The 228,464-nt window shown below is 67.2% G+C and carries 197 protein-coding genes, 5 tRNA genes, 1 pseudogene and 2 riboswitches; of the genes and pseudogenes, 86 read left to right on the plus strand and 117 right to left on the minus strand.

Annotated features, from left to right (window positions below):
• From EC845_RS19695 to EC845_RS19730, 9 genes are all read right to left on the minus strand, one after another.
• On the minus strand, positions 1-1,402 hold a 1,402-nt coding region (locus tag EC845_RS19695), incomplete at its 3' end, for a filamentous hemagglutinin N-terminal domain-containing protein (protein WP_123299868.1).
• 267 nt (positions 1,403-1,669) lie between these two features.
• Positions 1,670-1,810 carry a hypothetical protein gene (locus EC845_RS22420; RefSeq protein WP_158615736.1) on the minus strand — a complete coding sequence of 47 codons (141 nt, stop codon included), beginning with the start codon at positions 1,808-1,810 and terminating at the stop codon, positions 1,670-1,672.
• Between the two features lie 373 nt (positions 1,811-2,183).
• Positions 2,184-3,197, minus strand: a complete 1,014-nt coding sequence (locus EC845_RS19700) for a porin (protein WP_123299869.1) — start codon at positions 3,195-3,197, stop codon at positions 2,184-2,186.
• A gap of 185 nt (positions 3,198-3,382) precedes the next feature.
• On the minus strand, positions 3,383-4,147 hold the full coding sequence (locus tag EC845_RS19705; protein ID WP_123300153.1) for an ABC transporter ATP-binding protein: 765 nt from the start codon (positions 4,145-4,147) through the stop codon (positions 3,383-3,385).
• Between the two features lie 38 nt (positions 4,148-4,185).
• On the minus strand, positions 4,186-5,097 hold the full coding sequence (locus EC845_RS19710; protein ID WP_123299870.1) for an ABC transporter ATP-binding protein: 912 nt from the start codon (positions 5,095-5,097) through the stop codon (positions 4,186-4,188).
• Positions 5,098-5,145: 48 nt separating this feature from the next.
• The gene (locus tag EC845_RS19715) at positions 5,146-6,060 is read right to left on the minus strand and encodes an ABC transporter permease (RefSeq protein WP_123299871.1); all 915 of its coding nucleotides are present in this window, start codon (positions 6,058-6,060) and stop codon (positions 5,146-5,148) included.
• A 54-nt stretch (positions 6,061-6,114) separates the two neighbouring features.
• Positions 6,115-7,161 carry an ABC transporter permease gene (locus EC845_RS19720; protein ID WP_123299872.1) on the minus strand — a complete coding sequence of 349 codons (1,047 nt, stop codon included), beginning with the start codon at positions 7,159-7,161 and terminating at the stop codon, positions 6,115-6,117.
• A 111-nt stretch (positions 7,162-7,272) separates the two neighbouring features.
• Positions 7,273-8,928 (minus strand): ABC transporter substrate-binding protein, encoded by a 1,656-nt coding sequence (locus tag EC845_RS19725; RefSeq protein WP_123300155.1) that lies wholly within the window; start codon positions 8,926-8,928, stop codon positions 7,273-7,275.
• A 66-nt stretch (positions 8,929-8,994) separates the two neighbouring features.
• On the minus strand, positions 8,995-10,152 hold the full coding sequence (locus EC845_RS19730; protein WP_123299873.1) for a mandelate racemase family protein: 1,158 nt from the start codon (positions 10,150-10,152) through the stop codon (positions 8,995-8,997).
• A gap of 243 nt (positions 10,153-10,395) precedes the next feature.
• On the opposite strand from EC845_RS19730, the gene EC845_RS19735 reads away from it, so the two are divergent.
• The 4 genes from EC845_RS19735 (at position 10,396) to EC845_RS19750 (ending at position 13,257) form a co-directional block, all read left to right on the plus strand.
• Complete coding sequence (locus EC845_RS19735; protein ID WP_123299874.1) at positions 10,396-11,112, plus strand: FadR/GntR family transcriptional regulator; 717 nt, start codon at positions 10,396-10,398, stop codon at positions 11,110-11,112.
• Positions 11,113-11,279: 167 nt separating this feature from the next.
• Entirely contained in the window at positions 11,280-12,002 is a 723-nt protein-coding gene (locus tag EC845_RS19740) for a Crp/Fnr family transcriptional regulator (RefSeq protein WP_123299875.1), read from the plus strand.
• Between the two features lie 21 nt (positions 12,003-12,023).
• Complete coding sequence (locus tag EC845_RS19745; RefSeq protein WP_123299876.1) at positions 12,024-13,124, plus strand: phosphotransferase family protein; 1,101 nt, start codon at positions 12,024-12,026, stop codon at positions 13,122-13,124.
• A gap of 56 nt (positions 13,125-13,180) precedes the next feature.
• A tRNA-Pro gene (locus tag EC845_RS19750) sits at positions 13,181-13,257 on the plus strand.
• 99 nt (positions 13,258-13,356) lie between these two features.
• Here the strand turns inward: EC845_RS19750 and EC845_RS19755 are convergent.
• From EC845_RS19755 to EC845_RS19770, 4 genes are all read right to left on the minus strand, one after another.
• Positions 13,357-14,433, minus strand: a complete 1,077-nt coding sequence (locus tag EC845_RS19755; RefSeq protein WP_199739872.1) for a PhnD/SsuA/transferrin family substrate-binding protein — start codon at positions 14,431-14,433, stop codon at positions 13,357-13,359.
• A gap of 65 nt (positions 14,434-14,498) precedes the next feature.
• Positions 14,499-15,245 (minus strand): ABC transporter ATP-binding protein, encoded by a 747-nt coding sequence (locus tag EC845_RS19760; protein WP_123299877.1) that lies wholly within the window; start codon positions 15,243-15,245, stop codon positions 14,499-14,501.
• Positions 15,235-16,161: an ABC transporter permease gene (locus tag EC845_RS19765; RefSeq protein ID WP_123299878.1), complete on the minus strand. Its 927-nt coding sequence runs from the start codon at positions 16,159-16,161 to the stop codon at positions 15,235-15,237. Before EC845_RS19765 ends, EC845_RS19760 begins: the two co-directional genes overlap by 11 nt.
• Before the next feature lie 6 nt (positions 16,162-16,167).
• Entirely contained in the window at positions 16,168-17,160 is a 993-nt protein-coding gene (locus tag EC845_RS19770; RefSeq protein ID WP_123299879.1) for a TauD/TfdA family dioxygenase, read from the minus strand.
• Positions 17,161-17,400: 240 nt separating this feature from the next.
• Here EC845_RS19770 and EC845_RS19775 point away from each other — a divergent pair, with 240 nt between their 5' ends.
• Positions 17,401-17,775: a hypothetical protein gene (locus tag EC845_RS19775; protein WP_123299880.1), complete on the plus strand. Its 375-nt coding sequence runs from the start codon at positions 17,401-17,403 to the stop codon at positions 17,773-17,775.
• Positions 17,776-17,931: 156 nt separating this feature from the next.
• On the plus strand, positions 17,932-18,333 hold the full coding sequence (locus EC845_RS19780) for a hypothetical protein (RefSeq protein ID WP_123299881.1): 402 nt from the start codon (positions 17,932-17,934) through the stop codon (positions 18,331-18,333).
• A gap of 24 nt (positions 18,334-18,357) precedes the next feature.
• Here EC845_RS19780 and EC845_RS19785 read toward each other — a convergent pair whose 3' ends face one another.
• Entirely contained in the window at positions 18,358-19,209 is an 852-nt protein-coding gene (locus EC845_RS19785) for a formate/nitrite transporter family protein (RefSeq protein ID WP_123299882.1), read from the minus strand.
• 161 nt (positions 19,210-19,370) lie between these two features.
• Positions 19,371-19,880 (minus strand): NUDIX hydrolase, encoded by a 510-nt coding sequence (locus EC845_RS19790; RefSeq protein ID WP_370451362.1) that lies wholly within the window; start codon positions 19,878-19,880, stop codon positions 19,371-19,373.
• 202 nt (positions 19,881-20,082) lie between these two features.
• On the opposite strand from EC845_RS19790, the gene EC845_RS19795 reads away from it, so the two are divergent.
• The 4 genes from EC845_RS19795 to EC845_RS19810 all read left to right on the plus strand — a co-directional run bounded on the left by EC845_RS19795 (position 20,083) and on the right by EC845_RS19810 (position 23,123).
• Complete coding sequence (locus EC845_RS19795; RefSeq protein WP_148077352.1) at positions 20,083-20,433, plus strand: hypothetical protein; 351 nt, start codon at positions 20,083-20,085, stop codon at positions 20,431-20,433.
• Positions 20,434-20,600: 167 nt separating this feature from the next.
• A complete protein-coding gene (locus tag EC845_RS19800) occupies positions 20,601-21,080 on the plus strand; it encodes an SH3 domain-containing protein (protein WP_123299884.1) in 480 nt (159 codons plus the stop codon).
• Between the two features lie 169 nt (positions 21,081-21,249).
• Positions 21,250-21,468 carry a hypothetical protein gene (locus EC845_RS19805; RefSeq protein WP_158615737.1) on the plus strand — a complete coding sequence of 73 codons (219 nt, stop codon included), beginning with the start codon at positions 21,250-21,252 and terminating at the stop codon, positions 21,466-21,468.
• A gap of 248 nt (positions 21,469-21,716) precedes the next feature.
• Complete coding sequence (locus EC845_RS19810) at positions 21,717-23,123, plus strand: amidohydrolase family protein (RefSeq protein ID WP_233598191.1); 1,407 nt, start codon at positions 21,717-21,719, stop codon at positions 23,121-23,123.
• Between the two features lie 24 nt (positions 23,124-23,147).
• Here EC845_RS19810 and EC845_RS19815 read toward each other — a convergent pair whose 3' ends face one another.
• Together EC845_RS19815 and EC845_RS19820 are read right to left on the minus strand one after the other, a co-directional pair.
• A complete protein-coding gene (locus tag EC845_RS19815; protein ID WP_123299887.1) occupies positions 23,148-23,540 on the minus strand; it encodes a hypothetical protein in 393 nt (130 codons plus the stop codon).
• Between the two features lie 38 nt (positions 23,541-23,578).
• Positions 23,579-24,502: a nitroreductase gene (locus EC845_RS19820; protein ID WP_158615738.1), complete on the minus strand. Its 924-nt coding sequence runs from the start codon at positions 24,500-24,502 to the stop codon at positions 23,579-23,581.
• Between the two features lie 179 nt (positions 24,503-24,681).
• Here EC845_RS19820 and EC845_RS19825 point away from each other — a divergent pair, with 179 nt between their 5' ends.
• On the plus strand, positions 24,682-25,002 hold the full coding sequence (locus EC845_RS19825) for a hypothetical protein (protein ID WP_148077353.1): 321 nt from the start codon (positions 24,682-24,684) through the stop codon (positions 25,000-25,002).
• A gap of 149 nt (positions 25,003-25,151) precedes the next feature.
• Positions 25,152-25,379, plus strand: coding sequence for a hypothetical protein (locus EC845_RS19830; RefSeq protein WP_123299890.1), 228 nt, complete (start codon positions 25,152-25,154; stop codon positions 25,377-25,379).
• Between the two features lie 74 nt (positions 25,380-25,453).
• Here EC845_RS19830 and EC845_RS22425 read toward each other — a convergent pair whose 3' ends face one another.
• The 11 genes from EC845_RS22425 to EC845_RS19880 form a co-directional block, all read right to left on the minus strand.
• Positions 25,454-25,609, minus strand: a complete 156-nt coding sequence (locus tag EC845_RS22425) for a hypothetical protein (RefSeq protein ID WP_158615739.1) — start codon at positions 25,607-25,609, stop codon at positions 25,454-25,456.
• A 30-nt stretch (positions 25,610-25,639) separates the two neighbouring features.
• A complete protein-coding gene (locus EC845_RS19835) occupies positions 25,640-26,836 on the minus strand; it encodes a YncE family protein (RefSeq protein ID WP_148077354.1) in 1,197 nt (398 codons plus the stop codon).
• Between the two features lie 23 nt (positions 26,837-26,859).
• Positions 26,860-29,271, minus strand: a complete 2,412-nt coding sequence (locus EC845_RS19840; protein ID WP_233598192.1) for a TonB-dependent receptor — start codon at positions 29,269-29,271, stop codon at positions 26,860-26,862.
• A 168-nt stretch (positions 29,272-29,439) separates the two neighbouring features.
• The gene (locus EC845_RS19845; protein ID WP_123299892.1) at positions 29,440-30,402 is read right to left on the minus strand and encodes a FecR family protein; all 963 of its coding nucleotides are present in this window, start codon (positions 30,400-30,402) and stop codon (positions 29,440-29,442) included.
• Positions 30,399-30,866: an RNA polymerase sigma factor gene (locus tag EC845_RS19850; protein ID WP_233598203.1), complete on the minus strand. Its 468-nt coding sequence runs from the start codon at positions 30,864-30,866 to the stop codon at positions 30,399-30,401. The genes EC845_RS19845 and EC845_RS19850 overlap by 4 nt, the downstream gene beginning before the upstream one ends.
• A gap of 300 nt (positions 30,867-31,166) precedes the next feature.
• Positions 31,167-33,602 carry a TonB-dependent siderophore receptor gene (locus EC845_RS19855; RefSeq protein ID WP_123299894.1) on the minus strand — a complete coding sequence of 812 codons (2,436 nt, stop codon included), beginning with the start codon at positions 33,600-33,602 and terminating at the stop codon, positions 31,167-31,169.
• 259 nt (positions 33,603-33,861) lie between these two features.
• Positions 33,862-34,671 (minus strand): FecR family protein, encoded by an 810-nt coding sequence (locus EC845_RS19860; RefSeq protein ID WP_148077355.1) that lies wholly within the window; start codon positions 34,669-34,671, stop codon positions 33,862-33,864.
• Between the two features lie 107 nt (positions 34,672-34,778).
• Positions 34,779-35,330: an RNA polymerase sigma factor gene (locus EC845_RS19865; protein ID WP_199739873.1), complete on the minus strand. Its 552-nt coding sequence runs from the start codon at positions 35,328-35,330 to the stop codon at positions 34,779-34,781.
• 362 nt (positions 35,331-35,692) lie between these two features.
• Positions 35,693-35,768 (minus strand) — tRNA-Lys (locus tag EC845_RS19870).
• 22 nt (positions 35,769-35,790) lie between these two features.
• Positions 35,791-35,866, minus strand: a tRNA-Ala gene (locus EC845_RS19875).
• 168 nt (positions 35,867-36,034) lie between these two features.
• Positions 36,035-39,913, minus strand: coding sequence for a DUF748 domain-containing protein (locus tag EC845_RS19880; protein WP_158615740.1), 3,879 nt, complete (start codon positions 39,911-39,913; stop codon positions 36,035-36,037).
• 720 nt (positions 39,914-40,633) lie between these two features.
• On the opposite strand from EC845_RS19880, the gene EC845_RS19885 reads away from it, so the two are divergent.
• The 3 genes from EC845_RS19885 (at position 40,634) to nrdR (ending at position 43,402) form a co-directional block, all read left to right on the plus strand.
• Positions 40,634-41,485, plus strand: coding sequence for a lytic transglycosylase domain-containing protein (locus tag EC845_RS19885; RefSeq protein WP_123300166.1), 852 nt, complete (start codon positions 40,634-40,636; stop codon positions 41,483-41,485).
• 26 nt (positions 41,486-41,511) lie between these two features.
• Positions 41,512-41,660: riboswitch (ZMP/ZTP riboswitch) on the plus strand.
• A 46-nt stretch (positions 41,661-41,706) separates the two neighbouring features.
• On the plus strand, positions 41,707-42,951 hold the full coding sequence (gene glyA / locus EC845_RS19890; protein WP_123299897.1) for a serine hydroxymethyltransferase: 1,245 nt from the start codon (positions 41,707-41,709) through the stop codon (positions 42,949-42,951).
• A gap of 4 nt (positions 42,952-42,955) precedes the next feature.
• The gene (gene nrdR / locus EC845_RS19895) at positions 42,956-43,402 is read left to right on the plus strand and encodes a transcriptional regulator NrdR (RefSeq protein WP_123299898.1); all 447 of its coding nucleotides are present in this window, start codon (positions 42,956-42,958) and stop codon (positions 43,400-43,402) included.
• Between the two features lie 58 nt (positions 43,403-43,460).
• Here nrdR and EC845_RS19900 read toward each other — a convergent pair whose 3' ends face one another.
• The 7 genes from EC845_RS19900 to EC845_RS19930 all read right to left on the minus strand — a co-directional run bounded on the left by EC845_RS19900 (position 43,461) and on the right by EC845_RS19930 (position 49,396).
• The gene (locus tag EC845_RS19900) at positions 43,461-44,567 is read right to left on the minus strand and encodes a cyclopropane-fatty-acyl-phospholipid synthase family protein (protein ID WP_123300168.1); all 1,107 of its coding nucleotides are present in this window, start codon (positions 44,565-44,567) and stop codon (positions 43,461-43,463) included.
• A complete protein-coding gene (locus EC845_RS19905) occupies positions 44,564-45,382 on the minus strand; it encodes a DUF1295 domain-containing protein (protein WP_123299899.1) in 819 nt (272 codons plus the stop codon). The genes EC845_RS19900 and EC845_RS19905 overlap by 4 nt, the downstream gene beginning before the upstream one ends.
• A complete protein-coding gene (locus tag EC845_RS19910; protein ID WP_233598193.1) occupies positions 45,379-46,020 on the minus strand; it encodes a DUF2878 domain-containing protein in 642 nt (213 codons plus the stop codon). Before EC845_RS19910 ends, EC845_RS19905 begins: the two co-directional genes overlap by 4 nt.
• 86 nt (positions 46,021-46,106) lie before the next feature.
• Positions 46,107-46,967 (minus strand): hypothetical protein, encoded by an 861-nt coding sequence (locus EC845_RS19915; protein WP_148077356.1) that lies wholly within the window; start codon positions 46,965-46,967, stop codon positions 46,107-46,109.
• A gap of 198 nt (positions 46,968-47,165) precedes the next feature.
• The gene (locus EC845_RS19920; protein ID WP_123299901.1) at positions 47,166-48,056 is read right to left on the minus strand and encodes an alpha/beta hydrolase; all 891 of its coding nucleotides are present in this window, start codon (positions 48,054-48,056) and stop codon (positions 47,166-47,168) included.
• A 93-nt stretch (positions 48,057-48,149) separates the two neighbouring features.
• Entirely contained in the window at positions 48,150-48,842 is a 693-nt protein-coding gene (locus EC845_RS19925; RefSeq protein WP_123299902.1) for an anti-sigma factor domain-containing protein, read from the minus strand.
• Positions 48,839-49,396: an RNA polymerase sigma factor gene (locus tag EC845_RS19930; RefSeq protein WP_123300172.1), complete on the minus strand. Its 558-nt coding sequence runs from the start codon at positions 49,394-49,396 to the stop codon at positions 48,839-48,841. Before EC845_RS19930 ends, EC845_RS19925 begins: the two co-directional genes overlap by 4 nt.
• 202 nt (positions 49,397-49,598) lie before the next feature.
• On the opposite strand from EC845_RS19930, the gene pilV reads away from it, so the two are divergent.
• From pilV to hpnD, 7 genes are all read left to right on the plus strand, one after another.
• Positions 49,599-50,294 carry a type IV pilus modification protein PilV gene (gene pilV, locus EC845_RS19935; RefSeq protein ID WP_123299903.1) on the plus strand — a complete coding sequence of 232 codons (696 nt, stop codon included), beginning with the start codon at positions 49,599-49,601 and terminating at the stop codon, positions 50,292-50,294.
• 7 nt (positions 50,295-50,301) lie between these two features.
• On the plus strand, positions 50,302-51,240 hold the full coding sequence (locus EC845_RS19940) for a PilW family protein (protein ID WP_123299904.1): 939 nt from the start codon (positions 50,302-50,304) through the stop codon (positions 51,238-51,240).
• Positions 51,237-53,969, plus strand: a complete 2,733-nt coding sequence (locus EC845_RS19945; RefSeq protein WP_123299905.1) for a hypothetical protein — start codon at positions 51,237-51,239, stop codon at positions 53,967-53,969. Before EC845_RS19940 ends, EC845_RS19945 begins: the two co-directional genes overlap by 4 nt.
• A gap of 83 nt (positions 53,970-54,052) precedes the next feature.
• Positions 54,053-54,553 (plus strand): type IV pilin protein, encoded by a 501-nt coding sequence (locus EC845_RS22430; protein WP_158615741.1) that lies wholly within the window; start codon positions 54,053-54,055, stop codon positions 54,551-54,553.
• Positions 54,550-55,209, plus strand: coding sequence for a GspH/FimT family pseudopilin (locus EC845_RS19955; RefSeq protein ID WP_255416919.1), 660 nt, complete (start codon positions 54,550-54,552; stop codon positions 55,207-55,209). The genes EC845_RS22430 and EC845_RS19955 overlap by 4 nt, the downstream gene beginning before the upstream one ends.
• A 102-nt stretch (positions 55,210-55,311) precedes the next feature.
• Positions 55,312-56,400, plus strand: a complete 1,089-nt coding sequence (gene ribD, locus EC845_RS19960; protein ID WP_123299907.1) for a bifunctional diaminohydroxyphosphoribosylaminopyrimidine deaminase/5-amino-6-(5-phosphoribosylamino)uracil reductase RibD — start codon at positions 55,312-55,314, stop codon at positions 56,398-56,400.
• 31 nt (positions 56,401-56,431) lie between these two features.
• Positions 56,432-57,268, plus strand: a complete 837-nt coding sequence (gene hpnD / locus EC845_RS19965; protein WP_123299908.1) for a presqualene diphosphate synthase HpnD — start codon at positions 56,432-56,434, stop codon at positions 57,266-57,268.
• 48 nt (positions 57,269-57,316) lie between these two features.
• On the opposite strand, the gene EC845_RS19970 is transcribed toward hpnD, so the two are convergent.
• A complete protein-coding gene (locus EC845_RS19970) occupies positions 57,317-58,039 on the minus strand; it encodes an HAD family hydrolase (RefSeq protein WP_123299909.1) in 723 nt (240 codons plus the stop codon).
• A 36-nt stretch (positions 58,040-58,075) separates the two neighbouring features.
• Here EC845_RS19970 and hemH point away from each other — a divergent pair, with 36 nt between their 5' ends.
• Positions 58,076-59,152, plus strand: a complete 1,077-nt coding sequence (gene hemH / locus EC845_RS19975) for a ferrochelatase (protein ID WP_123299910.1) — start codon at positions 58,076-58,078, stop codon at positions 59,150-59,152.
• 218 nt (positions 59,153-59,370) lie between these two features.
• A complete protein-coding gene (locus EC845_RS19980) occupies positions 59,371-61,059 on the plus strand; it encodes an electron transfer flavoprotein-ubiquinone oxidoreductase (protein ID WP_123299911.1) in 1,689 nt (562 codons plus the stop codon).
• Positions 61,060-61,083: 24 nt separating this feature from the next.
• Here EC845_RS19980 and EC845_RS19985 read toward each other — a convergent pair whose 3' ends face one another.
• Positions 61,084-62,061 (minus strand): isopenicillin N synthase family oxygenase, encoded by a 978-nt coding sequence (locus EC845_RS19985; protein ID WP_123299912.1) that lies wholly within the window; start codon positions 62,059-62,061, stop codon positions 61,084-61,086.
• Between the two features lie 214 nt (positions 62,062-62,275).
• A riboswitch (glycine riboswitch) is annotated at positions 62,276-62,402 on the plus strand.
• 58 nt (positions 62,403-62,460) lie between these two features.
• On the opposite strand from EC845_RS19985, the gene gcvT reads away from it, so the two are divergent.
• The 4 genes from gcvT to EC845_RS20005 all read left to right on the plus strand — a co-directional run bounded on the left by gcvT (position 62,461) and on the right by EC845_RS20005 (position 67,751).
• Positions 62,461-63,600: a glycine cleavage system aminomethyltransferase GcvT gene (gene gcvT, locus EC845_RS19990; RefSeq protein WP_123299913.1), complete on the plus strand. Its 1,140-nt coding sequence runs from the start codon at positions 62,461-62,463 to the stop codon at positions 63,598-63,600.
• 116 nt (positions 63,601-63,716) lie between these two features.
• Positions 63,717-64,091 (plus strand): glycine cleavage system protein GcvH, encoded by a 375-nt coding sequence (gcvH, locus tag EC845_RS19995; protein ID WP_123299914.1) that lies wholly within the window; start codon positions 63,717-63,719, stop codon positions 64,089-64,091.
• Between the two features lie 82 nt (positions 64,092-64,173).
• Entirely contained in the window at positions 64,174-67,092 is a 2,919-nt protein-coding gene (gene gcvP, locus EC845_RS20000) for an aminomethyl-transferring glycine dehydrogenase (protein WP_123299915.1), read from the plus strand.
• A gap of 59 nt (positions 67,093-67,151) precedes the next feature.
• Positions 67,152-67,751: a YigZ family protein gene (locus tag EC845_RS20005; RefSeq protein ID WP_123299916.1), complete on the plus strand. Its 600-nt coding sequence runs from the start codon at positions 67,152-67,154 to the stop codon at positions 67,749-67,751.
• A gap of 42 nt (positions 67,752-67,793) precedes the next feature.
• Here the strand turns inward: EC845_RS20005 and aroC are convergent, their stop codons facing one another.
• Both aroC and EC845_RS20015 read right to left on the minus strand, forming a co-directional pair.
• A complete protein-coding gene (gene aroC, locus EC845_RS20010; RefSeq protein WP_123299917.1) occupies positions 67,794-68,891 on the minus strand; it encodes a chorismate synthase in 1,098 nt (365 codons plus the stop codon).
• Between the two features lie 61 nt (positions 68,892-68,952).
• Positions 68,953-69,423, minus strand: coding sequence for a CBS domain-containing protein (locus EC845_RS20015; RefSeq protein ID WP_123299918.1), 471 nt, complete (start codon positions 69,421-69,423; stop codon positions 68,953-68,955).
• Between the two features lie 239 nt (positions 69,424-69,662).
• On the opposite strand from EC845_RS20015, the gene EC845_RS20020 reads away from it, so the two are divergent.
• The 4 genes from EC845_RS20020 (at position 69,663) to EC845_RS20035 (ending at position 72,571) form a co-directional block, all read left to right on the plus strand.
• Positions 69,663-69,881 carry a hypothetical protein gene (locus tag EC845_RS20020; protein WP_123299919.1) on the plus strand — a complete coding sequence of 73 codons (219 nt, stop codon included), beginning with the start codon at positions 69,663-69,665 and terminating at the stop codon, positions 69,879-69,881.
• Between the two features lie 257 nt (positions 69,882-70,138).
• The gene (locus EC845_RS20025) at positions 70,139-70,981 is read left to right on the plus strand and encodes a methionine ABC transporter ATP-binding protein (protein ID WP_123299920.1); all 843 of its coding nucleotides are present in this window, start codon (positions 70,139-70,141) and stop codon (positions 70,979-70,981) included.
• Between the two features lie 42 nt (positions 70,982-71,023).
• Positions 71,024-71,686: a methionine ABC transporter permease gene (locus EC845_RS20030; protein WP_123299921.1), complete on the plus strand. Its 663-nt coding sequence runs from the start codon at positions 71,024-71,026 to the stop codon at positions 71,684-71,686.
• Positions 71,687-71,755: 69 nt separating this feature from the next.
• On the plus strand, positions 71,756-72,571 hold the full coding sequence (locus EC845_RS20035) for a MetQ/NlpA family ABC transporter substrate-binding protein (RefSeq protein WP_123299922.1): 816 nt from the start codon (positions 71,756-71,758) through the stop codon (positions 72,569-72,571).
• Between the two features lie 120 nt (positions 72,572-72,691).
• Here EC845_RS20035 and EC845_RS20040 read toward each other — a convergent pair whose 3' ends face one another.
• Both EC845_RS20040 and EC845_RS20045 read right to left on the minus strand, forming a co-directional pair.
• Positions 72,692-73,117: a co-chaperone YbbN gene (locus tag EC845_RS20040; protein ID WP_123299923.1), complete on the minus strand. Its 426-nt coding sequence runs from the start codon at positions 73,115-73,117 to the stop codon at positions 72,692-72,694.
• Positions 73,118-73,240: 123 nt separating this feature from the next.
• The gene (locus tag EC845_RS20045; RefSeq protein ID WP_370451363.1) at positions 73,241-74,491 is read right to left on the minus strand and encodes a YihY family inner membrane protein; all 1,251 of its coding nucleotides are present in this window, start codon (positions 74,489-74,491) and stop codon (positions 73,241-73,243) included.
• Between the two features lie 121 nt (positions 74,492-74,612).
• Between EC845_RS20045 and EC845_RS20050 the strand changes: the two genes are divergently transcribed.
• Positions 74,613-76,043 carry an FAD-binding oxidoreductase gene (locus tag EC845_RS20050; protein ID WP_123299924.1) on the plus strand — a complete coding sequence of 477 codons (1,431 nt, stop codon included), beginning with the start codon at positions 74,613-74,615 and terminating at the stop codon, positions 76,041-76,043.
• 31 nt (positions 76,044-76,074) lie between these two features.
• Here the strand turns inward: EC845_RS20050 and EC845_RS20055 are convergent, their stop codons facing one another.
• Positions 76,075-77,025, minus strand: a complete 951-nt coding sequence (locus EC845_RS20055) for a LysR family transcriptional regulator (protein WP_123299925.1) — start codon at positions 77,023-77,025, stop codon at positions 76,075-76,077.
• A gap of 146 nt (positions 77,026-77,171) precedes the next feature.
• Between EC845_RS20055 and EC845_RS20060 the strand changes: the two genes are divergently transcribed.
• Complete coding sequence (locus EC845_RS20060) at positions 77,172-78,353, plus strand: alpha-hydroxy acid oxidase (RefSeq protein WP_123299926.1); 1,182 nt, start codon at positions 77,172-77,174, stop codon at positions 78,351-78,353.
• A gap of 46 nt (positions 78,354-78,399) precedes the next feature.
• Here EC845_RS20060 and EC845_RS20065 read toward each other — a convergent pair whose 3' ends face one another.
• On the minus strand, positions 78,400-80,073 hold the full coding sequence (locus tag EC845_RS20065) for a thiamine pyrophosphate-binding protein (protein ID WP_123299927.1): 1,674 nt from the start codon (positions 80,071-80,073) through the stop codon (positions 78,400-78,402).
• A gap of 93 nt (positions 80,074-80,166) precedes the next feature.
• Between EC845_RS20065 and EC845_RS20070 the strand changes: the two genes are divergently transcribed.
• Positions 80,167-81,816, plus strand: coding sequence for an MFS transporter (locus tag EC845_RS20070; protein WP_370451364.1), 1,650 nt, complete (start codon positions 80,167-80,169; stop codon positions 81,814-81,816).
• A 97-nt stretch (positions 81,817-81,913) separates the two neighbouring features.
• Positions 81,914-82,756 (plus strand): thymidylate synthase, encoded by an 843-nt coding sequence (locus EC845_RS20075; protein WP_123299929.1) that lies wholly within the window; start codon positions 81,914-81,916, stop codon positions 82,754-82,756.
• Positions 82,757-82,768: 12 nt separating this feature from the next.
• Here EC845_RS20075 and EC845_RS20080 read toward each other — a convergent pair whose 3' ends face one another.
• From EC845_RS20080 to EC845_RS20100, 5 genes are all read right to left on the minus strand, one after another.
• Positions 82,769-83,926 carry an alpha-hydroxy acid oxidase gene (locus EC845_RS20080; RefSeq protein WP_123299930.1) on the minus strand — a complete coding sequence of 386 codons (1,158 nt, stop codon included), beginning with the start codon at positions 83,924-83,926 and terminating at the stop codon, positions 82,769-82,771.
• A gap of 19 nt (positions 83,927-83,945) precedes the next feature.
• Positions 83,946-84,626: a Fe2+-dependent dioxygenase gene (locus EC845_RS20085; protein WP_123299931.1), complete on the minus strand. Its 681-nt coding sequence runs from the start codon at positions 84,624-84,626 to the stop codon at positions 83,946-83,948.
• A 172-nt stretch (positions 84,627-84,798) separates the two neighbouring features.
• Positions 84,799-85,188 carry a diacylglycerol kinase gene (locus EC845_RS20090; RefSeq protein ID WP_123300178.1) on the minus strand — a complete coding sequence of 130 codons (390 nt, stop codon included), beginning with the start codon at positions 85,186-85,188 and terminating at the stop codon, positions 84,799-84,801.
• Positions 85,189-85,262: 74 nt separating this feature from the next.
• A complete protein-coding gene (locus tag EC845_RS20095) occupies positions 85,263-86,015 on the minus strand; it encodes a phosphatase PAP2 family protein (protein WP_123299932.1) in 753 nt (250 codons plus the stop codon).
• 20 nt (positions 86,016-86,035) lie between these two features.
• Complete coding sequence (locus tag EC845_RS20100) at positions 86,036-87,817, minus strand: phosphoethanolamine transferase (protein WP_123300180.1); 1,782 nt, start codon at positions 87,815-87,817, stop codon at positions 86,036-86,038.
• Positions 87,818-87,948: 131 nt separating this feature from the next.
• Between EC845_RS20100 and EC845_RS20105 the strand changes: the two genes are divergently transcribed.
• Together EC845_RS20105 and EC845_RS20110 are read left to right on the plus strand one after the other, a co-directional pair.
• Positions 87,949-88,620 (plus strand): response regulator transcription factor, encoded by a 672-nt coding sequence (locus EC845_RS20105; protein WP_123299933.1) that lies wholly within the window; start codon positions 87,949-87,951, stop codon positions 88,618-88,620.
• 9 nt (positions 88,621-88,629) lie between these two features.
• Positions 88,630-90,015 (plus strand): ATP-binding protein, encoded by a 1,386-nt coding sequence (locus EC845_RS20110; protein WP_123299934.1) that lies wholly within the window; start codon positions 88,630-88,632, stop codon positions 90,013-90,015.
• 86 nt (positions 90,016-90,101) lie between these two features.
• On the opposite strand, the gene EC845_RS20115 is transcribed toward EC845_RS20110, so the two are convergent.
• The 3 genes from EC845_RS20115 to EC845_RS20125 form a co-directional block, all read right to left on the minus strand.
• Entirely contained in the window at positions 90,102-92,402 is a 2,301-nt protein-coding gene (locus EC845_RS20115; protein ID WP_233598194.1) for a TonB-dependent siderophore receptor, read from the minus strand.
• A 229-nt stretch (positions 92,403-92,631) separates the two neighbouring features.
• The gene (locus tag EC845_RS20120) at positions 92,632-94,779 is read right to left on the minus strand and encodes a TonB-dependent siderophore receptor (RefSeq protein WP_199739874.1); all 2,148 of its coding nucleotides are present in this window, start codon (positions 94,777-94,779) and stop codon (positions 92,632-92,634) included.
• A 172-nt stretch (positions 94,780-94,951) separates the two neighbouring features.
• Complete coding sequence (locus EC845_RS20125) at positions 94,952-95,374, minus strand: Fur family transcriptional regulator (protein WP_123299936.1); 423 nt, start codon at positions 95,372-95,374, stop codon at positions 94,952-94,954.
• Between the two features lie 258 nt (positions 95,375-95,632).
• On the opposite strand from EC845_RS20125, the gene EC845_RS20130 reads away from it, so the two are divergent.
• The gene (locus EC845_RS20130; protein ID WP_123299937.1) at positions 95,633-96,160 is read left to right on the plus strand and encodes a dihydrofolate reductase; all 528 of its coding nucleotides are present in this window, start codon (positions 95,633-95,635) and stop codon (positions 96,158-96,160) included.
• Here the strand turns inward: EC845_RS20130 and EC845_RS20135 are convergent.
• From EC845_RS20135 to EC845_RS20155, 6 genes are all read right to left on the minus strand, one after another.
• Entirely contained in the window at positions 96,157-96,828 is a 672-nt protein-coding gene (locus tag EC845_RS20135; protein ID WP_370451365.1) for an SCO family protein, read from the minus strand. The two genes, EC845_RS20130 and EC845_RS20135, sit on opposite strands and share 4 nt — an antisense overlap.
• A 120-nt stretch (positions 96,829-96,948) precedes the next feature.
• Positions 96,949-97,845 (minus strand): heme o synthase, encoded by an 897-nt coding sequence (gene cyoE / locus EC845_RS20140; protein ID WP_123299939.1) that lies wholly within the window; start codon positions 97,843-97,845, stop codon positions 96,949-96,951.
• The gene (locus EC845_RS20145; RefSeq protein WP_123299940.1) at positions 97,842-99,032 is read right to left on the minus strand and encodes a heme A synthase; all 1,191 of its coding nucleotides are present in this window, start codon (positions 99,030-99,032) and stop codon (positions 97,842-97,844) included. The genes cyoE and EC845_RS20145 overlap by 4 nt, the downstream gene beginning before the upstream one ends.
• Entirely contained in the window at positions 99,029-99,337 is a 309-nt protein-coding gene (locus tag EC845_RS22220; protein ID WP_148077357.1) for a hypothetical protein, read from the minus strand. Before EC845_RS22220 ends, EC845_RS20145 begins: the two co-directional genes overlap by 4 nt.
• A gap of 76 nt (positions 99,338-99,413) precedes the next feature.
• The gene (locus EC845_RS20150) at positions 99,414-99,761 is read right to left on the minus strand and encodes a cytochrome c oxidase subunit II transmembrane domain-containing protein (protein WP_148077358.1); all 348 of its coding nucleotides are present in this window, start codon (positions 99,759-99,761) and stop codon (positions 99,414-99,416) included.
• Positions 99,762-99,841: 80 nt separating this feature from the next.
• On the minus strand, positions 99,842-100,771 hold the full coding sequence (locus EC845_RS20155) for a biotin synthase (RefSeq protein ID WP_123299942.1): 930 nt from the start codon (positions 100,769-100,771) through the stop codon (positions 99,842-99,844).
• Positions 100,772-100,861: 90 nt separating this feature from the next.
• Between EC845_RS20155 and EC845_RS20160 the strand changes: the two genes are divergently transcribed.
• Positions 100,862-101,761, plus strand: a complete 900-nt coding sequence (locus EC845_RS20160) for a ComF family protein (RefSeq protein WP_158615742.1) — start codon at positions 100,862-100,864, stop codon at positions 101,759-101,761.
• Positions 101,707-102,222 (plus strand): tRNA (uridine(34)/cytosine(34)/5-carboxymethylaminomethyluridine(34)-2'-O)-methyltransferase TrmL, encoded by a 516-nt coding sequence (trmL, locus tag EC845_RS20165; RefSeq protein WP_123299943.1) that lies wholly within the window; start codon positions 101,707-101,709, stop codon positions 102,220-102,222. Before EC845_RS20160 ends, trmL begins: the two co-directional genes overlap by 55 nt.
• 54 nt (positions 102,223-102,276) lie before the next feature.
• Here the strand turns inward: trmL and EC845_RS20170 are convergent, their stop codons facing one another.
• The 4 genes from EC845_RS20170 to nikR all read right to left on the minus strand — a co-directional run bounded on the left by EC845_RS20170 (position 102,277) and on the right by nikR (position 106,189).
• Complete coding sequence (locus EC845_RS20170) at positions 102,277-102,732, minus strand: MaoC family dehydratase (RefSeq protein WP_123299944.1); 456 nt, start codon at positions 102,730-102,732, stop codon at positions 102,277-102,279.
• A gap of 98 nt (positions 102,733-102,830) precedes the next feature.
• The gene (locus tag EC845_RS20175) at positions 102,831-103,571 is read right to left on the minus strand and encodes a DUF4198 domain-containing protein (protein ID WP_123299945.1); all 741 of its coding nucleotides are present in this window, start codon (positions 103,569-103,571) and stop codon (positions 102,831-102,833) included.
• A gap of 25 nt (positions 103,572-103,596) precedes the next feature.
• Positions 103,597-105,657 (minus strand): TonB-dependent receptor, encoded by a 2,061-nt coding sequence (locus tag EC845_RS20180; RefSeq protein ID WP_233598195.1) that lies wholly within the window; start codon positions 105,655-105,657, stop codon positions 103,597-103,599.
• Between the two features lie 85 nt (positions 105,658-105,742).
• A complete protein-coding gene (gene nikR / locus EC845_RS20185) occupies positions 105,743-106,189 on the minus strand; it encodes a nickel-responsive transcriptional regulator NikR (RefSeq protein WP_123300187.1) in 447 nt (148 codons plus the stop codon).
• 109 nt (positions 106,190-106,298) lie between these two features.
• Between nikR and EC845_RS20190 the strand changes: the two genes are divergently transcribed.
• From EC845_RS20190 to EC845_RS20215, 6 genes are all read left to right on the plus strand, one after another.
• Positions 106,299-106,742, plus strand: a complete 444-nt coding sequence (locus tag EC845_RS20190) for a DUF1841 family protein (protein WP_123300189.1) — start codon at positions 106,299-106,301, stop codon at positions 106,740-106,742.
• A gap of 82 nt (positions 106,743-106,824) precedes the next feature.
• Positions 106,825-107,703 carry a MoxR family ATPase gene (locus EC845_RS20195; RefSeq protein WP_123299947.1) on the plus strand — a complete coding sequence of 293 codons (879 nt, stop codon included), beginning with the start codon at positions 106,825-106,827 and terminating at the stop codon, positions 107,701-107,703.
• Positions 107,704-107,888: 185 nt separating this feature from the next.
• Positions 107,889-108,488 (plus strand): GNAT family N-acetyltransferase, encoded by a 600-nt coding sequence (locus EC845_RS20200; RefSeq protein WP_123299948.1) that lies wholly within the window; start codon positions 107,889-107,891, stop codon positions 108,486-108,488.
• Positions 108,489-108,671: 183 nt separating this feature from the next.
• Positions 108,672-109,859, plus strand: a complete 1,188-nt coding sequence (locus EC845_RS20205) for a VWA domain-containing protein (protein ID WP_123299949.1) — start codon at positions 108,672-108,674, stop codon at positions 109,857-109,859.
• 100 nt (positions 109,860-109,959) lie between these two features.
• A complete protein-coding gene (locus EC845_RS20210; protein ID WP_123299950.1) occupies positions 109,960-111,765 on the plus strand; it encodes an autotransporter assembly complex family protein in 1,806 nt (601 codons plus the stop codon).
• An 18-nt stretch (positions 111,766-111,783) separates the two neighbouring features.
• Positions 111,784-115,971 (plus strand): translocation/assembly module TamB domain-containing protein, encoded by a 4,188-nt coding sequence (locus tag EC845_RS20215; protein ID WP_148077359.1) that lies wholly within the window; start codon positions 111,784-111,786, stop codon positions 115,969-115,971.
• 33 nt (positions 115,972-116,004) lie between these two features.
• Here the strand turns inward: EC845_RS20215 and EC845_RS20220 are convergent, their stop codons facing one another.
• Both EC845_RS20220 and EC845_RS20225 read right to left on the minus strand, forming a co-directional pair.
• Positions 116,005-117,138 (minus strand): bifunctional nicotinamide-nucleotide adenylyltransferase/Nudix hydroxylase, encoded by a 1,134-nt coding sequence (locus EC845_RS20220; protein WP_370451366.1) that lies wholly within the window; start codon positions 117,136-117,138, stop codon positions 116,005-116,007.
• 164 nt (positions 117,139-117,302) lie between these two features.
• Positions 117,303-118,163, minus strand: a complete 861-nt coding sequence (locus EC845_RS20225) for a cysteine hydrolase (protein ID WP_123299952.1) — start codon at positions 118,161-118,163, stop codon at positions 117,303-117,305.
• Positions 118,164-118,342: 179 nt separating this feature from the next.
• Between EC845_RS20225 and EC845_RS20230 the strand changes: the two genes are divergently transcribed.
• Complete coding sequence (locus EC845_RS20230) at positions 118,343-118,855, plus strand: CreA family protein (protein WP_123299953.1); 513 nt, start codon at positions 118,343-118,345, stop codon at positions 118,853-118,855.
• A 17-nt stretch (positions 118,856-118,872) separates the two neighbouring features.
• Here EC845_RS20230 and EC845_RS20235 read toward each other — a convergent pair whose 3' ends face one another.
• Positions 118,873-119,514, minus strand: a complete 642-nt coding sequence (locus tag EC845_RS20235) for an NAD(P)-dependent oxidoreductase (protein WP_123299954.1) — start codon at positions 119,512-119,514, stop codon at positions 118,873-118,875.
• A gap of 224 nt (positions 119,515-119,738) precedes the next feature.
• On the opposite strand from EC845_RS20235, the gene EC845_RS20240 reads away from it, so the two are divergent.
• The 3 genes from EC845_RS20240 (at position 119,739) to trmB (ending at position 122,760) form a co-directional block, all read left to right on the plus strand.
• Positions 119,739-120,731 (plus strand): LysR family transcriptional regulator, encoded by a 993-nt coding sequence (locus EC845_RS20240; protein ID WP_123300193.1) that lies wholly within the window; start codon positions 119,739-119,741, stop codon positions 120,729-120,731.
• A 28-nt stretch (positions 120,732-120,759) separates the two neighbouring features.
• Positions 120,760-121,857 carry a tRNA glutamyl-Q(34) synthetase GluQRS gene (gene gluQRS / locus EC845_RS20245; protein WP_123299955.1) on the plus strand — a complete coding sequence of 366 codons (1,098 nt, stop codon included), beginning with the start codon at positions 120,760-120,762 and terminating at the stop codon, positions 121,855-121,857.
• Positions 121,858-122,001: 144 nt separating this feature from the next.
• On the plus strand, positions 122,002-122,760 hold the full coding sequence (gene trmB, locus EC845_RS20250; protein ID WP_233598206.1) for a tRNA (guanosine(46)-N7)-methyltransferase TrmB: 759 nt from the start codon (positions 122,002-122,004) through the stop codon (positions 122,758-122,760).
• A gap of 49 nt (positions 122,761-122,809) precedes the next feature.
• On the opposite strand, the gene EC845_RS20255 is transcribed toward trmB, so the two are convergent.
• From EC845_RS20255 to EC845_RS20275, 5 genes are all read right to left on the minus strand, one after another.
• Positions 122,810-123,706 carry a hypothetical protein gene (locus tag EC845_RS20255; RefSeq protein ID WP_123299956.1) on the minus strand — a complete coding sequence of 299 codons (897 nt, stop codon included), beginning with the start codon at positions 123,704-123,706 and terminating at the stop codon, positions 122,810-122,812.
• Positions 123,707-123,721: 15 nt separating this feature from the next.
• Complete coding sequence (gene alaS, locus EC845_RS20260; protein ID WP_123299957.1) at positions 123,722-126,334, minus strand: alanine--tRNA ligase; 2,613 nt, start codon at positions 126,332-126,334, stop codon at positions 123,722-123,724.
• Between the two features lie 210 nt (positions 126,335-126,544).
• Positions 126,545-127,801: an ABC transporter substrate-binding protein gene (locus EC845_RS20265; RefSeq protein WP_123299958.1), complete on the minus strand. Its 1,257-nt coding sequence runs from the start codon at positions 127,799-127,801 to the stop codon at positions 126,545-126,547.
• Positions 127,798-129,570, minus strand: coding sequence for a sensor histidine kinase (locus EC845_RS20270; protein WP_123299959.1), 1,773 nt, complete (start codon positions 129,568-129,570; stop codon positions 127,798-127,800). The genes EC845_RS20265 and EC845_RS20270 overlap by 4 nt, the downstream gene beginning before the upstream one ends.
• 2 nt (positions 129,571-129,572) lie before the next feature.
• A complete protein-coding gene (locus tag EC845_RS20275) occupies positions 129,573-130,322 on the minus strand; it encodes a response regulator transcription factor (protein ID WP_123299960.1) in 750 nt (249 codons plus the stop codon).
• Between the two features lie 563 nt (positions 130,323-130,885).
• Here EC845_RS20275 and EC845_RS20280 point away from each other — a divergent pair.
• Positions 130,886-132,262 carry a CitMHS family transporter gene (locus tag EC845_RS20280; RefSeq protein ID WP_123299961.1) on the plus strand — a complete coding sequence of 459 codons (1,377 nt, stop codon included), beginning with the start codon at positions 130,886-130,888 and terminating at the stop codon, positions 132,260-132,262.
• 100 nt (positions 132,263-132,362) lie between these two features.
• Here the strand turns inward: EC845_RS20280 and EC845_RS20285 are convergent, their stop codons facing one another.
• The 8 genes from EC845_RS20285 to EC845_RS20320 form a co-directional block, all read right to left on the minus strand.
• On the minus strand, positions 132,363-133,613 hold the full coding sequence (locus EC845_RS20285; protein ID WP_123299962.1) for a Zn-dependent hydrolase: 1,251 nt from the start codon (positions 133,611-133,613) through the stop codon (positions 132,363-132,365).
• A 100-nt stretch (positions 133,614-133,713) separates the two neighbouring features.
• On the minus strand, positions 133,714-134,937 hold the full coding sequence (locus EC845_RS20290) for an amidase (protein ID WP_233598196.1): 1,224 nt from the start codon (positions 134,935-134,937) through the stop codon (positions 133,714-133,716).
• A gap of 76 nt (positions 134,938-135,013) precedes the next feature.
• A complete protein-coding gene (locus EC845_RS20295; RefSeq protein ID WP_199739876.1) occupies positions 135,014-136,060 on the minus strand; it encodes an ABC transporter ATP-binding protein in 1,047 nt (348 codons plus the stop codon).
• Positions 136,053-137,162 (minus strand): ABC transporter ATP-binding protein, encoded by a 1,110-nt coding sequence (locus tag EC845_RS20300; protein ID WP_123299964.1) that lies wholly within the window; start codon positions 137,160-137,162, stop codon positions 136,053-136,055. Before EC845_RS20300 ends, EC845_RS20295 begins: the two co-directional genes overlap by 8 nt.
• Positions 137,159-138,067, minus strand: coding sequence for an ABC transporter permease (locus tag EC845_RS20305; protein WP_123299965.1), 909 nt, complete (start codon positions 138,065-138,067; stop codon positions 137,159-137,161). Before EC845_RS20305 ends, EC845_RS20300 begins: the two co-directional genes overlap by 4 nt.
• A 3-nt stretch (positions 138,068-138,070) precedes the next feature.
• The gene (locus tag EC845_RS20310; RefSeq protein WP_123299966.1) at positions 138,071-139,024 is read right to left on the minus strand and encodes an ABC transporter permease; all 954 of its coding nucleotides are present in this window, start codon (positions 139,022-139,024) and stop codon (positions 138,071-138,073) included.
• 115 nt (positions 139,025-139,139) lie between these two features.
• Complete coding sequence (locus EC845_RS20315) at positions 139,140-140,774, minus strand: ABC transporter substrate-binding protein (protein WP_370451368.1); 1,635 nt, start codon at positions 140,772-140,774, stop codon at positions 139,140-139,142.
• Positions 140,775-141,155: 381 nt separating this feature from the next.
• Positions 141,156-141,485 carry an SMR family transporter gene (locus EC845_RS20320; protein WP_123299968.1) on the minus strand — a complete coding sequence of 110 codons (330 nt, stop codon included), beginning with the start codon at positions 141,483-141,485 and terminating at the stop codon, positions 141,156-141,158.
• Positions 141,486-141,724: 239 nt separating this feature from the next.
• On the opposite strand from EC845_RS20320, the gene EC845_RS20325 reads away from it, so the two are divergent.
• A complete protein-coding gene (locus EC845_RS20325; RefSeq protein WP_158615743.1) occupies positions 141,725-142,645 on the plus strand; it encodes an NYN domain-containing protein in 921 nt (306 codons plus the stop codon).
• A gap of 57 nt (positions 142,646-142,702) precedes the next feature.
• On the opposite strand, the gene EC845_RS20330 is transcribed toward EC845_RS20325, so the two are convergent.
• The 5 genes from EC845_RS20330 to EC845_RS20350 all read right to left on the minus strand — a co-directional run bounded on the left by EC845_RS20330 (position 142,703) and on the right by EC845_RS20350 (position 148,055).
• Positions 142,703-143,719 carry a tripartite tricarboxylate transporter substrate binding protein gene (locus EC845_RS20330; protein WP_123299970.1) on the minus strand — a complete coding sequence of 339 codons (1,017 nt, stop codon included), beginning with the start codon at positions 143,717-143,719 and terminating at the stop codon, positions 142,703-142,705.
• Positions 143,720-143,883: 164 nt separating this feature from the next.
• Complete coding sequence (locus EC845_RS20335) at positions 143,884-144,393, minus strand: DUF3237 domain-containing protein (RefSeq protein WP_233598197.1); 510 nt, start codon at positions 144,391-144,393, stop codon at positions 143,884-143,886.
• Between the two features lie 21 nt (positions 144,394-144,414).
• Positions 144,415-145,179 (minus strand): SDR family NAD(P)-dependent oxidoreductase, encoded by a 765-nt coding sequence (locus EC845_RS20340; protein ID WP_123299971.1) that lies wholly within the window; start codon positions 145,177-145,179, stop codon positions 144,415-144,417.
• A 23-nt stretch (positions 145,180-145,202) separates the two neighbouring features.
• Positions 145,203-147,113 carry a feruloyl-CoA synthase gene (locus EC845_RS20345; RefSeq protein WP_123299972.1) on the minus strand — a complete coding sequence of 637 codons (1,911 nt, stop codon included), beginning with the start codon at positions 147,111-147,113 and terminating at the stop codon, positions 145,203-145,205.
• A 153-nt stretch (positions 147,114-147,266) separates the two neighbouring features.
• Positions 147,267-148,055 carry a crotonase/enoyl-CoA hydratase family protein gene (locus EC845_RS20350; protein WP_123299973.1) on the minus strand — a complete coding sequence of 263 codons (789 nt, stop codon included), beginning with the start codon at positions 148,053-148,055 and terminating at the stop codon, positions 147,267-147,269.
• Between the two features lie 195 nt (positions 148,056-148,250).
• On the opposite strand from EC845_RS20350, the gene EC845_RS20355 reads away from it, so the two are divergent.
• The 9 genes from EC845_RS20355 to EC845_RS20395 all read left to right on the plus strand — a co-directional run bounded on the left by EC845_RS20355 (position 148,251) and on the right by EC845_RS20395 (position 160,027).
• Positions 148,251-149,492, plus strand: coding sequence for a thiolase family protein (locus EC845_RS20355; protein WP_123299974.1), 1,242 nt, complete (start codon positions 148,251-148,253; stop codon positions 149,490-149,492).
• Between the two features lie 138 nt (positions 149,493-149,630).
• A complete protein-coding gene (locus EC845_RS20360) occupies positions 149,631-151,247 on the plus strand; it encodes an acyl CoA:acetate/3-ketoacid CoA transferase (protein WP_123299975.1) in 1,617 nt (538 codons plus the stop codon).
• A 146-nt stretch (positions 151,248-151,393) separates the two neighbouring features.
• Positions 151,394-152,533, plus strand: coding sequence for an ABC transporter substrate-binding protein (locus EC845_RS20365; protein ID WP_123299976.1), 1,140 nt, complete (start codon positions 151,394-151,396; stop codon positions 152,531-152,533).
• Positions 152,534-152,671: 138 nt separating this feature from the next.
• Complete coding sequence (locus EC845_RS20370) at positions 152,672-153,709, plus strand: branched-chain amino acid ABC transporter permease (protein ID WP_123299977.1); 1,038 nt, start codon at positions 152,672-152,674, stop codon at positions 153,707-153,709.
• Between the two features lie 66 nt (positions 153,710-153,775).
• A complete protein-coding gene (locus EC845_RS20375) occupies positions 153,776-155,656 on the plus strand; it encodes an ATP-binding cassette domain-containing protein (RefSeq protein ID WP_123299978.1) in 1,881 nt (626 codons plus the stop codon).
• 77 nt (positions 155,657-155,733) lie between these two features.
• A complete protein-coding gene (locus EC845_RS20380; protein ID WP_123299979.1) occupies positions 155,734-156,873 on the plus strand; it encodes a porin in 1,140 nt (379 codons plus the stop codon).
• Positions 156,874-156,902: 29 nt separating this feature from the next.
• Positions 156,903-157,673: an ABC transporter ATP-binding protein gene (locus EC845_RS20385; protein WP_123299980.1), complete on the plus strand. Its 771-nt coding sequence runs from the start codon at positions 156,903-156,905 to the stop codon at positions 157,671-157,673.
• Between the two features lie 39 nt (positions 157,674-157,712).
• Positions 157,713-159,521 carry an acyl-CoA dehydrogenase family protein gene (locus tag EC845_RS20390; RefSeq protein ID WP_123299981.1) on the plus strand — a complete coding sequence of 603 codons (1,809 nt, stop codon included), beginning with the start codon at positions 157,713-157,715 and terminating at the stop codon, positions 159,519-159,521.
• An 8-nt stretch (positions 159,522-159,529) separates the two neighbouring features.
• Positions 159,530-160,027 (plus strand): MarR family winged helix-turn-helix transcriptional regulator, encoded by a 498-nt coding sequence (locus tag EC845_RS20395; RefSeq protein WP_123300201.1) that lies wholly within the window; start codon positions 159,530-159,532, stop codon positions 160,025-160,027.
• A 30-nt stretch (positions 160,028-160,057) separates the two neighbouring features.
• Here the strand turns inward: EC845_RS20395 and EC845_RS20400 are convergent, their stop codons facing one another.
• The 8 genes from EC845_RS20400 to EC845_RS20435 all read right to left on the minus strand — a co-directional run bounded on the left by EC845_RS20400 (position 160,058) and on the right by EC845_RS20435 (position 168,919).
• Entirely contained in the window at positions 160,058-161,503 is a 1,446-nt protein-coding gene (locus EC845_RS20400) for a histidine kinase dimerization/phospho-acceptor domain-containing protein (RefSeq protein WP_123299982.1), read from the minus strand.
• Positions 161,500-162,231, minus strand: coding sequence for a response regulator (locus EC845_RS20405; protein WP_123299983.1), 732 nt, complete (start codon positions 162,229-162,231; stop codon positions 161,500-161,502). Before EC845_RS20405 ends, EC845_RS20400 begins: the two co-directional genes overlap by 4 nt.
• Positions 162,232-162,241: 10 nt before the next feature.
• Positions 162,242-163,018 carry an ABC transporter ATP-binding protein gene (locus EC845_RS20410; RefSeq protein WP_123299984.1) on the minus strand — a complete coding sequence of 259 codons (777 nt, stop codon included), beginning with the start codon at positions 163,016-163,018 and terminating at the stop codon, positions 162,242-162,244.
• Entirely contained in the window at positions 163,015-164,685 is a 1,671-nt protein-coding gene (locus EC845_RS20415) for an iron ABC transporter permease (protein ID WP_123299985.1), read from the minus strand. The genes EC845_RS20410 and EC845_RS20415 overlap by 4 nt, the downstream gene beginning before the upstream one ends.
• Positions 164,686-164,777: 92 nt before the next feature.
• Complete coding sequence (locus EC845_RS20420; RefSeq protein WP_123299986.1) at positions 164,778-165,827, minus strand: Fe(3+) ABC transporter substrate-binding protein; 1,050 nt, start codon at positions 165,825-165,827, stop codon at positions 164,778-164,780.
• 236 nt (positions 165,828-166,063) lie between these two features.
• Positions 166,064-166,633, minus strand: coding sequence for a dCTP deaminase (gene dcd / locus EC845_RS20425; protein ID WP_123299987.1), 570 nt, complete (start codon positions 166,631-166,633; stop codon positions 166,064-166,066).
• Between the two features lie 67 nt (positions 166,634-166,700).
• Positions 166,701-167,969, minus strand: coding sequence for a guanine deaminase (guaD, locus tag EC845_RS20430; protein ID WP_123299988.1), 1,269 nt, complete (start codon positions 167,967-167,969; stop codon positions 166,701-166,703).
• Between the two features lie 59 nt (positions 167,970-168,028).
• Positions 168,029-168,919 carry a DUF3014 domain-containing protein gene (locus EC845_RS20435; protein WP_123299989.1) on the minus strand — a complete coding sequence of 297 codons (891 nt, stop codon included), beginning with the start codon at positions 168,917-168,919 and terminating at the stop codon, positions 168,029-168,031.
• A gap of 122 nt (positions 168,920-169,041) precedes the next feature.
• On the opposite strand from EC845_RS20435, the gene dapC reads away from it, so the two are divergent.
• The 6 genes from dapC to EC845_RS20465 all read left to right on the plus strand — a co-directional run bounded on the left by dapC (position 169,042) and on the right by EC845_RS20465 (position 175,977).
• The gene (dapC, locus tag EC845_RS20440) at positions 169,042-170,268 is read left to right on the plus strand and encodes a succinyldiaminopimelate transaminase (RefSeq protein ID WP_123299990.1); all 1,227 of its coding nucleotides are present in this window, start codon (positions 169,042-169,044) and stop codon (positions 170,266-170,268) included.
• A gap of 64 nt (positions 170,269-170,332) precedes the next feature.
• Complete coding sequence (dapD, locus tag EC845_RS20445) at positions 170,333-171,157, plus strand: 2,3,4,5-tetrahydropyridine-2,6-dicarboxylate N-succinyltransferase (protein WP_123299991.1); 825 nt, start codon at positions 170,333-170,335, stop codon at positions 171,155-171,157.
• 223 nt (positions 171,158-171,380) lie between these two features.
• On the plus strand, positions 171,381-172,532 hold the full coding sequence (dapE, locus tag EC845_RS20450) for a succinyl-diaminopimelate desuccinylase (protein WP_123299992.1): 1,152 nt from the start codon (positions 171,381-171,383) through the stop codon (positions 172,530-172,532).
• Between the two features lie 19 nt (positions 172,533-172,551).
• Entirely contained in the window at positions 172,552-173,508 is a 957-nt protein-coding gene (gene prmB, locus EC845_RS20455) for a 50S ribosomal protein L3 N(5)-glutamine methyltransferase (RefSeq protein WP_123299993.1), read from the plus strand.
• Positions 173,509-173,590: 82 nt separating this feature from the next.
• Positions 173,591-175,669 (plus strand): ABC-F family ATP-binding cassette domain-containing protein, encoded by a 2,079-nt coding sequence (locus EC845_RS20460; protein ID WP_123299994.1) that lies wholly within the window; start codon positions 173,591-173,593, stop codon positions 175,667-175,669.
• A gap of 56 nt (positions 175,670-175,725) precedes the next feature.
• Positions 175,726-175,977 (plus strand): GlsB/YeaQ/YmgE family stress response membrane protein, encoded by a 252-nt coding sequence (locus tag EC845_RS20465; protein WP_123299995.1) that lies wholly within the window; start codon positions 175,726-175,728, stop codon positions 175,975-175,977.
• A gap of 162 nt (positions 175,978-176,139) precedes the next feature.
• Here the strand turns inward: EC845_RS20465 and EC845_RS20470 are convergent, their stop codons facing one another.
• Positions 176,140-178,488: an arginine/lysine/ornithine decarboxylase gene (locus tag EC845_RS20470; protein WP_123299996.1), complete on the minus strand. Its 2,349-nt coding sequence runs from the start codon at positions 178,486-178,488 to the stop codon at positions 176,140-176,142.
• A 174-nt stretch (positions 178,489-178,662) separates the two neighbouring features.
• On the opposite strand from EC845_RS20470, the gene EC845_RS20475 reads away from it, so the two are divergent.
• The 3 genes from EC845_RS20475 (at position 178,663) to EC845_RS20485 (ending at position 180,501) form a co-directional block, all read left to right on the plus strand.
• Positions 178,663-179,094, plus strand: a complete 432-nt coding sequence (locus tag EC845_RS20475; protein WP_123299997.1) for an NfeD family protein — start codon at positions 178,663-178,665, stop codon at positions 179,092-179,094.
• Between the two features lie 154 nt (positions 179,095-179,248).
• Positions 179,249-180,172 carry an SPFH domain-containing protein gene (locus EC845_RS20480; protein WP_123299998.1) on the plus strand — a complete coding sequence of 308 codons (924 nt, stop codon included), beginning with the start codon at positions 179,249-179,251 and terminating at the stop codon, positions 180,170-180,172.
• A 238-nt stretch (positions 180,173-180,410) separates the two neighbouring features.
• A tRNA-Ser gene (locus EC845_RS20485) sits at positions 180,411-180,501 on the plus strand.
• 117 nt (positions 180,502-180,618) lie between these two features.
• On the opposite strand, the gene EC845_RS20490 is transcribed toward EC845_RS20485, so the two are convergent.
• The 4 genes from EC845_RS20490 to EC845_RS20505 form a co-directional block, all read right to left on the minus strand.
• Complete coding sequence (locus tag EC845_RS20490) at positions 180,619-181,740, minus strand: YncE family protein (RefSeq protein WP_123300000.1); 1,122 nt, start codon at positions 181,738-181,740, stop codon at positions 180,619-180,621.
• 37 nt (positions 181,741-181,777) lie between these two features.
• Complete coding sequence (locus tag EC845_RS20495; protein WP_123300002.1) at positions 181,778-184,222, minus strand: TonB-dependent receptor; 2,445 nt, start codon at positions 184,220-184,222, stop codon at positions 181,778-181,780.
• Positions 184,223-184,350: 128 nt separating this feature from the next.
• Positions 184,351-185,700, minus strand: a complete 1,350-nt coding sequence (locus EC845_RS20500) for a sigma-70 family RNA polymerase sigma factor (protein WP_123300004.1) — start codon at positions 185,698-185,700, stop codon at positions 184,351-184,353.
• 190 nt (positions 185,701-185,890) lie between these two features.
• A complete protein-coding gene (locus EC845_RS20505; RefSeq protein WP_123300006.1) occupies positions 185,891-187,294 on the minus strand; it encodes a PLP-dependent aminotransferase family protein in 1,404 nt (467 codons plus the stop codon).
• 55 nt (positions 187,295-187,349) lie between these two features.
• Here EC845_RS20505 and EC845_RS20510 point away from each other — a divergent pair, with 55 nt between their 5' ends.
• The 4 genes from EC845_RS20510 to EC845_RS20525 all read left to right on the plus strand — a co-directional run bounded on the left by EC845_RS20510 (position 187,350) and on the right by EC845_RS20525 (position 191,602).
• The gene (locus EC845_RS20510) at positions 187,350-188,732 is read left to right on the plus strand and encodes a hydroxymethylglutaryl-CoA reductase, degradative (protein ID WP_123300008.1); all 1,383 of its coding nucleotides are present in this window, start codon (positions 187,350-187,352) and stop codon (positions 188,730-188,732) included.
• Positions 188,733-188,884: 152 nt separating this feature from the next.
• Positions 188,885-189,316, plus strand: a complete 432-nt coding sequence (locus tag EC845_RS20515) for a hypothetical protein (RefSeq protein ID WP_123300010.1) — start codon at positions 188,885-188,887, stop codon at positions 189,314-189,316.
• 17 nt (positions 189,317-189,333) lie between these two features.
• Entirely contained in the window at positions 189,334-190,716 is a 1,383-nt protein-coding gene (locus EC845_RS20520) for a tripartite tricarboxylate transporter permease (RefSeq protein WP_123300203.1), read from the plus strand.
• Positions 190,717-190,732: 16 nt separating this feature from the next.
• The gene (locus EC845_RS20525) at positions 190,733-191,602 is read left to right on the plus strand and encodes a hydroxymethylglutaryl-CoA lyase (protein WP_123300012.1); all 870 of its coding nucleotides are present in this window, start codon (positions 190,733-190,735) and stop codon (positions 191,600-191,602) included.
• Between the two features lie 21 nt (positions 191,603-191,623).
• On the opposite strand, the gene EC845_RS20530 is transcribed toward EC845_RS20525, so the two are convergent.
• Entirely contained in the window at positions 191,624-192,124 is a 501-nt protein-coding gene (locus tag EC845_RS20530; RefSeq protein WP_123300014.1) for a MarR family winged helix-turn-helix transcriptional regulator, read from the minus strand.
• 111 nt (positions 192,125-192,235) lie between these two features.
• Between EC845_RS20530 and EC845_RS20535 the strand changes: the two genes are divergently transcribed.
• Positions 192,236-193,435: an MFS transporter gene (locus EC845_RS20535; protein ID WP_123300016.1), complete on the plus strand. Its 1,200-nt coding sequence runs from the start codon at positions 192,236-192,238 to the stop codon at positions 193,433-193,435.
• Positions 193,432-194,301: an EamA family transporter gene (locus EC845_RS20540; RefSeq protein WP_123300018.1), complete on the plus strand. Its 870-nt coding sequence runs from the start codon at positions 193,432-193,434 to the stop codon at positions 194,299-194,301. Before EC845_RS20535 ends, EC845_RS20540 begins: the two co-directional genes overlap by 4 nt.
• Before the next feature lie 32 nt (positions 194,302-194,333).
• Here the strand turns inward: EC845_RS20540 and EC845_RS20545 are convergent, their stop codons facing one another.
• Genes EC845_RS20545 through EC845_RS20560 form a run of 4 tightly spaced genes read right to left on the minus strand, consistent with a single transcriptional unit; the run spans position 194,334 to position 198,251 of the window.
• On the minus strand, positions 194,334-195,062 hold the full coding sequence (locus EC845_RS20545; protein ID WP_158615744.1) for a TetR/AcrR family transcriptional regulator: 729 nt from the start codon (positions 195,060-195,062) through the stop codon (positions 194,334-194,336).
• A 53-nt stretch (positions 195,063-195,115) separates the two neighbouring features.
• Entirely contained in the window at positions 195,116-196,633 is a 1,518-nt protein-coding gene (locus EC845_RS20550; RefSeq protein WP_123300022.1) for a long-chain fatty acid--CoA ligase, read from the minus strand.
• Positions 196,634-196,683: 50 nt separating this feature from the next.
• Complete coding sequence (locus EC845_RS20555) at positions 196,684-197,052, minus strand: Zn-ribbon domain-containing OB-fold protein (RefSeq protein WP_148077361.1); 369 nt, start codon at positions 197,050-197,052, stop codon at positions 196,684-196,686.
• A 5-nt stretch (positions 197,053-197,057) separates the two neighbouring features.
• Positions 197,058-198,251: a thiolase family protein gene (locus EC845_RS20560; protein WP_123300025.1), complete on the minus strand. Its 1,194-nt coding sequence runs from the start codon at positions 198,249-198,251 to the stop codon at positions 197,058-197,060.
• A 269-nt stretch (positions 198,252-198,520) separates the two neighbouring features.
• Here EC845_RS20560 and EC845_RS20565 point away from each other — a divergent pair, with 269 nt between their 5' ends.
• The 5 genes from EC845_RS20565 to EC845_RS20585 all read left to right on the plus strand — a co-directional run bounded on the left by EC845_RS20565 (position 198,521) and on the right by EC845_RS20585 (position 203,254).
• Positions 198,521-199,726 carry an ABC transporter substrate-binding protein gene (locus tag EC845_RS20565; RefSeq protein WP_123300027.1) on the plus strand — a complete coding sequence of 402 codons (1,206 nt, stop codon included), beginning with the start codon at positions 198,521-198,523 and terminating at the stop codon, positions 199,724-199,726.
• Positions 199,727-199,775: 49 nt separating this feature from the next.
• The gene (locus tag EC845_RS20570) at positions 199,776-200,549 is read left to right on the plus strand and encodes an SDR family NAD(P)-dependent oxidoreductase (RefSeq protein WP_123300029.1); all 774 of its coding nucleotides are present in this window, start codon (positions 199,776-199,778) and stop codon (positions 200,547-200,549) included.
• Positions 200,550-200,601: 52 nt separating this feature from the next.
• Entirely contained in the window at positions 200,602-201,396 is a 795-nt protein-coding gene (locus tag EC845_RS20575; RefSeq protein WP_158615745.1) for an SDR family NAD(P)-dependent oxidoreductase, read from the plus strand.
• Positions 201,397-201,403: 7 nt separating this feature from the next.
• A complete protein-coding gene (locus EC845_RS20580; protein ID WP_123300033.1) occupies positions 201,404-201,928 on the plus strand; it encodes a thioesterase family protein in 525 nt (174 codons plus the stop codon).
• Positions 201,929-202,231: 303 nt separating this feature from the next.
• The gene (locus EC845_RS20585; protein ID WP_123300035.1) at positions 202,232-203,254 is read left to right on the plus strand and encodes a Bug family tripartite tricarboxylate transporter substrate binding protein; all 1,023 of its coding nucleotides are present in this window, start codon (positions 202,232-202,234) and stop codon (positions 203,252-203,254) included.
• A gap of 25 nt (positions 203,255-203,279) precedes the next feature.
• On the opposite strand, the gene EC845_RS20590 is transcribed toward EC845_RS20585, so the two are convergent.
• Together EC845_RS20590 and EC845_RS20595 are read right to left on the minus strand one after the other, a co-directional pair.
• Complete coding sequence (locus EC845_RS20590) at positions 203,280-205,265, minus strand: phosphatase PAP2 family protein (protein ID WP_123300205.1); 1,986 nt, start codon at positions 205,263-205,265, stop codon at positions 203,280-203,282.
• A gap of 164 nt (positions 205,266-205,429) precedes the next feature.
• Positions 205,430-209,323 carry a DUF3683 domain-containing protein gene (locus EC845_RS20595; RefSeq protein WP_123300037.1) on the minus strand — a complete coding sequence of 1,298 codons (3,894 nt, stop codon included), beginning with the start codon at positions 209,321-209,323 and terminating at the stop codon, positions 205,430-205,432.
• 217 nt (positions 209,324-209,540) lie between these two features.
• Between EC845_RS20595 and prpF the strand changes: the two genes are divergently transcribed.
• On the plus strand, positions 209,541-210,740 hold the full coding sequence (gene prpF, locus EC845_RS20600) for a 2-methylaconitate cis-trans isomerase PrpF (protein ID WP_123300039.1): 1,200 nt from the start codon (positions 209,541-209,543) through the stop codon (positions 210,738-210,740).
• Positions 210,741-210,804: 64 nt separating this feature from the next.
• On the opposite strand, the gene hisN is transcribed toward prpF, so the two are convergent.
• The 3 genes from hisN to EC845_RS20615 form a co-directional block, all read right to left on the minus strand.
• Positions 210,805-211,590, minus strand: coding sequence for a histidinol-phosphatase (gene hisN / locus EC845_RS20605; RefSeq protein WP_123300041.1), 786 nt, complete (start codon positions 211,588-211,590; stop codon positions 210,805-210,807).
• 185 nt (positions 211,591-211,775) lie between these two features.
• Complete coding sequence (gene aroQ, locus EC845_RS20610) at positions 211,776-212,240, minus strand: type II 3-dehydroquinate dehydratase (RefSeq protein WP_123300043.1); 465 nt, start codon at positions 212,238-212,240, stop codon at positions 211,776-211,778.
• 59 nt (positions 212,241-212,299) lie between these two features.
• Positions 212,300-213,355: a Gfo/Idh/MocA family protein gene (locus EC845_RS20615; protein WP_123300045.1), complete on the minus strand. Its 1,056-nt coding sequence runs from the start codon at positions 213,353-213,355 to the stop codon at positions 212,300-212,302.
• Between the two features lie 76 nt (positions 213,356-213,431).
• Here EC845_RS20615 and EC845_RS20620 point away from each other — a divergent pair, with 76 nt between their 5' ends.
• Together EC845_RS20620 and EC845_RS20625 are read left to right on the plus strand one after the other, a co-directional pair.
• Positions 213,432-214,379, plus strand: coding sequence for a LysR family transcriptional regulator (locus tag EC845_RS20620; RefSeq protein WP_123300047.1), 948 nt, complete (start codon positions 213,432-213,434; stop codon positions 214,377-214,379).
• Between the two features lie 538 nt (positions 214,380-214,917).
• Positions 214,918-215,145, plus strand: a complete 228-nt coding sequence (locus EC845_RS20625) for a hypothetical protein (RefSeq protein ID WP_148077362.1) — start codon at positions 214,918-214,920, stop codon at positions 215,143-215,145.
• A 209-nt stretch (positions 215,146-215,354) separates the two neighbouring features.
• On the opposite strand, the gene EC845_RS20630 is transcribed toward EC845_RS20625, so the two are convergent.
• Together EC845_RS20630 and EC845_RS20635 are read right to left on the minus strand one after the other, a co-directional pair.
• On the minus strand, positions 215,355-215,585 hold the full coding sequence (locus tag EC845_RS20630; protein ID WP_148077363.1) for a hypothetical protein: 231 nt from the start codon (positions 215,583-215,585) through the stop codon (positions 215,355-215,357).
• 119 nt (positions 215,586-215,704) lie between these two features.
• A complete protein-coding gene (locus tag EC845_RS20635; protein ID WP_123300053.1) occupies positions 215,705-215,875 on the minus strand; it encodes a LysR family transcriptional regulator in 171 nt (56 codons plus the stop codon).
• A 413-nt stretch (positions 215,876-216,288) separates the two neighbouring features.
• Here EC845_RS20635 and EC845_RS20640 point away from each other — a divergent pair, with 413 nt between their 5' ends.
• A complete protein-coding gene (locus tag EC845_RS20640) occupies positions 216,289-218,883 on the plus strand; it encodes a glycoside hydrolase family 3 protein (RefSeq protein ID WP_123300055.1) in 2,595 nt (864 codons plus the stop codon).
• A 142-nt stretch (positions 218,884-219,025) separates the two neighbouring features.
• On the opposite strand, the gene EC845_RS20645 is transcribed toward EC845_RS20640, so the two are convergent.
• The 10 genes and pseudogenes from EC845_RS20645 to thrS form a co-directional block, all read right to left on the minus strand.
• Positions 219,026-219,655, minus strand: a complete 630-nt coding sequence (locus EC845_RS20645; protein ID WP_123300057.1) for a TetR/AcrR family transcriptional regulator — start codon at positions 219,653-219,655, stop codon at positions 219,026-219,028.
• 261 nt (positions 219,656-219,916) lie between these two features.
• Positions 219,917-219,993: transfer RNA gene (locus EC845_RS20650), tRNA-Pro, on the minus strand.
• A 414-nt stretch (positions 219,994-220,407) separates the two neighbouring features.
• A pseudogene (locus EC845_RS20655) lies at positions 220,408-220,692 on the minus strand (MerR family transcriptional regulator); the annotation flags it as partial.
• Between the two features lie 118 nt (positions 220,693-220,810).
• Positions 220,811-221,152, minus strand: a complete 342-nt coding sequence (locus tag EC845_RS20660; protein WP_123300060.1) for an integration host factor subunit alpha — start codon at positions 221,150-221,152, stop codon at positions 220,811-220,813.
• Positions 221,153-221,255: 103 nt separating this feature from the next.
• The gene (gene pheT / locus EC845_RS20665) at positions 221,256-223,703 is read right to left on the minus strand and encodes a phenylalanine--tRNA ligase subunit beta (RefSeq protein WP_123300061.1); all 2,448 of its coding nucleotides are present in this window, start codon (positions 223,701-223,703) and stop codon (positions 221,256-221,258) included.
• Positions 223,704-223,751: 48 nt separating this feature from the next.
• Entirely contained in the window at positions 223,752-224,807 is a 1,056-nt protein-coding gene (pheS, locus tag EC845_RS20670) for a phenylalanine--tRNA ligase subunit alpha (RefSeq protein WP_123300064.1), read from the minus strand.
• Positions 224,808-224,930: 123 nt separating this feature from the next.
• A complete protein-coding gene (gene rplT / locus EC845_RS20675; protein ID WP_123300066.1) occupies positions 224,931-225,290 on the minus strand; it encodes a 50S ribosomal protein L20 in 360 nt (119 codons plus the stop codon).
• A gap of 25 nt (positions 225,291-225,315) precedes the next feature.
• Positions 225,316-225,519: a 50S ribosomal protein L35 gene (gene rpmI / locus EC845_RS20680; protein WP_123300067.1), complete on the minus strand. Its 204-nt coding sequence runs from the start codon at positions 225,517-225,519 to the stop codon at positions 225,316-225,318.
• A gap of 228 nt (positions 225,520-225,747) precedes the next feature.
• Complete coding sequence (gene infC, locus EC845_RS20685) at positions 225,748-226,350, minus strand: translation initiation factor IF-3 (RefSeq protein WP_255416923.1); 603 nt, start codon at positions 226,348-226,350, stop codon at positions 225,748-225,750.
• Positions 226,351-226,437: 87 nt separating this feature from the next.
• Positions 226,438-228,345, minus strand: a complete 1,908-nt coding sequence (gene thrS, locus EC845_RS20690; RefSeq protein WP_123300071.1) for a threonine--tRNA ligase — start codon at positions 228,343-228,345, stop codon at positions 226,438-226,440.
• Positions 228,346-228,464: the final 119 nt, after the last annotated feature.

Raw genomic sequence — 228,464 nt, forward strand, 5'->3', positions numbered from 1 at the left:
CCGTGCCCGCGTTGTTCACATCCCCCGCCACGACCGCCGAGACCTTGCCGCCGATCGCAGCCAGCACGCCCCCGCCCTCGTTGCCCAGCGCCCCGACCTTCAGCAGCAGATCATCCCCCGCCCTGATCGTGCCGCCCTTGCGGTTGTCCAGCCGCCCCGTGGCATCGATGCTCATCGACTCGCCCGCCTGCAGCGCCCCGCTGTTGTCGACGCGACCCGCCTGCACGGCCAGCACGCGCTCCGCGACGATCTTGCCCCGGTTGTTCAACGCCTGCGCCTCGAGCCCGATGCGCTCGCCCGTGAGGCTGCCGTCGACGGCCAGCTCGCCCCGCGCCAGCACGCTGACCGTATCGGCATCGAGCCGCTTGCCCGCCGCCACGGCGATGCCCTCGCCCTCGAGCCGCAGCCCGACCTTGGCATACACATCGGCCACGCTGAGGTCGCCGGCCGCCGTGATGCGCACGTCCCCGGTCGAGGCGACGACACCCTGGTGGCGCACGCCCAGTCCCGACTCCGTGCTCACGAAGCGGATCATCCGCCCGTACATGGCCCCCAGCGTGCTGCCGTCGATGGCCCACACCGGCGCGCCCTCGCCGCCGTCGGCCAACTTGTAGAACGAGCGGCTCGCGGGGTTGTAGCTGTTGAGGCCGGCCACGACCTGGATCTCGGCGGTGCTGCCGTGCGAGGCCACCAGGGCGTTGAGCCGGATGGCCCGGGCGACCAGGTCGAAGTAGCTCAGTCCGCTGGTGTTGATGCCGCTGCCCTCGACCGTGATCTGACCACCGCGCACGTCGAAGCGCACCGTGCCGTCGGCGTTGAGCTGCGGGCGCCCCGTGGTGAGCGTGAGGCTGTTGAGGTTGACGCTGGAGACGCCGTTGCCCACGATGCCGCTCTCGTTGGCGATGAAGACGTCCATCTTCTGGTTGCCGAAGCCTTCGAGGGCTCCGCGCAGCTGGCTCGGGGCGCCGCCGTTGACTTCGAGCAGCGCACCGCGGGCGGCCGGGCCGTTGCCCAGGTTGCCGTTCTTGACGACAAAACCGCCGATCTGCGAGATGCCGTCGGTTTGACTGTTGTTGAGGATCAAGCCGCGTGCGTCGACATCGAACTGCGTGAACTTGTTGTGCGAGATGCCCTGGCTGCCCGGCGCGACGATGTTGACGACGGGCACGCCGTTGGCGGCCTGCGAGATGCCGGCGCGCTGGCCGGCCGACGCATTGCCGTCGACCTCCAGCCCCGCTTGCGCCATCGCGGGCAGCAGGCCCAGCGTCGCCATCACCACTGCCAAGGCCTGGCTACCCGGCCCGCTTCGGCTGCCCTTGCCGCGTGCACGCGTCACCGGCGACACCGCCACCCACGTACCCACACGGGTACTGAAAACAAGTTTGTAGAGATTGCTGTTCATGGGAACGCTCCTTGGGCCAGACAAAGCCAGAGCAGGTCGAGGGGAAAACATCGAAAGACAGCAGAACGGGCAAGCCCATCCTGTTCGCACAGGGGCACCATGAGGAGGACCCCGTTGTGCGCCTGTGCAGACGTCGAACCGTCGCAAGGCGCCGTGCACGCCCCCGCCGCATCGACGATGCGTTCGAGGCGTTGCACGCCGAATCAAGCTCGCACAACGGCAGATGCCGAGGGCGTCGCGCGCCAGGACGGCACGCTGTTCAAGGGCTCATGAACCGGGAAGGTGACGGGTGCGCTCGCGCAGGGCAGGCCGCCCGGCGAGCGTCCGTGGACATCCCGCTTCACGCAGCGCGGGCACGTCTGCTCCGGTGAAAAAAGAAGAAACCATGGCGTTCATCAGTTGACTCATCGCGATCGCTGTTGTGGAAATGTCAGGTTGTCTGAGAGCCCCCTGGACCATCGAACAACCCGGCGCAGCGGCAAGCGCGAAGGGGATCGTCGGATATCCAGGACTCGCGCGCCTGTCCGGTGACCGGTAGCGCGACGACGGCACCCGAGCAGAATAATCATGCTCATTTGCCTGAGCTGGCTTGTTGCCGGAGCGACGCACCGCGGGGCCGCCATGGGCGTCCCGGGCCTATCCGCGTGATGAGGGGTTTCGACGACACCGGTCTCGATCCGGCGATGAAGGAAAACGCGATGGACACGTGAGCGCGGGCCCCTGAATCAAGGGCCCGCGACAGGGAAACAACGGCGTGAACAACCCGGCCGAAGCCGGCTGTTCAGAAGTTCTTGCGCAAGGCGATTTCGCCGCCCGATCCGATCTGCCGGGGTGAACCGAACACCCGGTAGCGGTCGTGCAGCAACGACAGGTTCAGCGAAGTGAGTTTGCTGAAAGGATAGGCGTAGCCGAGGCTGGCCCTGCGACGCTGTGCATCGCCGCCACGGTCTACCCCATTCATGAGCCGCTGGGTGCTGGCCTGGTAGGACAGACGCACTTCGCCGACGCCCAGCGGAGCCGATGCCCCCAAGGTGTAGGTCGCGGCACGTCCGGCACCGCTGGCGCCCAGATCCCAGCTGCGCGCGGCAATGCCGTAGAGCGCGAAACGGGTGAAATCGTAGGTGGCAGACAAGGCGGCGGTCTGCCATTCGTCCGCGGCTCGCGTACCGCTTTGGGCCCTCGTGTCGCGCTGCCAGGCCACCGACACGATGAGCCTGTCGCCCTTGTATTCACCCTGGAAACCGTACAGATCCTTCTGGCTCGAACCCTCGCCGGTGGCATACGAAGCGGCGACGCTGAAGCCGCTGAAATAGGCCGACTGCAACGTGACGGTGTTGTCCCATTTCTCGTTCTGAGCGGCGCCGCGTGTCCCCATGCCCGCCAGGCTGTCGCCGCCGAACGACTCGAAACGTCCGCTGACGCCGCGCTCGTTGACAGGGCTGCTCATGCGGCCGAACCGAACGCTGCCCAGGCCCTGCTTTTCGAGGCCTACCCAGGATTTGTCTTTCCACATGCCCTCGCCATCCTGCACGCCCGTGTCGGCAAAGAACCGGTGCTCCAGTTGAAAAAAAGCCGACAGTCCGTTGCCCAGATCCTCCACGCCCCGAAAACCGATACGGCCACGCGAGCTGTCGTCGATGCGCAGGGCCGGACGATCGGGTTCCTTCACATCCTTCATGTAGCGCACGCCCAGGTCCACGCGGCCATAAATGATGTTGGACGACTGGGCCCAGGCCGATGCCGCCGGCAGGGCCGCCAGCATGATCGCCGCACAGCGCAAGGTCCTCTTCTTCATGTCTTGTCTCCGTTGTCGTTCGTTTCAACACAACACGCCGGGGGCTCACCTTTCGAAGGCGATGAAGCAACAGGCGTGGCTCCGCCCTCGCGCTGTTTCAGCGCTTTTTAGAAGCAAGGGCGTCGATGGGGGCCTGGGGCTCGCCGGGTGTCGGCGACCCGGCCCGGCAGCCGGATAAAGGACCGCTAGGCTGCGGTGGCCATGTCCCGGCTGTAGCTCAGGCTGGCCTCGACCAGCATGCGGGTGTAGTCGTGCCGGGGCGTTCCCTGCGCCAGCGTCCGCGTGTCGAGCGTCTCGACGATCTCGCCGGACTGCATCACCGCGAGGCGGTCGCACAGATGGGCGACCACGCTCAGGTCATGCGTGACCATGAGGTAGGTGAGTCCGTCGCGCACGCGCAGATCGGCCAGCAGGTTGAGAATCTCGGCCTGCACCGACACATCGAGCGCGGAGGTCGGTTCGTCGAGCAGCAGCACACGCGGCTCGAGGATCAGGGCTCGCGCAATCGCCACGCGCTGACGCTGCCCGCCTGAAAGCTGATGCGGAAAACGATCGCGGAAACCCGGGTTGAGACCGACTTTGACCAGCACCTCGTCGATGCGCTGTTCACGCCGGTCCTTGCGGTGGATGATCAAGGGTTCGCGCAGGGCCCGCGCCACCGTCTGGCGCGGATGAAGCGAGCCATACGGATCCTGGAACACCATCTGCACCAGCCGGCAGCGGTCGAAATCCAGCGTTCGGCCCAATGCCCGACCGCCGATCGACAGCTCTCCGCGCCAATGCGTGAGCAGGCCGGCCAGGCAGCGCAGCACCGTGGTCTTGCCCGAGCCGGACTCGCCGACCAGGCCAAAGGACTCGCCCTGCGCGACGCTGAAACTCACGTCGCGCAAGACCTGAACGCTGCGGGCCCCCTGCCCGAAGCTGAGATCCAGCCCGCGGATATCGATCATGCGGGCAGCGTTTTCCGTCCCCGTGTCGGTGTTCGGCATCATGCGCAGACTCCTTCGCTCGAAGCCTGCAACCAGGCCGGATCGCGCTGCAAGGTGGGCAGGCGTTCCTGGCGCCTGTCGAGGCGCGGCAATGCGGCCAAAAGGCCTTGTGTGTAGGGGTGGCGGGCCCGATCGAGATCTGCGGCAGCGATCGACTCGACCACCCGTCCGGCATACATCACCAGAACCCGATCGCAGAAGCTGCGAACCAGGTTGAGGTCGTGGCTGATGAAGATCAGTCCCATGCCGTGATCGCTGACCAGGCCGTCGAGCGTCGACAGGACCTGGCGTCGCACCGACACATCGAGTGCGGAGGTCGGTTCGTCGGCAATGATGACTTCGGGTCGCGTGATCATCATCATCGCGATCATGATGCGCTGGCCCATGCCGCCCGAGACCTCGTGCGGATAGAGGTCGTAAACCCGGCGGGGATCGCGGATGCGGACCGTCTCCAGCATCGCCACGGCACGCTGGCGGGCCTCGTCGGCACCGATGCGGTGATGCGCGAGATAGGCCTCGGCGACCTGTTCGCCGACCCGCATCACCGGGTTCAGCGAGTATTTCGGGTCTTGCAGAATCATGGAGATGCGCTGGCCGCGCACCTTCTGCATTTCGCGCTCGGACAGCGTGAGCAGTTCCTGGCCCTGCAGGCTGCACCGGTCTGCCGTGATGCGGGCACTGGCCGGATGCAGGCGAAGGATGGCGCGGCCGACCGTCGATTTGCCCGAACCCGACTCGCCCACGATCGCCAGCTTCTCGCGCCCCAGCCGGAACGAGACGCCGCGCACCGCGTGCACCGGGCCGTCGTCGCCGGCAAACGTGATGTCGAGGTTGTCGACCTCCAGCAAGGGTTCGTGGCGATCGCGCGCCCCTGCCCGGGTCGGCGGAATGGAAAGAGGGGGTGTCGTCATCGACGTGTCTCCTGTCTTCGTTTTCTGTTGAATGGCGGCCGGCCGGGCTCAGGCCCGGGGATCCAGCACATCGCGCAAGCCGTCGCCCAGCAGGTTGAAAGCCAGGCTCACGAGCAGGATCGCGGCACCCGGCATGGCGACCAGCCACCAGCACTCGATCATGTAGTTGCGGCCGGTCGAGATCATGGCGCCCCACTCCGGCAGCGGCGGCTGCGCGCCCAGGCCCAGAAAGCCCAGCCCGGCGGCCGTCAGGATCACGCTCGCCATGTTCATGGTCAGCCGCACGACGACGGACGACAGGCACATCGGAGCGATATGGCGAAGCAGAATGCGGGGGGCCGAGGCTCCTTGCAGACGCACGGCCTGGATGAAATCCGCATGGCGCAGGGACAGCGTCTCGGCCCGCGCCAGCCGTGCGATCGGCGGCCACGATGTGAGCGCGATGGCGACCACCGCATGCTCCAGCCCGGGGCCCAGCGCCGCGACGAAAGCCAGCGCCAGAACGAGGCTCGGAAAGGAGATGAAGATGTCCGTGATGCGCATGAACACCGTCTCGACCCAGCCACCGAAGTAGCCCGCGACCACACCGATGGCCAGGCCGATCGGCCCCACCACGACCGCCACCAGCGTGATGATGTAGAGCGTGATGCGCGAGCCGTGCACCAGCCGGCTGAAAACGTCCCGACCGTACTCGTCGGTGCCGAACCAGTGCTGCGCCCCGGGGGGCTGCAGCGCGCGCAGCAAATCCTGCGCACCGGGATCGTAGGGAGCGATCCAGGGGGCGAACAGAGCGACCACGATCAGGCCGGCGACCACGGCCAGGCCGGCCAGCGTGAGGCGATTGCGGCGCAGCTTGCGCAGCGCCTGGCACACGGGGTGTGCGCTGAAACGCTGCCAGGCGCCGGACCGGGGTGTATCGGCCGATGCCGCCAGGGCAGACCGGGATGTCGGAAGACTGGCCATGAAGAGTCCTGTCAGATGATGCTTGAGGTCAATCGACGATGACGGCTGTGCCGTTCATCGGGTACGGGGATCGAAGACGCGATACAGCGCATCGGACAGCAGGTTCAGGCCGATGAAGATCAATCCGATCACCAGCACGCTGCCCATGACGGCGTTCATGTCGCCCAGCAGCAGGCTGCTGGTGAGGTACTGGCCGAATCCCGGCCAGGCAAAGACGGTTTCGATGAGCACCGCGCCTTCGAGCAGGCCGCCGTAGGCCAGCGCCACGATGGTGAGCAACTGGACCAGGATGTTGCGGAACGCATGGCGCCAGATCACTTCGCGCTCGGACAGGCCCTTGACACGCGCCGTCAACACGTATTCCTGCGACAGCTGCGAAAGCATGAAGCTGCGCGTCATGCGGCTGATGTAGGCCATGGAATGCAGGCCCAGGATGGAGGCCGGCAGCACGAGGTGATGAAGCGCACTGCGCCAGGCTGCCCAGTTCCCGGCCAGTGCCGAGTCGATCAGCAGCATGCCGGTGACCCGCGGAACCAGGCCGTCGAAGGCGAGGCCCACGCGGCCGACGCCGCCCACCCAGTCGAGCCAGGCGTAGAACACCAGCAACCCCATCATGCCGAACCAGAAGATGGGCACGGAATAGCCGGTCAGGCTCAGCACCCGCACGAGCTGGTCCTGCCAGCGGCCACGGTGCGTGGCGGCAAACACACCCAGCGGCACGCCCAGCAGCGTGCCCAGCACGATGGCCGCGCTGGCCAGCTCGATCGTGGCCGGAAGGACACGGGCGATGTCGTGGGTGACCGGATTGCCCGTGAGGATGGCGTTGCCGAGATCGCCCTGCAGCAGGTCGCCCAGGTAGTACACGAACTGCACGTACAGGGGCTGATCGAGGCCCAACTGGCGATAGACCTGCTCGTAGGTGGACTGGTCGGCATCCGGCCCCACGATGGAAAGAACCGGATCGAGCGGCATGACGCGGCCGATGATGAAGGTCAAGGCCAGCAGACCGAGCAACGTCAGCACGATGGCCGACAGCTTTCTGGCCCAGACGGCCAGGGGCTGGGCGCCGGCCCAGGGCCGGGTTGCAGCGAGATGAGACATGTGAGCGATCCTTGTACGGTGGGACGGGGCGCCGTGCACTCGGCTGAGCAGGCGGCTCCCATCTGGATTCGGACGAAGCGCCGGCCCGCGGGCAGGCGTCGGAGGCAGGCCTCAGCGCTGCTTGTAGACCTCGTGGTACCGCGTGGTGACGGCGGGGTGGCCGTGGTAGTCGCGCAGATCGCGCGTCAGCATGACCGTGTCCAGCATCTGCGAGATCGGAAAGATCGCGCCCACCTCGCGCTCGAACTCGCGCTGGATATCCTGGTACATCGCCTTCTGCCGCACCGGGTCGGCCTGCGTGACCGCCTCCTCGATCCGCGCATTGATTGCGGGACTGAAGAACGATGTCCGCCAGCCCTGGAAGTTGGTCAGCCGCGCTTCGTCCCGGTTGTCGGGGTTGTAGACCAGGGCCCGCAGGCTGGAATGGGGGTGAGGCTCGGCGCCGCCGCCGCCCCGGCCGACGATGATGTCGAACTTGCGCTCGCGCATGGCGCCATAGACCTGGTTGCCGGTGCCCGGCAGGATGGCCGCCTGGATGCCTGCCTGAGCCAGCGTCGCCTGCAGGCTGGTGGCGATGTTGATGAAGGGCGATTCGGCCAGCACGCGGATGGTGGTCTTGAAGCCCTGGGGGTAACCCGCTTCGGCCAGCAGTTTCCGGGCGGCGTCCACGTCGAGCGCATAACCCGGCTCGGGCAGCGTGGCATCCAGCCCGCGTTGGACCGGTCGCTGATGCAGCACGCCGTAACCCGGCATGATCGACGCATTGATGCCCTGGTAGTCGATCAGCGAACGCAGCGCCAGCCGCACCCGCGCATCGGCAAACGGCCCCTCGCGTGCACTGACCGCCGCGTAGTACATGGTGCCGCGCTGCACGCCTTCGCTCACCAGGTCGCCGGCCCGTTGCAGGGCCTGGATGTCGGGCACGGACATGCCCGTCGCGATGTCGATATCGCCGCGCTCGATCATCAGGCGCAAGGCCTGCGACTCGGTCATGTGGCGCATCACGACACGGCGCAACCGGGCCGGGCCGCGCCAATAGCCGTCGTACCGGCTCATGAGCAGCACGTCCTTGGCGCGCCATTCGTCCAGCTTGAATGCCCCCGAGCCCGCCGCGCGGGTGCTCAGCCACGCATGGCCCAGGTCGCCGTTGCGGTCGTGCGCCATGACCGTCCGGCGGTCCAGCACCACGCTGCTCACGCTGGTGGCCAGCGTGTACAGCACCAGCTTGGGGTCGGTGGCTTTCGGCAGCCGGATCACCAGCGTGCGATCGTCCGGTGCGGCGATGAGCTGCTCGGCATTGCCGGCGTTGAAGCCATAGCTTTTCCAGGCCGTGGCCAACGCCAGATTGAGCTTGAGCACCCGCTGCAGCGACCAGGCCGCATCGTGCGCGGTCAAGGCATATCCCGAATGGAAGGTCACGCCCGAACGGATGTGGAAAGTCAGTTGGCGGCCGTCCGGAGCGATCTCCCACTGCTCGGCCAGGCCGGGCTTGACGTCGGTCAGGCGCTGCGGGTCGAGCTCGACCAGGTAGTCGTAGAGGTTGGCCGCGATCTCGACCACGTCGTTGCCGGTGGCAGCGGCCGGGTCGAGCGACAGCAGGTTGTTCATGCTCATGCCGACGATGAGCTGGTCTTGCGGCGTCTTGGCCAAAGCCCCGGCGGGCAGGGCAAGGGCCAGCGCACACGCGGTGCCCAGGGCCAGCACACCGGCACGCACGCCGGCCGCCAGCACCCGGCCCGCCTCGGCCGCACGGAACACGGGGGTCATGGCTTTTGTCGGATCTTCTGCCACGTTGTCTCCTTTGTTTTGCATCCCGGGAATCGCCTCGGGTTTTCAGTACGTCTCGATCGTATGGGCTTCGACGTAATCGAGATCGATGTCCTCGCCCAAACCGGGTTTCTGCGACAGGTGGACATAACCGTCGGCATCCATCGGATCCCAAAGGCTGTTGAGGTAGGGAGGCACTTCGTCGTAATCCAGGAAGGGGTGCAGCAGGCCGCGTTCGTACCAGCGGCAGTTCTTGATGGCGGCACAGACCGCCAGGTTGCCCGCGCTGCTGCCGTGCACCTCGCAATCCATGCCGAACGACTCGGCCAGATGGGCGACCTTCAGCGTCGGGCCGATGCCCCCCACGCCCGGCACGCCGGCACGCAGGATGTCGCAGGCCCCGGCCTTGACCCAGTCGGCGCGCGTCCAGTGCTTGCCCGCGGCCGTTTCGGGGCCCAGGATGGGAATATCGAGCTGCCCGGCCAGCCAGGCGTACGAAGCGATGCTTTGCTCGCTCATCATTTCCTCGAACCAGGTGAAGTTCAGGCGCTCGAGCGCACGGCCGATCTTCAAGGCCTCCATCCGGCTGTACCAGTGGTAGCCGTCGATCATCAGCGCGATGTCCGGCCCGACCGCTTCACGCACCGCTTCGCAGGCCTTGATGTCCATTTCGACGCTGGGCGCAAACGACACCGGCGGCATCCAGGTGTGCAGCTTGATGGCCTTGTAGCCCCGCTGCACCAGCTTGACCGCGAAGGCCGCGTACTCGTCCGGCGTGGACAGGCCGCCCTTGAGCTCGTCGCCGCACATCGTGCTGCCATAGGCGGGCACCTTGTCGCGATAGCCGCCGATGAGCTTGTAGACCGGCAGCCCGAGCTTGCGCGCGGCGAGATCCCACAGGGCCTGATCGAATGCGGCCAGGGCGCGCTCGGTCAGTTGTCCGGCGCTGCCACGCTGCCAGTGCTCCAGGTCGTGCCACAGGCGCTCGCGGTCCATGGGATCCTGACCGATCAGCACCTTGCGTCCGAAGCTGTTGATCACGAAAGGACGAATCACTTCGACCGGCGCCAACACGCGGCCGGCCGTGCCGTCTTCGGCCGTGAGCGTCAGCATCGCCAGCTTGGCCTGTGTGACGGTGTCGCTGGGGTGGGAATGCCCTGCGCTGTCGGATGTCCGACGGGATGGGAAGGTGAAGACCTGGCCTTTGATGCTTTCGATTTTCATGCTTGTCGAGTGGTAAGGAAGTGATGGAGACGCCACGTCATATGACGTCTTTTCGTGACACCCATTCTGAACCCATCATATGACCTCTCGATTCCGGGTTATCCCTTTATACAAGCGAAAATCGACCATGAATTCAGGGATTCAGACTGTTATCACAGGGACCGACGACAACCCATCATATGAGTCAACCCGTACCATGCCATATGATGGGTCGACTCCATTCCCAGCCAACCACGCCCCGACATGAGCCGACGCGAAACCCTCACCGAGCGCATCACCCGCACCTTGGCCGACCACATCGCCACGGGCCTCTATCCGCAAGACCAGCGGCTGCCCAGCGAACAGGCGATGATCGAAGAGTTCGGCGTGAGCCGCACCGTGGTGCGAGAAGCCATTGCCAACCTGCGTGCCAGCGGCAAGGTGACCACCGTGCCGGGCGTCGGCATCTTTGTGGTCGAGCAGGCCGCCCCGCTGGCCGACTCCTTTGCCATCCGGCCCGAAAGCCTGACGGCCGCGCAGTCGCTGCTCAACGTTCTGGAGCTGCGCATCGCGGTCGAGTCCGAGGCGGTCGCGCTGGCCGCATTGCGCCGCACACCTCGCCAGATCGACGAAATGCGCCAGGCCATCGACGACATGCTGGCGGCCATCGACCAGGGCGAGGAGCCATTCGAAGCCGACCTGCGTTTTCACCGGACCATTGCCGAGGCGACGGACAACCCCGAGTTCGTGCGCCTCTTCAACTACATCGGCGGCCTGTTGATTCCGCGCGCCCAACTGCGCTCGCGCCAATTCGAGGGCAAGGCCCTGAGCTCGCTGCGCGAACGCATGCACCGCGAACACGACCACATCTGCTACGCGCTCGAACGCCGCGACCCCGATGCCGCGCGCGCCCTGCTGCGCCTGCACCTGTCGAGCAGCCGCGACCGCCTGCGCGACAGCGTGGCGCAGCAGGCACCCTGAAGGCGCCTCGGGCCGGTGCAGCGAACCGCTGAAAGACAACGGCCGGCAGCGTCATGCTGCATCGCGTCATGGGAAACCCCATTCACAGTATCGGCCACGCATGTGAGAGTGAAGCCCTCGCTTCAAACAGGTGCCTTGCGCCTTCGCAGTCACTCTCAAGACACGCCATGGATGAGCCCATTCTCAATATCGAAGAACGTGCAGCGATCAACGCGGGGCGCTGGTTCTCCACGCTCTCGCCGTCCCTGCGCCACGACATCCTGCGATGCGCCTATGTCAAGCGCTACAGGGACGGCGAACTCATTGCCGCCCGCGGCGATCCGCCCGAGTCGTGGATGGCCTGTGCCCGCGGCGCGGTGCGCGTGAGCTCGACCTCGCTGACCGGCAAGCAGATCACGCTGACGTATGTCGAACCCGGCGTGTGGTTCGGCGACGTGGCGATGTTCGACGGCGAGCAGCGCACGCACGATGCCTATGCCCACGGCGACACCACGGCGCTGTGCGTGGCACGGGCCGACTTCCAGCGCATACTGGCCCAGCACAGCGAGCTGTACGAAGCATTGACCCGCCTGCAGGCCAGGCGCATCCGCCAGCTCTTCGGGCTGGTCGAGGACCTCAACACCCTGCCCCTGCGCGCACGGCTGGCCAAGCAGCTTCTGCATCTGGCCCGCAGTTACGGCCTGCCCAGCCTGGCCGACGGCAACGAGATCCGCATCGGCCTGCAACTGGCGCAGGAAGAGCTTGCGCAATTGCTGGGCGCCTCGCGCCAGCGCGTCAACCAGGAGCTCAAGTCGCTCGAGCGCGATCACATCATCCGCATCGAACCCGGCGGCCTGGTCATCCGCAACCGGCAGGCCCTGCTGGGCATCGTCAGTTCGGATGCCGGCTGAACGCAGGCGAGAAAGCGGCTCATGAGCACAAAGGCATCGCCAAGACCCGAGGAACCGTCACTCTCGCCGTCCACCGCCACCGCCACGGCCATCGACTGCGACGCGCTCGACGCCTATCTGCACAGCCATGTCGAAGGCTACGCGGGCCCCTTGGCGCTGGCGCGTTTTCCGGGCGGGCAGTCGAATCCCACCTACCGGCTCTCGACGCCAGGCCAGACCTATGTGATGCGCACCAAGCCCGGCCCCGTGGCACGTCTGCTGCCCTCGGCTCACGCCATCGAGCGCGAGTACCGCGTGATGGCGGCGCTGGCCGGCAGCGATGTGCCCGTGCCACGCATGGTGTGCCTGTGCGAGGATGAATCCGTGATCGGGCGGGCTTTTTTCATCATGGAGGACATGCGTGGCCGCGTGCTGTGGGATCAGTCGCTGCCCGACGCCACGCCGTCCGAGCGCGGAGCCCTCTACGACGAAATGAACCGCGTCATCGCCGCGCTGCACGGCGTCGATGTACAGGCCGCAGGGCTGGCGCAGTACGGCAAGCCGGGCGATTACATCGCGCGCCAGATCAAGCGCTGGAGCCTGCAGTACACCGCATCCATCACCCGCCCGATCCCCGAAATGGACCGGCTGATGGACTGGTTGCCCCGCAACATGCCGGCCAGCGCGTGCGGCGACGGGCCGGTGGCCATCGTGCATGGCGACTACCGGCTCGACAACCTGATGTTCCATCCGGTGGAGCCGCGCATCGTGGCGGTGCTGGACTGGGAACTCTCGACCCTGGGCCATCCGTTGGCCGACTTCAGTTATCACTGCATGGCCTGGCACATCGAGCCCGGCGCTTTCCGGGGCATCGGCGGACTGGATCTGGCGGCATTGGGCATTCCCTCCGAATCGGACTACATCCGCCGCTATTGCGAACGCACCGGCCTGGCCGATCCTGCTGCCCTGCGCGAAGACTGGAACTTCTACCTCGCCTACAACCTGTTTCGCATGGCCGCCATCCTGCAAGGCATCGCCAAGCGCGTGGAAGACGGCACGGCCTCGAGCGCACAGGCCATGGCGTCGGCTCGGGGCGCCGTCCCCTTGGCCAGACTGGCCTGGCAATTTGCCCAGAAAGCCTGAGCCCATGCCGAGTCCAGGCGCCTGCCAAAAACCCGCTACAATGGCGAGCTTCGTGTCGGAGCGTAGCGCAGCCTGGTAGCGCAACTGGTTTGGGACCAGTGGGTCGGGAGTTCGAATCTCTCCGCTCCGACCATCGAAATATCGAATTTGCACAAGCACTTAGGCCTCACGGTCTAGGTGCTTATTTTTTTGGCAAATGTCTGACCCAAGCGGGGTTGTCCAACCAGCCCCCTCACCGCCTGGCAGACTTCGCCGCGGCGTCGGTTTCGAGCAGCGGCTTGGGCGTCACGCCGTCGCGCCGGTTCTGTTCGGCGACGACGGCATTGAAACGACCGTCGACGTAGGGGGCGATGTCGACTTTTGTCTTCAGAGCCCCGGTTTCGCGCAGCCCGTCGGCGATCTGCTGGAACACCGAGACGACTTCCTGGTCGACCGGGTAGAAGGTACCGAAGCCGGCTTCGTCGACCAGCCGCTTGCCCTGGGCAAAGCTCAGGCCTTGCTGCTGCACGTAGGTCGCCTTGATCCATGCGTCGGGGTTCTTGGCTTGCCAGTTGTAGAACTGAACGGCGCGCCTCAGGAAGTCGGCGACTGCGGCCGTCTTCGCCGGATTGTCGAGCGTGGCCTTGCGGACCAGGATGACGCCGAGACCCCAGTTGTGACCGCGCCCGTCGCCGATGATGGGCGGCGAACCGAGCTTGAAGTACTGGTTGCCGAGCACGATGGCCGCATCCACCGAACGGGACGCAAAGGTCGGTGCGACCTCCGAGCCTGCGAGCTGCACGCCCTTCACCTCCTTGTTCAGGCTCAATCCCTGCTCGTGCAGCAGCCCCGAGAGAATCATGTGCCGGCCGGTGCCGGGCGGATACGCCACCGTGCGGCCGCGCAGATCCGCAACGGACTGGATCCCGCTGTTGGGCTGAACCACCAGATAGGTGTTCGAAGGACTGCCCGGATTCGCGATCAGACCCACGGCGACCAGATCCTTGACGCCGCTGGCCACGGCGATGGGCAACGGCGCTTCGCCGATATAACCGATGTCCACCCCACCGGAGATCAAGGCCTCGAGCACGGCAGGGCCGCCATTGAAGTTGGCGAAGTTGATGTCGTAGGGCACTCCCTGGTCGGCGCCCGAGAGTTTCCACGGAATGGAGGCCTGGCTGCTTTGCTCGGCGACCACCAGCCGAGTCCCCTTGGGCACGGCCGCAGCAAGCGCATCGGCGGATTCCGCAGCATGGACGCCGAAAGCCAGGACGCCGGCGGCAACGGCCGCGGCGGCCTGTTTGAAAAGGGAGAGGGAAGGAAACATCATGAGGATGAGCCCGTTGACATTGAGAGTTTGAAAATGCGAAGTCGGTGAACCGGCGACATCGCTGCTCAGTCGGGCACCACGCCCAGCTCGGACAGCAACGTTTCGCGCAGGGCGGCAAAGCCAGAGGCCGACCGGTGCCGAGGCTCCTCGAGCCGGACCTCGACACTCATCGAGATCCGGCCGTCCTGCAGGACCAGCACACGATCGGCGAGCAGGATGGCTTCATCGACGTCATGGGTGACCAGCAGCACGGCCGGACGGTGCTTGCGGTAGAGCTCCCGCAGCAACGCGTGCATGCGGATGCGGGTCAACGCGTCGAGGGCACCGAAGGGCTCGTCGAGCAGCAGGAGCTGAGGCTCGCGTACGAGTGCCCGGGCCAGTGCCGCACGCTGTGCCTCGCCGCCCGACAGCGTACGCGGCCACGCCTGCGCGTGCCGCTCCAATCCGACCTCGGCCAGTGCGGCAAGCCCCAGGTTCACGGTCTGGCGTGTCTGCGGCAGTCCGATGGTGACGTTGCGCAGCACCGAAAGCCAGGGCATCAGCCGAGGCTCCTGAAAGACGACGGCACGCCGCCGGGGCACCTGCACCTCGCCGCTCGCGTCCGCATCCAGCGCCCCGAGCACACGCAGAAACGTGCTCTTGCCCGAACCGCTGCGGCCCAGCAGCGCGACGAATTCGCCGGGCTCCATCTCGAGCGTGAAGTCCTGCAGCACCGGCCGCTCGCCAAACGACTTGTTCAGTCCGTAGGCCGATACGGCCAGGTGGGACGCCGGCAAAGAGCCCGTGGCAGGGACAAGCGATTCAGGTGCCATCGAATGCACGCCGCCAGGTCAACAGGCGGGCCTCGAGAAAGCGGACCAGCGAAAGAGACAGCAATCCCAGCAAGGCATAGACGGCCAGCAGCACAAAGATGACGTCGATGCGGAAATACTCGCGCGCATCGCTCATGAGCCGCCCCAGTCCGATGGGTGCATTGATGGTCTCGGCAAAGATCAGCGACAGCCAGGCGGCCGTCAGAGCCAACCGCAGCCCGACCAGAAAGCCTGGCAAAGCCCCGGGCAGGATGACCGCGGTGACCAGTTCACGCCGTTTCACGCCGAAGGTTCGCGCCGCCTCGACCAGCGAGGCGTCGACGTTCCGGATGGCGCTGAAGGTGTTGATGTAGATCACGACCAGCACGCTCAAGGCGATCAGGGCCACCTTGGGCTCCTCGCCGATGCCGAACCACGCGATCAGCACGGGAAGCAGCGCAAAATTCGGGACGGCACGCAGCACTTCCATGTTGGTGTCGATCACGTTCTCGCCCCAGCGGGTGAGACCTGCCACGACGGCACTGCTCACCCCGATCGACAACCCCAGTGCCAGGCCTTTCAGCACACGCACCAGCGAAGCCGCGAGGTGACCCTGCAGTTCCTGGGACGCCAGCAGACTGGCCGCCGTCATCACCACGGTCTGCGGGCTGGGCGTGGTGCGTGGATCGAAGACTTCGAACGAGGACAGCAGTTGCCACACCACAAGTGCCAGCAAGGGACCGGACAGCCGCTGGAGCGACCGCGGAATGCGGGGGGCCGTGGCGGCGACCGGGCCGTCGAGACGCGGATCGACCCGATCGAGCGAGCCGCCGGCCGGTGCGGCAACTGGTGCGGATACGTGCACACCCGCGCCGTCGTCGCGCAGACGGGCGGGCCGGCTCACCCGCTGCAGGCTTGCTTCTGCAGAAGTCGTCATGGGGCCTCAGGCTCCCTTGAAGGCCGCGCCCTCGATCGACTCCGAAGGCTTGCCGTCGGGGCCGACCGGCACATCGCCCTCGAGGGTGATGCGGTGAAGAATGCGGTCGCCCTCCACATGCGCAAAGTCACGGGGCGCAAGATGAAGCGCAGCGCGGTTGTCCCAGAACGCCACGCTGCCGGGCTCCCATCGAAAGCGCGCGGTGTACTCGGGAATCACCGCCTGCTCGAACAGAAGGTCGAGCAGATGGCGGCTTTCACGCGCCGAGACACCGACGATCTGTTTGGTGAAGCTGGGATTGACGTACAGCACTTTCTCTCCCGTCTCGGGGTGCACACGCACCACCGGATGGATCGAGGCCAGCGGATTGCTGCGCACCAGATCGCCGATCTTCTCGCGGCTGCGCTCGGCACCGACACTCGCCCCAAAACGATGCTCGGCGCGCAGGCCGTCGATGAACTTTCGGATCGGCTCGGCCAATCCCGCATAGGCCGCCGCGACATTGGTGAACTGGGTATCGCCGCCGTAAGGCGGTACCGCCTCGGCACGCAGGATGGAATAAGCTGGCGGGTTGATGAGCGGCGTCACATCGGCATGCCAGCCCGGGCCGTTGGCGCCCACCTGCTTCTGGTAGTTCGGGCCATAGCGCTTGGCGTAGGCGTCGGGCGAGACGGTATGGATCTCGGGAAAGCCTGCGGGTGCCACATCGCCCTCGTAGGGATGGCCGGGCGTCACCGGACCGAACTGCCGGCCGAACGCGATCTGGCCGGCGTGGTCGAGATTCTGGTTGCGGAAGAACACCACTTTCCAGCGCAGCAAGGCCTCCTTGATCGCCTTGAAATGCGCAGGCGGCAGAGGGCGACTCAAATCGGCCCCCTGGATCTCGGCACCGGTCCAGCCCGACTGGGGAAGAATTCGCAGATCGGAGACCGCCGGGCTTTTTTCACGAGCACTTGCTGCAGGGGCGTAAGCGGTGACGGATTCGAGCGTAGCTGACATCGTGGACCTCGGATGGAAGTTGTGTGTTCATCCACCTTAGGAGTTCGCCCCAGCCTCAACAACGATGCATTGTTTCTTTTCTTATGCACTGCACGCAGGCCGGTTCGCGTCATGACCGGCCTCTTCCTACCCGCCTTGCCCATCCGTCGCCGACAGGCACGGCCCCGTCCCGAGCGCACCATGCGTTCATGCATCCGTATTTCTTTCGCATGCAATGCCGAAGCACAGACAGGAGACCCCATGGCCAACCCGAACCCCAAGAACAGCCGCCCCGACGACACCCGCCATCCCGTGGACGATGGAGAACCCAACCTGCCCGTCGATCCCGACACCCTGGCCACGCCCGAGGACGAAATCGAGCCGGGCGAGACCTGGCCCCTGGAAGGCCAAGCGAGTTCGCGCCACGACGACGGATCGGATGACGAATGGCGCGACGACACCACGGGCATCGACGACCAGTCGGCACCGCCCCAGCCTCTGGACTTCGACGATGGCGACGAGAGCCGCCCGAATGGTCCTCACCCCGTGCGTCAGGGTGGCACCTGGGACGACGAAGGTGCGGACAGTGGACGCCTCAAACCCCCTTCTGAACTGCATTCGGACCGCAAGGGCTGAGACCGTTCACGCCGCGCTCTCGGCGCACGCGGGCACCGTCCGTGCGGCGCTCGAGAATTCGGCTGTGCGCCACGTTTTCGTCAAGTTGCCTTCAGATTCGTGCGGCATACTCGAGTCGTTGTATTTCGAGAGCAGTACGTTGAGGAATTCCACCCGATGAAAAAGGATTTGATCAACCCCGTTGCCACCTTGGCCGCGACGCTGCTGGCCAAGCGCGCACCCGCCCGCGAAAACCTCACGGCACAAGCCGTGGCGAATGCGGTGCAGCAGGCTTACGAAGGTCTGCTGCTGGGCATCGAGCGCATCGAGCAGGCCGAAAAGAATCGCAAGGCCGCCGAGCACAGAAAACGCCAGCAGAAGGAAGACGAGGAACGGCAGGCCGCGTTGAAAGCGGTCAACGAGATGGTGCTCAAGCGTGCCGCGACGCGCCGCACCCGTCCGCCGCAGGCCGCGTCGGCCCGTCCGGGTCTGCCGGCGGCATCGGCACCCGCCACCGCTTCTGCAACTGCATCCGCTCCCCCGCCCGTGCCGAAACCCCCAGCCGCTCCGCGCCACTGAACGGGCCGCAGCATCGGCACGGCATCACTCGATGTCGTTGCGGACCTGCGCATGGCTGATCAGTGCAAAGATCACCGTCCCCCCCAGAAGGTTGCCCAGCAGCGTGGGCACGCCGAAGGTCCACAGCGCATCGGCCACGGCCAGCTTGCCGAGGAACATGAGATAGAGCACCTCGACCGAGCCCACGATGATGTGCGGAAAATCGCCGAGGCCCATGAGGTAGGTCACGATGAAGATCATGAGGATCTTGCCTTGGTCGATGCTGCTGAGCACCCACACCAACGTGGCAATCAGCCAGCCCGAAAGAATGGCTTTTGAAAACATGGTGAAGGCGTCGTACTCCATGAGCTTGACGCCCAGCTCCTGAAACGCTGCATCCACCGGGCCCGGGAACACCGGCAGCACCGCAAAGACCCAGGCCGCCACGGCCGCGCCGCAGACATTGCCCGCCAGCACCAGCATCCACAGCCGCACCAGCCGCCACAGGCCGTAGAGGCTGGGCTTGGTCATGACCGGCAGCACCGGCGTGACGGTGTTTTCGGAAAACAGCTGCTGCGACGCAGTGATGACCAGCATGAAGCCCAGCGGATAACCGAGCGTGGAAATCAGGAAAAAAGGGTCGCCCTTGGGCAGATAAGCCATCAACACGCCCTCGCCCACCAACGACGTGCTCATCGTGATGCCGCCGGCCAGGGCGGACCACAGCAGCGCCATGGCATCGCGCCGCAGTTCCTTTTCCCCATGTTCGCAGATGATTTCGTGCACCGCCGCGGCCTTCGACGGCAGGTGCCTGGCGCGTTCGTCGCTTTCGCTCTCGCCCTCGTGGTGATGGGTCGTGTGTTCGGTGCCGGCTGGGCCGGCTTGTTGTGTATTCATTGTCCGATCCGTCCTGCAGCGCCGCGCGTCTTGCGGCCTGAGCAGTCTTGCCGCTGGCCTCGCCGGCGCACGTAGGAGCGCACGACTGCAGCATGCAGCCCAAATCCGCGATCCTTGCACCGGCATGCGCCCGCCCCTGGCGATCGGCGGCCGGCACGCCCTCAGGGCTGACCGTCCAGTTGCCGCGCCCGCTCGACCAGCGCCACGATCTGCGGCGGAAAGATACGCTCGCTGCTGGCCGCCAGCTCCGCCATCTCCCACCACCGGTGCCCGGCAATGCAGCCACGCTCCACTTCGGTCCATCCCGCCTGCTGCGGCTCGACTTTGTCCATGCGGACCAGAAAATAGCGCTCTTCGGCCAGCACGCGCTCACCGTCGGGCATGAGCATCTCGAACTCGCGGCGCGCGACTTCCGCGCCGAACGTGCCGGGGTAGTCGCCCACCTCCTCGCGCAGTTCGCGGCGCGCGGCCTGCTCGAAGCTCTCGCCCGGCTCCACGCCCCCGCCCGGCGTGGCCCAATAGTCGCGGCCCACATAGGGCCCGTGGGCGTGACGGGCGAGAAACAACAGGATGCAACCGTCCGGCGACTGCACCAGCAGGCGCGCCGCCGGCCGGCGTCTGAGCGACGGGAGAGGAAGAGGAAGGGGCGACGCCATCGGCTGCTCGGTCATGCAGCGATTATCGGCAAGCGCCCGATGCCTCACGGCCTGCTGCCGGCACGCGACCCCGCCGGATGCCGAAAAATCCAAGATTTCCGGCCACACCCCCAAAAATTTGGCCTTTTGTCTGACATAAAACGTTTGCGGCGCACCAGGGTTTTCACTAAAGTGGCACAGAACTGACTTGGATGTTGCACTGCACAAGGATGCTCACATGAACGAACTCAATTCGATCGGCCTGTCCGCAGCCACTCCCGTGGTTCTTCGCCGTCGCTCGGAGGATGTTCCGTCGAGCGGCTCTTCGCCGGTCGCGGCCGACGATCCTGCGATGCTGCACAAACGCTCGGAAATCCTCGCCGCCATGCGCAGCAATCTCGAGGAATCGGAGGTCGAGCCCTCGATCCGAAGCCGCATGATCGCGCTGCTCGACGAGCTGGACCTGCACCTCGGCCTCGGCACCTTCCATGCCCGCAAGGCCGCCCTGACGGCTTTTGCCGCGGCCCATACCGCCATCCTTTTTCCCGTGTTGGGACCGCTCATCGACAGCCTGGGCGACCACGCCTGAGCACGCCGTGCGCGGGTGCTGAAACCCGAGCCCTCTACTGCGATGCAGCGCACATCTGCCGCTTGCACTTGCACAATCGAATCGCCGCGACGCACCCACACAGCGCCGCGGCGATTTTTTCTTGTGACTTCAAGGTGCCCGCCATGGGCCGGAAAGGAAACCATACGATGCATTGGGGCCGTCAGATCATCCGCCGCCTTTTGTTGGGAACAGGCCTGGGCCTGGTTGCACTGACCGCGTCCGTCGCGGTACAGGCCGCCGCGCCCGCCATGGTCAGCGTGGGTGTTTCCGAATCGATCTTGCGCAAGGGCCCGGGGCTCAGCCACGAGGGCCTCTGGAGCGTTCCACGGGGTTATCCGCTGCAGATCGTCCAGCGCCAGAGCGGCTGGCTGCAGGTGCGCGACTTCGAAGGCGACCGCACCTGGATCCGTGCAGCGGCGACCAGCCGCACCCCCCACTTCATCGTCAAGGTACCCACGGCCAATCTGCGCGCCCGCCCCTCCACTCAATCGCGGGTGCTGGGCAAACTCTCGTACGGGACGATCCTGCAGACGCTGGCGCACGACAACGACGGCTGGGTCAAGGTCAGGCAGCAGCCGCAGGGCAAGACCGGCTGGGTCGCGCAGCGGCTGCTCTGGGGTTACTGAGCCGGGCTTGCCCGCCGTGCGGACCCGCGGACATCGTCCGGTCCTGCGGGGCTTCTCGCATTGACTTGAATACCAAAGTATTCATTTCGTCCCCGTTTTTGATGGATGTGCGCGCGCTGCCAATAATGGTGCGAATCAACAGCACACCCATTGAAAAGGACGGATGATCATGCTCGGCCTGGAACGATGCCTGTGTACGGACGCGCATTACAACCGTCTCGAGCGGCCGCTGTGGCTGCGTCTGTTCGGCCGGCGTGAGCTCTATCGCTGCCTGAGCTGCGACACCGCCATGGTTCTCAGCCAGACCGAGATGGAAACCCGGCTGCGCGCGAGTGTGCATGGGCTGGTGCGGGCAGGCCAGATCCCGGTCACGCGCCCGCTGGCCTGATCCCGGACCGAGGCCGTCGGAAGGCCGCCGACTGCGAGCCGCGAGCCGTCACGTTGTGCACCGGTCTGGGGTGAGAACCGGGTATTCTCCGAACTGAATTTCGCGACGGTCTCGTGCGGATGCCGCGAGGTCTTCTCGATTCGCGTGAATCAACGCCAGAGAAGGACGTGCACATGAGGATGAAATGGCCGGCGACGCCCGGCTCCGCCACGCGGACATTGACGTGTCCATGTCATGGGTCGGATGCCATGGCGCTGTTTTCGCGCGTCGAGGCCCGTCTGTCGCGCCGTACCTTGCTGGCTGCCACGAGCGCTTCGGCGATTGCAGCCATGCTGGGCATGCCGGTGGCCAGCCTCGCCCAAGTGCCGTCTCATCCAGGCCTCACCGTCTTGCGCGGTGGCCGCATATTCGACGGCCAGAGTGCGCGCTTGATCGAAGGCCGGGACGTCCTGGTTCGAGGCAATCGCATCGAAGCCTTGCTGGAGGCCGGGACTACCGTCGCCGATGCCCAATCGATCGACTGCGGCGGGCGCACCCTCACGCCCGGGTTGATCGATGCCCACTGGCACGCCCTTCTGGCCGCTATTCCGCAACTGGTCGCGTTCACCGCCGATGTGCCTTACGTGCATCTGGTCGCAGCGCAGGAAGCCGAACGCACGCTGCTGCGCGGATTCACCACGGTGCGCGATGTCGGCGGGCCGGCGTTTGCACTCAAGCGCATCATCGATGAAGGCGGCGTGGCGGGTCCCCGCATCTACCCCAGCGGGGCCATGATCTCCCAGACCTCGGGCCATGGCGATTTTCGCCAGCGCAGCGACTTGCCACGCACCAGCCGAAACGACATCGGCGCGGCCGAGGCGGCCGGCATTTCGGCGATTGCGGACGGCGAGGCCGAGGTCCTTCGACGGGTGCGAGAACAACTCATGCTGGGAGCCAGCCAGATCAAGATCATGGCCGGCGGCGGCGTGGCCTCGGCCTACGATCCGATCGATGCACTTCAATACTCCGAATCCGAGATGCGCGCCGCGGTGGGCGCTGCCGCCGACTGGGGCACGTATGTCTGCGCCCATGTCTACACGGCAGACGGCATACGCCGCGCGCTGGCCTGCGGCGTCAGGTCGATCGAGCACGGCCAGCTCGCAGACGAAGACGCGGTTCGCCGCATGAAGGATGCGGACGCCTGGTGGAGCCTGCAGCCCTTTCTGGCGGACGAGGATGCCAACGTCTACGCCAGCGAATCCCAGCGCATGCAGCAGCAACGCATTGCCGAAGGCACCGTGCGTGCCTTCGAACTCGGTCGCAAGCATGGCGTGAAGATCGCCTTCGGCACCGACATCCTGTTCAACCCCAAGGGCACGGCGGGACAGGGCCGGCAGCTCGCCAAGCTCGCACGCTGGTTCGAGCCGGTCGACGTGCTGCGCCTGGCCACGAGCCGCAATGCCGAACTGCTGGCCCTGTCGGGCGCACGCTCACCCTACCCAGGCCCGCTGGGGGTGGTTGCCGCGGGTGCTCTGGCCGACCTTCTGGTCTTCGAAGGCGACCCCTTGCGCAACCTCGACGTGCTCGCCGATCCGGAGCGCAACCTCAAGCTGGTGATGAAGGATGGCCGGCTGCACCGCAACGAACTGGCGACCCTGCCGCCTCGTCAGGCCTGACGAGGCGGCCCATGGCTCGTTCACTCAGGGCAATTGGCTGCCGCTGGACTTCCAGGAGCCATTGGGCTGCTTGCAGAACCAGAACCGCCAGTTTTCAGAGGTCGAGAGCTGGCTCACTTCGGCCGCCAGCAAGCGGCACGTCCCGGCGGACTGGGTCTGTGCGGTCTGTTGAGGCTTGAAGACCACCTTGACCGGCTGACGGCCGCGGCCGGGGCTGCTGGTCCACTCCGAGCTTGCGCGATCGGGGGTCTCGTTGAGCGCCTGCGCCACGGCCGCTTTGAAAGCCGGCAGGTCTTTGGCGGGGATACGCGAGGCGATGGTGTTGTTGATGAAGGAAAGCGGTGCGGCCGTCGCGGCCACGGGAAACAGCACCATGGCAGAAACAAGAGCGGCAGCGGGGGCAAAAAGCATTCTCATGTAGGACTTCCAAGAAGAGCGATTGAACCCGGCTGAAATCAAACTCGACACCGGTGCCGACATGCTATCCCAAGACCCCGGCAGGCAGCGCAATCGCCCTGCTCTTCGGGCGATGCAGCCGCAGGGGCAAGCCCTGTCCAGCGCGACATCGCCGACGCAGGCGATACGGCGCACGCTGCGGCCGGCTGGCCGACGACGGTGCCGATGCTCACGAAGCCCGCCAGCGTCTCGTCGCCCGAGACGCCGAGCTGGGCCGACAGGATGGGATCGAAACACCGATCGCCGCTGAGCACGATGGCGCCGAAATCCAGCTGGTGAGCGGCATTCAACACATTGCCCAGGGCGGCGCCGGCGCAGAGCCATTGTTCTTGCACGGGCACCGGGCTTCTCATGACAGGCGAAACCACGAACCCGAGCAGAACCGGCGGGCGCAGTGCGTGCGCCCGCGCCCGGGCCAGATCCTGCGGCGAGGTCAGCGGATCGCGGCGCAGCTTTTCCTGCTCGAACAGCACGGCCAGCATCTCACGCGACTCCCGGGGGAACTCGATCACACGCCACGGACGCAGTCGGCCATGGTCGGGCGCACGCAAGGCGGCCGCGAGCATCAGCGGCAGGGTCTCCGCATCCGGTCCCGGCAGCCCCAGCCTTCTGGGCGAGACCGAACGCCGGTCGACCAGCGGTGCGACGGCTTTGTTCTGCCGGAACACCGCGAGATCCCGGTGCAGTCCGTCGAGTTCGCCCTGGCTTTGTCGTGCAATGGCCAGAACGGCCTGGCCCCGCGCCGTGAACAGGATCTCGTCCATCGCGCTGGCGGTCTCGACAAGACCGCCGCCGTAACAGGCTTGTGCCGCGGCAACCGCCTCGTGGAGCGCCGCCACGTCCACGGCCAGGGCTTGCGCAGCCCGTGCCAGCGTGCGGTGCTCGGCGAGGGCGGACAGGCATTTGAGGTGTTCGGTTTGCATGAGAAGACGCGACTGGGCGGCGATGCGGGGAGTCGCCTCGGAGGCATTGTATTTCTTCGGATATAGCGCTGCCGATCGCGATGATGAAACGCAACCCTCAGGCCTGCCCGAAGACCCCCTGCGGAGGCCTTGGCCCATCGGGCCCGCAGGTAAGATCGCCCCAACCGAGGAGCCAAGACATGTCAGTGGATATCAGTGGAAAAGTGATCGTCTCTTTCGAGACCGAGGATGAAGACGAGGACGAGATCGAGATTTCGGCGGAGGAATTCGAAGTCGAGTACCTGAGCAGCGGCGAACGCCAGCTGGGGCCGGAAAACTGCTATCAGATCTATTACGAATCCGACAGTTTTTCGCTCCGCAAGGAGATCTACGAATATCCGGCAGGCGTGCTCAACTCGGGCAGCGAATGGACCACGGAAAACTGTACCGTCACCGTGGACGACCTGGACATCGAGATCGGTCTTTCGGACGAACAGGATCCCGAGGACGAAGAGAACTGATGCAGGGAACGACGGCCGGCCATTCGTTTCCGGCCGCATTTGTAACAGAAATCCTGTCTCTTGTTACATGAACTAAATCCATTTAGACTAAGCCATCAGTATTCATTTTTATATAAATCTCTATCATTGCCCCCTAGCGAGGGAATGACATGAACATTTTGAACATCGAATACCTGGGCCACGTCTACACGGCCCAATACAAGGTGACCAAAGACGATCACCTGGTGGTGCATCTGCCCAACGGCGAAATGCGTGAAACGGCGCTGCGCGGCATTCGTCCGCAATTGTCGGCCAAGACCCATCTCGTGGCCTACGCCATGACCCAGACCCGCAGCCGCCACAGGGTGCAGGCCCGCACCGGCCACCACCGCTGGTAGGCCCTCGGGGCACGCCGTCTCGCCGTGCCCCATGAAAAAACCACCCGAAGGTGGTTTCTTTCAAAAGCCGACGATCAGTCGCCCAGCGTGTAGGCCAACGGATCGGGAAAACGACCGGGCAGGAAGGACACGGCCAGGTTGTGACCGACCCGGAACGGCGGCGCCAGGCCGTCTTGCCATGGGTCAGGTCGGGCGGTGCCCGTGTGCCATAGCGTTTTCGCTCCAGCCATGCTCACTTTCGATAGCAGTCATATGAATGCTCAAAAGGCGATTCTCACCACGCTCTCGTTGCTGCCCTTGGGATCCTGGTCCGAGTTCTTGACGGTCGCGAAGATCGCGCCGGTCTGCCGATCGAGCGCCAGGCTGTTGGGGTGCGACGGCAGATCGAGGGTGTGCAGCAGGCGGTAGTCGTCGAGGCTGTGCACGGTGACCGTGCCCGAGCCTCGGTTGGTCACGATCAGCCGGTGGCGTGCCTCGTCGATCAGCACCGCCACCGGCCCCTGGCCCGTCGGAATGCGGGTCTCGACCTGGCCGTCCCGGGGATCGATGACGACAATCCGGTTGCCCTCGCCTCGCGCCTGGTACGCCAGCTTGGCAAACTTCCGGCGCACCATGTCGACGTTGCCGCCCCCCTGGTCGACGGCCAGGACACGCTGCTGCCGCTTGTCGAAAGCCAGGTTGAGCAACTGGTCCGCAGCGACTTCGGACTGCCGTTCGAGGACCAGGCTGCGCGTGTCGATCGTGAACAGCTGACCCTGCATGTTGCCCACGTAGAGCTTGCCGGATGCTTCGTCGACGGTGGCTCCCGCTGCGCCGAAGCCAAAGCCGGGAATGACCTTTTCCAGTTGCAGGCTGCGGGTATCGGCGACATACAGCGCGCTGTCCTCGATCCAGATGCCGGGCGCGAACAGCCGGTGACGGGCCTTGTCCAGCACGAGCTCGCGCAGATTGTGAGGGGCGCGCTCGGTCGGTTTGCCTTCGAAATCGGTGGTGTGGATTTTTTCGGCCAGCCGGATCGTGCCGACGATGCCGTTGGTCTGCGTGTCGATCACCGTCACGGCGGCATCGAACGCGTTGCCGACGTACAGCCGGTTGCCGTCGTCGTCCAGTGCCACGCCGAGCCCTCTTTCCTTCAGCGGTATCTCGGCCACGACGGCCAGGGTGGTGGGGTCGAGCCGAAGAATCCGCGACTGCGGCGCATCCTTTTCGCGGCCGCCGGCCGAAGCGACGAAGACCGCTTTCTGTTTGTCGGAATACGCCAGTTCGTAAAGCGCAGGCGCGAGCGATCGACGGATCACGGTGGCTTGAGGCAAGGCTTGGGCATTCATCGGATTCGAGGGCGTGGCGGCTTTCGGCGTGAGAGGGGGCGGGCTGTCTGCGCCTTGCGCGCAGGCGCAACCTGCAGCGGCGGCCGAGAGGGCGAACAGGAGGTGATGGAAGACAGATCGGCAGGTCATGCAAAAGACTTTCGGTGAGAGGATCAGAGGTCGACGGAAGCCGACAGCAGGAAGGTGCGCGGCGCGCCGAGTCCGCTGCCCAGGCTGCCCGCCCAGTACGCCTTGTTGAAGACGTTGGACACATTGGCCCGCAGCGTGACCGGGCGATTGGCGACCGTGGTGGCATAACGCGCCCCGAGGTCGTAGACCGTGCGCCCGGCGACCCACAGCGAGTTGTCGGCACTGATGTACTGCTTGGACATGGCGACCATGTTTGCCGACGCCGTCAGCCCCTGGACACCGGGGATGTCCCACTCGGTCCCCAGCTTGCCCTGCCACCTGGGCATGGCCGTGGCATAACGTCCCTGGTTCACGCCGCCGGCGGTTCGGGTGAGCTTGGCCTCGGTGTACGAGATGCCGCCCATGAGCCGGACGCCGCGGGCCAGTTCGCCGAAGAAACCGAACTCCAGTCCACGGTTGCGTTGCTCTCCGCCGAAGGAATACACGTTGGTGACCGGATCGGTGTAAGCGCTCGGCCGGCGGATCTGGAATGCGCTCACCGTCGTGGCGAACGAGCCCAGATCGAACTTCGCACCCACCTCCTGCTGTTGGGTCTTGTAGGGCGCAAACACCTCGCCCGCGTTGACGGCCGTGGTCGGTGCCGTGGCGCCCTGGCTCAGGCCTTGGATGGAGTTGCCGTACAGCGACATCCAGTCCGTGGCCTTGAACAGCACCGCTGCAGCCGGTGTCGTGGCGCCGGCGTCGTATCGCGCAGTGCGGCTGCCGGTGGCCGAGTCGAACGTATCGCTCACCACGTTCTGGCGCCGCAGTCCGAGTGTGAGCTGGACGCGGTCCTGCGCAAACGACAAGGTGTCGGCCAGCCCGTAGCTGGTGGTGCGCAGCGCAGCCGTCCTGGGCAGCGCGGCACTGCTGAAGCTGTTGTCCACAGGGCTGCCCCAGACCGGGTCGTCGATGTTGGTCACCCAGTTCGACGCCAGCATGTTGCGCACAAAACCGAAGTGGTAGTCGTGCTGGTAATAGCTGGCCGTCGCGGCCACCTCGTGCCGGATCTCGCCGGTCTCGAAACGCCCGCGAACACCGGCTTCGGCCGTGTTCTTGTCCATCCGGATGCGCTGGTGCGAAAAGTTGTTGCGGTAGTCGCCGTTCGCGTTGAATACTTCGTACGTGGCACCGGCGACCGAATCGAAATCGGTGGCGCTGTGGCCATAGGCCGCGTAGGCGGTGATGTCGCGCGTGACATCCAGTTCGCCCCGCAGCACCACGGCACGGTCCTGGGTGTCGGTATACGTCCAGTCCGGCGACAGCAGCGTTTCGGCCTTGGGCGGCGTCGGCACCGCCAAGCCCGAGGCCAGTGAGATGCCACGATTGAGTCCGTCCACACGGTCTTCGCTGGTGTAGAGATCGGCCGACAGCCTGGCACGATCCGAGCGCCAGTCGATCCCCAATGCAGCCAGCGTGGCCTTCTTGGACTGGTGATCGACGGCACTGTCGCCATCGCGGTAGACCCCGTTGAACCGGATGCCCAGTTGTTTGTTCTCGCCGAACCGACGCCCCACGTCCACATGGGTCCCGAACTGTGCATCCGAGGCGTAGGTGCCGGTGATGCGCGTCAGCGGTTCGTCGCCTGCGCGCTTGGGCACGAGGTTGATGCTGCCCCCCACGGAACCGCCGGGCGGCATGCCGTTGAGCAGCGCCGACGGTCCCTTGAGCACTTCGATGCGCTCGGCCAGCTCGGGGGTGACACGCCAGTACGGAATCACGCCGTACAGGCCGCCGAAAGCGACATCGCTGGCGGCCACGGCAAAACCGCGCAGGCTGAAGCCGTCGTTGATCATGCCTGTGGAGCCGCTGACATACACGGATGGATCGGTCGCCCCGATCACGCTGCCGATGTCCTGCGCCTGCCGGTCCTTGACGAACTGTTCGGTGTAGCTGGTGGTATTGAAGGGCGTCTCCATGAAGTCCCTGTTGCCCAGCAGACCCACGCGGCCGCCCCGGGCGACCTGCCCGCCCGCATAGGCCTCGGGCAGTTCATCGGCCGTCGGTGCGGCCGCCGTGACCGTGATCGCCCCCAGCGTGAGCGATGCGCCGTCGCGCACGACGACCATGCCGCCGCCGCTGGGCACCGCACGCAAGCCGCTGCCGGCCAGCGCCTGGCCCAAGGCCTGGCTCAGCGTGTAATCGCCGCGTACGGCTGGGGCGGCATGCCCTTGCACCAGCGTGGCATCGAGCCCGATGCCCACGCCGAACTGCCGGGCCAGCGCGTCGATGGAGCGGGACAGGGATTGTGACGGCAAGTCGATACGCAAGCTGCGCGCCGGCGTGGCGGGACGCGAAGTGCCTTCGGCCGAGCCTTGCGCATGGACCGAGGGACTGGCGGCCCAGCCGGCCAGGGCCAGCATCGCGGCCGCGGCCAGGACATGCGGGCGCGCCATGCGCTGGGACGGGTGACGTGTTGTGATGAAAAGGCAATGCATATCGGATTCGTCTTGGGCTGTGATCTCCCGGTGAGGACGGTCCAGCCAGCCAAACACCGACAAATGATTTGCAACAAAACGAAACTCGAACCGCCGACGGCGTGCAGCGCCGTTGGGCGAAAGCCCTCAACGCGCCGAAACCGTCTGGTTGTCGACGCGCACGGGCAGCATCAGCGGCAGGCTGCGCAGGAAAGCTGCAGGATCGCGCAGCGGAAAACTGCCCGTCAGGCGCAGGTCGGACAAGCCCCGGCCCTCTGGCGTGTCCGCACGAGCCAGACGCATCGGTTCACGCAGATAGTCGTTCCAGCGTGCCAGCACCTCGGGCAACGGCGTCTGGTCGAACACCAGCCAACCCGCACGCCATGCACCCACGCTGGCGGGGTTCATGTCGTGAAGAGACAACCGGCCCGCACGATCGATCTGCGCCTGCTGCCCGGCCGTGAGCACGGCTGCCGCAAGATCCTCGTCACCGGCGGAGGACGGCCAGACCGCCACCCGCCCTTCGGCGACCGAGACGGTCATGGCGTTGTCGCGCACCGCCACGCTGAAGACCGTACCCAGCACCTGCACACGCCCCCACGGCGTGGTGACGCGGAACGGCCGGGATTCATCGCGTGCCACGGCAAAACGCGCCTCGCCTTTCGCGAGATTCACCTCACGCCGGTCCCTGTAAAGCACCGCTTCGAGCGCAGTCGCCGCTGCAAGGTCCAGCACGCTGCCGTCGGCCAGACGCTGTTCGAGAATCTGCTGGCCCTGTCCCGTGGCCAGCGAGAGCCGCTGCACGGGCTGCAGCCACCACCAGCGCCCTCCTCCGCCGGCCAGCGCGGCCAGACACAGCACCTGCAGCGCCCGGCGCCGGCCGGCACGCCGAACCTTGGCATCCACCGGCTTGGCGACGCTCTCGCGCAAGTCGGAGGCATCGGTCTGTGCCCAATACTGCAGCGCCAGCCGATAGGCCTGTTCGTGCCGCGTGTCTTGCTGTCTCCACTGCGCCAGGGCTTGCTCGAGCTGCTGCGGGTCGCAGTCGGGATCGTTGTGCCGGCGGCCGATGAAGGACAAGGCCTGCTCGACCAGCGCCCGCGAGCTCATGCCTCTTCCTCGCGGAAATGAGCCAGATCCATCACGGCCCGCACCAGATGCTGGTCCACCGCATCGCGCGAGATGCCCATGCATTCGGCCGCCTCGGCGTAGGTGCAGCCATGGATACGGACCAGGATGAAGGCCTCGCGCCGCTTGCGCGGCATGGCCTCCAGACGCGCGACAAAACTCGCGATCTCCTGCCGCGCCTGGACCTGCTGCTCGGTCGTCGGCGCCTGGCTGGGCTGCACGATCGCCAGGCTCTCGAGCATGCGTGCCTCGGTGCCGCGCCGGCGCAGGTCGTCGACCACGACGTTCTTGCCGACCCGGTACAGCATGGCCCGCAGGTTGCGCACCGCTGTTCCGTCCTGCTGCAGCGCCAGCACGCGGGCGTAGGCTTCCTGCACGACATCCTGGGCAGCATCGCGGCTCTTGAGAGAACCTGCAAAAAAGCTGACGAGCTCGGCGTAATACATCACGGCCACGGTCAGTTCCCGTCAGCGCTGCAAGGCATGCGTCGTCGAGCGGGCCTGCCGGTTGCGGGATGTTTGGCGAGTCATGGCGGATCGGGTCGTCGGTGTTGAGGAATCAGCGCGCGCCCTCTTGCAGGAAGGCGTTTGCGACCCCTTGCCCAAGCGGCCGCAGGCGCGCATCTTAATCGCAAATGAGAATCGGACACAAGCTCGACCCTCAAGACTGCCGAGCGTGAGGGCTTTCCATTCCGCCTGCGTTCCAATGCCCAGATGCAGCGCATCGGCAGCGGCCGGGCATTCGCCTCAGAGCTTGGCACGCAGCGTCAGCAGCACGCTGCGAGGGGCGCCATAGAAGTTGCCATAGCTGGTGCTGCTGACGGTGTGGAAGTAGGTCTTGTCGAACAGGTTGTTGACGTTCAGAGCCAGGCTCCAACGACGGTCGAACGCATACTCGGCGCGCGCGCCCCACACGGCGTAGCCCCCCTGCGTGAAGTCGTAGTTCGAACGCACACCATCGACGGTGACGGCGCCCGACTGGTAGTGGCGGCTCTGCATCGTCACACCCGCACCCAGTTGCAGCCCATGCAGCTGACCGCTGAAGGTCTGGTTGGCCCAGAGCTTGAACAGGTGGCGCGGCGTGACGGTGTTGAACTGCTCGTCGTTCTCGCGTTTGTTCTGGTTGGCGTTGTAGGTGTAACCGGCCGACAGTTGCAGGCCCGGCAGCACCTCGCCGCTCAGTTCGGTCTCGAAGCCCTGGCTCAGCTGATAGCCGTCACGGAAGTAGCAGCAGCTCGAACCGCTGGGCAGCGAGCTCTCGGGGTAAGCCGGGTCGCTGACGGCCGCGCCGCGTTTCTCGACACGGTAAAGGGCAAAACTGCCGTTGAGCTTGCCGTCCCACAACGCGCTCTTGACCCCCAGCTCGTAGTTGCGGCCGGTGATGGGATCGAGCGAGCTGCCGGGCAAGGGCCCGGACAGTTGGTCGGCCTGCGACTGGTAGATCTCGGAAGCGCTGGCATACAGGCTGGTCGAGCGAGTGAGGTCGAAGACCAGGCCCGCATAGGGCACCCACACGTTCTTCTCGTCTCGGTTGGCGCCGAGTTCACCGGTCCCGTCGTACTGTCGGTAACGGTCCTTGATCACATAACGGCCGCCGACGATCACCGACCAGCGGTCGATCGGACGGATCCGCAGCGAGCCGTACAGACCGGTCTTGCGCTGCGTGGTGTAGGTCTGGCCCGGATAGAGCTGCGATTCGTTGACGAAGACCTCGCGCGAGGGATAGAGGCCGCTGTAGACATTGCTGTCGGCATAGTCGAACTCGACGTAACCCGCATCGTTGGCGTCGCGTGTCGAGGTCACGTCGGCACCGACGACCACGTCGTGCCGCTGCCCCCAGGCCTTGAAACTGCCGGTGAGGTTGGCGTCGAAGGAAGTCTGCTTGGGCGTGGCACGCTGGTAGTAGCCGGCCCAATAAGGGCCTTCGCCGTTGGCGTCGATCGGACCGCGCAGGTTGGCGTAGTCGTAATACGTTTTGGCGTGCAGGCGCTGCAAGGTGGCCGTGCCTTTCCAGTCGGCATCGAAGCGGTGTTCGAGCTTGGCAAAGACCTTGGCGAGTTCCACGTCCTGCATGTTCCAGGGCGTGCCGGTGTTGACCGAGCGCGGCAGGTTCAGCGCCGAACCGTCGGCATTGCGCCCCAGGCCCTCGAAGATGCCGCGGCGCTTGTCCTTCTGATAGCTGGCCCCCACCAGGGCGACGGTGTCGGGCGTGAGGTCGGTTTCCAGCGCGCCGTAGAACACGTTGCGCTTGTCCTTGCCGTAGTCGTAGAAGTAGTCCTGATCCTGATGCACCGCGACGGCGCGGCCGCGCAGGCGGCCTTCGAACGCCAGCGGGCCGGTGGCGTCGATCTCGGCGCGGTAGTTGTTCCAGCTGCCGGCGGAAACCGCCAGATTGACCTGGCGTTCGGCCAGCGGCCTTTTGTGATTGAGCAGCAGCACCCCGCCCGCCTCGCCGGCCCCGAACAGACCGTCTGCACCCCGCAGAATGCCGACGTTGTCGTACAGGGCCATGTCCGAGAGGCTGGCGAAACCGCCCGAGTTGCTCGAGGTGGCACCGCCGTCGTAGCGGATGTTGTCGACGGCGAGGCCGCGCGAATAGAAGTTGTAGCTGCCGTTCCAGTTGGTGGTCTGGGTCACGCCGGTGGTCTGCGCCATGACTTCGTCGAGCGTACGCAGGGCCTGGTCCTGCATGCGCTGCTGAGTCACCACCGTGATCGACTGCGGGATCTCGCGCAACGACTGCTCGCCCTTGGCTGCATTGGTGTATCGCGGCGTGTAGGCGTTCGAGCCCTCGGTGCTGGCACTGCGTTCGGCCGTGGCGGCCACCGTGACGGTCCCCAGCGTCACCGTTCCCTGCGCGGGAGCCTGTACCAGCGTGTAGCCACCGTCTCCCAGTTCCCGCACGACCAGGCCGCTGCCCGCACTCAGCCGCTCGAGCGCCTGCCGCACCGTCAGGTTGCCTTGCACGGCCTGCGACTGGCGCGACTGCGTCAGTTCGGTCGAGACCACGATGCGTGCGCCGGATTGGCTGGCCAGTGCCGCGATGGCCAGATCCAGCCGCTGCGCGGACAGGTCGAAACGCTGCGCAACGGCCGTCGCGGCCGTCCCCCCGCCCGCCGACTGCGCCAGCACATGGCCTGCGGAAAACGACAGGGCGAGTGCAGCGACCGCGGCGCGGGCCACCGGCTTCCAGACCCGGACCGGCGGGCGCGCAGCCGATGCCGAAGCGACAGAAGCCCGAACGCCCCGGCGATGTTGAAGTTCACGAGATGCACACACGATGGACCGCACGTTGGATACCCCTTGGATCTGGATTGGACAAATGGACGGTCCAGCCGCGATTGCGCGGCAGGACCTACAGGGGGTATGGCGTGGTGGAAACCCGCGTTGTTGAGGTCCGTTGCGAAACTTTACAAATGCCGGCGATTCGCAGCGCCCGGCCTCATCGTCCCGCGGGCTGGATGAGGTAGCCCTGCCCTTCGGCGACCACCTTCACCGGAACGATATGCGGCAGGTCACGCAGCAGTTGATCGAGCCCGGCGATGTCGTATGCCCCGGTCAGCCGCCATTGGCCGACGCGCGCATCGGCGATGCGCAGCCGGTAGGGACGGTAACGTTCGATCTGCTCGGCCACCTGCGTCAACGGCGTCTCGCGGAAGATCAGCCGCCCCTGCTGCCAGGCCACGACTTCGCCGGCATTCACCGTGCGCAGGGCCATGGACGCGGTGGCGGATGCGGCGCCGTCGGGGTTCACACGCAGGGTCTGGTTGGCGACCACGCGCCGGGCGTCGCTACGGCCTCGGGCCGTCACGTCCACCGCCCCCTCGCTCACCGTCACGTCGTCCTGCCCGGGCTGCACACGGACGTTGAAGACCGTGCCGATGTCGCGCACCGCGCTGTGCGGCGTGTGGACCACGAAGGGCCGCCAGGCATGCGCCACGGTGAACATCGCCTCCCCGCTCTCCAGCCGGAATGTGCGGCTGCGCAGGCGGCTCTCCACCACCAGCGTGGTGTGGGTGTTGAGGTCGATGCGGCTGCCGTCCCGCAGCGTCCAGACACTGCGCTCGCCCACGGCGGTGCGCAGCGTCTCGCTGCGCCAGGCCGGGTCGACCCACCAGGTGCCCGCGATCGCCAGCGCCAGCACGCCCAGCGCCGTGCCCTGGGTCCGCCGTCGCCGGGCCTGCCGGTGCGCGGCCGAGAGGGCCCGCGCCTCGGCCAGCAGCGCATCCTTGTCGGGAAAACAGTGGCGCAATGCGTCCTCGTAATGCGGCCACGGTGCCGTTGCCCTGCCGGCGGCTTGCGTCGGCTCGGAGTCGCTCGCCGAGGCCGTCCGGCCTGTCGGCATCCGGCGCGGGTCCGTCATTCGGCGGCCTCGCCGGCAACGCGGCAGGCCGGAGCCCAACGCGTGCGGATGAGCTGCAAGGCACGAGCCAGATGCTGCGCCACCATGTTGCGCGAGATATCGAGCTCGCGTGCGATGTCGTCCTGCTTCATGCCGTGGACACGATGCAGCAGGAAGATCTGGCGCGGGCGCGGCGGCATGCCTTCGATCACGGCCACCAGTGCCTGCAATTGCTGCTTGAACTCGAGTTCCCAGGCGCCGTCGCAGACATGGCAGGCTTCGTCCGGCACCTCGTCCACAAAATCGATCCATTGCCGCCGGGTCGCCTCGCTGCGGCTGCGGTCGATGGCGCGATGCCGGCTCACCCGCCGCAGAAAAGCCAGCGGCGTGTGCACCTGCTGGCTCGGCGGACGTTCGATCATCTCGACACAGACGTCATGGATCACATCCCGCGCAAAGCCCCAACTGCCGAACCGCTGGCGGATGTAGTCCACCAGATCCTCGTAGTGCAGCTCCAGCGCAGCCATCAGCGACGGAGCCGTCAAGGGGGGTACCGGGTGGGTGCTCATCAATACTCCGCGTTCGGGACCGGTCGGGAGGACGAGGAGATCCTTTGGCCGATCGAGAGGGACAACAAAGCCGGAGATTGTAAATGAGATCAAGAATCAGATAGATGTCTACCCTTTCATTGCCAGGGCAGACAGGGAAGACATTGCCGGATTTGCGCGGTCGATTCACGCACACCCCGGGATTCCAGCATGGCCCGGGTCGCCGACAGGTTGCGCGTCGACTTCGGGCTTGCGAAAGACTGGTCGTAGGTTGGACAACTCGCCCTCGCAAGCGAGACGGATCGGAATTCACCGAATGAGATTCGGAAACGAAAAAAGCACCTAACGCTTTCGCGCTAAGTGCTTGTTTCTACTGGGATAAGTGGTGGGCCCTGAGTGACTCGAACACTCGACCTACGGATTAAGAGTCCGCTGCTCTACCAACTGAGCTAAGAGCCCACTTATCTGCAAAAATCTACGCTGGTGGAGAGGAGGAGGATCGAACTCCCGACCTTCGCATTGCGAACGCGACGCTCTCCCAGCTGAGCTACCCCCCCACTTGTCTTGCTTGCTGGCTTTGCAAGACGTCCTGTTCAAGGCAGAACGCTATTATGCCACGGTGTTTTTGCTTTTTGCAAATCGGCTGACATTTTTTCAAAAAAGATGCATCGAACCGACGGCGGGCCGGGCTGCATCGGGACATTCCTGCATCAAGTCCGCTCCTGTCAATTCAGTCCCAGCTTGAGTTCGACACGCGGGACCCAGGTCGCGGCACCGGGCTCGGCCACGTTGCGCGACGCGCCCAGGTACAGCTGACTGGCCGGCACCTTGCGCGCCATCAGGTAGCTGCGCACCACCGTCGCCCGTTCGGCTGCGACTTGTTGCAAGACAGCCGGGCTGGCCGATATCTCGGCCATCAGCAGCTTCTCCATGTCGGCGACGGAGATGTCGCGGGTCAGGCCGATGAAGTTGCGCGGCTTGTCGTCGATGTCGCTGCGGCGATAGAGCCGGCGCAGCGCCTCTTCGTAGACGGCGGGCTGCAGCACGGGGCTGTCGTCCCACGGGTTGGCCTCGGGCTGGGCAGCCGGATCGTTGCTGGTGCTGGTGCTGGTGCTGGTGCCGCCCGCAGCGCCGCGGCGGCTGCCGTCGCGCTGGGCTTCCCAGCCCACCTGCTTGGCCAGCTCGACCCGCTGGAAGGCCAACTGCTCGGCCGGATGGCTGGCCAGACCGGTCAGTGTCAGATTGAGGGCGGGTTTGTCGAGCATGGCTTGCGCCACCTTGTCGAGGCTGGCCCGGGCCTGGGCATCGAGCGCCTTGGAGCCCGGTGCGAACGCGATGGTGCTGAGTTCGCTGGCCGCCGTGCCTGCAAAAGCAGAGCCCAGCAGACTGAAAGGCGAGGTCACGGCCCGCCCGATCAGGTTGACAAAGGCGCGCCAGATCAGGCCGCCCATCGAGAACTGCGGGTCGTTGAGCGAGCCCCTGACCGGCAGATCGATGTCGATGACGCCACGGCGGTCCGCGAGCAGCGCGACGGCGAGCTTGACCGGCAGGCTGCTGCCGCTGCCGTCGACCTTGTCGCCGAAAGCCAGTTGATTGAGCACGACCCGGTTGGTGGCGGTGAGCTGTCCGTCGGCCTTGATCTCGTAACGCACGTCCATGCTGAGTTTGCCGCGCTCGATGCCGTAACCGGCGTACTTCATGCTGTAAGGCGACAACGGCGGCAGGTCGAGGCCATTGACGCGCGCCCGGATGTCCAGCATCAGGGGCTGGGCCAGCGGGTTGACGCGCCCGCTGATGAAGAGCTCGGCCGTCTCCTGGGCCAGGCCCTGCAGCTCGAGTTCGGCCATCTGCGGCTGGCCTTCGGGAGCCACCGACGAAAAAGCGCCCAGCCGCCCTGTCAGGCTGCTGAGATCGGCGCGGTAGTTGGGCTGGACGAACTGATCGTTGAACGCGATGCGGGCATTGATCAGTTCGAGCGGCCCCACATTGACCCGGGGCGCGGAACCCGGCCCGTCCCCGGCGGGCGGCGACGCGGGCTTGCGGACTTGCGAGACCGCGACCTGGCCGGGCTGCCGGGTCGCCACGGCGGCTTCGGCGGCCGGCTCGTCCCCGCCGTAGAGGCCTTGCAGATTGAGCTCGCCTTGCGGCGTCACGACCAGACGGGCAAAGAGATCGGTCAGGCGGCTCGATGCCAGATCGAGCTCGGTCCGGCGATCCGGTGCCAGGGTGAGCTTGACGCCCCGCACGACCCATTCGCGCCAGCTCAGCAACTGGTGGTCTTCGCGGGCCCATGCGGCGCGGCCTTCTGCATCGAGGCCGTCCGGCATGCGCAGATCGGCGCGCACCCCCTCGACAGTGAGATCGCCGCTGGCCGACACACGCGGCCCGGCCGGCGTGGCGCGGTAACTGACGGGACCGGTCCAACTGCCATCGGCCCGGTGGATGTCGAGCTGCGAAAGCGCCGGTACATAAGGCGCCAGGGCCTGCAGCGGCAAGCGGGTCGCGGCGAGCCGCTGACTGTCGAATGAACGGGGCACCCAATCCACGATCTCGCCCAGCGTGCCCCGCAGGTCGAGTTGGCCGCGGGGACCGCGCCGGCTCGACAGCAGGGCCTTGACTTCGATCGGGGTGCCGGCGCTGCGCACTTGCGCGTAAGTCCCCAGCGTCAGCCCCAGTTGCCGCACGCGCAGTTGCACGGGTTGGCCCACCTGCATCTGCCGGCCATCGTCCCAGTCGAGTTCGCCGTCGCTGATGCGCAAGCTCGCCAGACTGGCCTGCCAGGCTGCGGAGGGCGTTGCCGCCTGGGGACGGCGCGAGGACGCTCCGGCCGCCGGCGCGGCAGCGGGCGCCAACCAGTCTTCGTGTGTCCAGCGGCCGCGGCTGTCCCGTGCGTAGGCGATGCGCGGCGCATCGACCGCCACATCGCCCAATGCCACGGTCTGCCGGTTCATATCCACCCGGGCATCGGTCAGCGAGAGCTGGCGCACCCGGACGGCAGGCGCCCTGCCCTGGCCGATCTGCAACTGCGCGACACCGAGTTGCGCCACATCGAGACTCAGGCTCTGGCCTTCGGCCTGCCAGTGCAACGTGGCCTCGGTCGAAACACGGCCGGCCAGCGGGGCCTTGAAGACCTGTGCCCAATAAGGGGCAAACGGAGCGATGTCCATCGCGCCCAGGCTGAAACCCAGCGTCGCCTTTCGCGCACTGGCCTCGCCCTGCAGGGCCAGCCGGGCCCCCATGACCTGAGCAGATGCCCGAATCGGCAGCGGCTCGTCCATCGGCCAGGCCAGACCCTGCGCAAACAGCGCGATGTCGTGGGCTTCGAGGTTCGTGGCGGGACGCACCGCGGCATCGGCCACCTGCACCCGGCCCCCCATCAATTGAAACTCGTCGACCCGGACCTGCCAGGACTCGGGCGGCCGATCGGTTGCGGCGGAGTCTGCCGGCGTCTTGCCCGGTGCTGCCGGCGAGGCGGCCGCAGGCCCGGCGGACGGTGCGGGCGCGCCGAGGAATCCCTGCAGCCCGACCCACTCGCCCCGCGCATCGCGACGCATCGCCAACCGAGGAGAGACGATATCCACCCGGCTGATCGCGACCGACCGTTGCAGCGGTTTCAGACTGGCCACGTCGACGGCCAGTTGTTCGACCGTCAGGAGTTCGCGGTCTTCCGTGTCCTGCATCTGCAGGCCGAGCGCGGTGAGGCGCCCGGACAGCTCGACGACCGGTTGCTCGGTGCTGTCGGGCTGCTCGAAGGCGACATCCACGTCGATGTCGAGACGGCCCTCTTGCAACCTGGCCGGCAGGTCGTCGGGCAGGTAAGCCAGATACGGCGACAGATCGAGACCCGCGGTCTGGAGCTTGGCGCGGGTCTTGCGGCTGGGTGCAAACGGCAGGCTGTAAGCCTCGCTCTCGACACGGCTGCCGTTGATCTCGAAGTCCAGCCGGGGCTGCACCTCGACCTCTCTCTTGCCGGGCAGCGTGCTGAGAAAAGGCAATGCCAATGCCATGTCCCGCACGGTGTGCGAGCGCCCCGCCAGCCGGTCGTCGATATCGATCGCGCCACCGTCCAGGGTGACGTTGTAGAGCGCCAGACGCGGCAACGGTTCGTCGGCTGCACGCTCGGGCTGCGGCGTGGCGAAACGCGCCAGGACATCGTCGATATCGGTGCGTCCATCGGCTTCGCGGCGCAGGCGCAGCACCGGGTCGTTGACCGCCAGGGCATCGACGACGGGTGCCAGTTCCCACAACGAGCGGGCACTCAGGTTGGCATAGATGCGGTGCACCTGGAACTGAGGCTCGGCCGGCCGGTCGGCAGCCGGGGCATGGGCCACGGTCACGTCCAGCAGACGAAACTCGAGAGACCAGGGCTTGATCGAGACCTGGCCCACGGTGACGGCACGGCCGAGGCGTTGCGTCGCCTGCTTTTCGATCTGGGAGCGGGCCAGCGGCGGCAGCGCCAGCCACAGCAGCAGCCAGAGCCCCAAGACGGCCAGCAGGGCCCAGGCCAGGCGGCGCATCCAGCGCATCGCAGTCGTGCGGCGGCTGCGGTTGACGGCGGCCGCGACAGGCGGACGACCGGGGGGAGTGGAGTCTGGAGCGGCCATGGGCTGAATCGCACAGTCCTCTTTGATGTGAACGGGCTCATGATGCCACGAGTCCCCGGGCGGCGGCACGGACCGGGGCGATCGCGCGGTGGCCACCGCCCGCACGCAATAAAAAGCCCGGCAGCCTCGGGAAGAAGCTGCCGGGCCAGGTGGCGACCACATCATGGGTCGATGCCACCGGTTTGGCGGACTGGCGAGAAGAAGGTCGCCGGCCCAACCGAAGGCCAGAGATGGCCTTCATGGTTGCCAACACGAGGTTGGCTGATGCCATCCGCAAGGGAGGCGGTTCCACCTTATCCAAGGTCGGGTGCGCAAGCCAATCATATTTTTATGACGCTGCGTTGTATTTCATTGAGTGCGTCAATGCTGAACCGCCAAGCCGCGAAAACAGACATGTCCTGAAGAGGAAATCCGGTTTTTTCCGACAAAAATTGAACTCCATATGCAATATTTCATCAATCAATCTGATTTGATATTCTTGACTTGTTATTTAAAGCCCTCCTAGAATCCGCCCCACTCCTCCTTCCCTTGGCGGTCTGTGCCAAGTCGGGAAGCTCATTCTTCCCTCCAAACAGACGACCTGCAGCCCCCCCATGGGCTGACGATCTGCAGCGTGCTTCTTTTTGCCGGGCACACGTTTCGCCCGGCCCCGGCTGCAGCCCCCATCGAACGATGTGCCCGCCCCACAAGCATGGCCTCGCCTAGAAAAGGATGTTCGTCATGAACGTATTCGCAAAAATAGGGCACGGCGTGCGCACATGCGCCACGGACGCGGCCCGCGGTTTCTTTGAAATCTGTCACAACGGCTTTGCCCTGCTGGGCCTTGCCACGGCTTTTGTCGTCGTCGCCCTGCTCGCCCGCCCCGACCTCCGCCATTCGGGCGAGGCCTACCTCATGGGCTGGCTGCAGAACCGCCACACCGCCGCCCAGGTCGCCGCTTCGGGCATGACACCCGAGCCGGATGTGATCGAGCGCGTGCGCGCCGCCGATCCCACCTCGCTGACGCAGCAGCAGGCGGCCGTGACGAACTGGCTGAGCAAGAAGTACCGGGTCGCGCCCGAGCCGCTGAGCGTGCTGGTCACCGAAGCCTGGAACGTGGGTGCCACGGTCAAGCTCGATCCGGCCCTGATCCTGGCTGTCATGGCCATCGAGTCGCGTTTTAATCCCTTCTCGCAAAGCCCGGTGGGTGCGCAGGGCCTGATGCAGGTCATGACGCGGGTCCACACCGACAAGTACGATTACTTCGGCGGCAATCTCGCGGCTTTCGATCCGGTCGCCAATCTGCGCGTCGGCATCAAGGTGTTGCAGGACTGCGTCAAGGGCAGCGGCTCGATCGAAGGCGGCCTGCGCTGCTACGTGGGTGCCGGCGGCCATGGCAACGACGGCGGTTATGTCACCAAGGTGCTCGGCGAGTACAACCGCCTGCGCAGCGTGGTCGGCGGTCAGGCTCCGCGCATGATGGCGCCCCTGAGCCCGCCCGCCCCGGCAGTGCCCGCGAATGGGCCGGCCAAACCGGCTCTGGAAGCGGAAACCCGCCCCGATCATCCCCAGACGCTGGTCGCCAACTCCTGATCGCAGACGGCGCATCGGGTACACTACGCCCCGCGCGCGACTGGCGATAGACGGTCGGCACCCCTTGCGGTGCCGGGGCCGTCGAGGTGGATCACCACCGGGGAGCGCGCAGCGTCGGGTCTGGCCTCGGTGAGGGCAGACCGGCGTGTATCAGCCGTTCGCCTGGGCAGCCCTTGTTGTTTTTATTGATGCAAGGCGCCATGTCTTTGAAGGACTGCCACATGTACGACCGCAAAATCCTCGTCGAGCAAGCCGACGCTGAAATCTGGGCCGCCATCCAGGCCGAAAACACCCGCCAGGAACAGCACATCGAGCTGATCGCCAGCGAGAACTACGCCTCGCCCGCCGTCATGGCAGCGCAAGGCTCGCAATTCACCAACAAATACGCAGAAGGCTATCCGGGCCGCCGCTACTACGGCGGTTGCGAATACGCCGACGTGGTCGAGCAACTCGCCATCGACCGCGTCAAGCAGCTGTTCGGTGCCGATGCCGCCAACGTGCAGCCCAGCTCCGGTTCGCAGGCCAACCAGGCCGTGCTGCTGGCTTTCCTCAAGCCCGGCGACACCATCCTGGGCATGAGCCTGGCCGAAGGCGGTCACCTGACGCACGGCATGCCCCTCAACATGTCGGGCAAGTGGTTCAACGTCGTTTCCTACGGCCTCAACGCCCAGGAAGAGATCGACTACGACGCGCTCGAGAAGAAGGCCCATGAATCGCGTCCCAAGCTGATCATCGCGGGCGCCTCGGCCTATGCGCTGCGCATCGATTTCGAGCGCTTCGCCAAGATCGCCAAGGACGTCGGCGCCATTCTGTGGGTCGACATCGCCCACTACGCCGGCCTGGTGGTCGCGGGTGTGTACCCCAACCCGGTGCCGCATGCCGACGTCGTGACGTCGACCACCCACAAGAGCCTGCGCGGCCCGCGCGGCGGCATCATCCTGATGAAGGCCGAGCACGAGAAGGCCATCAACAGCGCCATCTTCCCCGGCCTGCAAGGTGGCCCGCTGGTGCATGTGGTGGCAGCCAAGGCCGTCGCCTTCAAGGAAGCCCTGTCGCCCGAGTTCAAGGCCTACCAGGAACAAGTGGTGAAGAACGCCCGCGTGTTCGCCGAGACCCTGACCCAACGCGGCCTGCGCATCGTCAGCGGCCGCACCGAAAGCCATGTCATGCTGGTCGACCTGCGTGCCAAGGGCATCACCGGCAAGGCCGCCGAAGCCGCACTGGGCCTGGCCCACATCACCATCAACAAGAACGCGATCCCCAACGATCCGGAAAAGCCGATGGTGACCAGCGGCGTGCGCGTCGGGACCCCCGCGATCACGACACGCGGTTTCGGCGAGGAAGAAACACGCGCCACGGCCAACCTGATGGCCGACGTGCTGGACAACCCCAACGACGCGGCCAACCTCGAAACCGTGCGCGCCAAGGTCCATGCCCTGACGTCGCGTTTCCCGGTCTACAAGTAAGCCCATGAAATGCCCCTTCTGCAGCCATCTCGAAACGCAGGTCGTGGAGACGCGCGTGGCGGAAGAAGGCGGCTTCATCCGCAGGCGCCGCCAGTGCGGCGCTTGCGACAAGCGCTTCACGACCTATGAACGCCCCGAGGTCGTGATGCCTCAGGTGATCAAGAAGGACGGCAGCCGGACCGACTTCGACAGCGGCAAGATCCGCGCCTCGATGGCACTCGCGCTGCGCAAGCGGCCGGTCAGCATCGAGCAGATCGACAACGCCATCGACCACATCGAGCATCAGGTGCTGAGCAACGGCGCACGCGAGATCTCGTCGGCACGGCTGGGCGATTTCGTGATGGATGCGCTCAAGGGCCTGGACAAGGTGGGTTACGTGCGGTTCGCCTCGGTCTACCGCAGCTTCAAGGACACGGACGAGTTCCGCCGCCTGCTCGAGGAAGACCTCTAGGTCGGCGCCGCGCCGTCTCGACCGCCGAACGGGCCGCGCCATTGTGGCGCGGCTTTTTTCATGGCCGCCTCGAAAGGCCGGGTCGCACGAATCGATAGTGGCAGACCCCCCACTGCTTGCCGCCGGCATAACCGAAGAGTTCGGCGCAAGCCATCCAGAACATGCGCCAGCGCTGGCTCCACAAGGTGGCGACGGACGGTCCGTAGTGCCGCGCCAGGATGGCCAGCACGGCGTCGCGTTGACGGTCTTGATTGGCCAGCCACTGGTTCGCGGTGCGCGCGTAGTGGGTGCCCTCGACCATCCAGCGTGACTCCAGTTTCAGGTCGTCCTGGAACCACAGCAGCGTATCGGCCGCAGGCATGATGCCGCCGGTGAAGAAATGACGGCCCATCCAGTTGTCGGCACCTTCGGTTTCGAAGGGATACATCAGCGTACGGTGCGCGAAGATGTGGACAAAGAGTTTGCCGCCGGGGCGCAGCCATTGGCCGATGCGTCCCATCAGGGCCTGATAGTTGCGCATGTGCTCGAACATTTCCACCGACACGCAGCGGTCGAATGACGCGGCAGGAAGCGTCAGGCCGTTGACGTCGCGTGTCAGCACGGTGACGTGGCTGTGGCCGCGGGCCCGGCATTGGGCCTCGATGTGCAGGCGCTGGGCCTGCGAGTTCGAAACGGCGGTGATGCGGGCCCGGGGAAACTGCTCGGCCATCCACAGGGTGAGCGAACCCCAGCCGCAGCCGAGCTCGAGGATGTCCTGTCCATCGGCCAGTTCGGCCCGCATGCCGTAGAGGGCCAGCATGGCCAGTTCGGCCTGCTCGAGGGTTTCGTGGCCGGTGGGGTAATAACAGCCCGAGTACTTCAGGCGCGGCCCCAGGCAGAGACGGAAGAACTCCGGGGGCAGTTCGTAATGCTGGCGGTTGGCCGCGTCGGTGTGCAGGGCCACCGGACTGTCTCGCAACTGCCGCACCAGGGACTGGTACCGGGCCCCCTGGCCCTCGGGGCCACAGGCGCCCTCGTCGTCCAGGCGGCGGGCGCACAGTTGCCGGATGCCGTGCCGGATGAGCGCGTCGGGCACCCAGCCCCGCTCGGCCCAGCCCAGCGGACCCGAGGCCGGCCGGTCGCTGGCGAGTTCATTGCAGTCGGAAATCAGTGGCGTGGAGCTCATGGCGTGGGCGGCGGAGGGGAGGAAGAACGGCGGCGCACCGGCCACGGGATCAGCATGGGCGTCTCCTGCTGATACCGGCGGTAATCGTCGCCACGGGTGCGCAAGGCTTGCGCTTCGGTGTAGGGGATGCCGCTGATCCAGCGCAAAAAGACGTACATGACGAGCGGCCCCATGCAGGCCAGCCAGAACCAGGGCGAGCCCCAGGCCAGGGCGACATAGGCAAACCAGTGCAGCCACTCGAAGAAATAGTTGGGATGGCGCGAGTAGCGCCAGAGCCCCTGCCGGCAGGTCCGTCCCCGATGGGCCGGCACGCTGCGGAATGCGGCGAGCTGGGCATCCGCCCAGGTTTCACCCGCCACGGCGATCACCCAGATGGCCACGCCCAGCCACAGGACAGGCGTGAACGTCGCCACGGGATTGGCGGCCACCGCGACAAACGGCAAGGCAAACATCACCACCAGAAAAGCCTGGGCCAGAAACAGGCCGTAGAGCTTGAGCTGATTGTCTTGCCAGTGCTCACGAAGCGCGCGGTAACGCCCGTCCTCGCGGTGCGGATCCTGCCGGAGGCGACGCGCGATGAGCCACGCCAGACGGGCGGCCCAGACGGCGCCGAGCCCACCCAACAGCAGCCGCGGCGGCGTGCCGCCAGAGCCTGTCACGGCCATCAGAATCGCACCGAGACCGACCCCGGCCGCCCAGACCGCATCGACGATGCCGGTGTTGCGCCACCGGCGCTGCCAGGCCCAGCCCGCGCTCATCAGCACCACCATGATCAGTCCGAGCACCAGCAGTTGCAGGCCGGGTGTCCAGGTCATGACGGATCCCCCGCATCGATCCGGCCTTCGGCACCCACGGCCACCGTCTCATGCAAGCCCCGCCGCGCCAGCACGATGAGCACCGCCATGGCGCCTGTCCAGCCCACGGCCAGCCACAGCAGGCCGTGCCAGGCGGGACTGGCGAAGGCGAGCGCCTGCCAGGTCCGGCCGGCCCCCCAATAGACCAGCGGGCCGGCCACGGTCCCCAGCGCGCAGGCCAGCCAGGGATGGCGGCGCAGCGAGGCCAGGGAGTGGTTGAGCGTCATGGCATAGGCTGCCCAAAGACCGAGGATCCAGATCGGCGCGCCGCCGGCGGGAACGGCCGGCGCGGGCGAGGCGTGGACGGCCCACCCTGTCGCGGCCAGCACGCCGTCGACCACGCAGCCCGCTGCCAGCGCGGCCACGACCAGGATCGCATCCGAGCGGACCTGGTCGGAAAGACGGAGCTGCCATGCCACGAACACCAGGGCTGAGATGGGGCCGGGCCAGGCCCAGCCGTGCCCGGCCCCGATCACGGCAATGAACCACACGGCCTGATAGCCCAGCAGATTGCCCCAGAAATGCAGAACCTCGCGCCGACGCGCCGCGCCGGGCATGGCATGCCGCCGAGGGACGGGCGTGGCGGGAGACTGGGTCATGGCACGGTTTCGTAAACGGGATTGATGCGTTGTGACAGATACGGCCGGCGGTGTCGATTGGATGCAGGCAGGCCGCGCGCCTGGTTTCATGCCGGACATCGCGCAACCAGCGGTGTGGCGGCGGCGGCCTCGATCGCAGCCGCATCCGGCGGCGGCAGGCGGCTGGATGCAGGAAACTCGATGCGCACCGTCGGCGTGTTTCCGGCGGCATCCCGGATGTTGCCGGGGCCTTCGAAACGCAGCAGGCGCCGGTCGGCTTCGCTGTAGGTGAGATCGATGGACGGTGCCGCAAAACCGTACCAGGCGTCGAGCCGCAGCCGGATCGACCGTGTGGGTCGGCCGCCCTGCCCCGGCTGGCCGCCTGACGCAACCCGAAAGTCGTAGAACGCCAGCCGGCTGGGGACCAGGAAAACCAGCGTCGGCGGCACGGGCCCCGCCAGATCGGACCAGTGGCTGCGCACATAGGCATCGAAGCCCGCATCGATGATGGCGCCAGGCAGATCCGGCAGCACGGCGCTGCGCACGGCGGCGCCCGCGTTCTCGCGCACATGGACTTGCCGCCGGCCGCCGACGCGGTTCACACCCTCCTGATAGCCGTCGCGCTGGTCCACCAGCAGGAAATCGGGTGCGGAACCGCCGACCGGGCCACGGACCCATTTGCGTGCAAAAGCCGGACCGGCCGGGCAGCGGTACAGCACGATCCGGTACTGCCGACCGTCCCGCTCTTCGACCCAATGCTCTTCCTGGTACAGCAACCGCGTACTGCCGGACGCGTAGGCCAGACCCCAGAAGTGTTCGGTCACGCCGCCGGCGGCCTGGACCGCATCGAGCGGGCGGCCGTCGTCGACCTGTGCGGCCGCGAGGGTCGACAGGCCGCATAAAACGGCGGCCACGAGGCGCACCCCGCTGCGCAAAACGATTGCGGGGGCATGTCGGAGCAAGTCCATGTCGACCTCCAGGGCGATGCACGCATCGGTCACGGTTCAAGGCACGGCAGTCACAGCGGGCCCGGGACGGGCGAGCGGCGCCGGCGTGCCGACTGTCCTGCTATACGGTCTTCGTGGCGGTCTGGATGCAGTGCGCGCAAAAAATCGTGAGGTCTGCGCGCGGCGCCGGCCGAGCGGAAACAGGCGATGGACCGATGCTCAGGGCGGATCGCCCTGCAGGCGCGGAGGCACGGGCGCAAGGACAAAACGCGAGAGGTCGTCGAGGACGGGAGCCCGCCAGCGCAGCGGCCGAGCCAGGGCGCCGGCGAGCATCTGATGACCGAGTCCGGGGTACTCCACCTGCTCGACCCGTGCCCCTGCACGGCGCAAGGCGTCGGCCAGGGCACGCGTGTTGCGGACCGGATCGACCAGCGTGTCGTCGGTACCGGCCATGAGCAATGTGGGCGGCGCATCGGCACCGGCATGGACGACCGGCTGGGAGTCCGGCGGTGTATCCGGAAAATGGAAGATCGGCCGGAGCGTGCGCGAAACGATGGGCAGGAACTCGTACGGACCCGCCATGCCGATCCAGCCCTTGAGCTGCTGCGGCGAATGGCCGAACCGGGCCAGCCAGCGCGGATCGAGTGCGACCATGGCGGCGTTGTACCCTCCGGCGCTGTGCCCCGCCAGAAACACCCGGCCGGCATCGCCGCCGTAGGCACCGATGTGATCCAGCGTCCAGGCCACGGCCTGGGCCGTGTCGGCCACGAAGTCGGGATACGTCACCTGCGGGTAGAGCCGGTAGTCGATGACGACCGCCAGGATGCCTCGGGAGTTGAGTGCATCGCCGACAAAACGATAGCTCTCGCGGTCACCGCTGCTCCAGCTGCCGCCATACACAAAGACGACGACCGGCGGACGCTGCACGCCCGGGGGCACATAGATGTCCAGGACCTGGCGCGGATCGCTGCCATAGGACAGGCCGGCCAGGACGGTGCTGGCGTCGTCGGGCACCGCACCGTTGAGGATGCGGATCGGTGAACAGGCGGCCAGCAGGGCCGCAACGCAGGCCATCATCCATCGGATGGCGTGGGGAAGTCCTCGGGTCATGGACAGGTCCTCGAACAGGTGATGTCTCCTGATACGGCCGGCAGGCCGTTCTGGATGCAGTTCGGGACGACGTGCCGCATGGCGATCCAGCCCTTACAACGCCAGCACGCTGCCGCTGAGGACGACGGGCCCGGTCGGCTGGCCGGTGGGCGAGCCGCCCGGCGGTTCGAGGCTGACGGCGAGCTGTTGCACCCCGGCCAGTCCGGCTGGCCAGCTCAGCGTGGTGACGCCCTGCATCGCGAGCAGGCCCAGCGAGCGCGGCGGCTGTCCGGGCGGCAGCGCCCAGAGTTCGAGTGTGCGGCCTGCGGCCACCGTGTTCAGATCCTGCAGGGGGTGGATACGCACGGCGCCATCCGGCAGGGTGCGCACAGCGGCCAGTGCCTGGGCCTGCGGGGTCTGCAGCACGGCCAGCCAGCTCGCCCCGGCGACCGGTGTCTCCGGGCCGGGACGCGGCCTGTCGACCACCACGACCGCCACCAGCGCACAGGCGAGAACACCGCTCGCCAGCCGCCACAGGTTGAGGCCACGCCATCCCCACGGATGTGCTCTGCCCGGACCGCGGATACGGGCCTGCACGGCCCGCCACACCCTTGCAGGCGGCTGTCGCTCGGGCAGCGCCCACGCCAAGGGGTAGATCTTGTCCTCCCAGTCGCTGACTTCCTGGCGCAAGGCCGCATGGCTGGCCATCATGGCGACGAAACGCCGGCGTGCGCCGCCGCGCATGCTGCCGCAGACATAGTCGGCCGCCAGTTGCGGCCACCAGGCTTCACGTTTGCTCCCGCTCATGACAGGCACCTCTTGAGACGTTCCATGCCCCGACGAACCCAGCTCTTGACGGTGCCCAGGGGGAATCCGAGTTGCCGGGCGATATCGCCATGGCTCAGGTCGTCGAAGAACGAGAGGGCGATGGCCATGCGCTGATGGGAATCCAGGCCCGCCATGCAGGCCGCCAGCCGGCCGCCTTCGTGGCTGGACTGCAGGCGCTCGAAGGGCCCGGGCGCATCGTCGGCCCACGCCTCGACGATCGTGCCGTCGGGGTCGGGGCGTTCGAGATCGGGGCGGCGCAGCCAGTCGATGCAGCGATTGCGCACGATGCGCGTCATCCAGGTCATGACCTGGCTCTGCTCGGCAGCATAACGGCCGGCGTTCTGCCAGATGCTGACAAAACAATCCTGCAAGACCTCCTCGGCCCAGTCGCTGCGTCGCAACAGACGGACCGCTTGCGCAAAGAGGTGGGGCGCGCACAGCCGGTAGAGCTCGGCGAGCGCAGGCTCATGGCCCCGCGCGCAGTCTCGCATCAAGGCTTCCAGGCGGGCGGGATCGGTCGACAGTCTCGGCATCGGCAACTACTCGCTGAGCGGGCTACGCCCGACCCGACGCATGCTAACTCAGATCACCGATCTCGGCGCTAGGCATTCGGCATGATGCGGCAGCCTCCGACACGTGAGGTGTCGGGCCGCCGGGGACGCCGAAGTCGTGACGTCTTCCGGCCGGCCGTTGTTTCAAGTCGGGTCGCCTGGCCGACTGCCTTCCGGAGATGCGATGCCCACCCTGCCAAGTGCCGTCCTTGACGCCCGATGCCGCTGGCCTGTCGCACGCGGCCGGCCCGGCCTCGGGCACGCGCTGATCGAGGCCGTGGTGGCCGCCTTCGTGTTTTCGGTCGGCGCACTGGGACTGGCTGGCGTGCAGTTGCACGCCCTGTCGTCGGCTCGACAGACCGGCCAGCACCTGAAGGCGGCCACACTGGCGGCCGACCTGGCCGATCTGATTCGGCAGCACCCGTTGCAGCCCCCGAGGCCTGCAGCCGGTGCGGGCGGCACGGCCGGCAACAGCGAGGCGCAGCAGATCGGCGCGTCGGCCTCGGCACAGACCGACTGCCGCCTTGCGGCCTGCGATGCCGAACAGGCCCGAACCTGGCGGCTGGCCGAATGGACGGCTCGCCTGCAGCACGCCTTGCCCGGCGCCCAGGCTCAGGTTTGCAGCCATGGTCATGGCGGTTCGCCGCCGCAGGCCGGCTGCGCGGGCGCGGCGCCGACGTCGACGTCGAACCCAGCGGCTCCGACCATCGGAAGCCTGCGCCTGAGCTGGCCGGCCCCGCCCTCCATTGCCGTCCAGACTCAGGACCCCTCCGGGCTCGCTCCCGCAGAAGCAGAGCCTCCGACACGGGCCGCCCGCATCTCGCCGGCCTCTGCACAAACGTTCGGCCGTCTGGCGCTGCCGCTCGTTGCGGAGCGCTGACGAGGCCATGTCCACATCACACGCGCCTCCCGGCCCTGCCGGCCGCGCCCATCCCCATACAGGCCGGCGGTCTCGCCAACGCGGAATGACGCTGGTCGAACTGATGGTGGGTGCTGCGCTGGGTCTGAGCGTGATTCTGGCGGCGAGCGGCCTGCTGGCGACCCTGCAAAGGGCTTATGCGGCTGTCGAGGCCCAGGCCGAGCTCGACGAGCGGGGCCAACTGGCCTACGCGGTGATCCGTGCCCTCGTGGCCCAGGCGGGTTACCCCGAAGCGGCACGTGCCGCTTATGCCCGAAGCGGCAAAGACAGGGGACTGCTTCTGGCGACCGGTCCGCGGAATGGCCCGGTGATCGAAGGACATGACGACCGCACGCTGGCACCGGGGACGGCGGCGGCCATCGCGGCAACGTCCGTGGTCAACCACAGCGACGTGCTGATCGTGCACGGTGGCCGCGAGCCCGATGAACCCGCGCCGCCGAACTGCCTGGGCATCGTGCGTCAGCCGGACGATGCGCAGGGCCCGCGCATGCTGGACAGCTACCTGTACATCGATCGCGATGCGCGCCACGAGCCCGCCTTGTACTGCCTGGCATGGGGCCGGCACGGCAGACCCCAGAAGGAAGCGCTGGTGCATGGCGTCGAAACGCTGCAGGTGCTGTACGGCTGGCAAGACGACGGCGGTTCGTTGCGTTATCGCCCGGCCGCAGAAGTCGCCCACGCAGAGGCCTGGACACGGGTTCACGCCGTGCGCATCGGGCTGGTGCTGCGGTCGGCCATTGCCGCCCGGGGAACCGGCCGCGACAGTCCGCAGTTGCATCCTCTCGGCCTGATCATGAGCGATGCGGCAAGCGACGCCGGCAGCGTCTTTATACCCATCCCCGATGGCCGTCGCCGTCAGGTCCTGACCTTCGACGTGGCGCTGCGCAACAGCCCTGAAACGCGATGATCCGTGCTGCAGTCCCTCCACCCTCCCTGGCCTGCGACGTCCGGCCGCACGGGCACGGCGCCGTCCGCCGGCCAGCCGCACGCCACCCCGCCGTGCGGCACGGTCGGGGCAGCGCGCTGATCCCGGTGACCCTCGTGCTGGCACTGGCCGGATGGCTGGGACTCGCCGCCCTGCAGGCGAATTCGCTCGCCCGCCATGGGCCCAGCCAACTGCACGACGGGCAAGTGGCCGGCGAAGCGGCTGCAGCGGCGCTGGCGGACGGTCTGCGCGACATCGACCAGGGGGTGAACGCTCACCGGATGAAAATCCAGGGCCAGGGAACGGCATCGGCGTCGCCGCCCGGGTCGGGAACGGACCGCCCCGACGCTGCGTTTTCGGAGGGCCCAAGCCCGTGGTTCACGGCAGGCTGCGGCCACACCACTCACGACCGGGGGCTGTGCGTGCCGGCCACCGAAGGGCAGCCGGTCTGGCAGCAGGTCGACTGGCAGGATCGTTCGGCCGACAGCCGCAGCGTCGAGCTGGGCCGCTACACCGGTGCGGCTTTTGCCCAGGCCCATCCGTCCACCCTGCCCGTGGAGCCGCCTCGCTACATCATCGAGAGCCTGCCGGATACGCTGGCGTCCGAACCCGCGGGCGCACGCCGGCTCTACCGCGTCACCGCACTGGGTTACGGCCTGAACGCCGGCACGCGCGCCATGCAGCAGGTTCTCTACCGGCCGGCGCCGCTCGGTGCCGAATGGGCCATGGGCAGCGGCGTATCGGGCCACGTCTACCGGCTTCGAAGGAATGCCCAGACCGGCAGCACCGACCTGTTTGCCCGCGAGCTCGACGGGGTGCCGTCCACCGATCCCGCACCGCTCGCGAGTGTGCTGTTCGGCACACTCGCCTGGTCTGCCGCGGAGCGGTTGGCACTGCGCCCCGACGGTGAGCGCAACCGGGTGATCGGCGAGCGAGGCACCGGCACGGTTTTTTCGGCGCGGAATCTGGCCACGGGCGATGCGATGGTTTCCTTGACGCAACTCGCGACAGCGGGGCAGACGTCTGGCCAGGGTTCAAGTTCCGGCGTGTTCGGCGACCCCGTACGCCAGGAGCCCATCCGGCACGGCACCGACGCGCTGGCCCTTCGCGATCTGGCGCGCCGGCAGACCGGTCTGGATGGGGATGGCCGGTCGCCCACGCTGTACATCGGCACAACGGCTGGTGCCCTGCATGCGTTCGATGCGGCCAGCGGGGATGAGCATTTTGTCTATGTTCCCAGCGGCCTGACGCTGACGCCGCCCTCCGCTGCGGCTTCGGCTGCGGCATCGTCCGGTTCTGCTGCGTCCGGGCAACCATCGCCCCCCGCCAATCCCGCCGATCAGGCCAGACCGGGGCGCACGGCCATCCCCGCAGTGGCCGATGTCGACTGGGCGGCATCGAACGGCCGCAAGGCGATCCTGGTTTCGGGCAAGGGGCAGGCAGCGCCGGGCGTGTTCACGCTGGACGTGAGCGATCCCGCACAGTTCACGCCGGCCCAGGCCCTGTGGGAGTTCGGCCCGCAGGACGATGCCCGCATGGGCCACGTCACCAGCCAGCCGCAGGTGCTGCGCCTGCGCATCGGCCCGTCGATACGCTGGTTTGCCGCCTTGGCGAGCACGCCCGTCGACGCACCGGGTGAAGGTGCCGGCGACACCGGCAGTTCCGGTTCGCCCGCCGTTTTCCTGCTGGCACTCGACCACGACACACAACAGCCGTGGATACACGGCATGGACTACTACCGCTACGACCTGCCTCCAGACAGCGCACTGGCGACGGCGCCGGCCGGGGCCAGTGCGTGGCGGGCCGCGATCGAGGGCTCGGGCATCGCCAGTGCGCTGTATGTGGGCGACTGGCACGGCCGGCTGTGGCGGATCGAGCTGACCGACCTGGCATCGGCCGAGACCGCCCCCGCACCCTTGCCTTCGACCCGGGGCCGCAAGGTCTTCGTCGCCACGGACAGCGAAGGCCGCAGACAACCCATCGTGGCACCGCCCCAACTGCTGAGAGGCCCCGGCAACAGCTGGGTCGTGGCCTTCGGCACCGGCAGGCCGCCCGGCATGGCCACGCCCGCATCCGGCAACGCCCACCACGGCTTCTATGTGCTGCTGGACCCCGAACGCGGCGACACGCCGACACCCCCGCCGGTACTCGGCCGCCTCGACCTGGCACAGGCCGAACCGGCCGTATCCAGCACGCCCGCCACGTCGTCCACCCCCACCCCGCTCGTGCCATACCCCACGCATGCCGACCGCCTGGCCGTCCCGCCGGGCTGGCAATGGGACCACCCTTCCGCAGCGAAGCCCGGCGATCGCATCCATGCCGGCTGGCGTTTCGACTTCGAAGCCGGCGAAGGGCTCGACCAGCGCATGGCACCGCATGGCACACGCGTCATCGCGCACACCTTCCAGCCATCTGCGGCAGGCCCCGGCACCAGCCGCATCCTCGACATCGCGCCGGAGCGTGGCGAGGTCCACTTCGCCGCCTCGCCGGTCGGCGCCCTCGGGCCGCCCTTGATCTTCGCCACCGGCCGAGAAGAACGGTCCGGTCCGCCGGGAAGCGGACGGCGCGGGGTGGTGCTGCACAGTCACCTGATCCTGCTTGGAGAGCTCGGCGAGACCGCTTGGGCGCTGATGCCGGTCCACACGACGGCAGGCCGCCTGAGCTGGCGCGAGCTGACACCGCCATCCGAATCGAGGAACCCGGCACGATGATCCCGTCCCGCCAAAGCCCCCACCCCACTAACCCCCCTCCCGCACCTCCTGCACCTCCGCCCGGGCGCCCATCCGACAGCCGCATGCCGGTCCGGTCTTTCCCGGCGGGCCACACACTGATCGAACTGACGGTCACACTCACGCTGATCGGCCTGCTGGCCGCCATGGCCTATCCACCGCTGCTGCGGCACGTCGACCGGGCACGGCAGGCCGAGGGCCGGTCCGCCCTGCTCACACTCATGCTGCAGCAGGAAAACCGGAGGGCCGGCACAGGCTCGTACACCGCGATCGGCCCCGAAGGCCATCCGGAATTTCTGCGTTACGCCGGTGGCAACGGCCCCCGCCATGCGCGCTACCGGCTCGAGGCTCGCGCCTGCCCTCGGCAGGCCAGCGAGCCGACCGGGGCCGAAGCACCGACCACCGCCTCGATCCAGGATTCGGCCTCATGGCCGCTGAGCGCCTGCATCGAACTGGTCGCCCAGCCCTTGCCCGACGGCGCACGGCACCCTCGCCTGACACTCGACAGCCTGGGCCGCGCGGCCTGCTCCGACACGGACGGCGGCGGGTCGCCCTGCACGCCGTGAACACCGTCGGCGCCTTGAACACGAGCGCATCCGCAGACCGGCCGGGCAGAGCCGCGTTGCGTCCACCGGGTGTTCGGCACGCTGCCGCACATGGCGAAAAGCCGGCGCCGTCGGGCTTCACCCTGATGGAGACGATGGTCGTGATGACCCTCGTGGCACTGCTGTCGGCCTGGTCGGTCCCGGGCTGGATTCGCCTGCAGCGGGAGCTGGCGCTGGACACCGCGGCCCTGCGGCTTCAGAACACGTTCGCCCATGCCCGCAGCCAGGCCCTGCTGAGGCGCCAGCCCGTGGTCGTCGAGGCGGCCCGCGAGCCGCAAGGCGATCAGGCCCGATGGGAATACGGCTGGACGACGTTTGTCGATGCCGATGGCGACCACCAGCGGGGACCGGACGAACTGCTGCTCGCACGCGCCCCTGCCCTGCCCGGTTTCCTGTCCGTCAAGGCGGCCTTCAGCGGTTTCGGTGCGACCGCATCGCTGGCCATCCGCTACGGCACGGCCGGCACCCTGAGTCCCGTCAACGACGGCCTGGCCATGGGCCATGTCGAGATCTGGCGCAACGATGCCGATCCGGTTGCGTCGAGCCGCCGCATCGTGGTCACGCGGACCGGGCGCATTCGTGCGTGTGTACCGGCCGGCCTGTCGCGGCCCTGCTGATAGCGGGTTCCCAGGACGCCATCGGGTTATCGCGTGCGTGCCGCCCGGCCCGCCGCGAGGGGCGCTACAGTGTGGCGTCTGTCCGACCGCCGCTGCCGCTCCATGTCCTCCCCCATTCTTGCCGCTCTTGCGCTTGCCCGTTCCGTCCTGGGCAAGACCAATCCCAACCCCGCCGTGGGCTGCGTGCTGATCGGCCCTGCGGGCGAGCCGATCGGCCAGGGCGCGACACAGCCGGTCGGCGGCCCGCATGCCGAGGTCATGGCCTTGCGCGACGCACAGGCCCGCGGCCACTCGACGCAGGGGGCCACGGCCTACGTGACGCTGGAGCCCTGCGCCCACCACGGCCGCACCGGGCCCTGCTGCGACGCGTTGATCGCCGCCGGCGTCGTCCGCGTGGTGGCCTCGCTCACCGATCCCAATCCCCTGGTCGGCGGACAAGGTTTTGCACGGCTGCGCGCGGCCGGCGTGGCGGTCGAGGTCGGTCCGGGAGCCGACGAGGCCACCGAACTCAACCTCGGTTTCCTGAGCCGCATGACCCGGCAGATGCCCTGGGTGCGGATGAAAGTGGCGGCCTCGCTCGACGGCCGCACGGCCCTGCCCGACGGCACCAGCCAATGGATCACCAGCCCCGAGGCGCGTGCCGACGGGCAGGCGTGGCGCGCACGCGCCTGCGCCATCCTGACCGGCGTGGGCACGGTGCTGGCGGACGATCCCAGCCTGAATGTCCGGCTGCCCGGCGCGACCCGCCAGCCCCGGCGCGTGATCGTGGATTCGGCGCTGCGCACGCCGCCCACCGCCCGCATGCTGGCGCTGCCCGGCGAGACCCTGATCTACGCGGCCGCTGACCACGCGACCCGCCGCGCGGCGCTCGAAGCGGCGGGGGCCCGGGTGGTGCTTCTGCCTGCCGCCAACGGCCAGGTCGACTTGCGCGGCGTCCTGAGCGACCTGGCCGGTGCCGGGACCAACGAAGTGCATGTCGAAGCCGGCCGCACGCTCAACGGTGCGCTGCTGCAGGCGGGGCTGGCCGACGAGTGCCTGGTCTACCTGGCACCCAAATGGCTGGGCCAGGGGCTGGAGATGGCGGCGTTGCCCCTTCTGCCTGGCCTGGACCAGGCGCCGGCGTTCGTCTTCACCGGCATCGACCGCGTGGGGCCGGACGTCCGGCTGAGGGCGCGCCGGCAGGCCGCCTGAAGCACACAAAAGCCATGGGACAATCGCGGTCATGCCGCAGCCGTCCCCCGTCCCCACCGCAGCCCCGCTCGCGCCAGGCAGCAGCGCCTACTATGCGCTGCTTTTTCTGCCCTCGACCACCCAGCAGGCGCTGACGGCCTTTCACGCCTATTGCCGGGAAGTGCGCGGCGTCGTCGACACCGTGAGCGACGCCGGCGTGGCCTCGGCCAAGCTCACCTGGTGGAAAACCGAGATCCAGCGCGCCTACGAAGGCCAGGCCCAGCATCCCATCGCCCGGGCCCTGGGTCCGCACCTGATCCGCGCCGAAATCGATCCGCGCCTGCTGCAGGCGGTGGTCGAAGGCGCACGCACCGACCTGGAGCAGACGCGGTTCTTCGATTTTCCCGGACTGCGCCACTACTGCCAGCATGCGGGCGGCATTCCCATGGAGGTGGCGGTGCGCCTGCTCGGCCAAAGCCAGACGGAGACGCTGAGGTATGCGCACGCGCTGGGCGTGGCCCTGCAGTTGGCGGGCATCGTGCGCGACGTCGGCGCGCATGCGGCGCAAGGGCGGATCTACCTGCCGGTCAACGAGCTGCAGCAGTTCGAAGTCAAGGCGCAGGACATTCTGAACCGCAGTTATTCGCCGGGCTTCGGCGCCCTGATGGCCTTCCAGTGCCAGCGGGCCCGGCAAAGCCTGGCAGAGGCGGTGACGCTGCTGCCGCAGGCCGACAGACGCGCACAGAAGCCGGGCCTGATCCTGGCGCGCATCGCTCACACCCTGCTCGACGAGATCGAGCGCAGCGATTGCCAGGTGCTGCACCAGCGCATCGCACTGACGCCGCTGCGCAAGCTGTGGTGCGCCTGGCGCATCCAGGCGCTGGGCTGATCCTTCCTCGCCTGCGGCCGGGGCCGCAGCGCCCCGCAGGGCTGGACGTCAGCCCTGCGGCTGCGCGCCGCGAAGGATCGGCTGCAAGGCCTCGACCACCGCGGCCAGCGAGGTCACTTCGAGACTCGGCGGCGTCGGCAGTCCCCACGCCTTGCCTGCGCGGTTGATCCAGACGGTCTGCATGCCGGCGTCGTTGCCGCCCTGCACGTCGAGCACCGCATCGTCGCCGATGTGCAGCACCTGCGCCACCGGCAGGTCGATGGCCTGGGCCGCCGCTTCGAAGATGCGGCGGTCGGGTTTGCCGACGCCGAACTCGCGGGCGTGAATGGCGCCTCGAAAATACTGGCCGATCCCCGTGCGATGCACGTTGGCGTTGCCGTTGCTGAGGGCCACCAGCGGCAGATGCGCGGCGAGCGTGCCCAGCACCTCGTGCACGTCGTCGAACAGCTCGACGTTCTGGCGCTCGGCAAAGAAGACCTCGAACGCAGCCTCGGCCAGGGCCGGATCGTCGCCGCTTTGCGTCAGGGCCAGGCGTATGGACTCGCGGCGCAGGCCGCTGAGGTCGTGATGCAGATCGGGGCGGTCGCGCTCGACAGCCAGACGCAGTTCGCGCAGGGCCTGCGGGCTGTCGTAGGCCTGTGCGGTGCGGGGTGCGTGGCGGCGGAGCCAATCGTGCAGCACGACTTCGGCGCGGCCGATGGCCGGCCAGACCGGCCAGAGCGTGTCGTCGAGGTCGAGGGAAATGCCTTGTATGCGCGTGAGATCCAGCATGAAAATAAAGTCTACCTTTCCGGGCGAGAATACCGCATGCCTTCCTCCTCGCCCTCCTTCCCGCCCCAACCGCCGGCGGGCTCTTCCGCGGCAGCCCGGCCCTCGTCCGTGCCCGGCGACCTGCCGCCGCTGGCCGACGGCACCGCCGTGCTCTACGTCAACCTGGGCACCCCCGAAGCGCCGACCGCGCCCGCCGTGCGCCGTTATCTGGCCGAGTTCCTCTCCGATCCGCGCGTCATCGAGATCCCGCGCGCGCTCTGGCTACCTCTGCTGCACGGCGTGATCCTGCGGGTGCGCCCCGCGAAGTCGGCCGCCAAGTACGCCACGGTCTGGATGGCCGACGGCTCGCCGCTCAAGGTCTGGACGGTGCGGCAGGCCAGCCTGATGCAGGATGCGCTGCGTGCCGCCGGACACGACGTGCCGGTGCTGCCGGCCATGCGTTATGGCCAGCCCGCCCTGCTCGATCAGCTCGAGTCGCTGAAGGCCCGGGGCCTGCGGCGCCTGCTGGTCGTGACCGCCTATCCGCAGTATTCGGGCACCACCACGGCCAGCGTCAGCGACACGGTCTACCAGTGGGCGCAACGCCAGCGCGCCGTGCCCGAGATCCGGCTGGTGCGCAGCTTCCACGACGACCCCGCCTACATCGAGGCCCTGGCCCGGCAGGTCGAGCGGCACTGGGAAAGCCATGGCCGACCCGATCAACTGGTGATGAGTTTCCATGGCCTGCCGGCGCGCAATGTCCAGTTGGGAGACCCCTACCAGCAGGAGTGCGGCGTGACGGCCAGCCTGCTGGCGCAACGCCTGGGCCTGGACGACACGCGCTACCGCATGACTTTCCAATCGCGCTTCGGGCGGGCCAAGTGGCTGCAGCCCTATACCGAACCCACGCTCATCGAACTCGCCCGGCAGGGCGTACGGCATGTGCAGGTGGTCTGCCCCGGTTTCCCGGCCGACTGCATCGAGACGCTGGAAGAAATCAACCAGGAAGTGCGCGCGGCCTACATGCAGGCCGGAGGCGGCAATTTCAGCTACATCCCCGGCCTGAACGACAGCCCGGCCGGTATCGAGGCCCTGGCGGCCGTCGCCCTGCGGCAGCTCGACGGCTGGCGCTGAAGCGGCGGGCCCGGCACGCGGCGCAGGCAGGCCCGGTCGCTCCACCGGGTCTCCAAGAGCCCAGAGAGGCACATGGGTGACGCGCGCCCTCTGTTATCCACATAAAATACAAGGCTTTGCGGCGCCTGGGGATGCCCCACCTCCGACCCGCCTTCCAAAAACGGTTTGATGACATGTGCGCCGGCCCGATGCCTGCGCGCCACGACAGGCACAGCCCCATGACCCCACAAGCAATCCTCGAACAATACGGCCCGCGCGAGTCCATGGAATACGACGTGGTCATCGTGGGCGCAGGCCCCGGCGGCCTGGCCACCGCCATCCGGCTCAAGCAGCTCGCCGCGGACAAGGGAGGCGACCTCTCCGTCGTCGTGCTCGAGAAGGGCTCGGAGCCCGGCGCCCACATCCTCAGCGGCGCCGTGATGGACCCGCAGGCCCTGACCGAACTCATCGCCGACTGGAAAGACAAGGGCGCACCGCTGAACCAGCCGGTGACGGCCGACGAGGTGCTGCTGCTCTCCGAGACCGGGGCCACCAAGACCCCGGCCGCCCTGGTGCCCAACAACTTCCACAACGAAGGCAACTACGTCGTCAGCCTGGGCAACGTGGTGCGCTGGCTGGCCGAGCAGGCCGAGGGCCTGGGCGTCGAGATCTTCCCCGGCTTTGCCGCCGCCGAGGTGCTCTACAACGACGACGGTTCGGTCAAGGGCGTGGCCACCGGCAACATGGGCGTGAGCAAGGAAGGCGAGCCCACGGACGAGTTCCAGCTCGGCATGGAGCTGCACGCCAAGTACACGGTGTTTGCCGAAGGCGCACGCGGCCACCTGGGCCGGCAGTTGCTCGAACGCTTCAAGCTGCAGGAGGGCAAGGCCCCGCAGAGCTTCGGCATCGGCATCAAGGAGCTGTGGGAGATCCCGGCCGACAAGGCGCAGCCCGGCCTGGTGGTGCACACCGCAGGCTGGCCGATGGACAAGCAGACCTTCGGCGGCGGTTTCCTCTACCACCTCGAGGGCAACAAGGTGACGCTGGGCTTCGTGATCGGGCTCGACTACAAGAACCCGTGGCTGAGCCCGTTCGAGGAAATGCAGCGCTGGAAAAAGCACCCGGCCATCCTCAAGCACATCGAGGGCGGCAAGCGCCTGAGCTACGGCGCGCGCGCGATCAACAACGGCGGCGTCCCGAGTCTGCCCAAGACGGTGTTCCCGGGCGGTGCGCTGATCGGCTGCGATGCGGGCTACCTCAACGCCAGCCGCATCAAGGGCAGCCACGCGGCGATCAAGAGCGGCATGCTGGCCGCCGATGCGATCTACGAGGCGGTGACGGCGGGCCGCCAGTACGATGAACTCACGGCCTACCCCGAGGCGTTCGAGAAGAGCTGGCTGCACGACGAGCTCAAGGCGGCGAGCAACTTCAAGCCGTGGTTCAAGAAGGGCCAGACGGTGGGCATGCTGATGACGGGCATCGAGCACTGGCTGCTGCCGCGGCTGGGCGTGAAGACGCCGCCGTGGACACTGAAGAATCCGGCGGCCGACCACACCTTCCTCAAGCCGGCGGCCGAGTGCGCGAAGATCGACTACCCGAAGCCCGACGGCAAGATCACCTTCGACCGGCTGAGCTCGGTGTTCGTGAGCAACACCAACCATGCCGAGAACCAGCCGGCGCACCTGACGCTCAAGGACACGAGCGTGCCGGTGCAGATCAACCTGGCGAAGTTCGCGGGGCCGGAGTCGCGCTACTGCCCGGCAGGGGTGTACGAGTTCGTGCCCGACGAGGCACAGGGCGGCGAGCGGCTGCAGATCAATGCGCAGAACTGCGTGCACTGCAAGACCTGCGACATCAAGGACCCGACGCAGAACATCGTGTGGGTCACGCCCGAGGGCGGCGGCGGTCCGAACTACTCGGGCATGTGAGGCACAGCCGTCAGGGCGGTCCGATCAGGACGGATCGCCGGCCGATGGCTTGAGCGTATAGGTGCGGGCGTACATCTGGCGCAGATGCTCGCCGGCCGTGCAGGGCTCGTGCCGCGGCGCCTCGCCCGGCGCTACCGTGCCGGGAACGGCCTCGATGCGGGCCAGGTAATCCGGTTCGTAGAAGAACGGGATCGAGTAACGGGGCCGGCCGTTTGAATGCACATTGCGCACCCGGTGCGGATTGGAGTGGTAGAGGTCGTTGGTCCAGCGCGGAATCATGTCGCCCAGATTCACCACCAGGCAGTCGGCGATGGGCACGGCGGCCACCCACCGGCCATCGGGCATGCGCACTTCCAGGCCCCCGTGTCCATCCTGCGCCAGGATGGTGATCGCACCCCAGTCGGTGTGCGCGCCCGCGCCATAGGTGTCGGCATCGGCGTCTTCCGGGTGGGCGGGATAACGGATCATGCGCAGCGTGAGCATGGGGCTGGCGCTGGTGGCATCGAAGAAATCCTCGGGCAGCGCCAGCGACAGGGCCAGCAGTTGCATCAACCGGCGGGACAGGCCGAGCAGGGCCTGGATGTAGGCTTCGCATACCGCCGGCGCCTCGGGCACTTGCGGCGGCCACTGGTTGCCGCCGTAGGTCTGGTAGCCGGCCCGCACATAGGGGTGATCGTCCGGATAGGCGCTGCCGCAGTAGAAACTTTCCTTCACGTCGGGACGCGCGGCGAGGTCGAGCGTCTGGGCCCCCATCAGTTCGTAGCCTCGCATCGTGGGCGAGTGGTGCATGGCCAGCGCGGTGCGGGTCGACAGCGGAACGTCCTCCAGCAACCGGCGCGCCAGTCCGAATTGCCGCTCGATCAGCCCGGCAGGCAGACCATGGCGGCGCACATAAAAGAACCCCGACGCCATGGCTGCGGCACGCAGTTGCGCGGCCACTTCGGCGCTGCGCGGCGCACCGGGCTGCAAGGCATCGGCGAGGTCGAGGACGGGAATGGACATGGGCAGAGGGCTCCTGGCTGCAGTTGATTTTTACGTCATTGCACCACAGGCAACGGCACGCTATCCCCTACAATGCGCCCTGTCAGGAGAGAGTGACGCATTGCGCAGCCGGCCCAGCCGTCCGTGTCCATTGCGTTGCCGCCGAAGGCGCAGGGCCCGTTCGCGGGCACCGAACGCTCAGGTACCGAGGACTGGCAAACGCCCGGGAAACCGGACGTCTTCCCCTGGAGAGAGGCGGCCCTGCGAGGCCGTCCACCGAAGGAGCAAGCCGCACGCGCCGTGGAACATCGCATCCACGCCGGGCCGTGAATCTCTCAGGTAAAGCGGACAGGGGCAAAAACCTTTTGCAGGCATGGCATGCGCCGTGCTTGTCGTTTTTTGCCCTTGCAGGAGTCCGCCATGTCCACCCCCGCTTCCGCTGCCGATCTGCTGAAGACCCCGCTGCACGACCTGCATGTCGCGCTCGGCGCCCGCATGGTGCCCTTCGCGGGCTACAGCATGCCCGTGCAGTATCCCGCCGGCCTGATGGCCGAACACCGTCACACCCGCCAGGCGGCGGGCCTGTTCGACGTCTCGCACATGGGCCAGCTCACCCTGACAGGCCCCGATGCCTGTGCTGCCTTCGAGAGCCTGGTGCCGGCCGACGTGATCGGCCTGCCGGTGGGCAAGCAGCGCTACGGTCTGCTGCTGACCGACGACGGCACCATCGTCGACGACCTGATGTTTTTCCGCCGCGCGTCCGACGAACTGTTCGTCATCGTCAACGGCGCCTGCAAGACCGGCGACCTGGCGTACATCGAGGCCCGCATCGGCAGCCGCTGCGCGGTCACGCCCCTGCCCGACCGCGCGCTGCTGGCCCTGCAGGGTCCGCAGGCCGCCATGGCCCTGGCGCGTCTGGCGCCGGATGTCGCCGGCCTGGTCTTCATGAGCGGCGGCGATTTCGAGATCGGCGGCATTCCGGCTTTCGTGACCCGCAGCGGCTATACCGGCGAAGACGGCTTCGAGATCTCCGTGGCGGCCGGCCAGGCCGAGGCGCTGGCCCGCCTGCTGCTGGCACAGCCCGAGGTCGCCCCCATCGGGCTGGGTGCCCGCAATTCGCTGCGCCTGGAAGCCGGCCTGTGCCTGTACGGCAACGACATCGACACCACCACCACCCCCATCGAGGCCGCGCTGAACTGGTCCATCCAGAAAGTGCGCCGCAGCGGCGGCGAACGGGCGGGCGGTTTCCCCGGTGCCGACCGGGTGCTGGGGCAGCTCGACGGCTCGGTCCCCGTGGCCCGCAGGCGTGTGGGCCTGATCGCGCTCGACCGCGTGCCCGTACGCGAACACACCGCCTTGCAGGCTCTGGACGGCCAGCCGGCCGGCGAAGTCACCAGCGGACTGCTGGGACCGACCGTCGACCAGCCGATCGCGCTGGCCTATGTGCGCAGCGAACTGGCCCAGGCCGGCACCGAACTGGTGGCGCTGGTGCGCGGCAAGCCGGTTCGCATGCAAGTTGCGCCCACGCCCTTCCTGCCCGCGCGATACTACCGGGGCTGAGCGCCACCGGGCGCGGGCCGCGGGTGCGGGGGATGTCCTCGCCAAACGCGACCGGATCGCGCGCTTGCTTTTTTCGATCATCCATCGTTTCGATTCTTTCGTTTTCGGAGAACCCCATGAGCATCAAATACACCCAGGAACATGAATGGGTCCGCATCGACGACCTGCAGGCTGCGGTCGTCGGCATCACCGTGCACGCGCAGGATGCGCTGGGCGACGTGGTTTTTGTCGACCTGCCCGAAGTCGGCAAGAGCTACGGCCAGGGCGAAGTCGCCGGCGTGGTCGAGTCGGTGAAGGCCGCTGCCGACATCTACATGCCCCTCACGGGCGAAGTGGTCGAGGTCAACGAGTCGCTGCGCAACGATCCGTCGCTGGCCAATAGCGACCCGCTGGACACCGGCTGGTTCTTCAAGATCCGCGTCGCCGATGCCTCGCAGCTCGACGCCCTGCTCGACGCAGCCGCCTACGACGCCTTCACGCAGAACGCCTGATCACCCAGGCCCATCCGCGCGGCGCGCCTCGCGCCCGCGGACCGTCTTTCCGCCAGCCCCCCGCCATCCGGACGCCCCCGCCATGCCGACATCCCCTGCCCTGCCCCTGGGCGCACTCGAAAACGCCTCCGAATTCATCGCCCGCCACATCGGCATCGATGCCGACGACGAACGACGCATGCTGACTGCGGTCGGCTCGGCCTCGCGCCGCGCGCTGATCGAGGGCATCGTGCCCGCCGACATCCAGCGCGAGCAGGCCATGGTGCTGCCGCCGGCGGTCACCGAGGCGGCGGCACTGGCCGAACTGCGCGCCATCGCCAGCAGGAACAAGGTCTACAAGAGCTTCATCGGCCAAGGCTACTACCCCAGCCACACGCCCGGTGTGATCCTGCGCAACATCCTCGAAAACCCCGCCTGGTACACCGCCTACACGCCCTACCAGGCCGAGATTTCCCAGGGCCGCCTGGAGGCGCTGGTCAACTTCCAGACCATGGTGTGCGATCTCACGGCCATGCCCATCGCCAACGCATCGATGCTCGACGAGGCCACCGCAGCCGCCGAGGCGATGACGCTGGCCAAGCGCTCGGTCAAGGCACGCGGCCAGGTCTTCGTGGTCAGCGGCGACTGCCATCCGCAGACGCTCGAGGTCATCCAGACCCGCGCCGAGCCGCTGGGCATCAGCGTCGTCGTGGCCGAATCGGCACAAGCCTGGCAAGCGGCCATTGCAGCCGACGACTGTTTCGCCGCACTGACCCAATATCCCGCAAGCAGCGGCTGGCTGGCCGACTGGCAGCAGGATGCCGATACGCTGCACGAACGCCAGGCGGCCTTGATCGTCGCCACCGACCTGCTGGCCCTGACCCTGCTGCGCGCGCCGGGCGAGTTCGGCGCCGACATCGTGGTGGGCAACACGCAGCGCTTCGGTCTGCCCCTGGGCGCAGGCGGCCCGCATGCGGCCTTCCTGGCCTGCCGCGACGAATTCAAGCGCTCGATGCCCGGCCGTCTGGTGGGCGTGAGCGTGGACACCCAGGGGCAGCCGGCCTACCGGCTGGCGCTGCAGACACGCGAACAGCACATCCGCCGCGAAAAGGCCACCTCCAACATCTGCACGGCCCAGGTGCTGCCGGCGGTGATCGCCAGCATGTATGCGGTCTACCATGGGCCGCAGGGGCTGACCCGCATCGCGCAGCGCGTGGCGAGCTACACCGCCATCCTGTGGGCCGGCCTGCGCGAGCTCGGCTACACCGAGCGTCACCACGCGTCGGCGTTCGACACCCTGAGCCTGTGCCTCGACCCCGAGCGCGCGGCCGCGATCGCCGCCCGCGCCCGCAGCCTGGGCGCCAACGTGCGCATCGCCTGGGACCGTTATGTGTGCGTGTCGCTCGACGAGACGACCACCCGCGCCGACATCGAACTGCTGTGGCGCATCTTCGCCCAGGACGGGCAGGCGCTGCCCGGCTTTGCCGACCACGAAGACGGCATCGAGACGCTGATCCCCGCTGCGCTGCGCCGCACCAGCGCCTTCCTCACGCATCCGGTGTTCAACACCCACCACTCCGAGACGGCCATGCTGCGCTACATCCGCCGTCTCTCGGACAAGGATCTGGCACTCGACCGCAGCATGATCCCGCTGGGCAGCTGCACCATGAAGCTCAACGCGACCAGCGAGATGATCCCCGTCACCTGGCCCGAGTTCGGCCAGATCCACCCCTTCGCACCGGCCGACCAGCAGGCCGGCTACACCGCGCTCGACGCCCAGTTGCGTGACTGGCTGTGCCAGGCCACGGGTTATGCCGGCATCAGCCTGCAACCCAACGCGGGCAGCCAGGGCGAGTACGCCGGGTTGCTGGCCATCCGCGCCTGGCATGCCTCGCGCGGCGACAGCCAGCGCACCGTCTGCCTGATCCCCGAATCGGCCCACGGCACCAATCCGGCCAGCGCGCAGATGGTGGGCATGCAGGTGGTGGTGGTCAAGTGCGACAGCCGCGGCAACGTCGACCTGGCCGATCTGCAGGCCCAGTGCGCCAAGCATGCGCAGCAACTGGCGGCCATCATGGTTACCTACCCCAGCACCCACGGCGTGTTCGAGACCGGCATCACGGAACTGTGCCGCATCGTCCATGCGCATGGCGGCCGCGTGTACGTGGACGGCGCCAACATGAATGCCCTGGTGGGCGTGGCGGCACCCGGCCAGTTCGGCGGCGATGTGAGCCATCTCAACCTGCACAAGACGTTCTGCATCCCCCATGGCGGCGGCGGACCGGGCGTCGGTCCGGTGTGCGTGGTCGAGGACCTGGTGCCTTTCCTGCCCGGCCATGCCGCAGGACTAGCCGCATCGGGTGGCGAGCAGGCGGCCGCGGCGGTGGGCGCCGTTTCGGCTGCGCCCCTGGGCAATGCCTCGGTGCTGCCGATTTCGTGGATGTACGTGCGCATGATGGGCACCGAAGGATTGAAGGCTGCGACCGAAACCGCCATCCTCAGCGCCAACTACATCAGCGCCCGCCTGCGCGATCACTACCCGACGCTGTACGCCAGCGAGAACGGGCATGTCGCGCACGAGTGCATCCTGGATCTGCGCCCGCTCAAGGACAGCAGCGGCGTGAGTGCCGAGGATGTGGCCAAGCGCCTCATCGACTACGGTTTCCATGCGCCCACGCTGAGTTTCCCCGTGCCGGGCACGCTGATGGTCGAACCCACCGAAAGCGAAAGCCTGTTCGAGCTCGACCGCTTCTGCGACGCCATGATCGCCATCCGCGAGGAAATCCGAATGGTGGAAAACGGCACCTGGACACGGGACGACAACCCGCTGCGGCATGCCCCGCACACCGCCCTGCAGGTCACGGCGAGCGACTGGCCGCACGCCTACAGCCGCGAAACCGCAGCCTATCCGGTCGCGGCCCTGCGCCAGGCCAAGTACTGGTCGCCGGTGGCCCGCATCGACAACGTCCATGGCGACCGCAACCTGTTCTGCAGTTGCGTGCCGGTGGCCGACTACGCCTGAGCGAAAGCGGCGGGCAGACGCCTCGGCATGTTTCACATGCGCTAAGCTTCGGCCCGCCCATGCCCTACTCCATCGCCCATCCCGCGCACAGCGAACTCGTCATCAAGAAGAGCCGGTTCATCGGCTGCGTGCAGTCGGTCTCCACGCGAGCCGAAGCCCAGGCCATCGTCGGTAGCCTGCGGGCCGAACATGCCGGCGCGGCCCATGTCTGCTGGGCCCTGCTGGCGGGCGGGCAATCGGCCGCGGTCGACGACGGCGAGCCCAGCGGCACGGCCGGGCGCCCGATGCTCGACGTGCTGCGCCACCAGGATCTCGAAGGCGTGCTGGCCACGGTGGTGCGTTATTTCGGGGGTGTGAAACTGGGTGCCGGCGGCCTGGTGCGTGCCTACACCGATGCCATTGCCCAGGCCCTGCTGCAGGCCGAGAAGATACCGCTGCTGCGCCTGCAGACGCTGGCCTGCTGTGTACCCTATGCGATGGAAGGCCTGCTGCGCCGCGAACTCGATGCGGCCGGCGCCCGGCTGCTCGACGTGGCCCACGGCCATCTGGTCACCGTCCGCTTCAGCCTGCCGCAGGACACCGCCGCCGCAATGGTGGCTCGGCTCAACGACGTGGGACAAGGGCGGCTGGGCTGGCTGGAGCCCGACGGCGTGGACTGAAGAAAAAGGACTGCCGGGCCGGGCGCCCGGCAAACCATGCCGTCAGCGAGCGGCGGCGGCGATATCCGGTGTATCCACCCGCACATCGCCGTTCTGCGCGCGGTGGCGCAGTGCATGGTCCATGATCACCAGGGCCAGCAGGGCCTCGGCGATCGGGGTGGCGCGAATGCCGACGCAGGGGTCGTGACGGCCGAAGGTCTCGACCGTCGCCGACTGGCCGGCCAGGTCGATGGACTCGCGCGGCGAACGGATGGAGCTGGTCGGCTTGATGCCGATGGTCACCTCGATGTCCTGTCCGGTGGAGATACCGCCCAGAATGCCGCCGGCATTGTTGCTCGCGAAGCCGCTTGGCGTCAGGGAATCGCCGTGCACCGTGCCGCGCTGGACCACGGACTCGAAACCCGCACCGATCTCGACTGCCTTGACCGCGTTGAGGCCCATCATCACATGGGCGATATCGGCATCGAGCTTGTCGTAGAGCGGTTCGCCCAGGCCCACCGGCACGCCCGTGGCCTGCACCCGAAGCCGGGCTCCGCACGAGTCGCCGGCGCGGCGCAGTTCGTCCATATAGGCCTCGAGCGCCGAGACGTCGGCCACGGGGGCGTAGAAGGGGTTTTCAGGGACGTTGGCCCAGGACTCGAACGGAATGTCGATGTCGCCGAGCTGCACCATGCAGCCGCGGAACTCGCAGCCGAAGTGTTCGCGCAGCCACTTGCGCGCCACGGCACCGGCGGCCACGGTGGGTGCCGTCAGGCGGGCCGACGAACGGCCGCCGCCGCGCGGATCGCGCACGCCGTACTTGTGCCAGTAGGCATAGTCGGCATGGCCCGGGCGGAAGGTCTGCAGGATGTTGCCGTAATCCTTGCTGCGCTGATCGGTGTTGCGGATCAGCAAAGCGATCGGCGTGCCGGTGGTGCGGCCTTCGTACACGCCCGACAGGATCTCGACCTGGTCGGCTTCGTTGCGCTGCGTCACATGGCGGCTGGTGCCAGGCCGGCGGCGATCGAGCTCGAACTGGATGTCGGCTTCGGTCAGCGCCATGCCGGGCGGGCAGCCGTCGATCACGCAGCCAATGGCCGGGCCGTGGGATTCACCGAAGTTGGTGACCGTGAAAAGGTGTCCTAGGGTATTGCCGCTCATGGGGCGCGATTATCCCCGATGTGCACCGCGCATGGGCGGTCCGTGCAACGCGGCGGGCGGTTCAGCCCAGCCGCGCCTTGTCCTCGTCGGCCTCGTCGGCTTCGGGCCAGGCACGGATGTAGGCCTTGAGCATCTTGTTCTCGAAGTTCTGGCTGTCAACCACGGTCTTGGCCACGTCGTAGAAGCTGATGACGCCCATCAGCATGCGTTTGTTCATGACCGGCATGTAGCGCGCATGGCGTTCGAGCATCATGCGGCGCACTTCGTCGAGTTCGGTCTCGAGCGTGCAGGTCAGCGGTGCGTCGTCCATGTGCGTGCGCACCAGCGTTTCGCCGACGGAGCCCTTGCCCGCGCGAACGGCCTGGATGACCTCGCGGAAGGTGAGCATGCCGACCAGATCGCCATGGTCCATGACGACCAGCGAACCGATGTCCCTGTCGTCCATGATCTCGATGGCTTGCGTCAGGGGCTCATCCGGGGTGACGGTATAGAGCGTGTTGCCTTTGACACGCAGGATGTCGCTGACTTTCATGGGGGTCTCTCCAAGGACGGGGCACGTGGCGGTTTCAGGGAACTGCAGATCAAAACAGGCCAGACTCGTGACTATACCGAAAGGGCGGCCCCTGCGGCACACTGGCCGGGCCCTGCCTCTGCCCTATCGATTACCCTGAGATCCGGGTCCGTACAGCCGTTCTCGGCCCGATAACCGTCTAAGCAACTGCGGAAAACCGCCTTGCCGTGCCGCCCCAAGGCCTCTAGCATGGGGCCACCATGTCCAACCTTCCTCCGCACGCAGCCGACGCCACGACGGCCCCCCAGGCTGGCGATTCCTGGAATCGCCGGGCGGATGCGCGCGAGTTGCACGATGCACATGCGCTGGCCTCCGACATCCAGGCGATCGACGCCCTACTGCCTCAAGACGACACCGGCGAAGGCCCGTCGTCGATGTGGCGCCGTGCACGCGACCGTTTTGGCCTCTGGTCGTCCTGAGCACGCCAGGGCTGGCATCGGGGTCACGGATGCCCGACGGCACCGTGCGTGCAACCCGGCCCGGCTTATGCGAAAATGCTCGGTTTTCTGTTGTACACATCAACAAACAGAATAAGCATAGGACGATTGATTCGTTCCCGAAACGCAGGCGATGAGCGACACTGCGGCCTCCAGGCACCCAGCCTGCATGCCACCTGTGCCGCAGACGCCGACCGCGACCGGGACCGGCAAGACTCCTGCCGCCCGCCGTCCCGTTCATGACTCCAATTCCTTCTTCCGCGGCACCTGCGCTCATCGCGCTGGCCGCCGTCAGCAAGTCGTTCACGCTGCCCGATGGCCGCGTGTTCGATGCCGTGCAATCCGTGACGCTCGACATCGCCGCCGGCCAGGTTTTTGGCCTGATCGGCAAGAGCGGCGCGGGCAAGTCGACCTTGCTGCGCCTCATCAACCTGCTCGAGCGCCCGGATGCCGGACAGGTGCGTGTGGACGGCCGCGACCTCACCGCGCTGTCCAAACGTGAACTGCGCGAGACCCGCCAGGGCATCGGCATGATCTTCCAGCAGTTCAATCTGCTGCAGAACGCCTCGGTGTTCGACAACGTCGCTTTCCCGCTCAAGCTGCACGGCAACCGCAGCAAGGCCGAGATCGAGCAGCGCGTGCGCGAATGCCTGGCCGTGGTCGGCCTGACCGACAAGATCCACAGCTACCCCGCGCAGCTCTCGGGCGGCCAGAAACAGCGCGTGGCGATTGCCCGCGCCTTGGCGCCCAAACCCAAGGTGCTGCTGTGCGACGAGCCGACTTCGGCGCTGGACACCGAAACCACGCGCTCGGTGCTGCAGACGCTGCGCGAGATCAACCGCAAGCTGGGTGTCACCATCGTGATCGTGACGCACGAGCTGTCCGTGGTGCATGCCCTGTGCGACCGCGTGGCGGTTCTCGAAGGCGGGCAACTGGTCGAGCAGTTCGACGTGCGCGACCACCGCACGCCGCGCATCAGCGCACTCGGCCGCGAACTGGCCGAGGAACAGGCACGCGAGGACATCCTGCGCGAGCATGCCGCACGCATCGCTGCCGCCGGCGAGCCGGCCCGCGCGGCGTGAGCCCCTCCTTTGCGACTTCATTGAATCTGCCTCCATTTCGCCATGTCTGAAAGCATCACCGCCCTCCTGCCCGAACTCTGGGTCGCCATCGGGCAGACCTTCCTCATGCTGGGTATCGGCCTCTCGGCAGCCATCGTGCTGGGCGGGCCGCTCGGCGTGCTGCTGTTCCTGCTGACGCCCGGCCAGTCGCTGGCCAACAAACCCGCCTATCTGGTGCTGAGCTGGGTGGTCAACACCGTGCGCTCCTTCCCCTTCATCATCCTGCTGGTGGCGCTGGTGCCGCTGACCCGCATCATCGCGGGCACGTCCATCGGGCCGCTGGCGGCTGCCGTGCCGCTGTCGGTCGCGGCCATCCCCTACTTCGCCCGCCTGGTCGAGCAAAGCATCCGCGAGGTGCCGCGCGGCGTGATCGAGGCGGCCCATGCCATGGGCGCCTCGGAGCTGCAGATCGTCTGGCGCGTGCTGGTGCTCGAGGCACGGTCGGGCCTGATCCTGGCCCTGACGGTGCTGGCGGTGAGTTTCCTGTCCTACTCGGCGATCGCCGGCGTGGTGGGCGGCGGCGGCATCGGCGACCTGGCGATCCGTTACGGCTACTACCGTTTCCAGACCGATGTGATGCTGCTGACCGTGGCGCTGCTCATCGTGCTGGTGCAGATCATCCAGTTCGGCGGCAACGCCCTGGCCAGCCGGCTCGACAAGCGCTGAAGCCGGCCCGGCCCCCGCTTTCCAGTTTCCCTTTGCATCCGTTCAACAACTGACCGAGGAGTCCCGATCATGTCCTTCATCCGTCGCCATATCGTGCTGGCCACCATCGCCGCCACCCTGGGCCTTGCCGGCCTGAGCGCCCACGCCGCCGATCCGGCCAAAAAAGACCTCGTCTTCGGTGCCACCGCAGGCTACAACTACGACGTGCTCAAGCGGGGCATCGTGCCTCAGCTCGAAAAGGAAGGCTACAAGGTCAAGCTGGTCGAGTTCAACGACTACGTGCAGCCCAACATGGCCCTGGCGCAAGGTTCGCTCGATGCCAACCTGTTCCAGCACATCGCTTACCTCAACCGCTTCAAGACCGACCAGAAGCTGGACCTGATCGATCTGGTGCAAAGCACGACTGCGCCCATGGGCATCTACTCGGAAAGCCGCAAGAGCCTGACCGAGCTCAAGGACGGCGACCGCGTCACGCTGCCGAACGACCCCAGCAACCTGGCCCGCGCACTGCAACTGCTGGTGCAGCAGAAGCTGATCACGGTCAAGCCCGATGTCGATCCGCTGCGCGTGAGCGAGCGCGACGTGCTCGACAACCCCAAGAACATCAAGTTCCAGCCCATCGAAGCGGCCCAACTGCCGCGTACCCTGGGCGATGCGGCCTTCGCGATCGTGCCCGGCAACTTCGCCACCTCGGCCGGCCTGAAGTTCACCAGCGCCCTGGCACTGGAAACGCCGCCCGTGCAGTACCAGCAAGTGGTGGCCGTGCGCAAGGGCGACGAAGCCAAGCCCTGGGCCAAGGACCTGGCTGCGGCCTTCAAGTCGCCGTTCTTCAAGCAGGTTCTGGACAAGGACTTCCCGGGCTACACCCGTCCAGCCGGTCTGTAAGCCGTCACCCGGGCTGCTGTACGCAGCCGACGAAAAAAGGGCAGCCAGGGCTGCCCTTTTTCATGTGCGTTCCGGCGTCGATGCCGGAAGGCGCCGCTCGGAGGCCGGCGTGATCCGGCCCTAGCCTTCCGAGGCGGACTGCCGCAGCCAGTGGCTCACGCCGGACAAACCCGGCGGCATGGGGGCGGGCCGGCTCATGCCGCCCGGCTCCTCGAGCAGCGTCATCTGGCGCGACAGCGTGCCCAGATGCGGCAGCATGGGGCCAAAAAAGAACATGCGGTCGGATTCGCCGGGACCCGGGGCCTGTTCGTAGATCAGCACCGTGGGAAAGGTTTCGACGTCGAGGTCTTCGACCAGATCGGCCTGATCCTCGATGTCGATCCAGGCGCCGCGCCAGCCGGGATGGTCCTGCACGACCTGGTCGAGCACGGCACGGTAGTCGCGGCAGGTGCCGCACCACTCGGCACACAGCACGACCAGCCAGCGCACGGGCTCACCGGCGGTGGACGGACGGGGCAAGGCGGAATCGGAAGAAACGGGCAGCATGGCGGGCAGATGGAGTCGGCCGGCCGGCGTTCAAGTCCGGCGCCGGGCAGGCGCCGGTCCGGAACAACACGCGACCCGGCCCATGGCGCAGGAACACGGCCGCCATCTTCTCATGCCGGGCCGTCAGAGCGCTTCGCCGAGGGTGATGTGCGGCAGGCCCGAGCGCGACCAGAGCGCTTCGGTGGAGTCGTTGCGGCGCACCAGCAGCCGCTGCACCAGCGGCTCGATCCAGGTGGCGCCGGGATCGACGAGCAGCACGTAGCGGCTGCGGGTGTCGTCGGATTCGTCGAGCTGGCCGATCCAGTCGAGCGCCTTGAGGGTTTCGATGACGGGCACCAGTTGCAGGGCATCGACACGCAGGCGGTCGACCAGTTGCCGCTGGTCCAGCCCGCGCTGTTCGGCGTGACGGACTTCCTCCAGGCTGCGCACCACTTCGAGCGCCAGCTGAAACGCCCAGCCCGGCGTGTCGCCGCGCCGCGCCACGCCGCCGAGCAGGCTCGGCATATAGGCGGCGATGACGGCCCCGAACAGCACGATGAGCCAGGCCGTGAAGATCCAGATGAGCAGGATGGGCACGGTGGCAAAGGCGCCGTAGAGGGCCGAATAGGTCGGGATCTGGTTCACGTAGAGTGCCAGCACCCGCTTGGCGATCTCGATGCCCAGCGAGGTGAAGATGCCGCCCGCCAGGGCATGCGACCATTTCACGCGCGCATTGGGCACGTAGTGATAGAGGGCCGTCATGCCCAGGGCCAGCACGGCGAACTCCAGGCTGTCGAACAGCACGCGCAGGGCGCCCGGCATGTCGCCGACCAGCCCGCGCGACGCCGAGAAGGCGTACGAGGTCATCGACAGGCTGGCGGCCATCACCAGCGGCCCCAGCGTGATCAGCGCCCAGTACACCAGCACCCGCTGGCCCAGCGGCCGCGGCTGGCGCACGCGCCAGATGCCGTTGAGCGTGCGGTCGATGGTCAGCACCAGCATCAGCGCCGTGATGCCGACGATGGCCAGGCCGGCCGCCCCGAGCCGGCTGGCCTGCGCCGCGAACTGGGTCATGTAGCCCAGCACCTGCCGGGCGATGTTGTCCGGCACCAGGCTGGTGAACAGCCACTGCTGCAGGCCCTCCTGGAGCTTGGCGAAGATGGGGAACACCGAGAACACCGCCAGGAACACCGTGAACAGCGGCACCAGGGCGATCATGGTGGTGAAGGTGAGGCTGCTGGCGGTCAGTCCCAGGCGATCCTCGCGGAAGCGCTCGAGCAGCACGATGGCCGTGTTGCGCCAGGGGAAGGCGGCGAGATCGTGGACCAGCCGTGCGACCATGGCCGAGCGCAGCCACCAGCGCCGCTTGGTTCTTGTCGGGATATGGGGCGTCATGCCCCTGATGATGCCATCGCCTGCGGCCGGCACGGCAGTCGTTAAACTCTGGCCTTCGAATTCCGAGCCGGGCCATGGGGCAAAAAACGATCCCGCCCGCCATTCCATCCCGAGACACACCATGCAGCAACAACTCCTCGACCGCCTGGCGGCCATCGTCGGCCCCACCCATGTGCTCACCGGCGACGGCCTCGAAAGCTACGAGCAGGACTGGCGCAAGCGTGCCCGCGGCAGGGCGCTGGCCGTGGTGCGCCCCGGCAGCACGCAGGAAGTGGCGGATGTGGTGAAGGCCTGCTCCGACGCCCGCGTGTCGATCGTGCCCCAGGGCGGCAACACGGGGCTGGTGGTGGGCTCGGTGCCCGACGAATCCGGCACCCAGGTGATCCTGAGCCTGCGCCGGCTGACCGCGGTGCGCGCCGTCGATCCGCACAACATGACGGTGACGGTGGAGGCCGGCTGCATCCTGCAGAACCTGCAGGACGCCGCCGGGAACGCCGGTTTCCTGTTCCCCCTGAGCCTGGGCGCCGAGGGCAGTTGCACCATCGGCGGCAATCTCTCGACCAATGCCGGCGGCACGCAGGTGGTGCGCTACGGCAATGCACGCGAGCTGTGCCTCGGTCTCGAAGTGGTGACCTCGCAAGGCGAGATCTGGGACGGTCTGTCGGGCCTGCGCAAGGACAACACCGGCTACGACCTGCGCGACCTCTTCGTGGGCAGCGAAGGCACGCTGGGCGTGATCACCGCCGCGACGATGAAGCTGTATCCGCAGCCGGCGGCGCAACTGACCGCCTGGGCGGCCGTGCCCAGCCTGGAAGACGCCAACACGCTGCTGGGCCTGGCGCACCGGCACCTGGCCGCCAATCTCACGGGCTTCGAGGTGATGAACCAGTTCTCGCTGAGCCTGGTCGACAAGCACTATCCGCACCTGCGGGTGCCGATGTGGAAAGACACGCCCTGGTGCGTGCTGGTCGAGATCTCGGACAACGAATCCGAGGAACACGCGCGCGGCCTGTTCGAGCGCCTGCTCGAAACCGCTTTCGAAGCCGGCGTGGCGGCCGACGCGATCGTCGCCGAGAGCATCAAGCAGGCACACGACCTGTGGCACATCCGCGAGAGCATCAGCCTGGCCCAGGCCGAGGAAGGCCTGAACATCAAGCACGACATTTCCATTCCGGTCTCGCTCATTCCCGAGTTCGTGCGCGAGGCCGATGCCGCGCTGTCGGCAGCCATCCCCGGCGTGCGTTTCGTCAACTTCGGCCACCTGGGCGACGGCAACCTGCACTACAACATCCAGGCCCCGGTGGACGGCGACCCCAAGGCCTTTCTGCGGGATCGCGAGGAAGAGATCAACACGATCGTCTACGACACGGTCAGCCGGTACCACGGCTCGATCTCGGCCGAACACGGCGTGGGCGAACTCAAACGTCACAAGCTGCCCAAACACAAGTCGCCGGTGGCGCTCACGCTGATGCACGCCATCAAGGGTGCGCTCGATCCCTACAACACCATGAACCCCGGCAAGGTGCTGGAGACGGCCGCAGCGCCGAACTGAGCGGACGCCTGCTTCATCGGGCGGCAGGGGCTCAGGGACAAAACCCGTCCTGCCGCTGCCCGGCTTCGCCGGCGGGCCACGGGCCGGGCAGCGCCAGAAACCGGATGGGCTCGGCGAAGTCGACCGTCTGTGCCAGCAGGGCGCGCAGCGCGGTCAGCACGGCGCGCTCGTCGCCCTGGCGCACACGCAGTGCATAACGCAGCGAGGACAAGGCGGGCCAGTCCTCCCGGGCCAGCACCCCGCCGCGTGCCAGAAGGGGCGTGGCCCAGCCCTGCGGCAGGAAACCGATGCCGATGCCTTCGGCCAGCAGGCCGGCGACCGCGCCCCAGGTGTTGCATGTCAGGCGCCGGTGCACCACGTAGCCGTGCGACAGCAGCCAGTCCTCGAGCATGTGGTGGGTGCCGGCGCCCTGCGGCAGGGTGACGAGGGGCCAGCGGCTCAGGGCGTCCTGCACCGCCAGCCGGGGCAGGTGCGGTGCGGCCACCCAGACGAAATCGGCACGGCCCATGGGGTAGGACAGCACCCCCGCGCGTGCCGAGCAGCCGGCGGCGACGGCGCAATCGAACTCGCCGCTCTCGAGGCGCAGCTCCATCTGTTCGCCGGTGTCGACGACCGGCTCGAGCACGAGTTGCGGATGCCGCTCGGCCGCCAGGGCCATGAGCTTGGGCAGCCAGGTCTGCGAGGCCAGCTCGCCGACGCCCAGCCGCAGCCGGCCACACACGCCGGTGTCCTGCCGCAGCAGGCCGCGCAGATCCTCGGCTTCGTCGAGCAGCGCACGGGCACGCGGCAGCAGGGCCATGCCGGCAGGGGTCAAGGCGGCGCGGTAGTGCTGGCGATCGAACAAAGCCGCGCCCAGCGAGGTTTCGAGCTCGGCGATGCGCTTGGAGAGGCTGGACACGGACAGGTGCAGGCGTTCGGCCGCCACGGCAAAACTGGCACAGGTTCCGGCCCAGAAAAAAGCCTCGAGTTGCTTGAGGGTCATGCAGGTCTCCTGCGTCCCGCATGCGCAACGGGATCGTGAATTATTTAGAACAAGCCGGTGTGAATTTAATCGCTATTTTTCCATGACAAGGCCGCCTAGCATCTCCGGATCTTCCTTGATGAAACCGGACTTTCCGGCCTGTCGCGATGCCCTCACCCCGTCTTCCCCCCGTGCCGCGCGTCCATGCACTGCGCGATTTCGAACCCCTGGCGCGCAAGCGCCTGCCGCGCCAGCTCTACAGTTACATCCACAACGGCGCGGACGACGAGCGCTCGCTGGCAGGCAACCGCAGCGCCTTCGACGACTACAGCCTGGTGCCGCGCATGTTGACGGGGGTGTCCGGCCGCAGCCAGGCCATCGAGCTGTTCGGGCAGACGTATGCCTCGCCCTTCGGCATCTCGCCGGTGGGACTGGGGGCGATGTATGCCTACCGGGGCGATCTGGTGCTGACCGGACAGGCCAGGGCCGCAGGCATTCCGGCCGTGCTCAGCGGTTCTTCGCTCATCCCCATGGAAACCGTGGCGCAGGCCGCCCCGGGCACCTGGTTCCAGGCCTATATGCCGGGCGATCCGGCCCGGGTCGAGGCCCTGCTCGCCCGCATCGAACGCGCGGGCTTCGGCACTCTGGTGCTGACGGTCGACCTGCCGGTCATGGTCAATCCGGAGAACTACCTGCGCAACGGCTTCAGCACGCCGCTGCGTCCCAGCCTGCGCCTGGCCTGGGACGGGCTGAGCCGTCCACGCTGGCTGCTGGGCACCTTCGGCCGGACCCTGCTGCGCCATGGGATGCCGCACTTCGAGAACTGGCGTGCCGAGCGCGGAGCGCCCATCGTGTCGGCCACCGTGCAGCGCGATTTCCTGGCCCGCGACCATCTGGACTGGAGCCATTTCCGGCTGATCCGGCAGGCCTGGAAAGGGCCGCTCATCGTCAAGGGCCTGATGCGCTGGCAGGATGCGCAGATCGCGCGCGACGCGGGTGTCGACGGCATCGTCGTCTCCAACCACGGCGGCCGCCAGATCGACGGCGCCGTGGCTCCGCTGCGTGTGCTGCCCGAGATCTGCCGCGCCGTGCCCGAGCTGCCGGTGATGATGGACGGCGGCGTGAGGCGTGGCAGCGATGTGCTCAAGGCCCTGTCGCTGGGCGCGCGCTGCGTCTTCGCGGGCCGACCGTTCAACTACGCGGCGGCGGTCGCGGGCGAAGCCGGCGTGGCCCACGCCATCCGCATCCTGCGCGACGAGATCGACCGCAACATGGCGCTGATGGGCATCAACCGGCTCGACGAGCTCGATGCCACCCTGGTGCGCCACATCGACAGCTTCCGGCCCTGATTCGGCCTCGCCCGCAATCGGCGGGGCCGGAAACGGCCCGTGTGGCTCAGGCCTCGGCCAGCCGCATCTGCGGCGTGATCTGCAGCGGATCGGTGACCAGTTCCAGCAGAGCCAGGCCCTGCGCGGCCTGCGCGCGTGCAAAGGCCGCAGCGAAGTCCTCGGTTTGTTCGATGCGTTCGGCATGCGCGCCGAACGAGCGCGCCAGCATCACGTAGTCGGGCCCCTGCAGCCGGGTGCCGCTGACGCGACCCGGATGACGGCGCTCCTGGTGCATGCGGATGGTGCCGTACATGCCGTTGTTGGCCACCAGCACGATCAGGCGCGCACCGTACTCGGCGGCGGTGGCCAGCTCTTGCGGGTACATCAGGAAGCAGCCGTCGCCCGCCATGCACACCACCTGGCGCCCGGGATGCCGCAGCGACGCCGCGACCGCCGCCGGCAGCCCGTATCCCATGGCGCCGCACGTCGGGGCCAGTTCGGTCCGGCCGCGGCGGTAGGCATAGAAGCGGTGCAGCCACACCGAATAATTGCCGGCCCCGTTGGTCAGGATGCTGTCGGGCGGCAGCGTGCGCCCCAGGTGCGCGACGACGCTGCCCAGGTCCACACCCCGATGGCCGGCGGCCGGCTCGGGCGGCAGGGAAAACGCCTCGTGCTCGGTGCGCGCCTGCCGGGTCCAGTCCTGCCACGGCAGCGTGCCGGGCGGGGGCCGGTCGGCCAGTGCCGCCACGGCAGCGCCGGCATGCGCCACCACGGCCAGCTCGGGCTGGTAGACACGACCCAGTTCGCCGGCATCGGCATGGATGTGGATGAGCGGCTGAGCCGGACGCGGCGGCTCGATCAGCGTGTAGCCGTCGGTCACGATGTCGCCCAGCCGGGTGCCGATGGCCAGGATGAGATCGGCGTCGCGCACGCGTTGCGCCAGCTTCGGGTTCATGCCCAGGCTCATGTGGCCGACGTAGTGCTCGTCGAGGTTGTCCAGCACGTCCTGGCGGCGGAAGGCACAGGCGACGGGCAGCGACCAACGCGCCGCAAACCGGCTCAGGGCCTGGCGTCCGGCGTCGTCCCAATCGGGGCCGCCCACGACCACCAGCGGACGCTGCGCACGCGCCAGGCGTTGCACGATGCCGTCGACGAGCCCCGCGGCAGGCACCATCGGCGCCGGCAGCACGGCGGCACAGTCGGCGCGGGTGCAGGGCTCGAGCAGCATGTCTTCGGGCAACGAGACCACCACCGGCCCGGGCCGGCCCGAGCACGCCGCCTGAAACGCCCGGGCCACGATCTCGGGCACGCGTGCGGCATCGTCGATCTCGACGACCCACTTGGCCAGCGAGCCGAACAGGGCCTGGTAGTCGACCTCCTGGAAGGCCTCTCGCCCGCGGTGCGACCGGGCGATCTGCCCGACGAACAGGATCATGGGGGTGGAATCCTGCTGCGCGATATGCACGCCGACACTCGCATGGGTGGCCCCGGGCCCCCGCGTGACCATGCAGATGCCGGGCCGCCCCGTGAGCTTGCCGTCGGCTTCGGCCATGTTGGCGGCGCCGCCTTCGTGCTTGGCCACGACCAGTGCGATCTCCGGCGTGTCGTGCAGCGCGTCCAGCACCTCGAGATAGCTTTCGCCGGGCACGCAGAACACGCGGTCGACGCCGTGCAGACGCAAGGCATCGACCAGCGCTCGGCCGCCGCTGCGTGCGACCGCGCCGGGGGTTGTCTCGGACATGGAAAAACTCCTTGCAGGCAAACCTAGGGAAGCCTCCAGTCTAGAGCCCACTCGGAAGTGCAGGCCCGGCCCCGATCCGTCACAATGCCAGGCATGCCGCCAGAAGCCACACAACCGCCCCTCACGCCTCCCGAACGTCCTCCCTTGCGCCGATCCGGCATGCGCAGCCCCGAGGCCCTCGCGCCCCTGCGGCACGCCACCTTCCGCATGCTGTGGCTGACCTGGGTCGCCGCCAACACCTGCATGTGGATGAACGACGTGGCGAGCGCGTGGATGATGACCTCGCTCACCGCCTCGCCCATCATGGTGGCCCTGGTGCAGTCGGCTTCCACGCTGCCGGTCTTCCTGCTGGGTCTGCCCAGCGGCGCGCTGGCCGACATCCTGGACCGGCGGCGTTATTTCATGATGACCCAGATCTGGGTCGCGGCGGTGGCCCTGCTGCTCTGCACCGTGCTGTTCATGGGCTGGATGACGGCGCCCCTGCTGCTGTCGCTGACCTTCCTGAACGGCATCGGCCTGGCCATGCGCTGGCCGGTGTTCGCGGCCATCGTGCCCGAGCTGGTGCCGCGCCCGCAGTTGCCGGCGGCCATGGGCCTCAACGGCATCGCCATGAATGCCTCGCGCATCATCGGGCCGCTGGTGGCCGGTGCGATCATCGCCAGCGTGGGCAGCATCTGGGTGTTCGTGCTCAATGCGGTGCTGTCGATCGGCTCGGCTTTCGTCATCCTGCGCTGGAAGCGCGTGCACAAGGTCAGCCCGCTGGGACGCGAGCGCCTGGGCAGCGCGATCCGTGTGGGCACGCAGTTCGTGCGCCAATCGCCCCGCATGCGGGCGGTGCTGCTGCGCGTGGCGGTCTTTTTTGTCCACGCGACGGCGCTGCTGGCGCTGCTGCCCCTGGTGGCCCGCGCCATGCCCGGCGGCGACGCGGGCACCTTCACCACCCTGCTGGCCTCGATGGGCGCGGGCGCCATCGTCGGTGCGCTGAGCCTGCCGCACCTGCGCCGCCGCTGGAGCAACGAGACGCTGCTGCGCAACGGCAGCATCGTCGTCTCGCTGGCCCTGATCGGCGCGGCCTATGCGCCCAATGTGTATGTCGGCATGCCGGCCATGGCCATCGGCGGCTTCGCCCTGCTGTGCAGCGCCAATACCCTGACCACCATCGCCCAGCTCTGCCTGCCCGACTGGGTGCGTGCACGCGGCATGTCCATCTACCAGATGTCGCTGATGGGCGGCTCGGCCCTGGGCGCGGCGCTCTGGGGCCAGGTCTCGTCGATGACCAGCCTGCACATCGGCATGAGCATCGCGGCCGTGTCGTGCACGATCTGCATGCTGGCCCTGCAGTACTTCATGCCCGACCGCAGCATCCTCGAAGACCTGACGCCCTCGTCGGTGTTCAAGGCGCCGGTGGCCAAGGAAACCCCCACCCACGGCCACATTCAGGTCAACATCGAGTACCTCATCGATCCGCTGCGGGCGGCCGAATTCCGCTCGCTGATGCAGGAAAGCCGGCGCAGCCGCCTGCGCCAGGGGGCACTGAGCTGGCAGTTGCTGCACGACGTGAACGACCCAGGCCGCTTCGTCGAGCAGATCACCGACGAGTCGTGGACCGAGCACCTGCGCCGTTTCGACCGGGTCACCGCCTACGATGTGCAACTGCGCGACAAGAAGCTGAGCTTCCATACCGAATCCGAGCCGCCGCAGGTGACCCGCCTGCTGGTGGAAGCCGATCGTTTCCAGGGCTGAGCGAGGGTCATGCCCCGCTGGTAAAATTGCCCTCCGCCGCCGGCTGCATCCGCGCCGGCTCCGCTGCCCCGATTCTGCGCCTCCGCGCCCCGCGCCCATGACCGACTCCTCCCTCGCTCCCGTTCCCCGCCAGTACGAAGACTTCATGCGCCATGTCGCCGAGCACGGCGTGGCCAAGGGCGACCGCACGGGCACCGGCACACGCAGCGTGTTCGGGCACCAGATGCGCTTCGACCTGCGCCAGGGCTTCCCCCTGGTGACGACCAAGAAGGTCCATCTCAAGTCCATCGTCCTCGAACTGCTGTGGTTCCTGCGCGGCGACAGCAACGTGCGCTGGCTGCAGGAACGCGGCGTCACGATCTGGAACGAATGGGCCCGGGCGGACGGCGACCTGGGCCCGGTCTACGGCGTGCAGTGGCGCAACTGGCCCAAGCCGGGCGGCGGCCACATCGACCAGATCGGCGACGTCATCAAGACGCTGCGCAGCAACCCCGATTCGCGCCGCATCATCGTCAGCGCCTGGAACGTGGCCGACCTCGCCGACATGGCGCTGATGCCCTGCCACGCGTTCTTCCAGTTCTATGTGGCTCCGCCCAGCGCTCCGGGCGAGCGCGGCCGCCTGAGCTGCCAGCTCTACCAGCGCAGTGCCGACATCTTCCTCGGCGTGCCGTTCAACATCGCCAGCTACGCCCTGCTGACGCACATGGTGGCGCAGCAATGCGACCTCGACGTCGGCGATTTCATCTGGACCGGCGGCGACTGCCACATCTACGACAACCACAGCGAGCAGGTCGCCGAGCAGCTGAGCCGTGAGCCCTATCCTTATCCCACGCTGCACATCAAGCGCCGGCCCGACTCCATCTTCGACTACGAATACGAAGACTTCGAAGTGCTGGGTTACCAGCACCACGCGGCCATCAAGGCGCCTGTGGCGGTCTGAGGCCCGGCGGGATCAGTTCCGGCCGGCCTCGTTGCCTGGGTGCGCGGGCCACAAAATGCCCGCATCGATCTCGCCGATCGAGGCGCAACCCAGTTGCGCCATCGCCAGCTCCAGCTCGCCCCGCAACAGATGAAGCGCATGGGCCACGCCCAGCAGGCCCGCGACGGCCAGCGCGTGCACCTGGGGCCGCCCGATCATCACGGCCGAGGCGCCCAGCGCCAGTGACTTGACGATGTCCGTGCCGGTGCGCACGCCGCCATCGAGCAGCAGCGGCACACGGCCCGCGACCGCCGCGGCAACCCGCGGCAGGACGTCGATGGCCGCGGGCAATCCGTCCAGCACCCGACCGCCATGGTTGGAGACCACCAGCGCATCGGCCCCCAACTCGATGGCGCGCAGCGCATCTCGCGGCGACACCACGCCCTTGACGATCAGAGGCAACGGGCAGTTCGCACGCAGCCAGGCGATGTCGTCCCAGGTCGGCGCGCCTTCGATCAGCGGCGTGCCGAAGAGGATGGGACCGCCCAGTCCGCCCGATCGTTGCTCGAAGCTCGGATAACCGCGGACATTGACGGCCTCGACACCTTGCGGCAAGGGGAAGCCGGAGCGTTTGACCGAAGCATCGACGGTCACGACCACGGCCTGGTATCCGGCAGCCTGGGCCCGACGGACCAGGGCAAGGCTGTGTTCACGATCCCGCTGGAAATACAGCTGGAACCACAGCGGCGCAGGTGCCCGATGCAGTTCGGCGGATGCGGCACGCGAGGCAGCGGCAATGTCTTCGAGCGGTTGGCTCGACAGGGTACTGACCGCCATGCCGACCTGCAGTGCCGCGGCGGCGCGCGCGGTCTCGCATTCTCCTCCGCTGTGTGCCAGGCGATGAAATGCCACCGGCGCCAGCAGGATGGGCGACTCGTGCAATTGGCCCAGCAGCAAGGTTCGGGTGCTGCCCTGCCGCAAGTCGGCCAGTGCACGCGGCGCCAGACGGATGCGCCCGAACGCGACCCGGTTGTCGTGCAGTGTCAGCCCCTCGCCCGTGCCCGAGTCCACGTGATGGCGGGATGCTTCGGGCAGGTGGCCGGCCGCGTGGCGCTCGTAGTCGGCCAGGCACGTGATGTCGGCAGGGATCGCCGTCAACGGCGGCCGGGGAACGGGTGGCGAGGCAGTCATGACGCGGGCTGGGCTCCGTTCAGGTGGTGGACCACTGCCGCAGCAGGTTGTGATAGACGCCCGAGAGCTGGCCGATCGACGCATGGTCAGGGTGGTCGGCCGTCAGCCGCTGGATGGCCGTGTCGAGATCGAACAGGGTGCGGCGCTGCGTGTCGAGCGCAACCAGGCTCTGCGTCCAGAAGAACGAGGCGTAACGAACCCCGCGCGTCACCGGATTGACGCGGTGGAGGCTGGTGCCCGGATACATCACCAGATGACCGGCCGGCAGCTTCACCGTCTGCTGGCCGAAGGTGTCCTCGATGACCAGTTCGCCGCCGTCGTACTCGTCGGGGTCGCTGAAGAACAGCGTGCTCGAGATGTCGGTTCGCACCCGCAAGGCGGTGCCCGGGATATTGAACAGCGCATTGTCGACATGGTTGCCGTAGGCCCCTCCGCCTTCGTAGCGGTTGAAGCGGGGCGGCAGCACCTTGAGCGGCAGGGCAGCGGAGATGAACAGCGGCGTCTGCCCCAGGCGGTCGAGGATGAAATCACCGATGCCCTTCGTCACGGGATGGTCCAGCGGCAGTTGCAGATTGCGCTTGACCTGTGCAGCCTGATGGCCAGCCGTCTTGCGCCCGTCGTCCCACTCCGCCTGTTCGAGTGCCTGGCGGCATTTGCGCACCTCGTCGGCACTCAGTAGATCGGGGATTTGCAACATCATGGCGGCGGCCTTGGCAGTTGATGACGGGAGACAGGGATGCAAAGCTTAATGCGTTTCATGCCTGAATCGACCGCAAGCCGGTCGCATTCACCCGCCCGTCGATGCCGCTCGAGCGCAGCGGCGGCGATCCCTGTCGGACCTGTTGCCCGTCCACAACAGCGTGCCGTGCCTCTCAGGAAAACCAGCGGGCATGGACGGCCATGCCCCAGACGATGCCGCAGATCGCCAGGGCCATCAGCGTGGCGGCGCTGCCGATGTCCTTGGCCTTCTTGGACAGCTCGTGCCACTCGGGTCCGATGCGATCGACGACGCTTTCGAGACCGGTGTTCAGGAGTTCCGTGACCATCACCAGCGCCAGGCCAAACAGCAGCAGGGCCGTGTCCGACCAGCGGCTGCCGATCCAGAAAGCGGCCGGCACCAGCACCACGCTCAAACCGACCTCGAGCCGGAAAGCGGATTCGAGCCAGCCATACCGCAGCCCGGAGACCGAATGCCGGGCCGCATGCCAAAGGCGCGCAAGACCCCGGCGCTGTTTCTGGAGGTTCACGAATGGCAAAACCATCGACTGCTTGGACATGCGAATTTTTATCCCCTCATCGTTTTCAAAGAACACCCACGCCGACCGGCATGGACCCGTCAGGCCCCCGCTCGGCTTCGGACGGCCGCCCGATCAGGCCTGCGGCGGCGGTACCGTTCACGCAGCAGCCATGAGCCCCCGGCCAGCGTCCAGCAGAGCCAGGCCGTCCACAGGGTGTGGCTCATGAAATGGGCGCCCCTCAGTTGCTGTGCCAGCCCCAGGATCAAGCCCGCGACCAGCACACCGGCCAGACAGGCGCGGGCCCGCCGCACGTTGGGCGGGGACGCCTGCGCGACCAGAAAATAGAAAGGCAGGAATGCAAAGGCCGAAGACGCATGGCCGGCCGGAAAACACCCCCCCGGGCCGCCGTCGCCAGACCACTGCCAGTGCGAGACATACGGCACGGTACCGCCGAACAGGGCCAGATCCCACGGGCAACTGGTCAGGCTGGCATGCTTGACCAGCGACACCAGCAAGGCACACAGCAGTGTCGTCGAAGCCGCCCAGAACATATCTGCGCGCGGGAAGGCCTTGAACAGGCCCCAGGGCTTCACCACGGCGGCCATGACCAGCGCCGCCGCCAGCCAGGACAGATACCGCGCCCCGGTGTGCAGGAACACCGTCAGCACCGGATTGCCGGCGAGATAAAACCCCCGGCTATCGCCCATCAGGCGAGCCAGCGCGAGATCGCCCCCACTGCTGTCCCAGGCCAGCACCGCCAGCAAGCCGAGCCCCGTGGGCCAGAAGAATCCGTGGCTCGAAAACGGGGCGACGCAGGCCCTGGACGACATCGACGTCACATTCATCCTCATCTCGTTGTCCGTCCATCGCCTCAGGCGGCCTTGCGGCAGGCCCCGAACGCATCGAGCGCGGGGCGGTAAGTGGGCGAACGGACGTCCATCAAACCCAGCACCGTGTGATAGAGGTTGTCATGGGTGACGGGTGCATCCAGCGTCCGGCCCAGACAGGCGGCATCCACATGCGTTCGCGCGGCCAGCGTGCCGGGCCAGTCGATGAAGGCGATGTGTTTCTGCTCTTCGGGCGCCATGGCATAGGGCAGGCCGTGCAGGTAGATGCCGTACTCGCCCAGCGACTCGCCATGGTCGCTCAGGTACAGCATGCCGACGTCGTGCTGGCCCTCGTGCTGCTGCAGCCAGGCAATGGTCCGCGCCAGCACGTGGTCGTTGTAGCGGATGGAGTTGTCATAGACATTGACGAGCTGCTCGTGCGCGCAATCGGCCAGTGCGTTGGTCGTGCACTCGGGCTTGAAGGCCTTGGTCTCGGGCGACGAGCGGCGGAAGTACGCAGGGCCATGGCTGCCCATTTCGTGCAGCACCACGACCACGCCATGGCGGCGCTGCTCGGACGGCAGTTGCGCGATGCGTTCGTCGAGGCCGTCGAGCAGGATCTCGTCCAGGCATTCGCCTTCGGAACACAGCGTCCGGCCGGCAGGCGTCTCCGCACGGTCGGCGGTGGAGAAGTTCGGCACCCGCTCGCACACGCCTTTGCAGCCCGCCTGGTTGTCGACCCAGATCACACCCAGCCCGGCCGCCTGCAGCACGTCGAGCAGGTTGTCGTAATCCGCCGAGCGGCTTTCGAAACCGCTTTTGCCCAGGTGCGAGAACATGCACGGCACCGAGGCCAGGGTGTTGGTGCCGCACGAACGCGCCTGGTGCCAGCTCAGCACCGGCAGCCGGGCGAGCTCGGGGTTGGTGTCGCGCCCATAGCCATTGAGTGCGTAGTGATCGCCGCGCCCGGTCTCGCCCACCACTAGGACAAACAGCGGCGTCTTGCCGGCGCCTGCCGCCGACGCCGCCTGCACATAGCTCGGACCCAGTGCGGCCCCCGCGGTGATGCTGACGAAGGGCTTGGGATGCTTGAACAGCGGCTTGACCTTGGCGTCGAGCACGGCCAGCACGCTGTTGGCGGGATTGAGCATGAAACGCAGCGACATGTTGTTGCGCACCAGCGGCGCCAGTTCGCGGTACGACGGCAGCACCACGGCGGCCATGACCGCCAGGCTGGCCAGCATCAGGCCCAGCGTGCGGGCCAGATTGCGCCAGACGCCGTCGCGCACCACAGGCACCTGGGCCAGCCACAGGCCGGGCACGCCGGCGACCAGCAGCAGTTCGGCGATCAGGCGCGGGTTGAACAGATCGGCACTTTCGTGGAGGTCGGTCTGGAACACGTTGAGCACCATGCTCTTGTCGATCACCGTGCCGTAGCCCAGCATGAAGTACTGGCCTGCGGCCGCCAGCACCATGACCAGCATCCAAACCGCTTTCATGCCGCGGGGCCAGGCGGAGAAGGACAGCAGCAGGGTCAGGCCCGCGAAGGCCAGCGGGCCGAAAATCGCGGCCAGCCAGGACGTCGAACCGCTGTAGCCGTCGAGATGCCCCAGCATGAGCCAAAGCGGCCAGTTGGCCGTCAACACCAGCCAGGCCGCCAGGATCAGCACCACGCTCTGTGCCCGCCTGGGACGCTGCCATTGATGGACAGCGCCCGCACGCAGGCGCCGAAGCAGGCTGGCACGACTGGGCAGTTGAAGGGATACGCCGTCACGCGCCGAGGGCGCTCCCGCAGCGATCGAAGACAGGGCAGAGGTTTTGATCATGGCCGCAACCATAGAATCCAGCCATGAAACCGTGCTGAACGGCAAACTCAGACTGCGTTCAGGTTGCCCTGGCCTGATGCGCGGCATGACGTCACCCGCCCAGCACACTCCTATCGGAAGAAAGTCCGCCCATGCGCATACTGCTGGTTGAAGACGATGCCGCCCTCGCCCAGGCCGTGGTGGCCTACCTGCGCGGCAAGCCCTATGTGATCGATACCGTGCCCAGCCTGGCGCAGGCCCGCGCGCATGTGGCTGCAGCCAGCTACGCCGCTGTGCTGCTGGATCTGCACCTGGGCGACGGCGACGGCCTGACCCTGCTGCCGACGTTGCGGGCATTGGACGACCCGCCGATCACCATCGTACTGACGGCACGCGACCAGGTCAGCGATCGCATCCGGGGCCTGGATGCCGGTGCCGACGACTACCTCACCAAACCGTACGATCCCGAGGAACTGCTGGCTCGTCTGCGTGCCATCGAGCGCCGGCGCGGCGCCAACCGCAGCGCGGTGCTGCAGCTCGGCTCACTCGAGATCGATCTGGCCCGCGACATGGTGCGCAAGGCCGGCATGCCCATCGTGCTCACGCCCAAGGAATGGGCGCTGCTGCACGCCATGGCCGCCCGGCCCGACTGGCTGCACACCCGCGAAGCCCTGCAGGATGCACTCTACGGTTTCGATCAGGAGGCCGACAGCAACACGCTCGAGGTCTTCATCAGCCGTCTGCGCCGCAAGCTCGGGCGTGAACACATCCAGACCCAGCGCGGCCTGGGATACCGGCTGACGACCGGGGAAAACCACGGATGAGCCGGCGCCATGAGGACTGATCCGCTGCGTCCGGCTCGCCCGGTGAGCCTGGCCGACCGGCTGACCCGTGCCCTGCTGCTGGCGCTGGCGGCCGTCTGGCTGGTGTGCATCCTGGGGGTTTCGTGGTTCATCTACGAAAAGACCAACGAGAACTTCGATGCCGAGCTGATGGAAAGCGCCCATCGCCTGATCGACGTCGCGGTCAGCCAGTACGACGATGCCGTCGCCGCCCACAAGGCTCCCGGCGACAGCCCGGTCATCGCCAAGGAACCCATCATCAACACCCTGCCCCTGACCTACCAGCTCGTCGACGGCCAGGGACACGTGGTGCTGCGATCGGGCTCAGCGCCCGCGCAGGCCTTCGGCATTCCGCTGCTCGAGGGCTTCTACGACCAGGGCGAATGGCGCATCTACGTGGCCGAGCACCCCTACCGCGAGCTCTACTTGCAACTGGCCGATCCGCTCGCCGAGCGCATCGAGGTGCTGATGAACGCCCTGCTGACGCTGGTCGCGGTGATGGTGCTGGTGCTGCTGGCGCTGACGCTGCTGCTGCGCGGCATCGCCCGCCGCGAGCTGTCGGTCCTGCAGAGCCTGCAGCAGCAGATCAGCCGGCGCAGCGGCTCCGATCTCAGTCCGATCGACGTCGGCCGGATGCCGCTGGAGCCACGTGCCGTGGGCGAAGACGTCAACCGCATGCTGCAGCGCCTGTCGGACGCTTTGGATGTGGAACGCGCGCTGGCTGCCAACGCGGCGCATGAACTGCGCACGCCGCTGGCCGTGGCCATGCTGCGGCTGCAGGCCGCGCTCGATGGCGACTTTGCGCGCGACGATGTCCATGCCGCGCTCGACGGGCTGAAGACGCTGGCCCATCGCACCGAAAAACTGCTGCAGCTCTCGCGCGCCGAATCGGCCGCCTCGCTGGGCCAGCAGGTCGTGGATCTCGCGGCACTCGCGACGACGGTGGCCGGGGAGTTCTGGGGCAACGCGCAGGCGATGCGTCAGCTCGACGTGATCGAGCCCGAGCACGACGAGCCGAGCGGACCGGTCACGGCGCTGGTGGACCCGGATACGCTCGCCATCGCATTGCGCAACCTGGTCGAGAACGCCCTGCGCTACGCAAAAGGCGCCAAGGTCGAGATTCGGGTCCAGGCCCCCGCGACCCTGGTCGTGCGCGACTATGGGCCAGGGGTCGATGCCGGGCACATGCTGACGCTACAAAGCCGCCATGTCCGGCACGCCACGGACAGCGCCGGCTACGGCCTGGGCATGTCCATCACGTCGAGCATCGTCCAGCGCAACCACGGCGAGCTCGAACTGCTCTCGCCGCCGCCGGGCTACGCCAGCGGTTTCGAGGCCCGGATTCACCTGAAGCCCGTGGTGCCCGAGACGGCCTGAACGCCGAAGCGCCCCGGCCCAGGCTCGGGGCGCCCGTCGCGCCATCGGATGGCGCAGCGGCCTTCCGTGCCCTCGGGCCGGCTCGGTCAGAACTTCACGTTGGCCGACAGCACCGCCGAGCGGCCATTGGCCAGCGTCGCGTAGTGCGTGGTGTAGGTCGAACCGTAGTAGGTCTTGTCGAACAGGTTGCTGACGTTGAGCTGCAAGGTCACGTTGCGGCTGTACGCGTAGCTGGCCATCGCGTCGAAACGCGTGTAGCCGCCGATCGCACGCTTGATCAGCGCATTGCCGCTGTACGCGTAGTTGCCCACCACCTCGCTCTGGCCGTAGATGCCCACGCCGGCCGTGAACTTCGGCGTGAAGTGGTAACTCGTCCACAGGCTGTAGCTGTGCTTGGGCGTATTGGGGAAGGCCAGCCCGGTGCCTGCACGATCGCGGCCATCGGCCTGCTTGCCCAGATCCTTCTGTTCGCTGTCCATGTAGGTGTAGCCGCCGAACACGTCCCAGGCCTTGGTGATGCGGCCGGCAAAGCCCAGCTCGATCCCGTCGACCTGCTTGCTGCCGGCCATCGATACCGTGTTGTCGGGATTGGTGATGCGGGCATTGGTCGTGTCGTTGCGGAACAGTGCGCCCGTCAGCGACAGCTGTTTCTCGAACAGCTCCCACTTGGTGCCGATCTCGTACGAACGGGTCTTCTCGGGCTTGAGAAGCTGCAGCACGTCGGATGCAATCGATTGGCCTTCCTGGCCCTGGCCGAGCGAGCTGTTGCCCGGCGTGGACGACGAGCCGACGCTGGCGTACACATTGCCGTTCGGCGCCAGCTTGTACACGAGTCCCAGTTGGTAGTTGAAAAGCGTGTCGTCCCGGTCGTAGCGCGAACGGGTGCCGGCGGTGGCGCCGCTGGTCGCAATCGCCGTGAGCTGCTTGCTGCGGTACTTGTCGGCGCGCACGCCGACGTTCAGCAGCCAGGCCGGCGCCAGCTCGATGGTGTCGAATCCGTACAGCGAAGCCGTGTTGTTGGTGAACTCGGCCGGGTTGTTGTTGCGCGCCAGCGTGCCCTGCCAGGCGTCGTTGCCGTTGGGGTTGCTCAGGCTCGTGCAGATGCCGTAGAGCGCGGCGGCACAGCCCGCTCCGGTGCGGATGCCGCTGACACGGGCGTACTCGGTGGCGAATGCGCCGGCGGCCAGTGCGTAGCTGTCGTTCTTGACTTCCTCGCGCGAGAGCTCCAGGCCGAAGGCATAGCGATGCTTGATGCCGTAGCCTGTGGTTGCACCCGTCACTTCGGACTGATTGGCCAGCGTCTGGATCGTCGAGTACCGGCTGTTGAAGCGGCGCCAGACATTGCCGTTGGCGACATTGGCATGGCTGTCGTCGGGCTGCGTCCATACGTAGTCCTGCGTGCTGTGGCTGTAGCGCAGGGTGTTGCGGAATTTGTGGGTTGCCGAAAGATCGTGCTCGACGGTGAGGGTACCGGTGTCCGTCTTTTCCTTGCGGAAATCACGGTCCTTCAGGCCATACCAGTTGTCGCGGTTGCCGCCGAAGGTGGGTTTGATCGTCAGCTCGCCCGTGGTGGGCAGCGTGGCGGGCAGGTCGTAGGGCACGCCGCCGTCGGGCGTGTCGTTGCTTTGCAGATGGTAGTACTGCAGCGTCACGCGCGTGGGGGTATCCAGGCCGAACGTCACCGAAGGTGCAATGCCCCAGCGGGTGTTGTCCGGACCGTTGCGGCCGGGTACGTCGGCGTCGTGGGCCATCACGTTCAGGCGGGCGGCGATGCCCTGGCCGTCGCTCCAGTTGCCGTCGACCGTGGTGCGCTTGTAGTTGTCCGTGCCCAGGCCGACCGAGCCGGCAATGAAGTTCTCGTTCCGGGGTGCCTTGGTCGAGAGGTTGATGCTGCCGCCCGCACCGGCACGGCCGGCATAGGCCGAATCCGAGCCCTTGATGACTTCCACCGATTCGAGGTTGAACACCTCGCGCGAACCGGCGGCGATGTCGCGCAGGCCGTCGACAAAGATGCTGGACTGGGCGTCGCTGCCGCGCATGAACGGGCGGTCGCCGACGGGGTTGCCGCCTTCACCCGCACCGAAGGTGATGCCGGGGGTCGAACGCAGCGCGTCGGCAAGATTCGTCACCGCGGTCTGCTGCATCACTTCCTGCGTGATGACCGTGACCGTCTTGGGGGTCTCGATCAGGGGCGCCGTGAATTTGCTGCTCGGCGCATGGTCCACCTTGATCGCAGCGTCCTGCGTGCCGGTCACCGTCACCGCCGGCAAGGTCGCCGCCGAGGTCTGGGCATGCGCATTCGCCAGGGGCAGCATGAGCCCGATCACGATGGCGACTGGCGTAAGTTGGAGTGGGCAGGCCTTGCGGCCGACCTGTTTTGCAGTCATGAATTTTCCCTCTCAGAAGAGTGCGCACACAGTAGGACGAGCCGTCGTCGTGGCCCTTGGTTTTTTGGCGCAGCCGAATCCTATCGGTGAGAAGAATGATTCACAATGCGTTTATCTCTATCCTTGTCAGTTATTGCCCAAATGTGTCTTGTTCGCAACATTCGATTCGGAGGATGACTGCCCTGCCCTGCGCGCAAGGCAGGGCAGGTCTCGCTTGCGGGCCTTCCGATCAATAGCTGAAGTTCACCGTGGCAATCGCCGAGCGGCCCGGAGACACATTGGCGAAGATGCCGACGTGCGAGCCGTCGTAGATGGTCTTGTCGGCCAGGTTCAGCACATTGAGTCGGATGTTGATGTTGCGGTTGATCACATACGTGGCCATCGCGTCGTACCGCCAGTAGGACGGCAATTCGAGCGTGTTGGCGTCGTTCATCCAGCGGCTGGACATGTAGGTCGCACCGCCGCCCAGGGTCAGGTTCGGCAGCAGCTTGTACGTGGTCCACACGCTCAGGCTGTTCTTGGCGATGTACTTCAGTTTCTTGCCGTCGTTGCTGCCGGCGCCGTCGTCCTTCAGCTTGGGATCGAGGTAGGTATAGCCGCCGAACACCGCCCAGTTGGGCGTGACGTTGCCGGATGCCCCCAGTTCCAGTCCGCGCGTGCGGTTGTTGCCGATCAGCTCGACGTCGCCCGTGAGCGGATCGCCGGCGCGTTGGTTCTTTTTGTCGGTCTGGAAAACGGCGGCGGTCAGCGAGAGGCGTTTGTCCAGCACATCCCACTTGGTACCCAGCTCCAGGCTGCGGTTCTTCTCGGGCTCGAGATTCACGCGGTTGCCGCCCAGGCCGCCCCCGGCGGCCCCATCGGCCCCGCCGGACTGGCCGGCCGTCTCGCCCGACGGATTGGAGGACGTGCCGTACGCCACATACACGCTGCCGTTGGGCCGTGGCTTGTACACCAGTCCGACCTGGTAGTTCAGCATGGCATCGGTGCGGCCGGCCGTGCCGTCGGTCACGCTGTAGTGGTCCCAGCGCACGCCCAGGTTCAGATCCCATTGCTCGTGCAGGTGCAAGGTGTTGAAACCGTAGATCGCCTTGGTCGACGTCTTGTTCGCCAGCTCGTAATCCGATCCGAAATCACCGATCGTCGTGCCGGTGTAGGCAGGCAGGTAGGGATTGGGGTTGTAGAGGTCGGTCCGTCCGACGGCAGTCGTGGTGCCGGTGCTGCCGTCCGAAAGCTTTTCGCGGCTGAATTCCAGGCCCAGCGAGAAATCGTTGTCGAACTGGCCCAAGCGATACTTGCCCGAGACATCGGTCTGGTTGGTCAGCGCTTCGTTGCGTTTGTTCGAGGCCCGCCAGTCACGATTGACCATGCCCGATGCGGCATGGATCGAAGGCCGCGACATGATGTACTTGTTGGTGGTCTGCGACCAGCGCGTCACGTTGCGGATCTTCAGATCGCCCGAGACATCGTGTTCCAGATCGATGGTTCCGACATCGGCATCGTTGCTGCGTTTGTCGCGACCGGCCACACCGTAGAAGTTGTCGCGATCCACGTTGACCGGCCGGCCCGCGGCACCTGGCAAGCCGGTGTCGAAAGGATGGCCGAGATCAGGCACATCGTCGGCGCGCAGACCGTAGTAGCTGACGGTCGCGCGGGTCGGTCCGCCGACGCCGAATGTCACCGAAGGCGCGATGCCCCAGCGATCCTGGTCCACGGTATCCCGTCCGGGAACGTCGGCCGTGTGCTTCATCACGTTCAGGCGCGCCGCCACGCCGGGGGCCAGCACCCGGTTGACGTCGGCGGTCACCCGGCCGTACTGGTCGGTTCCCAGACCCAGGCTGCCGTGAATGAAGTTTTCATTCAACGGTTTTTTGCTCACGAGGTTGATGCTTCCCCCGGTCGAGCCGCGGCCGCTGTAGGCGGAGCCGGGTCCCTTGACCACTTCGACCTGTTCGATGTTGAAAGCCTCATGGGCAAATCGGCCCAGGTCGCGCACCCCGTCGATGAACATGTCGGTGCTGGCTTCGTAACCCCGGATGAACGGGCGGTCGCCCATGGGCGTGCCGCCCTCGCCCGATCCGAGCGAAATACCCGGCGTCGTCCTGAGCACATCGGCCAGAGACACCGCGCCCCGCTCGTCGAGCACTTCACGTGGAATGATGGTGACCGACTTGGGGGTATCGAGCAGGGGCGCCGTGAACTTGGGCGAAGCGGCCCGCTCGACCTGATAGCTCGGGGTTTCCGCAGGCGCGGTGACCGTGACGGGGCTGAGCGTGGTCTCCTGGGCACACGCCTGGCTCAAAGGGAATGCCAGCGAAACCCACATCGCCATGCGCGACGGCTTGAACCGAGCCGTTGCAGGTGTCTCGAAAACAGACATGTAGTCCTCCTAGTAGTAATAGAAACTACGTCGAGCTCATGTTTCCTGTTGTCTGTTTTTAAACCGCTGCTGAACGTGGCAAGAATAATAAAAGGAAAGAGAATGATTCAATAAAATAACAAAACAAGAATCGGTATCAGTCGCAATTCTCGTTGTGCATTCGCAACAGCCGTCAGGCCGTGCAATCCGCATAGACATCGAGGGTCTGTTCGCCCAGCGCGACGCCCTTCGCTGCGGCCGCACCGACAAACAGCTGCCTCAGTTTTTCGTCTTCGATGTGGATGGTGCGGCCGGTCTGACGACAGATCAGCCGGAAATAGGCAGGCTGCCCACTGGTGGCCATCCGGTAGCGCCCGCGATGCTGATCGTCCCACTCCCTGACCAGAACACCGACGTGCTCGAGCTGGTTGAAGACCCGATAGATGGTCCCCATCGACACGGCATGCCCCTGCTCGAACAGCAGTGTGTACATCTCCTCCGCATTGAGGCTTTCGGGGTCGGCTGTCTTGAGGCCCTCCAGCATGGCGATTCGTGCCTGGGTCGGCCGGATCCGATGCTTTTTCAGAAGCGTCTCGCTCGTTAAATTCGTTTTCATGTCAGGCTGGGCAAGATGGACGTGGCCCGTCCACCGGAGCGGAGAGCAAGCAATGAGAAGCAGTCTCACGCCTGACCTAAATTATGTCTCGATTTGTCAATTTGTGTCCATTTATGGCGCGAATTTCAAGATTCTTTCTCGCGTGCAGCCCGCCTGCTGCCCATCGGCGGGCCATGACCGCGGCGCGGATGAGCCGATCGGCCTTTTGGACAAGGCACAATCCCGGAGCTGTTCCCCAACCCCCAGACGACGATCCCCATGAGTGTCAACCTGATCTACGCGCAAGCCGCCAACGGCGTCATCGGCCGCGACAACACATTGCCCTGGCACTTGCCGGAAGATCTGGCGCATTTCAGAAAACAGACCAGCGGCCGCCCGGTGGTCATGGGCCGCAAGACCTGGGACTCGTTGCCGCCGGCCTTCCGGCCGCTGCCGGGCCGGCTCAACATCGTGGTCACGCGCCAGCAAGGCTGGCAGGCCGACGGCGCCGTCACGGCTGCCGGTGTGCCCGAGGCCCTGGCTCTGGCCGGGCAACTCGCCGGCGCGGATGCCGAGATCTGGGTCATGGGCGGCGCACAGATCTATGCCGCGGCCCTGCCCCTGGCCGACCGTGTCCTGGTCACCGAGCTCGAACAGGCGTTCGAGGGCGACGCCCGGGCGCCCGAGCTGGGCACGGACTGGCAGCTTGCCCACGGCTCCGAAGGCCTGCAGGACGAGACCGGCGACTGGCTGACCTCGCGCAACGGCCTGCGCTACCGCTTTCGCGATTGGCGCCGGGCCGGTTAGGCCTTCTGCTCGGACAGCAGGATCTTGAGGTCGTCGGCCAGAGCCTGCGCGCCGCTGCCGTAGCGTGTGAAAAGGCGCAGCTTGTTGCGGGTGTCGTAGACAAAGCTGCCGGCCGTGTGGTCCATGGTGTAGGTTTCGGGCGTACTCCCCGGCACCTTGGCGTAGTACACCTTGTAGGCCTTGGCGACCTCGGCGAGTTCCTCGGGCGTCGGCCGCAGGGCGACAAAACCGGGGTCGAAATTGCCGACATAGGCCTGCAGGATTTCCGGCGTGTCGCGTTCGGGATCGACGCTGATGAAGATGCCCTGCAGCTTGTCGCCATCCGTCCCCAGCATCTGCTTGACCTCGGCCAGTTCGGCCAAGGTGGTCGGGCAGACGTCGGGACACTGCGTGAAGCCGAAGAACACCACGACCAGCTTGCCGCTGTAGTCGCTCAGGCTGCGCCTCTGGCCCTGCGCATCGGTGAGGGTGAAGCCCTGCGCATAGCTGGCGCCGGTGACGTCGACCGCCTTGAAATCGGGTTTGGTGAGGTTGCAGCCCGTCAACGCGCCCAGCACCGTGGTGGTCAGCACGCCCAGGCCCAGGGCCATCAGCCCCCGGCGGCGGGTCGAGGGCACCGAGGCGGATGGGGCCAAGGGCTCGGAGGTCGGGGCAGATCGATACGGCATGGCGGCAGCTCCTCGGGCAATTCGGAATGGACTCGGGACACGGCCCCCAGGCGCGCCATGCAGCGCGGGGCCGGGCATCAGCAGGCTGCAGCGGCACCAGAGGCGCCGGCCGACCTGCAATCAGAACAGGTAATGGTCCAGCAGCAGCGCCAGGAACAGGAAACTCAGATGGACCAGTGAAAAACGGAAGGTCTTGCGAGCCAGTGCCTCGGAGTACGCGCCGTTCAAGGCCCAGGCGTAGACAAAGAAACCCGCACTCAGCACCACGGCGGCGGCCAGGTAGAGCCAGGAGCTCATGCCATAGGCAAACGGCAACACGCAGGCGCCGAACAGCATCACCGTGTAGAGCAGGATCTGCAGGCGGGTGTATTCGCTGCCGTGGGTGACGGGCAACATGGGCAGTCCGGCCTTGCGGTAGTCCTCGACCCGGTAGAGCGACAGCGCCCAGAAATGCGGCGGCGTCCACACGAAGATGATGAGGAACAGCAGCAGGGCCTCGGCGCTGACGCTGTTGGTCAACGCGGCCCAGCCCAGCACCGGCGGCATGGCCCCGGAGGCCCCGCCGATGACGATGTTCTGCGGCGTCAGCGGTTTCAGCACCACGGTATAGATCACCGCGTAACCCACGAAAGTGGCGAAGGTCAGCCACATCGTCAGCGGATTGACCCACCAGTACAGAATCAGCGAGCCCGCACCGCACAGCACGGCCGAGAAGCCCAGGGCCTGCCAGTCGCTGAGTTCACCGCGCGCCGTCGGGCGCCAGGCGGTGCGTTTCATGTTGGCGTCGATGGTTTTCTCGACCAGGCAGTTGAAGGCGGCTGCGGCACCCGCCACCAGCCAGATGCCCAGGCAGGCAATGGCCATGCGCTGCAGTTGCGCCAGGGTGGGCAAGCTGGGCACGGCCAGCACCATGCCGATGAAGGCACAGAAAACGATGAGCTGGACCACCTTGGGTTTGGTCAGCGCGTGGTATTGCTGCCAGCGGGTCATGTCGGGCAGGGTCTTGGTCACGCTCATGGCGACACTCCTGGAGAGGCCAGCCTGGCGCCGTCGGCCGGCGCTTGCATGGCGGGGGAACGGTGCGCCAGCCCCGGGGCGGCGCGACGCGAAGAGGCACAGAGCATGCCGGTCAACACCACGGTGAGGCCGGCAGCCCCTCCCGTGTGCAGCACGGCGGCGGCCAGGGGCCAGTCGAGCACGACATTGCTGATGCCGGTGGCCACCTGCATCAGCACCAGCGCGGCCAGCACACGGGCCGGTTTGCCCAGACCGGGCACGTTCCAGAGGCGCCAGGCCAGCGCACCCAGCACGGCCACCACCGCATAAGCGAACAGCCGGTGGGTGTAATGGATGGCCGTGAGCGCCTCGACGCCGATGTAGCTGCCGTCGTGCGTCATGCCGAGCTCACGCCACAGCCGGAAACCCTGGCCAAAATCCATGGACGGCCACCACGAGCCATTGCACATCGGGAAATCGGTACAGGCCAATACCGCATAGTTGGTGCTCACCCAGCCGCCCAGCGCCACCTGCGTGAACAGCGCGGCCGCGCCCGCCCACATCAGGGCTCGCAGTCCGGCACCGACGGCCACACGCGGCGCCTCGCCGTGCGCCTGCGCATACTGCATGGACTGCACACGCAGCAGCACCAGCAGCACCAGGCCGCCGATCAAGTGCCCGGTGACGATGAGCGGGAACAGTTTCATGGTCACCGTCCAGGCGCCGAAAGCGCCCTGCAGCAACACCCAGCCCAGGGTGAAGGTCGGCCACCAGGGCGAGACCGCCGTGCGCCGGCGCTCCATCCACGCGCTGATCGTCATGGTCAGGATGAGCACGCCCACACCCGTGGCCAGATAACGGTGCACCATCTCGATCCAGGCCTTGGAATGCGTGACCGGGCCGGTCGGCATGGCGCTCTGGGCCGCCGCGATGTGTTCGGTGGCACCGATCGGACTGCCATGGCCATAACAACCGGGCCAGTCCGGGCAACCCAGGCCCGAGTCGGTGAGGCGCGTGAAGGCGCCGAACAGCACGAGGTCGAAGGTCAGGAACAAGGTCATCAGCGTGATCAGGCGCAGGCGGCGGGCCGACGAGGCCTTGCGGTTGCGCATCCAGATCCACGCCAGGGGGCCCAGGGCGACGATGATGCCCATGAGCATCACGCGAGCCACGGGAGCCCAGTTGTAGAGGTCTTGCACGTTGTTCATAAGGCGGGATTCATGACCTCGCCGGCACTGCGCGGGACAGCGGCGGCTCGGATGTCGTGCGCAAACACCTCGGGCCGAACCGGGCCCGTGCCACGACGGGTTCCGGCAGCAGGCACGCGTGTGCCGTTCTGGCCGGAGGCGGTATTTTGCCGGATCGGACCGCAAACCCGCCAGGATGCACGCACAAACCCCCTCACGGCAGGCAAGCATGTCGCCAAAAAGGCAAAAAACCCCTTTTGAAACAACACGATCGGCAAAGGACTTGATTTTTCAGAAAACACAAGACCTTCAAAAAAGATCAGCATTTGCCCACATCCACAGGCGAGCGGCGGGTCTTCGAATGGGTCTAATGTGCGGTCTGCCGCCGGGCACGATCCGGATTCAGACGGTCAGCAGCCGGAACACCGGCCAGGCGGCGCCCAGCACGATGAGCAGCGGGATCAGGTTCCAGCACAGCTCGACCCACCAGGACTCGTCCATCCGTTCGCCACGCCGGCGCACCCGCACCCGATGCCGCCAGAGGACGATCAACATGGCCGCGAAGACCACGGCGAACAGGATGGCGCAAAGGGCCAGCAAGCCGAGATGCGGCTCGCCCTGGGGTTCTGGCACCACGAGGCTGGCCTGCGCCCAGGCGGCAGGCGCAGCCGACAAGGCAAGCAGTGCCTGCAGCAGTCGGGCGGCCGGCGTCGAACGGGCGGACGAGGAAGAAGAAAGAAAACGGAACATAGGCTTGGGTGCTGCCGGCGCCAAGGCGGGACGCCCTGCCGGCAGCCAGCCGCGCATTGTAGGACCTGTGTCCGGCAGCGTCAGCGCACGGGTTTCTGGCCGGCCTTGAGCAGGCTGCGCATGTCGTCGAGCTTGATGCTGCTGGTCCCGGCCAGCGGCACGCGCGGCGGGGCCTTGAAGGCATGGCCGTAGACCACCTCGAAGGTCAGGGCCAGGCGGCCGTCCTCGGTCCGGGTCAGGCCTTCGCTCAAGGCCGCCAGCAGGCGTTCGCGCCACTGGCGTCCGCGCAGTCCGGCAAAACGCGCGGGATGCAGGTTGCGTCCGAGCTCGCGCAGCTCCGCGAGCAGGCGCTCCGGCGTGTCGTAGGTCAGCACGATGCGCTCCATGTCCATCACGGGTTCGGCAAAACCGGCCTGCACCAGCATGTCGCCCCAGTCGTGCATGTCCGTCAGCTCGTGGCCGGCCACCGGCCAGCCCAGGCGGGCATACAGTGCGCGCAGTTCCCGCACCGTGTCCGGCCCCAGGCAGGAAAACATCAGGAAACCGTCGGGCACCAGGCTGTCGCACCATTGCTGAATGAGCGCCTGGGGCCGGGCCGCCATGTGCAGTTGCATGTTGGACCACACCAGGTCGACCTGCAAACCCTCGGATCCGTCCACGATGCGCGGCGCAGTCACGCGTTTGCCGGCGGTCGGCAGTCGGCGCCACCAGGGCAGATCGGGAACCAGCCGATCGCGCAGCACGGCCCGGCCGGACTCGGTCTGCTCGACCAGCACGGCCGCGGCCTGGGGATAACGGGCCAGCACCCGCGCTTGCGCAGCCTGGCCGCCGCGCAGCGGCGTCCAGTCGGCCCAGATTTCGGGCTGGCGCTTGATCCATTGCAGGCGGTCTTCCATGCGCTGCCCGATCTCGTCGTGCAGCCAGGGAGACTGGGCCGGGGCATGCAAACGCCAGCGCTCGGCGGCAACGGGATCGATGGTGGGGGGAACGGGCGTCGAGGTGGTCGTCATGCGTGGGCCGGAAGAGCCGGGTCGCACAGCATGGACCCTGGCCGGGCCCACAGTATATTGAGGCCCGAGCCGTCATGCAGGGAGCAGGATATGACACCGCGCAGCCCGAGAATCGTCCGCCGTCTCGCCACGGCATGCCTGTCGTTGTACGACCGCGCCGCCGCCGCACGCACCTGGCACCTGCCCAGCCGCTGCAGGATCTGCCAGCACTGGCCGCAACGCACCTTGTGCGACCGCTGCGTGCAGGCCTTCGGCGAGGCCTTTGCGCGCTGCCGCACATGCGCCCAGCGCCTGCCCGACACGGGCGATGCAGCAGCCGTGCAGGACTGGTGTGTCGACTGCCTGCGCGTGCCATCGCCGCTCGACTTCGCGCTGGCCTGCCGCGACTACGCCCACCCCTGGTCCGGCCTGGCCGCGCGACTCAAGTTCGCCGACGATCTGGGGCTCGCCCGCAGCCTGGGCCGGATGATGACCGCCACGCCGGGCCTGCGTGCCCAGTTGGCCGACGCCGATTGGGTCGTCCCCCTGCCCTTGTCGGACCAGCGGCAGCGCGAGCGCGGCTACAACCAGGCCGAGGCCCTGGCGCGGGCCATGCTGGCCCACGCGCCCCGGCTGCTGCGGCCGCGCATGAACACCGGCCTGCTGCGCCGCGTGCTGCACACCGACCCGCAGCACGCCCGCTCGCGGGACGACCGGCTCGCTCGCCTGCGCGATGCCTACCGTGTGCCCCCGCATGCGGCCGCCCTGGTCGATGGCCGCCACATCCTTCTGGTCGACGACGTCATGACCACGGGCGCCACCCTGGCCGCAGCGACCCGCGCCCTGCGGTTGGCCGGTGCCGCACAGGTCGGTGCCCTGGTGCTGGCACGCGCATTGACCGCGGATGACGAGGCCCAGGCCCCGCAAGACGCCGGAACGCGCGACAATGCCGGCCCATGTTCAATATCGTCCTCGTCCACCCCGAAATCCCGCCCAACACGGGCAACGTGATCCGCCTGGCCGCCAACACCGGCTGCCGGCTGCACCTCGTCGAGCCCCTGGGCTTCTCGATGGACGACAAACACATGCGGCGCGCGGGTCTCGATTACCACGAGTATGCAGATCTGCTGCGCCACGCCAGTTGGCAGGCCTTCCTGGAGCAGGAGCAGCCGGCGCCCGACCGCCTGTTCGCGCTCACCACGCGGGGCACGCGGGCGGTTCACGCCCAGCCGTTTGCGCCGGGCGACTGGCTGGTCTTTGGATCGGAAACGGCAGGCCTGCCGCCCGCGATCCGCGAATCGCTCGACAGCCGGCAATGGCTGCGCCTGCCGATGCGCGAAGGTCAGCGCAGCCTGAATCTGTCGAACGCGGTCGCGGTGACGGTGTTCGAGGCCTGGCGGCAGAACGGCTTTGCGCAGGCGGCCCCGCTGGGCGGTCTGGGCGTGGACGCGGCACCGTCCTCGGCAGGCTGAGCGCCCACCCCGCGCCGCAGGCGCTCAAGGGTGTTCAGGCGTACGCAAGCCGACTTACGGGTACTGACGCACCAGCGATTCCGCCACGCACACGGGCTTGTCGTGGCCCTCGCGCTCGACCGTCAGTTCCCAGGTGTATTGCACGCCGCTGCGGTCGATCGGCTCGCTGGCCAGCAGCTTGAAGTGGCCGCGCAGACGGCTGCCGACAGGCACCGGCGCCATGAACCGCACGCGGTTGAGTCCGTAATTGATGCCCATGCCCGAGCCGCCGATCTCGATGGCCGACTCGAGGAAACGCGGCAGCAGCGAGAGCGTCAGGAAACCATGGGCGATGGTGCTGCCGAACGGACCTTGCCGGGCGCGTTCGGCATCCACGTGTATCCACTGCCGATCGCCCGTGGCCTCGGCAAACAGGTCGATGTGCTGCTGGGTGATCTCGACCCAGTCGCTGGCGGCCACCGTCTGGCCGGCCCGTGCCGACAGTTCGGCCAGAGTCTCGAAGTACGCCATGCCTTGTCTCCTTTTTTGTCTTTTGACAGAGGGTACCAGGCACGCGTCGATCACGGGATCCGAGGATCGTCCCGAAGCCGGCCGTCGGCCGGCCACCTTCAGGGATGTGCCGGGAAAGCGAACAGGTATTCGTGACTCGTGCTGGTCGTGCGCGGATTATCGGCCACGGCCACACGGCGGATCGCCAGCACCTGGTTCATGCCGGCGAAGGGCCGTATCGAGACCTGGCCCTTCGCATCGCTGTGCGTCACCTGGCCGTTCTCGCCCAGCGAGACCCGGATGCCCTCGATCGGCCGTCCCTCGAAAAGAACCTGGAGAACGACGGGCTCGCCCGCCTTCGGGGTCTCGGCCTGCAGTGCCACGATCTCGAACGCCTGGCCCAGTTCGCGTTTGGCCACCACGCCCCATTGCACGAGCGTCTTGTGGAACTTCACCGCATGCACGCCGCTGGTGGCACCGGGGTTCTCGTTCATGGGCTTGTTGACCATCGGGCCGGTGTCCGTCTTGCTGAAATATCCATTGTCGAACGCCGCGGCCAGCATGGCGGGCTGCCGCTGGGGAATGACTTTGGCACCGCCCGGTGCCGGCAGCACTTCGACGCCGATCTCGCGGCCCCGGCGATCGTAGGCGTGCACGCTCTTGAGCTTGTCGAAAGGAAACTGTTCGAGCTGGCCTTCGTGGCCGCCGAACTGCACCGTGTAGGCGCCGCGGGCATCGGGCTCCAGCCACACGTTGTGGGCATGGCCGCTCAGCGGCACGAACCAGGCGCTCAGCGCCGCACTCAATGCCCAGGCAGCGCGAACACGGCGAATGGGGGCGAGGGTTTCGATGGTTTTCATAGGGATCGGGTCGGAGGGATGGTCTTCAGAATTGGAACTGCACGCCGGCGCTCAGGGTGCGGGGCGCCCCGGGGGCATAGAGGGTCGAGCCGCCGATGACCGAAGCCGTGGTGGCATAGGCCTTGTCGGTCAGGTTGGCCACCTCGGCGTAGATCCGGTAAGGCCGGCCGCCGCTGGCCGTGTAGCTCACGCCCAGGTCCCAGGTGCTGTAGCCGCCATAGTCGACCGTATTGGCCGCATTGACGGCATAGTCGCCCACCTTGCGCCAGGTGACGGTGCCGGCCCACCTCGGCAGCGGCTTCCAGGTCGCGCTCACGGTGCCGGTGTACCGGGGCACGCCTGCCACGCGGTTGCCGATCAGGCTGGCCGCGGCGTTCTCGGTGACTCTCGAATGGGCGCTGCCGTAGACCAGCGACAAATCCACGCGGCGATGCACGGCCCACAGCAGGCTGGCCTCGACGCCGGTGCGGCGTGTGGCACCGGCGTTCTCGTAGACGCCCGGGGCCACCGTGCGGATTTCGTCGCTGGACTGGAGCCGGTAGGCCGCGACGTCGAGCACCAGGCCGGGCAGCGGTGTCGCGCGGGCACCGACCTCGGTCTGTCTGAACACATTCGGATCCAGCGCCGAGGCGCCCAGCGCGTACTTGGCGAAGGTACTGGGCAAAGCGAAGCCCTCGGCCCAACTGGCACGCAGCTGCAGCAGGCCGGGCAGCACGTCCGAGCGCACACCGAGCTTGGGGCTGGCGTGGCTCATGCCGGCCAGAGGTCCGCACGGATCGCTGCCGGTCTCGGCGCCCAACAGGCGGCAACCGCCGCTGAAGCGATCCCAACGCATGCCGAGCGTGGGCATGAACAGGCGGTGCAGCCGCGCCTCGGCCTCGCCGAACACCGACAGGCTGTTGAGTCGGGATCGGCGGTCGTCGATCGCCGCAGCCGTGCGCATGCGCGCGAGGGTGCCGTCGTGATACGTGTAGTCGGTGCTCTCGCGAAACGTCTCGAGGCCGGCGACCCAGTTGATGTGCCGGCCCGCGATGTCCGCATGGCCGTTGACGCTGGTGCCTGCGCCATACACCGTGCGGTCGTAGCTTTCCTCGCGCTGGCGCCAGCCGCCGGCCGTGGGCCGCGTGAACCAGCGCGTGAAATCCTGCCGCGTCGTGTAGGCGAAGCTCAGCAGCTTGAGGTCGGGCGCCACGGTGTAGTTCACATCGGCGCGCAGGGTCGCGAAGTTTTTCCGTGCACCGTCGTTCTGGGTCCGGGGATCGATGCCGTAGGGATCGGTCTGGAACTGCTGCTCGGTGATGTAGCTGGCCGAATCGCCTTCGGCGTGGTGCAGGCGCCCCGACAGCGCGATGTCGAGATCGCGGCCCAGGCTGTGCCGCCAGCGACCGGCCACCGTGCTGCGCTCGGCCTCGGACTGCGCCCGGAAACCGTTGCTGCGGGCATGCTGGGCCGCCAGGTTCACATCGTCACCCCGGTCGAGCCGGCGTCCCAGGGCCCACTGGCCGTCGAAGGTCGAATGCGAGCCCAGACGCAGATCGAGATCGTTGTAGATGCCGCCCTTGCGGGTGTTGACCGCCACCAGCCCCGCCCGGTTGAAGTTACCGTACAGCGGCGACACCGGCCCCTTGTAGACCGTGAAGCGCTCGATCTCCAGCGGAATGATGACGTTGAAATCGACATAGCCGTCGGCATGCGACATGGCCTCGTTCAAGGGGATGCCGTCGAGCACCGCGCCCACGTCGCCGCCATGGCCACCGCCGCCGAAGCCCCGCATCACGATGCCGTCGGCCACACCGGGCAACTGGTAGTTCTGAACCGTCATGCCCGGCACGTGGCGGAACAGCGCCTGGGTTTCGCCGATGTGCAGATCCTGGATCTGCTCGCGCTCGATCGCGGTGGCCGTGTAGGCGGTTGCGGCCTCCTGCATGGCCTGCCCCTTGACCTCGATGGCGGCGAGCCGGGGTACGGGATGGACGGCCGATGCATCGACGGCGTCGGCCCCCGATTGGCTCCACCCTGCGGCCGGCCAGGCCAGCAGGGCGGCGGCCATCGCCGCACTGAATGAATAAGGTGTCTGTGAAGTCATTTTCCGTCCTTGTAAGAAGTTTTAAGCAAACTTCATACCGACGGATCACGACCAGATTCACCCAATCGGTGCATTCAGTGGCGGTCTACATCGACGACGGGGCGTGGGAGTGGCCGTGATGGTGCGCGTGCGGCTCGACCGCCACCACATTCACACTGCCGTGGTGCACGCCGCGCTCGGCGATGATGCGTTCGGCAAACCGCCGCACCGCCCGCATCGGGCCGCGCAGCAGCACCGTCTCCAGGCAATTGTCGTGGTCGAGGTGAGCGTGGGTGGTGGAAATCGTCAGGGCGTGGTCGGCATGCTGAATGCGCGCCAGGCGTTCCGACAGCTCGCGCTCGTGGTGGTTGTAGACATACGAAAGGCAGGCTATGCAGGGCCCGTCGGCGTCGCGGTCCTCGCGGGCACCGGCCAGATGGACATGCAGGATGTCTCGCACGGCTTCCGAGCGGTTGCTGTAGCCGCGCATGGCGATGTGTTCGTCGAAGGCTTTGGCGAGTTGATCGTCGAGAGAGATCGTGAAGCGTTCCATGGCGATGAAGAGGTGAGCGGCAAGCGGATCGAGGGCATGCAGGAGCGCCTGTCGGCAACAGGCCGCCGCTTGCGGCATGATGCGGGGCAGAGACCGCTTTTATCCTGCCATGTTTAATCCCTCACAAGACGACGTCCGACGCTTTTTCTGCTCGGTCTACGCCAAATCCCGAGTCAACGCCCCGATGGAAGCCATCGAGACGCTGGCAGCCCTCTGGATCGACGAGCACCCGCACTACCACACCGACCTGGAAGACGTCGATGCGGCCCTGCTGCGCCGCTACGACGAACAGAACGGGCAGAGCAACCCCTTCCTGCATCTGGCGATGCACCTGTCGATCAGCGAACAATGTTCCATCGACCAGCCACGCGGCATCCGACAGGCGGTCGAGCTGCTGGCCGCGCGGCTCGATTCGCTGCACGACGCGCACCATGCCGTCATGGACTGCCTGGGCAGCATGCTGTGGGAGAGCCAGCGTTCGGGCCGCCCGCCCGACGGCCAGGCCTATATCGACTGCGTGCAACGCAAGGCCACACGCGGACCGGCGACCTGAGAGCGGGCCTGCCACGTCGTTCGCGCCGCCCTCCCGTTTTTGCCCACAACCCGCCACAACCACAGGAACAGGAACACACGCCATGAGCACGACCGCCAATGCCAAGTTCGAGGGTACCGACCGTTACGTGGCCACACCCGACCTGATGCTGGCCGTCAATGCCGCGCTCACGCTGGGCCGGCCCTTGCTGGTCAAGGGCGAGCCGGGCACCGGCAAGACGCTGCTGGCCGAGGAAGCCGCGCGGGCACTGGGCCGGCCCCTGCTGCAATGGCACATCAAGTCGACCACCAAGGCGCAGCAGGGCCTCTATGAGTATGACGCGGTCAACCGGCTGCGCGATTCGCAACTGGCCGGCGTCTCGGACGACACGGCCCGGCGGGTGCAGGACATCCGCAACTACATCGTGCAGGGCGTGCTGTGGCAGGCCTTCGTGGCCGACGAGCCGGTGGTGCTGCTGATCGACGAGATCGACAAGGCCGACATCGAGTTCCCCAACGATCTGCTGCGGGAAATCGACCGCATGGAGTTCTACTGCTACGAGACACGGGAGCTCGTCCGGGCCCGTCATCGGCCGCTGGTGTTCATCACCTCGAACAACGAAAAGGAACTGCCCGACGCCTTTCTGCGCCGCTGCTTTTTCCATTACATCAAGTTCCCCGAGGCCGAGACGCTGCGCCGCATCGTCGCAGTGCACTTTCCGGGCCTGAACGATGAGCTGCTGGCCGCCGCGCTGCAGACCTTCCTCGGGATCCGGCAACTGCCGGGCCTCAAGAAAAAGCCCTCGACCAGCGAGCTGCTGGACTGGCTGCGCCTGCTGATGGCCGAAGGCGTGCCCGCCGCCGAGATTGCACCGGCCGGCCAGGAACTGGCGGTGCCGCCACTGGCGGGAGCCCTGATCAAGAACGAGCAGGACCAGGCCTTGTTCGAGAAGCTGGTGCAGATGCAGCGGCACAGGCGCTGAGGCGCGCGGCGGCCCACCCGTGCGCCGCCGCGCCAGCCTACTTGCATATTCTGGCAAGCAAGGCGGCACCCCAACACGATGCCGGTACGCGATCATGGTGTCTGCGGCGCGCTCCCGCCGCCGTGCAGCACCGCCTGCCCGCCCGCCCCCTGCGTTTTTCGCATCTGCCTCCGGAAAGTCGTCCCATGAGTTTTCTCGCTCCCCTGCTCCCCATCACGCTGCGCGGCCAGCATGTCACGCTCGAGCCGCTGGTGCCCGGCCACGCGGCCGAGGCGCGCGAAGCCGTACAGGACGGCGACGTCTGGAAACTCTGGTACACCGCCGTGCCCACGCCCGACCAGATGGACACGGAAATCGCGCGCCGTCTGGGCCTTCAGGACAAGGGCAGCATGCTGGCCTTTGCGGTACGCGACGCCCAAGGCCGTTTCGTGGGCATGACCACCTACATGAACATCGACGCCGCCAACCGCCGCCTGGAGATCGGCAGCACCTGGTACAGCGCCAGCGTACGGCGCAGCGGGCTCAACACCGAAGCCAAGCGGCTGCTGCTGGCGCACGCCTTCGACACCCTGGGCTGCATCGCGGTCGAGTTCCGCACCCACTGGTTCAACGAAGCCAGCCGCACGGCGATTGCGCGCCTGGGCGCACGTCAGGACGGCGTGCTGCGCAACCACCAGATCGCCCCCAACGGCAGCCTGCGCGATACCGTGGTCTTCAGCATCGTCGCCAGCGAATGGCCGGCCGTACAGGCCCATCTGGGCTGGCAGTTGACCAAGCCGCGCTGAGCCAGGGGCGACAGACAGCGCCTGATCCGACAGCCATCTGCGCGCAAGGGCGGCACAATACCGGCACATCGTGTATTCGCCGGCTCGCCCCTGCCCGCCTCCGTTCCCTGATGCCGGCATTGCCATGGCGAGGACGAGGCGGCCGCAGATGCGCGACGGTTCAACCCATGGAGAGGGCGGCCCGTGCTGATCGATTTTTTCCAGGCTCTGCGCGCCGCCCGACTGCCCGTCTCGATCGGCGAGCACATGGACCTGTTGCGTGCGCTGCAGACCGGGTTGACCGGCCCGCGATCGGCCGATTCGTTCTCGATGGACGATTTCTATCACCTCAGCCGCACGCTGCTGGTCAAGGACGAACGCCACTACGACCGGTTCGACCAGGCCTTCGCGGGTTATGTGCACGGCGTGCAGGCCGCCACCGGGGCCGGCCGCGACATTCCGGCCGACTGGCTGCGCCAGTTGCTGGCCCGCGAGCTGACGGCCGAGCAGAAGGCCGCGGTCGAGGCCATGGACTGGGACACCCTGATGCAGACGCTGAAGCAGCGCCTTCAGGAGCAGCAGGAGCGCCACGAAGGCGGCAACAAATGGATCGGTACCGGAGGCACCAGCCCGTTCGGCCACGGCGGCTACAACCCGCAGGGCATCCGGATCGCCGGCGCGGGGCGCAACCGCAGCGCGGTCAAGGTCTGGGAGCAGCGCGCCTACCGCGACTACGACGACAGCCAGGAGCTGGGCACCCGCAACATCAAGGTGGCGCTGCGCCGGCTGCGCAAGTTCGCGCGTCAGGGCGCCGAAGACGAGCTGGATCTCGACCACACCGTGCGCGCCACGGCCGCCAACGCGGGCTATCTCGACATCCGCATGGTGCCCGAGCGGCACAACCAGGTGAAGGTGCTGCTGCTCATGGACGTGGGCGGCACCATGGACGGGCACGTGGCCCAGGTGGAGCAGTTGTTCTCGGCGGCCAAGTCCGAGCTCAAGCACCTCGCGTTCTATTATTTCCACAACTGCGTCTACGACCACGTCTGGAAGAACAACCGCCGCCGCCAAGCCGAAAAGCTCGACACCTGGGATCTCATGCGCAAGTACAACAAGGATTACAAGCTGATCCTGATCGGCGATGCGACCATGAGTCCCTACGAGATCCTGCAGCCGGGCGGCAGCGTCGAATACCATAACCAGGAAGCCGGTGCGCAGTGGCTGGGCCGGCTGCTGCAGGCCTTCCCGCAACACGCCTGGATCAACCCCGAGCCCCAAGGGGTGTGGCAGTATCGGCAGAGCATCGCGCTCATCGTGCAGCTCTTGGGCCAGCGCATGTACCCCATGACGCTGGCCGGACTGGAGCAGGCCATGCGCAAGCTTTCCGCATAACAAGCTTTGCGCATAACCGGCTTTTTGACGTATAGAACACCACCGTATTTCCGGACCTTCGACAACGAAGATCCACCACCGATCGATAGACGAAAGAAGAATGCGCTTGATTCTGCAGGGACGACTGATGCGCTGCGCGACACTGCTGCTGGCCTTTGCGCTGGCCGGTTGCCAGACGCTCAAGAACGAACAGAAGCCGCCGGCCAAACCCGCCTTCGCGCTGGAAGTCCAGGGCCCGGACGAGGTGCGCGAATTGCTTCAGCAGCACATGGAGCTCCAGCGTTTCCGCGAGTTCGACGGCTTGCGCGACATGGAGATCAACCGGCTCATCGGCATGGCGCCCGACAACATCCGCGAGCTGGTGGCGACGCTGGGCTACTTCTCGCCCGACATCGAGATCGAGCGTGAAAACCGCAACGGCCAGATTCCCATCGTCCGCGTCAAGGTGCAGCCCGGTCCGCTGACGCAGGTGTCGGCGGTCGATATCCGGTTCACCGGCAACATCGCCGACAACCCCGACCCGGACGTCGCCCGGCAGCGCGACACCATCCGCGGCAACTGGGGCCTGACCGAGGGCAAGACCTTTCGCCAGGACGACTGGTCCAGCGCCAAGACGGCGGCCGTGCGCAGCCTGACCGCCAGACGCTACCTGGCGGGCCGCCTCACCCAGAGCGCCGCCGACATCGACCCCGAGACCCGGCGCGCCCGGCTGAACGTGGCGCTCGATTCGGGCCCGATCTACCGCTTCGGCGAGTTCAACGTGAGTGGTCTGGAACGCTACGACCAGGTGCTGATGGTCGAGCGTTTTGCGCGCCTGCAGCGCGGCAGCGAGTACAGCCTGCAGGCGTTGCTCGATGCCCAGCAGCGTATGGCCAGCAGCGGTTTCTTCGATTCGGTCTACCTGTATGTCGATCCGGACAGCCCGCCCGACAACGCGCCCATCGAAGTGCAGGTGCGCGAAGCCAAGATGCAGAAGGTGGTGCTGGGCGTCGGCCTGAGCACCGACAGCGGGCCGCGCTTTTCTGCCGAACACAACTACCTGCGCCTGCCCGTGCTGGGCTGGAAAGCGACCAGCAAGCTGGCGGTCGACCGCACCGAACAATCGGCCTCGGTCGACCTGCTGGCACCGCCCGACGAGGACTACTGGCGTTCGCTGGTATCGGCCGGGCTCAAGCGCTCGGAAGACGCGGATCTGACCTCGGTCAGCCAGACCCTGAAGGTGGGCCGCACGCAGACCAGCGAGAACTACGACCGCAGTTATTACCTTCAGTACGAGCGCGCCAGCGAAAAAAGCGCGCTGGGCGATACGCTGACTTCGGCGCTCTCGGTCAACTACGCCTGGACACGCCGGCGCTTCGACAACAACACCTACCCGACGCGCGGCTGGGGCCTGGCGCTGGAAGTCGGCGGCGGCTTCACGCTCACCGACAAGCAGTACCCGTTCACACGCGTGCTGACGCGGGCGCTGGGTTACGTGCCGATCTCCACGCGCAACGGCCGCATCGCCCTGGGCACGCAGCTCGGCGCGGTCACGGCCAAGGCGGAAGCCCCTGTGCCCTCGACGCTGCAGTTCCTCACCGGCGGCGACAGCAGCGTGCGCGGCTACAGCTACCGCAGCCTGGGCGTGACCACCGACGGCACCACGGTGCCCGGCCGCTACCTGGCCGTGGGCAGCGTGGAATGGCAACGTCCCATCTACATGGATGGACGCGCCAGCGACTGGGAGTCGCTGCTTTTCGTCGACTCGGGTGCAGTCGCCGACAAACCCCAGGATCTGAGTTTTTCCACCGGCGTGGGCGTGGGGGCGCGCTGGCGCAGTCCCATTGGCCCCTTCCAGATCAGTACAGCCTACGGCCTGCAGGCCAAGGAACTGCGGCTGCACCTGAGCGTGGGTTTTGTGTTTTGAGCGCGGCAGGTGGACGATATGAGTGACGATGTAAAAACCAAAGCCGGCGGAACGGCACACAAGCCGCCACCGGCATCCTCCCCTCCGCAGGCCCCGGCCGCAGCGCCGTCGCCCGGCCCTGCGGGCTCGCGGGCGCTGCGCGTGCTGATGTGGGGCCTGCTCGGCCTCGTGACCTTGCTGATCGCCGCGGTCGTCGGCCTGTGGGTGTGGGCCGGCACGGCCAACTCGCTGGCTCAGGCGCTGGCGCTGGTGCAACGCCATGTTCCGGCGGCCCAGGCGCTGGACGTCGCCGGTGTGCAAGGCAGCCTGCGCGGTGGCGGTCGTATCGACAATCTGAGCTGGCGCCAGGAAGGACTGGATGTGGCGGTGCAGGGCTTCGAGCTGGCCTGGCAGCCGCTGTCGCTTCTCACCGGCACCGTGAAGATCGACACGCTGCGCGCCGAACGCGTGCAGGTCGTCAGCCGCCCGCTGCCCGACGCCGATCCGCAGCCCAGCCAACCGCTGCAAAGTCTGACCTTGCCCATCCGCATCGAACTGCCCGAACTGAAGATCGGCCACTTCGCCTGGGACGAGCCCGAGGCTTTCGGCTTCGACGGGCTGGAGGCCAGCTACGCCTACAACGGTCTCAACCACGAGGTCCGGATCACCCGCATCGAACTGCTGCAGGGCGAGTTCAGCCTGCATGCCAAGCTGGGCGCACGTGCCCCCATGCCCTTGCTGGCCGAACTGAAGGGCCGGCTCGAAACAGAGATGCCGGAAGGCCAGCCGCCCCTGCCGCTGCAGCTCGAAGCCCAGGCCAGCGGCCCGCTCGAGTTGCTGCAGGTCGAGGCTCAGGCCCAGACGGAACAGGGCACGGCCGGCCAGGAGCAGGCCCGGGCGCGCATCCAAGCCCGCCTGGCCCCCTGGCAGGCCGGTCTGCCGGTTCAGCAGGCCGACGTGACGCTGGCCGGCATCGATCTGCGTGCCTTCCTGCCCACCTTGCCGACCACGCTGCTCAGCGGCCAGGCCTCGATCACGCCCGATGCGCAGCAGCGCCTGGCGGTGATGGCCGACATCCGCAACGACAAGCCTGCGCCGTGGGACCGGCAAGGCTTGCCGCTGCAGCGCCTCGAGCTTCAAGGCGACTGGTTCGAGAACACCGCCCAGATCCAGCGCCTGGCCGTCGCCCTGGGCGGCGGGGAGATCAGCGGCAGCGGCCGTGTGCAGATGCCCGTGTCGGCCACGACCACGACCACGACCACGACCACGACCACGACCACGACCACGACCACGGCGGCTGGCACTGGCACTGGCACGGGTACGGTGACCGGGACGGAGTCCGTTCCAGCCCCCTCGCCCTCCTCCCCTTTGCAAGCCGACGCCACCCTGCAGCTGCGCGAAGTCAATCCGCAAGCGCTCTACAGCACGCTGGCTGCCGCCCCCCTCAGCGGCAGCCTGTCGGCGCGGACACGCACGGAGGCCTCCACGGCATCGGCTGCCGGGCCGGCGGTCGATTTCGAACTCGATCTGAAGGGCCGTGCGCCGCAGCGCGGCGGCAATCTACTGTGGCTGCAGGAAGCGGCCGCACGCGGCTCCTGGGCCGCCGAGACGCTGCGCCTGGAGCGCCTGCGCATCGCCAGCAACCAGGCCCGCATCGAAGGCTCCGCCAGCTATGCCGTGCCCACCGAATCGGCAACGGCACGCGTCGAACTGTCCGTGCCCGGCGTGCGTGGGCGGGTCGACGGCAGCATCGCGCCGCGCAGCGGCAAGGGAACGGCCCAGTTGACCGCCGCCGATGCGGCACAGACGCTGGCCTGGGTCCGGCGCCTGCCGGGTCTGGCCGATCTATTGAGCGGCCAGCAGGTGCGTGGCAACGCCACGCTGGATGCGCAATGGCAGGGTGGCTGGGAGCGGCCCACGGTACAGGCGACGCTGGCCGTGCCGCAGTTCACGCTGACGCAGGCCGGCCAGGCCGAAGCCGCGGTGGCGCTGGCCGACGTTCGCGCTCGCCTCGACGGCCGCCTGGACCAGGCTCGCCTGGATTTCGAAGGCCGTGCACGCGCGGCCGGCCAGCGCATCGACTGGAACACCCGCTTGCAGGGCGGCCAGAAAGCGGCGGCCGGCCAGCCGCAGCACTGGCAGCTCAGCCTGGAGCAACTGCGCCTGCGGCTGGACGACCCGCTGCAGGCAGCCGCCGGCACGGCAGGCCACGGCCCGGCCAACCGCTGGGCCTTGGAGACCACGGCACCGGTGAGCGTGGACTGGCGCGAACCGTTGCTGCAGGTCGGCGATGGCCGCGCCCGGTTGATCCCGCCCGCGCGCATCACCACGGGATCGGCCCAGCCCGATCTCCCCATCACCTGGCAACCGGTGCGGCTACGCATGCAGGCCCAGGGCGGCATCGCCGAACTGACCACCTCGGGCCGCATCGACGGACTGCCCTTTGCCTGGGCCAATGCCCTGGCCGGCGGTGCGCTGGCGGCCAACGGCATCACCGGCGATCTGGCGCTGGATGCCGACTGGAACGTGCAGCTCGACCAGAACCTGCAGGCCCGCATCGCCGTGCAGCGACGCAGCGGCGACATCAACCTGCTGTCGGAAGAAGCGGTCAACGACACGCTGGCCCTGTCGACCAGCCAGGTCAAGACGCCGCCCGGCCGTGGCAGCACCCGCATCACGGTCATCGAGCCGGACGGCCGAGCGGGCACCACCCGGTCGAGCACCACATCCACGGGCGGCGGCACGACCACCGTGGACGACGACGACACACCGACACCCGGCCGGCGCCTGACGGCCGGCATCCAGACGGCCAGCCTGGTCGTCACCGCCAGCAACACCCAGGTCCAGGGACAGTTGCAGTGGGCCACCGAACGCCTGGGCAACGCGCAGATGCAGGTGAGCAGCCCGCTTCAGCGAGTCGACGGCGCCTGGCAGTGGGCCCCCGACGCGCCGCTCGACGGCCAACTGAAGGCCAGCTTCACGCGCCTGGGCATCTGGTCGGTGCTGGCACCGCCGGGCTGGCGCATACGCGGTCAACTGGAAGCCGATGCACGACTGGCGGGCACACGCAGCCAGCCGCTGCTCGACGGCACCCTGCGCGGCAGCGGCCTGAGCCTGCGTTCGGTGCTCGACGGCGTGGAGCTCGGCAACGGCCAGTTCGTGGCGCGGCTGCAGGGCAACCGCATGGCGCTCGAGCAGTTCTCTCTCAAGGGCACGGCGGGCGGCGAAGTCACCGCCCAGGGCCAGGCCGACTGGGCCGGCGGCAGTCCCAGCATGCGCATGCAGGCGGCCATCCGGCAACTGAGCGTGAGCAACCGGGCCGACCGGCAGGTCACGGTCTCGGGCGATCTGGTCTCCACGCTGGAAGGCCAGCGGCTGGACCTCACCGGCAAGATCACGGTGGACAAGGCCCTGATCGTCCTGCCCGAATCGAGCACCCCCACGCTGGGTGAAGACGTGCGGGTGGCCGACCCAGCCAAGGCCGAGGCCGAGCGGGCCGCTCGCGAGCCGGGCACCCAGGCCATCCAGCCGCGCATCGACGTCACGCTCGACATGGGCCGTGCCTTCGGACTGCGTGGCTACGGCATCGACACGCAGTTGCGCGGCCAGCTCAGAGCCGTCAGCGACGGCGGCATGCCACGCATCACGGGCGACATCACCACCTACGACGGCGAGTACCGTGCCTATGGCCAGTGGCTGGACATCGAGCGCGGCCTGATCCGTTTCTCGGGTCCCTACGACAACCCTTCGCTCGACATCCTGGCCATCCGTCCGCGCCTGACCCAGCGCGTGGGCGTGCAGGTGACGGGACCGGCCCTCTCGCCCTCGATCCGGCTTTACGCCGATCCCGATCTGGCCGACAGCGAGAAGCTGGCCTGGCTGCTGCTGGGACGCTCCGGCGCGGCCGGCGGCGCCGAAGCGGCCATGCTGCAGCAGGCTGCCGTGGCCCTGCTGAGCGGCGGCTCGGGCGGTCCGGGCATCGCCGGCCGGTTCGGGCTGGATCAATTGTCGGTGGGCGGCGCCAAGAACAGCGACGGCGAGACCGAAGCCTCGCTCACCGTCGGCAAGCAGCTGGCGCGCGATCTGTATGTGACCTACGAACGCAGCCTCTCGGGCGCGCTGGGCACGCTGTACGTGTTCTACGATCTGTCGCGGCGCTTCACGCTGCGCGGTGAGAGCGGCGAGGACAACGCCATCGACCTCATCTTCACGCTGCCCTACGACTGAGAGCCCGGCCCGGTGAGAACCGGGCCTCTTGCCTCAGTTCGTCGGCGCGTAAATGGGGTAATCCAGGCCGAGCAGCTTGACCAGCATGTGGAAGTGGTCGTCGAAGAACCGGTCTTCCATGCCTTGAAGCTGGGCCACCGGCACCCACACGGCGTGCGCGGCATCGTCCTGTCCCTGCACGGCCGGCAACGCCGATGCCGGATGATCCAGACGCCACAGGAACGCATGCGTGATGGTGCGCCCGCGCAGGCTGCGGTCCGGGTGGTCGAAGACAGCCGATGCCGACGGCACCAGGGCCGCCGACAGCGCCAGCCCGGTTTCCTCGAGCAGCTCGCGCCGTGCGCCCTGCACCAGGGATTCGTTCGGATTCAGGAATCCGCCCGGCAGTGCATACAGGCCGCGGCCGGGCAGCTCGCCGCGCTGCACCAGCAGCACATGGCCGTCGCTGAGCACCAGTGCGTCGGTGGTGACGAACGTGGGCGGATACGGTGCGGCCGACCACGAGGCCCAGTAGGCGCGCAGCATGCGCCATTCCTCGGCCATCTCGGCGAACCAGGGCTGGCTGACCGTGCCGCGAAGGAACTCGAGCGTGCCCGGCGGCACCTGCTCGCCCAGCGCCAGCCAGACCGTGGCGCTGGCCTGCTGGCCCAGCGCGAACAGGCCGTCGCGCAATTGCGAGGCATCGTGCAAGGCCCGTTCGCCGGCCCGAATGCGATCGAGCGAGACCAGCGGCCAGCCTTCGAATCCATGCAGGTACTGGCTGCTGATGTCCTTGAAATGGCCGATCAGCAAGGGCCGCGCATCGGGCAGGCCGTGGCGGGCCAGCAGCGCCTGCACGTCCTGCCGCACCGCGACCTCCCAGCGTGGGGTGTCGTAGTAGTCTCGCACGGGCACGAACAGCACACGCGCCTGGTCTTCGGGCGACAGGTTGCAGCAGATCATCTGCGCCCGTTCCTGCCAGGTGAAGGGGTTCTTGGGCGTGCGTGCCTGGTGGGCCGAGCCGATCACGACCACGCACAGGCGGGCCCGCTCGAGCGCCGCGCGCAGCATGCCGAGATGGCCCAGGTGGAACACCTGGAAACGTCCGATGTAAACGGCGGCGTCGGCCAGCGAGCCCGCCTGGCTGCCGGCGAGCTGGGGAGAAATCTTGTCTGTCTTGTTGTTCACCACACGTCGGGCCCGGGGTAGGTGTCGTCGATCGGTCAGTCTAGCAGCGCACCCCGCGTAGCCGGGGCGCCGGACCGCGCATCATAGTCGCCCGGCAGGACTGCATCGGCCAATCCCGGCCGTGGCGAGTGGCCAGCCGATATCCGGTGCGGCCTTGGACCCGGTCAAGTCGCCGGCACGGACCCGAGGTCATCGAGCCGCCATTCGTCCGTCCGGACCCGGCGAGCGCCTTGCGCAGCCAGGGCGTCGAAAATCTGCGACTGCTGCGTCTCGAACCCCGGGACCGGGCTGATGGCATCGGTCAGCAGCACCAGCCGCGAGGCCGGCAGTTCGCGCACCAGGTGCTCCAGCGTGGCCTTGACGCAGTGGCTGCCGGCCTCGCCCGCCACGATCACCGGCCCGCTACCGGCCAGGCTGTCGAGCAGCGCGCGGTTGGTCTGGGTGGACGCGTCGCCCGGCAAGGGCACTTCGGCTTCGATGGCGCTGTAGTGTTCGGTCCAGGGATTGAGCCCCTTGAGCACCTTGTCCGCCTGCAGGCCGTGCAGGTCTTCCCAGGCTCCGCACGCGGCGGCCACCTCGGCGTGCAGGTTGTGGCCCCAAGTGCCCAGTTCGCAGTGCACCGGCCAGACCATGTGGGTGTAGCGGCCCCGCGACTCGAGGGCGGCCAGGTAGGCCTGCACCCGCGGCAAGGCCTGGACATCGCGCGGCAAGAAGCGGCCTTCGCGTACATCCTGCAGGCCGATGGCGGTGAACGGCGGCACGGCCGTGCCTTCCGCCGTGCGCCAGAAGCCGGGATGGGCAATGTCGATGCGGTAGTGGCTGTCGAGGGTGAGCGTGATGCGTCCGATGTCAGGCAGGTGGCGGCGGATGAAGGCCGCCAGGCGGTGCATGTCGGCATCGGCACCCGGCACGGGCAGGCTGGCGCCGGGGATGTCGCAGAAATCGTTCTGCGCATCGATGACCAGCAGATGGGGCCGTGCCGCGCGGGACACCTCGGGCAAGTCGGGCTGTGACGTCAAGGGCATGGTCGCAGAGGCAAGAATGTAAGGAATCAGCCGACGGCGCCAGCTTGCGTCATATTACGCCGATGCCGGAAGTGCTGCAGTGCAGCGACATGGCATCATCGGCGTCCGGGCCGGCCGACTCTGGCCGCCGCACCCGGTCTCTTCCCGTTTCTCTTCGCATCCAACTGCTGGAATCCGCCATGCCTCTGCCCGCCGCCCACCGCTCCTCGTCGTTTTCCGCCCTGTCGGCCTGCGCCACGGCGTTGGCTCTGCTGCTGGGCGCCGGATCGGCTGCCGCCGAAGACGTCGGCGAGGTCAGCACCGCCTTCAAGTTTCTCGGCCCCAACCACAAGGTGGTGGTCGAGGCCTACGACGACCCGCTGGTTCAGGGCGTGACCTGTTATGTGTCGCGCGCCCGCACGGGCGGCATCAAGGGTGCCGTCGGCTTGGCCGAAGACCGCGCCGAAGCGGCGATCGCCTGCCGGCAGGTCGCTCCGGTCACGTTCACCAAACCGCTGCCCACGCAGGACGAGGTGTTCAGTGAACGCCAGTCCATCCTGTTCAAGCGCCTGCGGGTGGTGCGCATGGTCGATGCCAAACGCAACACGCTGGTCTATCTCACCTACTCGGACAAGCTCATCGACGGCTCGCCCACCAACAGCGTGACCGCCGTGCCGGTGGACCGGGCCACGCCGATCCCGCTCGCGCGCTGAGACGGCACGCGCCGGCTTCAGTAGGCGATGTTGACGCGCTTGCGCGGATAACGGACGAGGTCGATCTCGTCGATCAGGGCGACTGCAAAGTCCTCGATCGAGATGCGGCTGTTGCCCTCGCCGTCGACCAGCAGCCGATCGTCGTCGCCCACGCGGTAGCGTGCGGTGCGCTCGCCGGGCTCGATCAGGGCGGCCGGGCTGAAGTAGGTCCAGTTCACGCTGGAACGGCTGTCGCGGAACACCGCCAGCGCTTCGCCCTGGGCCTGGGCTTCGGGTTTCCATTCGGCCGGGAAATCGGGCGTATCGATGACCTGGAGGCCAGGCGCGACTTCGAGCGTGCCTGCGCCACCGACCCACAGCAGACGCTGCACATCGGCTTCGGGCAGCATGTCGAGCAGCAGGCCGGCGATGGCCGGCACGCTGTCGTGGCCGCTCTTGCGTCCGCTGACCGAAGCGAGCACCGCCACGCTGCCTTTCACGGCCGCCTTGACGCTCTCGGGATTGCTCGCATCGACGGCCTGCCAGGTCACGCCATCGATGTCGGGCACCGATGCGAGGTCGCGCGCGGCGGCGACGACGGTGTAGCCGCGGCTGTTGGCCTCGCGCACCAGGCCCTGCCCGATGTGACCCGTACCGCCGAAAACGAAGAGCTTTTTCATGGTTCTATTCCTTTGAAGTTTTGGATGGTGGACATCGATGTCCATTGCACCTGTTCGACAGTGCCTGTCCAGTGACAGACAACGGACCGGAAAACACCGCAAGCCCGTTGCTGGATTCAACTGTAGACTCGCTCACCATTCAATACAATGACATGCACATGAAGAGATCATTCGATAAATTTGAATGATCGATGGTCTTCTTCCCTTGCCTGCCCTGCCCGTCCATGCCCGCTCCACGCTCGTCCGCCCCTGCCGCCAGCCTCACGCCCGATGCGCTGCTCATGCTCGACAGCATCGCCCGCCATGGCAGCTTTGCCCAGGCCGCGCGCGAACTGGGTCTGGTCCCGAGCGCCTTGACCTATCGGGTGCGGCAGATCGAAGATGCGCTCGACACGCTGCTGTTCGACCGCAGCGCCCGCCACGCCCGGCCGACGCCGGCGGGCGAGGTGCTGCTGCGCGAATCGCGCCGGATGCTGGGCGATCTCGAGGCGGTCACGAACCGCGTGCGCCGCATCGCCACGGGCTGGGAGCACGAACTCACTCTGGCGGTCGACAGCCTGGTCTCGCGCTCGACCGTGCTGGAACTGTGCGAACGGTTCTACGCCCTGGGCCCCGCCGACGATGCCACGCTCGACACGACCGGCCCGCCGACCCGCCTGCGTCTGCGCGACACCACGCTCAACGGCACGCTCGAACTGGTCGCCAATGGCCAGGCCGATCTGGCGGTGGGCGCGGTGTTCGACAGCTCGACCCTGCCCGATGTCCGCAGCCAGCCGCTGGGCCGGGTCGACTTCGTGTTTGCCGTGGCCCCGCATCACGCCCTGGCGCAGGCACAGGAACCCATCGTCGACGAGGTGCTGCGCCGCCACCGGCTGGTCGCCGTCGCCGACAGCGCGCTCAGCCTGTCCCGCCAGACTCTGGGCCTGCTGCCCGGACAGGATGTCTTCACCGTCACCAGCATGTCGGCCAAACTCGAGGCGCAATTGCGGGGGCTGGGTGCGGGCCACCTTCCGGTCAAGCTGGCACAGCCTCATGTCGATGCCGGGCGTCTGGTGGTCAAGCAGGTGCCGCGCACCACCCGCAGCAGTGCCCTGACCTACCTCTGGCGCGACACGTCCAAAAGCCCGCCGGGCAAGGCGCTGCGCTGGTGGCTGCAGCAACTGGAGCGGCCTTCCACGCGGCAGGCCCTGCTCGAGCGTTTCGACACCCGCCTGTAGCCGCCTGCGGTAGAGTTCGCTTCTGCCCATGAGCCAGCCGTCGCCCGCCATCCCGTCCTCCGTCCGCCCGCGCTATGCGGGCCGCTTTGCACCCTCGCCCACCGGGCCGCTGCATGCGGGCTCGCTCGTGGCCGCGCTGGCGAGCTGGCTGGACGCCCGATCGCACGGCGGGCAGTGGCTGGTCCGCATCGAGGACATCGACCCGCCGCGCTGCCAGCCCGACGCGGATCGCCTCATCCTGGCCCAGTTGCACGCCCTGGGCCTGGTGCCCGACGACGAGCCGGTATGGCAATCCCGGCGGCACGCGCGCTACGCCAACGCACTGGAGGATCTGCTGGCGCATGGCCTGGCCTACCCCTGTGGCTGCACACGGCGCGACATCGACGCCGCACAGGCCGCATTGCGTCCCTCTGCGGTGCACGAACGCCACAGCGAGCGGGTCTACCCCGGCACCTGCCGCAGCGGCCTGCATGGCAAGCCTGCAAGAGCCTGGCGCATGCTGACGACGGGGTTGACGATGACACCGACGCCGGCCGGCGCGACGGCCTTCGCAGCGCCGCCGCCATCGCGCGCAGGTGCCGGCGTCGCCATCCACCTGGCCCCTGAAGCCTGCCCGCCCGAAAGCGACCGCACACCGGCGTCCGCCCATCTGTGGGTGACCTGGCACGACCGCCTGCTCGGCCGCCAGGCGCAGGATGTGACGGCCCAGGTCGGCGACTTCGTGCTGCGCCGTGCCGATGGCCTGTGGGCCTATCAACTGGCCGTGGTCGTCGACGATGCGGATCAGGCCATCACCCATGTGGTGCGCGGCAGCGATCTGACCGACAACACGCCCCGCCAGCTGTGGCTGCAGCAGGCCCTGGGCCTGCCTCATCCGCAGTATCTGCATGTGCCCCTGGTGCTCGACAGCCGGGGAGAAAAACTCTCGAAACAGCATGGCGCACCGGCCCTCGACACCCACAGCCCAGCCGTCTGCCGGCTGGCGCTGGATGCCGCGGCACAGGCCCTGGGCCTGCCGCCGGCAGCCGCATCCGCGTCCACCGGCGAAGCGCTGTCGGTCTGGACGGAGGGCTGGCGGGCCCTGCAGGGGATGCCCCTGGCCGTCTCCTGCACGCCGGGCCGGTAGAATCGACGCCTTCGGCCGGTGCCCGCCGGGACTGGCCTCCGTTTTCTGCCACAGGCCTTCAGCGCCAGAACCTCCGTGACCCAGTCCAAGCCCGACGAGCCGCTCTTGCCCTCCCTCGCCAACGCCAATACCCCGGTCGACCCGATCGACCCCACCGATCCGGCCGGCGCCCCCCCCGTGCCCGGCGAGCTCGGTGCCCCCGACGATGTCGCGCATCCCAAGCGCATCAAGACCTTCGTGCGGCGCGCCGGCCGCACGACGACCGGCCAGGCCAAGGCGTTCGAGACACTCGGCCCCCGGTTCCTGCAGCCCTATACCGGCGAGCGCCTGGACCTGGAAGCCACGTTCGGCCGCACGGCCCCGACCGTGCTGGAAATCGGCTTCGGCATGGGCGAAGCCACGGCCCACATCGCCAATGTCAAACCCGACACCGACTTCCTGTGCTGCGAAGTGCACGAACCGGGAGTCGGTGCGCTGCTCAAGCGCATCGGCGAACAGGGGCAGACCAATATTCGCATCGTGCAGCACGACGCGGTGGACGTGCTGGACCACATGCTGGCCGACGATTCGCTGGCAGGCGTGCACATCTTTTTTCCCGATCCCTGGCACAAGAAGCGCCACAGCAAACGACGCCTGATCCAGCCGCCGCTGGTGCGCAAGCTGGCGCTGCACCTGAAGGCCGGCGGCTACATCCACTGCGCCACCGACTGGCAGCCCTACGCCCGGCAGATGCTGGAAGTGCTCTCGGCAGAAACGCTGCTGGCCAATACGGCCACCGGTGCCGACGGCTACGCGGCCAAGCCCGACTACCGGCCTCTGACCAAGTTCGAGAACCGCGGCATCAAGCTGGGCCACGGCGTGTGGGATCTGGTCTTCACACGCCGCGCCGCCGAAGCGGCCTGAGAATCCGACTGTGCGAAGGGGGCCCGAGGCCCCCTTCTTCGTTTTGCCCTCAGGCCCGTCCGCGGCCTTCGAGCTCGTCGAGCACGGCGTGCAGCAGCAGGCCGGCTGCCCGTGCGCGGGCGATGTCGCGGCCCAGCCACTGAGCCTGCGGCAGCAGGCGCAGCAGCCAGCGCAGGCGCCGCATCAGCGTGATCAGCGATTCCCTGACCTCGCTGCTGGCCGACGCGATGGCGGCTGCCATCGCTTGCGCTGCGGGCCGAAGATCGCTCAGGAAAAACGCGGTCGAGTGGACATACAGGGCCCAATCGCGGACCTGGGCCTGCGGCACGGTCATCACGTCGCCCGGATCTTCCTCGAAATCGATGAAGTGGACACGATCGTCGGTGCCCATGACCATGTTGCGGGCAAAACACTGGCTCAGGTAGGCGCCACGCGCGTGGGCATCGGCGATGGCGTGCAGTCCGAGTGTCCAGACATCGAGAACGCCGGACTCGTCGCCCTGCGCCTTCAGCCTGTCCAGGCGGGCCTGCAGGGGCTCCGTGCCGGCGTCGGAAATAGCGATCCATTGGGCGCCCTGCGCAACCACCCGCGGCACGGGCACGCCTTGCGCAGCCAGTGATTCGAGCCGGCGATGCTCGTTGTCGAGCGCATCGGTCCCTCCCGGATTGGGGACGGAACGCAACAAGGGCACCGGCGCCATCACCAGGTTGTAGAGGCGGATCAGCGAGACCGGATGGGGCGGCTCGGCCCGCTTGACCCAGATCACCTCGCCCGCGGGCAGTTCGGGGACATCCTGGCCACCGGTCAGGCGCTGGATGCGCTCGGTGCTGCGCGAGACATGGGCATCGATGCGGGCGACCAGCGCGGCAAAGAAGTTGCCGGTACCTTTCACCGTGTGCGCAGGATCGGCTCCGGCGGCAGCTCCGCCGTGTTCAGGGGTATGCATGAGCGACGCCTGCGATCAAGCGCGCTCGGCCACCCATGCCTGCACCGACTTCAGCGCCTGGGGCAGCGCCGTCGCATCGGTGCCGCCTGCCATGGCCATGTCGGGTTTGCCGCCGCCCTTGCCGCCCACCTGCTGGGCCACGAAGTTCACGAGTTCGCCCGCCTTGACCTTGCCGATGCTGTCCGCGGTCACGCCCGCGGCGATCTGCACCTTGGCGCCGTCGACAGCGGCCAGCACCACGACGGCCGTCTTGAGCTTGTCCTTGAGCTTGTCCATGGTGTCGCGCAAGGTCTTGGCATCGGCGCCGGGCAGCAATGCGGACAGTACCTTGAGACCGTTGACGTCGACCGCCTGGCCCACCAGTTCGTCGCCTTGCGACGAAGCCAGCTTGCCCTTGAGCGAGGCGATTTCCTTTTCGAGCGCACGGACGGTGTCGAGCGCCTGGCCGATCCGGCCCTGCAGTTCGGCAACCGGGGACTTCAAGGTCGCGGCGGCCTGGCTGACGGTGTCTTCGAGCTGCTGCAGGTAGGCCAATGCGCCCTCGCCTGTCAAGCCTTCGACCCGGCGCACACCGGCGGCCACGCCGCTTTCGGCGACGAGTTTGAAGAGACCGATGTCACCGGTGCGCTGCACATGCGTGCCGCCGCAGAATTCGAGCGTGGAGCCGACGTCGACCACCCGCACCAGATCGCCGTACTTCTCGCCGAACAGCATGGTGGCACCCAGCTTCTGGGCTTCGTCGATGGGCAGCACGCGGGTCTGGGTGGCCGTGTTGGCCAGGATTTCGGTGTTGACCAGGGCTTCGATCTTGCGCACCTGCTCGTCGGTGACGGGCGCGTTGTGGGCGAAGTCGAAACGGGTGCGCTCGGCGTTCACGAGCGAACCCTTCTGCTGCACGTGGCCGCCCAGCACTTCGCGCAGGGCCTTGTGCATGAGGTGGGTCACGCTGTGGTTGCGGGCCGTGGCCGCGCGCAGGGCGCTGTCGACCTGGGCATTGACGGTGTCGCCCACCGACAGCGTCCCTGTCGCCAGGCTGCCATGGTGCCCGAACACGTGGGCCTTGATCTTCTGGGTGTCTTCGACCGCGAACTTCGCGCTGCCGCTGGCGATGCTGCCGCGGTCGCCGACCTGGCCGCCGCTCTCGGCGTAGAAGGGGGTGGCGTCGAGCACCACCACGCCGTCCTGGCCGGCTTCGATCCGCTGCACGGGCTGGCCGTCGACATACAGGGCCAGCACCCGTGCACCGGGCTGCACCAGTTGTTCGTAGCCCACGAAACGGCCTTCGGGGCCGGTGTACTCGAGCGCACGGTCCATCTTGAACTTGCCGGCCGCGCGGGCCTGGTTCTTCTGGCGGTCCATGGCGGCGGTGAAACCGGCGGCATCCACGCTCAGGCCGCGCTCGCGGCAGACGTCCTGCGTCAGGTCGAGCGGGAAACCGAAGGTGTCGTGCAGCTTGAAGGCGACATCGCCCGGCAGCACGGTGACGTTGCCCGTCAGGGCGGTGTCGAGGATTTCCATGCCGTTGGCCAGGGTCTCGAAGAAACGTTCTTCTTCGCCCTTGAGCACCTGGGTGATGTGGGCCTGCTGCTCGCGCAGCTTGGGATAGGCTACGCCCATCTGCTCGACCAGGTCGGCCACGAGCTTGTGGAAGAACGGGGTCTTCTGGCCCAGCTTGTAGCCGTGGCGGATGGCACGGCGGATGATGCGGCGCTGGACGTAGCCGCGGCCCTCGTTGCCGGGAATGACGCCGTCGGCCACCAGGAAGGCCGTGGCGCGAATGTGGTCGGCGATCACCTTGAGCGAGGGGTTGCCGAGGTCGGGCGTGCCGGTCTCGCGGCCGGCGGCCTTCACCAGTGCGGCGAACAGGTCGATCTCGTAGTTGCTGTGGACGTGCTGCAGGATGGCGGCCAGGCGCTCGAGGCCCATGCCGGTGTCCACGCAGGGCGCGGGCAGCGGCTTGACCGAGCCGTCGGGCTGCATGTCGAACTGCATGAACACGTTGTTCCAGATCTCGATGTAGCGGTCGCCGTCCTCGTCGGGGCTGCCGGGCGGGCCGCCGGCGATGTGCGGGCCGTGGTCGTAGAAGATCTCGGAGCACGGGCCGCAGGGGCCGGTATCCGCCATCATCCAGAAGTTGTCGGACATGTAGCGGCCGCCCTTGTTGTCGCCGATGCGCACGACGCGCTCGGGGGGCAGGCCGATTTCCTGGGTCCAGATGTTGTAGGCCTCGTCGTCTTCTGCGTAGACGGTGGCCCACAGGCGATCGGCGGGCAGCTTGTAGACCTCGGTCAGCAGTTCCCAGGCCCACTTGAGCGACTCGCGCTTGAAGTAGTCGCCGAAGCTCCAGTTGCCCAGCATCTCGAAGAAGGTGTGATGGCGGGCGGTGTAGCCCACGTTCTCGAGGTCGTTGTGCTTGCCGCCGGCGCGCAGGCAGGCCTGCACCGAGGTGGCACGGTTGTACGAGCGGCGGTCCGTGCCCAGGAACACGTCCTTGAACTGCACCATGCCCGAGTTGGTGAACATCAGCGTCGGGTCGTTGGCGGGCACGAGCGACGAGGACTCCACGATGGTGTGGCCACGCTCGGCAAAGAATTCGAGGAACTTGGCGCGGATCTCAGCGACTTTCATCCGGGACTTTCTGTGCAGCCCGCGAGACAGCCGGCACTGCACGCCGGTGAAGTCCGGGGCTGGCAGGGCGGCCGCGGCAAGGCGGCTTGGGGTAAGGAGTTGGACAGGAAAACCCACAATTATACAGCGCGCCCCCGCATTTTCCTTTGAGGAATCAAGGGGTTGACAGCCTGCACGCAGGCCCGTCAGACCCCCCTGCCGTCAATCGGATCAAGGACTTAGGCGTGCCGGCAGGCGAGCGGCCATGGCGGTTCGCCAGGCCAGCAGGAAACGTTCGCGCTTGAGCGGATCGAGGTAGACCAGCAGGCCCAGGCCCGGCATGAGCGGCCGCCAGGCACTGGGCGCGACGTCGACCCCGCCCGGTCCATCGGCCAGGGCCCGCAGCACGCGGCTGTCCTGTCCGGCCGCCAGCGCCTGCCGGATGGGCAGCAGACGCGTCTCGCGCGACAGCAGGGCCTGGCCCTCGGGCGAGAGCAGCTCGTCGAGGAACAGCTTGGCCAGCGCGGGCTGGGCGGCGGTACCGGGCACCAGGGCCGCGCGGGTGGTGAGCAGGGTGTAATCCTGCGGATAGACGACCCGGATGGGCGAGCCGGCGGCGATGCGTGCCTGCGCATACGAAGCCGGGACGTTGTAGAGCAATGCCAGTTGCTGCCGTTCGAGCCGCTCGAGCAACGGCACGATGTGATCGCCCAGCACCACGCCGGCGGCCCCCAGCGAGGCCAGCAGCAGGCTGGCGGTGCTGTCGAAGCGTGCATCCTGGGTGGCCAGCATGTAGCCCAGGCCGCTGAGCGTGACGTCGTAGGTGCCGACGCGGCCCTGCAGCGGACCGCCGGACTGCCGCAGCAGTTCGAGCAGTTGGCCGCGCGTGCGGGGCGCCTGGTCAGGCGGCAAAAGCCGCGGGTGGTAGACCATGACCACGGGCTCGGCCCCGAGGCTGAAGACTTCGTGGCGCCAGTGCGCGCCCGCCGGCAGGCTGAGCGCCTGCTCCGAACGGTGCGGCAGGGCCAGGCCGTCGTTCGCCAGTTGGGTCTGCAGATCCAGGCTGCTGCTGATCAGCAGATCGGGGTTGGCGGGATCGAGCCGGGACGACGCCGGGCCGGCCTGGGCATAGGCCAGCGCACGGGCGTGGATGTCCAGGCTCTGGCGATCGGCGTAGCGCACGGCGACGTCCGGGTGGCGGCGCTGGAAGGCGCGGATCACGGGTGCGAACAAGGCGGTGTCGGTGGCGCTGTCGATGCGCAGCATCTGCCGCGCCGGCGCGGGCGACTCGAACACGGTGACTTCGGCGGCGGTGTTCGGCGCAGGCTGGGCCATGACGGGCAGCGCCGAACCGGCCAGCCAAGGGCCGGCCAACGCCAGCCACCGGCGGCGCGTGCAGCCACCGGACGAGTCCACGGCCTCGGGCGCAAGCTCGACGGGCCGGCCCGGCGCGGCCCATCCCTGGGGCGAACGGATGAAGCGAGTCATGGGTGCGTGTCCTCGTGGCCGCGATCGGGCCGGCGCGGGTGTGCCCGAGAAGCCGGTGACGGCGTCGCGGGCGGGCTCGAGGCGGCCGTGCACGCCGGCAGTTGCAGCCGGACGACGAGGCCGCTGCCGCCGTCGGGCCGGTCTTCGAGCCGCACGCTGCCGCCGTGGCTCTGGACCACGCGCTGCACGATGGCCAGGCCCAATCCGGCACCGGCCGGCCAGGGCGAGGCATCGGCGGGCGCGGCAGTGGCCAGGGTGCCTGCGGAACCGGCAGCGCCTGCCACCGGCGCCGGGCGTCCCGCCGCACCGCGTGCAAAACGCTCGAACAGCCCCGCACGCTCACCGGCGGCTACGCCGGGGCCATGGTCGGCGAACAGCACCTCCCAGCGGCCGTCGGCGGCAGCGCCGATGACGATGTCGATGGCACCGTGCTGAGGCCGGCCGTACTTGAGCGCGTTGTCGATGAGGTTCTTGAACGCTTCGCGCAGCATGAGCGCATCGCCCATCACCCAGGCACGGGGCCCGGCGCCTCGCGGCACCGACGCGTCGGGCGATGCGGGCGACAGCTCGAACAGCCACGCCGGGCCCGGGCTCGCGCCGGGCTGGGCGGGCTGCTGCCAGCCCAGGCGAACCACGGGCCGGGGCTCGGCACGGGGTACGGTGTCCTGCATCGCCTCGCGCAGCAGCACCGGCAGGTCGACCGCGGCAAAGCGGCGCAAGTGCCCCTGGTGAGAAACGCTGGCATCGCTGAGCAGTTGGTTGAGCAGCCGGCGCAGCTTGACCGCATTGCGCTCGACCGCCTGCAGGCTGCGCCGCTGCTGCGCGGGATCGTCGTCGTCCAGTCCATCCTGGGCCTGGGCGATCAGAGCGGCCAGCGGCGTGCGCATCTGGTGGGCAGCCTCGGCGATGAAGGTGCGCAAGGCCTCGAGGTTGACCGACAGACGGCCCATGAAATCGTTGAGCGCGCCCACCACGGGCACGAGCTCCTGCGGCACCGGGCTGGCCAGCGGACGCAGGTCGGACGCCTCTCGCCCATGCAGTTCACGCTGCAGTCGTGCAATGGGGCGCAGCGCCACATGCACACCCAGCCCGAGCAGCAAAAAGGCGGCCAGCATGAGCACCAGAATGGCCGCGGTCGCGCGCCAGGCGATGTCGGAAGCGAGCGCATCGCGCGCCAGGCGGGTCTGCCCGACCTGGACCCACACCGGCGACAGCCGGTCCCCGGTCGTGGCAGCCGCATCGCCGCCCGCGATATAGCGCGGCACCCGCACGAAACGCAGCCGCTCGCCCCGGTAACGCGCATCGAAAAACACCACGCCCGGCGCCGCCGGCGACAGGCCCTGGGCCGCAGCCGCCGGGACCTGGGGACCTGCGGGCAGGTCGCCATAACCGGTGATGGTCTGTCCATCGGGTGCCACGATGCGGTAGAAGGCCCGGTCTTCCGGGGCCATGGCCAGCAGATCCAGGGCGGCATACGGCAAGTCGACCTGCCAGCGGTTCTGCACCACGCTGATGCTGTCGGCCATCGACAGTGCGGACGACTGCAGCAGATGGTCGTACGAGCGGTCGGCCGCACGCTCGCCGTAGCTGCGCGCGCCGAAGAACAGCGCCAGAGTGGCCAGTGCGAACAGCAGGCCCAGCAGCAGCAGCAGGGTGCGCCGCAGAGAGCCCGCGGAGCGGCCCGGGCTCGAAGGCGCCGGCGCAGCGGCTGGCCCGGGCGATTCGGGCGCCGCGGTCGCCTGGCCGGGCCGGGCCGCTGCATCGCTCATGGTCAGGCTCCGGACTGGCCGCTGCCGTGGGAGGTGCCGGGCTCTGCGCCGTGCTCGCGAGCGGTCGGCGATCCGCTGTCCGGGTCCTGCTCGACGTCGGCGCGGTACCCGAGGCTGCGCACCGTGGTGATGCGCAAGGGGCTGGCGCCCAGCTTCTTGCGCAGGCGCCCGACATAGACCTCGACCGCATTGAGCCCCACGTCCTCGTCGAAGCTGAACAGGCGGCCGGCGATGTCGTCCTTGCTGACCACCCGTCCCATGCGGCCGACCAGGATCTCGAGCAGGCTGAACTCCCGGTTGGTCAGGTCGATCTCGGTGCCCGCCAGACTGGCCCGTCGCGCGGCGCTGTCGATCTCCAGCCCGCCCACGCGCCAGGTGCCCGAAGCCTGCCCCTGAGGCCTGCGCAGCAGGGCCCGGCAACGCGCATCCAGCTCGCGGAAGTCGAAGGGCTTGTCGAGATAGTCGTCGGCGCCCACGTCCAGCGCGTTCACGCGGTCCTCGATGTCGGCCCGTGCGGTCAGCATCAGCACCGGCGTCTTGTCGCCGCGCGCACGCAACTGGCGCAGCACGGTCAGGCCATCGAGACCGGGCAGCCCGATGTCGAGCAGCAGCAGATCGAAAGGCTGGTAACCCAGCACATGGGCCGCGGCCTGGCCATCGTTCTGCCAGTCCACGGCATGGCCTTGCCGGCGCAACCGGCGCACCAGGGCATCGGCCAGATCGGGATCGTCTTCGACGACGAGCACACGCATCTCAGACCCTTCGGGCACCCGCCACACGGCAGGACAGTTGCGGGGAGTCGACGCGCCGGGGCACGATCGCATGCGTCACGTCATTCATCTCGGGCTCATGGAATAGGGGGCTGTTCATCGCAGAGGCGAGACGCCACGCGCCTGCCCTCTGCCGGGTTGCCGGCCGCGCGCCATCGACAGGGCTACGGCAGCGGACAGCCGCCATTGTGCCTTGCGGCAGGCGTCGCGCGCATCATGCCGGACTGCATCGGCAGGCGTGCGGGCCTGCGCCATAGAACGTATCGCCGTGACGGTCGATGCCCTGCAGAGTCCATAAACCTAGGGTTTACCCGATAAGGGCTTACCCGAGACATTCAGCGGCATTCCGCTCACGACAGGCGCACGACAGGGTGCAAATCCACCATTCGCTCCCGTGGCTTGATCGATGCAGCATCGCTGCCCGGTCCTGCCCGTGCTCTGGCCGTGCCGCCGCGCAAGAGCCCGCCCTCCCCCACGACTCATCTCCTCCCTGAGAGAACAGACCATGAGCCTTAACGCCACCACCACGACCGGGAACGCCTGACATGCTGTTGACTTTGCTCGGATTCGGCATGGTCATGACCTTCATGACCCTGATCATGACCAAGCGCCTGTCGCCCCTGGTCGCCCTGATCCTCATCCCCATCGTATTCGCGCTCATCGGCGGCTTTGCCCCGACGATGGGCGCCATGATGCTCGACGGCATCCGCAAGATCGCGCCCACCGGCGTGATGCTGATGTTCGCCATCCTGTACTTCGGCGTGATGATCAACGCCGGCATGTTCGACCCGGTGGTCGGCATCATCCTGCGCATGGTCAAGGGCGACCCCTTGAAGATCGTGGTGGGCTCGGCCGCGCTCGCGCTGCTGATCTCGCTCGACGGCGACGGCTCGACCACCTACATGATCACCATCGCCTCGATGCTGCCGCTGTACCGCCGCCTCAAGATGAACCCGCTGAACCTGACCTGCGTGGCGATCCTGGCTTCGGGGATCATGAACCTGACGCCCTGGGGCGGCCCGACGGCCCGCGCGGCCAGTGCGCTGCACGTCGATCCGGGCGAGGTGTTCGTGCCGATGGTGCCGGCCATGGCCCTGTCCATCCTCGCCCTGCTGGCCGTGTCGGTCTGGCTCGGCCTGCGCGAGCGCCGCCGTCTGGGCACCGTGAGCCTGCCGCGCAGCGCCGGCTCGATCGGCCCCAACCCCTACGATGCCCAGCGCGACGAGGAAGCGAGCCGCGAGCACCTGCCGCTCGAAGGCGAGAATGCCGAGAGCAAGGAACACTGGCGCCGCCCCCGCCTGCTGTGGGTGAACCTGGCGCTGACCACCGCGCTGATGGTGGCCCTCATCATGGGCGTGCTGCCGTTGCCCGTGCTGTTCATGATCGGCTTCGCCGTCGCGATCGTCATCAACTACCCCGACCTGGCCCAGCAGCGCCAGCTGGTGGCCGAGCACGCGCCCAACGCGTTGGCCGTGGTCTCGCTGATCTTCGCTGCCGGCGTGTTCACCGGCATCCTGTCGGGCACGGGCATGGTCGAGGCCATGTCGCGCGGACTGCTGGCGGCCATTCCGGACAGCATGGGGCCCTACCTGCCCACGATCACCGCGATCCTGAGCATGCCGCTGACGTTCTTCATGTCGAACGACGCCTTCTACTTCGGCGTGCTGCCCATCCTCAACGAAGCGGCCCAGGGCTATGGCATCACGGCTGTCGAAATGGCACGTGCTTCGCTCATCGGCCAGCCGGTGCATCTGTTGAGCCCGCTGGTGCCCTCCACCTACCTGCTGGTGGGTCTGGCCGGGGTGGACTTCGGCGACCACCAGCGTTTCACGCTGAAGTGGGCCACGCTCATCAGCCTGGTGCTGATGGCAGCCAGCCTGATGCTGGGACTGTTCCCGCTGATCGGCCGCGTCGCCGGCTGATCCATCGACGCCGAAACGCGCGCAGGCCCGGTGGGTGCCTGTGCGCAGGCGGCCGAAGCCGGCTCGAACGGCCGGCCCGCCGCGTGTTCAGCCGGCGTGTTCAGCGGGCATGCTTGAGCACGGCGTGCAGCAGCACGTCGCAGCCCATCGCCAGGTGTTCGGGCTTGGCGTCTTCGCTTTCGTTGTGGCTGATGCCGTCCTTGCACGGCACGAAGATCATGGCCGTGGGCGCCACGTCGGCCACGTAGACCGCATCGTGCCCGGCGCCGCTCACCACGTCCATGTGGGGCAACTCCAGCAGACGGGCGGCTTCGCGCACGCTGTCGATGCAGTCCGCCGCAAAGTGGCAGGGCGGAAAATAGACCACCTGCTCGATGCCGATCTTCAGGCGCGAATCCGCCTGCACCAGGCTTTCGCAATAGGTGGACAGGGCCTCGTGCATCTGCTGCAGGACGGTGTCGTCGAGCGCGCGGAAATCGACCGAGAATTTCACCGTACCCGGGATGGTGTTGCGTGAGTTGGGCAGCACCTGCATGTAGCCCACCGTGCCGCGCGCGTGCGGCGCATGCGCCAGTGCAATCGCATTGACCTGCTGCACGATGCGTGCGGCCGCCAGCTGTGCGTCGTGCCGCAGTGCCATGGGCGTGGGCCCCGCATGCGCCTCCATGCCGGTAACCACCACGTCGTACCAGCGCTGGCCCAGCGCGCCGGGCACCACGCCGATCGGCAGGTCGCGATCCTCGAGGATGGGCCCCTGTTCGATATGCGCCTCGAAGTAGGCCGCGAACATGCCGCCGGGTACCTCGCCGGCCTTGTGGCTGCCGGCGTAGCCGATGGCCTGCAGTTCGTCGCGTACGCACAGGCCTTCGGTGTCGCGGGCATCGAGCGCATGGTCGAGCGTGAAGGCGCCCGTGAAGACGCCCGACCCCATCATGACCGGCACGAAACGCGAGCCTTCCTCGTTGGTCCAGGCCACCACCTCCAGCGGCGCGGCCGTGTCGATGCCGTGCGCGTTGAGCGTGCGGATGACCTCCAGCCCGGCCAGCACGCCGTAGTTGCCGTCGAACTTGCCGCCGGTCGGCTGGGTGTCGATGTGGCTGCCCATGGCCACCGCCGCACGCGTGGGATCGGTGCCGGCACGGCGCGCGAAGAGGTTGCCGATCTCGTCGACCCGAACGCTCAGGCCGGCCTGCTCGCACCAGCCGACGAACAGGTCGCGGCCCTGTCGGTCGAGATCGGTCAGGGCCAGGCGGCACACGCCGCCCTTGGGCGTGGCGCCGATGCGGGCCAGCTCCATCAGGGAAGACCAGAGACGGTCGCCATCGGTATGCAGTATCGTTTGAGAGGTCATGAGAGTGTCCTTGGTCGAAAAATCCAAAAAACATGCGTCGGCCGGTGCACGGCAGGGCAACCCGGCGGCTCAGGGGGCCCGACCACCCGAGCCGCGTGCTTCAGGGCATGAGCCGTGCAGCCAGGGCGATGAGCGAGTTGTCGCTGCCTCGCGGGCCGACCAGCGACAGTCCCAGCGGAATGCCGCCCAGCCGCATCAAGGGCAGCGAGATCTGGGGACAGCCCGACAGACCGGCCAGGCACAGCAGCCGAATGGCCTGGTTGCGGTAGTCGTCGAGTGCGTCTTCGCGCTGCGAGGCCAGCGGCGCCACGTTGGGCATGGTCGGCAGGACCAGCACGCCGTCGCGGCCGAGCAGGTCTTCGAAACGGGCACGGAAATCCCGCTGCACGGCCAGATGCGGCTCGACCTGCGCCGCGCTCAGCCCGCTCGACCAGACGAACCGCTCCTTCACGCCCGGCCCCAGTTGCAGGCCGTGCGCACGGATGAAAGCCCCCTGGCTCTGCCAGGCCTGCCATCCCTGGATATGGCGGAAAGCCCAATACAGATCGTCGGCCGGCTGCAGCAGGGCCCGCACGGGCGCCGGCCGGTCCAGTCCGCACGGCGCAAAACGCTGGAACTGCTTGCTCACGGCGCCTTGGACATCCGGGTCGAGCTCGGACAGCAGATCGGCGGCAAACAGCATGCGCGGCAGGGCCGGCAAGGGCTGGCTGTCCTCGCCCAGCAAAGCGGCCCCGGCCGCGGCAAAGAGCGGCATGTCGCGTGCAAACCAGCCGCAGGTGTCGAAGCCCGGCGACAGCGGCATGCAGCCCTCGAGGCCGATGCGCCCGTGCGTGGGCCGCATGCCGATGAGCCCGCAATGGCTGGCCGGCGCGCGCACCGAACCGCCCGTATCGCTGCCCAGTGCGAGGTCGGCCAGTCCGTTCGAAACGGCCGAGGCCGAACCCGAGCTGGATCCTCCGGCGATGCGGTCGGGGGCCGCTCCGTTGCGGGGCGCACCGAAGTGCGCGTTCTTGCCGTTCATCGAGAAGGCCAGCTCGTCGGTCACGACCTTGCCCGCGAACACGGCCCCCGCGTCCAACCAGGCCTGCACCGCCGGTGCCGTGGCCGCCTTGATGCCCGAGGCTGCCAGGGCATGCGGATTGCCGCAGCCCGTGGGGTAACCGGCCACATCGAAAATATCCTTGACCGCAAAACGTTTGCCCGACAAGGGCAAGGGCGCCGTGGCATGCGGCACCGGCGCCGGCGGATACGGCAGGAAACACCGTGCGGACTGCATGGATTGAAATGACGGCGCAGTGGAAATCGACGGGGTATCGACAGTCATGACGAGCCTTGTGATTGCGCACGGGGCGCAAGGACGGACGGGGTGCGCCCGGAACATGGACAACGACGCGTCCCGGTCATGCTGCAGCGCCGGCGGCGTGGTGCAGCGGGCTGCCCTGCAGGTGCTGCAGCTCATCGAGACGCAGGCAGCGGACTTCGTGGGCCGGGCCGACGCTGCGGGGCGGCGGCTGGGTGGCCCGGCAGGCTGCCTGCGCATGTGCGCAACGGTCGGCAAATGCGCAGCCCGCAGGCAGCCGGGCGAGATCGGGCGGCGAGCCGCCGATGGTCTGCAGACGCTGGCCTCGAACCATGGCGCCATGGCTGCGGCTCAGCAGCAGGGCCTGTGTGTACGGATGGCGCGGCCGCGACAGCAGTTGCGCGGCAGGCCCCTGCTCCACGATGCGTCCCGCGTACATCACGGCCATGCGATCGGCGACTTCGGCCGCGGCGCCGATGTCGTGCGTCACGAACACGATCGACAGGCCCAGTTCGCGCTGCAGATCGCGCAGCAGCAGCAGGATCTGGATCTGCACCGTGGCGTCGAGGGCGGTGGTGGGCTCGTCGGCCAGCAGCACCTGCGGATTGCAGGCCAGTGCCAGGGCAATCATGGCGCGCTGGCGCATGCCGCCCGACATCTCGTGGGCGTAGGCATCGAGCCGCCGCTCGGGGCTGGGAATGCGCACCTTCTGGAACAACCCCAGCGCCCGCTGCCGGGCCTGCGCCCGGCTCAGGCCTTCGTGCCGGCGCAGCGACTCGACGATCTGCTCGCCCACGGTGTAGACCGGGTCCAGCGCCAGCAGCGGCTCCTGGAAGATCATCGCGACGGTCTTTCCGCGCAGCCGCGACAGCTCGCGCGACGTGAGCTCGAGCACATCGTGGCCAGCCACTTCGAGCCGGCCGGTGTAGCGGGTGCTGGCTTCGGGGTGCAGCCGCATGCAGGCGCGCAGCGTCACGCTTTTGCCCGAGCCCGATTCGCCGATCAGCGCCACCACCTCGCCCTCGCCGACCCGCAGGTCGACGCCGTTGACGGCCTGGACACGCTGGCCGCCCGAGCGGAACTCGACATGCAGATCATGCAGCGCCACCCGGTCGCGGCGTTCGGATGGGGACAGGTCTTCAGCCATGGACGATCACCTCCTCGGGGCGGGTTCGGTAGCCCGATGCGGGCTCGTAGCGCAGACAGGCCACCTCGTGCCCGGCCCGGTGGGCGGCCAGCGTGGGCACCTGCTGCGCGCACACCGGCTGAGCCAGCGCGCAACGGGTGTGGAAACGGCAACCCGGCGGCGGGTCGATGGGATTGGGCGGGTCGCCCGACAGGGGCGCTTCCTGCGTGCGCTGGAGGGGATCGGTGCTGGGCATGGAGCGCAGCAAAGCCTGGGTGTAAGGATGGGCGGGCCGCTCGAAGACCGCCTCGGCGGGACCGACCTCGACCACCTGACCCAGGTACATCACCAGCACCCGGTCCGACATGAAACGCACCACGTTGAGGTCGTGGCTGATGAAGACATAGGTCAGGCCCAGGTCGCGCTTCAGGTCCATCAGCAGATTGAGCACCTGGGCTTCCACCGACTTGTCGAGCGCGGAGACCGCTTCGTCCAGGATCACCAGCCGGGGTTCGAGGGCCAGTGCCCGGGCGATGTTGACACGCTGGCGCTGGCCGCCCGACAGCTCGTGCGGATAGCGGCCGGCAAAGCGTGCGGGCTCCAGGCCCACCCGTGCCAGCAGGTCGTGCGCACGCACGATCGCCTGCCGCTGCGGCAGGCCATGCACCGTCGGCCCGAAGGCAATCGAGTCCTCGATGGTCATGCGCGGATTGAGCGACGAGTAGCTGTCCTGGAAGACCATCTGCGTCTGGCGCCGGAACTCGCGCAGCGGCAATTGCCGCGAGTCGACGGCCTGGCCGTCGAACACCAGTTCGCCCTGGTCCTGCGCGGTGAGCTGCATCAGCAGCCGGGCCGTGGTCGACTTGCCGCAGCCCGACTCGCCCACCACGCCCAGGGTCTCGCCCTTGAAGATGTCGAAACTCACGCCGTCGACCGCACGCACGGCCAACCGGGGCCGGCTGCCCCAGGCCAGGCCCTTGTTCTTGAGCGGAAAGTGCTTGCGCAACTGGCGCACGGCCAGCAGCGGCTGGCGCGGCCCGCCCACGTCGCGCGGATCGTTCGGTGCATCGCCCGAGGCCTGGGGCCTATCCGCAGGCGCTGCGGCAACTGCAAGCGGGTTCATTGTTTGACCTCCATCGCCGAACGCAGGCCGTCGGCCAGCATGTTGAAAGACACCGAAGTCACGAAAATCATCACGCCGGGCAGCGCTGCGATCCAGGGCTGGGTGTAGATGGCGGTGCGCAGGGTGTTGAGCATCAGGCCCCACTCCGGCTCGGGCGGCTTCACGCCCAAGCCCAGGAACGACAGCCCCGAGGCCAGGATCATCGACACCGAGATCAGGCTGGTCGCATACACGAAGACCGGTCCCACCACATTGCCCAGCACATGCCGCCGCACGATGGTCAGCGGCCCGGCACCCGAGGCCCGCGCTGCATCCACATAGTCGCTGCGCCGCACCTGCGTGGTCACGCTCTCGGCGATGCGTGCGATCTGCGGCACGAACACCACCGTCAGCGAGATCAGTGCATTGGTGATGCCCGCACCCAAGGCGCCCGACAGCGCGATGGCCAGCAGCACCGAAGGAAATGCGTAGAGCACGTCGATGCAGCGCATGATCACGGTGTTGATCCGGCCACCCGCATAACCGGCGAGCACACCGACACCGCCGCCGATCACGAAGGCCATGACCACCGGCGCGATGCCCATGAACAGCGACAAGCGGCCGCCCAGCATGAGACGCGACAGCATGTCGCGGCCCAGCTCGTCGGTGCCCAGCGGGAACCCTTCGGTGCCGATGGGACGCAGGCGCTTGAACATCGAGGTCGCGAACGGATCGGACGGCATGAGCCATGGCGCCAGCAGCGCCATGGCCACCAGCAGCACGATCACGGCCGCGGCGCCCATGGCCGTCGGGTTGCGCAGCAGGCGGCGCAGCACGTTGGCGCCATGGCTGCGCGAACGCTGGGCCACGACAGGCGCCGCCGTGGCGGAACGTGCGGCGAGATCCTGGGGAGAAATGGCTGACATGGTTCAGGCCCTTTCAATGCGGGGGTCGAGCAGGGCCTGCAGCACATCGACCAGCAGGTTGAGGGCCACGAAGAACAGCGCCAGCACCAGGATCGTGCCTTGGAGCAGTGGCAGGTCGCGCTGGAAGATGGCCTGATTGAGCAGGAAACCCGTGCCCGGCCAAGAGAACACGGTTTCGATCAGGATGGAGCCGCCCAGGAGATAGCCCAGTTGCAGCCCCATCACGGCCAGCGCCGTCGGTGCGCAGTTCTTCACCACGTGCCGGAAGACACCCCATTCCGACAGGCCGCGGGCACGCAGGCCGACCACGAACTCCTGCGACAGGATGTCGGCGACCAGGGCCCGCACCGTGCGCGCCACGATGCCCATGGGAATGAACGACATGGTGACGGCCGGCAGGATCATGTACTGGATGTGCGCATAGTCCCAGGCCCAGTCGCTCGAGCCGCCCGGCCCGGCACCGGTGGCCGGCAGCCACATCAGCTGGCTCGAGAAGATGATGACCAGCACCATGCCCAGCCAGTAGTGCGGCACGCTCACGCCGACGATCGCCATCAGCGAAGCCAGCCGGTCGCCCCAGGAGTTGCGGAAATAGCCGGCGACGAACCCGAACAGCGAACCCAGCGCAAAACCGATGAGCGTGGCCATGACGGCCAGCATCACGGTGTTGCCGACGGCCTTGAACACCTCGGCGGTCACCGGCCGGCTGGTCGCGATCGACGTTCCCAGATCGCCGTGCAACGCACGCCACAGCCAGTACACGAACTGCTCGGGCAGGCTGCGGTCGAAACCGTAGAGCCGCATCATCTGCTGCTGCAGCTCGGCCGATGCGTCGGCCGGCAGGATGGACACCAGCGGATCGCCCGGCGAGATGTGCACCAGCATGAAACACAGGAAGGACACGCCCAGCATGATGGGCAAGGCATAGGCCAGGCGTCGGATCAGATAGACAGGCATCGTGGACCCTTGTTCGTTCATCGCATGCGGTGCAGGCCCCAGGGCTCAGGGGCTTGCACCAACCGGCCCCGGCACGCACGCCCTGCGCGCCCGGGGCCTTCTCGAGCCCGGGGGCTCAGTCCATCGACAGCGTGGCCAGGTCGATGAACCAGCTCTTGGGCTGGACCACGCCCTTGACCTTGGCCGAGATCGCGCGCGGGCCGACGTCATGCGCCACGAACAGGAACGGGGCCTGGTCCACGATGTGCGCATGGAGATTGGCCAGTGCGGCGTCGCGGGCCTTGTCGTCGAACGTGGTGCGGGCCTTGTCGACCAGCTCGTCCATCTTGGGCTCGCTGTAGAAACCCCAGTTGTTGGAGACCGGCGGTTGCGCCTTGGTGCTCACGAAACGCACCATGGCAAAGAACGGATCCATCGTGGCCGCACTGACGTTGGTGGCGTGTGCGCCATGCGCCGTCGGGTCCTTGGCCCCCAGGCGCCAGCTCGAGAACAGCGTGTTCCACTCCACCACGTCGAACTCGACATCGAAATAGCAGGCCTTGAGGCTCTGCTGGATGAACTCGTTCATCGGCAGCGGCTGCATCTGGCCCGAGCCCGAAGCCGAGGTCTGAACCTTGACCTTGGCGGGCTTGGCCGCCGAGTAACCGGCCTCCTGCATCAGCTTCTGAGCGGCAGGCGCGTCGTACTTGATCTGGAAGGTCGGCGTGCCGCGCCAGGGATCGCCCGGCTCGGCGATGCCGGTGGCCTCGACCATCAGGCCGCCCAGCAATTCCTTGAGTGCCGTGCGGTTGAGGCACAGGTTGGCGGCCTGCCGCACCTTCAGGTCCTTGAAAGGCGAGTCCGGCAGCATGGAGAACTGCCAGGGCCACAGGTGAGGCTGCAGGTTGGCGTAGAGCTTGAAGCCGCGGGCCTTGATGGCCTCGACCGCGTCGGGTGCCGGGGCCTCGATCCAGTCGACCTGGCCCGACATGAGGGCTGCCGTGCGTGCGCTGGCTTCGGGCAGGGGCAGCAGCACCACGCGGTCGATGCGGGGGCGGCGCTTTTCATCCCAGTAGGCGGGGTTCTTCACGATTTCCAGGCGCTCGCGCGGCACCAGCCGGGTCTGCCGGAAAGGGCCGGTTCCAGAGGGGTCGGCCGCAAAGGCGGCCCAGGCCTGCTTGCTGCGCTCGGCCTTGTCGGTCACCGAGGCCGCCACGGCATCCAGCTTCTTCTGCCAGTGCACGGGCGACGCCATGAAGAGGTTGGTCAGGTTGATGGGCAGGAAGGAGTCGGGTTCGGAGGTCGTGAGCTCGACCGTCAGGTCGTCGATCTTGCGCGCCGTGCGCAACGTGGGCATGCGCGAGGCCGTGACGCCGATCTGCGCCGGGTCGTACTGCGCAGCGGTCTTGTCCAGCACCTTGCCCACGTTCCAGACCACGGCATCGGCATTGAACGGAGAGCCGTCGTGGAACAGCACGCCGGGGCGCAGCTTGAAGACCCACTTGGTCTTGTCGCTGGCGTCGACCGCCCAAGACAATGCCAGATCGGGAATGACCACGCTGGCCTTCGTTTCCGAGCTCAGATCCCACTGCGTGAGACTGTCGTAGAGCGGAATGCCGGTGAAGCGGTTGCCCTCGTAGCCCTGGTCGGGCTGTCCGGAGGTGCGCGGGATGTCCCCCGCCGTCATGCCGATACGCAGGACTTTTTCCTGGGCCCAGGCGGCAGAGCAACCTGCAGCCGCCAGCGACGCGGCCAGCGCCAGTCGCCGCAGGGCGGTTGCGCGGAAAAGGTGCAGTGGGAAACGACTCACGGAAAACCTCCAGACGGATCGATTGGGAATGACTGCTGCCTAGCAACTGCCATGCCAGCCAAAATCCATAAATCGATAAACGATTTCCAGAGGCCTATTTCGCGGATTCAAACACAAAGAACAGCGGCATTCGTTCAGTGCCGTATCGGACACAAAACGAAGATGCGCCAAGTTGGCGCCTTTTTGCACCCATGTGGGCATTTCTCTGCCCAAGAAACGGGCTGGAACACCAGAACACCTTCGCCAGTCAATATCGATAAACGATATCAATGATTCATATCATGCTGATCTGACGCCCAATGCGGACGAGAGCCCGCCGCGTGACCTCATGCCTCTGCCTCGTCAATGCGCAGCGGATTTCGAAAACAGGTTGATGACGACCACCCCTGCGATGATCAGGCCCATGCCGGCCAGTGCTGCGGCATCGAGCCGCTGCTTGTAGACCAGCCACGAGACCAGCGAGATGAGCACGATGCCCGCCCCCGACCAGATCGCATAGGCCACGCCGGTGGGCAAGGTACGCAGCGTGATGGTCAGGCAGTAGAAAGAGGCGACGTAACCCGCGACCGTGGCCACCGAGGGCCAAAGCCGGGTGAAGCTGTCGGAGGCCTTGAGGCAGGTGGTGGCGATCACCTCCAGCACGATGGCGGCGGCCAGATACGCATAAGTCATGGATGAGGGCTTCTTCAAAGGTTGTGCGGGCCAATGACGGCCACAACCGGATCGTAGCGTGGCGCCAGGACGGTGCACGCACGGGACTCGCGCCGGCTCGGCGCCGGCCTGCACGCGGCGCCGTCCGACGGGGCTTTGTGCTAGCCTACGGCTCTCAATGCTGGCCGCGACGCTCCGACGCTAATCCCTGTCGATCCCGGTCCGCCACCTTTCTCGCTTCATCCTTGCCTAATCCCTTCATGCGAACCAACCAATGCCGGATTGCCGTCTTCTACGACGGCACCTACCTCGCCAAAGTCCGAACCTATTACCTGATGCAGCATGCCAGACGTGCGCATCTGTCCATCAAGGGCCTGCACCAGTTCATCGAGGCCGAGGCCGCGCGTCATGAAAAGATGGACGCCGATCACTGCCGCATCGTCGACGCCGCGCATTTCCGCGGCCGCCTCAGCGCCCAGCAGGCCATGGAGCAGGACCGCCTGTTCGCCGAACGCGTGTTCGACGACGTGCTCATGCGGGCCGGCGTGGTGCAGCATCACCAGCATCTGGCCACGCGGCAAGACGGCTCGTTCGAGGAAAAGCGCGTCGACGTCTGGCTGGCGCTGGAGGCCTACGAGTACGCCACGCTGAAGAAACCGGACGTGATCGTGCTGGTCACCGGCGATGCCGACTTCGTGCCGCTGGTGCAGAAGCTCAACACCCTGGGCGTGCGCGTCATGGTCCTGGGCTGGGAATTCACCTACGAGCACGAAGGCCTGACCAAGAGCAGCCGCATTTCCTACGACCTGGTCGAACACGCCAACTACCCCATCCTCATGCACCAGGAGATCGATGCGCGCAGCAACGACCCCCTGGTCGACGGCATGTTCATCCCGCGCCAGGAGCCGCGCGAGAACCGCGTGGCGCAGCAGGACAAGCCGCGGCGCACCGGCAAGAACTGGTGCACCGGCACCATCGTCAACCTGCGCACGCAGCGCGACTACGGTTTCATCAAGCCCGACGATGCGGACGAGGACGGCAACGACGGCAACGTGTTTTTCCATCACAGCCACCTCAAGGGCCTGGACCGCGACGACCTCGAAGTCGGCCTGCACGTGCGCTACGAACTGCGCGCCACCGACCGCGAACCCGCGGCTTTCGAGGTGCAGAAGCTGGACTGACGCCGCCGCTCGTCCCTGCGCCCGGACACGAGACACCAGCGGCCTGCCGGCCCCGTCTCAGTCGGCGGTGAAGCCCGTGGCACGCACCGCAGCGCCCCATTGCTGCGAGTCGGCAGCGATCTGGGCACGAAAGGCCTGCGCGGTCGTTCCGGTGGCCCGAAAGCCCAGTTCCTCGATGCGGTTGCGCACGGCGGGATCGGCCATCGCAGCAGCGACGTCGGTCTCCAGACTGCGTGCCACCTCGGCGGGAATGCCGGCCGGCACCACCACGCCGAACCACGACACGAAGGACAGATCCTTGAGACCCTGCTCGGCGAACGTCGGCACCTGGGGCAGCATCGGCGCACGTCGGTCGCCCGTGGCGGCCAGGGCCAGCAGCTTGCCGGCCTGCACATGCGGCAGAGCCAGTCCCACGGTCGCGAAAACCCCTTGCACGTCGCCCGAGATCAGGCCGCCGATGGCGTCTCCCGTGTTGCGGTAGTGAACCGCTTCCGTCTTGAGCTCGAGCGCATCGCCCAGCATGTAGGCACCGAAATGACCGGGCGTGCCCGCACCGAAGGTCGCCATGAACAGGCCTTTGCCGGCACGGGCCTGGGCCGCGAAGGCCTGGACGTCGCGTGCGGGCGTTTTCTCGGGATTCACCAGCAGCACCAGGTCGGCGATCGCGGCCTGGCTGATGGGTTGGAAGTCGCGTGCCGGGTCGTAGACCAGCTTCTTGTAGGTATGCGGGGCGATGCACAGCTGGCCCGTTTCAGCCAGCATCAGGGTGTAGCCGTCGGCCGGCGCACGTGCGACCTCGCCCGCGGCGATGATGCCCGCCGCGCCCGGCTTGTTGTCGACCACCACGCCGACGCCGCCCCATCGGCTCGACAAGGCCTGCCCCAGCACCCGCGCCACGATGTCCGGGCCCGTGCCCGCCGGAAAACCCACGACCAGCCGCACAGGCCGCTGGGGATAGGCCTGCGCGGCATGGGCCGCCGCAGCGGACAACGGCTGCAGCGCCAGCGCGGCGAGGCCGGCCAGGCAGTGCCGGCGATTCAGCCCATGGGCTGCCGGATCGATGGGATGGGTCATGACGAGTCTCCTGGTTGGTTCTGGGCTTGGACGCTTGAAAAGGCGTGCCGGTACAAACGTGGCGCATTCGGCGCTCGTGGACGGGCACAGGGACGAACGCGATCGACCGCCCTCTCGGGCCGCGGCCGCGACGGGCGATCCGCAGGTCACCGTCGAAGAGCCGGCTACAGCACCTCGAAAAATCGCAGCGCCACCTGGCCGGGCAGGCGCACGCCATTGCCCACGAACAGGCGCTCGGACAACCAGGCCCAGCGCGGTGCCGCGGTCTCGAAGGTGGGCGTGCAACGGAAATAGACCTGGTCGGGGTTCACCGGCTCGCCGCGCGCCAGGCGCTGCATGACCTCGGGCGCGGCACTGCGCACGGCCCGATTGGCCACGTAGATCAACTCGCCGGCATCGGTCTCGAGCACGTAGCGCGCGTCCAGCTCGGCCAGCGTTGCGCCGACGATGCGCTGATGATCGGCGCCGCCGGCCAGCACCCGGGCCGACCAGGCCCGTCCCGAATGGACCCCGCCGGCACGGCCGCCGACGATGGGAATCAGGCGCCTTCCGCCGTAAGGACTCAGGCCCACGTCCTGCACCGCGCCGACCTCCACGAGCAGATCGGCGAACGGCCGCAGACCGGGCGCGGCGATGACGGGCATCTGCGCCCCAGGGAAGGAAAAATCCTGCATGTCGTGCTCCGGGGCCAGGGCTCAGCGCGGCGCCATGCGCAAGGCGCCGTCGAGCCGGATGACTTCGCCGTTGAGGTGGCCGTTGGCCACCACATGGCAGGCCAGTTGTGCGAACTCATCGGGATGGCCCAGCCGGGGCGGGAACGGGATCGAGGCCGCCAGCGACTTCTGCACCTCCTCGGGCAGCTCCTGCATCAGCGGCGTGGCAAAGAGCCCCGGCGCAAGGGTGCACACCCGGATGCCATGGCGCGCCAGATCCCGCGCCATCGGCAGCGTCATGCTGACCAGCCCTCCTTTCGAGGCGGCGTAGGCCTGCTGGCCGATCTGGCCGTCGAAGGCCGCGACCGAGGCCGTCAGCACGATGACGCCGCGCTCGCCATCGGCCAGCGGCTCCAGTCCTGCGCAGCGCGCGGCGAACAGCCGGCTGACGTTGTAGGCGCCCAGCAGATTGATGCGCACCACACGCTCGAAATCCTCGAGCGGTGCGGCGCTGCCGTCGCGCTGCACCATGCGCTTGGCGCCCCCGACGCCGGCGACGTTCATCAGCAGGCGAGCCGGCCCGTGTGCCGCAGCAGCCCGGGCCAATGCGGCCTGCACGCTGTCCGCATCGGTGATGTCGCAGCCCAGCGCCAGGCCGCCGATCTCGTGGGCGACCTGGGCGGCCCGGTCGCCGTTGCGGTCGAGCACGGCCACGCGTGCACCGGCCAGCGCCAAGGCACGGGCCGTGGCCTCGCCCAATCCCGATGCCCCGCCGGTCACGATGGCGGCTTGTCCCTTGATATCCATGACTGTCTCCTTGATGCGTATCGTCAGCCGGCCAGAGCCCGGCCGGCCTGGGCGGCGGGTGCACCGGCGGAGTGCGCCGGCGCTGCACCGCGGTCTGCCGGCAACAGCACACCGGGCAACGTGCCTTCGTGCAGCGCCTCGACCATGTCGGCGCGGTAGCTGAGCACGGCACGCTGGTTGATCGACCCCTTGTCGGTGATCTCGCCGCGGTCGATCGACGGCGGCTGCTCGAGCAACACCAGCCGTGCCACCCGGCTGGCGCTGCCTGTGGCACCGGCCGCCAGTTCGTCGAGCAGCGCCTGGAACCGCGCACGCACCGGCCCGCTCGCCAGCACCTGGGCCAGGCCGGCTTCGGGCGGCAGGCCCGACAGCCGCCGCACCGCGGCCACCGCCGGAAACACCATGGCACCGACTTCCTTGCGATTGAGGCCGGTGATGACCACATCCTGGATGAGCGGCGAACCCGCGGCGATCAAGCGGGCCCGCAGCGGCCCGACACTGACGAACGTGCCCGTCGACAGCTTGAAGTCCTCGGCGATGCGGCCGTCGAACTTCAGGCCGCGCTGCGGCTCGCCAGGTTCGATCCAGCACACCGCATCGCCGGTGCAGAAAAAACCCTCCTCGTCGAAAGCCTCTTGCGTGGCCTGCGCGTTGCGCCAGTAGCCCGTGGTCACATTGGGACCGCGATATCGCACCTCGGTCTTGTCGCCCATGGGGACGAGCTTGATCTCGAGTCCGGGCGCGGGCACCCCCAGGTCGCCCGCCCGCACGTGGGGGCTGTTCACGAACAGCGCGAAGGGCCCCGACTCGGTCATGCCCAGACCCGTTCCCATGACGATGCGCACACCCAGTTCGCGCTCCTGGCTCTGGTGCAACGCATCCCAGATCGGCTGCGACAAGGCGGCTGCCGCGTAAAAGAACAGATGCACCCGCGACAGCAGGCGCCGGCGCAGCACGTCGTCGGTCTTCATGGCCTGGGCGATGGCCTCGAAGCCGGTCGGCACGTTGAAGTACACCGACGGCGCGATCTCGCGCAGATTGCGCAACGTCTCGTGCATGAGGGCCGGGGTGGGCTTGCCGTCGTCGATGTACAGCGAGCCCCCGTTGTAGAGCACGATGCCGAAGTTGTGATTGCCGCCAAAGGTGTGGTTCCAGGGCAGCCAGTCCACCAGCACCAGATCGTCGCCTTTCAGAACCGGCAGCGACTGCGCCAGCTGCTCTTGATTGGCGCACCACATGCGATGGCTGTTGACCACGGCCTTGGGCAGCTTGGTCGAGCCGGAAGTGAACAGGAACTTGGCGATGTGATCCGGCGTGACCGCGTCGGCCGCGGCATCGGCCGCAGCCGAAGGCTCGGTGGCCAGCAGATCGTCGAAGCACAGGCTCGCACCCGTCTCGCGCGGCAGTGCGACGGCGCCGGTCGAGACGACTTCGCAATCCGCCGGCACCACGGCCGGTACGGCGCGTGCAAAGGCCTCGTGCGCGGAGACCAGCACCAGGCCGGGCGTCAGGGTCTCCATGACGTGCCGCAGCTTGCCGTAGTCGCTGCTGACGATGGCATAGGCGGGTGAAACCGAACAATACGGAATGCCGACATACAGGCAGGCCAACGCCAGCATGGCGTGCTCCAGGCTGTTTTCGCTCAGGATGGCGACGGGCCGCTGCGCATTCAGTCCGCGCGCCAGCAAAGCCGTTCCGATGCGCTGCGCAGCCTGGTGCGCCTGGGCAAAGCTCAGATGCAGCCAGTCGCCCAAGCTCCCGTCGGCCAGGCGCTCGCGCCGGGCGAACAGCGTGCGCCGGGGCCGCTCGGCTGCCCAGTGGCGCAGACGTTCGCCCATCGTCGGGGCATAGGGTGCCAGCGGCACATCGGCGCGGAGGTAGGTCACGCCCTCGGCGGTCTCGCGCACCTGCAGGCCGGACACCCCGTAAGGCATCGCCCGATAGGTGGGCAGACCGGCGGGCGGTGGATCTTCCGGCTGTCGTGCCGGCGTGGACGGGGAATGGGGGGAAAGCACCGTTTTGTCTCCTGGATGGTTTTTATGCGGGTGCGGATGGGTACGGGTACCGTCGAGAACGACCTCCCGGCTTCAGCCGTCGGCGCGGCGCACCTTCTCGGCCCGTCCGGCGAGGAAGGCGCCCACACGGGCCTTGGCCTCGGGAGCCGACTGCGCTATGGCGGCAACCAGCGACTCCGTCAGCAGGCCATGGTCGGCCGGCTGCTCGGCGATGCGCGGCAAGACCTGCGTGACGGCATAGTTGGTCATGGGCGCGTTGCCGGCCAGTCGTTCGGCCAGTTCCAGCGCCTTGTCGAGGGCGTGTCCGGCCGGCACCAGGTACTGGGCGAAACCGGCGCGCTCGCCCTCTTCCGCGTCGTAGACACGGCCGGTGAGCATCATGTCCGTCATGCGTGCCACGCCGATCAGCTTGGGCACACGAACCGAGCCGCCGCCGCCCACGAAAATGCCGCGCGAGCCTTCGGGCAAGGCGTAGAACGCGGTGGCATCGGCGACGCGGATGTGCGCGGCCGCCGCCAGCTCCAGGCCACCGCCGACCACGGCGCCATGCAATGCAGCGACCACCGGCACGCGGCCGAACTGCACGGCATCGAGCGCCTTGTGCCACATGCGCGAGTGATAGAGGCCTTGCTCGGCATCGCGCTCGCGCAGTTCGCCCAAGTCGAGTCCGGCGCAGAAATGTTCGCCCTCTCCGGCGATGACCACTGCGCGCACCTCGGCATCGAGCTGCTCGAACGCGTCGCGCAAGGCCAGCACCAGGCTGTCGTTGACGGCGTTGCGTTTGGCCGGGCGGTTCAGGCGCAGCAGCGCAATCGGGCCACGGCGCTCGAGGGTCAACAGATCGGTGACTGAATCAGCCATTTTTTTCCTTGTATGAATTTCGACTTCTTGCTTACATCTTATAAATACAAAAAATCAAAATCAACCAGATACAAGAGCATTTTTCGAATTCAAGGGTTTTCACCGATCATCAATCAGTTATTAAAAATAAATACTTGCATCACACACAAACCCTCCGGGAGCGCCTTTTTCCGCCCCCGTTATCGGACTGCCGCCATGAGCCAATTCAGCGCACTGATCGACGACACCTGGATCCTGGAGGGCTGCCGCACGCCCTTCATCGACTACTGCGGCGCCTTCGGCACCCTCTCGCCCACCGACATGGGCATCAAGGTCGCCCGCGAGGCGCTGGCACGCAGCGGCGTCGCGGCCACCGCTATCGAGAGCGTGATCGCCGGCTCGATGGCACAGGCGGATTTCGATGCCTACATGCTGCCGCGCCATATCGGGCTGTATGCGGGCGTGCCCATCGCCACGCCGTCCACGCTGGCCCAGCGCATCTGCGGCACGGGTTTCGAACTGTTCCGCCAGGCCGCCGATCAGATCGCTCTGGGCTATGCACGCACCGCTCTGGTGGTGGGCACCGAGTCGATGACGCGCAACCCCATCGCTGCGTACACCCACCGCAGCGGCTTCCGCCTGGGCGCGCCGGTCGAGTTCAAGGACTTCCTGTGGGAAGCGCTCGACGATCCGGCCGCCCGCGTGTCGATGATCCAGACCGCCGAGAACCTGGCGCGCCGCTACGGCATCACGCGGCCGGAAGTCGACGCCTATGCCAGCCAGTCGCAGGCACGCGCGCTGGCCGCACAGGAACGGGGCCTGTTCGATGAAGAAATCGTGACGGTGGACAACGAAGTGTTGGCACTCGAAGGCTACGAGCCGCGCGCCATCCGGCTGCCGCGCAAGACCGCCGCACAGTCGCGCGACACCCACCCCCGCCATTCGCCCGTCGAGGTACTGGCCGGACTCCGGCCCGTCTACGAAGGCGGCGTGCAGACGGCGGGCAACAGCTCGGCACTGGTCGACGGCGCGGCAGCCGCCGTCGTCGTCCACGGCGGCTACCTGCGCGAACACGGCCTCCATGCGCTGGCCAGGCTGCGCGGCGCCGCAGCCGCCGGTGTGCCGCCCGAGATCATGGGCATCGGCCCCGTGCCGGCCATCCAGGCGCTGCTGCAACGTGCCGGATTGCGGCTCGACGAGATCGGCCTGTTCGAAGTCAACGAAGCGCAAGGCGCACAGACCCTGGCGGTGGCACGCGAGCTCGAAATCGATCTGGACCGCCTCAACGTCAACGGCGGCGCCATCGCCATCGGCCATCCGCTGGCTGCCACCGGCGTGCGTGCGACGCTGACGCTGGCCCGCGAGCTGCGCCGCCGCGGCCTGCGCTACGGCATCGCTTCGGCCTGCGTGGGCGGCGGCCAGGGCATGGCCCTGCTGATCGAGAACCCGGATGCCTGAGGCTGCGCCGGGCGTGCCAGCCACCCACTCGGCCAAACCCCACGAACCCGCCACGATGCGGGCATCCCGCCCCTGATTCCGTGCTGCCCGCCCTCCCCGCGGACGGCCCCTCCTTCACCGCCCATTGCCCGACAGACCATGCACATCGTCTCCGCCCGCCAAGCCGCCGACCTGATCCCCGACGAGGCCACGCTGTTCCTCGGCGGCCTGGCCATGACCAGCCTGCCCGAAGCCCTGCTCAAGGGCATCGAAAGCCGCTTCCTCGAACACGGCCAGCCGCGCCTGCTCTCGACCTGGGCCTGCGGGGCCATCGGCAACAGCCGCGACGGCGGCATGGTGCACCTCGCCCACGCCGGACTCATCCGCCGGGTGGTCGCCGGCCATTTCGGCCAGACCGGCGCCGAGATGATGAAGATGGTGCACGACGGCGATGTCGAGGCCTACAACTTCCCGCAGGGCTCGCTGTCGCAGCTCACGCGCCACATCGCGAGCCGCTCGCCGGGCCTGCTCACGCAGGTCGGACTCGGCACCTTCGTCGACCCGCGGCTGGAAGGCGGAAAGCTCAACGGCCGCAGCCAGGAGGATCTGGTGCGGCTGGTCGATTTCAACGGCCAGGAATGGCTGCATTACCCCTGCCCGCGCATCGATGTCGCACTCATCCGCGCCACGCTGGCCGACGAGGACGGCAACCTCACGCTCGACAAGGAAGGCGTGCTGCTGGAACAGCTCGCCATTGCGCAGGCCGCCCGGGCCTGCGGCGGCATCGTGATCGCGCAGGTCGAGCGGGTCGTGGCCTCGGGCAGCCTGCACCCCAAGGCGGTGAAGATTCCCGGCGTGGTGGTGGACTACGTGGTGGTGGCCGAACCGGCCGACCACATGCAGAGCATCGCGACCGCCTTCAACCCCGCGCTGTGCGGCGATGTGCGCGTACCGCTGCACGACATTCCCGCCATGCCGCTGAACGAACGCAAGGTCATCGCCCGCCGTGCCGCCCTGGAACTGCGCCCGGGTGCCGTCACCAACCTGGGCATCGGCATCCCGGCCGGCGTGCCCGCCGTCGCCGCCGAGGAAGGCGTGGCCCACCTGCTGACGCTCAGCGTCGAAAGCGGCATCCACGGCGGCGTTCCGGCGCAGGGCGGCGACTTCGGCCTGGCCTACAACCCGCAGGCCATCATCGAACAGACCTCGCAGTTCGACTTCTACGACGGGGGCGGACTCGATGCCAGCTTCCTGGGTCTGGCGCAGACCGATGCCCACGGCAACGTCAACGTCAGCAAGTTCAATGGACGCCCCGTGGGCTGCGGCGGTTTCGTCAACATCACCCGCGCCACACGCAAGCTGGTGTTCTGCGGCACCTTCACGGCCGGCGGCTTGAAAGTCGCGGTCGAAGGCGGTCAGCTGCAGATCCTCAACGAAGGCCAGGTGCGCAAGTTCATCGACCAGGTCGAGCAGATCACGTTCAACGGCTCCGACGCCGCCCGGCGCGAGCAGGACGTGCTCTTCGTGACCGAACGCGCCGTCTTCCGCCTGCGCGCCGACGGACTGGAGCTGACCGAAGTGGCGCCGGGCATCGACATCGAACGCGACATCCTGGCCCACATGGCTTTCCGTCCCCACATGCCGAATGTACGGCTCATGGATGCGGACATCTTCAAGCCCCGATGGGGCGGCCTGGCTGCGGCACTCCACGCGGATGCAAACCCGCCCACGGCAACGGCGAAGGCAACCGTCGCCGCATCGGGGTCGCCCGTTTGAACATCGGCAAATGCATATTGAATGAAACGTTCAACGGATGAAGGAAATCATGAAAGTCTGCTCATCAAGGGTTTTCACGCCTGCATCGTTCGCTTCATTTAATTACCATCAATAAACAAATAAGACCACCACACAGGAGACAGGACATGATCGACAAGGCAACCCGCATCGCACTGGCATGCGCTCTGGCGACCGCCGCCGCAGCGGCTCGAGCCGACATCACCATCGGCGTGGTGCTGCCCTTGACCGGACCGACCTCGGCGCTGGGCATTCCGGTCAACAACGGCTTCAAGCTCTGGCCCGACCAGATCGCCGGCCAGAAGATCCGCATCGTCACGCTCGACGATGCGACCGATCCCACCACCGCCGTGCGCAACACCCGGCGACTCGTCACCGAAGAAAAGGCCGACCTCATCATCGGCTCGGCGGCCACGCCGGTGGCCGTCGCCATGGCCGATGTGGCCGCCGAATCGGGCACCGTGCAGTTCGCCATGTCGCCCATCCCCCTCGCACAGGGCAAGGACAAATGGTCCTTCCGCCTGGCCCATTCATCCGGTCTGATGGCCCATGCCGTCATCGACCACATGAAAAAGCAGGGCATCAAGACCGTCGGTTTCCTGGGTTATACCGATGCCTACGGCGAGACCTGGCTCAAGGATTTTTCCGAACAGGCGCCCAAGGCCGGCATCCAGCTGGTCGCCACCGAACGTTTCCAGCGCACCGACACCGGCGTCACCGGCCAGGCCCTCAAGCTGGCGGCCGCCCGCCCTGATGCCATCCTGATCGTGGCCTCGGGTTCAGGTGCCGCGATGCCGCACCGCGCCATCGTCGAGCGGGGCTACAAGGGCAAGATCTACCAGACCCACGCCGCAGCCTCGCAAGACCTGATGCGCGTCGGCGGCAAGGACGTCGAAGGCGCTTATGTCGTCTCCGGTCCGGCGCTGGTGGCCGAGCAACTGCCGGCCGACAATCCCTCCAAGGCTGCCGCCATGGACTACGTCCAGGGCTATGAAAAGCTGTTCGGCCCGGGCAGCCGCAACCAGTTCAGCGCTCACACCTACGACGCGCTGCTGGTGCTCCAGCAGGCCGTGCCCGTGGCCCTGAAGAAAGCCCAGCCGGGCACGCCCGAGTTCCGCGCCGCACTGCGCGATGCGCTCGAAGCCGACAAGCCCGTGCAGGCCTCGCAGGGCGTGCTGGCGTACAAGCCCGACGACCACTGGGGCTTCACCCCGCAGAGCCCGGTGGTGCTGAAGGTGGTCAACGGCGCCTGGCAACTCGAGCGCTGATCCGCACCGCCGTCCAACGGCCACACGGCCGCAGGACCCTGCGGCCCTCCGACCCTCCCGATCCTCCCCACATGCGCGGCCCCAGCGGGCCGGTGCAGGGGGCCGCCTGTTTCCCTGCTTGACTGAACCTGCCAGAACATGGACTCCACCATTGCCAGCATCCTGCTTGTCGACGGCCTGACCAACGGAGCGATCTACGCGCTGCTGGGCATGACCACGGTGCTGCTGTTCGCCGTCACGCGTGTCATCTTCATCCCCCAGGGTGAGCTGGTGGCGTTCGGCGCTCTCACCGTGGGCATGCTGCAACTGGGCCAGGTCCCGGGCACGGTGTGGTTCCTGCTGCTGATGGCGGGTGCCGCCTGCATCCTCGATGCCTGGGCCGACTGGCGCACCGGAAAAGCGCTCTCGGCGCTGCTGACCCGGGCCGTGCGCACCCTGGCGTTTCCCGTCGCGATCAGCCTGCTGGTCGTCTGGCTGGCACCGCACAAGCCGCCGCTGCTGGTACAGGCACTGCTGACGCTGGCGCTGGTGACGCCTTTCGGCCCGCTCATCTACCGGCTCGGCTACCAGAGCCTCGCCGACGCCAGCACGCTGGTGCTGCTCATCGTCTCGGTCGGCGTGCACTTCGCGCTCATGGGACTGGGCCTGTACTTCTTCGGCGCGGAAGGCTATCGCAACCCCAGCTTCTGGGATGCACGGTTCGATCTCGGTCCGGTCACGCTGTCGGGGCAGATGCTGATCATCGGCCTGGCCACGGCTGCACTGATCGGCCTGCTGTGGCTGTTCTTCGAGCGCACGCTGCGCGGCAAGGCCCTGCGCGCCACCGCCGTCAACCGGCTGGGTGCCCGCCTGATGGGCGTCTCGACCGAAGCCGCCGGCCGCCTCTCGTTCGCCATGGCCGCCTTCATCGGCGCGCTCTCGGGCCTGCTCATCGGCCCGACCACCACGGTGTTCTACGACAGCGGCTTCCTCATCGGCCTCAAGGGTTTTGTCGCCGCCGTGTTCGGCGGCCTCTCGAGTTATCCGCTGGCCCTGGTCGGCGCCTTGCTGGTCGGGGTGATCGAGTCCTTCAGCTCGTTCTGGGCCAGTGCCTTCAAGGAGGTCTTTGTCTTCACCTTCATCCTGCCCGTGCTGATGTGGCGCTCCCTGCGCGAGCCCCATCACGACGAAGACTGATACCCGCACGCACCCTCATCCTGATCGCCGCCCTCTCGCGCCCTTTCACGCCATCCACGGACTGCCATGCCCCGCCCTGACTCCTCCAGCCCGCTTCCCGCCGCCGCAGTGGCCGCCGCAGCCGCACCCCGGCCAGCCCCGCCGGCCCGATCCGACGCGCAGTCGCCGGCCAGCGCCCGATGGCCGGCACGCCGCCTGTGCGTCTGGGCCTTCGTCGCGACCATCGCGCTGTTGCCGTTGCTGCCCGTGCCGGCGTTCTGGATCACTCAGCTCAACTACATCGGCCTGTACGCCCTGCCCGCCATGGGCCTGGTGCTGCTGACCGGCGTCGGCGGTTTCACATCCTTCGGCCAGGCGGCTTTCGTGGGCATCGGGGCCTACACCACGGCCTATCTGTCGACGGCGCTCGGCCTCTCGCCCTGGCTCAACCTGTTCGTCGGGCTGGCACTGACCTGCGCCAGCGCGCTGGTGCTGGGCTGGATCACGCTGCGCATGAGCGGCCACTACCTGCCGCTGGCCACCATCGCCTGGTGCCTGGCCCTCAACTACACCATGGCCAACATGGAGTGGCTGGGCAAGTTCGACGGCATCCTGGGCGTGCCCGCCTTGCAGTTCGCCGGCATCGACTTCACGCAGGACTCCCGCATCTACTACGTGATCTGGGCACTCGCCTTGCTGTGCGCCTTTGCGCTGATCAACCTGCTCGATTCGCGCACAGGCCGCGCCATCCGTGCACTCAAGGGCGGTGTGACGATGGCCGAAGCCATGGGCATCTCCACCTTCCGCTACAAGGTCCAGATCTTCGTCATCGCAGCCCTGTTCGCGGGCATCTCGGGCTGGCTCTTCGCGCACTTCCAGCGCACCGTGAACCCCTCCCCCTTCGGCATCAAGTTCGGCATCGAATACCTGTTCATGGCCGTCGCCGGCGGCGTGGGCTCGGTGTGGGGCGCCTTCGCCGGGGCCGCGCTCGTCAAGCTGGCCGAAGACCAGTTGCAGGTGCTGCTGCCCCGGCTGCTGGGCACCAACGGCAGTTTCGAGATCGTGTTCTTCGGCGTGCTGCTGGTGCTCATCCTCAAGTACATGCCGCAGGGCGTGCTGCCCTGGGCCAGCTCGCGGTTGACCAGTCCGGCACGTACACGCGACTGGCAGGACGCACAGCCCCTGCCTGCACGCCAAAGACCCGCGCGCGGCCAGCCGCTGCTCGAGGTGCGCGCGATCCGCAAGCAGTTCGGCGGACTGGTGGCCGTCAACGACATCGGCTTCGACATCCGCGCCGGCGAGATCGTCGGCCTCATCGGGCCCAACGGCGCGGGCAAGTCCACCACCTTCAATCTCATCTCGGGCGTGCTCTCCAAAAGCGGCGGGCAGGTGCGCCTGAGCGGCCGCGACGTCACGCACCTGCGTTCGCGGCAGATCGCGCGACTGGGCCTCTCCCGCACCTTCCAGCACGTCAAGATGATGGCCGAGATGACGGTGCTGGAAAACGTCGCGCTCGGCGCCTACATGCGCAGCCGCAGCGGCGCGGTGTCGGCCATGCTGCGCCTGGACCGCGCGGAAGAGCGCCGCATCTACGCCGAGGCCGAGCGGCAGCTCCAGCGCATCGGCATGGCCGACCACATGCACGAGCTCGCCGGCAACCTCGCGCTCGGTCCGCAGCGGCTCATGGAGATCGCACGCGCCCTGTGCACCGACCCCGACCTGCTGCTGCTCGACGAGCCCGCAGCCGGCCTGCGCCACCAGGAAAAACAGGCCCTCCTGCAGGTGCTGCGCCAACTGCGCAGCGAAGGCATGAGCCTGCTGCTGGTCGAGCACGACATGGATTTCGTGATGAAGCTCACCGACCGCATCGTGGTCATGGAGTTCGGCACACACCTGATGGAGGGCACCCCGGCCGAAGTCCAGGCCAGTCCCGCCGTGCGCGCGGCCTACCTCGGCACCGAGCACTGACCGCCCCGCACAGCCCCCATGCGCAGCCGGCCGCCCGCCGGCAAGGCACCACAAGAGCAACGAGGAGACAACCCATCATGCGAAGCACCGTCATCGCCCCTTCCATCCCTGTTCCCCGCGCATCCCAGGCCGCGCTGGCCGGCCTCGCGCTCGCGGCGCTGGCCGCATCGCCGGCCCAGGCCCAGAGCAACGTGCAGATCTACGGCCTGATGGATGTCGGCGTCGAATACCTCAGCCGCATCGAGGGCAACCAGCCGAGCGTGCGCATGCCGACCGTCACCGGCGGGCAGATGGCCTCGCGGCTGGGCTTCCGCGGCACCGAAGACCTGGGCAACGGACTCAAGGCCATCTTCGTGCTCGAGAACGGCTTCTCGCCCGCCAAGGGCACCACCCAGCAGGGCGGCCGGCTGTTCGGGCGGCAGAGTTTCCTGGGCCTTTCCGGCGACTGGGGCACGGTGGCTTTCGGCCGGCAGTACCTCATGAGCTACTACGTGCTGCAAGGCGCCGACACCATCGGGCCGGCCGTCTTTGGACTCGGCTCGCTCAATGCCTACATCCCCAACCCGCGCGCCGACAACACCGTCACCTACCGGGCCACCTTCGGCAACTGGACAGTGGGCGCCGCCTACTCGATGGGCCGCGACGGCACCGCGCCCTCCAATTGCCCCGGAGAAAACGATGCCGGCGCCTGCTCGGCCATCTCGGCCCTGCTCAAGTACGACACACCGAGCTGGGGTCTCGCACTCGGCCACGACCGCCTCAAGGGCGGCGCCGGCGCGGGCTTCTACGGCCAGCCCAGCGGCCTGACCGTCACGGCAGGCAGCCGCGACACGCACACGATGCTGGCCGGCTACGTCAAGCTGGGCGACACCAAACTCGGCGCCGGCTGGATCCACCGCAAGATCGAAGCCGCTCCCGACGGCTACCGCAGCGACCAGACCTTCATCGCCATCAACCAGCCGCTGACGCAGGCCATCAGCATCGACGCCATCTACACCCGCCTGGATGCCAAGCGCGACAACTCCGACGCCCAGCTCGCCTCGGTGCGCGTGAACTACAACTTCAGCAAACGCACGGCCGTCTATGCACTGGCCGGCCGCGTGCTCAACGACTCGGCCGTGGGCTACAGCGTCTCGGGCGGAACCGCCGCGCCGGCCTCGCCAGGCCTGGGCAAGGGGCAGACCGGCCTCATGGTCGGCATGCGCCACACCTTCTGATCCGCTCCTCGCCGCCAAGGACACATCGCATGAGCTCCTCGCCCCTTTCCTCCCGCACCGCCGATTCCACCCCTCTGCTGCAGGTCCGCGATCTGCACGCCGGCTACGGCCGCGCCGAAGTGCTGCACGGCCTGTCGCTGCAGGCCGAACCCGGCAGCGTGGTCACGGTGATCGGACCGAACGGGGCGGGCAAGTCGACGCTGCTCGGCGCCCTCATGGGCGTGCTGCCTTCGCGCGGCGAGCTGCTCTACCAAGGGCAGTCCATCGCCGGCCTGACGCTCGAGCAGCGCGTCGAACGCGGCATCGCGCTGGTGCCCGAAACCCGGGCGCTGTTCGGCAGCATGAGCATCGAGGACAACCTGCGCCTGGGCAGCTACCGCCTGCGCGGCGCGCTCTGGGCGCCCCGCGCCATCGGCGCCGATCTCGACGAGGTCTACGGGCTCTTTCCCCGGCTCCTCGAACGGCGCCGGCAGACCGCGGGCACCCTGTCCGGCGGCGAACGGCAGATGCTGGCCATCGGCCGGGCCCTGATGGGCAAGCCCAGCCTGCTGATGCTGGACGAACCCAGCCTGGGTCTGGCGCCGCTCATCGTGCGCGAGATCTTCGCCATCATCGACCGGCTGCGCGCCACGGGCGTCACCATCCTGCTGGTCGAACAGAACGCGCGTGCAGCCCTCGAAGTCGCCGACCACGGCTACGTGCTCGAAACCGGCGACATCGCCCTGCACGGCCCCGCCCGCCAACTCGCGGGCGACCCCCGCGTGATCGACACCTACCTCGGCGCCATGGCCCAGGCCTGAACGCCGACTGCGCCCGCCCCCATCGACAAGGACTTTTCCATGTGGAGCTACGAGCCGCCCCTGCGTGACATGCAATTCGTGATCGAGGACCTGCTCGACGCACCGGCGCAGTGGGCCCGGACGCCCGGTTGGCAGGACCTCGACGCCGACACCGCCCGGCAGATCCTGGCGCAGGCCGGCGAACTCGCGAGCGGCGTGCTCGCCCCCCTCAATGCCGTCGGCGACAGCCAGGGCTGCGAGTGGAGCGCGGGCGAGGTGCGCACGCCCGCCGGCTTCGCCCAGGCCTACCGCACCTATTGCGACGGAGGCTGGCCCGGCCTGGCCTGCGTGCCCGAGCACGGCGGGCAGGGCCTGCCGCAACTGCTGAACGTCGCGCTGCACGAGATGCTCAACAGCGCCAACCCTGGCTGGACCATGTACCCCGGCCTGGCCCACGGCGCCTACGAATGCCTGCACGCCCATGCCAGCGCCGAAGTGCAGGACATGGTGCTGGCCCGTATCGTCAGCGGCGAATGGCTGGCCACCATGTGCCTGACCGAAGCCGGCGCGGGCAGCGATCTCGGCCAGGTGCGCACCCGCGCCCGGCCCGTCGCCGATGTCGCATCCGGGGCACGGGCACACATCGCCGGCAGCAAGATCTTCATCTCGGGCGGGGAACACGATCTCACGCCCAACATCGTCCACCTGGTGCTCGCCCGCCTGCCCGATGCGCCTCCGGGCAGCAAGGGCCTGAGCCTCTTCATGGTGCCCAAGATCCTGCCCGACGGCAGCCGCAACGCCGTGCGCTGCGACGGCATCGAGAAAAAAATGGGCATCAAGGGCAGCGCCACCTGCGTGCTGACCTTCGAGGATGCACTGGGCTGGCGGGTCGGCGAGGCTCACGGCGGCCTGGCCGCCATGTTCGTCATGATGAACGCCTCGCGGCTGCATGTCGGCCTGCAGGGGCTGGGGCATCTCGAGGCAGCCGGTCAGAACGCGCTGCGTTATGCCCGCGAACGCCACCAGTCACGTGCCGCGCACCCGCCGCCCGGCTACCGGCGGCCACCCGGCGGTGCCGATCCGATCGTGCTGCATCCGGCCATGCGGCGCACCCTCTGGACCCTCAAGGCGCAAGCCGAAGGCCTGCGCGTCATCGCCCTCTGGACAGCCCTTGGCCTGGACGAAGCGACCTGTCATCCGCAAGCCGAAGAACGCAGCCGCGCCCAGGCCCGCGTCTCGCTGCTCACGCCCATCGTCAAGGCCTTCATGACCCACCTCGGCCACCTCGGCGCCGATCAGGCGCTTCAGGTGTGGGGCGGCCACGGCTACATGCACGAATACGGCATCGAACAGGCCGTGCGCGACAGCCGCATCGCGATGATCTACGAGGGCAGCAACGAGATCCAGGCCATCGATCTGCTGCAGCGCAAAGTGCTGCCCGGTCTGACGGGCAAGCCGGGCTCCGGCAGCGCCTGGCCGGAACTGATCGGCACGCTGCTGCACGAGGCCGGGCTCGCCGGTGCCCGCCCGGCGCTCGCGGCCGCTGCCCGCCAACTGGCCGAGCGCACCCGGGCGCTCGACGAAGCCGCATACGCGCTGGCCGGCGCATCCCTCGCCGACCCCGAACGCCCGCTGCGCGTGGCCGACGACTTCCTGCATGCCACCGGCCATCTGCTGCTGGCATGGGCCTGGCTCCGGAGCGCCCGCGTGGCCGCCGAACGCATCGCCGCCGGCGCGGACGACGACGGCTGGCATGCCGCCAAGGCGGAAACCGCCGGTTTTGGGCTGGACCACCTGGCCCTGCAGTTCGACGCCCATCTCACCCGTGTGATGCAGGCACCTGCCCTGCCGTGGCTGCCCGCCTTATGATCGGGCGCATGCGCACACCCACGACCGACCCTGAAAAGACCGACGCGGACAAATCGACCCCGGCGCTCGACGAAAGCCGCCTGCAGCATGTGCTGGGCTATCTGCTGGCCATCGCCGACGTCCCTTCGCGCAAGACGTTCTTCAAGTACATCGGCAAACCGCTGTCGCTGAGGCCGGTCGAGTTCTCCATGCTCACGCTGATCGCGGGCAACACCGACGTCACGCAGAAACAGCTGTCGCAGGCACTGGCCATCCCCGCGCCCAACGTCACCATCATGCTCGACCGCCTCGAGCAACGCGAGATCCTGGTGCGCGAACGCAGCGAGACCGACCGCCGCTCGCAATACATCCGTCTCACCCCCGCAGGCCGCACCCTGGCCGACAAGGCCCATGCGATTTCCCTGCGCATGGAAGAGGACTCCATCCTCAAGCACCTCAGCACAGGCGAACGCACCATGTTGCGCGAGCTGCTCTACAAGGTCGCACGCACGCCCTGGAAGGCCTGAGGCCAACCGACCGACCGAGGAACCGGGACATCAGCCCATGGCCAGGCCCCGTCCGCCCGGCGGGCGGTTCATGCTCAGGGCCCCCGGGAGCTCCAGCCCGATCGCGTTGCCGCTGTCTTCGCCCCGGGCAAACACCTGCCCCCCGTGCATCCGGGCCACCGCCTGCACGATGGCCAGGCCCAGGCCGTGCCGATGGCCCGGCAGTCCCGGCCGCGCGCCCGTGCGGTAGAACCGCTCGAACAGGCGGGCACACACCGGCGGCGCCAGCGGCTCGCCGGGGCTGTAGACCCACAGGCGCACGCGCCCGGGCTGCGCCTGAAGATGCACGGACACCCGGCCCGGCCCCCGCCCGTAAGCCGCCGCGTTGGTCAGCAGATTGACCAGGGCACGCTGAACCAGCGCCGCATTGCAGACCGCACTGGCGTCGCCCTCGAGCCGGACTTCCAGCCTCGCCTCGTCGAACAACGAACTGCAGTACTCGATGGCGTTGGCCGCCAGCGCCCCCAGTTCCACACGCTGCAGGTCGCGGGCCCGCTCGCCCTGTTCGGCCCGGGCCAGGAACAGCATGTCGTTGACCAGCGCCTTGAGCCGTTCCAGTTCCTCGAGGTTGGATTCCAGTGCCTCGCGCAGTGCCTGCGGACTGTGCGGGCTCGACAGGATCAGCTCGGTGCCGGCGATCAGCACGCTCAGCGGCGAACGCAGCTCATGCGCCACATCGGCGCTGAACCCCTCCATCTGGCGCACGGCCTGCGCCAGATACAGCGACTTGCCGTTGAAGGCATCGATCAGATCGCGCAGTTCCACATCCACCCCATGGGGCGCGAGCGGTTCGCCTTCGGGCTGCAGGCGGGCTTGCCGCGACAGCACGGCGACGGGCCGCAGGCTGCGGCCGACCACCGCCCAGGCCAGCCACGCACACAGAGCCGTACCGGCCGCCAGCAGGGCCAGCAGTTCGCGGCGGTACCAGCGCAACTGGCGCTCGCGTGCATCGGCCGGCAGCGCCACCCGCAGCCAGGCCCGAGGCCGGGCCGCCAGGGACAGCGGCATGTCCACGGCGTCGAACGCCCGGCCATTCGCGTCGAGCTGCCTGTGCACCGAGGGACCACCGGAACCGGCCAGAGCCGCAGTGCCCGGCACCGACTCGGCCGCCGCCGGCGGATCGACGAACGCCGCCTGCAGTTCGGGGTAAGCCACCCGCAGCGTCGCAACGGCCCGGTCGAGCTGCGCCTGCTCCGCTGCCGCACCAGCACCAGCACCAGCACCAGCATCCATCTGCGCGGCCGGCAGCGGCCCTTCGGCGAGCCGACCGCGCAGCACCAGCGCCGCACGTTGCAGCAGGGCCTCGTCGGCCTGGACCAGACGGTTCTCGTACCCCATCGCCAGCGCCAGGCCGGTCAGCGCCAGCACCGCTGCGGCCACGCCGGTCACGCCCCAGGCCAGCCGCCGGTGCAGCGACGGTGCGCCCGTCCGGTTCACGCCGACGGTCCCGCGGCGTGCGGCGGCTCGTCGGCGGGCAGTTCGGCCGCGCGCTCTTCCAGCACATAACCGCGGCCCCGCACCGTGTGCAGGATCCTGGTTGCAAACGGCGCATCCAGCTTGAGCCGCAGGCGCCGCATGGCCACCTCGATCACGTTGACCTCGCTGTCGGCCTGAATGTTCCAGAGCCGCTCTGCGATCGCGGTGCGCGACAGCACCACCCCCTGGTGCTGCAGCAGCAGCCTCAGCAGCGCACACTCCTGCGCCGTGAGCGCGATCTCGCGCCCCTCGCGGTAGGCCCTGCGCCGCACCGGGTCGAGCCGGATATCGATCTCGCCGGCGGCTGCAACCCCGTCGGCGCCGGTCCGGCCCTGGCGGCGCAGCAGCGCATGCACCCGTGCCGCCAGCTCCGAGAACGAAAAAGGCTTCACCAGATAATCGTCGGCGCCGCTGTGCAGGCCGCGCACCCGGTCGCCCACGCTGTCGCGGGCCGTGAGCATCAGCACCGGCATCTGGCGCTGCGCACGCAACCGTGCCAGCAGTACAAAGCCGTCGATGTCGGGCAGCATGACATCCAGCACCACCAGGTCGTAGACCCGTTCGAGTGCCAGCGCCAGACCCGCCTCGCCGGTGTGAGCCACATCCACGACGTAACCGCCCGCCTCGGCCAGGCCGCGCTGCAGATAGAGCGCCAGCTTGATTTCATCGTCGACGACCAGAATACGCATGATGAGCGGACTATAGACGCCGGTTCTGCGCCGCGGCCCGTCGTTCGTTCAGGCTCTCGCGCCGCACGAAATCCGCCACCGCATCGTCACGGGGATGGTGATGCAGGTTGTAAGGCGAATCCCATTGCAGCAAACGCCCGGCGGCCATCACGCCGATGCGGTCGGCGATCGCAAACGCCTCGGCCTGATTGTGCGTGACCAGAATGGCCGTATGCCCGCTCGAGCGCAAGATGTCGCGCACCTCGAAAGCCAGGTGTTCGCGGGTATCCACATCGAGGTTGGAAAACGGCTCGTCGAGCAGCAGCACATCCGGCTCGGGTGCCAGGGCCCGCGCCAGCGCCACGCGCTGCTGCTGGCCGCCGGACAGCTCGTGCGGGTAACTGTCGCCGGCCTCGGCCAGACCGACCATGTCGAGCATCTGCGCGACCTGCATCGCGCTGGCCTGGCGCGGCTGGCGGCGCAACCCGAAGCCGACGTTCTGCGCCACGGTCAAGTGCGGGAACAGCGCGTAGTCCTGAAACATCATGCCCACCTGCCGCCGCTCGGGTGGGCAGTGCACGTGGGCCGACGACAGCACCGTCCCACCCAGCGAGACCTGCCCACGCCGCACCGGCTCGAAGCCGGCAATGGCCCGCAGCACCGTCGACTTGCCGCAGCCCGAGGCCCCCAGCAGGCTGCCGATCTGCCCCTTGGCCAGTCCCAGCGTGAAATCGCGCACCACCTCGCGCACGCCCCGCGGCGTGTCGTAGGCCAGTGCCAAGTTGTCCAGAGCCAGCCAATCGCTCATCCCTGACTTCCCATCCTCAAGTTGGTCCTTGCCAGCAGGATCACCGGCAACAGTCCGGCCAGCACGATCGCCAGCGCAGCCACCGCACCTTCCTCGTACGTCCCGCGCGCGGCCTCGGCGTACAGCCAGGTCGACAAGGTGTCGAAATTCAGCGGCCGCAGCAACAGCGTGGCCGGCAGTTCCTTCATGGTATCGACAAACACCAGCAAGGCCGCCGCCGCGATCGCCGGCCGCAGCAGCGGCAGATGGACCCGGCGCAGCGTGCCGCCCGCCGTCTCGCCCAGCAGCCGCGAGGCCTGCTCGAGCGAGGCCGGTATGCGTGTGAGACCCGCTTCGACCGCGCCCACCGGAATCGCGAGGAACCGGATGAAGTAGGCACAGACCAGCGCCGTGGTCGACCCCATCACGATCAGCCCCACGCTGTCGACCCAGGCATGCAGCAGGCGGTCGACCGCCAGCAGCGGCGCCAGCATGCCGATCGCCAGCACGGTGCCCGGCACCGCATAGCCCAGGCTGCCGATGCGCGAGAACCAGCGGGCAGGCCCCGGCCTTTCGCTTTCCACATAACGCCGGGCGGCCCAGGCCAGCAACAGCCCGCCCAGCACCGTCACCACCGTTGCGGCCAGCGACACCGTCAGGGTGTTGACCAGCCCGGCTATCAGGTGCTCGGACACGCCCCGGACCCGATGCAGGCGTTTCCAGCTCTCGGCCACCAGGTAGGCCGTGGGCGCGGCAAAACCGATGACCACCGGCAGCAGACCCAGGCCCAGTGCCAGCCAGGCCCTGCCGCCGCGCAGCAGCCGCGGGCTCATCGGACGCATGCGCTGGGTATTGGCGAACCGCTGGCGACGGCGGCCATGCCGCTCCAGCAGGATGAGCCCCACGGCCAGCGCCATCATGGTCAGCGCGATCTGGGCTGCACCGCCCAGATCGGAACGCGTCACCCAGGTCGTATACACCGCCACCGTCAGGGTCTGCACACCCAGGAACTCCGAGGCGCCGATGTCGTTGAGCGTCTCCAGCAGAGCCAGGCTCAGCCCGACCGCAATGGCCGGCCGCGCCATCGGCAGCACCACCCTGCGGAACACCTCGAAACGGCCTGCGCCCAGCGTGCGCGCGGCTTCGAGCAGACTGGCCGCCTGGCTCATGAACATCACCCGTGTGCTGAGATACACATAGGGATACAGCACAAAACCCAGCACGAAGATCGCTCCCGGCAGGGAACGCAGATCCGGCAGCCGGAAATCGCGCGGTCCGTCGTAGCCCAGCACGGCGCGCAATGCCGTCTGGATCGGGCCGATGGGATGCAGCAGATCGAGGTAAGCGAACGCCACGATGTAGGTCGGCACGGCCATGGGCAGCAGCAGGGCCCAGGTCAGCCACGAACGCCCCGGAAAGTCGTAGGCCGTCACGAGCCAGGCCGTCCCGGTGCCCAGCAGCGTGACCACCAGCCCGACGCCCAGCAGCAGCCAGGCGGTATTGGCCAGAGCCTGCGGCAGCACATAGTCGACCAGATGCGCCCAGTGCGCGACGTCCGCGCCCAACGCATGCAGCGCAAGCGAAACCAGAGGCGCCAGCACCACCAGCGCGGCCAGCGCAGCGCCCACCATCAAGGGCGCACTGCGGGCCGCCCGGGCGGCTGGACTGAGCAGGACAAATCGAGTCATGGAAGCCCGAGCGCGAGGCCCGGAGAAAAGACACATGGCAAAGCGGCCTGCGCAGGCCGCCTTGCCGTATCGAGATGCACCGGCCGGTGCGTTCAGTGGTCGAAGCCGACCTTGTCGATCAGTTCGCTCGCCTGCTTGCGATGCCTGGCGATCTCGGTCACCGGCAGCGGATCGACCACCAGCGGCCCCATCGCCACCAGCACCGGGTCAAGCGCCACGCCCGCACGGATCGGGTATTCGTAGTTGGCACGCGCGTACAGCGCCTGAGCGGGCTCCGAGACCAGGAACTCCAGCAGCTTCACGGCATTGCCGGCGTGCGGGGCATGACGCGCCACCGCCGCACCGGACACATTCACATGCGTGCCCTTGCTGGCACTCTTGGCAAACGTCGGCCGGATGGCCTTGATCGCATCGCCCCACTTGCGGCTGTCGGTGCCGGGCTGCGCGTTCTTCATCTGGCCCACGTAATAGGCATTGGCAATGCCGATGTCGCAGATGCCGCCCAGAATGTCCCGGGCCACATCGCGGTCGCCGCCTGCCGCCTTGCGCGCCAGGTTGGCCTTGACGCCACGCAGCCAGGTCTCGGCTGCGGCGGCGCCGTCATGGGCGATCTTGGCGGCCACCAGCGCCGTGTTGTAAGGATGCTGGCCCGAGCGGATGCACACCTTGCCCTTCCATTTCGGATCGGCCAGGTCTTCGTAGGTGAAATTGTCGATCGCCAGGTCTTTTTCGGCATAGAGCACCCGGTCGCGCAGCGACAGCGCGAACCACTGGCCACCCGGATCCCGCAGATTCGCCGGCAGCGTCTGCTCCAGCACCGCCGACTTCACCGGCTGCGTCACGCCGCCATCCACCAGGTCGACCAGGTTGCCGATGTCCACCGTCATCAGCACATCGGCGGGCGAACGCGCACCCTCGGCCCGGACCCGCTCGAGCAGGCCGTCCTTGACGAACACCGTGTTCACCTTGATGCCGCTGTCCCGGGTGAAGGCGTCCAGCATGGGCTGGATCAGTGCCGGTTCACGTGTGGTGTAGAGGCTGACCTGCGGGTCGTTGGCCTGCACGGCCCCGGTACCGAAAACCAGGGCCAGCGCCGCACCGCCACGCGCAAGAAAAGGCCAGGACAGAAGGAGTTTTTTCATGGATGAACCGCTCAAGTGGAAAAGAACGAGAAGCTTTTTGAATTCTATTTAATGATGCGGATCATTCTTGATTCTCCGTTTCCCGGCGGGGCCTACTGACGGTGTTCTGTCATCTTGCCTTTCGCACCACCGCGGGGCACCCATGTCCGTGTCGCCCAACAAAAAGGGCCTGCACATCGGCAGGCCCTCGTTCTGGTCATCGCAGCACCCGGGGGTGCCTCGAAAGCGAGAAAACCTCAGGTCTTGGGCAGGGTCACGCCGTGCTGGCCCTGGTACTTGCCGCCGCGGTCCTTGTAGCTGGTCTCGCACACCTCGTCGCTCTCGAAGAACAGCACCTGCGCACAACCCTCGCCCGCGTAGATCTTGGCCGGCAGGGGCGTGGTGTTGCTGAACTCCAGCGTCACGTAGCCTTCCCACTCGGGCTCGAAAGGGGTGACGTTGACGATGATGCCGCAGCGCGCATAGGTGCTCTTGCCCAGGCAGATCGTGAGCACGTTGCGCGGAATGCGGAAGTACTCGACCGTGCGCGCCAGGGCAAAGCTGTTGGGCGGGATGATGCAGGCATCGCCCTCGAAATCGACAAAGCTCTTTTCGTCGAAATTCTTCGGGTCGACCACCGTGCTGTGGATGTTGGTGAAGATCTTGAATTCGCGCGCGCAGCGAATGTCGTAGCCATAGCTGCTGGTGCCGTAGCTCACGATCCGGCCGCCCGACGCGTCGGTGCGGATCTGGCCGGGTTCGAAGGGCTCGATCATGCCTTCGCTTTCCGCCATGCGGCGTATCCACTTGTCGCTCTTGATGCTCATCTCGGGGTTCCTGTAACAGTCGCCCATTTTAAGCGCCCGGCGTGCCCTGCCCGCCCGAGACGCGGCATCAGGCCTGCGCGACCACCGCCCGCTCGACCAGCCGGTCGTCGCCCAGCACGATCATGGCGAACAGCAACTCGTCGAGATGGCTCGCCTGCCCCGTACGGCGCGCCAGCAACGGCGTGGCTTGCGGGTCCAGCACCAGAAAGTCGGCCTCGCAGCCCACGGCCAGGTTGCCCACCACGCCCTCGAGGCCCAGCGCCTGGGCCGCGCCGGCCGTGTGCTGCCACCACAGCGCGCCCGGGCTCAGGCTGACGCCGGCCTTGGTCAGGCCCTCGCGGCCGGCATAGTAGGCCGCCAGCATGGTGTGGAAGGGGCTGAAGCTGGTGCCGCCGCCCACATCGCTGGCCAACCCGTGCAGAAACGGCACCCGCGCCAGCGCGTCGTAGTCGAAGAAACCGCTGCCCAGGAACAGGTTGCTGGTCGGGCAGATCGCCGCCGCCGTGCGCGTGTCGCGCATCAGGGCCCGATCGGTGTCGTCGAAGTGAATGCAGTGCGCATACACCGCGCGCTCGCGCATCAGCCCGAACCGGTCGTAGACGTCCAGGTAGCTGCGCGCCTGAGGGAACAGCTCGGCGACCCAGCGCACCTCGGCCAGGTTCTCCGCCACATGCGACTGGATCCAGACATCCGGATACTGGCGCGCCAGCTCGCCCGCGCCGGCCAGTTGCGCATCCGTGCTGGTCGGGGCAAAACGCGGCGTGATGGCGTACCCCAGCCGGCCACGCCCATGCCAACGCTGGATAAGTTCTTCGCTCTCGCGCAGCCCCTGTTCGGTCTGGTCGGCCACGCCTTCGGGGCAGAAACGGTCCTGCAGACACTTTCCGGTCATCAGCCGCATGCCGCGCGCCTCGGCCAGCGAAAACAGCGCATCCACCGAAGCGGCATGCGAGGTCGAGAACACCAAGGCGCTGGTCACGCCGTTGCGCAGCAGTTCCTCGATGAAGAAGTCCGCACTCTCGGCCGCATGCTGGGCATCCGAAAAACGGCTCTCATGCGGAAACGTGTAGTTCTCCAGCCAGGGCAGCAGGCCGTCTGCCGGAGAACCGATCACATCGGTCTGCGGATAGTGGATGTGCATGTCGACGAAACCCGGTGCCAGCAGGCGTCCCGGCAGGTGCTCGACCGGCACGTTCGCATGGCGCTCCCGAAGGGCCTGCCAGGACCCGACGTCGGCAATGCGGCCGTCGTCGCCCACGACCAGCAGGCCGTCGCTGTCGTGCAGAGCTTGGCGGTTGTCGTCGAAACGGAGCAGTGCGGCGCGATAGGCTTTCATGGGCCGGAACTTTAGCGCAGCGCCGGCGGGCCGTCATACAGCCGGCCTTATAACGCCCATCAGGGCCGGGGCGGTGCGCTGGCGGTGACGGCCGCACGCCATTCGCGCAGCTTGGCCTTGAGGGCCGTCCGATTGGCGGTCCCCATGCGCAGCAGCGTCTTCTGGCCGGCCGACAGGTTCTCCAGGCGCGGATCGGCGAACTCGTAACGCACCCAGGGCCGCTGGGGCGAGTTGCTCTCGACGGCGGCATTGATGGGCGGCAGCACCACGGCCAGGGGGCCGGTGGGCTCCGGTGTCGCCAGCAGGTGGTCGATCACCTGCACCAGCCTGTCGTTGAAGTAGCGGCCGGGATAACCCAGGTCTTCGTAAGCGGCCTGGAACAGGGGATAGGCGCTCCGGTAGATCGTCAGCGCCAATCCGGTGTCGACCGCACTCAGGGCACGCACCAGGGGTTCGTAGCGCTGGGCATTGGCGTCGGCCAGCACGCTGCGGCCCTCGCTTGGGTCGACCATCAGTTGGCCTGGCGTGGGCGCGACGGGCCAGATCAGCGGCGCGACATGTTTGCTCGGCAGGTTGTCGACCGTCGCCACCACGCGGCGGGCAAAATCGTCGAGCTGCAGCCAGCCCAGCAGGGGCGAGCGGCCCAGCAACTGAGCCATCTGCGACTCGAACCAGCGCTGCGCGGCACGCGGATCGGCCAGCGCATCGCCGGGCGGGGCCGCCACGGTCGGGCCGGGTGCCGGCTGTTCGACGGGAAACTGGGGCGCTGCGGGCAAGGTCGGCGGCGGCATCGCTGCATCGGGCACGGCCGGAGCGGGCGTGGACGCCACGGCAGGCACGGGCGGGGCCGGTTCGGCGCGCATGAAGCGCCAGTAATACCAGCCGCCCAGCACCAGCGCCACCAGGACGACGGCCACCCACCAGTGGCCGGAAGACTCTTTTCTGCGCATGGGAATCAAAACTCCTAGGACTGCCAAGCGACACAGTCTATGCCACCCGGCTCGATGGCGACAGTGCACACGCGCCGGCCGGGCCGGCAGCCCGCTTCGCCACAGGGGATAATCCCCCACCTATGAACCCCCTGCTGGACACCCTCCATCCCTATCCCTTCGAACGCCTGCGGGCCCTGTTCGACGGGGTCACGCCCAACGCCGACTACACGCCCATCAGCTTGGGCATCGGCGAACCGAAGCACGCCACGCCCCCGTTCATCCTCAAGGCGCTGGCCGACAACGGCGCGGCACTTGCGGCCTATCCCGCCACGGCGGGCAGCCCGGCCCTGCGGCAAGCGTTTGCGGGCTGGCTGCAGCGACGCTATGGAATTGCGATCGACGGTGCAAGCCAGACACTGCCCGTCACCGGTTCGCGCGAGGCGCTGTTCGCCTTCGCCCAGGCCATCGTCGACCCGACGGCGCGCCAGGGCGGCGAGCCGCCGGTGGTGCTCTGCCCCAACCCCTTCTACCAGATCTACGAAGGCGCGGCCCTGCTCGCCGGCGCACAGCCGCACTACGTGCCGAGCGATCCGGCCCGGAACTTCGCCGTCGACTGGTCGAGCGTGCCGGAAGACGTCTGGGCACGCACCCAACTGGTCTTTGTCTGCTCGCCCGGCAATCCGACGGGGGCCGTCATGCCGCTGCCCGAATGGGAACAGCTGTTTGCCCTGAGCGACCGCTACGGCTTTGTCATCGCCTCCGACGAGTGCTACAGCGAAATCTACTTCCGCGACGAGCCGCCCCTGGGTGGACTCGAGGCCGCGGCGCGGCTGGGCCGGACGGGTTTCCAGCGCCTGGTGGCCTTCACCAGCCTGTCCAAGCGCAGCAACGTGCCGGGACTGCGCAGCGGTTTCGTGGCCGGCGATGCAGAGATCCTGCGCAAATTCCTGCTCTATCGCACCTACCACGGCTGCGCCATGAGCGGCATGGTGCAGCAGGCCAGCATCGCGGCCTGGGGCGACGAACGGCACGTCGAGGACAACCGGGCGCTGTACCGCGAGAAATTCGCCGCCGTGACGCCTGTGCTGGCGCCTCACCTCGATGTCCGCCTGCCCGACGCCAGCTTCTACCTGTGGGCCGGCATCCCCGAAATCTGGGGCCGGGACGACGAATCGTTCGCCCGTGAGCTCTATGCCCAATACAATGTGACCGTTTTGCCCGGCAGCTACCTGGCCCGCACGGCCGGCGGCACGAACCCCGGCGCAGGGCGCGTGCGCATGGCGCTGGTCGCGCAAACCGCCGAGTGCGTGGAGGCCGCCAGCCGCATCGCGCGTTTTGCCGCGCAACCGCGCACGGCCCAGTCCTGAGCCCGGCACCTTCCCGGCGCAGGCCCTCGTGGCTTGCACTTCCGTACTACTCTTTCGATCCGTCATGACTCAACAACTGCAAACCATCATCGAAAACGCCTGGGACAACCGCGCCCAGATCTCGCCGTCCACCGCCCCCAAGGAAGTGGCCGACGCGGTCGAGCACGTGCTGGGTGAACTCGATCGCGGCGCGCTGCGCGTGGCCACGCGGGAAGCCGTCGGCCAATGGACCGTCCACCAGTGGATCAAGAAGGCCGTGCTGCTGTCCTTCCGCCTGAAGGACAACGAATTCGTGCGCGCCGGCGACCTGTCCTTCTTCGACAAGGTGCCGACCAAGTTCTCCGACCTCGACGAAGCCAGCATGAAGGCCACCGGCGTGCGCGTGGTGCCGCCCGCCGTCGCCCGCCGCGGCAGCTTCCTGGCCAAGAACGTGATCCTCATGCCCTCGTACGTCAACATCGGCGCCTACGTCGATGAAGGCTCCATGGTCGACACCTGGGCCACAGTGGGCAGTTGCGCGCAGGTCGGCAAGAACGTGCACCTCTCCGGTGGCGTGGGTCTGGGCGGCGTGCTCGAACCCCTGCAGGCCAACCCCACCATCATCGAAGACAACTGCTTCATCGGCGCCCGCTCGGAAATCGTCGAAGGCGTCATCGTCGAAGAGAACTCGGTGATCTCCATGGGCGTCTACATCGGCCAGAGCACCCCCATCTACGACCGTGCCACCGGCGAGATCACGTACGGCCGCGTGCCTTCGGGCTCGGTGGTCATCAGCGGCAGCCTGCCCAAGAACGACGGCGCCTACAGCCTGTATGCCGCCATCATCGTCAAGCGCGTGGACGCACAGACCCGCGCCAAGACCAGCCTGAACGATCTGCTGCGCGCCTGAGCCCCGGCTCTCGCTCGCACAGCGTCCACTCCCGTGGACACAACCCCGGTGTCGTCCAGGCACCGGGCCGGCGCCCGTGGCGCACCGATGGGCCCTTCGTGGCCCATCCGCGTTCTGGGCGGCCGATCCGTCCGACCCTGTTTCCCATTGCCATCGGGCACGATCCGTTCTGCCCCGCGCTCCGCACGGCCCCACGCCATTCCCGACAGAAGCCCGCTTTGCCATGACTGCCACCCTCGCTCTCGCCCAAGACCTCATCGCCCGGCCCTCGGTCACGCCGCAGGACATGGGTTGCCAGGACATGCTGGCCCAGCGCCTGCAGGCTCTGGGATTCGTGTGCGAAACGCTGGAAAGCGGCCCGGACGATTTCCGCGTCACCAACCTGTGGGCCCGGCTCGACGGCAGCCTGGGCGCCGAGGCACGCACCTTTGTCTTCGCCGGCCATACCGACGTGGTGCCGACCGGTCCCGTCGAGCAGTGGGGCAGCCACCCGTTCAAGCCCACCGTGCGCGACGACCGGCTCTACGGCCGCGGTGCCAGCGACATGAAGACCTCGATTGCCGCCTTCGTGGTGGCCGTGGAAGAACTGCTGGCCGGAGGCGTACGGCCGCGCCACAACATCGCACTGCTCATCACCAGCGACGAGGAAGGCCCGGGACGCGACGGCACGGTCATCGTCTGCCAGGCGCTCAAGGCCCGTGGCGAACCGCTCGAATGGTGCGTGGTGGGCGAACCCACGGCCACGCAGCGCACCGGCGACACGATCAAGAACGGCCGCCGCGGCACCATGAGCGGACGCCTCACCGTCAAGGGCGTGCAGGGCCACATCGCCTACCCCCACCTCGCGCGCAACCCCATCCACCTGCTGGCCCCCGCGCTGGCCGAACTGGTGGCCATCCGCTGGGACGAAGGCAACGATTTTTTCCCGCCGACCAGTTGGCAGGTCTCCAACATCCACGGCGGCACGGGTGCCACCAACGTGATTCCCGGCGAAGTCGTGGTCGACTTCAACTTCCGCTTCTGCACCGAATCCACGCCCGAATCGCTGCAGCAGCGTGTGCACGAAACCCTGCACCGCCACCAGCTCGACTTCGACCTGCAGTGGACCCTGGGCGGCCTGCCCTTCCTCACGCCGCGTGGTGCGCTGGTCGACGCGCTCGAAAAGGCCATCGCCGACGAAACCGGCCTGGTCACCGAACTCTCGACCAGCGGCGGCACCAGCGACGGCCGATTCATCGCCCAGGTCTGCCCGCAGGTGGTCGAGTTCGGCCCGCCCAACGCCACCATCCACAAGATCGACGAACACATCGCGCTGGCCGACATCGAGCCGCTCAAGAACGTCTACCGCCGGCTCGTCGGCGCGCTCACCCTGTAAGCCCCTCTACCCCTGCCGCATGAACACGCCCGCCCACCCCACGCCCAGCCCCACCACCCTGCGCCCGCTGATCGACAGCCAGGCCCGCCGCCTGCAGGCCGCCGGCGTGAGCTACGGCCACGGCACCCAGAGCGCCGAGGACGAGGCCGCCTGGCTGGTGCTGTGGCGTCTGGGCCTGCCCCTGGACTGCGACCTCGACGATCCGGCCCTGGGCGAGCGCACCGTCTCGGCCGACGAAATGGCCCGGGTCGAGGCCCTGGTGGACGAGCGCATCGCCAGCCGCAAGCCGGCCGCCTACCTCACCCGCGAGGCCTGGCTGCAAGGCATTTCGTTCTATGTCGACGAACGCGCCATCGTGCCGCGCAGCTTCATCGCCGAACTGATCGTGCAGGGCGACATCGATCCCTGGCTCGAGCGTGCCGTGGCAGAGAGCGGCCGCGCCGACCGTTTCGCCGTGCTCGATCTGTGCACGGGCAACGGAAGCCTGGCCGTGCTCTGCGCCATGGCCTGGCCCGACGCGCAGGTCACCGGTGCCGATCTCTCGACCGATGCGCTCGCCGTCGCCCGCATCAACGTCGACCGCCACGCGCTGCAGGACCGCATCGCCCTGTTCGAATCGGACGGCCTGTCGGCGCCCGAGCTGCGCGCGCGCGGGCCGTTCGAGCTCATCGTCTGCAATCCGCCCTACGTGAACGCGCAGAGCATGGCCGCCCTGCCCGCCGAGTACCTGGCCGAGCCCGAACTGGCCCTGGCCGGCGGCGACGACGGCATGGACTTCATCCGCCGGCTGCTGGCCGATGCCGCCGAATGGCTCACGCCCGAAGGCGCGCTGGTGCTCGAGATCGGCAACGAACACCCCCACTACGAAGCCGCGTTTCCGGGCCTGGAGACGCTCTGGCTCGACACCTCGGCCGGCGACGACCAGGTGCTGCTCATCACCCGCCATGCGCTGACGCAATGGCAAGCCCCGGCATGAGCCTCCCTCCCGCGCGGCCCCGGCGCGCAGTTCCCCTTCTCAAACGTCTTTCCGCGCGGCCCGACCGGGCCGCGCATCCATCATGATTTCCCTCAGAAACATCGTCCTGCGCCGCGGCACCAAGGTGCTGCTCGACCAGGCCAACCTCATCATCAATCCCGGTGAAAAAGCCGGTCTGGTCGGCCGCAACGGCGCGGGCAAATCGACCTTGTTCGCCTTGCTGGCCCGCAACCTGCACGAGGACGGCGGCGACTTCGACATCCCGCGCCAGTGGCGCATGGCGCAAGTCTCGCAGCACATGCCCGAGACCAGCGAAAGCGCCACCGACTTCGTGCTCGCCGGCGACACCCGCCTGACCGAACTCCACGCCGCACTCCGCAAGGCCGAGGCCGAGGACGACGGCATGGCCATCGCCCATGCCTACAGCGACCTCGCCGATGCCGGCGACCACGATGCCGTGCCGCGCGCCCAGGCGCTGATCCAGGGCCTGGGCTTCAAGCCGCACGAGCTCGGCCAGCCCGTCAACAGCTTCTCGGGCGGCTGGCGCATGCGCCTGCAGCTGGCACGTGCCCTGATGTGCCCCTCCGACCTGCTGCTGCTCGACGAGCCCACCAACCACTTGGATCTGGACGCACTCGTCTGGCTCGAAGCCTGGCTGCGCAAGTACCCCGGCACCATGATCGTCATCAGCCATGACCGGGAATTCCTCGATGCGGTCACCGACGTCACCGTGCACATCGAGAACGCCAAGCTCACCCGCTACGGCGGCAACTACAGCGCTTTCGAAACCCTGCGTGCCCAGCAACTGGAACTGCAGCAGGCCTCGTTCAGCAAGCAGCAGGACAAGATCGCCCACCTGCAGAAATTCATTGCCCGCTTCAAGGCCAAGGCCAGCAAGGCCAAACAGGCGCAGAGCCGGGTCAAGGCGCTCGAGCGCATGGAAAAGATCGGCCCCGTGCTGGCCGAAGCCGAGTTCACCTTCAGCTTCAAGGAACCCGCCAACCTGCCCAACCCGATGCTGTCGATCAGCGAGGCGGACTTCGGTTACCCCGCCTCGGAAGAGAACGGTGGCCAGCCCCGCACCATCCTGCAGAACGTCAGCAAGTCGGTGCTGGCGGGCCAGCGCGTGGGCATTTTGGGCGCCAACGGCCAGGGCAAGTCGACCTTCGTGAAGACCGTGGCGCGCGACCTCGCGGCCCTGGGCGGCACCATCACCGAGGGCAAGGGCCTGGCCATCGGCTACTTCGCGCAGCAGGAACTCGACGTGCTGCATGTCGACGAGTCGCCGCTGGCCCACATGGTGCGCCTGGCGCGCGAGCTGGGCCCGCAGGCGCAGCAGCCGTCGCGCGAGCAGGATCTGCGCAATTTCCTCGGCACCTTCAACTTCAGCGGCGACATGGTGATGCAAGCCGTCGGCACCATGAGCGGCGGCGAAAAGGCCCGCCTCGTGCTGTGCATGATCGTCTGGCAACGCCCCAACCTGCTGCTGCTCGACGAGCCCACCAACCATCTGGATCTCGCCACACGCGAAGCCCTGGCCATGGCGCTCAACGAGTTCGAGGGCACCGTGATGCTGGTCAGCCACGACCGGGCCCTGCTGCGTTCGGTGTGCGACGAGTTCTGGATGGTGGGACGGGGTCAGGTCCAGCCCTTCGACGGCGATCTCGACGACTACCAGCGCTACCTGCTCGAGGAATCCCGCCGGCTGCGCGACGAGGCGCGCCAGGCCCTGGCCGCATCGACAGCCCTGTCGGCAGCGGCACCCGCCGCGGCCCCCGCGGCGGCCAGCCCGGCCGCTGCGCCGGCCGCACCGGTGGCCCCGGCGGCCGGCCCGGCCGAGAGCCCCCAACCCGCCGCGGCCGCCGCCTCTTCGGCCACCGGCGATGTCAGCCAGCGCGACCAGCGCAAACAGGACGCCCAGCGCCGGCAGGAACTCGCCGCGCAACTGCGCCCGCTCAAACGCGAACTCGAGCAGAACGAAAAACGCACGGCCACGCTCGAAAGCGAGCGCACCGACCTCGAGGCCAGGCTCGCAAACCCCATACCGGCGTCGGAACTCGCCGACGCGGGCCGTAGGCTCAAGGCCATAAATGACGAAATCGCGACTTTAGAGGAACGTTGGCTGCTGTTGCAAGAGGAAATCGAGCAGGCCAGCGTTTAAGCTGGCGGGGCCCCGCTGCTCGTGGGGCGTTCCCTACCCTACACAAGGAAGCAGTCATGGGCATTCTCGCCACCATCATCGTGGGCCTGATCGTCGGTCTGATCGCGCGCGCCATCAAGCCGGGCGACGACAAGCTGGGCCTCATCTGGACCATCATTCTGGGCATACTGGGCTCGCTGCTGGCCGGCTGGTTCGGCCAGCAAATGGGCTGGTACCTGCCTGGCGAGCCCGCCGGGTGGATCGCCTCCGTCATCGGCGCCATCGTGCTGCTGGTGATCTACGGCATGGTCCGCGGCCGGCGGGGCTGACGCCCTCCGCCCGCACACGGCTCGGGCTGGCCGTCCGGGCCGTCCGAACCGACCCGGGATATCCTGCCGCGCGTGCAGCAGCCATTCCCGAAAAAAGGGCGGAGCGCCTCAAGCGCTCCGCCCTTTCTGTTGTCCGGCGGGCGCCCCGCCGGGGCGCCGCTCTCAGACCTTGCGTCCGAAAGGTCCGTCGTTGCCCACCTGCACCAGGTTGTGCTCGGTGGCACGCTCGGTCGTCGAAGGCTGGCCCACGGCCACGCAATCGGCGTAGTAACGCACATGGCCGGTTTCGTCCTCGAGCTCGACCAGGCCGTGGATGTCGGTTTCGAAACCCGGGCACTGCTGGTTGAACTCGCGCGAGAACTTCAGGTAATCGACGATCGTCTTGTTGAACACCTCGCCGGGGATCAGCAGCGGAATGCCGGGAGGATACGGCGTGATCAGGCTGGTGGTGATGCGGCCCTCGAGCTCGTCGATCTCGACGCGCTCGGTCTTGCGGTGGGCGATGTAGGCATAGGCATCGCTGGGCTTCATCGCCGGTTCGAGATCGCTCAGGTACATCTCCGTGGTCAGCCGCGCGATGTCGTACTTCGCGTACATCTGGTGCACGTGCTGGCACAGGTCACGCAGGCCCATGCGCTCGTAGCGCTTGTGCTTCTGGCAGAACTCGGGAAGGATGCGCCACATCGGCTGGTTCTTCTCGTAATCGTCCTTGAACTGCTGCAGCGCCGTCAGCAGCGAGTTCCAGCGGCCCTTGGTGATGCCGATGGTGAACATGATGAAGAAGCTGTAGAGGCCGGTCTTCTCCACGATCACGCCGTGCTCGGCCAGGAACTTGGTCACGATCGAAGCCGGGATGCCCGTCTCCGCGAACTTGCCGTCCATGGCCAGGCCGGGCGTGACGATGGTCGACTTGATCGGGTCGAGCATGTTGAAGCCGTCGGCCAGTTGACCGAAGCCATGCCACTTGGCATCCGCCTCGTTGTCCTTGATGATCCAGTCGTCGGCGCGGCCGATGCCTTCGTCGACCAGGTTGTCCGGGCCCCAGACCTTGAACCACCAGTCCTGATCGCCGAACTCCTCTTCCACCTTGCGCATGGCACGGCGGAAATCCAGCGCTTCGAGAATGCTCTCCTCGACCAGCGCGGTGCCGCCGGGCGGCTCCATCATGGCCGCAGCCACGTCGCAGCTGGCGATGATCGCGTACTGCGGGCTGGTGCTGGTGTGCATCAGGTAGGCCTCGTTGAAGAGGTGGCGGTCGAGCTTGCGGTGCTGCGAATCCTGCACCAGCACGTGGCTGGCCTGGCTGATGCCGGCCAGCAGCTTGTGCGTCGACTGGGTGGCGAAGACCAGCGATTCCTTGGGTCTCGCGCGCTTCTTGCCCATCGAGTGATAGGGACCGTAGAAAGGGTGGAACGCCGCATGCGGCAGCCAGGCTTCGTCGAAATGCAGCGTGTCGACATAACCGTCGAGCTCGGCCTTGATGGTCTCGGTGTTGTAGACCACGCCGTCGTAGGTCGACTGCGTGAGCGTCAGGATGCGCGGCTTGACCGTGTCCGCATCGACCCCCGCCAGCAGCGGGTTGGCTCGGATCTTGGCCTTGATCGCCTCGACGTCGAACTCCGAACGCGGGATCGGGCCGATGATGCCGAAATGATTGCGCGTCGGCTTCAGGAACACCGGAATCGCGCCCGTCATGATGATGGCGTGCAGATTCGACTTGTGGCAGTTGCGGTCGACCACCACCACGTCGCCCGGCGCCACGGTGTGATGCCAGACCATCTTGTTCGAGGTGCTGGTGCCGTTGGTCACGAAAAAGCAGTGATCGGCATTGAAGATGCGTGCGGCATTGCGCTCGCTCTCGGCCACCGGGCCGGTGTGGTCGAGCAACTGGCCCAGTTCCTCGACGGCGTTGCAGACGTCGGCCCGCAGCATGTTCTCGCCGAAGAACTGGTGGAACATCTGGCCCACGGGGCTCTTGAGGAAAGCCACGCCGCCCGAGTGCCCGGGGCAATGCCACGAGTACGAACCGTCTTCCGCGTAATCGAGCAGGGCCTTGAAGAACGGCGGCTGCACGGTTTCGAGATAACCCTTGGCCTCGCGGATGATGTGACGCGCCACGAACTCGGGCGTGTCCTCGAACATGTGGATGAAGCCGTGCAGCTCGCGCAGGATGTCGTTGGGAATGTGGCGCGAGGTCTTGGTCTCGCCGTACACGTAGATCGGCACATCCAGATTCTTGCGGCGCACTTCGTTGATGAAGGTGCGCAGGTTGAGCACGGCGGGCGCGAGCTCGTCGCCCTGGGTGAACTCCTCGTCGTCGATCGACAGGATGAAGGCGCTGGCACGGCTCTGCTGCTGCGCGAACTGCGACAGGTCACCGTAGCTGGTGGCGCCCAGCACCTCGAATCCTTCGGCCTCGATCGCCTGGGCCAGCGCGCGGATGCCCAGCCCGGAGGTGTTCTCCGAGCGGAAATCTTCGTCGATGATGACGATGGGGAAACGGAATTTCATGCGCGACTCCAAGACTCTGCGGACGTTCAAAACCCCGCAGTGTAAGAAAAAACCCAGGGTTGGCCAGCCAACAAGGCTATCGTCCTTGCTCAGACTGCACAATGTGGTGCTCAGCCTACAGTGACAAAGTTTCCAATCGTAAGCATTGCATCCCGACACAAGGAGGACACAACCATGTTTGACCTAGCCGATTCGACCATCTGGTGGGTACTGGCCGGACTCGCCGTGGCCTGCGAGCTGTTCGTCGGCATGTTCTACCTGCTCATGCTGGCCGTGGGCCTGGCGGCAGGCGCGTTGGCCGCGCATCTCGGGCTCGATTTCGTCGGCCAGTTGCTGGCCGCCGCCGTGATCGGCTCGGGCACCGTCACCCTCTGCTACCTCGTCCGCCGCAAGCTCGCGCTCACGCGCCAGCAGGCCAACCGCAACGTCAACCTCGATATCGGCGAACGGGTGCAGGTCGAGAGCTGGAACACCGACGGCACCGCCAGCGTCCGTTACCGCGGCGCGCAATGGACCGCCGTTCCCGCGCCGGGCACCCTGCAGGCCCTGGGCACGCACCGGGTCAAGGACCTGGACGGCAACACGCTCGTCATCGAAAAAGCCTGAACGAGGCCGGCGGCTCCTACCGCTCCGCCGGCGCCCCGCCAAGCCCGCGACCGCGCAATGCGAGAATGGGCCGGAGCACAGACTCTTTCCCCGGGCCCATGCAGCCCGGACTTCCGGTCGTCCCGACCCACCGCACATCATCCGAGGAGTATTCATGCCCGAGATCGCGATCGTCGTCTTTGTCATCTTCATCATCTTTGTGGCCCGCGCCATCAAGATCGTGCCGCAGCAGAATGCATGGGTGGTCGAGCGCCTGGGCAAGTTCCACGCCACGCTCAGCCCGGGCCTGAACGTGCTGATCCCCTTCGTCGACCGTGTCGCCTACAAACACAGCCTCAAGGAAATCCCGCTCGACGTGCCCAGCCAGATCTGCATCACGCGCGACAACACCCAGTTGCAGGTCGACGGCATCCTGTATTTCCAGGTGACCGACCCCATGCGGGCCAGCTACGGCTCCTCCAACTACGTGATGGCCGTCACGCAGCTGGCCCAGACCTCGCTGCGCAGCGTGATCGGCAAGCTCGAACTCGACAAGACCTTCGAGGAACGCGACATCATCAATGCCCAGGTCGTGGCCGCCATCGACGAAGCGGCCTTGAACTGGGGCGTCAAGGTTCTGCGGTATGAAATCAAGGACCTGACCCCGCCCAAGGAAATCCTGCACGCCATGCAGCGCCAGATCACGGCCGAGCGCGAGAAGCGTGCCCTGATCGCGGCATCCGAAGGCCGCCGCCAGGAACAGATCAACATCGCCACCGGTGAACGCGAGGCCTTCATCGCCCGCTCCGAAGGCGAAAAACAGGCCGCCATCAACAACGCCCAGGGCGAAGCCGCATCCATCACCGCCGTGGCCGAAGCCACCGCGCTGGCCATCGAACGCGTGGCATCCGCCATCCAGAACCCCGGTGGCCAGGAAGCCGTGCAGCTCAAGGTGGCCGAGAAGGCCGTGGAGGCCTACTCCAAGGTCGCCGCAGACTCCAACAGCACCCTCATCGTGCCCAGCAACATGACCGAAGTCTCGGCCCTGATCGGCTCGGCCATGCGCATGGTGCAGGCCGGCGGCAAGGGCGTCATCTGAGACCGGGCCGCCCAAAAAACAGGCACCCCCAAGCCAGACCCTTAGAAATCAATCACTTGCATTCGCCCCGCACCACTCATACGCGGTTATCCACAGTGTTGTTCAACACAACCGTGCATAACACGCCTGTCACACAGCCGTGGCAGGCCCCGACCGCGTGCGGCCCTGCGGTTTTTTCATGTGCATCGCCGATTTGAGTGGAGACGTCCTTCGGCAATGCTACAATGCAAGGCTACGCGGAGAGGTGGATGAGCGGTTTAAGTCGCACGCCTGGAAAGCGTGTGTGGGTTAATAGCCCACCGCGGGTTCGAATCCCGCCCTCTCCGCCAATGACAGTCCATGCAATCCGCCGGGATCGCATTAAAACCCGCCAAACGTGCTTCACGTTGGCGGGTTTTTCTTTGGCCGAATCCAGACGGGCCGGTGTCGTGCGCGACCCGTTCGCGTCAAGGCAGGGCGATGCGAACCACGCTCTCCACACCGTCGGGGGTCTGGCCCTTCACGCTGACATACAGGTTGTCGTTGCGCGCGTCGAGGGCCAGGCTGTTCGGGTTGGGATTCAGCGTGTGGCGATGCACGATGCGATAGTCGCGTCCGTCGATGACCGTCACCTGACCGACGGCCTCGGGATTCTTGGGCGACGCTCCGCGGTTGCTGACGTAGATGCGATCGCGTCGCGCATCGTAGACCACGTCGAGCAGGCCCATCGAAATCGGGATTCGTTTCAGCAGCGTGCCACGCAGGCTGTCGAAGACCAGCAGGTCGCCGCTGTTGGCGTCGGCCGCGAACAGGCGTTCGCCGCCGGCATCGAGCGAGAGGTTGACCAGGAACCGTTCCTGCGGCGCGGCCGGAAACTGCTGCAGCACCACCCCGCGGTCGGGATCGATCACGCTCAGTGCGACAGTGCCGCCATGGCCCACGTAGAGGCGGTTGCGGGCTGCATCGTAAGCCAGGCCTGCGGGCCACTTCGACAGCGCGACGGTGTGCAGGATGCGTCCGCTGTTCGCATCCACGATCCACACATGGCCCTGGGTGCCGGGACTGCTCACGAACAGCCGCTGACCGGCGCTGTCGACCAGCACCTTGCGGGTCCGGTTGTCGTGTGATTTTTCCTGGGTGGTGGACAGCGCGAGGCTCCGTGTCGGCGCGCTGCCATCGAGGGCGATGGCACTCACGGCACCGTCGAAGGTATGGCCTGCGTACAGCGTGCGGCGGGACGCATCGTAAGCGAGCGAGAACGGTGCCAGCGGAAGTGCCAACCGGCGTTCGACGGCCAAGGTCTGCCCGTTGAGCTCCAGCACCTCTCCGGGCAATTGGCGACCGCGTTTCACACCGGTGGTCGTGACGTAGACACGGTCGCCGGCCGTCGTCAGTTCATAGAGGCCCGGCGCGATGTCGCGACGCAGTTCTTCGCCCGTCTCGGGCTGTGCGGCAACGGCGCCGGAACGAGCCGTCGCATCGCTGCTGTCTGCCGGTAGCTGGGCACAGCCCGAAAGGCCGATCAGCAGCGCCAGTGCAAGGATCAACGCGTGCACCGGTGCACCGGATGGCCGGGAAATCGAGGTCATGAAAGAAGTCTCCGTCGGGGATGGGATCGAACGGCGCTCAGAAGCTGCCGCGCACGGTGAAAACGAAGTTGCGGGGATCGCCGTAGTAGCTCATGGTCGTCCCTTGCACGGAGGAGTAGTAGGTCTTGTCGAAGATGTTGTTGAGGTTCAGGGAAGCCGACCATTGCGGGCTGATCCTGTAGTTGAGATAGCCGTTCCAGATGGTGCGGCCGCCGAGCGTGAGGCGCTGGGTGCTGGTCTGGGCGTAATACGCGGTTTGTGAGTTGAGACCGCCGCCTACCGTCCAGCGCGAGAGCGCACCGGGCAACTGGTAGGTGGTCCAGAGCCTCAGCATGTGGCGCGGGGTGTAGGTGTTGAAAGCCAGGCCTTCGTTGTCGAGGTCGCGCAGGTAGCGGGTGCTGGTGTACGTGTAGCCTGCGTACAGGTTCCAGCCGCGGGCCAGTTCACCGTTGATCTCGGCATCGGCGCCCTGGCTGCGCACCTTGCCCGTATCGGTGTAGCAGTACCAGTCGCCGCTGCAGGTCGGGCTGGTGTTGTAGTCGGCCTGCGCACGGTGGGTCTGGTCGATGCGGAAGATCGCAAAGGCGGCATGAGCCAGGCCGCCGAAAAGGTCGCCCTTCACGCCGGCCTCGAGGTTGGTGCCGACGACCGGGCGCAGCGAGGCACCGCTTTCCGTGCGTTCGTCCTGGGGCTTGAAGATGTCGGAATAGCTGGCATAGGCCGACCAGTCGGGGGCGAAGTCGTAGATGACGCCGGCATAGGGCGAGAGTCTTCCGCTCGCGCGGTTGTGGGTCTCGCCCACCGAGCTCGAACGACCGCTGGTGGTGGTGAGCCAGTCGGTGCGGCTCCAGCTCATGCGGCTTCCGAGCACCACCTTCACAGGGTCGAGCACCTGCAGCCGTGCCGCGCCGTAGACGCCGTACTGCCGGCGCTGGCCCTCACGGCCCTCGCGGAAATAGCTGTCGATGGTGGCATCGGACACCTCCGCGGTGACCGGGCTGTAGTTGTAGATATCGAAGGACCGGTTGGCTGCATAGCCGTAGCTGGTATCGGTCCGCGAGTCGGTGTAGTTGAAGCCCGCCACGAGTTCGTGCTGCCGGCCGAGCAGCGAGACCGGTCCCACGAAGTTGGCATCGAAACCGGCGGCGTGGGTGTCGTACACCGTGCGCCGTGTCTGCAGCGTGCCGAGGTGGGTGGCGGCGTTGGCGGCCGCGACGCTGGCCTGGTAGCGCAGCAGTTGTTCTTCGCGCTGGTAGGTCGAGGCGAACTTGAAACGCCAGTCGTTGCCGAAGCGATGGGTGAAATCGGCGTAGAGCGCGCTGTTGGTCACATCCTGGCGGTTCCATGTGGCGCCGAAGTAGCTGGAGCGGGCCAGGCCGGTGTCCTGCATATTGTTGAAGCGGGGCACGCCCAGCAGCGAAGGCCGGCCGTATTTTTTCTCGACACTCGCGCCCAAGCTAATCTGCGTGTCGGAAGAGATGTCGTAATCCAGCGTGCCGTAATACGATGTGGAGGTGTTGTCGACGTAGTCGACGAACGAGTCCGAACGATCCTGGTCGACCACAAAACGGCCGCGCAGACTGCCGTCTTCATTGAGCAGGCGGTTGGCATCGAGCTGCAGACCGTAATGGTTCCACGAGCCGGCTTTGCCCACCACCGTGAAGCGGTTCTCGTCGAGGCTGCGTTTGCGCACCAGGTTGACGGCGCCACCCGGGCTGCCCGAGCCCTGCAGCAGACCGGCGGCTCCGCGCAGGACTTCGACCCGGTCGTAGATCACGGTGCTGCCCTGGAAATTGCTGGCCCGCCCATACAGTCCACGCTCCAGCGGAATGCCGTCGTACTGGATGGTCGTGTTGTCGAATCCCCGCGAGTAGATGTACTTGCCACCCTGCGGGCTTTGCTGCAGCGTGATGCCGGTGGTTGCATCGAGTGCGTCGTAGACCGAGATCAGACCCTGCTCCTGCAAGCGCTGCTGTGTCACGACGCTGATCGACTGCGGAATCTCGCGCAGCGCCTGCTCGCCCTTGCCGACCGTGACTGCACGCGCGGCGTAGCGGCCTGTGTTCTCCGTTGTCGCGTTGTCGAAGGCCGTGGCGCGGACGGTGACCGCCCCCAGCGTGACATCGCCCTTGGCGCGGCTACGCACATAGATCGTGCTGCCCTCGCGCACGGCCTCGAGGCCGCTGCCTGCCAGGGCCTGGGCGACGGCATGCTCGACGGTCAACGAACCGGTGATCCGGGGCGAGGTCAGGCCGGCGGCAAGAGCCGGCGGCAGCATGAGTTGCAGGTCGGCCTGACGCGCGATCTGACCCAGCGTGCGGTCGAGCGACTGAGCGGGAATGTCGTAGGCCAGGTTCTGTGCGAGCGCCGTGCCCGAGGCCATCAGCAGAAGCACGGAAGCGGCGACGGCGTGCCACCTGCCGGAGATGCGGGCGGGCGCAGAGGACAACTGCCGCGTCTGCGGCAAGGGATGTTTTTTCATGCTGTGTGTTCCGGTGGTTACGGCCCGCGTTCCGGGCTTACACCAGTAAGTCGTATGGCTCGAAAAAAAACAGCATGAATTTTTGCCATGCCGCTCACGCCGCCGCACGACCGCCGCTTTCGGCCGGATCAGCTCTCGTCGCGGCTGGACACGGTGATCACCGGTGCCCCCCCGGCGGAAAGGGGTTCGACCGACACCCGGACGGGCACGACCCTCGGCAACAGCTTGATCCATTGCACCGCGCGATCGATGTCGATCTCGGCCGTGATCGGTACCGCTGCGGCGAGTGGGCCGATGACGATATTCGCCTCGGTGTAGCGGCGCAAACGCGTGATGACTTCGCCCAGCGTGGCATCGCGGAACACCAGCCAGCCCTTGCGCCAGGCCGCGGCCAGGGCGGGATCGTCCAGCGTCTCGAGCCGGGGGGCATGGCCGTTCCGGAAACGCCCACGCTGGCCTGCCGTCAACGCCACGGGAGCCCAGGCGCCGCTGGCCGAGCTCACCTGCACGCGGCCGCTTTCCACCCCGACCTCGACGGAACGGTCCTGTGCCTGGCTGGGAATGGACGGGCGCTCGATGTCGACCGAAAAACGGGTGCCAAGCACGGTGACTCGAATGTCTCCGGCATCGACGACAAACGGCCGGGCCGGCTCATGCACCACTTCGAAAAAGGCGGCGCCGTCGTCCAGGCGAACCTGGCGGCGGCTGGCGCTGTAGGCGATCTCGGCCCGGCTCTCGGCATCGAGGGTCACGCGGGTGCCGTCCGGCATCTCGCGCTGCAGCCGACGGCCGGTGACCGTGGCCATCGTGAGCTGCCATTGCTGCACTTGGGCTTGCCACCAGCGGTATGCCAGACCCAGTCCGCCTGTGGCCGCCCCCCATCCGAGCAGGGTGCCGACCAGCCGTCGCCGGCTTGAACCGACCAGGGCACCGGGGTGACCGGCGCGGCTTTCTGCCGATGCGTGCCAGGCGTCGAGTACGGCCTGTGCCGCCCGTGCGGCACGGGCGAGATCGCGTTCGATGGTGCTGCGCGTGACGCCATAGCGTGCAGCGAGCTCATCGTGTCCCAAGCCCTGGACCCGGTAGGCCATGAACACCTCGCGGGTGCGTTCGGGCAGGGCCATGAGCGAGGCCTGCAGGCGTTCGAGGACCTTGCGGGCCGCGACCTGTTGCACCGTGTCGGCAACGGCCGGTTCATCGACGTTCAAGGCCAGGTAGGCCTCGGCGTAGTCTCCGGCCAGGCGGTTGTGCCGCACATGGTCGACCGCCATGTTGCGGGCGATGGTGAACAGCAGGGCCTCCGGTACGCCGACCTCGTCGCTGCCGATGTCCCGCCTGCGCAACGCCAGCCAAAGATCCTGAGTCAGTTCGCGCGCGTCTTCGGCGCTGCCGGTGCGGTGGCGGAAGAACTGGATCAACTGCTGGTAGTTGTCCGAAAAGCAGGCAAGCAGTGTCGATTTGGACAGGGGGGTGGACATCGGTGCTTTCGACGCGAAGCGGATAGGGAGATCCCGGACGACAGCCGACAATTTTCCCGGGATGTTCACAAAATGAGAATCATACGCAAATTTAATTCGAATGCATGCAACTTTCGGCACGAGAGATCGGCGGCAGCCCCTTGTGCACACCGGCGCACCCCGGGCGCCACGAACGTCCGCCGGCCCTCCCTCACCGTCTCAGCAAAGGCCCCAGCGCCGCCTGAAACCGCGGATCGCCCAATGCCCCCACGTTGCATCGCGACCAGCGTGCACCGATCGACGGGTCGAGGCAGAACACGCGTCCCGGGGCCATGGTGACGCGCCGCGCCCGCAGCCTCTCGGCCAACGCGACGGTGTCGTCCATGCCGGGAAACGAGGCCCACAGGTAGAGCGACTGCTCGCTGCGGGCAAACACGTCGCAGCCCAGATCGTCGAGCAGCCTGAGCGCCTGGGTGGTGGCCGCGCCCAGCTTCTTGCGCAGGCGCACCAGGTGGCGCTCGTAATGCCCCTCGCGCAGCATGACGTCGACCATGCGTTCGCAGTACTCCGATCCGCTCACGTGGATCAAGGCCTTCAGATCGGCCAGATCGGCGGCCAGCGCCGCGTTGCAGGCGATGAAGCCGACCCGCAATGCCGCCGAGAACGACTTGGAAAAACTGCCGATGTAGATGGTGCGTTCCAGCTGGTCGAGCGTGGACAGGCGCACCGACGAGGTGGGTTTGAAGTCCGCCAGGGGATCGTCCTCGACCAGCATCAGGTTGTGCCGCTCGGCCAATTGCAGGATGCGATAGGCCTTGGCAGCCGACAGATCCGAGCCCGTGGGATTGTGGGCGACCGACTGGGTGAAGAAGATGCGCGGGCGCTCCTGCGTCAGGATGGCCTCGAGTGCCGCCAGATCGGGGCCGTCGGCCTGCCGGGGCACACCGATCATGCGGGCCCCCGCCAGCTTGAGCTTGCCGTACAGCGGGTAATAGCCCGGCTCGTCGACCAGCACCGTGGCCCCCGGCGGAACGAAGTAGCGGATGACCAGGTCCATCGCATCGTTGGCGCCGTGGGTCAGCACCAGTTGCGCGGGCGTGGTCTCCAGTCCCAGCACGCCCAGCTTGCGCACCAGGCTGTCGCGCAACGGGGCGTAGCCGTAGCGGCTGCCGTAACGGAACAGCGAACCGAGCCCCGTCCGCACCACCTTCTGGTGATAACGGTCGAGCCGCATGTCGGCCAACCATTCGACGGGTGGAAAGCCGTCGCCGACGGCCACCGAGTCGGGATCGGTCTTGAGCTGCTCGCGCATCAGCCACACGATGTCCATGGCGCGGCTGAGCTGGCCGGCATCCTCCTCGGTTGCAGCGGGCTGCGCCGTCCGGCCCAGCACGTAGAAACCGGAGCCGCGACGCGGCTCCACCAGCCCCTGCGAGACCAGGATGTCGAAGGCCGCGACCACGGTGTTCTTGGCATAGCGGTGCAGTTGTGCCAGCTCGCGCAGCGAAGGCAGCTTGTCGCCCGCGCGGTAGACGCCGTCGGCTATCTGCTGACCGATGAGATCGGCCAGCTTCCCGGCCACGGTGGCTGCCCGCCCGCTGTCTGCTGCTTTCATCCTCGACCCTTTCATTGCACCGTCCCGACCGGTGCCTGTTCCATGCTGCGCTGCAATGATACTGTTTGCCCAAACTGTACCTGTCATCAAAGGTACAGTTCTCGTACAGTCCAGCCCACTCACTGTTTATCTCTCTGGAGCTCCGTCTATGGCTGCCGACTCGCGACTGCCCAACTTCCGTGCCCTCACTCCCGCCCAGCGCTGGGACTTTCTCGTCCAGGCCTGCGGCCTCTCCGAAGACGACCGTGCGCTGATGACTCAGCCCGGTGCGCTGCCCACCGCCCTCGCCGATGGCATGATCGAAAACGTGTTCGGCACCTTCGAACTGCCCATGGGCGTGGCCAGCAACTTCCAGATCAACGGCCGCGACGTGCTGATCCCCATGGCGGTCGAAGAACCGTCGATCGTGGCCGCGGCCTCGTACATGGCCAAACTGGCGCGCGACGACGGCGGCTTCCAGACCTCGAGCACCCTGCCGCTGATGCGTGCACAGGTGCAGGTGATCGGTGTTTCCGATCCGTACGGTGCCCGCATCGCCGTGCTGCAGGCACGCGACCGGATCATCGAGCGTGCCAACAGCCGCGACAAGGTGCTCATCGGCCTGGGCGGCGGCTGCAAGGACATCGAGGTGCATGTGTTCCCCGAGTCCCCGCGCGGCGCAATGATCGTGGTTCACCTGATCGTCGACGTGCGCGACGCCATGGGTGCCAACACCGTCAACACCATGGCCGAATCGGTCGCGCCGCTGGTCGAGCAGCTCACCGGCGGCTCGGTGCGCCTGCGCATCCTGTCCAACCTGGCCGACCTGCGTCTGGCCCGCGCCCGCGTGCGCCTCACCGCAAAGACCCTGGCCACCAAGGAGCGCAGCGGCGAAGAGATCATCGAAGGCGTGCTCGACGCCTACACCTTCGCCGCCATCGACCCCTACCGCGCCGCCACGCACAACAAGGGCATCATGAACGGCATCGACCCGGTCATCGTCGCCACCGGCAACGACTGGCGCGCGGTCGAAGCCGGCGCCCATGCCTACGCCAGCCGCAGCGGCAGCTACACCTCCCTCACCCGCTGGGAAAAGGACAACAGCGGCGCGCTGATCGGCACCATCGAGCTGCCCATGCCTGTCGGCCTGGTCGGCGGCGCCACCAAGACGCATCCGCTGGCACGCCTGGCGCTGAAGATCATGGACGTGAAGTCGGCCCAGGATCTGGGCGAGATCTCGGCTGCCGTGGGACTGGCGCAGAACCTGGGTGCCCTGCGGGCACTGGCCACCGAAGGCATCCAGCGCGGCCACATGGCCCTGCACGCCCGCAACATCGCGCTGGTGGCCGGTGCCGTCGGCGACGAGGTCGACGCCGTGGCCAAGCGCCTGGCCGCCGAGCACGACGTGCGCACCGACCGCGCCCTCGAAGTGCTGCAGGAACTGCGCGCCAAGCGCTGACCCCCTGTGGGCCGGCGCGCTGGCGCGAAGGCCCGCCGGCCGTCTCTCGACTCATCGCACCGCCTGCCCCCATCAGAACCCCACGACGGAGCCACGGCGGCCGGACACCCCGGCCCCCGTGTCGCCGCCCGAACAACAAGGAGACAAACACCATGACAGTCCGAGAACCCGCCCCAGGGCGGTTGGCCGAGGTCTGGGGCGACACCGTCGACCTGCGGCACCTGGCCTGGGCGATCGCCATCGGCATCGGCATCAGCCTGCTGGGCTTCTACCTCGCGAGCCAATGGCTGGCGACCGTGGTGGCCTCCAAGCAGCTCGCCCATGCCTACGCCATGCTGGCCGGCCTGGCCGGCTGCATCAGTGCCGGCGTGATCTGCGCCCGCCTGTTCGCGCCCAAGCGCGAAGTGACCGAGCTCGATGTCTCCACCGACCCCCAATGGCGCCAGGAGGTGCTGGACGAACTGGCCCAGCAACCCGGCGGACTGGGATCCGTCGACGACCTCCCCCCTTCCGTCGTGCAAGAGCTCAAGGAACTCAAGCTCTACGAACTCTTCACCCACCCGAAACGCCCCGACGGCGTGTGATCTCCGGAGCATTCATCATGGATCCCCTGTTGTTGGAACAGATTGTCGTGGCTGCGGCCATGGGCCTCGTCGGCGCCGTCGTCTTCGCGGCCATCGGCCTGGTCTCGGGCACCGACGAAACCACCACGCTGGCACCGCTGACGTTGCTGGTCGTGCTGCTCGGCGTACCGCCCGCCGGTGTCTTCACGTTTTTCCTGGCCGGTGCCGTGGCCAAGCACATGACGCACGCCGTGCCCACCGCGCTGCTGGGCATACCGGGCGACACGCTGGCCACGCCCTTGCTGCAGGACGCCAACATGCTGCGCAAGCTGGGCGTGCCCCACATCGCGCTGCGCAAGATGGTGTCGGGCGGGATCATCGCGGCTTTCGTCGCGGTGCCGCTGGCCGTGCTGTTTGCCGTGATGCTGGCCCCCTTCGGTGCAGCCATCACCAAGACCGCGCCCTGGATCTTCCTGGCCGCAGCCGTTCTGATCGCCTATTTCTCGGCCGGCCGCTGGTCGTCGGTGGCCCTGCTGGTGCCGTTCGTCGTGGTGATCATCGCCTTGCAGAGCCTGACCGCGAAATACGACGTGAAGCTCAGCATCAGCTACTTCCTGGGCATCGCCATCGGTCCGCTGATCGCCGACCTGTTCACGGTGATCGCACCGGCCGGCCGCCAGCGCATGATGCGCGACAAGGTGCGCCAGTTCAACCTCGCACCCGACGTCAAGGGCTGGTCGGGTTACTTCCCCAATCCGTTCAAGGTGCTCGACCGCACGCAGGTGCGCTGGACACTGGCCACCACCACGATCTCCAGCGCGACCTTCGTGTTCAGCCCGGTCGCCATGACCGTGGTGCTGGGCGAACTGGTGGGCTCGCGCATCAAGCACGCCTACCACCGCCTGACCACGGTGCTGAGTGCCCGCAACGGCGTCACCGAAGCCACGTACATCGCCGAGGCGCTGATTCCGCTGATCGCCTTTGGCCTGCCGCTGAGCCCGGTGGCCGCCGGCCCGGCTGCGCCGCTGTTCAATGCGCCGCCCCGGTTCACGGTCGATGCCGCCACCGGCCAGACGCACAACCTGCACAACCTGCTCAGCCACTGGGAGTTCCTGGGCTATGGCCTGCTGGCCGTGGCGCTGGCGGCCGTGGTGTCTTACCCGTTTGCCATGAACTTCGCGCGCCGCGCCGCGCTGTTCGTGTCGCGCAAGGTCAGCCACGAAGCCATCATCGCCACCTTCGTGGGCCTGATCATCGTCATCAGCGTCTGGGAAGGCCAGTTGCTGGGCCTGCTGGTGATCCTGACCATGGGGCTGATGGGCGGCCTGCTCTCGCGAAGCTTCGGCTTCAACACGGGCGTGCAGTTCATGGGCTACTACACCGCGGTGCTCAGCGTGCCGGCACTGCTCAAGCTGTTCTGATCCCGAGCGCACCCCCATGAACACAACGCCCTCCGACCGCCAGGTCAAGATCGTGGAAGTCGGCCCGCGCGACGGTCTGCAGAACGAGAAGAACCCGGTGCCGCTGGCGGCCAAGGTCGCCCTCATCGAACAGCTCGGCGCCGCAGGCCTGCGCTTCATCGAGGCGGCGGCTTTCGTCTCGCCCAAGTGGGTGCCGCAGATGGCCGACAGCGCTGCGGTGATGCGCGAGATCACGCGCCTGCCGGGTGTCTGCTACAGCGCGCTCACGCCCAATCTGAAGGGCCTGGAAGCCGCCCTGGCAGCGCATTGCGACGAGGTGGCGGTGTTCGGTGCCGCATCCGAATCGTTCTCGCAACGCAACATCAACTGCAGCATCGACGAAAGCCTGGCGCGTTTCAGGCCCGTTGTGGAGCAGGCCCTGGCTGCCGGCGTGCCGGTACGGGGGTATGTCTCGTGTGTGCTGGGCTGCCCCTACGAGGGCGACATCGAACCGGCCGCGGTCGTGCATGTGGCCCAGGCCCTGCTCGACATGGGCTGCCACGAGATCTCTCTGGGCGACACCATCGGGCGCGGCACGCCGGCCTCGACCCGTGCGCTGCTCGAGGTCTGCCTGCGCACGATTCCAGCCCCGCAACTGGCCGGGCATTTCCACGACACATCGGGCACGGCCGTCGCCAATGCATGCACGGCTCTGGAGATGGGGCTGCGCACCTTCGACAGCGCAGCCGGCGGACTGGGCGGCTGTCCCTACGCACCGGGCGCATCGGGCAACGTCTCGACGGAAGCCCTGGTGCGGGCCTTGCATGCCAGGGGCTTCGAAACCGGTATCGACCTGCCCCGACTGCAGTTGGCCGGCCAGGCCATCCTCGACATCGTCCGCCGATAGGCCGGCTCGATTCGGGACGGATCAGTCGCCGCCGCCCTTCAGCCCGCCGATGAGCTTGGCCAACAGCTCGTCGAGCTGCCTCTGCTCTTTCAGGCTCAGCACGGCCAGCGCCTGCTGCTCGTTGGCGACATGCAGCGGCAGCACCTTGTCGATCAGCGCCAGGCCGGCGGGCGTCAGTTGCACCTGAATGCTGCGCCGGTCGACCGGGGACGGGCGGCGCTCGATCAGGCCGCTGCGTTCGAGCCGGTCGAGCCGGCTGGTCATGGCACCGGACGACAGCATCAGGCCTTCGTACAGGTCGGTCGGCGTGAGCACATAAGGCCGGCCCGACCGGCGAAGCGTGGCAATCACATCGAACTCGCCCTTGTGCAAGTCGAACTGCGCGGCCAGGGGCGAGAGCTTTTCGCGCTCCATCAGATGGGCTGCTTCCAGCAGCCGCCCGACGGTGGCCATCACCTTGGCATCGAGGCCCGGTTTTTCACGGTTCCATTCTTCTTCAGCCCGCTGCGCGCGATCTTTCATGGCTCTCTCGGTGTGGCGTTACTTGACATGAGGGCAATGGTAATGCCTTGCCCGAAGAATTCCTCGAGAATATGATTCGATATCAAGATACTTTATGAAGAGATAAATCTCATGCCACCCCGTCCTCCCGCGTCCGTGCTCGTCGTCATCGGGATCGTTGGCCTGGCGCTCAATCTGCGCCCCGCTCTGGCAGCCATCGGCCCCTTGCTCGACCTGATCGAGGCTGCGACCGGGCTGAGCCACACCCAATCCAGCCTGCTGACCACCTTGCCGGTTCTTGTCATGGGACTCTGCACGCTCGGCGGCGGCCGCATCGGCCCGAGACTCGGCGAGCGCCGGGGTGTCGGCATCGGCATCGCACTGATTGCCATGGCATGCGGGCTGCGGACGATCGCAACGGGCGGAACCGGCCTGCTCGCCACCGCCGTGCTCGCGGGCATCGGCATCGCGTGGGTCCAGACCCTGCTGCCGGCGTTCATCAAGCGTCGTTTTGCGGCGGCCGGCAGCGTCTTTGCGCTCTACACCACGGGCATCATGGCCGGTGCCGCCATCGCCGCCGCTTCGGCTGCCGGACTGGCCCAGCTGTGGGGCTGGCCCGCGGCGCTGGGTGTCTGGGCCCTGCCGGCCGCTCTGGCCTGGTCTGTTTGGTCGATCGCCACGCGGGGCACGAGGCCAGTGCCTTCCGCCGCTGCCGCCCCCTCCCCGATCGATGCACCGCAGCCCGCGCAGTCTGCGTTCTGGCGCAATCGGCGGGCCTGGGAGCTGATGCTGTTCTTCGGTATCGGGACGGGGGCCTACACACTGGTCCTCGCCTGGCTCCCCCCGTTCTACACCGGCCTGGGGTGGCCGGCGACGTCGGCAGGGCTGCTGCTGGGCGGTCTGACGCTGGCCGAGGTCGCCGCCGGACTGGCCGTCTCGATCTTCGTCGGCCGCTTTCCAGATCGCCGCCCGCTTCTTCTGGCCGTGCTCGCCATGCTCATCGCAGGCCTGGCCTGCCTGATTGCCGCGCCCCAGTCGCTCGCGCTGGCCGCCTGCCTGCTGCTCGGCCTGGGCATCGGCGCCCTGTTTCCCTTGTCCCTGATCGTGGCCCTCGATCACATCGACGAGCCCGCGCAGGCCGGCCGGCTGCTGTCCTTTGTGCAAGGCGGCGGTTACATCGTCGCCAGCGGCATGCCCTTGCTGGCGGGGATGCTGCGAGACCGCTTCGCCGATCTCACGCACGCGTGGGCCGCCATGATGGCCGGCGCGGTGCTGCTGCTCCTGCTGGTCCGGCGCTTTTCGCCGGCGTCGCATGACAGGATCCACGCATGACCGCCCGCACGGCATGGCGCGATGTGGCGCTGACCGCACTCGCCCCCGCGATCTGGGGCTCGACCTATCTCGTCACCTCCGAATGGTTGCCCCCCGATCGTCCGTTCATGGCTGCGCTTCTGCGCGTGCTGCCCGCAGGCCTGCTGCTGCTCCTGATCACGCGGCATAGTCCCGCAGCCCCGGATCGCTGGCGTCTTCTCGTGCTGTCGGCACTGAATATCGGCGTGTTCCAGGCCCTGCTGTTCGTGGCGGCCTATCGCCTGCCCGGCGGGCTGGCGGCCGTACTCGGCGCCATCCAGCCCTTGCTGGTCCTGCTGCTCGCTTGGGGCGTGGATCGGCGTTCGCCGCCGCGCTTTTCGGTGGCGGCGTGCGCGATGGGCGTGATCGGCATGGCCGTTCTGCTGCTGTCGCCGGACACACGCTGGGAGCCGGTCGGTATCGCGGCGGCATGCATCGGTTCGGCCTGCATGGCGGCTGGGACCTACCTCGGACGCCGCTGGCGCATGGACATGCCCGTTCTCGCGCTCACCGGATGGCAACTGCTGATCGGCGGGGTCATGCTGGCCCCGCTCGCCTGGCTGATCGATCCGCCCCTGCCGCCGTTGACGGCATGGCAAGTGGCGGCCTACGGTTATCTGTCGCTGGCCGGCGCATTGCTGGCCTACGCCTTGTGGTTCCGCGGCATTGCCCGACTGCCCTCGGTGGCGGTCGCATCGCTGGGGCTGCTCAGCCCGCTCACGGCCGTGGTGCTCGGCTGGACGGTGCTCGGCCAGTCCATGACGGGTACGGCACTGATCGGATTGATCCTGGTGCTGGCCAGTGTCCTGTGGGTGCAGCGCCTGACCCAACGCCGTCCGGGCGACTAGCGGCCACGCGGCGCCGGGCACACCGGCCGCCGTTACCGCTGGGTGGCCCTGCCCCGCTTCGGTCTGCTGCCCGTTTCCCGAGGAGCAGGATCCGCTACGGCTTCGGGTCCGCCCGAAAGCACAGGCGACGGCGGGGGCGCCGGCGCATACAGCCCGGTACGGACAAACTTCTCGTACACATCGGCCAGCGCCTCGACCGAGAACGCCGTGCGATCGACATACTTGTACTGGTAGAGCATGGTCATGTAGCTGCGGATGCCCATCAGCATGAACACGATGGGCGCGAGCTCCTCCTGCGTATAGGCGGTGATCTCGTCGCGCTGGACGGCGCGGCCCAGCGACTTCAGGTAACCCTCGTACATGGCGATCACATGCCGGTGATAGGCCGTGGGCGCAAAGATCTCGGCTTCGTTGAGGATGCGCAGGAAACCCGGATTGCGCCGGCAGAAATCGAAGTACGCCACGAACCGGGCCCGCTCGCGAGCGGCGCCGGTCAGCGTGGGTTCGAGCTTGGCCTGCACGTGGGCCACCAGCCGGTCCCCGAGGAAGGGCAGCAACTGCTCGAAAATGTCCTGCTGGTTCTTGAAGTAGTTGTAGAACGTGCCGTTGGCGATCTTGGCACGTTGGGTCATCTTGGCGACGGTGGCCTCGGCGTAGCCCTCTTCACCCACCACGGCGATGGCGGCCTCCATCAGCGCGCGGCGCGTGTATTCCTGCTTGTCGCCGCGGCTGAGTTTGACGTTGATGAGTGAATTGGGCATGCACTTGAAAGAGAACGGCACACCGGCCATGCGCTTTTCATGCACGGCCGGGTTCAGGGGTTGAGGGATGCCGCGAGGGCTCGCTTGAGGATTTTGCCCGAAGCGTTGCGCGGCAGGTCGTCCAAGATGACCAGGGTCTTGGGGACCTTGTAGCGCGCCAGCCGTTCACGGCAGTGCGCCAGCAGTTCGTCGGCCGTCGTCGCCCGGCCGCTACTCTTGAGCACGACATAGGCGGCCCCGACTTCGCCCCACCGCTCGTCGGCCATACCGATCACGGCCGAAAGCAGGACCCCCGGGTGGTCGCCGAGCACACGCTCGATCTCGGCCGGGTAGACATTCTCGCCGCCGGAGATGAACATGTCCTTGAGGCGGTCGACGATGTAGACGTAGCCGTCGGCATCGATGCGTGCACCGTCGCCCGTCCTGAACCAGCCGTCCTCGAACGACAGCCGTGTCGCGTCCGGGTTGTTCCAGTAGCCGGACATGCAGACGGGCCCCCGAACCCAGAGCTCTCCGGGCTCGCCGGTCGGGCATTCACGCCCGTCCGCCCCCATGATCTTCATCTGCACGTGCATCGTGGGATGCCCGCAACTGCCCACCTTGCGCTGAACGTCGTGCATCTCGGTGACGAAGATGGCGGGCCCGATCTCGGTCATGCCATACGCAGGCTGCAACGGCAGGCCGGTGGCGATCAGCTCGCGGATCAGGGCGTTGGAACTGGGCGAGCCGCCCATGCCGGCGATCTCGAGTGTGGGCAGCCGCGTGGTCTCGAAGTCCTGCACCTGGGTGAGCATCGCGTAATGCGTGGGCGTGCCGAAGAAATGCGTAATGCCCACATCCGCATCGGCCAAGAGCTGCAACGCACGTGCGGCATCGTAGTCCCGCTGCACGATCACGGTGCCGCCGGCATACAGGATGGCGTTGGAATAGCAGTTGAGCCCGCCGGTGTGGAACGTGGGCATGGCGCACAGAAACACCGCACGATCGGTGATGCGCGACGGGCTGAGCCACGACACCGCATTGAGATGCATCATGCGGTACGACAGCATGGCCCCTTTGGGACGCCCGGTGGTGCCCGAGGTGTAGAGGATCATCCAGGGGTCCTCGTCCTCGACCGTCACGGGGTCGGCGCGGCCTTCGCGAGCGGCACAGTGCTCGTAGGCCGAGTCGCACGCCGCGGACGGATGGATCTCCACCTCCGGCAGTTCCGCGCCGCACAGTTGCCTGAACTCGGCATCGTGGAAGACGACACGCGGCGCGCAGTCAGCCGCGATCCACGCCAGTTCGGCCGCGCTCAGGCGCCAGTTGGCCGGGACAAAAATGGCGCCGATGCGGGCGCACGCAAACTGGAGCTCGAAGGCCTCGGTGCAGCTCTTGGAGAGCAGCAGAACCCGGTCGCCGCGCTGCACGCCGTACTGCACCTGCAGGCTGAAGGCCAGCGCATCGACGCGCCGGTCCAGCTCGGCGTAAGTCCGGGTGACCGCTTTGGCATCGTCGACCAGCGCCTGGTGATGGGCACGGTAGGTGGCGTGATGCCGGATCCAGTCGTTATAAATGGCAATGTGTTTCATCGCTGTGTTCCATGCCACGGCCAGGGGGTCTGCGCGGATACGACGCCTGCCTAGCGGGCCGTCTTGAAAACCGGCAGGGTCTTGCCGTCGCGTTGGACGAAGTCGAGCTTCAGTTCGTCTCCGACCGCAAGCGAGGCGCTGTCCACCACATTGGTCAGCATGCTCACCCCCTCGTCCAGCGCCACGATGGCGATGTCGAAAGGCAGCAGGTGTTCGAACGCACTGGGCGGATTGGCCAGCACCCGCGTATGGGTGACGACCCTGGCCGTGCCCTTGGCGGGTTTCCAGTCGTATGCTTCGCCCCAGCAGTGCGGGCAGGCGTGCCGTGGATAGAAATGGACTTTGCCACAAGACCGGCAATGCGGCAGCAGCAGTTTCCCCTGTGTCAGGCCGTCGAAATAGGGTTGCAGGATACGCATGTCGTTCACCGTGCCTCTCGTCCCAGAATCACCACCTGGGCATCCATGTAGGAGCCCCCCGTGCTGGTCTCGAGCACCAGATCGGCCTTGGGGACCTGGCGCTCGCCGCCCTTGCCCATCACCTGCCGCACCGCCTCGACCATCACCGCCACGCCGCCGCCGGCCCCTGTATGACCTTGCGACAGCATGCCGCCGTTGGTGGTCATGGGCAGCTTGCCGCCAGGCCAGGTGTGGCCTGCCGCGACAAACGCGCCGGCCGCGCCACGTTCCACCAGACCCAGCTCTTCCAGCGCGATGAGGTTGAACACGGGATAGGAGTCGTAGATTTCCGCGACGTCGATGTCCTTGGCGTCGACGCCGGCCATGGCATACGCATCCGCCCCGGCATCGGCATAACCGAAGCGGGTCATGTCCTGTTCCTGCGACAGCGCATAGTGTGTGACCCGTCCCCCTACGCCCAGCACGTAGCAAGGGGAGTCCGTCAGGTCGGCGGCGGCTTCGGCACGCGTCACCACGAAGGCCGATGCACCGTCGGCCAGCATGTTCGACTGCTTGGCGTGCAAGGGCTCGGACAGCACCTTCGAGGCCATGACCTCTTCCACGGTGAGGGGCTTGCGGAACATTGCATGGGGATTGAGCTCGGCCCACTTGCGCAGCGCCACGCAAACCGACGAAATCTGTTCTTCGGTGGTGCCGGTCTCGTGCATGTAGCGCCGGGTGATGAGCGCCGCGATCGAACTGAAATGCTGCCCGAACGGACGCTCCCATTCCTGCGGAATGCCAAGGGTGGAGAACACGTCGATGGCCTGCTCGATCGGCAGGCCGGTGCCCAGCCGATCGGCATGCACGCACAGCACGTTGCGTGCGATGCCGGATTTCACCAGTGCACTGGCCGTCTTGAGTAGCGTGCTGCCGCTCGCGCCACCGGCCATGACCTGCAGGTTCGCGTGCACGCTGCCGCTCATCCCCAGTTCCTCGACCAGGTGGCCGAAGATCAGGTCGCTGTTGAAGTCGCGGCTGAAGATCGAGCCGGTGGGCATGATCACATCGATCTGCCGCCGGTCGAGTCCGCTGTCCTTCACCGCCATGCGGGCCACTGCGGCCGCGGCCTCCAGCGCGCTGCGATCGGCGAATTTTCCTGTGGGGACTTCCCCGATGCCGACCACTGCGGCAAGCGGGCCACTTCGAGTATGGGCCATCCGTTTTCCTGTTGGGTTGATTTTGGGGCTCGCCTGGAACGAGGGGAACACGGCGTTCAGTGTGTTCGAATTCAATCCCCCATGTCAAGAAAAATGAATGCTCAATCATTTTTCAATTCACTAGAAATAGAGTCATGAAAACTGATTTTAGCCATTTCTCACTGATTTTTTAGGTTTTTACCCTCAAGATTCTTTTTCTAGATTCAACCCTCATTGACATTAAATGACTGTGTATTCATTATTGAGTCGACAAAATACAAGGAGACACCATGATTTCACGAACGCTTCGAGTGGCCGTGAGTGCCGTCGCCCTGGCCGCGGCGACGCTTGCGCAGGCACAGGTATCCGGCGACAGGGTTCGCATCGGTTTCATCACCGATCTGTCGGGTCCGTTTGCCGACAACGACGGCCCCGGAGGACTCGAAGCCGTGAAGATGGCGGTGGCCGACTTCGGTGGCAAGGTGCTGGGAAAACCGATCGAGGTGCTGTCGGCCGACCACCAGAACAAGGCGGATATCGCTTCGGCCAAAGCGCGCGAATGGGCCGACACCCAGGGCATGGACATGCTGGTCGGCGGAGCGAACTCGGCCGCCATGCTGTCCATCAACAAGATGGTGCCCGACAAGAAGTTCGTGTTCCTCATCGTTTCGGCAGGCGCCACGCAATTCACCAACGACGACTGCACGCCCTATACCGTCCAGTACGCCTACAACACCACGGCAGTCGCGCGCACCCTGGGCTCGGCCGTGGTGGCGCAAGGCGGAAAATCCTGGTATTTCCTGACCACCGACTACACCTTCGGGCACTCGCTCGAAGCCGAGGCCACCAAGATCGTCCAGGCCAACGGCGGCCAGGTTCTGGGCAAGGTCCGGCACCCCATCAGCGCCTCCGATTTCTCGTCGTTCCTGATGCAGGCGCAGGCCTCCAAGGCCCAGGTCCTGGGACTGGCGTCGTCGGGCAGCGATACGCTCAACGCGATCAAGGGCGCACGCGAGTTCGGTCTGACACAGTCCATGAAGCTGGCGGGCCTGCTGATGTTCGTGGGCAACATCGACAGCCTGGGGCTCGACGATGCACAAGGCCTGCTGCTCACCGAGAGTTGGTACTGGGATCAGAACGACGCCTCGCGTGCATTCGCCAAGCGCTATTTCGAAAAGATGAAACGTATGCCCAACAGCCTGCAGGCAGCCAACTATTCGGCGACGTTGAGCTATCTCAAGTCGGTGGAAGCGGCCGGCACGGACAATGCCGACAAGGTCATGCCCGAAATGCGAAAGATGAAGATCGACGACATGTATGCCAAGGGCAGCATCCGCGCCGACGGCCAGATGATTCACGACTTCTATCTTTACGAAGTGAAGAAGCCCTCCGAATCCAAGCGCCCCTGGGACGTCATGAAACAGGTGGCAATGGTGCCCGGCGACAAGGCTTTTGCGCCGCTCTCGGAGTCCACCTGTCCCTTGCTCAAGAAGTGATGCCGCCTCTGCAGGCAGGGCGTTTCAATCCTCCATCGAAAGCCGGAACATGAGCCCGACGAGACTGAAAGACAAGTGTGTCGCGATCACAGGCGGTGCATCGGGCATCGGGGCCGAGGGGGTGCTGCTGTTCGCCCGCGAAGGGGCCCGCGTGGTGGCCATCGACAGAGACCGCGATGCGCTCGATGCGGTGGTGCACCAGGCACCGCCGGGCAGCGTGAAGGCCGTGGTGGCAGACCTGGCAGACCCCGAAGCCGCGTGTGCCGCACTGGCCGAAGCGGCCAGGCTGCTGGGGCGGCTGGATGTGTTCTGGGGCAACGCCGGTGTGGTGGGTCCTGCTGGCATCGAGGACCTGACACTGGCCGATTACGCGAATGCCGAGGCAATCAATCTGCGTGCCAACGTACTCATGGCCGGCGAAGCGGTTCGGCTCATGCGTGCAGCCAGCGGCGGCGCCATGCTGTTCACGTCATCGATATCGGGACTGGTGGGCTCACGCAAAAGTCCGGTCTACGCCGTGACCAAACACGCCCTGCTGGGGCTGACGCGATCCCTGGCCATTGCACACGGCGCGCACGGCATCCGGGTCAACGCCATCTGCCCGGGCATCACCGAAACCCCCATGCTGCCGCACGCCATGGGCCGAGGGCTGGACACACAGGCCATGGAAAAGAACAAGGCCGATCACCTCGCTGCGATTCCGCTGGGACGTGCGGCCGAGGCCAGCGAGATCGCACGGGCGGCGCTGTGGCTGGTGTCCGACGAAGCCTCTTACGTCACCGGCGTCGCGCTGCCCGTGGATGGCGGCTACACCTGCGGTTGAATCCAGAAACCCGCCTGCGGCACGCGCTGCAGCCGCACCCAGAAAGCAGACCATGAAACTGAAAGGCAGAACGGCCCTGGTCACGGGCGGGGCCAACGGCATCGGCGCGGCCATCGTCGAATCGCTGGCGGACGCGGGCGCCACGGTCTACTCGCTCGATCTGGCAACGCCGCCGGCAGCGGCTTCGATGCGCCATGGCGTGCATGCACTGCAGGGCGACGTGGGCCGCCCCGACGACATCGCGCAGGCTTTCGCCGCCATCGACCAGGCAGGCGGCGGCATCGACATCGTGGTTCACAACGCCGGCATTCAACGCGCGGGGCTGTGCGGCCAGCTTTCGCATGCGGACTGGTCCGCGGTACTGCGCACTCATCTCGACGGCATGTTCCTGTGTGCCAGCGCAGCCATTCCACGCATGAGCCGGCAAGGCCGAGGCGGCAGCATCGTCGCCATTTCGTCTGCGGCAGCCTTCGTGGGCCTGCCGGGCCGCGCGGCCTACACGGCGGCCAAGGCGGGACTGGTCGGGCTGGCGCGTTGCCTTGCCGTCGAAACCGCAGCACATGGCATCCGCGTGAATACCGTGGCCCCCGGCTTCACGCAAACCCCGTTGATCGAACGCGCCATGGCCGACGGATCGCTCAGCGAGGCGTGGATGCTCGAACGCGTGCCCGCCGGACGCCTCGCCAGGCCCGAGGATATTGCGACCGCCGTGCGTTTTCTCTGCAGCGACGACGCCACCTACATCATGGGGCAGACCCTGGTGGTCGACGGCGGCTGGACCGCTCAGGGCATCGGCAACGCGCCAGGCTGGCTGCGGCAGGAAACCGCATCCACCGATACCCACTGACACCGGCATGACGATACCGGAAAAAGCCGCGATGCAGCCCGGCCCCGACCAGACGAACGCCCTGCACTCCCGCCCTGTGGTCGTGCCTGCCGAATGGCTGGATCTGTACGGGCATATGAATGCCGCCCGCTACTTCGACGTCTTCGTCGCCACCGGCTACAGCCTGCTGTCCCAGGTGGGCTTCGACGAGGCCTACGCTCGCGATCGGCGATGCGGAATCTTTCTGGTCGATGCACGCATCCAGTATTTTCACGAACTGAGGCTGGGCAGCTGCATCTCTCTGCGACTGCGTATCCTGCAGGCCGACGCGCGGAGGATGCAGGTTCTGATCGAGATGCTGGACGATGCGCAGGGGCACGTCGCGGCGCTGCTGCAGCAGCTGTTTGTACATGTGAGCCTGGAGACCCGCCGGTCGGCGCCCTTCGAGACGCCGCTGCGCGAGCGCATCGGGCAACTGATTCGGCAGCACGGCGAGTGCCCGCTGCCCAACGGAGTGCAACGCCGGCTGGACTGGCGTCGGCACTCCCCCTGAACCGCACCCGACCGGCGGCCCCGGCCCACTGCGGCCGGCCCCTGGTTTGACCTCTTGCTCCACCGCGCGCTCTTGGGCAAGCTGGCCGGGTCGGCCTGCAACACCCCCCAGATTCCCAGGCGCGCCCTCCACCCGTGCCGACTCGATTGCATCCCGCCTCACGCGGGTCTGCTGCACGCCGGAGCGTCGACGATCACGGGCAGCAACAGCCCGTCCGACGGCACGCCGTCACCCACGCGGGTGCCGTGATCTGGCTGCGCGATGCATCCTGATCCCACGACAAAACACTCTGGAGACAACAGCATGATCGACTCGACGCCTCACTCCGGCCTCTCGCCCTCCAACCTGGGGCGCCGGCGCATGCTGCACGGCGCAGGTGCCGCTGCACTGCTGGCCACGCTCGGCCGGCAAGCCATGGCACAGGTCCCGGAACTCGCGCGCATCGTCACCGGCTTTGCGGCGGGCGGCACCTCCGACGCCATCTGCCGGCGTGTGGCCACCCAACTGGCCCCCGGCTACGCCAGAACGGCGATGGTCGAAAACCGCACGGGTGCCGGCGGCCAGATCGCGATTCAGTTCGTCAAGAGCCAGCCGGCCGACGGCAGCACGATCCTGCAGACGCCCTCGTCGATGCTGACCATCTACCCGCACATCTACAGGAAGCTGCCGTACGACGTCGCCACCGACCTCACGCCGGTGACGGTCGGCTGCGTCTTCGATTTCGGCTTTGCCGTGGGACCGGCCGTACCGCTGTCCGTGCGGACCATGCCCGAGTTCTTTGCCTGGGCCAAGACCCGGCCTGACGGAGCCAACTTCGGCTCCCCCGCAGCGGGCTCGACGCCGCATTTCATCGGTGCCATGCTGGGCAAGATCAACGGCGTCGACATGCGCCATATCGCCTACCGGGGCACGCAGCCCGCCATGCTGGATCTGCTGGGCGGCAACCTCGCCTCGGTGTCGGGCCCGATCGGCGACATCGTCCAGCATATGCCCACGGGCAAGGTCAGGATGCTCGGCGTCTCGGGCGCCGACCGCAGCCGGTTCTCGCCCGACACGCCCACCTACAAGGAGCAGGGCTACCCCCAGGTCGTCGCCCAGGAGTGGTTTGTCTTCATGCTGCCGGCCAAGGCCGACGCCAGGATCGTCGACGGCCTCAACGCCGCACTGCGGCGTGCATTGGCCTCGCCGGAGGTGGTCGAGAGCCTCGCCACCTTCGGCCTCGAAGCCATGTCCAGCACGCCCGCCGAGCTGGCGGCCCTGTTGCGGGAGGATACCCGCCGCTGGGCCCCCATCGTCAAGGACGTCGGCTTCACGGCAGAGCCCTGAAGGGCTCGTCCCTGCTCTGTGCCGGTCAGATCGCGTCGATGCGGATCTGCACGCCGGTGGCGGTGTAGGTCGTGGTGACCTTGCTGGCACCCGAGACCGACACGTTGGCGAACTGGCCGCTGCGCGCCTGGGCGGTCAGCACGTCGAGCGTGTCGCCGACCTGGGGCTTGTAGCCTGCAAAGCTCACGGCCAGGCTGCCGCCGGCCAGCACGGCCTTGCCGCCCACCGTCAGCACGCCCTTGCCGCTGCCCGAAAGCACCAGTTTCAGCGTGCCGGCGGCCTGGCTGTAAGCGCCCTTGACCGCCAATGCGCCGGGTGCTGCCACTTCGAGCGTGCCGCCCTTCACGTACACATCGCCCTGGCCCAGTGCGCTGGTGCTGTCGGCTGCCAGCGTGCCGTCGGCCAGAACCGTACCGCCGCTGTAGGTGTTGGCACCCGTCAGGCGCAGCGTGCCGGTGCCCAGCTTCTCGAGTTTGCCGGCACCTGCAATGTCGTTGCGCCACTGGTCGGCGGCATGGAAGCCACCGGCGGCAGCGTCCATGTTCACGCTGACGTCGCCGTCGAAGCGGCCATAGCCGTCGGCCGCATCGAACAGGTTCAGGCGGCCCCAGCCTTCGGCGTCGTCGAGCAGCGGGTAACCCGAAGCGATGGCCGTGCTCTTGAGCACCACACGGCGCTGGTCGGCGCTGAGATACGGCAGGCGGGTTTCGATCAGCACTTCCGCGCCCTTGGGCACCACGGCGGCACGGGTGGTGTCGCCGATGACGGCAAAGCCGTAGGTCATGCGTTCGGCCACCAGCGCCTTGTTGGCGGCATGGTCGGCATAGGCATCCGCTGCAGCGCCGGCCGAGTGGGCATAGGCATTGAGCGCATTGAAGTCGCTGGTGTTGGTGCGCGTCTGCAGCCACGACTGGGCCTGGCCATAGGCCTGGGTCTTGAGCTCGGCGTTCGATGCCTTGTTCAGGTTGTAGGCCACCACGGCCAGCGCCTGCACACGTCCGCCCATCACGTCCATGGCCGAATGCATGCCGGCCAGAATGCGGTTCTGGCCCATCACGGCGCCGCGTGTCACCATTTCCTGGAAGCGCTGGGGCACCAGGTAACCCACGGTCAGGGCATCACGCCAGGCTTCGGCCGTGTGGCCGCTGGGGAAGCCGCCGTCGGACTTGGGCGTGCTGCTGGTGGCGGGCACCAGCGAGGGTGCCACGATCACGTCGGTGCTCCAGCGGAACGGGCGGGCGTACTTGTAGAAGCGCTTGGCCGGTTCGGTCGAGCCGTCCACGCTGTTGGCGTAGACCAGATCCACGGCCTGGCCCAGATTGGCATTGCTGCCGCTGCCGTCGCCGCGGTTGTTGCCCTTGTCGTCGTACTTCACCGTGCCGGCATCGGCAGCAATCGAGGTGATGGTGGTGGTCTGGCCGGTGCCTGCGCGCCAGTGTTCGGCCAGCGGGCCGAGCGCGTCGGAGATGCTGTAGCTCTTGCCGCGGCGATCGTCCAGATAAGCCTCGAGCTCTTGTGCAGGCGTGCGCGCATGCGTGATCTGAACCGAGTAGGCGATGTTGTGGTCGTGCGCGGCGCGGTTCTTGACGGTGCCGTCGGTGGCACTGCCGGGAATGCCGTCCCAGTCCGATTTCACCACGGCCGGGCAGCCATCCTTGGCGGCGGCGTCCTGGTCGGCATCGACCAGCAGGCTGCGCGGTGTCCAGAGGTCGAGGAAACCGGCCAGCACACGCACGCCGGCATTGGTTTCCAGGGTCGATGTGCAGGCATCGCCACGCTGGTTCGTCACACCCGTGTCGACGTACGCGAGCACACCGCTCGCCGGCGCAGCGCTGTCGGCCCGGCCCAGACCGGCCGGTTCGGCCGGCAGCGTCACGGCCGAATCGGGTGCGGGGGTGACGACGGCGACGTCGTCGGAGTTTCCATCGCCACCGCAGGCCGACAGGCCCAGGGCGATCAGAGCAGCCACGAGCGTGTGGCGAAGAACAAAGGTAGGAACGGCAGGACGCATGCTGAGACGGTTTCCAATGACCGCCCGGAAATCGAGCGGCTTCACAAAACCGGCAATGGTCGGCAGATCGTGTGACGTCCTCATGACATCACGCGTCCGCACCGCCCCGGTCCCGCGCACATCCCTGCGCGCGCGCCCGACGGCAGTTCCCTCTGCAGGCCCCCTTACAGCAGCACGCGCTCGATGCCGCCGTGGTTGGCCGACTTCACATACGTCGGCATCCAGTCCTCTCCCAGGATCTGGCGGGCCATCTCGACCACGATGTAGTCGGCCTCGAGCAAGCCGTTGGCCAGGTCGTTGCCGTAGCGTGAAAGGCCCTGCAGGCAGCTCGGACAGCTGGTCAGCACCTTCACATCGCCTTGCGGTGCAACGGTTCCGCTGGCGCGCAGCGCGATCTCGCCCTTGAGCAGCTCTTCCTCCTTGCGGAAACGGATCTGCGTGGACACATCGGGCCGCGTCACGCCCAGCGTGCCCGACTCGCCGCAGCAGCGATCGCTCTTGAGCACGCTGTCGCCCACCAGCGCCTTGACGGTCTTCATCGGGTCCTGCAGCTTCATCGGGCTGTGGCAGGGGTCGTGGTAGAGATAGCCCTGCTGCGTATCGAGCGTGATGTTCTTCTCGAGCAGAAACTCGTGGATGTCGATGATGCGGCAGCCGGGAAAGATCTTCTCGAACTCATAGCCCTGGAGCTGGTCGTAACACGTCCCGCAGCTCACCACCACGGTCTTGATGTCGAGGTAGTTGAGCGTGTTGGCCACCCGGTGGAACAACACCCGGTTGTCGGTGATCATGGCCTCGGCCAGATCGGCCTGCCCGCTGCCGCGCTGCGGATAACCGCAGCACAGGTAGCCCGGCGGCAGCACGGTCTGTACGCCGGCATGCCAGAGCATGGCCTGCGTGGCCAGCCCGACCTGGCTGAACAGGCGCTCCGAGCCGCAACCCGGAAAATAGAACACCGCTTCCGTCTCGCTGGTCGTGGCCTGCGGATTGCGGATGATGGGCACGTAGTCGCGATCCTCGATGTCGAGCAGCGCGCGTGCCGTGCGCTTCGGCAGGCCGCCGGGCATCTTCTTGTTGATGAAGTGGATCACCTGCTGCTTGATCGGCGCCGTGCCGATCGATGCCGGCGGCTTGGCCGTCTGCTTGCGGGCCAGGCGTCCGAGCAGGTCGTGGGCCAGGCGCTGGGCCTTGAACCCCACGCCCACCATGGCGCTGCGCATGGCGTTGATCGTGCGCGGATCCTTGGCGTTGAGGAAAAACATCGCCGAGGCATTGCCGGGCCGGAAACTCTTCTTGCCCATGCGGCGCAGCAGATTGCGCATGTTCATCGAGACATCGCCGAAATCGATCTTCACCGGGCAAGGCGTGGCGCACTTGTGGCAGACCGTGCAGTGGTCGGAGACGTCCTCGAACTCCTCCCAGTGCTTGATGCTGACGCCGCGCCGCGTCTGTTCCTCGTAAAGGAAGGCCTCGACCAGCAGCGAGGTCGCCAGGATCTTGTTGCGCGGGCTGTAGAGCAGGTTGGCACGCGGCACGTGAGTGGCGCACACCGGCTTGCACTTGCCGCAGCGCAGGCAATCCTTCACGCTGTGCGCGATGGCGCCGATGTCGCTCTGCTGCATGATCAGCGACTCGTGGCCCATCAGGCCGAAGCTCGGCGTGTAGGCATGGCTGAGATCGGCAGGCGCCACTTCCGCGGCATTAAAAACCGGCGCAGAACCCGCGGGTGCCCGCAGCAGCTTGCCGCGGTTGAAACGGCCCTGCGGATCGACGCGTGCCTTGTAGTCGGCAAACGGTGCCAGTTCGTCGTCGCTCAGGAATTCGAGCTTCGTGATGCCGATGCCGTGCTCGCCCGAGATCACGCCGTCGAGACTGCGTGCCAGCACCATGATGCGGGCCACCGCCTCGTGGGCGGTCTGCAGCATGGCGTAGTCGTCGCTGTTGACCGGGATGTTGGTGTGCACGTTGCCGTCGCCCGCATGCATGTGCAGGGCCACCCAGACGCGGCCCTTGAGCACACGCTGGTGTATGGCGTCGACCTCGGCCAGCAGCGGCGCGAACGCGCTGCCCGTGAAGATCTGCGCCAGCGGCTGGCGGATCTGCGTGCGCCAGCTGGCGCGCAGCTCGTGCGTCTGCAGTTGCGCGAACAGCGCGTCGGCATGCTCCAGCCAATGCTCCCACTGGGCCCGCACGTCATGCACCAGCATGATGGCGCGCTGCACACGGTCTTCCAGCACCTCGTCGGCCGACAGCTCGTCCGCATCCTCCTGCGTCCCCAGCGGCAGCTTGCGTGTGGCGAAGAAGGCCTGCAGCGCATCGCACAGCGCAATCTTGTTGCGCAGCGACAGCTCGATGTTGATGCGCTCGATGCCGTCGGTGTACTCGGCCATGCGGGGCAGCGGGATCACCACGTCTTCGTTGATCTTGAAGGCATTGGTGTGGCGGCTGATGGCCGCCGTGCGCTTGCGGTCGAGCCAGAATTTCTTGCGGGCCTCCGGGCTGATGGCGATGAAGCCTTCGCCGCTGCGCGAGTTGGCGATGCGCACCACCTCGGAGGTGGCGCGCGCCACGGCGTCCGCGTCGTCGCCCACGATGTCGCCGAACAACACCATCTTGGGCAGACCGGCATGCGATTTCGATTTGGTGGCGTAGCCCACGGCCTTCAGGTAGCGGTCGTCCAGGTGCTCCAGGCCGGCCAGCAGCACGCCGCTGCGCAGTTGCTCGGCGAACATGAAGTCCTTGATCTCGACGATCGACGGCACCGCATCCTTGGCATTGCCGAAGAACTCCAGGCATACCGTGCGGGTGTGCGCCGGCATGCGATGCACCACCCAGCGGGCGCTGGTGATGAGGCCGTCGCAGCCTTCCTTCTGGATGCCCGGCAGGCCCGCCAGGAACTTGTCCGTCACGTCCTTGCCCAGTCCTTCCTTGCGGAAGGTGCGGCCCGGGATGTCCAGCCGTTCACGGCGCAGCGGCGTCTTGCCGTCGGCGGCAAAGTACTGAAGGTCGAAGCTGGCCGTCTCCACGTCGTGGATCTTGCCCAGGTTGTGGTCGATGCGCGTGACTTCCAGCCACTGCGCCTCGGGGGTGACCATGCGCCACGAAGCCAGGTTGTCGAGCGCGGTTCCCCACAGCACGGCCTTCTTGCCGCCGGCGTTCATGGCGATGTTGCCGCCCACGCACGAAGCCTCGGCCGAGGTCGGATCGACGGCAAACACAAAGCCCGCACGCTCGGCCGCATCGGCCACACGCTGGGTCACCACGCCGGCGCCCGTCCAGATGGTGGGCACGGGCTGGGCCAGACCGGGCAACGAGACATGCTCGACCTCGGTCATCTGCTCGAGCTTCTCGGTGTTGATCACCGCGCTCTTCCAGGTCAGCGGAATCGCGCCGCCGGTATAACCCGTTCCGCCCCCGCGCGGAATCACCGTCAGACCCAGTTCGATGCAGCACTGCACCAGCCCGGCCATTTCGGCTTCGGTATCGGGCGTGAGCACAACGAACGGATACTCCACACGCCAGTCGGTGGCATCGGTCACATGCGACACCCGCGACAAGCCGTCGAACTTCACGTTGTCGCGCGCGGTCAGGCGCGTGAACTGGCGCTTGGCCGCCTTGCGCAGCGCCGCCAGCTCGGCAAACGACCGGGCAAAACCGTCCACCGCAGCACGTGCCAGACCCAGCAGCTCGCCCACCAGTGCATCGCGGTCGGCGTCGGTATCGGGCGTACGGCGGTCGTCGATCGCAGACAGCCTGTGGCGCAGGGCCTCGACCAGCTGGTCGCGGCGCTTGGGGTTGTCGAGCAGGTCGTCGACCAGGTAAGGATTGCGCTGCACCACCCACATGTCACCCAGCACCTCGTACAGCATGCGTGCGGAGCGGCCGGTGTGGCGCTCGCCGCGCAGGCTCAGGATCAGTTCCCAGGCGCGCTCGCCCAGCAGGCGCTGGACGATCTCTCGGTCCGAGAACGAGGTGTAGTTGTACGGTATCTCGCGCAGGCGCTCGCGCGCATCCGCTGCTGCATGCGCCAGCAGCGCGTTTCCTTCGGCTATCTTCATCGGGGTGTCGTGGTTTTTTTGGGGGTAGCAACCTCGATTACACCACCAGCGGCAAAGCGGGCGATCGGCGTTTGTCCGCTGTTTACAACAGCCACCGCCCGGACGCGCCCCTCGGGCGCCCGGCTCACGCCACGGCGGCACCGCGCCAGGCCGGGTCGACTTCCCCGCCTCCTGCCTCCGGCCTCTTGTTAGCATCGGAACCAGGAGACACGAAGCCATGCCCCAGCCCCCCACCCGCCAAACCGCCATCCGCGCCACCTACATGCGCGGCGGCACCAGCAAGGGCGTGTTTTTCACGCCCGACGACCTGCCCCCCGCCGCACGCGCCCCCGGCCCGGCACGCGATCGACTGATGCTCCGGGTCATCGGCAGTCCCGACCCGTACGCCCAGCACATCGACGGCATGGGCGGCGCGAGCTCGAGCACCAGCAAGGTCGTGCTCGTGAGCCGCAGCGACCGGCCCGATTGCGATGTCGACTACCTCTTCGGCGCCGTCGCCATCGACGCGCCCGTGGTCGATTGGACCGGGAATTGCGGCAACCTGACCTCGGCGGTCGGCCCCTTCGCCATTGCACGGGGCCTGATCGACGCCCCGGCCGACGGCATCGCGGTCGTGCGCATCTGGCAGGCCAACCTGGGCAAACGCATCGTGGCCCATGTCCCCATGCAGGGCGGCGACGTGCTCGAACTCGGCGATTTCGAACTCGACGGCGTGACATTTCCCGCTGCAGAGATCCGGCTCGAGTTCCTGGACCCCGGCGCCGGCGATGCCGCTTCCGGCCCCACGGACGGCCAACACGCCATGTTCCCCACCGGCCGCCGGGTCGACACCCTGGAGGTCCCCGGCCTCGGCAGCCTGCAAGCCACGCTCATCGATGCCGGCAATCCCACCGTGTTCGTCGATGCCGCTGCGCTGGGTTTCGACGGCCGCGAGCGCCAGGCCGATCTCAACGGCGACGCCGCGCTGCTGGCGCGTTGCGAAAGCGTGCGCGCCCAAGGCGCCGTGGCCATGGGACTCGCCACAACGGCACAGGAGGCCACCGACAAGCGCCCGCACACGCCCAAGCTGGCCTTTGTCGCCCCGCCCGCCGCGTACACCGCATCGAACGGCAAAACGATTGCGGCCGGCGACATCGACCTGCTCGCCCGCATCCTCTCGATGGGCAAGCTGCACCACGCCATGACAGGCACCGGCGCCGTGGCACTTGCCGTCGCAGCAGCGGTTCCCGGCACCGTCGTCAGCCGACTGCTGGGGGCGTCAGGACAAGGCGAATTGCGCTTCGGCCACCCCTCGGGCACCTTGAAAGTGGGCGCCGACGCCGTGCAGGAGGCCGATCGGTGGCGAGTGACAACGGCCCGCATGAGCCGCAGCGCCCGCCGCCTCATGGACGGCCACGTCTACGTGCCGATCGACTGAGACGCGAGCCGCCAGCGCAAGGGGGTCGGCCCGCGTGAAAGACGGCCATCCGCGCGGGCGGCGATCACGCCTGGGCAGCGGCCGCCAACGCAGCCAGCAGCTCGGCATGCAGTTCGGGCGTTGCGCTGGCCACGACCTGCCCCGTCGAATCCACGCCCAGCGGCCGCCCCAGCCAATCCGTGATGCAGCCGCCGGCCTCCTCGACCAGGCACACCAGCGGCAGGTAGTCGTAGGGCTGCAGGTTGGATTCGATCACGGCATCCAGATGGCCCCCCGCGAGCTGCGCATAGGCGTAGCAGTCGCCGCCGAACCGGCGCATGGCCGCACGCCGCGACAGCGCGTCGAAGGCTTGCCATTCGGCCGGGTTGAACATGTCCGGCGACGTGGCACTGACCCAGGCCCTGGTCAGCTCGCTGCAGGCCCGGGTCTGGATCGGTTGCCCATTGCAACTCGCACCCCGGCCGCGCTGGCCGATCCAGCGCTCGCCGAGCACCGGCATGTCGACCAGGCCCAGAACCGGCTGACCCCCGCTGCAATGCGCCACCAGCGTGCCCCACAGCGGCGAAGCGCTGACATAACTCTTGGTGCCGTCGATGGGATCGAGCACCCAGAACTCCCCGGCCTCGAGGCCCTGCGCGCCGTGTTCCTCGCCCAGCACCCCATGGCCGGGGTATCGCTCGGCCAGGACACGCCGCATGGCCGCCTCGGCCTCGCGGTCTGCGACCGTCACCGGGCTGTCGTCGGCCTTGCGCTCGACGGCCAGCGGCTGGCGGAAGCGCGTCATGGTTTCTGCCCGCGCCGCATCGGCAACGGCCTGCGCGGCAGCGCGCAGCTCATCGAAATCGGTCATGCTCTTTTCCAGGGAATACAAGGACTCGGACCGGTGCGCGATCGCGTGAGCGGATGCCTTCACACGCCCCCCACCGCCCGCACCGGTTCCCAGGCGCCGATCATCTCACCGATGACGGCCCGAAGCGACGGCGAACGCTCGGCGCCGTCGACCCACCTCCCGGAACGGCGGCTGACTTATCCGCCTCAGCGCGGCGCACGCGGGTAAGCGAGTCGGGCCAGGGCCTGAATGGCCACCTCGTAACCCGCCACCCCCAGCCCGACCACGATGCCCGCTGCAGCCGGCGAGATATAGGAATGGTGACGGAACGGCTCGCGTGCATGCACGTTCGAGATATGGAGCTCGATCAGCCGCACGCTGGCGCCCTTGATCGCATCGTGCAAGGCCACCGACGTGTGGGTGTAGGCCCCCGGGTTGAACACCACGCCGATCAGTTCGCCCTCGGCCATGCGGCGTCCCGCCTCCTGGATCCAGTCCACCAGCACGCCCTCGTGGTTGCTCTGGCGAAAGTCCACGCCCAGCTCCAGCGCCTCGGCCTGCTCGCGGCACAGTTGCTCGACATCGGCCAGCGTGGCCGAACCGTAAACGGCGGGCTCGCGCAGACCCAGCAGGTTGAGGTTGGGACCATTGAGCACAAGAATCGAAGGCATCAGAAATCTCCTGGATGGGAATAAAGAAAAACTGGAATGGGAACCGACCGGGGCCGCGCTCAGTCGAGCGGCACGTCGACCATCGCACCGCTGCGCACGGCTTCGTTGACCGCCGCCGACACACGCAGGTTCTGCAGCCCGTCCCGTACGCTGACCAGCGGCGAGGCCTCGCCACGGATCACCGCGCAGAAGTGTTCGATCTGGCGTGCCAGCGGATCCTCGCGAACCACCGGCACGCTGGCCGTGTCGAACGGTTTCCACCACGAGCGGTCCTCGTCCCGCCCGTAGGTCTTGAGCCGCATCGTGGGCACGGCCAGCGAGCCATGCGTGCCCGCCACGATGTAGCAATCCTCGTCGCCGTAGCTCGGGTAAGCCTTGTTTTCCTGCGACGTCTGCTCCCAGCTGCGCGCCGATCCGGCCGTGTCCGACAGCATGAAGGTCCCCAGCGCCCCGTTGGCAAAACGCAGGTTGATCGCCGCCGTATCCTCGACCGCGAATCCGCGCACCGCATGCGACGCCATCGCCTGCACCGCCACGATCTCGCCGCAGAGCGCCCTCAGGTTGCCGATCTCGTGGATGAGGTTGATCAGGATCGGGCCGCCCCCCGGCTGGCTGCGCCACGGCGCGTCGTCGAAGTACTCGGCCGGCTTGTAGAACAGCGCGCTGCCCGTCACGGCGACCAGACGGCCCAGCCGCCCGCTCTTCACCACCTCGCGCGCCGTCGCCAGCAACGGGCTGTGCGCACGGTGATGCCCGACCAGCAGCGGCACGTGCGCGGCTTGCTCGGCGGCTGCCAGCAGGCGCTCGCCCTCGGCCAGCGTATGCGCCAGGGGTTTTTCGATCAGCGCCGGCACCCCCCGCGCCAGGCAGGCCAGTGCCTGCTCCACATGCACATCGTTGGGTGAAGCCAGGACGACGCCGTCGACCGGCAGCGCAGCCAGCATGTCGTCCAGCGCAGCGAACCAGGGCACGCCGGCCGCTTCGGCCTGCAGGCGGGTCGAGGGCGCGGGATCGACGATTGCCGCCAAGGTACAGGCCGGGCTGGCCTGGATCAGTTCGATGTGGCGGCGCCCGATCAGGCCTGCGCCCGCCACCGCAATGTTCAAGAGGGCCATGAATGAAGTCTCCGTCGGCTTTTATTATTCGAAGCGTGCAGAATAGCCGGGATATCGACGCCAATGAACCCCGACGATGTGGAATAAGAATTCACGAATTGCAAATAATCTGCCTGATCTGGCCGATCTCAAGGTGTTCTGCCTGGTCGCCCGCAAGGCCAGCTTCTCGGCTGCGGCGGCCGAACTCGGCATGTCGGCGGCGTACGTCACCAAACGCATCGCCGTGCTCGAGGGGCTGCTGGGCGTCCGCCTGTTCCATCGCACCACGCGGCAGGTGCGCATCAGCGACGAGGGCGAACTGGTGTTCGAATGGGCCAGCGCCCTGCTCGACGACGTCGCCGGTCTGCCCGGACGCCTCAACGCCCGCACCCGCGAACCGGCCGGGCCGCTGCGCGTGGCCAGCAGCATCCGGCTGGGGCGGCAACACGTTTCGCACGCGCTGTCGCTGCTGCAGCGGCGCTATCCCAAGCTCGACATCTGGCTCGAACTGCTGGACCGCCGCGTCGATCTCATCGGCGAGAACTTCGACATCGATATCCGGGTCGGCGAGCCCATCGAGTCCAACCTGATCGCACACCGGATCGTGCGCAGCAGCCGGGTGCTGTGCGCGTCCCCCGACTACCTGGCCGCGCGCGGCACGCCGGCCGCACTGGCCGACCTCGCCGACCACGACTGCCTGCCCTTCCGGGACCGCGACCATGCCCTGGGCATCTGGCGCCTGCAGGGCCCGCGCGGCGAAGAGACCGTCAAGGTCGGGGGCCGGCTCGGCTCCAACCACAGCGACGTCGCCCGCACCTGGGGACTCAAGGGGCATGGCATCGTGCTGCTGTCGTTATGGGATGTGACGGAACACCTGCGCGACGGCTCGCTCGTGCGTGTGCTGCCCGATTACGAGGAGCCCGCCGACGTCTGGGCCATGAGCAGCCGGCGCACGGCGCAGTCGGCCAAGGTCAAGGTCTGCATCGACTTCCTGCGTGAACAGCTGACGGGCGGCGAGCACGCATTGAACGTGATGACGCCTTGAGCGGCCGACGCCGTCTGCAAGGACACACGTCAGTGAGCGCGCCCGGTTGGACACCGGCACCGGTCTGCGGCCTTGTCCTATTGCACAACGCACGATAACTATATAAACTGTTTTTATCGTTTATACCTTTTATTGAAGGAGCTTGGCCATGACATCTCTCGGTCGACTCAAAGCATGGTTTCTGCGTGTGATCCGTTCGGCGCCCATGCAGCAATCCGACGACAAGCCCTACAAGCACAGGCTCTGGTGATGCGCCATCGCCGCACCTCGGTGCTTTCTGCCCGCCTTGACCCGGGATAACCATGAGCTTGGCGCCGGGCAAGCTGCGTTAAAGTCATATCAACGGCCTGCCAGCCGTTCCTTTGGTAAGTGAATCCTGAGCCCTCCTCGCGAGGGCTCTTTTTTTTCCGCGCTTGTCTAACACTCTTTAATGAGTGTTTACCATTCTTATGGTATTACCCACCCGATGAATACTTGACCCTGTTGCGGCGCAGTTCACACAATTCCTCACCATAAAAGAGGAAGCGAGGTGACAACCGTGAACTACAACCTGTGTGAGTGCACCGAGGCCGAATACGACCGGGTCAAAAGGCCGCTCTGGACCAAACTGGCGTATAACAGCAGACGGCTCTATCGCTGCTCGAACTGCAGCGCCTTGCTGCTCGTCCAGCCGGACGACATCGAAGACGCACTGCAGCGCCAGCGCGCCTCCCGCAGTTTCCCGATTCCCCGTGGCGGGCACGGGGCAGAAGCGCAGACGGCTTGAGCCTGGCATCCCGGCGTGCAGAGCCGTGCCGGCACGCCTTTTCTGTGCCCGACGGCTACGCAGGCCGGACGGCGTTTCCGCCATCCAGGATCTGATTCAACAGCATATTCAGGATCGGCGATCGTCTTTGAGCTCAGAGCAGTTCAAGGCCATCTTGGCCCGGCAGTGCCGGATCGGCTAATAACCGATCCCCGGCTACCTGTCTTTTGTCATCGAATCCGGAACCAGGCTGTCCCCATGCCGCTTGCAGCCAGCAGCGTGGCCATGACGACGCTGCTGCTCGGTGCCGGCAGGCGCGGCGTGAACTGACTTTGCTCGCTGATCTCGATCGAACGGTGCGAGGCCAGCAGTCGTGAATCGGCGACTGCGATGTGCAAGTCCTCCAGCTCGATCCGGTGCGCCTCGATGTCCTCGTCCGAGGGGATCATTCTCTCGAACACGATCTCGACTGGCCCTCTGCCCGGAGTGCCCGAGCCGATCTTTTTCGCCCGGACCGCAGCGACTTGCACCCAGCGTTCGATATTCCTGGCGTCCTCCCATCACGCATAACCCGCCTGGGTCAACTGCCTGCCCGATGCGGAGCGGACACACGGCTGGGTACCCCCTTGAGTTCAAGCGCCTGGACAGGCCGGCCGAGCGACGGCAGCGACAGGCTCAGGCGTGCAGCCGCCCGGCTGAGCTGCCCCGCCTCGGCCACGGCCGCAAACGAGTTCAGAAGCTTCGGATCCATACGGCTTTCTCAAATGGCAAGGCCGCTTGCAAAATTAGTAATGGACTAACGCCCTGCCGCCCCGAACAATCAGAACCCAGCCGCCTGCTCGAATCCGGACTCTGGGGTTTATACCCATTGACCGGCTAATCAATACTTTCAAAAGGGTAACCCACGATCTCAATCATACCGCTCAGTTTCTTTATTCCGGATATTCACTGCGGATGCCGGAAGAAAGGGGCCCATCCCGTCCGTCATGACCGGCCTGCCGCATCGGGCTGAAACAGCGGGCAAAAATCGGCGCGCCGCCAGCCGGCGCTCCCTCGGAGATTTCGCGACAAGAGGCCCTGCAGGGCCCGCAGGGGAAAAGCACCGGGTTCCTTGAACCCGGTCACATCGGTTCTTTTCAACAGTACAAAAACGGAGACAAATCCATGAAAAACGTCAGATTCAAGCGATCCGCCTTGGCCATTGCGGTTTCATGTGGGCTGGCATGGGGCATAGCCGCATGCGGGGGATCGTCCAACGGCGACGATTCCGCCGGCGGAGAAAACGGCGGCCCGTCCGCCCATCCATGGATGACCCGCGACATCGTGGCCGAGCAGTCGGCCGCGACCAGCGACGAAGCCAGAGAAGCCGTGGCCGCGAGGCGCGCAGACCTGCTGCTGGCCGCCATGACGATCGAACAGAAAATGCAGCAGTTGACCGGCAGCATGCCCGAGATCCTGCACGAGTTGCCCGAGTGCTACGGGGCCCGGCATGTCGGTGCCATCCCGGAACTCGACATCCCGACATTCCGCATCACCAATGGGCCCGTCGGTGTGGGGCAGAACGACTGTGTCGCCGCGAGCCTCGCCGAGGACGTGAAATCCGGCAAGGCCAGCTTCAGCATCGCCTACACCCACCCTTCGTCCGCACAGGCGACGGCACTGCCCTCCGCCATGGGGGTCGCGGCCTCGTTCGAGCCGGGCGTCGCCGCGGCCTTCGGCGATGTCATCGCCACCGAGATGAACAACCTGGCTCTGCATGTGTTCGAGGCACCGGGCGTCAACATGGCCCGCATCCCCGTGCTGGGCCGCAACTTCGAGTACTTCGGCGAGGACCCCTACCTCACCGGCGTGATGGGCGTGGCCGAAATCAAGGCCATCCAGTCCCAGAACCTGATCGGCATGGCCAAACATTTCGTCGGCAACGAACAGGAAGCCAATCGCCAGCGCATCCAGACCACCATCGACAATCAGGTGCTGCGCGAGATGTACCTGCTGCCCTTCGAGATGGCGGTCAAGGACGGCAAGGTCGCCTCCATCATGTGCGCGTACAACTATGTGAACGGCGTGCACTCGTGCGAAAACGACGAACTGCTCAACAACGTGCTGCGCAAGGACTGGGGATTCACGGGTTATGTGCAATCGGACTTCTTTGCGATCAAGAGCACGGTCGGCACGCTCAAGGGCGGCCTCGATCACGAGATGCCCATCCCTCAGTTCTGGTCGCCCAAGAATCTGCAGGCGGCCCTCGATGCAGGCACCCTGTCGGTCGATCTGATCGATACGGCGCTGGATCGCCGCTACACGCAGATGTTCAAGTGGGGCATCTTCGACCGTCCGCTCAAGCAGACCCCGATCGACTTCAAGACCCACGGTACCGTGGCCCGCGAGATCGGCGCCAAGTCTGCCGTGCTGCTGCAGAACAACGGCGCCCTGCCCTTCGCCTCGTCCGTGAACAAGGTCGTGGTCATCGGCAAGGCCACTCAGGTCTATGCACAGCAGGCCGTCGCAGGCGGTGCCATGGTGGGCGTTGCATTCGGCGGCGGCGGCGGCAGCTCGGACGTGGTGCCGAACTACAGCGTGAAGCCCGTCGAAGGACTGAAGAACGTTCTCAAGGGGTTGGGCAACACCTCGGCCACGGTGCAATTGATCCTGGTCGACGATGCCAACAGCACCGCGACCATCGACGGTGCCAGCGCCGGCTTCGATGCGGTGCTCAGCGCCGCGGCAGGCGCCGATGCGGTTGTCGTGATGGCCGGCACCATCTCGGAAGAAGGTGCGGACCGCCTCACGGCAGCCGACGGCAGCACGCTCTCCACCGTGGTCCCGGTCGCACCGGGCGCCACAGCGGCCGACGGCATGAGTCTCGACTGGTATGTCCCGAAATCCCTGACCACGCCGGCCACATCGCCCAGCGGTGCGAATCCGGTCAGCAACAGCAACACGGTGGCGATGATCGACCGCGTGCTCGCGACCGCCTCGACCACCGGCAAGAGCATGAAGGAAAAGATGGCGCTGGTGCTCAAGGACAACGCCGGCATCGCCGTTCCGCGCAGCCTGGTCGGGGCCGATGGCCCGTCGATCCTGGAAGTCTGGTTCCCCGGCCAGGAAGACGGCCATATCGTGGCAGACCTGCTGTTCGGCACCCGCAAGCCCGGCGGCAAGCTGCCGGTGACCTTCCCCTTCGAAGGCCGGTCCTTCCTCGACCATGCCACCGCACTGCAGTACCCGGGCGAGGTCAAGGGCGAGGTCCAGACCGTCGAGTACACCGAGAAGCTTCATATCGGCTATCGCTGGTACGACGCCAACATCAGCGGCCAGTGCGCCGAAGTGGCGGGGGTCAACCCGTGCGTTGCGTTTCCTTTCGGCCATGGGCTGAGCTACACCCGCTTCGATGTCCGCAATGCGGCCGTCGCCGGTGCGGGCAGCAACGGCTACCGCATCACCGCCGAAGTCCGCAATACCGGATCGCGCGACGGCGAAGAGGTGGTGCAGGTCTATGTGACCTTGCCTGCAAGCGCGAGCGCCCAGGGTGCTCAGCAGCCCCCCAAGCGGCTGGTGGGTTTCCAGAAAGTGGCCCTGAAAGCCGGTGAATCCAGGAGCGTCGCGATCGCCGTCGAGGCCGATGCCAGCCACCACCCGCTGAGTGTCTGGAACGAGCAGAAACGCGTGTGGGACACGCCGGCCGGCGACTACACGTTCCGCGTCGGCAATTCGTCCGCTTCGAGCGCCCTGAAACTGGCCGGCTCCGTGAGCCGCTGAGTCTGAAACGGGGCCGGCGCCGCCATGCGCCGGCTCCGTGGATACGACACGCGGGGTGTAAGCATGGGGATGTCCGGCGATGCAACGGACCGGGGTGACAAACGCCTCGCCGGCACAAAGGCAAACCGCCTCGGAAGAGCCCCTAGACCGCCACCGGCGGATCGATCATCGAGACATACGTCGCCCACAGGCGGTCGAACAATCGGCGTTTCGCCTCGTCCGTGGTGTCGCCGATCGCGCAGAGCTGGCCAAAGGTGCCCCGCAAGCTGTCCATGAGGATATCGGCCTGCATCGCCTTGTCGGCCGGCTCGGCCCGCCCCCGCCGCTGTTCGATCTCGAGCAGGCGACGGCAGAAAAGATCGCCCAGACTCTTACGCCAACGCACCAGCGCATGCCGAAGCGCCGGTTGCCGCAGCGACTCCACGCTCAGGTAACCGGCGATGCGGATGCTCAGCGGATCGCCGTCGAACATGCGCCAGGCCATCAGGCGCAACGCCTGCAGCGGATCGCCGGGCAGGTCGCACGTGATCATGCGCATGTAATCGTCCAGGCCGCGATCGACGGCCTGGATCAGGAGCTCGTCCTTGCTCGGCCACCGGCGGTAGATCGCCTGCTTGGTCGCCCCCGCCCTGGCCGCCACGGCGTCCATGCGAAAGGCGCTGCCATGCTCGGCGAACTCGCGGATGGCGGCATCGAGGATGTCCCTGTCGATTTCGGCCGAACGCTCGGCCGTGGGATGCCCTGGCAGACGATGGGATGTACTGGCGCTCATGGGTCCGTGATGATGCTCCGGCAGGGATGCCGGCCGTTGGAGACGATGGCCGCGCAGCAAAGGCCCCGCCGAACGAGAGATCCGATGCACTTTCACACGAGCCGTGCTGTGCTGCCGACCCGATCGACTATACACAGTCGGGAACCGAAGACATGACGTGACTGCAGCAACCGTGAAAAGCGGGACACAGTCTGCCGCGCGGACAAAGAAAAACGGCTTACGAAATTGCTTTCGTAAGCCGTTGGTCTACCAGAATAAGTCTGGTCGGCGAGGCGGGATTCGAACTCGCGACCCCTTGCACCCCATGCAAGTGCGCTACCAGGCTGCGCTACACGCCGAACAGAACGCTATTGTAGCGCACTTTTTTGGCTTTTTTGAAATCAGGCATCGGGACCGAGAATTTCCCGGATATCGAGCAATTCGCGCCGCAAGACCTCGACGGACTGCGCAGGCAAATCCTTGACCGCCTGGACCCAGGGATCGTATGCATCGACCGCGCTGCAGTCCCGCAGCGCTTCTGCCGGGTGCGCCGGCTGCAGCGAGCCGTCGGTGGACTCGGCCAGCCCCTGGGCCTCTGCAGCGGACGATGCAGCCGATGCATTCGGCGAAAGCGGCCGGGCCGAGGCTGCGGCGGCGGGTGGCTGCAAACGCACGGTAGGTTGCACGGGAGATTGCCCGTTGGCCTGCGCCCAGAATTCGGCATCGGAGGCGTGCCCCGGATCGACAGGCTCCTGATCCGCACCGTCGTCGTGGCGGCGGCGCAGGCGCTCGGCCTGGGCGAATTCCTGGAGCTTGTTGCGTGCGCCGCTGATCGTGAAGCCCTGGTCGTAGAGCAGATCGCGGATGCGCCGGATCATCAGCACTTCGTGGTGCTGGTAGTAGCGCCGGTTGCCGCGGCGTTTCATGGGCCGCAGTTGGGTGAACTCCTGCTCCCAGTACCTCAGGACATGCGGCTTGACGCCGCACAGCTCCGCCACCTCACCGATGGTGAAGTAACGTTTGGCGGGAATGGAGGGGAGACCGTTCTCCGAGGTCATCGAGTGCGACACGGGCAGGCGAAGGAACAGCAACAAAGCTGTAGATTAACCCAAACGGCGCACATCCTCGTGAAAAACCGCAGCGACCGCACAAGGGACGCACTGCGGTCCACGCGCATCAGGCCGGCGTGTCGGCCGTGTGGGGCACCGATTGCTGGATCTGTTCCTTGAGCTTGAGGCTGGCATGGAAGGTCACCACGCGCCGGGCCTCGATCGGGATCGATTCGCCCGTGCGCGGATTGCGCCCCGGCCGCGCGGCCTTGGTGCGGATCTGAAAGTTTCCGAAACCCGAGATCTTGACGTCTTCGCCGGCCACCAGACGTGTGGTGATCAGGTCGAAGAACGCATCGACCATGTCCTTGGACTCGCGCTTGTTGAGACCGATGCGGTCAAAGAGCAGCTCGGCGAGCTGGGCCTTGGTCAGAGCCGGCGTTTCGAGACTGTCAACAGCGATTTCCATGCATCCCCCCGTCAATAGCTGAATGAATCTTCAGCGAACAACCATTCAAATCGTCGGCGCATGGGCACGCCCGTCGCGGCCCACACGCTGTCCCTCGGCCTTGTCAGGCCCGCAGCTTGACACCCAGCTGGCTCTCGGCCGCCTCGATCACTGCCGCGATCAGCGGCTCGACCTGAGCGTCCGTGAGTGTGGTGTCCTCGCTGGCCAGCGTCAAGCGCACGGCCAGGCTCTTGTGCTCGCTTGCAAGGCCCGTGCCTGCCTCGGCGCCCTTGCCCGCCTGCGGCCGGTAGACGTCGAACAGTTGCACGCCACGCAGCAGCCCGCTGCGCGCGGCGGCGGCCCGGATCACGGACTCGAGCGCACCGAAAGTGACCGACTCGGCGGCCGTGAAGGCGATGTCGCGTTCGACCGCCTGGAAACGCGGCACGGGCTGGGCCACCGGCACCGGACGCTGCAGGGCTGCATCCAACGCGAGTTCGAACAGCACCGGTGCCTGCGGCAGGTCGTACTGCTGGCGCCAGCGCGGATGCAACTCGCCGACGAAACCGATCGCCTGGCCGTCGAGCAGCACACGGGCACAGCGGCCGGGGTGCATGGCGGGATGTTCGGCCGCCTCGAACACCGGGCGCAGCGGAGCCAGCAAGGCCTCGACGTCGCCCTTGCCGTCGTAGAAGTCGGCGCGGCGGTCCTTGTGCGTCCAGCTCAGTCCCTCGGGGTCGCCGTAGATCAGCCCGGCCACACGCATCGGCTGATGGATGCCCTTGACGGTGGTGTCGCTGGTCTCGACCGCGGCATCGCGCAGGAACACGCGGCCGATCTCGAACACACGCACGCGTGCGGCCTTGCGGTCGAGGTTGAACTTGAGCACCTGCAGCAGCGAGCCCAGCAGCGACGAACGCATCACGCTCATCGGGCTGGCAATGGGGTTGAGCAGTCGGATCGGGTCGGCATTGCCGGCCAGTTCACGCTCCCAGCGTTCTTCGACAAAGCTGAAGTTGATGGTCTCCTGGTAGCCCAGCGCGGCCAGGCTGCGGCGCACGGCGAACCGGCTGCGGCCGGACTCGTCCTGGCGGCGCGCGGTGATGGGGGCCAGGGGTGCCGTCGTCGGGAGCTGGTCGTAGCCGATCAGGCGGGCCACTTCCTCGATGAGGTCTTCCTCGATCTGCAGGTCGAAACGATAAGGCGGCGGCACGACTTGCAGCACGCCGTCGGCCACGGCATCGGCCTGCAGTTGCAGGCGCGCGAGCACCTCGACGCACTGCGGCTGGGTCAGCGGCATGCCGATGACCTTGGCCGCACGCGCCACGCGCAACTGCACCGGACGGGCCTCGGGCAGCGCCAGGGTCTGGTCGTCGATCGGACCGACTTCGGTCTCGGGGGTGCCGCAGATGTCGAGCACGAGCTGGCTGATGCGCTCGATGATCTGCACCGTGCGGCTGGGATCGACGCCGCGTTCGAAACGATGGCCGGCATCGGTCGAGAAGTTGAAGCGGCGCGAGCGGCCCTGGATGGCCGACGGCCACCAGAATGCGGCTTCCACATAGATGTGGCGCGTGTCGTCCGAAACGGCCGTGGCGTCGCCGCCCATGATGCCCGCCAGCGACTCGACGTGCGCGGCATCGGCGATCACGCCGACCTTGTCGTCCAGGCTCACGGTGTTGCCGTTGAGCAGCTTGAGCTGTTCGCCCTCGCGGCCCCAGCGCACGGTCAGTCCGCCCTCGATCTTGCCGAGGTCGAAAATGTGCGAGGGTTGGCCGTATTCGAACATCACATAGTTCGAGATGTCGACCAGCGGCGAGACACTGCGCTGGCCACAGCGGGCCAGCCGGTCGACCAGCCAGGCCGGCGATTTCACGCGGGTGTCGACGTTGCGGATCACACGGCCCGAGAAACGGCCGCACAGATCGGCCGCCTCGACCGTCACCGGCAGACGTGCATCGGTGGTCGGGGCCAGCGCGGCATCGGCCGGGGTCTTGAGCGGCGTGCCGGTCAGGGCCGAGAGTTCGCGCGCAATGCCATAGACGCTCAGGCCATGGGCCAGGTTCGGCGTGAGCTTGAGCGTGAGCAGCGTGTCGTCGAGATCGAGCACCGCGCGGATGTCCGCACCGACGGGCGTGTCCAGCGGCAGCTCGAGCAGGCCGGCGGCGTCTTCGTTCACCTTGAGCTCGCGTGCCGAACACAGCATGCCCTGGCTCTCGACGCCGCGCAGCTTGCCCAGCTTGATCTTGAACGGTTTGCCGTCTTCGCCGGGGGGCAGCTCGGCGCCCACCACGGCACACGGCACCTTGATGCCGACACGCGCATTGGGTGCTCCGCACACGATGTTGAGCAGCGCGCCCTGTCCGACGTCGACCTGGCACACGCGCAGGCGGTCGGCATCGGGATGCTGGACGGCTTCCTTGATTTCGCCGACGACCACGCCGGAAAACGGCGGCGCGACGGGCTGGAGTTCTTCGACTTCAAGGCCGCCCATGGTCAGGGTGTTGGCCAGTTCGGCGGTGGTCAGCGCGGGATCGCAGAATGCGCGCAGCCAGGACTCGGGGAATTGCATGATGAGGCTCTGATGTTCGTTCGAAGGGTCGGGACGTCGCGGGCCGGTTTACTGGAACTGGCGCAGGAAACGAATGTCGCCGTCGAAGAACTGGCGCAGGTCGTTGACGCCGTAGCGCAGCATGGTCAGGCGGTCGGGGCCCATGCCGAAGGCAAAGCCGATGTAGCGCTCGGGATCCAGACCCATGTTGCGCACCACGTTGGGGTGCACCTGCCCGGAGCCAGCCACTTCCAGCCAGCGGCCGGCCAACGGGCCGCTCTGGAACTGGATATCGACTTCGGCGCTGGGCTCGGTGAAGGGGAAAAAGCTGGGACGGAAACGCAGCACCAGGTCGTCGCTCTCGAAGAAGGTGCGGCAGAAGTCGGTGAACACGACCTTCAGGTCCTTGAAGCTCACGTTCTCGCCCAGCCACAGGCCTTCGCACTGGTGGAACATCGGCGAATGGGTGGCATCGCTGTCGACACGGTAGGTGCGGCCCGGCGCGATCACGCGAATCTCGGGCATGCTCTGGCCGGCATCGATCAGGGCCTGGTGTTTCTTGACGTGCTGATGGGCGTACCGCACCTGCATGGGGCTGGTGTGCGGCCGCAGGTTGTAAGGCGTGCCGTCCTCGCCCTGCAGATCGACGTAGAACGTGTCCTGCATGGAACGCGCCGGATGATTGGGCGGATTGTTGAGCGAGGTGAAGCTGTGCCAGTCGCTCTCGATTTCAGGGCCGTCGGCGACGTCGAAACCCATGGTGCCGAAGATCTGCTCGATGCGCTCGAGCGTCCGGCTGACCGGATGCAGGCCGCCGCCGGCGCGCACACGGCCGGGCAACGTCACGTCCAGCGACTCGGACTTGAGTTGGATCGCCAGTTCGGCATCGGCAAGGGCCTGCCGGCGCGCACCGAGCGCGGCCTCGATGGCCTGCTTGGCCACGTTGATGGCGGCACCGCGCGATTTTTTCTCGTCCACGCTCAGGGCAGCCATGCCCTTCATCAGTTCGGTGATGCGCCCGGATTTCCCCAGGAACTGGGCCTTGGCGTTTTCCAGGTCGGCCGGGGTGGCCACCGCCGCAAAAGCCTCCTGGGCGCGTTCGACCAGCGTGTCCAACTCATTCATGTTCTGTACTCGGTTCAATGAAAAAAGGGCTAGCGCCATTGCAAGCAGCTAGCCCTTTCCTGTTTTGCGCACACCGCGAGCCGCGCCCTCCGGGGATGGCGCGACAGCGGTGCCACGTGAAAATCAAGCGGCCAGTTTGGCTTTGACTTGTTCCACGATGCCACCAAAAGCGGCCTTGTCGTGCACGGCCAGGTCGGCCAGCATCTTACGGTCGATTTCAATGGAAGCCTTCTTCAGGCCGTTGGCGAACTGGCTGTAGGTCAGGCCCAGTTCACGGGCAGCGGCGTTGATACGGGCAATCCACAGTTGGCGGAAAACGCGCTTCTTGGTACGGCGGTCACGGTAGGCATACTGACCTGCCTTCATCACCGCCTGTTTGGCGATGCGGAAGACATTGCCGCGGCGACCGCGGAAACCCTTGGCCAGAGCCAGGACTTTTTTATGACGAGCGCGGGCTGTTACACCACGTTTGACGCGAGGCATGTGTTTTCTCCTAGTTCGTCGTTAATTACAGGCCAGCGAAAGGCAGCATCTGAGCGATGTGACCCATATTGGTCTCATGCACAGCCACGGCACCACGCAGTTGGCGCTTGTTCTTGGTGGTCTTCTTGGTCAAGATGTGACGTTTGAAGGCTTGACCGCGCTTGACGGTTCCACCCGGACGAACGCGAAAACGCTTTTTCGCGCTGCTCTTGGTCTTCATTTTGGGCATTTAATGCTCCTATTTTTTGTGCTCGCGAGGCGCCGCAGATCCCATCCGCGGACTTGTTGGCCCCGAGTCACTTCTTTTTTGCAGCAGCCTTGCGGCCTCTGCAGGCAGACAGCCTTTCAGCTGCCTGCATCGGCCCCACCTGCTTGACGCCTGCAGGGCCAGATCCATGGAGCCGCCTGTCCGCCACCGGCGGACACACGTCTCGTTTGTTGCACTGGCAGACCGGGTTCAGGCGGTCTGCGGGGCGGCCTGCTCGTTGGCCGGCTTGGCGCTGCCGCCACCCGGCTTGCGGCGGCCAGGTGCGATCATCATGATCATCTGGCGGCCTTCGAGCTTGGGGAACTGCTCGACCACGATGGTATCGGCCAGTTCGTCGCGAATGCGATTGAGCAAGGCCAGACCCAGCTCCTGGTGCGTGATCTCGCGGCCACGGAAACGCAAGGTGATCTTGCATTTGTCGCCTTCTTCAAGAAAACGCCGGATGTTACGCATCTTGATGTTGTAGTCGCCGTCATCGGTGCCAGGGCGGAATTTGATTTCCTTGACTTCGATGACTTTCTGCTTCGACTTGGCTTCGGCGGCTTTTTTCTGTTCCTGGTATTTGAACTTGCCGTAGTCCATCAGACGGCAGACCGGCGGATTGGCCGCTGCCGCGATTTCCACCAGGTCAACGTCCAATTCACCTGCCATGCGCAGAGCTTCAGCCAGCGGAACGACACCCAGGGGTTCGTTTTCCGGGCCGGAGAGGCGCACTTCCGGAGCCATGATTTCCCGGTTCAGACGGTGTTTGCGTTCTTCCCGGTGGCGACGATCACGAAATTCAGTAGCGATGGTTCTGTTCCTCGAAATTTTGCTGCAAAAGGTGCAGCACCCCGCCGATCAGACATACCGACGACAAGCAGAAAAGCCAGGGCTCAATCAGGTCTTGCTGTTGATGCTGGACTGGAGCTTCTCAACGAAAGCTGCCAAAGGCATCACACCGAGGTCTTGATTGCCCCGGGCGCGCACGGCGACGGCTCCGGCCGCCTTTTCCTTGTCGCCCACGACAAGGATGAAGGGCAGCTTTTGCAACGAATGCTCACGTATTTTATACGTAATCTTTTCATTTCGCAGATCGGTCAGTACGCGGACCCCTTGGGACTGCAGCGTTTGAGCAACTTCCTGGACGTAATCGGCCTGTGCATCGGTGATATTGAGCACCGCCACCTGGGTCGGCGCCAGCCAGGTCGGCAAGGCGCCGGCGTGCTGTTCGATCAGGATGCCGATGAAGCGCTCGAGGCTGCCGACGATGGCCCGGTGCAGCATGACCGGGCGGTGGCGGTTGCCGTCCTCGCCCACGTATTCGGCATCCAGGCGCTCGGGCATCGAGAAGTCGACCTGGATGGTGCCGGCCTGCCACTGGCGCCCGATGGCGTCGCGCAGGGTGTACTCGACCTTGGGGCCGTAGAAGGCACCGTCGCCGGGTGCGATCTGGAAATCGCAGCCGGACTTGCGCAGGCTCTCCATGAGGGCGTGCTCGGCCTTGTCCCAGCTCTCGTCCGAGCCGATCCGTTTTTCGGGCCGGGTGGCGACCTTGTAGATGATCTCGGTGAAGCCGAAGTCCGCATACACCTTCTGCAGCAGCGCGGTGAAGTCCTCGCACTCGGGCAGGATCTGCTCTTCGGTGCAGAAGATGTGGCCGTCGTCCTGGGTGAAGGCGCGCACGCGCATGATGCCGTGCAGGCCGCCGGTGGGCTCGTTGCGGTGGCACTGGCCGAACTCGCCGTAGCGCAGCGGCAGGTCGCGGTAGCTCTTGACGCCTTGCTTGAAGATCAGGATGTGGCCGGGGCAGTTCATCGGCTTGAGCGCGTATTCGCGCTTTTCCGATTCGGTGGTGAACATGTTCTCGCGGTACTTGTCCCAGTGGCCGGTCTTTTCCCACAGGGTCTTGTCGAGGATCTGCGGACCCTTGACTTCCTGGTAGCCGTTGTCGCGGTAGACCGCACGCATGTACTGCTCGACGGCCTGCCAGAGCGCCCAGCCCTTGGGGTGCCAGAACACGGTGCCGGGCGAGTGCTCGTCGAGGTGGAACAGATCGAGCTCGCGGCCCAGGCGGCGGTGGTCGCGCTTCTCGGCTTCCTCGATGCGCTTGATATAGGACTCGAGGTCTTTCTTGTCGGCCCAGGCGGTGCCGTAGATGCGCTGCAGCTGTTCGTTCTTGGCGTCGCCGCGCCAGTAGGCGCCCGAAACGCGGGTGAGCTTGAAGTTCTTGAGGAAACGGGTGTTGGGCACGTGAGGGCCACGGCACATGTCCACATATTCCTCGTGGTAATACAGACCCATCTGGGTCTCGTCGGGCATGTCGTCGATCAGGCGCAGCTTGTAGTCCTCGCCGCGGCTCTTGAAGACCTCGATGACGTCGGCACGCGGGGTCATCTTCTTGACGACGTCGTAGTCCTTGGCGATCAGTTCGCGCATGCGGGCCTCGATGGCCGCCATGTCGTCGGGGGTGAAGGGGCGTTCGTACGAGATGTCGTAATAGAAGCCTTCGTCGATCACCGGGCCGATGACCATCTTGGCGGTGGGGTAGAGCTGCTTGACGGCATGCCCGACCAGGTGGGCGCAGGAATGGCGGATGATCTCCACGCCCTCGGCGTCCTTGGGGGTGATGATCTGCAGCTTGGCATCGTGGTCGATGCGGTCGCTGGCGTCGACCAGCCGGCCGTCGACCTTGCCGGCCACGGTGACTTTGGCCAGCCCGGGGCCGATGGAAAGGGCGACATCGGCCACCGAGACGGGACCGGGATACTCACGTTTGGAGTTGTCGGGAAGCGTGATCTGAATCATGGAACAGCAAGCCTGTGGATGGGGTCTGAAAACAAAAAGCGCGGTGGGCGCCGCGCTTGTCTTCGGTGGCCCGGGGGCCGGAGATCAGAAAAAGGCGCGAGCAACCAGCGCAGCTACCG

Origin of the sequence: Comamonas sp. BIGb0124, from assembly GCF_003752175.1 — a bacterium.
In the GTDB taxonomy this organism is placed as follows: Bacteria; Pseudomonadota; Gammaproteobacteria; order Burkholderiales; family Burkholderiaceae_C; genus Comamonas_F.

What these genes read in the sequence shown, in the direction of transcription:
- EC845_RS19980 (WP_123299911.1), top strand. Translation starts at nt 59,371, where the DNA reads ATGACCCCACAAGCAATCCTCGAACAATACGGCCCGCGCGAGTCCATG.
- dapD (WP_123299991.1), top strand. Translation starts at nt 170,333, where the DNA reads ATGACTCAACAACTGCAAACCATCATCGAAAACGCCTGGGACAACCGC.
- EC845_RS20215 (WP_148077359.1), top strand. Translation starts at nt 111,784, where the DNA reads ATGAGTGACGATGTAAAAACCAAAGCCGGCGGAACGGCACACAAGCCG.
- prmB (WP_123299993.1), top strand. Translation starts at nt 172,552, where the DNA reads ATGAACACGCCCGCCCACCCCACGCCCAGCCCCACCACCCTGCGCCCG.
- EC845_RS19940 (WP_123299904.1), top strand. Translation starts at nt 50,302, where the DNA reads ATGTCCACATCACACGCGCCTCCCGGCCCTGCCGGCCGCGCCCATCCC.
- EC845_RS20545 (WP_158615744.1), bottom strand. Translation starts at nt 195,062, where the DNA reads ATGCCCAATTCACTCATCAACGTCAAACTCAGCCGCGGCGACAAGCAG.
- EC845_RS19945 (WP_123299905.1), top strand. Translation starts at nt 51,237, where the DNA reads ATGATCCGTGCTGCAGTCCCTCCACCCTCCCTGGCCTGCGACGTCCGG.
- EC845_RS20415 (WP_123299985.1), bottom strand. Translation starts at nt 164,685, where the DNA reads ATGACTCGATTTGTCCTGCTCAGTCCAGCCGCCCGGGCGGCCCGCAGT.
- EC845_RS19770 (WP_123299879.1), bottom strand. Translation starts at nt 17,160, where the DNA reads ATGTCAGCTACGCTCGAATCCGTCACCGCTTACGCCCCTGCAGCAAGT.
- EC845_RS20120 (WP_199739874.1), bottom strand. Translation starts at nt 94,779, where the DNA reads ATGTCTGTTTTCGAGACACCTGCAACGGCTCGGTTCAAGCCGTCGCGC.
- prpF (WP_123300039.1), top strand. Translation starts at nt 209,541, where the DNA reads ATGCCCCAGCCCCCCACCCGCCAAACCGCCATCCGCGCCACCTACATG.
- EC845_RS20325 (WP_158615743.1), top strand. Translation starts at nt 141,725, where the DNA reads ATGCGAACCAACCAATGCCGGATTGCCGTCTTCTACGACGGCACCTAC.
- EC845_RS20375 (WP_123299978.1), top strand. Translation starts at nt 153,776, where the DNA reads ATGCCCCGCCCTGACTCCTCCAGCCCGCTTCCCGCCGCCGCAGTGGCC.
- EC845_RS19930 (WP_123300172.1), bottom strand. Translation starts at nt 49,396, where the DNA reads ATGCCGAGACTGTCGACCGATCCCGCCCGCCTGGAAGCCTTGATGCGA.
- EC845_RS20370 (WP_123299977.1), top strand. Translation starts at nt 152,672, where the DNA reads ATGGACTCCACCATTGCCAGCATCCTGCTTGTCGACGGCCTGACCAAC.
- EC845_RS19925 (WP_123299902.1), bottom strand. Translation starts at nt 48,842, where the DNA reads ATGAGCGGGAGCAAACGTGAAGCCTGGTGGCCGCAACTGGCGGCCGAC.
- EC845_RS19805 (WP_158615737.1), top strand. Translation starts at nt 21,250, where the DNA reads ATGCTCGGCCTGGAACGATGCCTGTGTACGGACGCGCATTACAACCGT.
- EC845_RS20265 (WP_123299958.1), bottom strand. Translation starts at nt 127,801, where the DNA reads ATGACTCGCTTCATCCGTTCGCCCCAGGGATGGGCCGCGCCGGGCCGG.
- guaD (WP_123299988.1), bottom strand. Translation starts at nt 167,969, where the DNA reads ATGAAAGCCTATCGCGCCGCACTGCTCCGTTTCGACGACAACCGCCAA.
- EC845_RS20035 (WP_123299922.1), top strand. Translation starts at nt 71,756, where the DNA reads ATGTCCTTCATCCGTCGCCATATCGTGCTGGCCACCATCGCCGCCACC.
- EC845_RS20170 (WP_123299944.1), bottom strand. Translation starts at nt 102,732, where the DNA reads ATGGCGTACTTCGAGACTCTGGCCGAACTGTCGGCACGGGCCGGCCAG.
- EC845_RS20550 (WP_123300022.1), bottom strand. Translation starts at nt 196,633, where the DNA reads ATGAAACACATTGCCATTTATAACGACTGGATCCGGCATCACGCCACC.
- EC845_RS20635 (WP_123300053.1), bottom strand. Translation starts at nt 215,875, where the DNA reads ATGGATCCGAAGCTTCTGAACTCGTTTGCGGCCGTGGCCGAGGCGGGG.
- gluQRS (WP_123299955.1), top strand. Translation starts at nt 120,760, where the DNA reads ATGAGCCAGCCGTCGCCCGCCATCCCGTCCTCCGTCCGCCCGCGCTAT.
- EC845_RS20290 (WP_233598196.1), bottom strand. Translation starts at nt 134,937, where the DNA reads ATGACTGTCGATACCCCGTCGATTTCCACTGCGCCGTCATTTCAATCC.
- EC845_RS19815 (WP_123299887.1), bottom strand. Translation starts at nt 23,540, where the DNA reads ATGAGAATGCTTTTTGCCCCCGCTGCCGCTCTTGTTTCTGCCATGGTG.
- EC845_RS20110 (WP_123299934.1), top strand. Translation starts at nt 88,630, where the DNA reads ATGAGGACTGATCCGCTGCGTCCGGCTCGCCCGGTGAGCCTGGCCGAC.
- EC845_RS20080 (WP_123299930.1), bottom strand. Translation starts at nt 83,926, where the DNA reads ATGACTGCCTCGCCACCCGTTCCCCGGCCGCCGTTGACGGCGATCCCT.
- EC845_RS20320 (WP_123299968.1), bottom strand. Translation starts at nt 141,485, where the DNA reads ATGACTTATGCGTATCTGGCCGCCGCCATCGTGCTGGAGGTGATCGCC.
- EC845_RS20005 (WP_123299916.1), top strand. Translation starts at nt 67,152, where the DNA reads ATGCCCTACTCCATCGCCCATCCCGCGCACAGCGAACTCGTCATCAAG.
- EC845_RS19800 (WP_123299884.1), top strand. Translation starts at nt 20,601, where the DNA reads ATGCATTGGGGCCGTCAGATCATCCGCCGCCTTTTGTTGGGAACAGGC.
- EC845_RS20590 (WP_123300205.1), bottom strand. Translation starts at nt 205,265, where the DNA reads ATGCGTCCTGCCGTTCCTACCTTTGTTCTTCGCCACACGCTCGTGGCT.
- aroQ (WP_123300043.1), bottom strand. Translation starts at nt 212,240, where the DNA reads ATGCCTTCGATTCTTGTGCTCAATGGTCCCAACCTCAACCTGCTGGGT.
- EC845_RS20640 (WP_123300055.1), top strand. Translation starts at nt 216,289, where the DNA reads ATGAAAAACGTCAGATTCAAGCGATCCGCCTTGGCCATTGCGGTTTCA.
- EC845_RS22430 (WP_158615741.1), top strand. Translation starts at nt 54,053, where the DNA reads ATGCCGGTCCGGTCTTTCCCGGCGGGCCACACACTGATCGAACTGACG.
- EC845_RS19970 (WP_123299909.1), bottom strand. Translation starts at nt 58,039, where the DNA reads ATGCTGGATCTCACGCGCATACAAGGCATTTCCCTCGACCTCGACGAC.
- EC845_RS20085 (WP_123299931.1), bottom strand. Translation starts at nt 84,626, where the DNA reads ATGATGTTGCAAATCCCCGATCTACTGAGTGCCGACGAGGTGCGCAAA.
- EC845_RS20075 (WP_123299929.1), top strand. Translation starts at nt 81,914, where the DNA reads ATGACCGACTCCTCCCTCGCTCCCGTTCCCCGCCAGTACGAAGACTTC.
- EC845_RS20620 (WP_123300047.1), top strand. Translation starts at nt 213,432, where the DNA reads ATGTGGAATAAGAATTCACGAATTGCAAATAATCTGCCTGATCTGGCC.
- pheT (WP_123300061.1), bottom strand. Translation starts at nt 223,703, where the DNA reads ATGCAATTCCCCGAGTCCTGGCTGCGCGCATTCTGCGATCCCGCGCTG.
- aroC (WP_123299917.1), bottom strand. Translation starts at nt 68,891, where the DNA reads ATGAGCGGCAATACCCTAGGACACCTTTTCACGGTCACCAACTTCGGT.
- EC845_RS20480 (WP_123299998.1), top strand. Translation starts at nt 179,249, where the DNA reads ATGCCCGAGATCGCGATCGTCGTCTTTGTCATCTTCATCATCTTTGTG.
- EC845_RS20490 (WP_123300000.1), bottom strand. Translation starts at nt 181,740, where the DNA reads ATGACCTCGATTTCCCGGCCATCCGGTGCACCGGTGCACGCGTTGATC.
- EC845_RS20100 (WP_123300180.1), bottom strand. Translation starts at nt 87,817, where the DNA reads ATGATCAAAACCTCTGCCCTGTCTTCGATCGCTGCGGGAGCGCCCTCG.
- EC845_RS20555 (WP_148077361.1), bottom strand. Translation starts at nt 197,052, where the DNA reads ATGCGTATCCTGCAACCCTATTTCGACGGCCTGACACAGGGGAAACTG.
- EC845_RS20360 (WP_123299975.1), top strand. Translation starts at nt 149,631, where the DNA reads ATGCACATCGTCTCCGCCCGCCAAGCCGCCGACCTGATCCCCGACGAG.
- EC845_RS20520 (WP_123300203.1), top strand. Translation starts at nt 189,334, where the DNA reads ATGGATCCCCTGTTGTTGGAACAGATTGTCGTGGCTGCGGCCATGGGC.
- EC845_RS19820 (WP_158615738.1), bottom strand. Translation starts at nt 24,502, where the DNA reads ATGCAAACCGAACACCTCAAATGCCTGTCCGCCCTCGCCGAGCACCGC.
- EC845_RS20025 (WP_123299920.1), top strand. Translation starts at nt 70,139, where the DNA reads ATGACTCCAATTCCTTCTTCCGCGGCACCTGCGCTCATCGCGCTGGCC.
- EC845_RS20135 (WP_370451365.1), bottom strand. Translation starts at nt 96,828, where the DNA reads ATGCCGTATCGATCTGCCCCGACCTCCGAGCCCTTGGCCCCATCCGCC.
- EC845_RS20380 (WP_123299979.1), top strand. Translation starts at nt 155,734, where the DNA reads ATGCGAAGCACCGTCATCGCCCCTTCCATCCCTGTTCCCCGCGCATCC.
- EC845_RS20585 (WP_123300035.1), top strand. Translation starts at nt 202,232, where the DNA reads ATGATCGACTCGACGCCTCACTCCGGCCTCTCGCCCTCCAACCTGGGG.
- EC845_RS20015 (WP_123299918.1), bottom strand. Translation starts at nt 69,423, where the DNA reads ATGAAAGTCAGCGACATCCTGCGTGTCAAAGGCAACACGCTCTATACC.
- gcvH (WP_123299914.1), top strand. Translation starts at nt 63,717, where the DNA reads ATGAGCATCAAATACACCCAGGAACATGAATGGGTCCGCATCGACGAC.
- EC845_RS20340 (WP_123299971.1), bottom strand. Translation starts at nt 145,179, where the DNA reads ATGGATATCAAGGGACAAGCCGCCATCGTGACCGGCGGGGCATCGGGA.
- EC845_RS20055 (WP_123299925.1), bottom strand. Translation starts at nt 77,025, where the DNA reads ATGACCCTCAAGCAACTCGAGGCTTTTTTCTGGGCCGGAACCTGTGCC.
- EC845_RS20525 (WP_123300012.1), top strand. Translation starts at nt 190,733, where the DNA reads ATGAACACAACGCCCTCCGACCGCCAGGTCAAGATCGTGGAAGTCGGC.
- EC845_RS20275 (WP_123299960.1), bottom strand. Translation starts at nt 130,322, where the DNA reads ATGCGTGTGCTCGTCGTCGAAGACGATCCCGATCTGGCCGATGCCCTG.
- trmL (WP_123299943.1), top strand. Translation starts at nt 101,707, where the DNA reads ATGTTCAATATCGTCCTCGTCCACCCCGAAATCCCGCCCAACACGGGC.
- EC845_RS19795 (WP_148077352.1), top strand. Translation starts at nt 20,083, where the DNA reads ATGAACGAACTCAATTCGATCGGCCTGTCCGCAGCCACTCCCGTGGTT.
- EC845_RS20300 (WP_123299964.1), bottom strand. Translation starts at nt 137,162, where the DNA reads ATGAACCCGCTTGCAGTTGCCGCAGCGCCTGCGGATAGGCCCCAGGCC.
- EC845_RS19835 (WP_148077354.1), bottom strand. Translation starts at nt 26,836, where the DNA reads ATGACCTGCCGATCTGTCTTCCATCACCTCCTGTTCGCCCTCTCGGCC.
- EC845_RS19715 (WP_123299871.1), bottom strand. Translation starts at nt 6,060, where the DNA reads ATGGCCAGTCTTCCGACATCCCGGTCTGCCCTGGCGGCATCGGCCGAT.
- EC845_RS19755 (WP_199739872.1), bottom strand. Translation starts at nt 14,433, where the DNA reads ATGATGTTTCCTTCCCTCTCCCTTTTCAAACAGGCCGCCGCGGCCGTT.
- EC845_RS20645 (WP_123300057.1), bottom strand. Translation starts at nt 219,655, where the DNA reads ATGAGCGCCAGTACATCCCATCGTCTGCCAGGGCATCCCACGGCCGAG.
- hemH (WP_123299910.1), top strand. Translation starts at nt 58,076, where the DNA reads ATGCCTTCCTCCTCGCCCTCCTTCCCGCCCCAACCGCCGGCGGGCTCT.
- EC845_RS20115 (WP_233598194.1), bottom strand. Translation starts at nt 92,402, where the DNA reads ATGACTGCAAAACAGGTCGGCCGCAAGGCCTGCCCACTCCAACTTACG.
- EC845_RS20350 (WP_123299973.1), bottom strand. Translation starts at nt 148,055, where the DNA reads ATGGCTGATTCAGTCACCGATCTGTTGACCCTCGAGCGCCGTGGCCCG.
- cyoE (WP_123299939.1), bottom strand. Translation starts at nt 97,845, where the DNA reads ATGAGCGTGACCAAGACCCTGCCCGACATGACCCGCTGGCAGCAATAC.
- EC845_RS19920 (WP_123299901.1), bottom strand. Translation starts at nt 48,056, where the DNA reads ATGACCCGAGGACTTCCCCACGCCATCCGATGGATGATGGCCTGCGTT.
- EC845_RS19740 (WP_123299875.1), top strand. Translation starts at nt 11,280, where the DNA reads ATGGATGAGCCCATTCTCAATATCGAAGAACGTGCAGCGATCAACGCG.
- EC845_RS19830 (WP_123299890.1), top strand. Translation starts at nt 25,152, where the DNA reads ATGAACATTTTGAACATCGAATACCTGGGCCACGTCTACACGGCCCAA.
- EC845_RS19785 (WP_123299882.1), bottom strand. Translation starts at nt 19,209, where the DNA reads ATGAATACACAACAAGCCGGCCCAGCCGGCACCGAACACACGACCCAT.
- hisN (WP_123300041.1), bottom strand. Translation starts at nt 211,590, where the DNA reads ATGACCGATTTCGATGAGCTGCGCGCTGCCGCGCAGGCCGTTGCCGAT.
- pheS (WP_123300064.1), bottom strand. Translation starts at nt 224,807, where the DNA reads ATGAATGAGTTGGACACGCTGGTCGAACGCGCCCAGGAGGCTTTTGCG.
- EC845_RS20225 (WP_123299952.1), bottom strand. Translation starts at nt 118,163, where the DNA reads ATGCCCTTGACGTCACAGCCCGACTTGCCCGAGGTGTCCCGCGCGGCA.
- EC845_RS20510 (WP_123300008.1), top strand. Translation starts at nt 187,350, where the DNA reads ATGATACTGTTTGCCCAAACTGTACCTGTCATCAAAGGTACAGTTCTC.
- EC845_RS20390 (WP_123299981.1), top strand. Translation starts at nt 157,713, where the DNA reads ATGTGGAGCTACGAGCCGCCCCTGCGTGACATGCAATTCGTGATCGAG.
- EC845_RS20045 (WP_370451363.1), bottom strand. Translation starts at nt 74,491, where the DNA reads ATGACGCCCCATATCCCGACAAGAACCAAGCGGCGCTGGTGGCTGCGC.
- EC845_RS20565 (WP_123300027.1), top strand. Translation starts at nt 198,521, where the DNA reads ATGATTTCACGAACGCTTCGAGTGGCCGTGAGTGCCGTCGCCCTGGCC.
- EC845_RS19725 (WP_123300155.1), bottom strand. Translation starts at nt 8,928, where the DNA reads ATGACCCCCGTGTTCCGTGCGGCCGAGGCGGGCCGGGTGCTGGCGGCC.
- nrdR (WP_123299898.1), top strand. Translation starts at nt 42,956, where the DNA reads ATGAAATGCCCCTTCTGCAGCCATCTCGAAACGCAGGTCGTGGAGACG.
- EC845_RS19910 (WP_233598193.1), bottom strand. Translation starts at nt 46,020, where the DNA reads ATGACCCAGTCTCCCGCCACGCCCGTCCCTCGGCGGCATGCCATGCCC.
- alaS (WP_123299957.1), bottom strand. Translation starts at nt 126,334, where the DNA reads ATGAAAGTCGCTGAGATCCGCGCCAAGTTCCTCGAATTCTTTGCCGAG.
- EC845_RS19850 (WP_233598203.1), bottom strand. Translation starts at nt 30,866, where the DNA reads ATGTATTACGCCGAGCTCGTCAGCTTTTTTGCAGGTTCTCTCAAGAGC.
- EC845_RS20200 (WP_123299948.1), top strand. Translation starts at nt 107,889, where the DNA reads ATGAGTTTTCTCGCTCCCCTGCTCCCCATCACGCTGCGCGGCCAGCAT.
- EC845_RS20050 (WP_123299924.1), top strand. Translation starts at nt 74,613, where the DNA reads ATGCAGCAACAACTCCTCGACCGCCTGGCGGCCATCGTCGGCCCCACC.
- EC845_RS20130 (WP_123299937.1), top strand. Translation starts at nt 95,633, where the DNA reads ATGAGTGTCAACCTGATCTACGCGCAAGCCGCCAACGGCGTCATCGGC.
- rplT (WP_123300066.1), bottom strand. Translation starts at nt 225,290, where the DNA reads ATGCCTCGCGTCAAACGTGGTGTAACAGCCCGCGCTCGTCATAAAAAA.
- EC845_RS20460 (WP_123299994.1), top strand. Translation starts at nt 173,591, where the DNA reads ATGATTTCCCTCAGAAACATCGTCCTGCGCCGCGGCACCAAGGTGCTG.
- EC845_RS20580 (WP_123300033.1), top strand. Translation starts at nt 201,404, where the DNA reads ATGACGATACCGGAAAAAGCCGCGATGCAGCCCGGCCCCGACCAGACG.
- EC845_RS20500 (WP_123300004.1), bottom strand. Translation starts at nt 185,700, where the DNA reads ATGTCCACCCCCCTGTCCAAATCGACACTGCTTGCCTGCTTTTCGGAC.
- pilV (WP_123299903.1), top strand. Translation starts at nt 49,599, where the DNA reads ATGCCCACCCTGCCAAGTGCCGTCCTTGACGCCCGATGCCGCTGGCCT.
- EC845_RS19900 (WP_123300168.1), bottom strand. Translation starts at nt 44,567, where the DNA reads ATGAGCTCCACGCCACTGATTTCCGACTGCAATGAACTCGCCAGCGAC.
- EC845_RS19705 (WP_123300153.1), bottom strand. Translation starts at nt 4,147, where the DNA reads ATGATCGATATCCGCGGGCTGGATCTCAGCTTCGGGCAGGGGGCCCGC.
- EC845_RS20065 (WP_123299927.1), bottom strand. Translation starts at nt 80,073, where the DNA reads ATGTCCGAGACAACCCCCGGCGCGGTCGCACGCAGCGGCGGCCGAGCG.
- EC845_RS20560 (WP_123300025.1), bottom strand. Translation starts at nt 198,251, where the DNA reads ATGGCCCATACTCGAAGTGGCCCGCTTGCCGCAGTGGTCGGCATCGGG.
- EC845_RS19845 (WP_123299892.1), bottom strand. Translation starts at nt 30,402, where the DNA reads ATGAGCTCGCGGGCGCTGGTCGAGCAGGCCTTGTCCTTCATCGGCCGC.
- EC845_RS20365 (WP_123299976.1), top strand. Translation starts at nt 151,394, where the DNA reads ATGATCGACAAGGCAACCCGCATCGCACTGGCATGCGCTCTGGCGACC.
- EC845_RS20150 (WP_148077358.1), bottom strand. Translation starts at nt 99,761, where the DNA reads ATGTTCCGTTTTCTTTCTTCTTCCTCGTCCGCCCGTTCGACGCCGGCC.
- EC845_RS19775 (WP_123299880.1), top strand. Translation starts at nt 17,401, where the DNA reads ATGGCCAACCCGAACCCCAAGAACAGCCGCCCCGACGACACCCGCCAT.
- EC845_RS20235 (WP_123299954.1), bottom strand. Translation starts at nt 119,514, where the DNA reads ATGAAAAAGCTCTTCGTTTTCGGCGGTACGGGTCACATCGGGCAGGGC.
- EC845_RS20575 (WP_158615745.1), top strand. Translation starts at nt 200,602, where the DNA reads ATGAAACTGAAAGGCAGAACGGCCCTGGTCACGGGCGGGGCCAACGGC.
- EC845_RS20495 (WP_123300002.1), bottom strand. Translation starts at nt 184,222, where the DNA reads ATGAAAAAACATCCCTTGCCGCAGACGCGGCAGTTGTCCTCTGCGCCC.
- EC845_RS19730 (WP_123299873.1), bottom strand. Translation starts at nt 10,152, where the DNA reads ATGAAAATCGAAAGCATCAAAGGCCAGGTCTTCACCTTCCCATCCCGT.
- EC845_RS19810 (WP_233598191.1), top strand. Translation starts at nt 21,717, where the DNA reads ATGGCGCTGTTTTCGCGCGTCGAGGCCCGTCTGTCGCGCCGTACCTTG.
- EC845_RS20420 (WP_123299986.1), bottom strand. Translation starts at nt 165,827, where the DNA reads ATGAAAAAACTCCTTCTGTCCTGGCCTTTTCTTGCGCGTGGCGGTGCG.
- EC845_RS19880 (WP_158615740.1), bottom strand. Translation starts at nt 39,913, where the DNA reads ATGGCCGCTCCAGACTCCACTCCCCCCGGTCGTCCGCCTGTCGCGGCC.
- hpnD (WP_123299908.1), top strand. Translation starts at nt 56,432, where the DNA reads ATGCCGCAGCCGTCCCCCGTCCCCACCGCAGCCCCGCTCGCGCCAGGC.
- EC845_RS20540 (WP_123300018.1), top strand. Translation starts at nt 193,432, where the DNA reads ATGACCGCCCGCACGGCATGGCGCGATGTGGCGCTGACCGCACTCGCC.
- EC845_RS20240 (WP_123300193.1), top strand. Translation starts at nt 119,739, where the DNA reads ATGCCCGCTCCACGCTCGTCCGCCCCTGCCGCCAGCCTCACGCCCGAT.
- EC845_RS19905 (WP_123299899.1), bottom strand. Translation starts at nt 45,382, where the DNA reads ATGACCTGGACACCCGGCCTGCAACTGCTGGTGCTCGGACTGATCATG.
- EC845_RS20180 (WP_233598195.1), bottom strand. Translation starts at nt 105,657, where the DNA reads ATGACTTCACAGACACCTTATTCATTCAGTGCGGCGATGGCCGCCGCC.
- EC845_RS22220 (WP_148077357.1), bottom strand. Translation starts at nt 99,337, where the DNA reads ATGCTGATCTTTTTTGAAGGTCTTGTGTTTTCTGAAAAATCAAGTCCT.
- EC845_RS20335 (WP_233598197.1), bottom strand. Translation starts at nt 144,393, where the DNA reads ATGCAGGATTTTTCCTTCCCTGGGGCGCAGATGCCCGTCATCGCCGCG.
- dapC (WP_123299990.1), top strand. Translation starts at nt 169,042, where the DNA reads ATGAACCCCCTGCTGGACACCCTCCATCCCTATCCCTTCGAACGCCTG.
- EC845_RS20195 (WP_123299947.1), top strand. Translation starts at nt 106,825, where the DNA reads ATGAGCACGACCGCCAATGCCAAGTTCGAGGGTACCGACCGTTACGTG.
- dapE (WP_123299992.1), top strand. Translation starts at nt 171,381, where the DNA reads ATGACTGCCACCCTCGCTCTCGCCCAAGACCTCATCGCCCGGCCCTCG.
- EC845_RS20295 (WP_199739876.1), bottom strand. Translation starts at nt 136,060, where the DNA reads ATGGCTGAAGACCTGTCCCCATCCGAACGCCGCGACCGGGTGGCGCTG.
- EC845_RS20435 (WP_123299989.1), bottom strand. Translation starts at nt 168,919, where the DNA reads ATGCGCAGAAAAGAGTCTTCCGGCCACTGGTGGGTGGCCGTCGTCCTG.
- EC845_RS20595 (WP_123300037.1), bottom strand. Translation starts at nt 209,323, where the DNA reads ATGAAGATAGCCGAAGGAAACGCGCTGCTGGCGCATGCAGCAGCGGAT.
- EC845_RS20280 (WP_123299961.1), top strand. Translation starts at nt 130,886, where the DNA reads ATGCTGTTGACTTTGCTCGGATTCGGCATGGTCATGACCTTCATGACC.
- nikR (WP_123300187.1), bottom strand. Translation starts at nt 106,189, where the DNA reads ATGGAACGCTTCACGATCTCTCTCGACGATCAACTCGCCAAAGCCTTC.
- EC845_RS20515 (WP_123300010.1), top strand. Translation starts at nt 188,885, where the DNA reads ATGACAGTCCGAGAACCCGCCCCAGGGCGGTTGGCCGAGGTCTGGGGC.
- EC845_RS19985 (WP_123299912.1), bottom strand. Translation starts at nt 62,061, where the DNA reads ATGTCCATTCCCGTCCTCGACCTCGCCGATGCCTTGCAGCCCGGTGCG.
- EC845_RS20210 (WP_123299950.1), top strand. Translation starts at nt 109,960, where the DNA reads ATGCGCTTGATTCTGCAGGGACGACTGATGCGCTGCGCGACACTGCTG.
- EC845_RS19840 (WP_233598192.1), bottom strand. Translation starts at nt 29,271, where the DNA reads ATGGCGCGCCCGCATGTCCTGGCCGCGGCCGCGATGCTGGCCCTGGCC.
- EC845_RS20155 (WP_123299942.1), bottom strand. Translation starts at nt 100,771, where the DNA reads ATGACGACCACCTCGACGCCCGTTCCCCCCACCATCGATCCCGTTGCC.
- EC845_RS20255 (WP_123299956.1), bottom strand. Translation starts at nt 123,706, where the DNA reads ATGCATACCCCTGAACACGGCGGAGCTGCCGCCGGAGCCGATCCTGCG.
- EC845_RS19885 (WP_123300166.1), top strand. Translation starts at nt 40,634, where the DNA reads ATGAACGTATTCGCAAAAATAGGGCACGGCGTGCGCACATGCGCCACG.
- gcvP (WP_123299915.1), top strand. Translation starts at nt 64,174, where the DNA reads ATGCCGACATCCCCTGCCCTGCCCCTGGGCGCACTCGAAAACGCCTCC.
- EC845_RS20395 (WP_123300201.1), top strand. Translation starts at nt 159,530, where the DNA reads ATGCGCACACCCACGACCGACCCTGAAAAGACCGACGCGGACAAATCG.
- EC845_RS20305 (WP_123299965.1), bottom strand. Translation starts at nt 138,067, where the DNA reads ATGTCAGCCATTTCTCCCCAGGATCTCGCCGCACGTTCCGCCACGGCG.
- EC845_RS20330 (WP_123299970.1), bottom strand. Translation starts at nt 143,719, where the DNA reads ATGACCCATCCCATCGATCCGGCAGCCCATGGGCTGAATCGCCGGCAC.
- EC845_RS20505 (WP_123300006.1), bottom strand. Translation starts at nt 187,294, where the DNA reads ATGAAAGCAGCAGACAGCGGGCGGGCAGCCACCGTGGCCGGGAAGCTG.
- EC845_RS20355 (WP_123299974.1), top strand. Translation starts at nt 148,251, where the DNA reads ATGAGCCAATTCAGCGCACTGATCGACGACACCTGGATCCTGGAGGGC.
- EC845_RS20465 (WP_123299995.1), top strand. Translation starts at nt 175,726, where the DNA reads ATGGGCATTCTCGCCACCATCATCGTGGGCCTGATCGTCGGTCTGATC.
- EC845_RS19760 (WP_123299877.1), bottom strand. Translation starts at nt 15,245, where the DNA reads ATGGCACCTGAATCGCTTGTCCCTGCCACGGGCTCTTTGCCGGCGTCC.
- EC845_RS19915 (WP_148077356.1), bottom strand. Translation starts at nt 46,967, where the DNA reads ATGGACTTGCTCCGACATGCCCCCGCAATCGTTTTGCGCAGCGGGGTG.
- EC845_RS22425 (WP_158615739.1), bottom strand. Translation starts at nt 25,609, where the DNA reads ATGGCTGGAGCGAAAACGCTATGGCACACGGGCACCGCCCGACCTGAC.
- rpmI (WP_123300067.1), bottom strand. Translation starts at nt 225,519, where the DNA reads ATGCCCAAAATGAAGACCAAGAGCAGCGCGAAAAAGCGTTTTCGCGTT.
- EC845_RS19710 (WP_123299870.1), bottom strand. Translation starts at nt 5,097, where the DNA reads ATGACGACACCCCCTCTTTCCATTCCGCCGACCCGGGCAGGGGCGCGC.
- EC845_RS20405 (WP_123299983.1), bottom strand. Translation starts at nt 162,231, where the DNA reads ATGCGTATTCTGGTCGTCGACGATGAAATCAAGCTGGCGCTCTATCTG.
- EC845_RS20660 (WP_123300060.1), bottom strand. Translation starts at nt 221,152, where the DNA reads ATGGAAATCGCTGTTGACAGTCTCGAAACGCCGGCTCTGACCAAGGCC.
- EC845_RS20060 (WP_123299926.1), top strand. Translation starts at nt 77,172, where the DNA reads ATGCCCTCACCCCGTCTTCCCCCCGTGCCGCGCGTCCATGCACTGCGC.
- EC845_RS20090 (WP_123300178.1), bottom strand. Translation starts at nt 85,188, where the DNA reads ATGGTTTTGCCATTCGTGAACCTCCAGAAACAGCGCCGGGGTCTTGCG.
- EC845_RS20285 (WP_123299962.1), bottom strand. Translation starts at nt 133,613, where the DNA reads ATGACCTCTCAAACGATACTGCATACCGATGGCGACCGTCTCTGGTCT.
- EC845_RS19865 (WP_199739873.1), bottom strand. Translation starts at nt 35,330, where the DNA reads ATGAGCACCCACCCGGTACCCCCCTTGACGGCTCCGTCGCTGATGGCT.
- EC845_RS20105 (WP_123299933.1), top strand. Translation starts at nt 87,949, where the DNA reads ATGCGCATACTGCTGGTTGAAGACGATGCCGCCCTCGCCCAGGCCGTG.
- EC845_RS20070 (WP_370451364.1), top strand. Translation starts at nt 80,167, where the DNA reads ATGCCGCCAGAAGCCACACAACCGCCCCTCACGCCTCCCGAACGTCCT.
- EC845_RS22420 (WP_158615736.1), bottom strand. Translation starts at nt 1,810, where the DNA reads ATGAGTCAACTGATGAACGCCATGGTTTCTTCTTTTTTCACCGGAGCA.
- EC845_RS19745 (WP_123299876.1), top strand. Translation starts at nt 12,024, where the DNA reads ATGAGCACAAAGGCATCGCCAAGACCCGAGGAACCGTCACTCTCGCCG.
- ribD (WP_123299907.1), top strand. Translation starts at nt 55,312, where the DNA reads ATGTCCTCCCCCATTCTTGCCGCTCTTGCGCTTGCCCGTTCCGTCCTG.
- EC845_RS20270 (WP_123299959.1), bottom strand. Translation starts at nt 129,570, where the DNA reads ATGAGCGATGCAGCGGCCCGGCCCGGCCAGGCGACCGCGGCGCCCGAA.
- EC845_RS20385 (WP_123299980.1), top strand. Translation starts at nt 156,903, where the DNA reads ATGAGCTCCTCGCCCCTTTCCTCCCGCACCGCCGATTCCACCCCTCTG.
- EC845_RS20570 (WP_123300029.1), top strand. Translation starts at nt 199,776, where the DNA reads ATGAGCCCGACGAGACTGAAAGACAAGTGTGTCGCGATCACAGGCGGT.
- glyA (WP_123299897.1), top strand. Translation starts at nt 41,707, where the DNA reads ATGTACGACCGCAAAATCCTCGTCGAGCAAGCCGACGCTGAAATCTGG.
- EC845_RS20530 (WP_123300014.1), bottom strand. Translation starts at nt 192,124, where the DNA reads ATGAAAGATCGCGCGCAGCGGGCTGAAGAAGAATGGAACCGTGAAAAA.
- EC845_RS20230 (WP_123299953.1), top strand. Translation starts at nt 118,343, where the DNA reads ATGCCTCTGCCCGCCGCCCACCGCTCCTCGTCGTTTTCCGCCCTGTCG.
- EC845_RS19825 (WP_148077353.1), top strand. Translation starts at nt 24,682, where the DNA reads ATGTCAGTGGATATCAGTGGAAAAGTGATCGTCTCTTTCGAGACCGAG.
- EC845_RS20475 (WP_123299997.1), top strand. Translation starts at nt 178,663, where the DNA reads ATGTTTGACCTAGCCGATTCGACCATCTGGTGGGTACTGGCCGGACTC.
- EC845_RS20145 (WP_123299940.1), bottom strand. Translation starts at nt 99,032, where the DNA reads ATGAACAACGTGCAAGACCTCTACAACTGGGCTCCCGTGGCTCGCGTG.
- EC845_RS20615 (WP_123300045.1), bottom strand. Translation starts at nt 213,355, where the DNA reads ATGGCCCTCTTGAACATTGCGGTGGCGGGCGCAGGCCTGATCGGGCGC.
- EC845_RS19735 (WP_123299874.1), top strand. Translation starts at nt 10,396, where the DNA reads ATGAGCCGACGCGAAACCCTCACCGAGCGCATCACCCGCACCTTGGCC.
- EC845_RS20160 (WP_158615742.1), top strand. Translation starts at nt 100,862, where the DNA reads ATGACACCGCGCAGCCCGAGAATCGTCCGCCGTCTCGCCACGGCATGC.
- EC845_RS19700 (WP_123299869.1), bottom strand. Translation starts at nt 3,197, where the DNA reads ATGAAGAAGAGGACCTTGCGCTGTGCGGCGATCATGCTGGCGGCCCTG.
- EC845_RS20190 (WP_123300189.1), top strand. Translation starts at nt 106,299, where the DNA reads ATGTTTAATCCCTCACAAGACGACGTCCGACGCTTTTTCTGCTCGGTC.
- EC845_RS19790 (WP_370451362.1), bottom strand. Translation starts at nt 19,880, where the DNA reads ATGACCGAGCAGCCGATGGCGTCGCCCCTTCCTCTTCCTCTCCCGTCG.
- EC845_RS20020 (WP_123299919.1), top strand. Translation starts at nt 69,663, where the DNA reads ATGTCCAACCTTCCTCCGCACGCAGCCGACGCCACGACGGCCCCCCAG.
- EC845_RS20345 (WP_123299972.1), bottom strand. Translation starts at nt 147,113, where the DNA reads ATGCCTTACGGGGTGTCCGGCCTGCAGGTGCGCGAGACCGCCGAGGGC.
- EC845_RS19720 (WP_123299872.1), bottom strand. Translation starts at nt 7,161, where the DNA reads ATGTCTCATCTCGCTGCAACCCGGCCCTGGGCCGGCGCCCAGCCCCTG.
- EC845_RS20175 (WP_123299945.1), bottom strand. Translation starts at nt 103,571, where the DNA reads ATGAAAACCATCGAAACCCTCGCCCCCATTCGCCGTGTTCGCGCTGCC.
- EC845_RS20470 (WP_123299996.1), bottom strand. Translation starts at nt 178,488, where the DNA reads ATGAAATTCCGTTTCCCCATCGTCATCATCGACGAAGATTTCCGCTCG.
- EC845_RS19780 (WP_123299881.1), top strand. Translation starts at nt 17,932, where the DNA reads ATGAAAAAGGATTTGATCAACCCCGTTGCCACCTTGGCCGCGACGCTG.
- EC845_RS20310 (WP_123299966.1), bottom strand. Translation starts at nt 139,024, where the DNA reads ATGCCTGTCTATCTGATCCGACGCCTGGCCTATGCCTTGCCCATCATG.
- EC845_RS20040 (WP_123299923.1), bottom strand. Translation starts at nt 73,117, where the DNA reads ATGCTGCCCGTTTCTTCCGATTCCGCCTTGCCCCGTCCGTCCACCGCC.
- EC845_RS20535 (WP_123300016.1), top strand. Translation starts at nt 192,236, where the DNA reads ATGCCACCCCGTCCTCCCGCGTCCGTGCTCGTCGTCATCGGGATCGTT.
- thrS (WP_123300071.1), bottom strand. Translation starts at nt 228,345, where the DNA reads ATGATTCAGATCACGCTTCCCGACAACTCCAAACGTGAGTATCCCGGT.
- EC845_RS19765 (WP_123299878.1), bottom strand. Translation starts at nt 16,161, where the DNA reads ATGACGACTTCTGCAGAAGCAAGCCTGCAGCGGGTGAGCCGGCCCGCC.
- gcvT (WP_123299913.1), top strand. Translation starts at nt 62,461, where the DNA reads ATGTCCACCCCCGCTTCCGCTGCCGATCTGCTGAAGACCCCGCTGCAC.
- EC845_RS20125 (WP_123299936.1), bottom strand. Translation starts at nt 95,374, where the DNA reads ATGAAAACGAATTTAACGAGCGAGACGCTTCTGAAAAAGCATCGGATC.
- EC845_RS20095 (WP_123299932.1), bottom strand. Translation starts at nt 86,015, where the DNA reads ATGAGGATGAATGTGACGTCGATGTCGTCCAGGGCCTGCGTCGCCCCG.
- EC845_RS20030 (WP_123299921.1), top strand. Translation starts at nt 71,024, where the DNA reads ATGTCTGAAAGCATCACCGCCCTCCTGCCCGAACTCTGGGTCGCCATC.
- EC845_RS20410 (WP_123299984.1), bottom strand. Translation starts at nt 163,018, where the DNA reads ATGAGCGATTGGCTGGCTCTGGACAACTTGGCACTGGCCTACGACACG.
- dcd (WP_123299987.1), bottom strand. Translation starts at nt 166,633, where the DNA reads ATGAGCATCAAGAGCGACAAGTGGATACGCCGCATGGCGGAAAGCGAA.